At 64.4% G+C, this 230686-nt stretch carries 190 protein-coding genes, 2 tRNA genes and 5 pseudogenes (1 of these 197 cut by a window edge); 97 read left to right on the forward strand and 100 right to left on the reverse strand.

Going from position 1 to position 230686, the window contains the following annotated elements; translation table 11 throughout:
* From VYJ16_RS07450 to VYJ16_RS07475, 6 genes and pseudogenes are all read right to left on the reverse strand, one after another.
* Positions 1-185 (reverse strand): annotated as a pseudogene (locus tag VYJ16_RS07450) (phosphate ABC transporter ATP-binding protein); the annotation flags it as partial.
* Entirely contained in the window at positions 178-2838 is a 2661-nt protein-coding gene (gene pstA, locus VYJ16_RS07455) for a phosphate ABC transporter permease PstA (RefSeq protein ID WP_336349684.1), read from the reverse strand. The pseudogene VYJ16_RS07450 and the gene pstA, both read right to left, overlap by 8 nt.
* Positions 2835-3941, reverse strand: coding sequence for a phosphate ABC transporter permease subunit PstC (gene pstC / locus VYJ16_RS07460; protein ID WP_379762505.1), 1107 nt, complete (start codon positions 3939-3941; stop codon positions 2835-2837). Before pstC ends, pstA begins: the two co-directional genes overlap by 4 nt.
* 79 nt (positions 3942-4020) lie before the next feature.
* A complete protein-coding gene (locus tag VYJ16_RS07465; RefSeq protein ID WP_336349686.1) occupies positions 4021-5163 on the reverse strand; it encodes a substrate-binding domain-containing protein in 1143 nt (380 codons plus the stop codon).
* Positions 5164-5762: 599 nt separating this feature from the next.
* Positions 5763-5837 (reverse strand) — tRNA-Val (locus VYJ16_RS07470).
* A 45-nt stretch (positions 5838-5882) separates the two neighbouring features.
* Positions 5883-6152 (reverse strand): DUF7553 family protein, encoded by a 270-nt coding sequence (locus tag VYJ16_RS07475; protein WP_336349687.1) that lies wholly within the window; start codon positions 6150-6152, stop codon positions 5883-5885.
* Between the two features lie 279 nt (positions 6153-6431).
* Here VYJ16_RS07475 and VYJ16_RS07480 point away from each other — a divergent pair, with 279 nt between their 5' ends.
* Complete coding sequence (locus VYJ16_RS07480; RefSeq protein WP_336349688.1) at positions 6432-7379, forward strand: MBL fold metallo-hydrolase; 948 nt, start codon at positions 6432-6434, stop codon at positions 7377-7379.
* A 33-nt stretch (positions 7380-7412) separates the two neighbouring features.
* On the opposite strand, the gene VYJ16_RS07485 is transcribed toward VYJ16_RS07480, so the two are convergent.
* Positions 7413-7946, reverse strand: coding sequence for a cob(I)yrinic acid a,c-diamide adenosyltransferase (locus tag VYJ16_RS07485; protein WP_336349689.1), 534 nt, complete (start codon positions 7944-7946; stop codon positions 7413-7415).
* Positions 7947-8074: 128 nt separating this feature from the next.
* Here VYJ16_RS07485 and VYJ16_RS07490 point away from each other — a divergent pair, with 128 nt between their 5' ends.
* Positions 8075-9517, forward strand: a complete 1443-nt coding sequence (locus VYJ16_RS07490) for a pyridoxal phosphate-dependent decarboxylase family protein (RefSeq protein ID WP_336349690.1) — start codon at positions 8075-8077, stop codon at positions 9515-9517.
* 45 nt (positions 9518-9562) lie between these two features.
* Here VYJ16_RS07490 and VYJ16_RS07495 read toward each other — a convergent pair whose 3' ends face one another.
* Positions 9563-9841 (reverse strand): hypothetical protein, encoded by a 279-nt coding sequence (locus VYJ16_RS07495; RefSeq protein WP_336349691.1) that lies wholly within the window; start codon positions 9839-9841, stop codon positions 9563-9565.
* 249 nt (positions 9842-10090) lie between these two features.
* Here VYJ16_RS07495 and VYJ16_RS07500 point away from each other — a divergent pair, with 249 nt between their 5' ends.
* Positions 10091-10258, forward strand: coding sequence for a DUF7838 family putative zinc beta-ribbon protein (locus VYJ16_RS07500; protein ID WP_336349692.1), 168 nt, complete (start codon positions 10091-10093; stop codon positions 10256-10258).
* Positions 10259-10353: 95 nt separating this feature from the next.
* On the opposite strand, the gene gcvPB is transcribed toward VYJ16_RS07500, so the two are convergent.
* The 3 genes from gcvPB to VYJ16_RS07515 form a co-directional block, all read right to left on the reverse strand.
* Entirely contained in the window at positions 10354-11844 is a 1491-nt protein-coding gene (gcvPB, locus tag VYJ16_RS07505; RefSeq protein WP_336349693.1) for an aminomethyl-transferring glycine dehydrogenase subunit GcvPB, read from the reverse strand.
* Entirely contained in the window at positions 11841-13178 is a 1338-nt protein-coding gene (gcvPA, locus tag VYJ16_RS07510; protein WP_336349694.1) for an aminomethyl-transferring glycine dehydrogenase subunit GcvPA, read from the reverse strand. Before gcvPA ends, gcvPB begins: the two co-directional genes overlap by 4 nt.
* Positions 13179-13499: 321 nt before the next feature.
* Complete coding sequence (locus tag VYJ16_RS07515) at positions 13500-14471, reverse strand: PfkB family carbohydrate kinase (RefSeq protein WP_336349695.1); 972 nt, start codon at positions 14469-14471, stop codon at positions 13500-13502.
* A 118-nt stretch (positions 14472-14589) separates the two neighbouring features.
* On the opposite strand from VYJ16_RS07515, the gene VYJ16_RS07520 reads away from it, so the two are divergent.
* Positions 14590-15546 carry a nucleoside hydrolase gene (locus VYJ16_RS07520; protein ID WP_336349696.1) on the forward strand — a complete coding sequence of 319 codons (957 nt, stop codon included), beginning with the start codon at positions 14590-14592 and terminating at the stop codon, positions 15544-15546.
* Positions 15547-15591: 45 nt separating this feature from the next.
* Here VYJ16_RS07520 and VYJ16_RS07525 read toward each other — a convergent pair whose 3' ends face one another.
* From VYJ16_RS07525 to gcvT, 3 genes are all read right to left on the reverse strand, one after another.
* Positions 15592-15960, reverse strand: a complete 369-nt coding sequence (locus VYJ16_RS07525) for a hypothetical protein (protein WP_336349697.1) — start codon at positions 15958-15960, stop codon at positions 15592-15594.
* 614 nt (positions 15961-16574) lie between these two features.
* Complete coding sequence (gene gcvH, locus VYJ16_RS07530) at positions 16575-16958, reverse strand: glycine cleavage system protein GcvH (protein WP_336349698.1); 384 nt, start codon at positions 16956-16958, stop codon at positions 16575-16577.
* Positions 16955-18100: a glycine cleavage system aminomethyltransferase GcvT gene (gene gcvT / locus VYJ16_RS07535; protein ID WP_336349699.1), complete on the reverse strand. Its 1146-nt coding sequence runs from the start codon at positions 18098-18100 to the stop codon at positions 16955-16957. The genes gcvH and gcvT overlap by 4 nt, the downstream gene beginning before the upstream one ends.
* A gap of 140 nt (positions 18101-18240) precedes the next feature.
* Here gcvT and VYJ16_RS07540 point away from each other — a divergent pair, with 140 nt between their 5' ends.
* The 3 genes from VYJ16_RS07540 (at position 18241) to VYJ16_RS07550 (ending at position 20389) form a co-directional block, all read left to right on the forward strand.
* Positions 18241-19578, forward strand: coding sequence for a DUF92 domain-containing protein (locus VYJ16_RS07540; RefSeq protein ID WP_336349700.1), 1338 nt, complete (start codon positions 18241-18243; stop codon positions 19576-19578).
* Between the two features lies 1 nt (position 19579).
* Entirely contained in the window at positions 19580-20023 is a 444-nt protein-coding gene (locus tag VYJ16_RS07545; RefSeq protein WP_336349701.1) for a GNAT family N-acetyltransferase, read from the forward strand.
* Positions 20024-20107: 84 nt separating this feature from the next.
* The gene (locus VYJ16_RS07550) at positions 20108-20389 is read left to right on the forward strand and encodes a HalOD1 output domain-containing protein (protein WP_336349702.1); all 282 of its coding nucleotides are present in this window, start codon (positions 20108-20110) and stop codon (positions 20387-20389) included.
* A gap of 15 nt (positions 20390-20404) precedes the next feature.
* On the opposite strand, the gene dnaG is transcribed toward VYJ16_RS07550, so the two are convergent.
* The gene (gene dnaG, locus VYJ16_RS07555; RefSeq protein WP_336349703.1) at positions 20405-21919 is read right to left on the reverse strand and encodes a DNA primase DnaG; all 1515 of its coding nucleotides are present in this window, start codon (positions 21917-21919) and stop codon (positions 20405-20407) included.
* 302 nt (positions 21920-22221) lie between these two features.
* Positions 22222-23112: an ArsR/SmtB family transcription factor gene (locus VYJ16_RS07560; protein ID WP_336349704.1), complete on the reverse strand. Its 891-nt coding sequence runs from the start codon at positions 23110-23112 to the stop codon at positions 22222-22224.
* 328 nt (positions 23113-23440) lie between these two features.
* On the opposite strand from VYJ16_RS07560, the gene VYJ16_RS07565 reads away from it, so the two are divergent.
* Positions 23441-24121 carry a DUF6517 family protein gene (locus VYJ16_RS07565; RefSeq protein ID WP_336349705.1) on the forward strand — a complete coding sequence of 227 codons (681 nt, stop codon included), beginning with the start codon at positions 23441-23443 and terminating at the stop codon, positions 24119-24121.
* A gap of 15 nt (positions 24122-24136) precedes the next feature.
* Here the strand turns inward: VYJ16_RS07565 and pdxS are convergent, their stop codons facing one another.
* Positions 24137-25045, reverse strand: coding sequence for a pyridoxal 5'-phosphate synthase lyase subunit PdxS (gene pdxS, locus VYJ16_RS07570; RefSeq protein WP_336349706.1), 909 nt, complete (start codon positions 25043-25045; stop codon positions 24137-24139).
* A gap of 194 nt (positions 25046-25239) precedes the next feature.
* Between pdxS and VYJ16_RS07575 the strand changes: the two genes are divergently transcribed.
* Positions 25240-26007, forward strand: a complete 768-nt coding sequence (locus VYJ16_RS07575; protein WP_336349707.1) for a DUF1405 domain-containing protein — start codon at positions 25240-25242, stop codon at positions 26005-26007.
* Positions 26008-26082: 75 nt separating this feature from the next.
* On the opposite strand, the gene VYJ16_RS07580 is transcribed toward VYJ16_RS07575, so the two are convergent.
* From VYJ16_RS07580 to VYJ16_RS07595, 4 genes are all read right to left on the reverse strand, one after another.
* The gene (locus VYJ16_RS07580; protein WP_336349708.1) at positions 26083-26508 is read right to left on the reverse strand and encodes a hypothetical protein; all 426 of its coding nucleotides are present in this window, start codon (positions 26506-26508) and stop codon (positions 26083-26085) included.
* Between the two features lie 134 nt (positions 26509-26642).
* The gene (locus tag VYJ16_RS07585) at positions 26643-29303 is read right to left on the reverse strand and encodes a valine--tRNA ligase (protein WP_336349709.1); all 2661 of its coding nucleotides are present in this window, start codon (positions 29301-29303) and stop codon (positions 26643-26645) included.
* Between the two features lie 667 nt (positions 29304-29970).
* Positions 29971-30453 (reverse strand): hypothetical protein, encoded by a 483-nt coding sequence (locus tag VYJ16_RS07590; protein WP_336349710.1) that lies wholly within the window; start codon positions 30451-30453, stop codon positions 29971-29973.
* 98 nt (positions 30454-30551) lie between these two features.
* Positions 30552-31457, reverse strand: coding sequence for an HFX_2341 family transcriptional regulator (locus VYJ16_RS07595; RefSeq protein WP_336349711.1), 906 nt, complete (start codon positions 31455-31457; stop codon positions 30552-30554).
* 115 nt (positions 31458-31572) lie between these two features.
* Here VYJ16_RS07595 and asd point away from each other — a divergent pair, with 115 nt between their 5' ends.
* Positions 31573-32607: an aspartate-semialdehyde dehydrogenase gene (gene asd / locus VYJ16_RS07600; protein WP_336349712.1), complete on the forward strand. Its 1035-nt coding sequence runs from the start codon at positions 31573-31575 to the stop codon at positions 32605-32607.
* A 59-nt stretch (positions 32608-32666) separates the two neighbouring features.
* Positions 32667-33080, forward strand: a complete 414-nt coding sequence (locus VYJ16_RS07605) for a hypothetical protein (RefSeq protein WP_336349713.1) — start codon at positions 32667-32669, stop codon at positions 33078-33080.
* Here VYJ16_RS07605 and VYJ16_RS07610 read toward each other — a convergent pair whose 3' ends face one another.
* The 3 genes from VYJ16_RS07610 to VYJ16_RS07620 all read right to left on the reverse strand — a co-directional run bounded on the left by VYJ16_RS07610 (position 33081) and on the right by VYJ16_RS07620 (position 35711).
* Complete coding sequence (locus tag VYJ16_RS07610) at positions 33081-33851, reverse strand: DUF502 domain-containing protein (RefSeq protein WP_336349714.1); 771 nt, start codon at positions 33849-33851, stop codon at positions 33081-33083.
* A gap of 82 nt (positions 33852-33933) precedes the next feature.
* The gene (locus tag VYJ16_RS07615) at positions 33934-34911 is read right to left on the reverse strand and encodes a D-2-hydroxyacid dehydrogenase (RefSeq protein ID WP_336349715.1); all 978 of its coding nucleotides are present in this window, start codon (positions 34909-34911) and stop codon (positions 33934-33936) included.
* A gap of 2 nt (positions 34912-34913) precedes the next feature.
* Positions 34914-35711, reverse strand: a complete 798-nt coding sequence (locus VYJ16_RS07620; RefSeq protein ID WP_336349716.1) for an enoyl-CoA hydratase/isomerase family protein — start codon at positions 35709-35711, stop codon at positions 34914-34916.
* 270 nt (positions 35712-35981) lie between these two features.
* Between VYJ16_RS07620 and VYJ16_RS07625 the strand changes: the two genes are divergently transcribed.
* The 3 genes from VYJ16_RS07625 (at position 35982) to VYJ16_RS07635 (ending at position 39817) form a co-directional block, all read left to right on the forward strand.
* Complete coding sequence (locus VYJ16_RS07625; protein ID WP_336349717.1) at positions 35982-37118, forward strand: sulfatase-like hydrolase/transferase; 1137 nt, start codon at positions 35982-35984, stop codon at positions 37116-37118.
* Positions 37115-38323: a glycosyltransferase gene (locus VYJ16_RS07630; RefSeq protein WP_336349718.1), complete on the forward strand. Its 1209-nt coding sequence runs from the start codon at positions 37115-37117 to the stop codon at positions 38321-38323. Before VYJ16_RS07625 ends, VYJ16_RS07630 begins: the two co-directional genes overlap by 4 nt.
* Before the next feature lie 114 nt (positions 38324-38437).
* Positions 38438-39817 carry a sulfatase-like hydrolase/transferase gene (locus VYJ16_RS07635; RefSeq protein ID WP_336349719.1) on the forward strand — a complete coding sequence of 460 codons (1380 nt, stop codon included), beginning with the start codon at positions 38438-38440 and terminating at the stop codon, positions 39815-39817.
* 48 nt (positions 39818-39865) lie between these two features.
* Here the strand turns inward: VYJ16_RS07635 and VYJ16_RS07640 are convergent, their stop codons facing one another.
* The 3 genes from VYJ16_RS07640 to VYJ16_RS07650 form a co-directional block, all read right to left on the reverse strand.
* Positions 39866-41215: a sulfatase-like hydrolase/transferase gene (locus VYJ16_RS07640; RefSeq protein WP_336349720.1), complete on the reverse strand. Its 1350-nt coding sequence runs from the start codon at positions 41213-41215 to the stop codon at positions 39866-39868.
* Positions 41216-41243: 28 nt separating this feature from the next.
* A complete protein-coding gene (locus VYJ16_RS07645; protein WP_336349721.1) occupies positions 41244-42806 on the reverse strand; it encodes an alkaline phosphatase family protein in 1563 nt (520 codons plus the stop codon).
* Between the two features lie 73 nt (positions 42807-42879).
* Positions 42880-43914 (reverse strand): glycosyltransferase family 4 protein, encoded by a 1035-nt coding sequence (locus tag VYJ16_RS07650; RefSeq protein WP_336349722.1) that lies wholly within the window; start codon positions 43912-43914, stop codon positions 42880-42882.
* A 148-nt stretch (positions 43915-44062) separates the two neighbouring features.
* On the opposite strand from VYJ16_RS07650, the gene VYJ16_RS07655 reads away from it, so the two are divergent.
* The 8 genes from VYJ16_RS07655 (at position 44063) to VYJ16_RS07690 (ending at position 56833) form a co-directional block, all read left to right on the forward strand.
* Positions 44063-45664, forward strand: a complete 1602-nt coding sequence (locus tag VYJ16_RS07655) for an alkaline phosphatase family protein (RefSeq protein ID WP_336349723.1) — start codon at positions 44063-44065, stop codon at positions 45662-45664.
* Between the two features lie 131 nt (positions 45665-45795).
* Entirely contained in the window at positions 45796-47337 is a 1542-nt protein-coding gene (locus VYJ16_RS07660) for an alkaline phosphatase family protein (protein ID WP_336349724.1), read from the forward strand.
* Positions 47334-48794, forward strand: a complete 1461-nt coding sequence (locus VYJ16_RS07665) for an oligosaccharide flippase family protein (RefSeq protein WP_336349725.1) — start codon at positions 47334-47336, stop codon at positions 48792-48794. The genes VYJ16_RS07660 and VYJ16_RS07665 overlap by 4 nt, the downstream gene beginning before the upstream one ends.
* A gap of 80 nt (positions 48795-48874) precedes the next feature.
* Positions 48875-50431, forward strand: a complete 1557-nt coding sequence (locus VYJ16_RS07670) for an alkaline phosphatase family protein (protein WP_336349726.1) — start codon at positions 48875-48877, stop codon at positions 50429-50431.
* Positions 50431-51894, forward strand: a complete 1464-nt coding sequence (locus VYJ16_RS07675; RefSeq protein WP_336349727.1) for an oligosaccharide flippase family protein — start codon at positions 50431-50433, stop codon at positions 51892-51894. The genes VYJ16_RS07670 and VYJ16_RS07675 overlap by 1 nt, the downstream gene beginning before the upstream one ends.
* Positions 51895-52083: 189 nt before the next feature.
* Positions 52084-53280: an RNA-guided endonuclease InsQ/TnpB family protein gene (locus VYJ16_RS07680; protein ID WP_336349728.1), complete on the forward strand. Its 1197-nt coding sequence runs from the start codon at positions 52084-52086 to the stop codon at positions 53278-53280.
* A 112-nt stretch (positions 53281-53392) separates the two neighbouring features.
* Positions 53393-56245, forward strand: a complete 2853-nt coding sequence (locus tag VYJ16_RS07685) for an oligosaccharyl transferase, archaeosortase A system-associated (RefSeq protein ID WP_336349729.1) — start codon at positions 53393-53395, stop codon at positions 56243-56245.
* 426 nt (positions 56246-56671) lie between these two features.
* On the forward strand, positions 56672-56833 hold the full coding sequence (locus VYJ16_RS07690) for a hypothetical protein (protein ID WP_336349730.1): 162 nt from the start codon (positions 56672-56674) through the stop codon (positions 56831-56833).
* Between the two features lie 80 nt (positions 56834-56913).
* On the opposite strand, the gene VYJ16_RS07695 is transcribed toward VYJ16_RS07690, so the two are convergent.
* The 5 genes from VYJ16_RS07695 to glpA form a co-directional block, all read right to left on the reverse strand.
* Positions 56914-59013: a hypothetical protein gene (locus VYJ16_RS07695; protein WP_336349731.1), complete on the reverse strand. Its 2100-nt coding sequence runs from the start codon at positions 59011-59013 to the stop codon at positions 56914-56916.
* Between the two features lie 116 nt (positions 59014-59129).
* On the reverse strand, positions 59130-60275 hold the full coding sequence (locus tag VYJ16_RS07700) for a Cdc6/Cdc18 family protein (protein WP_336349732.1): 1146 nt from the start codon (positions 60273-60275) through the stop codon (positions 59130-59132).
* A 16-nt stretch (positions 60276-60291) separates the two neighbouring features.
* Positions 60292-61815 carry an anaerobic glycerol-3-phosphate dehydrogenase subunit C gene (locus tag VYJ16_RS07705; RefSeq protein ID WP_336349733.1) on the reverse strand — a complete coding sequence of 508 codons (1524 nt, stop codon included), beginning with the start codon at positions 61813-61815 and terminating at the stop codon, positions 60292-60294.
* Positions 61812-63281 (reverse strand): glycerol-3-phosphate dehydrogenase subunit GlpB, encoded by a 1470-nt coding sequence (gene glpB / locus VYJ16_RS07710; protein WP_336349734.1) that lies wholly within the window; start codon positions 63279-63281, stop codon positions 61812-61814. The genes VYJ16_RS07705 and glpB overlap by 4 nt, the downstream gene beginning before the upstream one ends.
* Positions 63282-63284: 3 nt before the next feature.
* Positions 63285-65087 (reverse strand): anaerobic glycerol-3-phosphate dehydrogenase subunit GlpA, encoded by a 1803-nt coding sequence (gene glpA, locus VYJ16_RS07715; protein ID WP_336349735.1) that lies wholly within the window; start codon positions 65085-65087, stop codon positions 63285-63287.
* Positions 65088-65429: 342 nt separating this feature from the next.
* On the opposite strand from glpA, the gene glpK reads away from it, so the two are divergent.
* The 3 genes from glpK to VYJ16_RS07730 all read left to right on the forward strand — a co-directional run bounded on the left by glpK (position 65430) and on the right by VYJ16_RS07730 (position 69234).
* On the forward strand, positions 65430-66977 hold the full coding sequence (gene glpK, locus VYJ16_RS07720; protein ID WP_336349736.1) for a glycerol kinase GlpK: 1548 nt from the start codon (positions 65430-65432) through the stop codon (positions 66975-66977).
* A gap of 3 nt (positions 66978-66980) precedes the next feature.
* The gene (locus VYJ16_RS07725; RefSeq protein ID WP_336349737.1) at positions 66981-68072 is read left to right on the forward strand and encodes a DUF7973 family transport facilitator; all 1092 of its coding nucleotides are present in this window, start codon (positions 66981-66983) and stop codon (positions 68070-68072) included.
* Positions 68073-68475: 403 nt separating this feature from the next.
* The gene (locus VYJ16_RS07730) at positions 68476-69234 is read left to right on the forward strand and encodes an HAD hydrolase family protein (protein WP_336349738.1); all 759 of its coding nucleotides are present in this window, start codon (positions 68476-68478) and stop codon (positions 69232-69234) included.
* A 102-nt stretch (positions 69235-69336) separates the two neighbouring features.
* Here VYJ16_RS07730 and VYJ16_RS07735 read toward each other — a convergent pair whose 3' ends face one another.
* On the reverse strand, positions 69337-69540 hold the full coding sequence (locus tag VYJ16_RS07735) for a VNG_1110C family protein (protein WP_336349739.1): 204 nt from the start codon (positions 69538-69540) through the stop codon (positions 69337-69339).
* Positions 69541-69907: 367 nt separating this feature from the next.
* Between VYJ16_RS07735 and VYJ16_RS07740 the strand changes: the two genes are divergently transcribed.
* From VYJ16_RS07740 to VYJ16_RS07785, 10 genes are all read left to right on the forward strand, one after another.
* On the forward strand, positions 69908-71782 hold the full coding sequence (locus tag VYJ16_RS07740; RefSeq protein ID WP_336349740.1) for an ABC transporter substrate-binding protein: 1875 nt from the start codon (positions 69908-69910) through the stop codon (positions 71780-71782).
* Between the two features lie 65 nt (positions 71783-71847).
* Positions 71848-72816 carry an ABC transporter permease gene (locus VYJ16_RS07745; RefSeq protein WP_336349741.1) on the forward strand — a complete coding sequence of 323 codons (969 nt, stop codon included), beginning with the start codon at positions 71848-71850 and terminating at the stop codon, positions 72814-72816.
* Complete coding sequence (locus VYJ16_RS07750; protein WP_336349742.1) at positions 72816-74003, forward strand: ABC transporter permease; 1188 nt, start codon at positions 72816-72818, stop codon at positions 74001-74003. The genes VYJ16_RS07745 and VYJ16_RS07750 overlap by 1 nt, the downstream gene beginning before the upstream one ends.
* Positions 74003-75070, forward strand: coding sequence for an ABC transporter ATP-binding protein (locus tag VYJ16_RS07755; RefSeq protein ID WP_336349743.1), 1068 nt, complete (start codon positions 74003-74005; stop codon positions 75068-75070). The genes VYJ16_RS07750 and VYJ16_RS07755 overlap by 1 nt, the downstream gene beginning before the upstream one ends.
* Complete coding sequence (locus VYJ16_RS07760) at positions 75063-76427, forward strand: ABC transporter ATP-binding protein (protein ID WP_336349744.1); 1365 nt, start codon at positions 75063-75065, stop codon at positions 76425-76427. The genes VYJ16_RS07755 and VYJ16_RS07760 overlap by 8 nt, the downstream gene beginning before the upstream one ends.
* Before the next feature lie 157 nt (positions 76428-76584).
* On the forward strand, positions 76585-77694 hold the full coding sequence (locus tag VYJ16_RS07765; protein ID WP_336349745.1) for an OBG GTPase family GTP-binding protein: 1110 nt from the start codon (positions 76585-76587) through the stop codon (positions 77692-77694).
* A 594-nt stretch (positions 77695-78288) separates the two neighbouring features.
* Positions 78289-78564: a hypothetical protein gene (locus tag VYJ16_RS07770; RefSeq protein ID WP_336349746.1), complete on the forward strand. Its 276-nt coding sequence runs from the start codon at positions 78289-78291 to the stop codon at positions 78562-78564.
* Positions 78561-79001, forward strand: a complete 441-nt coding sequence (locus VYJ16_RS07775) for a type II toxin-antitoxin system VapC family toxin (protein WP_336349747.1) — start codon at positions 78561-78563, stop codon at positions 78999-79001. The genes VYJ16_RS07770 and VYJ16_RS07775 overlap by 4 nt, the downstream gene beginning before the upstream one ends.
* Before the next feature lie 168 nt (positions 79002-79169).
* Positions 79170-79943: a VOC family protein gene (locus tag VYJ16_RS07780; protein WP_336349748.1), complete on the forward strand. Its 774-nt coding sequence runs from the start codon at positions 79170-79172 to the stop codon at positions 79941-79943.
* A gap of 448 nt (positions 79944-80391) precedes the next feature.
* A complete protein-coding gene (locus tag VYJ16_RS07785; protein ID WP_336349749.1) occupies positions 80392-83169 on the forward strand; it encodes a BGTF surface domain-containing protein in 2778 nt (925 codons plus the stop codon).
* A 506-nt stretch (positions 83170-83675) separates the two neighbouring features.
* Here the strand turns inward: VYJ16_RS07785 and dph5 are convergent.
* Positions 83676-84479, reverse strand: coding sequence for a diphthine synthase (dph5, locus tag VYJ16_RS07790; protein ID WP_336349750.1), 804 nt, complete (start codon positions 84477-84479; stop codon positions 83676-83678).
* Between the two features lie 125 nt (positions 84480-84604).
* On the opposite strand from dph5, the gene VYJ16_RS07795 reads away from it, so the two are divergent.
* The 3 genes from VYJ16_RS07795 (at position 84605) to VYJ16_RS07805 (ending at position 86547) form a co-directional block, all read left to right on the forward strand.
* On the forward strand, positions 84605-85588 hold the full coding sequence (locus tag VYJ16_RS07795) for a class I SAM-dependent methyltransferase (protein ID WP_336349751.1): 984 nt from the start codon (positions 84605-84607) through the stop codon (positions 85586-85588).
* Positions 85589-85658: 70 nt separating this feature from the next.
* A tRNA-Thr gene (locus VYJ16_RS07800) sits at positions 85659-85730 on the forward strand.
* 199 nt (positions 85731-85929) lie between these two features.
* Positions 85930-86547, forward strand: coding sequence for a class I SAM-dependent methyltransferase (locus VYJ16_RS07805; RefSeq protein ID WP_336349752.1), 618 nt, complete (start codon positions 85930-85932; stop codon positions 86545-86547).
* A gap of 42 nt (positions 86548-86589) precedes the next feature.
* Here VYJ16_RS07805 and VYJ16_RS07810 read toward each other — a convergent pair whose 3' ends face one another.
* Entirely contained in the window at positions 86590-86793 is a 204-nt protein-coding gene (locus VYJ16_RS07810) for a hypothetical protein (protein ID WP_336349753.1), read from the reverse strand.
* 24 nt (positions 86794-86817) lie between these two features.
* On the opposite strand from VYJ16_RS07810, the gene VYJ16_RS07815 reads away from it, so the two are divergent.
* Complete coding sequence (locus VYJ16_RS07815) at positions 86818-87303, forward strand: hypothetical protein (RefSeq protein WP_336349754.1); 486 nt, start codon at positions 86818-86820, stop codon at positions 87301-87303.
* A 154-nt stretch (positions 87304-87457) separates the two neighbouring features.
* Here VYJ16_RS07815 and VYJ16_RS07820 read toward each other — a convergent pair whose 3' ends face one another.
* Together VYJ16_RS07820 and udk are read right to left on the reverse strand one after the other, a co-directional pair.
* Positions 87458-87730, reverse strand: coding sequence for a hypothetical protein (locus VYJ16_RS07820; protein WP_336349755.1), 273 nt, complete (start codon positions 87728-87730; stop codon positions 87458-87460).
* 98 nt (positions 87731-87828) lie between these two features.
* Positions 87829-88554: a uridine kinase gene (gene udk / locus VYJ16_RS07825; protein WP_336349756.1), complete on the reverse strand. Its 726-nt coding sequence runs from the start codon at positions 88552-88554 to the stop codon at positions 87829-87831.
* Between the two features lie 161 nt (positions 88555-88715).
* On the opposite strand from udk, the gene VYJ16_RS07830 reads away from it, so the two are divergent.
* Positions 88716-89387 carry a DUF6663 family protein gene (locus tag VYJ16_RS07830; protein WP_336349757.1) on the forward strand — a complete coding sequence of 224 codons (672 nt, stop codon included), beginning with the start codon at positions 88716-88718 and terminating at the stop codon, positions 89385-89387.
* A gap of 48 nt (positions 89388-89435) precedes the next feature.
* On the opposite strand, the gene VYJ16_RS07835 is transcribed toward VYJ16_RS07830, so the two are convergent.
* Complete coding sequence (locus VYJ16_RS07835) at positions 89436-89957, reverse strand: hypothetical protein (RefSeq protein ID WP_336349758.1); 522 nt, start codon at positions 89955-89957, stop codon at positions 89436-89438.
* Between the two features lie 105 nt (positions 89958-90062).
* Positions 90063-91301 (reverse strand): outer membrane protein assembly factor BamB family protein, encoded by a 1239-nt coding sequence (locus VYJ16_RS07840; protein WP_336349759.1) that lies wholly within the window; start codon positions 91299-91301, stop codon positions 90063-90065.
* Between the two features lie 179 nt (positions 91302-91480).
* Between VYJ16_RS07840 and VYJ16_RS07845 the strand changes: the two genes are divergently transcribed.
* The 4 genes from VYJ16_RS07845 to VYJ16_RS07860 all read left to right on the forward strand — a co-directional run bounded on the left by VYJ16_RS07845 (position 91481) and on the right by VYJ16_RS07860 (position 96052).
* The gene (locus VYJ16_RS07845) at positions 91481-93004 is read left to right on the forward strand and encodes a hypothetical protein (protein WP_336349760.1); all 1524 of its coding nucleotides are present in this window, start codon (positions 91481-91483) and stop codon (positions 93002-93004) included.
* Between the two features lie 99 nt (positions 93005-93103).
* Positions 93104-94186 carry a DUF7350 domain-containing protein gene (locus VYJ16_RS07850; RefSeq protein WP_336349761.1) on the forward strand — a complete coding sequence of 361 codons (1083 nt, stop codon included), beginning with the start codon at positions 93104-93106 and terminating at the stop codon, positions 94184-94186.
* 96 nt (positions 94187-94282) lie between these two features.
* Positions 94283-95254, forward strand: a complete 972-nt coding sequence (locus VYJ16_RS07855; protein ID WP_336349762.1) for a DUF7282 domain-containing protein — start codon at positions 94283-94285, stop codon at positions 95252-95254.
* Between the two features lie 111 nt (positions 95255-95365).
* Complete coding sequence (locus VYJ16_RS07860) at positions 95366-96052, forward strand: hypothetical protein (protein ID WP_336349763.1); 687 nt, start codon at positions 95366-95368, stop codon at positions 96050-96052.
* A 126-nt stretch (positions 96053-96178) separates the two neighbouring features.
* On the opposite strand, the gene VYJ16_RS07865 is transcribed toward VYJ16_RS07860, so the two are convergent.
* Entirely contained in the window at positions 96179-96355 is a 177-nt protein-coding gene (locus VYJ16_RS07865) for a hypothetical protein (RefSeq protein WP_336349764.1), read from the reverse strand.
* A 255-nt stretch (positions 96356-96610) separates the two neighbouring features.
* On the opposite strand from VYJ16_RS07865, the gene VYJ16_RS07870 reads away from it, so the two are divergent.
* Positions 96611-97273 carry a hypothetical protein gene (locus VYJ16_RS07870; protein ID WP_336349765.1) on the forward strand — a complete coding sequence of 221 codons (663 nt, stop codon included), beginning with the start codon at positions 96611-96613 and terminating at the stop codon, positions 97271-97273.
* 129 nt (positions 97274-97402) lie between these two features.
* Positions 97403-97996, forward strand: a complete 594-nt coding sequence (locus VYJ16_RS07875) for a plastocyanin/azurin family copper-binding protein (protein WP_336349766.1) — start codon at positions 97403-97405, stop codon at positions 97994-97996.
* Positions 97997-98155: 159 nt separating this feature from the next.
* Here VYJ16_RS07875 and VYJ16_RS07880 read toward each other — a convergent pair whose 3' ends face one another.
* A complete protein-coding gene (locus VYJ16_RS07880; RefSeq protein WP_336349767.1) occupies positions 98156-99304 on the reverse strand; it encodes a hemolysin family protein in 1149 nt (382 codons plus the stop codon).
* A 116-nt stretch (positions 99305-99420) separates the two neighbouring features.
* A complete protein-coding gene (locus VYJ16_RS07885) occupies positions 99421-100464 on the reverse strand; it encodes a phosphotransferase family protein (protein ID WP_336349768.1) in 1044 nt (347 codons plus the stop codon).
* Between the two features lie 162 nt (positions 100465-100626).
* Between VYJ16_RS07885 and VYJ16_RS07890 the strand changes: the two genes are divergently transcribed.
* Positions 100627-101436, forward strand: coding sequence for a nuclear transport factor 2 family protein (locus VYJ16_RS07890; RefSeq protein WP_336349769.1), 810 nt, complete (start codon positions 100627-100629; stop codon positions 101434-101436).
* Between the two features lie 135 nt (positions 101437-101571).
* The gene (locus VYJ16_RS07895; protein WP_336349770.1) at positions 101572-102333 is read left to right on the forward strand and encodes a carbonic anhydrase; all 762 of its coding nucleotides are present in this window, start codon (positions 101572-101574) and stop codon (positions 102331-102333) included.
* A 30-nt stretch (positions 102334-102363) separates the two neighbouring features.
* Here the strand turns inward: VYJ16_RS07895 and VYJ16_RS07900 are convergent, their stop codons facing one another.
* A complete protein-coding gene (locus tag VYJ16_RS07900; RefSeq protein WP_336349771.1) occupies positions 102364-103395 on the reverse strand; it encodes a helix-turn-helix transcriptional regulator in 1032 nt (343 codons plus the stop codon).
* Between the two features lie 184 nt (positions 103396-103579).
* On the opposite strand from VYJ16_RS07900, the gene VYJ16_RS07905 reads away from it, so the two are divergent.
* From VYJ16_RS07905 to VYJ16_RS07915, 3 genes are all read left to right on the forward strand, one after another.
* Positions 103580-105022, forward strand: coding sequence for an FAD-binding oxidoreductase (locus tag VYJ16_RS07905; RefSeq protein ID WP_336349772.1), 1443 nt, complete (start codon positions 103580-103582; stop codon positions 105020-105022).
* A gap of 81 nt (positions 105023-105103) precedes the next feature.
* On the forward strand, positions 105104-106660 hold the full coding sequence (locus VYJ16_RS07910) for a pyridoxal phosphate-dependent decarboxylase family protein (RefSeq protein WP_336349773.1): 1557 nt from the start codon (positions 105104-105106) through the stop codon (positions 106658-106660).
* A gap of 124 nt (positions 106661-106784) precedes the next feature.
* Entirely contained in the window at positions 106785-107183 is a 399-nt protein-coding gene (locus tag VYJ16_RS07915; RefSeq protein ID WP_336349774.1) for a CopG family ribbon-helix-helix protein, read from the forward strand.
* A 42-nt stretch (positions 107184-107225) separates the two neighbouring features.
* Here VYJ16_RS07915 and VYJ16_RS07920 read toward each other — a convergent pair whose 3' ends face one another.
* The 6 genes from VYJ16_RS07920 to VYJ16_RS07945 form a co-directional block, all read right to left on the reverse strand.
* Positions 107226-108497: an ABC transporter substrate-binding protein gene (locus tag VYJ16_RS07920; protein WP_336349775.1), complete on the reverse strand. Its 1272-nt coding sequence runs from the start codon at positions 108495-108497 to the stop codon at positions 107226-107228.
* Positions 108490-110865, reverse strand: a complete 2376-nt coding sequence (locus VYJ16_RS07925; RefSeq protein ID WP_336349776.1) for a methyl-accepting chemotaxis protein — start codon at positions 110863-110865, stop codon at positions 108490-108492. Before VYJ16_RS07925 ends, VYJ16_RS07920 begins: the two co-directional genes overlap by 8 nt.
* 401 nt (positions 110866-111266) lie before the next feature.
* The gene (locus VYJ16_RS07930) at positions 111267-111791 is read right to left on the reverse strand and encodes a PIN domain-containing protein (RefSeq protein ID WP_336349777.1); all 525 of its coding nucleotides are present in this window, start codon (positions 111789-111791) and stop codon (positions 111267-111269) included.
* Positions 111792-112112 carry a hypothetical protein gene (locus tag VYJ16_RS07935; RefSeq protein WP_175480005.1) on the reverse strand — a complete coding sequence of 107 codons (321 nt, stop codon included), beginning with the start codon at positions 112110-112112 and terminating at the stop codon, positions 111792-111794.
* A gap of 175 nt (positions 112113-112287) precedes the next feature.
* Complete coding sequence (locus VYJ16_RS07940; RefSeq protein ID WP_336351101.1) at positions 112288-112554, reverse strand: chorismate mutase; 267 nt, start codon at positions 112552-112554, stop codon at positions 112288-112290.
* A 101-nt stretch (positions 112555-112655) separates the two neighbouring features.
* Complete coding sequence (locus tag VYJ16_RS07945) at positions 112656-113543, reverse strand: shikimate kinase (protein WP_336349778.1); 888 nt, start codon at positions 113541-113543, stop codon at positions 112656-112658.
* A 195-nt stretch (positions 113544-113738) separates the two neighbouring features.
* Between VYJ16_RS07945 and VYJ16_RS07950 the strand changes: the two genes are divergently transcribed.
* From VYJ16_RS07950 to VYJ16_RS07960, 3 genes are all read left to right on the forward strand, one after another.
* A complete protein-coding gene (locus VYJ16_RS07950; RefSeq protein ID WP_336349779.1) occupies positions 113739-114473 on the forward strand; it encodes an MBL fold metallo-hydrolase in 735 nt (244 codons plus the stop codon).
* Between the two features lie 246 nt (positions 114474-114719).
* Positions 114720-118259: an MMPL family transporter gene (locus VYJ16_RS07955; protein WP_336351102.1), complete on the forward strand. Its 3540-nt coding sequence runs from the start codon at positions 114720-114722 to the stop codon at positions 118257-118259.
* Positions 118260-119033: a TrmB family transcriptional regulator gene (locus VYJ16_RS07960; RefSeq protein ID WP_336349780.1), complete on the forward strand. Its 774-nt coding sequence runs from the start codon at positions 118260-118262 to the stop codon at positions 119031-119033.
* Between the two features lie 418 nt (positions 119034-119451).
* On the opposite strand, the gene VYJ16_RS07965 is transcribed toward VYJ16_RS07960, so the two are convergent.
* A complete protein-coding gene (locus VYJ16_RS07965) occupies positions 119452-120519 on the reverse strand; it encodes an mRNA surveillance protein pelota (RefSeq protein ID WP_336349781.1) in 1068 nt (355 codons plus the stop codon).
* A 101-nt stretch (positions 120520-120620) separates the two neighbouring features.
* On the opposite strand from VYJ16_RS07965, the gene VYJ16_RS07970 reads away from it, so the two are divergent.
* Positions 120621-121235, forward strand: a complete 615-nt coding sequence (locus VYJ16_RS07970; protein ID WP_336349782.1) for a universal stress protein — start codon at positions 120621-120623, stop codon at positions 121233-121235.
* Positions 121236-121283: 48 nt separating this feature from the next.
* Here VYJ16_RS07970 and VYJ16_RS07975 read toward each other — a convergent pair whose 3' ends face one another.
* The 4 genes from VYJ16_RS07975 to VYJ16_RS07990 all read right to left on the reverse strand — a co-directional run bounded on the left by VYJ16_RS07975 (position 121284) and on the right by VYJ16_RS07990 (position 126356).
* On the reverse strand, positions 121284-122060 hold the full coding sequence (locus VYJ16_RS07975; protein ID WP_336349783.1) for a DUF4013 domain-containing protein: 777 nt from the start codon (positions 122058-122060) through the stop codon (positions 121284-121286).
* A gap of 65 nt (positions 122061-122125) precedes the next feature.
* Entirely contained in the window at positions 122126-124282 is a 2157-nt protein-coding gene (rqcH, locus tag VYJ16_RS07980; RefSeq protein ID WP_336349784.1) for a ribosome rescue protein RqcH, read from the reverse strand.
* 90 nt (positions 124283-124372) lie between these two features.
* Positions 124373-124570 carry a hypothetical protein gene (locus tag VYJ16_RS07985; protein ID WP_336349785.1) on the reverse strand — a complete coding sequence of 66 codons (198 nt, stop codon included), beginning with the start codon at positions 124568-124570 and terminating at the stop codon, positions 124373-124375.
* A 127-nt stretch (positions 124571-124697) separates the two neighbouring features.
* A complete protein-coding gene (locus VYJ16_RS07990; RefSeq protein ID WP_379762074.1) occupies positions 124698-126356 on the reverse strand; it encodes a tRNA uridine(34) 5-carboxymethylaminomethyl modification radical SAM/GNAT enzyme Elp3 in 1659 nt (552 codons plus the stop codon).
* A 173-nt stretch (positions 126357-126529) separates the two neighbouring features.
* On the opposite strand from VYJ16_RS07990, the gene panB reads away from it, so the two are divergent.
* Positions 126530-127342 (forward strand): 3-methyl-2-oxobutanoate hydroxymethyltransferase, encoded by an 813-nt coding sequence (panB, locus tag VYJ16_RS07995; RefSeq protein WP_336349787.1) that lies wholly within the window; start codon positions 126530-126532, stop codon positions 127340-127342.
* Between the two features lie 36 nt (positions 127343-127378).
* On the opposite strand, the gene VYJ16_RS08000 is transcribed toward panB, so the two are convergent.
* Positions 127379-128167 (reverse strand): alpha/beta fold hydrolase, encoded by a 789-nt coding sequence (locus tag VYJ16_RS08000; RefSeq protein ID WP_336349788.1) that lies wholly within the window; start codon positions 128165-128167, stop codon positions 127379-127381.
* Between the two features lie 237 nt (positions 128168-128404).
* Between VYJ16_RS08000 and VYJ16_RS08005 the strand changes: the two genes are divergently transcribed.
* Together VYJ16_RS08005 and VYJ16_RS08010 are read left to right on the forward strand one after the other, a co-directional pair.
* On the forward strand, positions 128405-128644 hold the full coding sequence (locus VYJ16_RS08005) for a DUF7127 family protein (RefSeq protein WP_336349789.1): 240 nt from the start codon (positions 128405-128407) through the stop codon (positions 128642-128644).
* Positions 128641-130911: a CDC48 family AAA ATPase gene (locus tag VYJ16_RS08010; RefSeq protein WP_336349790.1), complete on the forward strand. Its 2271-nt coding sequence runs from the start codon at positions 128641-128643 to the stop codon at positions 130909-130911. Before VYJ16_RS08005 ends, VYJ16_RS08010 begins: the two co-directional genes overlap by 4 nt.
* Positions 130912-131035: 124 nt before the next feature.
* On the opposite strand, the gene VYJ16_RS08015 is transcribed toward VYJ16_RS08010, so the two are convergent.
* From VYJ16_RS08015 to priS, 5 genes are all read right to left on the reverse strand, one after another.
* On the reverse strand, positions 131036-131794 hold the full coding sequence (locus tag VYJ16_RS08015) for a class I SAM-dependent methyltransferase (RefSeq protein WP_336349791.1): 759 nt from the start codon (positions 131792-131794) through the stop codon (positions 131036-131038).
* A gap of 96 nt (positions 131795-131890) precedes the next feature.
* A complete protein-coding gene (locus VYJ16_RS08020; protein ID WP_336349792.1) occupies positions 131891-132505 on the reverse strand; it encodes a DJ-1/PfpI family protein in 615 nt (204 codons plus the stop codon).
* Positions 132506-132541: 36 nt separating this feature from the next.
* Positions 132542-133006, reverse strand: coding sequence for a thioredoxin-dependent thiol peroxidase (gene bcp, locus VYJ16_RS08025; protein WP_336349793.1), 465 nt, complete (start codon positions 133004-133006; stop codon positions 132542-132544).
* Positions 133007-133078: 72 nt separating this feature from the next.
* Complete coding sequence (locus VYJ16_RS08030) at positions 133079-134104, reverse strand: DNA replication complex subunit Gins51 (protein ID WP_336349794.1); 1026 nt, start codon at positions 134102-134104, stop codon at positions 133079-133081.
* Positions 134101-135288: a DNA primase small subunit PriS gene (gene priS, locus VYJ16_RS08035; protein ID WP_336349795.1), complete on the reverse strand. Its 1188-nt coding sequence runs from the start codon at positions 135286-135288 to the stop codon at positions 134101-134103. Before priS ends, VYJ16_RS08030 begins: the two co-directional genes overlap by 4 nt.
* 161 nt (positions 135289-135449) lie before the next feature.
* On the opposite strand from priS, the gene VYJ16_RS08040 reads away from it, so the two are divergent.
* From VYJ16_RS08040 to VYJ16_RS08055, 4 genes are all read left to right on the forward strand, one after another.
* Positions 135450-137375: an endonuclease/exonuclease/phosphatase family protein gene (locus VYJ16_RS08040; protein WP_336349796.1), complete on the forward strand. Its 1926-nt coding sequence runs from the start codon at positions 135450-135452 to the stop codon at positions 137373-137375.
* A 78-nt stretch (positions 137376-137453) separates the two neighbouring features.
* Complete coding sequence (locus VYJ16_RS08045) at positions 137454-138551, forward strand: mandelate racemase/muconate lactonizing enzyme family protein (protein ID WP_336349797.1); 1098 nt, start codon at positions 137454-137456, stop codon at positions 138549-138551.
* A complete protein-coding gene (locus tag VYJ16_RS08050) occupies positions 138548-140086 on the forward strand; it encodes an aldehyde dehydrogenase family protein (protein WP_336349798.1) in 1539 nt (512 codons plus the stop codon). The genes VYJ16_RS08045 and VYJ16_RS08050 overlap by 4 nt, the downstream gene beginning before the upstream one ends.
* A gap of 134 nt (positions 140087-140220) precedes the next feature.
* Positions 140221-141288, forward strand: a complete 1068-nt coding sequence (locus VYJ16_RS08055) for a zinc-dependent alcohol dehydrogenase family protein (protein ID WP_336349799.1) — start codon at positions 140221-140223, stop codon at positions 141286-141288.
* Here VYJ16_RS08055 and VYJ16_RS08060 read toward each other — a convergent pair.
* Positions 141285-141512, reverse strand: a complete 228-nt coding sequence (locus VYJ16_RS08060) for a hypothetical protein (RefSeq protein ID WP_336349800.1) — start codon at positions 141510-141512, stop codon at positions 141285-141287. The two genes, VYJ16_RS08055 and VYJ16_RS08060, sit on opposite strands and share 4 nt — an antisense overlap.
* Before the next feature lie 174 nt (positions 141513-141686).
* Between VYJ16_RS08060 and VYJ16_RS08065 the strand changes: the two genes are divergently transcribed.
* From VYJ16_RS08065 to VYJ16_RS08075, 3 genes are all read left to right on the forward strand, one after another.
* Positions 141687-142118 carry an SCP2 sterol-binding domain-containing protein gene (locus VYJ16_RS08065; RefSeq protein WP_336349801.1) on the forward strand — a complete coding sequence of 144 codons (432 nt, stop codon included), beginning with the start codon at positions 141687-141689 and terminating at the stop codon, positions 142116-142118.
* Positions 142119-142208: 90 nt separating this feature from the next.
* Complete coding sequence (locus VYJ16_RS08070; protein ID WP_336349802.1) at positions 142209-142862, forward strand: helix-turn-helix domain-containing protein; 654 nt, start codon at positions 142209-142211, stop codon at positions 142860-142862.
* A 499-nt stretch (positions 142863-143361) separates the two neighbouring features.
* Entirely contained in the window at positions 143362-147672 is a 4311-nt protein-coding gene (locus VYJ16_RS08075; RefSeq protein WP_336349803.1) for an integrin alpha, read from the forward strand.
* A 44-nt stretch (positions 147673-147716) separates the two neighbouring features.
* Here the strand turns inward: VYJ16_RS08075 and VYJ16_RS08080 are convergent, their stop codons facing one another.
* Complete coding sequence (locus VYJ16_RS08080; protein ID WP_336349804.1) at positions 147717-148505, reverse strand: class I SAM-dependent methyltransferase; 789 nt, start codon at positions 148503-148505, stop codon at positions 147717-147719.
* Positions 148506-148591: 86 nt separating this feature from the next.
* Between VYJ16_RS08080 and VYJ16_RS08085 the strand changes: the two genes are divergently transcribed.
* Positions 148592-149239, forward strand: coding sequence for a helix-turn-helix domain-containing protein (locus VYJ16_RS08085; protein ID WP_336349805.1), 648 nt, complete (start codon positions 148592-148594; stop codon positions 149237-149239).
* Positions 149240-149331: 92 nt separating this feature from the next.
* Positions 149332-150036, forward strand: coding sequence for an SDR family oxidoreductase (locus VYJ16_RS08090; protein WP_336349806.1), 705 nt, complete (start codon positions 149332-149334; stop codon positions 150034-150036).
* A 30-nt stretch (positions 150037-150066) separates the two neighbouring features.
* Here the strand turns inward: VYJ16_RS08090 and VYJ16_RS08095 are convergent, their stop codons facing one another.
* Positions 150067-151794, reverse strand: a complete 1728-nt coding sequence (locus VYJ16_RS08095) for a histidine kinase N-terminal 7TM domain-containing protein (RefSeq protein WP_336349807.1) — start codon at positions 151792-151794, stop codon at positions 150067-150069.
* Between the two features lie 165 nt (positions 151795-151959).
* Between VYJ16_RS08095 and VYJ16_RS08100 the strand changes: the two genes are divergently transcribed.
* From VYJ16_RS08100 to VYJ16_RS08120, 5 genes are all read left to right on the forward strand, one after another.
* Entirely contained in the window at positions 151960-153417 is a 1458-nt protein-coding gene (locus tag VYJ16_RS08100) for a sodium-dependent transporter (protein WP_336349808.1), read from the forward strand.
* Between the two features lie 275 nt (positions 153418-153692).
* Positions 153693-155105: a sodium-dependent transporter gene (locus VYJ16_RS08105; protein ID WP_336349809.1), complete on the forward strand. Its 1413-nt coding sequence runs from the start codon at positions 153693-153695 to the stop codon at positions 155103-155105.
* 70 nt (positions 155106-155175) lie between these two features.
* A complete protein-coding gene (locus VYJ16_RS08110) occupies positions 155176-156720 on the forward strand; it encodes an acyl-CoA carboxylase subunit beta (RefSeq protein ID WP_336351103.1) in 1545 nt (514 codons plus the stop codon).
* Positions 156721-157035: a DUF8022 family protein gene (locus tag VYJ16_RS08115; RefSeq protein ID WP_336349810.1), complete on the forward strand. Its 315-nt coding sequence runs from the start codon at positions 156721-156723 to the stop codon at positions 157033-157035.
* 87 nt (positions 157036-157122) lie between these two features.
* Positions 157123-157320 (forward strand): hypothetical protein, encoded by a 198-nt coding sequence (locus tag VYJ16_RS08120; protein WP_336349811.1) that lies wholly within the window; start codon positions 157123-157125, stop codon positions 157318-157320.
* Positions 157321-157357: 37 nt separating this feature from the next.
* On the opposite strand, the gene VYJ16_RS08125 is transcribed toward VYJ16_RS08120, so the two are convergent.
* Together VYJ16_RS08125 and VYJ16_RS08130 are read right to left on the reverse strand one after the other, a co-directional pair.
* On the reverse strand, positions 157358-158233 hold the full coding sequence (locus VYJ16_RS08125; RefSeq protein WP_336349812.1) for a hypothetical protein: 876 nt from the start codon (positions 158231-158233) through the stop codon (positions 157358-157360).
* 338 nt (positions 158234-158571) lie between these two features.
* Positions 158572-159204: a PH domain-containing protein gene (locus VYJ16_RS08130; RefSeq protein ID WP_336349813.1), complete on the reverse strand. Its 633-nt coding sequence runs from the start codon at positions 159202-159204 to the stop codon at positions 158572-158574.
* A 187-nt stretch (positions 159205-159391) separates the two neighbouring features.
* On the opposite strand from VYJ16_RS08130, the gene VYJ16_RS08135 reads away from it, so the two are divergent.
* The 3 genes from VYJ16_RS08135 (at position 159392) to VYJ16_RS08145 (ending at position 162526) form a co-directional block, all read left to right on the forward strand.
* Positions 159392-160348: a winged helix-turn-helix domain-containing protein gene (locus VYJ16_RS08135; protein ID WP_336349814.1), complete on the forward strand. Its 957-nt coding sequence runs from the start codon at positions 159392-159394 to the stop codon at positions 160346-160348.
* Between the two features lie 172 nt (positions 160349-160520).
* On the forward strand, positions 160521-161228 hold the full coding sequence (locus VYJ16_RS08140) for a cupin domain-containing protein (protein ID WP_336349815.1): 708 nt from the start codon (positions 160521-160523) through the stop codon (positions 161226-161228).
* Positions 161229-161398: 170 nt separating this feature from the next.
* Entirely contained in the window at positions 161399-162526 is a 1128-nt protein-coding gene (locus tag VYJ16_RS08145) for a phosphotransferase family protein (protein ID WP_336349816.1), read from the forward strand.
* A 15-nt stretch (positions 162527-162541) separates the two neighbouring features.
* Here the strand turns inward: VYJ16_RS08145 and VYJ16_RS08150 are convergent, their stop codons facing one another.
* Positions 162542-164095, reverse strand: a complete 1554-nt coding sequence (locus VYJ16_RS08150) for a cytochrome P450 (RefSeq protein WP_336349817.1) — start codon at positions 164093-164095, stop codon at positions 162542-162544.
* An 82-nt stretch (positions 164096-164177) separates the two neighbouring features.
* On the opposite strand from VYJ16_RS08150, the gene VYJ16_RS08155 reads away from it, so the two are divergent.
* The 3 genes from VYJ16_RS08155 to VYJ16_RS08165 all read left to right on the forward strand — a co-directional run bounded on the left by VYJ16_RS08155 (position 164178) and on the right by VYJ16_RS08165 (position 167654).
* On the forward strand, positions 164178-164837 hold the full coding sequence (locus VYJ16_RS08155; protein WP_336349818.1) for a helix-turn-helix domain-containing protein: 660 nt from the start codon (positions 164178-164180) through the stop codon (positions 164835-164837).
* Between the two features lie 177 nt (positions 164838-165014).
* Positions 165015-165674 (forward strand): helix-turn-helix domain-containing protein, encoded by a 660-nt coding sequence (locus VYJ16_RS08160; protein WP_336349819.1) that lies wholly within the window; start codon positions 165015-165017, stop codon positions 165672-165674.
* A 162-nt stretch (positions 165675-165836) separates the two neighbouring features.
* Complete coding sequence (locus VYJ16_RS08165) at positions 165837-167654, forward strand: acetyl-CoA carboxylase biotin carboxylase subunit (protein WP_336349820.1); 1818 nt, start codon at positions 165837-165839, stop codon at positions 167652-167654.
* Positions 167655-167946: 292 nt separating this feature from the next.
* Here the strand turns inward: VYJ16_RS08165 and VYJ16_RS08170 are convergent, their stop codons facing one another.
* Positions 167947-168864 (reverse strand): NmrA family NAD(P)-binding protein, encoded by a 918-nt coding sequence (locus tag VYJ16_RS08170; RefSeq protein ID WP_336349821.1) that lies wholly within the window; start codon positions 168862-168864, stop codon positions 167947-167949.
* Positions 168865-169044: 180 nt separating this feature from the next.
* Between VYJ16_RS08170 and VYJ16_RS08175 the strand changes: the two genes are divergently transcribed.
* On the forward strand, positions 169045-169389 hold the full coding sequence (locus VYJ16_RS08175) for a 2Fe-2S iron-sulfur cluster-binding protein (protein ID WP_336349822.1): 345 nt from the start codon (positions 169045-169047) through the stop codon (positions 169387-169389).
* An 18-nt stretch (positions 169390-169407) separates the two neighbouring features.
* Here VYJ16_RS08175 and VYJ16_RS22230 read toward each other — a convergent pair whose 3' ends face one another.
* Entirely contained in the window at positions 169408-169599 is a 192-nt protein-coding gene (locus VYJ16_RS22230) for a DUF7836 family putative zinc-binding protein (protein ID WP_464379841.1), read from the reverse strand.
* Between the two features lie 222 nt (positions 169600-169821).
* Between VYJ16_RS22230 and VYJ16_RS08180 the strand changes: the two genes are divergently transcribed.
* Both VYJ16_RS08180 and VYJ16_RS08185 read left to right on the forward strand, forming a co-directional pair.
* Positions 169822-170202, forward strand: a complete 381-nt coding sequence (locus VYJ16_RS08180; protein WP_336349823.1) for a hypothetical protein — start codon at positions 169822-169824, stop codon at positions 170200-170202.
* 138 nt (positions 170203-170340) lie between these two features.
* Entirely contained in the window at positions 170341-170622 is a 282-nt protein-coding gene (locus tag VYJ16_RS08185; RefSeq protein ID WP_336349824.1) for a UDP binding domain-containing protein, read from the forward strand.
* A gap of 62 nt (positions 170623-170684) precedes the next feature.
* Here the strand turns inward: VYJ16_RS08185 and VYJ16_RS08190 are convergent, their stop codons facing one another.
* Positions 170685-171131: an NUDIX domain-containing protein gene (locus tag VYJ16_RS08190; protein WP_336349825.1), complete on the reverse strand. Its 447-nt coding sequence runs from the start codon at positions 171129-171131 to the stop codon at positions 170685-170687.
* Between the two features lie 3 nt (positions 171132-171134).
* The gene (gene rfbB / locus VYJ16_RS08195; protein WP_336349826.1) at positions 171135-172061 is read right to left on the reverse strand and encodes a dTDP-glucose 4,6-dehydratase; all 927 of its coding nucleotides are present in this window, start codon (positions 172059-172061) and stop codon (positions 171135-171137) included.
* A 244-nt stretch (positions 172062-172305) separates the two neighbouring features.
* Here rfbB and VYJ16_RS22170 point away from each other — a divergent pair, with 244 nt between their 5' ends.
* On the forward strand, positions 172306-172557 hold the full coding sequence (locus VYJ16_RS22170; protein ID WP_379762509.1) for a hypothetical protein: 252 nt from the start codon (positions 172306-172308) through the stop codon (positions 172555-172557).
* 18 nt (positions 172558-172575) lie between these two features.
* Here the strand turns inward: VYJ16_RS22170 and VYJ16_RS08200 are convergent, their stop codons facing one another.
* The 5 genes from VYJ16_RS08200 to VYJ16_RS08220 are packed head-to-tail and all read right to left on the reverse strand — an operon-like array spanning position 172576 to position 176823.
* Positions 172576-172755 carry a hypothetical protein gene (locus tag VYJ16_RS08200; protein ID WP_336349827.1) on the reverse strand — a complete coding sequence of 60 codons (180 nt, stop codon included), beginning with the start codon at positions 172753-172755 and terminating at the stop codon, positions 172576-172578.
* 2 nt (positions 172756-172757) lie between these two features.
* Complete coding sequence (locus tag VYJ16_RS08205; protein ID WP_336349828.1) at positions 172758-173831, reverse strand: glucose-1-phosphate thymidylyltransferase; 1074 nt, start codon at positions 173829-173831, stop codon at positions 172758-172760.
* 2 nt (positions 173832-173833) lie between these two features.
* Positions 173834-174295, reverse strand: a complete 462-nt coding sequence (locus tag VYJ16_RS08210) for a dTDP-4-dehydrorhamnose 3,5-epimerase family protein (RefSeq protein WP_336349829.1) — start codon at positions 174293-174295, stop codon at positions 173834-173836.
* Positions 174296-174302: 7 nt separating this feature from the next.
* Positions 174303-175658, reverse strand: coding sequence for a sulfatase (locus VYJ16_RS08215; protein ID WP_336349830.1), 1356 nt, complete (start codon positions 175656-175658; stop codon positions 174303-174305).
* Positions 175659-175662: 4 nt separating this feature from the next.
* Positions 175663-176823 (reverse strand): DegT/DnrJ/EryC1/StrS family aminotransferase, encoded by a 1161-nt coding sequence (locus tag VYJ16_RS08220; protein WP_336349831.1) that lies wholly within the window; start codon positions 176821-176823, stop codon positions 175663-175665.
* Between the two features lie 146 nt (positions 176824-176969).
* Here VYJ16_RS08220 and VYJ16_RS08225 point away from each other — a divergent pair.
* Positions 176970-177887, forward strand: a pseudogene (locus VYJ16_RS08225) (IS1595 family transposase).
* Between the two features lie 99 nt (positions 177888-177986).
* The gene (locus VYJ16_RS08230) at positions 177987-179519 is read left to right on the forward strand and encodes a flippase (RefSeq protein ID WP_336349832.1); all 1533 of its coding nucleotides are present in this window, start codon (positions 177987-177989) and stop codon (positions 179517-179519) included.
* Positions 179520-179637: 118 nt separating this feature from the next.
* Here VYJ16_RS08230 and VYJ16_RS08235 read toward each other — a convergent pair.
* The 3 genes and pseudogenes from VYJ16_RS08235 to VYJ16_RS08245 form a co-directional block, all read right to left on the reverse strand.
* Positions 179638-180295: pseudogene (locus VYJ16_RS08235) on the reverse strand (IS6 family transposase).
* A gap of 112 nt (positions 180296-180407) precedes the next feature.
* Positions 180408-181225: pseudogene (locus VYJ16_RS08240) on the reverse strand (IS5 family transposase).
* 90 nt (positions 181226-181315) lie between these two features.
* Positions 181316-182980, reverse strand: a complete 1665-nt coding sequence (locus VYJ16_RS08245; protein ID WP_336349833.1) for a hypothetical protein — start codon at positions 182978-182980, stop codon at positions 181316-181318.
* 51 nt (positions 182981-183031) lie between these two features.
* Here VYJ16_RS08245 and VYJ16_RS08250 point away from each other — a divergent pair, with 51 nt between their 5' ends.
* Positions 183032-184087: a glycosyltransferase family 4 protein gene (locus VYJ16_RS08250; RefSeq protein WP_336349834.1), complete on the forward strand. Its 1056-nt coding sequence runs from the start codon at positions 183032-183034 to the stop codon at positions 184085-184087.
* Between the two features lie 287 nt (positions 184088-184374).
* Here VYJ16_RS08250 and VYJ16_RS08255 read toward each other — a convergent pair whose 3' ends face one another.
* The 5 genes and pseudogenes from VYJ16_RS08255 to VYJ16_RS22175 form a co-directional block, all read right to left on the reverse strand.
* On the reverse strand, positions 184375-184704 hold the full coding sequence (locus VYJ16_RS08255) for a hypothetical protein (protein ID WP_336349835.1): 330 nt from the start codon (positions 184702-184704) through the stop codon (positions 184375-184377).
* A gap of 1756 nt (positions 184705-186460) precedes the next feature.
* Positions 186461-187276, reverse strand: a complete 816-nt coding sequence (locus tag VYJ16_RS08260; protein WP_336349836.1) for an IS5 family transposase — start codon at positions 187274-187276, stop codon at positions 186461-186463.
* A 533-nt stretch (positions 187277-187809) separates the two neighbouring features.
* Positions 187810-188964, reverse strand: coding sequence for a glycosyltransferase (locus VYJ16_RS08265; RefSeq protein ID WP_336349837.1), 1155 nt, complete (start codon positions 188962-188964; stop codon positions 187810-187812).
* 25 nt (positions 188965-188989) lie between these two features.
* Entirely contained in the window at positions 188990-189865 is an 876-nt protein-coding gene (locus VYJ16_RS08270) for a glycosyltransferase family 2 protein (RefSeq protein WP_336349838.1), read from the reverse strand.
* Positions 189866-189922: 57 nt separating this feature from the next.
* A pseudogene (locus VYJ16_RS22175) lies at positions 189923-190006 on the reverse strand (IS6 family transposase); the annotation flags it as partial.
* A gap of 475 nt (positions 190007-190481) precedes the next feature.
* Here VYJ16_RS22175 and VYJ16_RS08275 point away from each other — a divergent pair.
* A complete protein-coding gene (locus VYJ16_RS08275; RefSeq protein ID WP_336349839.1) occupies positions 190482-190970 on the forward strand; it encodes a hypothetical protein in 489 nt (162 codons plus the stop codon).
* A complete protein-coding gene (locus VYJ16_RS08280; protein WP_336349840.1) occupies positions 190967-191428 on the forward strand; it encodes a hypothetical protein in 462 nt (153 codons plus the stop codon). Before VYJ16_RS08275 ends, VYJ16_RS08280 begins: the two co-directional genes overlap by 4 nt.
* An 845-nt stretch (positions 191429-192273) precedes the next feature.
* Here VYJ16_RS08280 and VYJ16_RS08285 read toward each other — a convergent pair.
* Positions 192274-192879 carry a DUF7964 domain-containing protein gene (locus VYJ16_RS08285; protein WP_336349841.1) on the reverse strand — a complete coding sequence of 202 codons (606 nt, stop codon included), beginning with the start codon at positions 192877-192879 and terminating at the stop codon, positions 192274-192276.
* Positions 192880-193026: 147 nt separating this feature from the next.
* Between VYJ16_RS08285 and VYJ16_RS08290 the strand changes: the two genes are divergently transcribed.
* On the forward strand, positions 193027-193938 hold the full coding sequence (locus VYJ16_RS08290; RefSeq protein WP_336349842.1) for a hypothetical protein: 912 nt from the start codon (positions 193027-193029) through the stop codon (positions 193936-193938).
* 397 nt (positions 193939-194335) lie between these two features.
* Positions 194336-195175 carry an IS5 family transposase gene (locus tag VYJ16_RS08295; protein WP_336349843.1) on the forward strand — a complete coding sequence of 280 codons (840 nt, stop codon included), beginning with the start codon at positions 194336-194338 and terminating at the stop codon, positions 195173-195175.
* 54 nt (positions 195176-195229) lie between these two features.
* On the opposite strand, the gene VYJ16_RS08300 is transcribed toward VYJ16_RS08295, so the two are convergent.
* From VYJ16_RS08300 to VYJ16_RS08320, 5 genes are all read right to left on the reverse strand, one after another.
* A complete protein-coding gene (locus VYJ16_RS08300; protein WP_336349844.1) occupies positions 195230-195592 on the reverse strand; it encodes a HalOD1 output domain-containing protein in 363 nt (120 codons plus the stop codon).
* Positions 195576-196025: a DUF7344 domain-containing protein gene (locus VYJ16_RS08305; protein ID WP_336349845.1), complete on the reverse strand. Its 450-nt coding sequence runs from the start codon at positions 196023-196025 to the stop codon at positions 195576-195578. Before VYJ16_RS08305 ends, VYJ16_RS08300 begins: the two co-directional genes overlap by 17 nt.
* A 799-nt stretch (positions 196026-196824) precedes the next feature.
* Positions 196825-197325 carry a hypothetical protein gene (locus tag VYJ16_RS08310; RefSeq protein ID WP_336349846.1) on the reverse strand — a complete coding sequence of 167 codons (501 nt, stop codon included), beginning with the start codon at positions 197323-197325 and terminating at the stop codon, positions 196825-196827.
* Between the two features lie 815 nt (positions 197326-198140).
* On the reverse strand, positions 198141-199736 hold the full coding sequence (locus VYJ16_RS08315; RefSeq protein ID WP_336349847.1) for a hypothetical protein: 1596 nt from the start codon (positions 199734-199736) through the stop codon (positions 198141-198143).
* A 193-nt stretch (positions 199737-199929) separates the two neighbouring features.
* The gene (locus tag VYJ16_RS08320; RefSeq protein ID WP_336349848.1) at positions 199930-201342 is read right to left on the reverse strand and encodes a hypothetical protein; all 1413 of its coding nucleotides are present in this window, start codon (positions 201340-201342) and stop codon (positions 199930-199932) included.
* A 293-nt stretch (positions 201343-201635) separates the two neighbouring features.
* On the opposite strand from VYJ16_RS08320, the gene VYJ16_RS08325 reads away from it, so the two are divergent.
* Positions 201636-202298, forward strand: coding sequence for a recombinase family protein (locus tag VYJ16_RS08325; RefSeq protein WP_336349849.1), 663 nt, complete (start codon positions 201636-201638; stop codon positions 202296-202298).
* A 268-nt stretch (positions 202299-202566) separates the two neighbouring features.
* Here VYJ16_RS08325 and VYJ16_RS22235 read toward each other — a convergent pair whose 3' ends face one another.
* Positions 202567-202674: a ribbon-helix-helix domain-containing protein gene (locus VYJ16_RS22235; RefSeq protein WP_464379839.1), complete on the reverse strand. Its 108-nt coding sequence runs from the start codon at positions 202672-202674 to the stop codon at positions 202567-202569.
* 137 nt (positions 202675-202811) lie between these two features.
* Positions 202812-203705, reverse strand: a complete 894-nt coding sequence (locus VYJ16_RS08330) for an AAA family ATPase (protein ID WP_336349850.1) — start codon at positions 203703-203705, stop codon at positions 202812-202814.
* Between the two features lie 1223 nt (positions 203706-204928).
* Between VYJ16_RS08330 and VYJ16_RS08335 the strand changes: the two genes are divergently transcribed.
* A complete protein-coding gene (locus tag VYJ16_RS08335) occupies positions 204929-205831 on the forward strand; it encodes a hypothetical protein (RefSeq protein WP_336349851.1) in 903 nt (300 codons plus the stop codon).
* Positions 205832-206159: 328 nt separating this feature from the next.
* On the opposite strand, the gene VYJ16_RS08340 is transcribed toward VYJ16_RS08335, so the two are convergent.
* Together VYJ16_RS08340 and VYJ16_RS08345 are read right to left on the reverse strand one after the other, a co-directional pair.
* Positions 206160-207311 carry a hypothetical protein gene (locus VYJ16_RS08340; RefSeq protein WP_336349852.1) on the reverse strand — a complete coding sequence of 384 codons (1152 nt, stop codon included), beginning with the start codon at positions 207309-207311 and terminating at the stop codon, positions 206160-206162.
* The gene (locus VYJ16_RS08345) at positions 207304-209058 is read right to left on the reverse strand and encodes a DEAD/DEAH box helicase (RefSeq protein ID WP_336349853.1); all 1755 of its coding nucleotides are present in this window, start codon (positions 209056-209058) and stop codon (positions 207304-207306) included. The genes VYJ16_RS08340 and VYJ16_RS08345 overlap by 8 nt, the downstream gene beginning before the upstream one ends.
* A 1054-nt stretch (positions 209059-210112) precedes the next feature.
* Between VYJ16_RS08345 and VYJ16_RS08350 the strand changes: the two genes are divergently transcribed.
* Entirely contained in the window at positions 210113-213319 is a 3207-nt protein-coding gene (locus VYJ16_RS08350; RefSeq protein WP_336349854.1) for a DUF499 domain-containing protein, read from the forward strand.
* Positions 213320-213327: 8 nt separating this feature from the next.
* Here the strand turns inward: VYJ16_RS08350 and VYJ16_RS08355 are convergent, their stop codons facing one another.
* On the reverse strand, positions 213328-215163 hold the full coding sequence (locus tag VYJ16_RS08355; RefSeq protein ID WP_336349855.1) for a DUF262 domain-containing protein: 1836 nt from the start codon (positions 215161-215163) through the stop codon (positions 213328-213330).
* Positions 215164-215689: 526 nt separating this feature from the next.
* Here VYJ16_RS08355 and VYJ16_RS08365 point away from each other — a divergent pair.
* Entirely contained in the window at positions 215690-216142 is a 453-nt protein-coding gene (locus VYJ16_RS08365) for a coiled-coil domain-containing protein (RefSeq protein ID WP_336349856.1), read from the forward strand.
* A gap of 118 nt (positions 216143-216260) precedes the next feature.
* Here VYJ16_RS08365 and VYJ16_RS08370 read toward each other — a convergent pair whose 3' ends face one another.
* Positions 216261-219359 carry an ATP-dependent nuclease gene (locus VYJ16_RS08370; protein WP_336349857.1) on the reverse strand — a complete coding sequence of 1033 codons (3099 nt, stop codon included), beginning with the start codon at positions 219357-219359 and terminating at the stop codon, positions 216261-216263.
* Between the two features lie 382 nt (positions 219360-219741).
* Here VYJ16_RS08370 and VYJ16_RS08375 point away from each other — a divergent pair, with 382 nt between their 5' ends.
* Positions 219742-222402 (forward strand): DUF1156 domain-containing protein, encoded by a 2661-nt coding sequence (locus VYJ16_RS08375; protein WP_336349858.1) that lies wholly within the window; start codon positions 219742-219744, stop codon positions 222400-222402.
* Between the two features lie 10 nt (positions 222403-222412).
* Here the strand turns inward: VYJ16_RS08375 and VYJ16_RS08380 are convergent, their stop codons facing one another.
* On the reverse strand, positions 222413-223474 hold the full coding sequence (locus tag VYJ16_RS08380; protein WP_336349859.1) for a hypothetical protein: 1062 nt from the start codon (positions 223472-223474) through the stop codon (positions 222413-222415).
* A 167-nt stretch (positions 223475-223641) separates the two neighbouring features.
* Here VYJ16_RS08380 and VYJ16_RS08385 point away from each other — a divergent pair, with 167 nt between their 5' ends.
* The 3 genes from VYJ16_RS08385 (at position 223642) to VYJ16_RS08395 (ending at position 226308) form a co-directional block, all read left to right on the forward strand.
* Complete coding sequence (locus VYJ16_RS08385) at positions 223642-224025, forward strand: DUF8076 family protein (RefSeq protein WP_336349860.1); 384 nt, start codon at positions 223642-223644, stop codon at positions 224023-224025.
* A 67-nt stretch (positions 224026-224092) separates the two neighbouring features.
* Positions 224093-225160 (forward strand): hypothetical protein, encoded by a 1068-nt coding sequence (locus VYJ16_RS08390; RefSeq protein WP_336349861.1) that lies wholly within the window; start codon positions 224093-224095, stop codon positions 225158-225160.
* Between the two features lie 5 nt (positions 225161-225165).
* Positions 225166-226308, forward strand: coding sequence for a hypothetical protein (locus tag VYJ16_RS08395; RefSeq protein ID WP_336349862.1), 1143 nt, complete (start codon positions 225166-225168; stop codon positions 226306-226308).
* Between the two features lie 7 nt (positions 226309-226315).
* Here VYJ16_RS08395 and VYJ16_RS08400 read toward each other — a convergent pair whose 3' ends face one another.
* The 4 genes from VYJ16_RS08400 to VYJ16_RS08410 form a co-directional block, all read right to left on the reverse strand.
* On the reverse strand, positions 226316-228076 hold the full coding sequence (locus VYJ16_RS08400; protein WP_336349863.1) for a 5-methylcytosine restriction system specificity protein McrC: 1761 nt from the start codon (positions 228074-228076) through the stop codon (positions 226316-226318).
* Positions 228073-229305 (reverse strand): AAA family ATPase, encoded by a 1233-nt coding sequence (locus tag VYJ16_RS08405; RefSeq protein ID WP_336349864.1) that lies wholly within the window; start codon positions 229303-229305, stop codon positions 228073-228075. Before VYJ16_RS08405 ends, VYJ16_RS08400 begins: the two co-directional genes overlap by 4 nt.
* 219 nt (positions 229306-229524) lie before the next feature.
* Entirely contained in the window at positions 229525-229731 is a 207-nt protein-coding gene (locus tag VYJ16_RS22240; RefSeq protein ID WP_464379838.1) for a DUF8139 family protein, read from the reverse strand.
* Positions 229732-229775: 44 nt separating this feature from the next.
* Positions 229776-230686: the 3' portion of a hypothetical protein gene (locus VYJ16_RS08410; RefSeq protein ID WP_336349865.1), read on the reverse strand. 208 nt of this gene lie beyond the right edge of the window; only the last 911 of its 1119 coding nucleotides appear in the window; its start codon lies beyond the right edge, outside the window — the gene reads right to left on this strand; the stop codon is at positions 229776-229778.

The following is a 230686-nucleotide window of genomic DNA, read 5'->3' on the forward strand; positions in this document are numbered from 1 at the left end:
TCGCCGTACCACACGTTCAGGTCCTCGACGCTCAACTTCGCGTCGCCCTCGAACTCGAACTCCGTCCACTCCTCGCGGGTCTCCTCGGCGGTCTCGCCCGCGACCGTCGTCGACGCCGAGGACTGCGTGCCCGCGCTCTCGATGCCTGTGCTGTCGTCGCCGAAGTCTGATTCTTGCTTACTCATAGTCGAGTTTCCGCCGGAAGATCGTTCGCGCCGTGATGCCGACCGCGTAGAACGAGAGCACGACCATCAGGAGGATGAACGCGCTCGCCCACCCCATGGACGGCGACCCGCTCACGCCAGCCGCGATGACCGCCCACACCTGCGTCGGCAGCGACGCCGACGCCGCCGTGAGCGCCTCGTTCACGACGAACGGCGGCTGCGCGACGAACCGGAACCCGCCGATGACGTCCACGGCCTCCGTCGAGTTGAGGGTGGAGCCGAGGACGAGGATGAGCGGCGCGGTCTCGCCCGCGATCCGGCCGACGCCGAGGATGACGCCCGTGATGACCCCGGGCATCGCCGCCGGAATGACGACGCTCCGGATGGTCGTCCACTGGTCCACGCCAAGCGCCGCGCTCGCGTCCCGGTACTCGTCCGGGACCGCCTTGATGGCCTCGCGACTCGTGATGAGGACGAGCGGGAGGAGCATGAACCCGAGGACGAGCATCCCCGCGAGCAGCGACTCGTCGCCGCCCAGCCGCGGGATGAGGAACGCCGCGCCGAACAGCCCGAAGACGATGCTGGGCGTGCTCCAGAGCGCGTTCGTCGCGATCTCCACGAGGTTCGTGAAGTTCCCCTGCTCGGCGTACTCCGTGAGGAACACGGCGGCGCCGAGCCCGAGCGGGACCGCGAACGCGGTCGCGCCGACGACCAGCCACACCGTTCCCACGATGGCGGGGAGGATGCCGCCGGGTTCGGCACCCAGCGGGATGTACGCCTGCATCGCCATCGGCCACGAGAGCGACCCCTGCGTCGCGACCGCGAACGGCCCGACGCGGAACGGAACGCCCGTCCCGGCGACGTGCGCGCCGAGCACGCCGACGAACCCAGCAGCCGCGGCGAGCGAGAGCGTCACCTCCTCACCGACCAATCGGCTGGTGATGGTCTCCTCGACGTTCCCCCGTCCGAGCGCGAGGAGGGCGGCGGTCGCGAGGAAGCCCGCGGCGGCGACGAACGCCGCGAACGCCACCACCGGGACGCCAGCGACGTTCGGGACCGTCCGCGCGGTCGATTCGAGGAACGCGGTCGCGAGCAGGACCGACAGCCCGCCGAACGCGCCGACGACGAACAGCGGGGCGACGCCGACCGCGCGCTCGCTGACGTTCCGCGGGTCACCGCCGGCGAGCACGCCGGCGAGCGGCGCGAGCGCGAGCGCCATCGCGGCGACCGCGGCGACGACCACGATCCAGTACGCCACTGTTCCGCCGAGCGCGGTCACCCCGAACGGGTTCGCGCCGAAGATACCGAACGCGCCCGCGAGCACCACGAGTGCACCGACGACCAGCGGGAGCGCTTTCCGGACTTGCCCGACGACCGGGAGGTCCTCGCCGACGTTCTCGAGGCTCCCGTACCGCCGGAAGAAGTACGCGAGCAGCGCGACGCTCGCGACGAGCACGAGCGGCGACCCGACGACGAGCGAGCGCGTCACCGAGACGCTCGTATCCAGGACCTCCGGCTGGCGGTTCACCTGCACCGTGTACGTGAAGTCGTACGCGAGCGCTCGTCCGGTCACGACCACGTACGCGAACAGCGCGGAGAGCGCACCGACCGCCGAAACCGGGAGCACCCGCAGGAGTTGCCTGGCGCCGCCGCGCCACTCCTCCGTGCCAGCCGGCTGGCTCGCGCGATGCGCGGCGAGCGCCAGCAACGGGAGCGTCGCGATGAACGCCGACGCCGCGCCGATACTGAACCCGTGGAACGCGTACCCGACGCCCTTCAGCGTCACGAACACGACGATGGCCGCCATCACGGCGAGCATCAGGAGCGCGTTCAGGTTGATGACGAGGAACGTCCCGTACTGGCGGCCTTGCGCGCCGAACCCCTCGCGGGCCTTCGCCGCGGACCACGCCGACAGGAGCGACCCCGTCAGGACGAATATCGGGACGACGACGCCGCCCGTGAACCCGCCGGAGACGACGTCGGGGTTCCACTGCCAGCCGACGCCGATGGCGGCGGACGCGACCGTCCCGCCGAGCACGGCGACGACGAGGCCAGCGGGGACCGTCGACCCGACGTCCTCGCGAGCGACGACCGTCAGCACGAGGAGCGCGACGCCCACGACGACGGCGACGGCGACCCACGCCAGCGAGTCGAACCCGACGAGCGACCCGCCGACGCCCGCGCCGACGCCCAGGCCGACGACGCCGAACGCGCCGCCGGCGAGCAGGCCCGCGCTCGCGTCCGGCGTCGTCTCCACGACCCCGAACCGGCTCGCCGCGCCCGCGGCGACCACCACGACCGACTCGACGACGAGCAGCCAGCCGAGGAGCGCCGCGAGCGTCACCGCGGACGCGTACGCGACCCCGGTCAGCAGGACCGTGGACACGAGCAAGCCACCGGCGACGCCACGCAGGCGCTCGGACGTGATTGGGACGACGTTCGCCCACGAGAACGCGGCGACGGCGCCGACGCCACCGGCCGTGACCGCAGTCAAGGCGAGCAGGAACTCGCCGAGGGCCGGGCCGCTCGCCGCGAGCCCGACGACCTGGACGAGCGACAGGAGCGCGAGCGCGAACCCGACGACCGTCAGCGAGATGACGCCGTCGAGCGCGCGGTCGTACAATCGAGAGTCCGCGCCGACGAGCGTCGTGTCGCGAGCGTACGCGTCACTCATGCTTGCCCCCGCAGCTTCTCCTTCATCCGGCGCTCGATGAACTGCGAGAGGACGCTCATCCCGGCGACGATGACGAACAGGATGACGCCCGCGACGAACAGCACGTCGATCGTGCTCTCGGACGCACTCCCGTAGTTCGTCGCGATGAGGCTCGTTAGCGTCGCGCCCGCGTCGAACACGTCGAACAGCGGGTTCGACAACCCGACGCCCGCCGCCATGATGGCGGCGACCGCCATCGTCTCACCGATCGCGCGCCCGAGCCCGAGGATGAGACCCGCAGAGATTCCCGAGAACGCCGCCGGTATCGAGATGGACTTCATCGTCTGCCACTGCGTCGCGCCCATCGCGACCGAGCCGTCCTTCATCGACCGCGGGACGCTCGACAGCGCGTCCTCCGCGACCGACACGACCGTCGGGAGCGCCATCAGGCCGACGACGAGCCCCGCGATGAGGAACGACGCGCCGTCGTCGAGGAACGACGTCTGGATGAACCCGTTCAGCACCTGGAACCCGATGAACCCGTACACGATGGACGGAATCCCAGCGAGCACCTCGACGGCGGGCTTGACGACCTCGCGCACGCCGTCACTCGCGACCTCGCTGATGAACAGTGCGCCGAACAACCCGAGCGGCCCGGCGACGAACGCCGATATCGTCGTCACGATGACCGTCGCCCAGATGGTCGGGATCAGCGAGTACGCGCCCGAGAGCGGATTCCAGTACGTCTCGCCCGACGGGAGGACCGCGTCCAGCCAGAAGAACCACCGGACGTTCCCGTCGACCACCGGAATCAGGAACAACCCGAGGCCGTGTTCGCCGACCGCCGGGAACGCGCTCGCGAACAAGTACACCGTGATGAACGTCACCGTCAGCACCGTCGACACGGTCGCGACGAGCGTCAACAACCGCGCGGTCTCCGCCTGATGCCTCACCCACGACACCACGGTCGTCAGCCCGAACAGCACGAACGTCGGGAGTGCGAGCGCCGGCGCGACGAGGAACACGCCCACGGTCGCGACGAGCAAGAGCGCCGCCGAACCGACCGTGAGGAGCGCGCCCTCCGACGCGTCCTGGCCGAGGAGTGTTGTGCGAGCGTTCGACATGAAGTTACTGGACATTTCGTATCTTGTGGGGTCTGTCGCGTCGTTCGACTGCCTGTCCTCCGGTCCACCCGCAGTCGCGTCAGTTCGTCGGCTCGGGGAGCTTCCCGAGCTGGGTCTCCTGCCGGCGTTTCCCGAGCGCGAAGTAGTTGTTCGGCTTCACGAACGTGTCCTGCCCGAAGTCACTCAGGAGCATCCGCAGGAACGCCGCCTCCTGCTTGCTCGTGCCGTCCCACGTGTACGCGTGCAGGTCGCGACTCAGGGGGTAGGCCTTCGAGTCGAGGCCGTTCTGGTCGTCCTGATAGCTGTACGTCGTCCCCTCCCAGTTCAGCGCGATGGGCGCGACGCCGTCGGTGTCGATGAACGTCAACGCCAGGTAACTGATGGCGTTGTCGGCCTGCGCGATCGCCTCCGCGAGCCGCTGGTTCTGCCCGAAGCGATTCGCCACCGAGGTGTCCTCCTCGGGGTTCCCGAAGACGTTCGCGACGAAACTCGTCCGCGTCCCGGAGCCCTTGACGCGCCCGAGCACCTGAATGTCCCTGTCTGGGCCACCGAGCTCGGTCCAGTTCGTGATGCGGCCCTTGTAGAGGTCCTTGAGCTCCTGGCCAGTGATCTCGGTGACGCCAGCGTCAGCGATCTCCTCGGAGACGACGAGGGGCTGGCCGTCGACGCCGACGACGTGATCCGTGAACTTCTCGTAGGACTCGCGGTCCGGGAGCTCGTCCTCGACGTTCCCCGAGGAGTTCCCGATGTCTATCTGCTCGCTCATCACCTTCTCGACGCCCGTCCCCGAGTGACTGAGTGCGACCGTGAACCGGAACGGCGGCTTCCCGTCGCCGCTCGGCTCGAACCCGTACAGGCCAGCCCAGTAATCCGCGAGATTCTTCTCCGTCTCGATACCGTACTCGCCGTGGGGCCAGTACTCGGAGTCGCTCGCCGGCCGGTTCGCGTTCCAGTACGACCCGCCCGAGTTCATGATCGGGTACACCGTCGACGACCCACCAGACGTCAACGTGCGCGGGCCGCTCGACCCGCCGCCGGACTCACCGTCGCTGGCCGACTCGGTCGAGGTCGACGTCGAGGTCGACGCACCCTCCGCGCGTCGCGCCCCACGCAGCGAGTCACCCATGCAACCCGCCGTCGCCGCCACCCCGACGACGCCCGCCGTGGCGATGAATTCACGCCGCGATGCCCTGCCGGGATACCGCTCCGGGTCTTCCGCCATTACGACTAGGAAGACGGATTCCTACTAAAGCGGTTGCTAATATCCCTATAGCCACCTACAGAACTTCCATACTGAACATATCGATATATAGGAATACGTATTCTCGAGGCGGTCGACGGCCGATCCGCCGATACACCCGGATACCACGACGAACACGGCGCAGAACGCACGAAACCGGTCACCGGACCGACCGCTAGCCGTGCGACACAACAGGCGACACGCCACCCGAACCACACCCAACCGACCGCCAGCAACCTACCCAACCAGTCAACCCACAGCAACCAACACCCATGCCAGCACACCACACTCGACCATCTATATACCCGACACTCCCCCTCCCAACCCACCCCACCGATACCTCACCAAAACACCAACACGCGCACCCAGAACCCCACCACCACCGAACCACCGACACCCACGCTCACCACAACACCACCACGTTTTCACACAGAAAGCGAGTCGGGGCGGATTCGAACCGGAACGAGACGGTCGCCCTCGCTTCGCTCGGGCGCTGCGACTCGTAGGGTTCGAATCCGCACAGAACCATTCTTACTGCACACGCTCGTCGCTAGCGCTCCTCGCTCTTGTGCAGCAAGAAGTGGGTTGGGGCGGATTCGAACCGCCGGCCTGCTCCGTGTGAAGGAGCCGTCATAACCTGGCTAGACCACCAACCCAGGCACTCGTGGGTACCCGGTTGGTGAACTAAAGGGTTCCGTTCCTCAGGCGGATTGCTCGGTGCGGTCGCGGTACGCGGCGACCTTCTCGCGGGCTTCGACGATGCGCTCGCGCGCCTCGCCCTCCGCGCGCTGCTCGATCTCCTTCAGGTCCGACTGGAGCTTCTCGACCCGCGACGGCTCGGGCTCGGGTTCGACGCCGCGCAGCTCGTTCACGCGCTCGACGACGGGCTCGAGCTCCTCCTTGATGCCGGCGGAGGCGTGCTCACCGGCTCGCTTCAGGTAGTATCGGGCGTCTTCGAAGTGCTTGTTCATACAATACTGTTGGATTGGATAGGACAAGAATCTGTCGCCCGCCATCACTCCCGTTTTAGGCAACCCGAAATCGGCACCTTTACCAATGATTTAGGCATACCTAAAATCGTGGCGGCGGGCGAACCCCGCCACGCGAACCGTCTGTCCCAACCACCGGGTCGTCGCCTCGTGACCGACGACCCACGACAGAGCCGTGGGCATCACGCGGCACCGCCGCGGCACGGCTCACTCCTGCTTCACCCAAAACCGTTTACCAGCACCGTCGCGTACGCCACTCGCGTGTTCGAACGACTCTCTATCCCGACTCCCTTCCAGGTCGGCCCGGTCAACGCCTACGTCGCCGGGCAGACCATCGTCGACCCGGGCCCAGCGAGCGAGGAGGCCTGGTCGAAGCTCCTCACCGAACTCGACGCACACGACCTCGACCCCGAGGACTTCGAACAGGTACTCGTCACGCACCCCCACCCGGACCACTTCGGGCTCGCGAAACGCTTCCGCGAGCGCGGCGCGCGCGTCCTCGCGAGCGCGCCCGCCGCCCACATCATCGGCGGGTTCGAAGCACGACTCGCGTACGAACAGGAGTTCTTCCAGGAGTTCTTCCAGCGACACGGCATGGCCGAGTCCACCGCCAGAACCGTCACCGACCTCCCCGAAGCCTTCGTCGAGTACGCCCCCGACGTCGACACCGACCGCGTCCTCGACGCCGGCGACACCGTCACCGTCGACGGGGCCACCCTCGACGTCGGTACCACGACCGGGCACGCCCCCGGCGAACTCACGTTCGCGTACGACCACGACGACGAACGACGCGTCATCGTCGGCGACAACGTCCTCCCCGACATCACGCCGAACCCACTCCTCCAGCCGCCGATGGACCACCACGACGAGCGCCCGCGCATCCTCCCCGCGTTCAACGACGCACTCGCCCGCCTCCGCGACGCCGACTACGACCGCATGCTCCCCGGACACCGCGAGGTGATCGACGACCCCGCCGGACGTATCGACGAGATACTCGCCGCACACGAGGACCGCACCGAGACCGTCATCGGGCTCCTCGACGGCCCGACGACCGCGGTCGACGTGATGAACGGCCTCTTCGAGGACTTGCCCGCGACCGAGCAATTCAGCGGGATGAGCGAGGCGGTCGGGCACCTGGACGTGCTCGAAGCTCGCGGCGAGGTGACGCGCCGCGAACAAGGTGGCATGGTCGTCTACGAACGCGCCTGAGAACGCCGCTCGCCCACGAATTGTCGACCGCGGTCAGTACGTCGGATTCTCCTCGCGGACGCCGTCGCGTTTGTTCACCACGCGCGCCCACGTGAAGAGGCCGTCCGACAGCCGGTTCAGGTACTGGATCGCCTCCGCGTTCACCGGGTCGCCCGCGGCGAACTCCACGGCACGGCGTTCCGCGCGCCGACACACCGTCCGGGCGTGATGCAACCGCGAGCCCTTCTCGGACCCCGTCGGGAGGATGAACGACTCCAGCGGGTCGAGTTCCTCCTCGAACGCGTCGATCCAGTCCTCTATCTCGTCCACGTGCGCTTCGCGCACGCGCGGGTCGTCCTCGTCGGGGTCGGGGTTCGCGAAGTCCGCCTGCACGACGTGCAGGTGATTCTGGACGCCCTCCAGTATCTCGTCGACGTCGTCGTGACCCGTCGGCCGAACCGTCCCGATGAGCGCGTTCAGTTCGTCGACGGTCCCGTACGCCTCGATGCGCGGACTCGTCTTCGACACCCGACTCATGTCCCGCAGGTCGGTCATCCCGTCGTCGCCACGACCGGTGTATATCTTCATGCATCGTCGTCGGGCCCGCTTGCACTTAACTATCGCCCGGAACACGTGCGATAAACCACTACGCGCGATACAGAATCCGTGGTCGTGGGTGCGGAACCGCTTATCAGCCATCCGAGCGAAGCCGGCGTATGGACCGCTCCTCGCTCCCCGACGCCGCGTTCGTCGACCCGAGCGGCGCGAACGCCGCGGCCGTCCGGTCGATGGCGACGGACGTCCTCGACCAACTCCTCGACCAGCTCGCCGCCGCCGAGGACCGACCGCCGCTACCAGCCGACCCGACACCACCGGCCGTCGACGTTCCGGACGACCCGCGCGACGCGGCAGCCCTCAAGGACGCACTCGAAGGCATCGTCGACGGGTCGATGAACCCCGCACATCCCGGGTACATCGGGCACATGGATACGATGCCGACGACCGCGTCCGTCCTCGGCGACCTCGTCGCCGCCGCAGTCAACAACAACATGCTGAGCGCCGAGATGTCGCCGGTGTTCACCGAACTCGAAGCCGAGTTGACGGCCCTGGTCGCCACAGCGTTCGGACTCGGCGCGGACGCGGGCGGCGTCATGACCAGCGGTGGGAGTCTCGCGAACCTCCAGGCGCTCGCCGTCGCACGGAACCGAGCGTTCGACGTCGCCGACTCGGGGCTCGCCGCCACCAGCGACAGGCCTGTCGCGTTCGCGTCCGCGGCAGCGCACACGTCGCTCCAGAAGAGCGCGATGCTCCTCGGTCTCGGCAGCGACGCCATCGTTCCCGTCGAAACCGACGAGCACGGCCGGATGCGCCCCGCGGCACTCGAAGACGCCATCGCGCGTGCGAGCGAAGTCGGGAAGCGACCGTTCTGCGTCGTCGCAACCGCTGGCACGACCACGACCGGGAACGTCGACCCGCTCGACGAACTCGCGACCGTGGCTGCCCGCCACGACCTGTGGTTCCATGTGGACGCCGCGTACGGTGGCGCGCTCGCGTTCGCCGACGACGACCGGGGGCTCCTCGACGGCATCGAACGAGCGGATTCGGTGACGTTCAACCCACAGAAGTGGTGTTACGTCGCCAAGACGTGCGCGATGGTCCTTTTCGCGGACCGCGAAGTGCTGGACACCGACTTCCGGATCGGCGCACCATACATGCGAGCGGGCGAGCAACGCCGGAACCTCGGCGAGCTCTCCGTCCAGGGAACGCGACATGCGGACGTCCTCAAGCTCTGGTTGACGTTCCAGCATCTCGGGCGGAGCGGGCTCGCTGCGCTCGTCGAGGAGAGCTATCGCCTCACCGCGCTGGTCCGCGACGGCGTCGCGGCCCGCGAGGAACTGGCGTTGGCAACGGACCCGGAGCTGAACGTCGTCTGCTTCCGGGCGGCACCTGACTGGTGCGATTCGAGCGAGTACGACGCCCTGAACGACGCACTCCAGGTTTCGCTCTTGGAGGACGCGGACGTGTTCGTCTCACTGCCGACGTACCGCGAGCGCAAGTGGTTGCGCGCCGTCCTCCTGAATCCGTACACGACCGACGCGGTGGTCGATGGGCTGTTCGAGCACGTCGACGAGTTCCTCTCGGCGCGGCGCCCACGATGAACCACGACCGTCGATGCCGTCGCTTTCGAGTCGACTCGACGCTCGTCAGCACGTGGTCTTCGCGAACGCGTAGGAGCCGGCGGAGAGGAGGGTGACGCCGACGAGGAGCGGTGCGACGACGAACAGTGGATGCCAGGGAGTGCAGCCGTCGCAGACGCCGGCGGCGACCTGGGCGGTGATGGTGTACTGGGTGTAGCCGCCGTAGCTCGCGAGTGCGATGCCGAGGAGGGCGGCGGTTGCGCTCGCGAGGCGTGTCGGCGTGACGTGGTCGGTGGAGGACTGGGCGGTGGGCACATCTGACATCTCGAATCGCTGGTACTTCATTCCCGCGCTTCCTCAAATCGGGTTTTCACCTGCACAGTCAGGGCGACCGCATCGTTCCCACGGATTCGGCTGCCGCTATCCCCGAGAACCGGACCGCGTGCGCCGCTCGCGGCCGTCTGGGAGCGCACGCCTCCAAGCCGAGCGAACCGATTTACTATAGCGAACAGTGGTTTATGGGATGGCGTTCGGACGCGCCGTTGCGTCCTCGAAATCGGTACGTTCAACTGCGCGACCCGGAAACCCCCAGGTATGAGCCTCGAGCTAGAGCACTACTGCCCGGACTGCGACGACGACCGCGTCTTCTACAGAGCAGCGAGCACGACGCTGCACCTCGGGACGAAGGTCAAGTGGCACTGCCCGGACTGCGACTACGGGTTCGTCCAGGTCAACGGCGAGGTCGACACGTCCGAAGCCTGAGTACTGACGGTCTCTCCTCTGCGAGTCGTCGACCGTCGAGCGCTAGCGCCGTCGCTCGCGAGCGACTGAATCGGCGAGAACGGGGGCTGGTCGCCTTAGTCGTCGAGTGCGCGCCAGCTGAGGCGGAGGTCGCGGGCGGCCTCGGTCTGGTCGATGCGCGCCGCGGTCGTGCGCTCGGGCGCGGCAGCGAGCGTCTCGTCGTCCTCGCTCGCGACCTCGTTGAACGCGCGAGCGAGCTGGTCGAGCGTGCGCTTGCCCTCTATCTCCGTGGGTTCGGTCATGAGCGCTTCGCTCACGATCTCCGGCCACTTCGTCGTCGGCGGGTGCACGCCGTAGTCGAGCATGCGTTTCGCGACGTCCGCGGCGTCCTGGTCGCCGGCGCTCGCGACGAACTCGTGGTGGAACGGCCCGTAGGGGACGTCGTACTCGACCTGGCTCGCGAGGTAGTTCGCGTTCAGGACGGCCTTCGCGCTCGCGTCGCTGAGGCCGTCGTCGCCGAGGCGCGCGATGTACGCGTACGCTTTCGCGAGCACGAGCCAGTTCCCGTACTTCCCGTGGACCTTCCCGACCGAGTGCTCGGGGGTCTCGAACTCGTAGTGGAGCGGGCTCTCGTCGGGTGCTTCGACGACCTGCGGGTCCGGGAGGAACTCCGCGAGTTCGTCGACGACGCCGACGGGGCCGGCGCCGGGGCCGCCGCCGCCGTGGGGCGTTGCGAACGTCTTGTGGACGTTGTAGTGCATGACGTCGAAGCCCATGTCGCCGGGGCGTCCGCGACCGAGGAGGGCGTTCAGGTTCGCGCCGTCGTAGTACAGGAGGCCGCCGGCGTCGTGCACCATGTCCGCGACCTGCTCGATGTCGCGCTCGAAGAGCCCGAGCGTGTTCGGGTTCGTGAGCATCAGGAGCGCGGTGTCGTCGCCGAGTGCCTCCTCGAGCGCTTCGAGGTCAACGCGGCCGTCCTCGCCGCCGGGGAGGCTGACGACGTCGAACCCGGCGAGGGCGGCGCTCGCGAAGTTCGTGCCGTGCGCGCTCTCGGGGACGATGATCTCCGAGCGGTCCTCGCCGTTCGCCTCGTGATAGGCGTCCGCGACGAGGACGCCCGTGAACTCGCCCGCGGCGCCCGCGGGCGGATGGAGCGTGACGGCGTCCATCCCGCCGATGCGCGCGAGGTAATCCTGGAGCGAGTGCAGCACGGAGAGCGTGCCCTGCACTGCCTCCACGGGCCGGTCCGGGTGGACGAGGCCGTTCGGGTCCGCGGCGACGTCCTCGGTGAACGCCGGATTGTACTTCATCGTACACGACCCGAGGGGGTAGGGGCCGCTGTCGATGCCGTAGTTCATCTCGGAGAGCCGGGTGTAGTGCCGGACGAGGTCCGGCTCTTCGAGCTTCGGTAGCTCGAGTTCGTCGCGCGTGAGGTCGTCGGGGAGCGGACTGTCGTCGTAGTCCGCTTCCGTCGTTCGCTTCTCCGAACTCAGGGGTTCGTGGCGGTCGCCGTCGGACCACCGCGCCTGGTCGAAGTGGAACCCGTCGGCGCTCGCGTCGTCGGTCCCGTCGCGTCCGCCGTCGTCGGCGTCCTCGGGGCCGTTCATCGTGCCACCTCCGTGAGCGCGTCGACGAAGTCGTCGCGCTCGGATTCGGTGGTGCCGACCGTACACAGCTGGACGTGGTGTTCGTCGAGGACGTGGACGGCGTAGCCCTCGTCGACGAGGTCGTCGCCGATGGCGGGCGCGGGCTGGTCGGTGTGCGCGACGAACTCGCGGAGGTGATGGCGGCCGTGATGGGGTGCCTGCACGCCCTTGACGTCGTCGACGCGGGCGGCGAGGTCTCGGGCGTCCGCGACGTCGCGCTTCGCGAGGTCCGCGAGCCCGTCCGCGCCGAGGCCAGTCGCGTGCATCGCGGCGCGGAGGGCGACCCACGCCTGGTTCGTGCAGATGTTCGACGTCGCGCGCTCCCGGCGGATGTGCTGCTCGCGCGTCTGGAGCGTGAGCGTGTACGTCCTGGTGCCGTCGGCGTCCGTGCTCGCGCCGACGAGGCGGCCGGGGACCTGGCGGACGAAGTCCTCGCGGCACGCGAACAGCCCGAGGTCCATCCCGTAGCTCTGCGGGAGGCCGAGCGCGCTCGCGGAGCCGACGACGACGTCCGCGCCGACGCTCGCGGGCTCTTCGAGGAGCGCGAGCGACACGGGGTCGCTCCCGAGGACGAACAGCGCGTCGTCGTCGTCCGCGAGGTCACCGACGGCGTCCAGGTTCTCCTCGATGCAGCCCCGGACGGTCGGCGTCTCCGCGTACACCATCACGGTCTCGTCGTCGACGCGGTCCTGCAGGTCGGCGAGGTCGGCGTTCCCGTCGTCCATGGCGTACGACTCGACGACGAGATCGGTGCCGGCGACGTAGTTCCCGAGCACCTCCCGACGCCCGGATTCGAGGTGATCGGGGACGAGCACGCGCGTCCCGGAGGTCGCGCGGAGGCGTTCGGCGAGCGTCGCCGCTTCGCCGAGCGCGGTCGCGGCGTCGTACATCGAGCAGTTCGCGATACCCAGGCCGGTGAGTTCGACGAGGAGGCTCTGGTACTCGAACAGCGCCTGCAGGAACCCCTGCGTGACCTCGGGCTGGTATTGCGTGTAGCTCGTGAGGAACTCCGAGCGGTCCGCGAGGTGGTCGATGGCGCTCGGGACGTAGTAGTCGTAGTGCCCGCGCCCGAGGAGTTCGACGAGGTCGCGGTTCTTCGCGAGTTCGTCGGCCATCTCCGCGCGGATCTCGCGTTCTGTGCGCGCGTCGATGCCGAAGTCGCCGTCGAACCGGACGCTGTCGGGGATGTCGAACAGGTCCTCCTCGCTGTCGACGCCGACCGCGTCGAGCATCGTCCGCGTCTCCGCGTCACCGTGGGGCGCGTACGGCGTTCCGCTGGTGTCTCGTCCGTTCATACGTCGACGACCTCCTGGTGTGTGGCTGGTGTCATGCGTGGGGTGGATGATGGTCGCGTGCCGGCCGCGACGCCCGGGGTCGAGCGACGCGACGGGTGACCGACGGTATCGGTTCTCTGCCGGCGATTCGGACCCCTCCCACATGAGCGGTACGGTTCCGGCCCCTGGAGTATGCACGGACGTGGGTAGAATCGGTGGTTCGTTCCCTTCGATAGGTTCGTTCCTGCATACTATCCGCGATTGTTGCCGCGCTCGCCTCGACACCGCTCGCGGCACGCTCGACGCCCGACTCCGGGGCAGCCGCTCCACCGCGACGGCGGTTCAGGCGAGGTGCGCGCGGACGCGCTCGCGGTCCGGGACCGCGGTCTGGACGCCCTCGGTCGTCGTGGAGAGTGCAGCCGCGGTCGTCGCCATCTCGACGGCGTGAGGCATCGCGGTGTCGTGCGCGAGCTCGGCCGCGAGGAACCCGTCGAAGACGTCGCCCGCGCCCGTGGTATCGACGGGGTCGACCCCCGGTGGCCGCCGCTCGAACGCCTCGCTCGTCCAGAGCCCGCGAGTTCCGGGGGTGACGGTGACGCCGTCCGCACCTCGCGTGCGTACCACGACCCCGTCGAAGCTCTCGATACCCTCCCGGAGGCGCGCGTACTCGCCGTCGTTCGGCGTGACGACGTCCACGCACTCGTGGCCGAGCACGCGCGCGGCGTGCTCGTCCGCCGGCGACGGGTCGTACACGACCACTGGTCGCGTCCCCGTCTCCTCGTGGTGTCGCGCGAGGACGTCGAGCGCGCCGAGGAGCGCGTCCGCCGGGAGTTCGTTCTGGACGACGACGCAGTCCGCCGTCCGGAGCGCCTCGGCGTGGCGGCGCGCGGCGGCACGGTCCATCCAGCCGTTCGCGCCCGCGACGATCGCGATGTGGTTCTCGCCCGTCCCCTCGTCCACCGCGACGTACGCCGCGCCCGTCGGCCCCGGCGCCTCCTCGACGCCGGAGACGTCGACGCCGCGCGAGGCGAGCTGTTCGCGGACCGCGTGCTCGCTCGCGTCCACGCCGACCGCACCGAGGAACGCCGCGTCCGCGCCCGCACTCGCCGCGGCAACTGCCTGATTCGCGCCCTTACCGCCGAGGAACGTCTCGTGGAACGCCTCCGCGAAGTCCACTGGCACGGACTCGACCGCCACCGTCTCCCCCGGTTCCGGGAACCACGCGTACTCCGCGGCGGCGTCGTCGAGCCACCCGCTATCGCAGTACCGGACGTGGTCGACGTTCACGCTCCCGAAACTCGCCACCCTGCTCATACCCCCTCGACGCCCCCCGAGACAAAGAGCGTTCCCGACTCGTCGGGCGAACCCGCCCCGACGGCGGACCGAGGCGCGTGACGATGCCGTTATGCTCCCCCTCTCCCACGACCCGAGCATGACACGTCGCGTACTCCTCGACACGGACACCGCGGGGGACGACACGATGGCCATCCTCATGGCCGCGCTCGCCGACAGCGTCACCATCGAAGCGCTCACCATCGTCGCGGGGAACGTCGAGTTCGACCACCAGGTCGCGAACGCCAAGTACACCCTCCAGCTCGCCGGAAAGGGCGACGACGTCCCGGTCTACGAGGGCGCGCGGACGCCGCTCGTGAAGGACCACGAGCACGTCGACCACATCCACGGCGACGGCGGCCTCGGCGGCGAGATCTACCCGGACACCGGTATCCCGAGCGCGGACGGCTACGGCCCGGACGCCATCGTCGACGCTGCGCGCACGCACCCCGGAGAGGTGACGCTCGTCTGCATCGGCCCGCTCACGAACGTCGCGCTCGCGCTCCGCCGCGAGCCCGAACTCGGACGACTACTGGACGACGTCTGGGTGATGGGTGGCGCGGTGAACACGCTCGGGAACGACACGCCGAGCGCCGAGTACAACTTCTGGGTGGACCCCGACGCCGCGAAGGTCGTCCTGAACGAACTCGACGTCACGCTCGTCGACTGGGGGCTCACCGTCCGGCAGGCGATGCTCGAAGGCGACGAACTCGCCGTGTTCGAGGAGTCCGACAGCGAGTACGCCGAATTCTTCACCACGATAACGGAGCACCCGCGGGAGTTCTCGAAGGAGCGCCTCGGCGTCGACGCCACCACCCAACCCGACTCCGTCACCGTCGCCTGCATGCTCGAACCCGACCTCGTCACGGGGTCGAACACGTACCACGTCGACGTCGACGAACGCGAAGGCCTCACGCGCGGCTACAGCATGGTCGACGAACTCGGGATCACCGACGGCGAACCCCGAACTGAAGTGGTCGAAGAGATAGACGCCGCCGCGTTCGAAGAGATGTTCAGCGACATGCTGCTGCACGGCGACCCAGAGCGCTCGCGGTGAAGTCCAGTGCAGGAGACTGGTCCCATTCACGGACGATTTACTGAATCAACTGTACAATAGGGCTGCTACTATTTCATATGCTAAGATGCTTATTAGGTTTCCCAGAAACAGACTCGTTGCACTGCTGAAATCAGGCGATATTACGCTTACAGCCCCTATATATACGATAGCGAAAACCCCCAAGACGGCCATTCGACGAGGAGTTGAGGAGGAAGCGTAGCGTGTCCAAAGTTGCTCCACATCAGCCACAGATGAGATTAGAACCACGAGAAGTGAGATTAACAGCCCTCCTGCTAAGAAGAGAGGTGCAATTGTTTCACCCCGGGATACAAGCGTAGAGATCGCGAAGGCGATGAGTAAGCCTGTCCAGAGGATACCTTTCATACTCATCTCTCGGGGGTTCAGGATATCCATGTCGACTATTTATACGTCACGCCAGTAATCGCCTTCACCGTCCTCCGTCAATGGAAGGTAGTTTCCGGTTCCGGGTGCATAAGTATCACAGGCATTGTCAGGATTATCCCATCCAGCATTTTTCAGATGTGACTTTTTGATTTCTACAACTTTTCTGACCCCACATGTATCAGGACAAATTCAATTGCGCGCTTCCATGTCATAGGGTTCCCGATACAACCATTGATTCTACACCATTCATGTCCCTGAGTGGACGGCGAGTCTGAGTCTGGGTTGCGATCTACTAGGCTACCAGTGCTTGTTGTAATGGAACCATCCTCTGTATTATCAGCAGTTCCCGGCCCGTTGGAATCCCTGGAAATGATAGTCAGTTTGGCATACCCGAGTGGATGCGAAACCACCTCCTCCTGATGCTCGATCGCGGATGCTCGGGTGGCAATATGTGCAACGGTTGTCTCAGGAATATCCCGATTGCTTGTATTGTTTCCAATCCAAATGAAAGCGCCATCTTTGCCACCCGAACGATATCGATTTAGTTCTTAGACAACACAATCGTAAATAAGTGTAACTTTCCGTTCCGTCGTGAATCTCCTTGAAGGTGAGTCGGCCGCGACTCAGGCGATCTGGTCGTCGTACTCCTCGGCCGTGAGGAGTTCGTCGAGTTCGCTCTCGTCGCTCATCTCGATTTCGAGCATCCAGCCGTCGCCGTAGGGGTCGTCGTTCACGAGTTCGGGGGCGTCGAACAGGTCCTCGTTTACTGCCGTCACTTCGCCGCTGACGGGCGCGTAGAGGTCGCTGACTGCTTTGATGGATTCGACGACGCCGAACGCCTCGTCGTGGGTCACCGAATCGCCGACGTCCGGGAGTTCGACGAAGACGACGTCGCCGAGTTCGTCCTGCGCGAAGTCACTGATGCCGACGCGGACCGTGTCGCCGTCGCGGGCCGCGTACTCGTGCGATTCCATGTACTGCCGGTCGTCTGGGATGTTGAAGCTCATCGTTCGTAGAAGGGGAGTGATTCGACGCGTGCTTTCTTCGAGTCCCCGCGCACCACGACGCGTAGCGTGGTGCCCGGGTCCGTGTACTCGGTCGAGACGTACGCGAGGCCGATGGGCTCGTCGAGCGTCGGACTCATCGTCCCGCTCGTCACCTCGCCGACGACGAGGTCGTCGGTGTCCGTGACGTCGTAGCCGTGCCGGGGGACGCCGCGGTCGACGAGCGTGAACCCGACGAGTTTCTCGTCGACGCCCTCCGCCTTCGCGGCCTCGAGGGCGTCGCGGCCGACGAACTCGGTGTCGAGCTTGACGGTGAACCCGATACCGGCCTCGTAGGGGTTCCGCGGGTTCGAGTCGTGGTCGAAGTCCTGCCCCGAGAGGAGGAGGCCCGCTTCGAGCCGGAGCGTGTCGCGCGACCCGAGCCCGCAGCGCTGGACGTCTCGCTCCTCGGCGAACGCCGCCCACACCTCGGGCGCGCGATTCCACGGGACGACGAGTTCCACGCCGTCCTCGCCCGTGTACCCGGTGCGAGCGACGAGGCACTCGACGCCGGCGACCGTCGCCCACGTCGCGCTGAACCGCGAGATGTCCTCGACGTTCACGTCCGCCGCGTCGTCGACGTGCCCGACCGCCTCGGGCCCCTGCACGGCGAACATCCCGTAGTCGTACGTCGCATCGTAGACGGTCGCGTCCAGGTCCCACTCGTCGCGGTGCTCGGTCCACCGGTCGTGCATCTGCTCGGCGTGCCCGGCGTTCGGGACGAACAGGAACGACGCGTCGTCGCTATCGCCAGTCCCGTCGTCGCTGTCGCCGGTCTCGTCGTCGGTCTCGGGCAGCCGGTAGACGACGGTGTCGTCGATGATGTCGCCCTCGCCGTCCGTGATCGTCGAGTACTGCGCGTCACCCGCATCGAGTGCGGTGACGTCGTTCGATGTCAAGCGCTGCATGAGTCGTTCGGCGTCCGGCCCGGACACCTCGATCTCGCTCATGTGCGAGACGTCGAAGATGCCCGCGCTCGACCGGACGGCCTCGTGCTCGACGCGGATACCGTCGAACTCGACGGGCATGTCCCAGCCGCCGAACTCGGTGAACTTCGCGCCGGCCTCGGCGTGACGGTCGCGCAACGGCGGCGTCTCCAGGGCCATACCGGAGTCGTCGCCCGCCGGCAAGTAATGCTTTCGTATCCCGGCGGTCCGCCGACCCCGTCGACCACCCGGACCGGCCGGGGTTCGGGCCCGCCGGCGCGTTCGGAACAGGTAAGTAACGTCCGGGAAAACGACGGCGCGTGAATCGGACCGTTCGGCGAGCGGGCGCGTTCGCGCTCGTCGGGTCGCTCGTGCTCGCCGTCCCCGTCGTCGGCCGGCTCGCGGTCGCCATCCCGGCGGTCGTGCTCGCGTTCACCGCCGCCGTCGACGAGGGGCCGCTGTTCGAGCTGTTCGCCCGCCCCGGTGACCGCGAGGAAGACCGCCTCTACGGCCTCATCGGCTTCACGCTCGCCGCCACCGGCCTGGGCATCCTCTGGGTGATCGCCGCGCTCCCGCTCCCGGTGTTCGTCGGGACTGTCCTCCTGGTCGCGTGGGGGAACCTCACGAGCGAGGCGGTCAAGCAACGGTACCCGGACCCGTTCGCGGCGAGCGCCGGGTTCGCCGCGGGCGGGTCGGTCGCGTTCGTCGCCGGTGCCGCGTTCGCGGTCAGTCGCGAACCGGCGCTGTCCATCGGCGTGCAGCTCCCCGAGCTCGCGTTCCTGGCGGTCGCCGGCGCCGTCATGGGTGCACTCGTTCGCGCCGCGTTGTTCGAGCGCGACGACCCGCTCGTGCTCTGGTCGGTCGCGCTCACGCTCTGGTTCCTCGGCGACCTCGTCCGCGAGCCCGTCCCCGGGGAGGTCGCGCTCGCGGTCGGCGTCACGGTCGCGTTCGGGTACGTCTCGTACTACCTGGAGACCGCGAGCGTCCCCGGGATGCTCACGGGCGTCCTGCTCGGGTTGCTGACCATCGTCCTCGGCGGCCTGGAGTGGTTCGCGGTCCTCATCGCGTTCTACGGGGTCGGCGGGCTGTCGACGAAGTTCAAGTACGAGGAGAAGGCCGAGCGCGGCGTCGCGGAGGACAACGAGGGCGCGCGAGGGAGCGGGAACGTCCTCGGGAACTCCGCGGTCGCGCTCGCGGCGGTCGTCGGGTACGCCGCGGTCGAACCCGGGTACGTGCCGCTCGCCGAGGAGGTGTACCTGTTCGCGTTCGTCGGGAGTCTCGCGACCGCGATGAGCGACACGCTCTCCAGCGAGATCGGTGCCGTGTACGACAACCCGCGGCTCGTGACGACGGGCGCGCGCGTCGAGCCGGGGACGGACGGCGCCATCACGTGGCAGGGCGAGCTCGCTGGGTTCGTCGGTGCGGCGCTCGTCGCCGCGGTCGCGTACGCGCTCTTCCCGGCGGTCGACACCGCTGGTGCCGGTGTCGTGTTCGTCGCGGGCGTCGCCGGGATGACCGCGGACAGCGTCCTCGGTGCGACCATCGAGGACGACTTCGTCGGGAACCAGGGCGTGAACTTCCTCGCGACGCTCGTCGGCGCGCTCGTCGGCGGCGCGCTCGCCGTCCTCGCGCTCGACGTCGCACTCGCGCTCTCCTGACATGCCCGTTCGCGAGGCGACGCCGAGTGACGTCCCGCTCGTGCGCGCCCTCCAGTCGCTGCTCCCCGAGCCCGTCGATGACCTGTTCGCTGACGGCCTCCCCGGTGGCATCACGCTCGTCGCCGTTCCCGCGGGCGCGTGGACGCCGCCGGGGGCCTCGGCGTCCGGCCAGCCCGTCGGGTACGTGCACGCGTACGACACCGGGTACGTCTCCGAGCTCGCGGTCGCGCCCGAACACCGCGGCCGCGGGCACGGCCGCGACCTCCTCTCGCGCTGTCTCGCGGAACTGCGCGCGCGCGGCGTCGACCGCGCGGAACTCGAGGTCGCCGCCGACAACGACCGCGCGCGCTCGCTCTACGAGTCCCTTGGGTTCGCGGTCGCGGAACGCCGGCCGGATCGCTACGAGAGCGGCGACGGCCTCCGGATGACGGTCGACCTCGACTGACTCGCTCGTGGTCGATCGGCCGCCAGCGCTGCATGTGTACGAAGCCAACGAGCTTATCAGATTCCTGCAATAACGTCTCAGGTGATGATGGAGCGCCCGCCGGGCGAACACATCGTGCATCGAGAACTCGACGTCGACGGCGCGGAACCGGCGACCCAGATAGTCGAGCACGTCGCGGCCCTCTCAGGGCGAGACGTCGAGTCGCTCGCGAGCACTTGGGAGACGTTCGGGCACGTCGTCGACGACCTCTTCGAGGAGCCACCCGCGCCGAGCGCGCAGGTGCAGGTGACGTTCACGTACGAAGGCTACCGGATAACCGTCGACCAGGACGGGCACGCGACGTTCGTCGCGGTCGACGACCGCTAACCCGCGGCGACCGCCTCAGACCGCGAGGTCGGCTGCGGTCCGGACGCGGACGCTCGTCGGTCGTTTCACGAAGTCGCCGAGTTCGGCGGCGACGACGTGGTCGACGCCGCGCTGCGCGGCGACGTCCAGGACCTTCTGGTCGAGTTCGCCGTCGAGGACGACCGCGTGCGGGTCCACCGCCGCGTCACGGAGCAGTTCGAACGCGTCGGCGGCGCTCGCGTCCGCCTGCACCGCGTACTCGCCGTCGAGCAACCGAACGGTCCCCGTGTGCTCGCCGACGACCGCGCTCACGTGTCCGCGAAGCGACGTCGGCGATTCGGCGTCCGCGGCCTCCTCGGGGGGGACCGGCGTCTCGTCGCTCGCGTCGGCGTCACCGTCCCTGGCGGTCTGTGAATCGCTCGCGTCGGTGTCCGCTGGCACCTGCTCGTCGTCGGCGCCAGCGTCGTCCGGCACCGTGCCGGCGTCCGCGTCCGCCGACACCGCGTCCGCGTCCGCGTCGCCTCCTGGCGAGGTCGTCGCGCGGCCGCCGGCGGCGTTCGCGCCCGACCCGCCGTCGTCGGCCGCGCCACCGTTCGACTCGACGGTGGACTCGACGCCCGGCGTCGCCGCCGTCTCCGAGGTCGCCTCCGCCCGCCCGTCACTCGGTGTGGCGTCGGCGTTCGCGGACTCGGGTGCCGGCGTCGCACTCCCGTCGGTCGCCGCGACCGCCGCACGCGGGTCGCTCGCGCCCGCGACCGTCGCGTACGGCACCTTCTCGCGGAGCGCCTCGAACACCTCGTGGTGCGCGAGGTCCTCCACGGACTTGTCCTCGGGCGCCAGCGCGACGTAGTCCACGTCGCCGACGTCCGCGAGCTCGCGGAGGATGAGGTCGCCGCCGCGGTCGCCGTCGAGGAACGCCGTCACCGTCCGTTCCGCGGTCAGGTCCGCGATCACCTCGGGGACGTTCGTCCCCTCGACCGCGACCGCGTTCTTGATACCGTACTTCAACAGTTGGAGGACGTCCGAGCGCCCCTCGACGACGATGATCGCGTCGCTGTCCGCGACGCGCGGCCCTGCGGGCAGGCCCTCGTACTCCGTGACGTCCTCGACGCGCACGTGCTCGCGGACCTCCTGGAGTATCTCGTCGCTCGACATCACCGAATCGTCGAACGCCGTGTTCAGGAGTTCCTTCGCGCGCTCGACGACCCGCCGGCGCTTGGCGGCGCGCACGTCCTCGATGTCGCTCACCTCGCAGCGCGCCTGGCACGGCCCGATGCGCGTGAGCGTCTCCAAACTCGCTGCGAGCGTCGCGGTCGCGACCCTATCCAGGCCGCTCGCGATGGTTATCGTCCCCTCGGCCTGGCCGCGCGTGACGTCGACCTCGACGTCGATGCGACCGACCTTCGACGATTGCTGTAACTCCCGGAGGTCGAGCTCCTCGCCGAGCAACCCTTCGGTCTGCCCGAAGATCGCGCCGACGACGTCGCTGCGCTCGACCACGCCGTCCGCCGTGAACGTCGCGTGAATCAGGTACTTTGCCGTGTCTTCCATTGTCTATCGACCCCGACGGGGTCGTCGTGGTGGCCCTCCCGGGCCCTGCTGGTGTCGCGCCCTCGGCGGGCTGGCGACCGACTGTCTCTCCGTGTCGTCCCACTGCGGGACCGCGCTGCGTGATGATGTGAGGCCACCGCGACCGGTGGCGCGCTGTGAATCGTGTCAACGAACCCGTGCGGACCACGAATTCGGTCGTAGTACGTCCCCGAGTGGTGTATACCTGTTGCAGGGACCCGCAGGGAAAGAATCCGCTCGACGCCGCGAACCCGTTCGCGAACACCCCACGAGTTCGTCGTCGGTCAGTACGGGGAGGCGCGGTACTGGTAGACGAGGAGGGCGACGAGGACGACGAACCCGCCGAGGAAGAACATCGCGCCCGGCGGCAGGCCGCCCGCGAGCAGGTCACCGCCACCGCCGCCGCTCGCGGCCGTCGTCGCGACCTCGGTCGTCGTCTCCGCGGCGATCTGGTAGCTCTCCGCGGCGGTCTCGGTCGCCGTCGGCTCCGCCGTCGGCTGCCCGGTCCCGGCAGCGGTCTCGGTCGCCGCGTCCGCCGTCGTGTCGACGTTGCTGATGCCGACGTCGCCACCGTCACCGCTCGTGGTCGTGCCCGACGTGTTCCCGCCACCGTCCGCGCCGCCGGCGTCCGCGCCGCCGCCGCCGCCGGCGTCGCCGCTGACGCCCGTCGCCTCGCTGTCCTCCGGTGCGGGCGCACCGCCTTGGGTGTTGAACGACGACCCGGCCGCCGGCCCGAACAGTTCCGCCCAGCCGTACTGGACGAGGAGGCTCGACGCCGCGAGCACGCCGACACCGCCGACGAGGCGACTCAGCGCCGTCCGGATGCGGCTCGCTCTCGACTCGTCGCTCGACACGATGAGCGGCCCGTCCTTCGGCGCGTACACCTTCATCTCGTTCCCGCGCGAGGAGTACCACGTGTCCACGACCTCGACGAGGCCGGCGTCGCCGAGGTTCTCCAGGTGATAGCGGACGTTCTGGATGGACGAGTCGACGGCGTCCGCGACGTCGCTCGCGGTCATCGGCTCCTCGTGGAGCGCGGTGAAGATCGCGCGCGCCGTCTCCGAGGACAGCGCGCCGAACACCTTCTCTGCGTCCTCGCCCTCGAGGTCGACGACGCGCGGCGCACGGTCCTCTGGCACGTCGGTGTCGGACTGGAACGGGAGGAGCCGCGACATTGCTCGTCTCCACAGACGTCCCGTACCCTAAAGCACGTTTCGCAAGATGAAAACCCGTTTTGAGCTAGCCCGGGTCGCTCCCGTCACGCGATACTCGCCGCATCGACTCCGTGACAGCCCTCGGACACGACCCGTGAGTGAAACGCGTCTCGCACCCACCGCGAGATAGCTTCGACCGCTCTTTCAGCGACGACGGCCCCGTTCACGCCGGCCTACTCGACGCACGGAAAACCGCGACGACGCTCGAACGACCGCGCCAGCGCCCGCGCATCACGCTCGGGGTCCGTGACCGGCACGCCCAACTTCCCCCGTCACCTAGCCGCGAGCGATGAGCGCCCCCCGCTTCCCCGACGCGGTCCTCGCCGAGTACGACTGGCGGCACGTCCGCGACCACACCGAGACCGCGCTCACGCTGCCGTTCTTCACGATAACCGCGTACAACAGCATCTACGAGCACGCGCCCTCCAGCGACGCCTTCGCCGCGGTCGGCGACCCCGACGTCGACGTCTCCGGGCGCTCCGCGTTCACGAGCGCGCTCGAGTTCTCCACGCCACTCATGGAGCTCGGGTTCTCGCCGGCGAGCGTGTTCGGCATCGCGTGCGACCACGCCAAGGAGGAGTTCGCGGACAGCGTCCGCGAGGACGGCCTCGTGAACGTCACGCGGTTCACGGACCGCGACATCGAGCGACGAGGGGCCGGTAGCGACCCCGACACACCGGCGCGCGCGTTCGGGTACGACGTCGAGTACCCGCTCGTCGACGACGTCATCGTCGAGGACGTCACCGCCGGCCAGTTCACCGTCGCGGGCGAGCTCTGGGCGGGTATCTGGCCGACGGACACGTCGTACGCGATGGCCGGTGGGATGTTCCCCACCGAGACGCTCGCGGCGGCCATCGCGCGACAGGCGCCCGCGGCGACGCTCGCCACGGACGCGGACCTCGACGTCGACCCGGACCGCGACCGCGAGCGACTGCTCGACGCCCTGAAACGCGCAGAAACGGTGGACTGAGCGAGCGAACTGGACTTAAACGCCGCGGCCCTGCATCTTCTCCTCCTCGGGGAGGTCGACGTTCGCGTCGCCCTTCATGGACTTCCCGAGGTTCGACGCGATCTCCGCGAGCGTCTCCGGGTCGTCGTGGTTGTTGACCGCCTGCACGATGGCTTCGCCCATCGCCTCGGGGTCCTCCGCGCCGAAGATACCGGAGCCGACGAAGATGCCGTCGCACTCGTGGTACATCATCAGTGCGGCGTCGGCGGGCGTCGCGATGCCGCCGGCGGCGAAGTTCACGACGGGGAGCCGCCCCATGTCGGCGGTCTCGTGCACGAGGTCCTTCGGGGCCTCGTGTTCGCGCGCCCACTTCTCGCGCTCCTCCCAGTTCATACCCTCGAGCTGGCGGATGGCGCCCTTGATGGTGCGCTGGTGGTGGACGGCCTGGTTCACGTCGCCCGTGCCGGCCTCGCCCTTCGTCCGGATCATCGCCGCGCCCTCGTCGATACGGCGCAGCGCCTCGCCGAGGTTCCGCGCACCGCAGACGAACGGCGCGGTGAACTCGCGCTTGTCGATGTGGTACGCGTCGTCCGCGGGCGTGAGGACCTCGCTCTCGTCGATCATGTCCACGCCGACCGCCTGCAGGATCTCCGCTTCCTTCCGGTGGCCGATGCGGGACTTGCCCATCACCGGAATCGACACGGAGTCGACGATGTCCGCGACGTCCGCGGGGTCGGCCATCCGCGCGACGCCGCCGCGCTTGCGGATGTCCGCCGGCACCGCTTCGAGCGCCATGACGGCGACCGCGCCAGCTTCTTCGGCGATCTTCGCCTGCTCCTCGTTGACGACGTCCATGATGACGCCGCCCTTCTGCATGCGAGCGAACCCGCGCTTGACCAGTTCGGTCCCGCGCTTGAGGCTCTCAAGGTCTGTCTCCTCGGTCATACCAACGGTTTGCATCCGGTCGCACTTATACCGACCGCACCACGCGGCACCATCCGGTATGCGGCACGTCAACGTTCCTCCCTGTGGTGGTTCTGCCGCGTCGGCGCTGGACGTCTGGTCCGGTCCGCTCCGGGCGTGGCGTCCACGCCCGGGACCGGGAGTGATTTGTGCGACCCACACGCACGATTCGCGTGATGGAGTTGCTACGTGACGACCTGCCGGCGCGCGAGGACCTCCCGTGGTACGTCGCACCAGTCCCCGAGTTCGTCGAGGACCTCGGCCTCCGGCTCGTCTGGCTCGTGGTCGCCACGAACGTCCTCGGGACGCTGTTCGGGTTCTACTACTACGGCCTCAGCCCCCTGGAACCGGACTTCGTCTGGGAGGGCAGCCAGTTCGCGCTCGAACCACTCGCGATGTGGCCCCTGGTCCCCGATTCGCCGGTGGCGACGTTGTTCATCGCGCTCGCGTTCGGCGCGTGGGCGCTCGGTCGCTCGAACGAGTACCTCACCGCGCTCGCGTTCTTCGGGTGCCTGAAACTCGGCGCCTGGACGCCGTTCGTCCTCCTCGCGTTCCAGAGCGACTTCGCGTACACGGGCGTCCTCATGTACAACTTCCTGTTCTGGAGTCACCTCGCGATGGTCCTCCAGGGGTTCGTCCTCCACCGCATCGGCGACTTCCCCGTGAAGGCGGTCGCGCTCGCGGCCGGCTGGTACCTCCTCAACGACGTCGTCGACTACTTCGTCCCCATCATCGGCGACCCCCACCACACGCTGATACCCGCCGAGGAGATAACCGCCAGCGGCGTCGTACACACGCCCGGTCCGCACCGCATCGCCGCCGCCGGCGCCATCGCACTCACCGTCCTCGCGACGTTCCTCGCACTCGCGACGCGGGTCGAGAAGCTCGAAGCCGGCATCGACTCGCTCGATAGCGCCGTCGACTCGCGCGAGGACGGCCAGTAATCGCTCTCGGGACGTCTACGGTCGCCGTCATCGCGTCCCCTCCAGTCGTCGTCCCTCCGCCTCGAACTCGCACAGTCAGAGCGGTGCGTACGCGACGACGACGGCGAGGACGACCCCGTACGTGAGGTGGAAGACGCCGAACAGCGCCGCCTGTTTCGGTTCGGGGTCCATCGCGAGCACGACTTTCATCCAGAACGCCGCGCCGACGACGGTAAGCGTGACCGCGTACGCGACCGCGAGCCCGAGCACCGTCACGATGCCCGCACTCCCGAACCCGAGGACCGGGAGCGCGAACGCGAACGCACCGCCTGCCCCGATTCCGTACAGCAGGTGTAGCAACATGCCTTGAGGCATGTAGTCGTCAGGAGCGCCGTCGCCGACGTACTTCGACCAGAGCGCCGCCGTCGGCGGCGGCGAGCCGTCACCGAGCAGCATCATCGCCATCGTCATCGCTATCGTCGCCACGAGACCACCGACCAGTCCGCCGAGCAAGGTTACCATTCGTAACTACCTCGCCCCACAGTCGGCGCGCATCCGTATTCAACCGACTCCGGACGTGAGCGACCTGCGCACGACACCGAAAGCACCGCCAGAACAGAGAGACCACCGGGGTCGCGGCGACCGACTCGCCGCCGTCAGTGGACGACGACGACGGCGTTCTCGGTCTCGACCATCTCGCCGTCGCCGGCGTACGTGCGCTCCTCGCGGACCTCGAACTCGTCGGCGGCGAGGGTTTCGCCGGCGACGTGGAGTTCCCCATCAGCGATCTCGTAGTCGCCGTCGGCGATGGCGCTATCGAACTCGTTCACCTGGCCGCCGTACTTCGGGCCGAGCGTCGAGTAGTCGAGGTCGATGTCCGCAACCTCGGTCGTGATCTCCGGCGAGGACTCGTGCACGGTGAGTTCGTCGACGTGCATGACGCCCGTGATGGCGTCCTCGAACCCGGTGATCGCGCCGAAGACCTCGACGTGCGCGAGGTCCGCGTTCAGCGCGAGCTGTTCGTCGGTCTTGTACTTCCGGAGCGCCGAGATGACCTCCATCGCCGTCTCGCCCGCTTCGAGGTCCGCGTCGAACCCACGGGGTTCGGGCCAGTCCGAGACGTGGATGCTCGTCTCCGCCGCGTCGACGTCGTCGACGTCGCCGTCGACGTAGAACTCGTGCCAGAGCTCCTCCGTGACGTGGGGCATCACGGGCGCCCACAGCTTCAGGAACGTCTCGTGAGCGAGCGCGAGCGCGTACCGCGTCGACTCGCTGTCGCGCTCCTTCGCGATCTCGAGGTAGTCGTCACAGAACGTGTTCCAGAAGAACGTCCGCAGGCGGTTCCGGGCCTTCGCGTACTCGTGGACCTCGAAGTGACTCGTGAGGTCAGCGACGAGGTCGTCCAACTCTGCCAGGAGCCACTCGTCGAGCGTGTCGAGCTCGGCGGGCGCGTCGCGCTCGCTCGGCGGCGTCGCTTCCTCGGCAGTCAGATTGTCGACGAGTTTGCTCGCGTTCCAGAGCTTCCGGATGAGCTTCTCGCCCGCGACGATGTCCGTGTCGCGGTACGGGAAGTCGTCGCCGACGCCCGAGGACGCCGCCCAGTACCGGACGGCGTCCATCGGGTACTCGCTGATGACCTCCGAGGGGGCGACGACGTTCCCCTTGGACTTGCTCATCTTCTCGCGGTTCTCGTCGAGCACGAACCCGTTGATGAGCACCGAGTCGAAGGGGACCTCGCCGGTGTGCTCGTAGCACTTCACGACCGTGTGGAACAGCCAGAAGCTGATGATGTCGTGGCCCTGCGGGCGGACGTCGAACGGGTAGAGTTCGGGGTTCGCGAGGTCGCCCGCTGCGAGTTCGCCGTCGCCGAGCGTCTCCGGGTCCCAGTCCGCGTTGATGAGCGGCGTCAGGCTCGACGTCGCCCACGTGTCGAGGACGTCCTCCTCCGGGCGGAACTCGCCGTGCCCGCACTCGGGACAGCTATCGACGGGCGGGTCGTCCGCGAGCGGGTCCGCGGGGAGCTGCTCGCGGTCGGCGACGACCTCGTGGTCGCACTCCTCGCAGTACCACACCGGGAACGGGATGCCGGAGTCGCGCTGCCGGGAGATGAGCCAGTCCCACTCCAGGCCCTCGATCCAGTGCTCGTACCGCGTGAACATCTTCTCGGGATACCACTCCATCTCCCGGCCGGCCTCCAGGTACTCGTCCTTGTGCCCGAGGATGTCGATGTACCACTGACGCGAGACGCGGAACTCGACGTCGACCTCGCAGCGCTCGTGAACCTGCACGGTGTGCTCGTGGGGCTCGCGGTCGACGAGATGCCCGGCGTCCTCGAGGTCCTCGACGATCTCCTCGCGCGCCTCGTGCGTCGACAGGCCCTCGTAGGCCTCCGCGATGTCCGTCATCGTCCCGCTCTCGTCGATGGCGACGCGCAGCGGGAGGTCGTGCGCCTGATACCACTCGATGTCCTTCTGGTCGCCGAACGTACAGCACATCACGACCCCGGTGCCCTTCTCGAGGTCGACGCGGTCGTCCTCGATGATCGGGACCTCGTGCCCGAAGATGGGAACCTCGGCGGTCTCGCCGACGAGGTCCGCGTTCTCCTCGTCGTCCGGGTGGACGAAGACGCTCACGCACGCCGGCAGCAACTCGGGGCGGGTCGTCCCGATGACGAAGCTGTCGCGGCCCTCGTCGGTCGGTTCGGTGAGGTCGAACCGGACGTCGTTGAAGTGCGTGTGCCGGTCCGCGTCCTCCATCTCGACCTGCGAGATCGCGGTCTCGCACTCCGGACACCAGATCGCGGGCGCCTTCTTCCGGTACTCGCGACCCTGCTCGTAGAGATCGAGGAACGACAACTGCGAGATCTTCTGGACGCGCGGCTCGATGGTCTTGTACGTGCGATTCCAGTCGATACTGGTGCCGAGTTCCTGCATCTTCTCCGTGAACTCGGCCTCGTAGCCCTTGCAGACCTCCCGGCACTTCTCCTGGAACTCCCGGCGCGAGAAGTCACCGTGGCGGATGCCGAGTTCCTCCTCGGTGAGGCGCTCGCTCGCGATGCCGTTGTCGTCGTACCCGAACGGGAACAGGACCTCGTCGCCCGCCATCCGATGATACCTGGCGGCGAAGTCCTGGAGCGTGTGCCCGTAGAGGTGCCCCATGTGGAGGCTCCCGCTCACGGTCGGCGGCGGCGTGTCGATACTGTAGACCGTGTTCGAGTCGACGGCGGCGTCCTCGTCGTACGCGTAGACGTCCTCGTCCACCCATCGCTCCTGCCACTGTTCCTCCATCTCCGCTGGCTCGTAGTCACCTGCTGGCATGTGTACTCTTACTCGGTGTGTCGTGCATACGTCGGTTAAGCGTCTCGATGCGCCGCCGCGACGGGCGGCGGCGCGGTCGCGTCGAACGCCCACGACGGAACGCTCGACGGCTGGTTGTCATCGCGCACGGTTCGAGCGACGATGCCGTGGCTCTCGCGTCCGAACTCGGGACGGCCCGGGAGGCCGACGCCGACGCCCGCGACTGGTCGGTCGCAGGTGGCACGGCGAGAACGAAGGCACCGCTGTCAGGCCAGGGGACGTACTACGGCGACAGCGAACGACTCCATGCCAACCCATCGACGACGCGGCGACTAAAGGCTAGCGGTGCCATTACACCCACTGACTCGAACCGTGACCCTCGACCGCTACCTGGCGCGCGGTGTCGCGACGCGGCGAGCGACGGCGAGCCGCGTCGCGTCGATACCGTGCGAGGGATGACGACCGAACGAAGTGAGGGAGGAATCGGTTGGGGAGGGAGAGGCTGCGGTGCGGTCGCGGCGCGGGGTGGGAGTGAACGGGGCCGTGCGCTCGGTCCCGCCCGGGGGACGCAAGCACTGCAGGCGCGAACGCAGTGACCGACGAAGCGCGCAGCGAGCCCCGGCGGGTCGAGCGTGCGGGGGCGTTCGGGGCGTTCGTCCTGCTTGGCGCCTTCGAAGGTGAGACCGATTCACACGTCTTCGCTCGAACCGCCGTCCGATTCCACGCGGAACCGCGCTTCGAGCGTCCGCGAGTCCTCGCCGACGCCGACGTCCAACCGGAACGCGTACTCGCCTGGGTCGACGTCGCCGAGCCGGACCGTTGCGTCGCTATATCCCGTCTGTGTCGGTTCCCCACCGAGCCGAACGGTGTAGTCGTGGGATTCACCGGGGGCCAGCTCGTGCAGAGGCTGCACCCACTTCTCCGGGACGACGAACTCGCCCTCGTGAAGCACCCGCCAGGCAGCGAGATTCGCGCGAACCGGGACGAGCGCGTTATTCCGGACCGTCGCGGTCGCCTCCGGCGCGTCCGGCGAGAGCACGCCCGGGTCGACGTCGAGCGACACCGCGTCCCGCGCGTCGGCACGCGCGAACTCGACGATACCGTCGGAGAAGACGACGCCGCCAGCGAGCGCGCTCGCGGTCGCTCCCGCGAGCAGGGTCCGACGCTTCATGCCTGGACGCTCGAACACGCCCGGTAAGTGCCTTCTGTGCCGTCGGTCACCCCTCGCCCGGTGTGCAGTCAGTCACACCTCGCCCTGTATGCAGTCAGTCACTCCTCGCCCTGGTCCGAGTGCGCGCGCACCCAGAGCTCGCCGATGCGCGACAACCTGGTCCGATACGACTTCCCCGCGGACTCCTGCTCGATGTAGCCCTTCCCACCTGGCCCGAGCCGGTCGACGTTGTAGATGACCTTCGACCGGAACGAGTCCGTGTACTCCTCGTTCAACTCCGCGGCGAGCGACTCCGCGAGCTCGCTCACGGACGCGAACTCGCCGTGCTCGCCGAGCTTGAACAGGATGACTTCCTCGAAGGGCTTCACGTTCGAGAACGACGCCACCGGGAGTTCGACGACGTGCCCGTCGTCGAACTCCTTCGCGCCGATGGTCGTCCCGCGCTCGTCGAACTCCTCTAAGAGCTCGCACGACGACGCGAGCCGGTCCGCGACGCGCTCGCGCAGGGCGTCGTCGACGCCCGCCTCCTGGAGGTCCTCGAGCAAGTCCTGCTGCTGGCGTAACTCCTCCGCGAGCTCCGTCTCCAGGTACTTCTCGGGCGCCGTGTAGTACGTGTGGATCCGCTCGCGCTCGTCCTCGCGCTCCACCATCAGCGAGTGCGCGGCGGTCGCGAACGCGAACGACACCGTCCGCGGCATCGCCGCGATGTTCACCCACACCTCGTTCCCCAAATCCAATTCGGCCGTGATGAGGTCGTACGCCTGCTCGAACGCCGCGTCGTAATCGTAGACGTCCGCCACCATCACGCGCTCCGTATCCGCGCCCAGGAGGTTCTGGAAGTCCTTCTCCAGCTTCTCCGAGAGGTTCTGACTGTACTCCACGTTCGCCTCCGACCCCACCGCGCCCTCCAGGAGTATCACGCGCTCCACGTCGAACTGGTCGCGGACCAGCGGCGCGATGAGCCGGTCGTAATCGAACCCGACCGGCACGATGTGCGTCTGCATACCTGCTACCAGCGGCGGCCAGGTTATATATTCCCGCTCCTCGGGCCGCGACTCCCGTCAAGCGGTGACGGCACCCGAAGGTCTTTGCTTGGGCAACGCAGACGGACCGGTAAGCATGAGCGTACGCGTCGGCGTCCTTGGCGCCACGGGAGCAGTAGGGCAGCGACTCATCCAGCTTCTCGACCCGCATCCGGACTTCGAGATCGCGGCACTCACGGCGAGCGACGAGTCCGCGGGCCACGACTATCGCGAGGTGGCGAAGTGGCGCGTGGACGCGCCGATTCCGGAAGACGTTGCGTCGACGACCGTCGTCGAGACGGACCCGAGCGCGGTCCCGGACGACGTGGACCTCATCTTCTCGTCGCTCCCTTCGAGCGTCGGCGAAGCGGTCGAGCCGGCGTTCGCGGAAGCCGGGTACGTCGTGTCCTCGAACTCGTCGAACGCGCGGATGGACGACGACGTCCCGCTCGTCATCCCCGAGGTGAACGCCGAGCACATGCAGCTCATCGAGGTGCAGCGCGACGAACGCGGGTGGGACGGCGCGCTCGTGAAGAACCCGAACTGTTCGACGATCACGATGGTCCCAACCTTGGCGGCGCTCGACTCCTTCGGGCTCGAGCGCGTGCACGTCTCCACCCTCCAGGCCGTTTCGGGTGCGGGCTACTCGGGCGTGAGTTCGATGGAGATCATCGACAACGTCGTCCCGCACATCGGCGGGGAGGAGGCGAAGATGGAGTCCGAATCCCGCAAACTCCTCGGGGCGTTCGACGGCGCGGAACTCTCCTTGCACGACGCCGAGGTCTCGGCGTCGTGTAATCGCGTGCCGACGATCGACGGCCACCTGGAGAACGTGTGGGCGGAACTCGCCGACGACCCCTCGGTGGGTGACGTCGAGGACGCGCTCGCGGCGGCGCCGAGCGCGGACCTGCCGTCGTCGCCGGAGCCGCTCGTGAAGGTGTTCGACGAGCCGGACCGCCCGCAGCCCCGGATGGACCGGATGCTCGGCGGCGGCATGCAGGTCGCCGCGGGCGGCGTGCAGGAGACGCCCGCGGGCGTCCAGTACAACTGTCTCGCGCACAACACCATCCGCGGCGCCGCGGGCGCGAGCGTCCTCAACGGCGAACTGCTCGCGCGCGACGGCTGGCTGTAAGGAGCCACCGCCGGATACCGACAGAAAACTTACGCGACCGCGACCCGACGTTCTCCGTGATGTCCTCCACTCGACGCACCGAGACGCTCGTCCACGCTGCCGCGGTCCTCCTCGCGTTCGCCGCGCTCGCCGCGGTGTCGTGGCTCGTCCGCGCGTACTCGCTCAGCACCGCCGTCGCGACCGCGGGCGCGGTCGTGTTCAACGTCCTCGTGTTCGGCGGCGCGCACCTCTACCTCGCCGCGCGCGGCGAGGCCGGGAGCGTCCCCGTGGCGTCGCGCTGGCGGTTCCTCGCGTTCCTCGCGGTCGCGGCCGTCGCCGCGCTCGCCGGCATCGCGTTCGGCGGCGCCGTCCACGATGCGCTCGGCGTCGGCGTCCGCGAGGTCGGCGTGGCGTTCGTCGCGGTCGCCGCGCTCGCGTACCTCGTCGTCGAGGCACGCAGCGGGTACCGGGACGCGATGGCGGCCGACCGCTGACTAGCCGTCGCGCGGCCAGCCGTCTATCTCGTCGGCGGTGACCGGTTCCGCATCGAGTCCGCCCAGGGGGCCCTCGCCGTCACTGCTGTCCTCGCCGCCCCCGTCGCCGTCCCCGCCACCGAGCGGGTCGCCGTCGAACCCCTGACCGGTGGCGACACCGGTCGTCATCACGGACTGGACGCCCTCCTCGACGCTCATGTCGACGTCGGTCACCTGGTCGCGGGAGACGTTCGCGAGAAAGCCGGCCATGACTGGGTTCGGGGCGAGCGGCACGAACACGGTGAGGTCGGCGTCGACGGCGTCCTGCACGCTCTCCGGCGGTGCGGCGGTGACGAACCCGAGCGTGTGCAGGCCGTCGTCGGGGAGTTCGACGAGGACGACCTCCTGGAAGCTCCCGGTGTCGTTGTCGAAGAACATCTCGCTCAACCGACCAGCGGTCTCGTAGATAGTGCCGACGACGGGGACGGCGGCGACGACGCTCTCGAGTTCCCCGGCGAGCGTCGACGCCTCGCCACGCGCCTCGGCGACGGCGCCGACGAGCACGGTCAGCGCGAGCAGCGTCACGCCGACCGCTACCTCGAGGACGGTCACCGGGAACGACTCGCCGAAGAAGAAGAACAGGACGACGTCCGCGATGGGGCGCAGGAACCCGGAGAGGACGCTCCACGCGAACAGGAGCGCGGCGACCGTGACGAACACGGGCAGCATGGTGGCGATACCGGTGAGGGCGGCGCGACGCGCGAACGACACCCAGCCGTCCGACTCGCTCATGCGTACACGGGGCGTCGCCGCCGGCAAAAGCGTGGGTGCTAGCCCTCGTCCGCCGGCGACCGACGCCGCGGAATCGACGGCCTCACGCGACCTGGTTCTCGAAGCCGTCGTCGTCGACGCGCCCGTCGGCGAGCCGCTGGACGTTCTCGGCGAGGATGTCCGCGAGACGCTCGTAGTAGTTCGGCGTGTGGCCCGCGTTGTGCGGGGTGACGAGGACGTTGTCGAAGTCCCAGAGCGGGTGGCCGCTCGGGAGGGGTTCGGGGTCGGTGACGTCGAGTGCGGCGCCGCGGATCTCGTGGCGCCGGATGGCGCTCACGAGGTCGTCGGTGTCGACGACCGGACCGCGTGCCATGTTCACGAGCACGGCGTCGCTGGGCATCGTCACGAACGCGTCGTGGTCGACGAGGCCCGCCGTGGTGTCGGTGAGCGGGCACGCGAGCACGACGTACGACGACTCCGCGAACGCTTCCTCGACGCCCGCCGCGTCGTCGTAGCCGACGACGCGGTCCACGGGGCCGCCCTTCTCCGGCGAGTGGCGGACACCGACGGTCTCGACGTCGAACGCGTCGAGGCGTTCGGCGACCGCGGTCCCGATGGCGCCCAACCCGACGACCGTGACCGTCGAGCCCGCGAGTTCGTGCGTCGGGTACGACCGCCAGACGTCCTCGTCCATCTGGCGGCGCGCGACGTGGAACCGGCGCGCGAAGCTCAGGATGCACGCCAGCGCGTGCTCGCCCATGTTCGGCCCGTGGACGCCCGACGCGTTCGTCACGGCGACGTCGCGGTCGCGGAGCGCGTCCATCGGGAGGTGGCCGGTGCCGGCGAACGCGCACGCGAACAACTCGACGTCGTCCCCGAAGTTGTCGAGGACGGCGTCGCTGATGTTCATGCCAGCGACCACGTCCGCGTGCCGGACGACCTCGCGTTCCTCGCTCGGCGTGCGCGCGAGCACGACCTCGTGCTCGGGGAGGCGCTCGCGGAGCGCCGCGACGTAGTCGTCGATGGGGATGCCGTGGACGGTCTCGCGGAGTACCGCGACCGTGAGGGCGTCGTCAGTCATCGTCATTCACCTCGGAACTCCGGCTCGGTCTTCGAGAAGAACGCCTCGTAGCCGGCGGCGTAGTCGTCGGTCCGGGCGAGTCGCGCGATGGCGTCCTTCTCCGCGGTGAGCTGGGTGTTGAGCGTGCGTTCGTACGAGCGGTTCAGGAGCGCCTTCGCGGCGCCGTAGGCCTTCGTCGGGCCGGCGGCGAGGTCGGTCGCGACCTCGTGCACGCGGTCGTCCCAGTCGTCGGCGTCGACGGCCTCGGTCGCGAGCCCCATCTCGACCGCGCGCTCGGCGGCGACGGGTTCGTCGAGGAGGAGGAACTCGCGGGCGCGCCGCATCCCGACGAGTCGCGGGAGGAACCACGTCGCGCCGGCGTCCCCGGAGAGGCCGACGCGCGGGTACGAGTACTCGAAGCGCGCGGTCTGGTGTGCGAGCACGAGGTCGCTCGCGAGGGCGAGTCCGAACCCGCCACCGGCGGCGACCCCGTTCACGGCCGATACCGTCGGGACGTCGCTCGTCGCGAGCGTCCGGACGGCGGCGTGCAGGCGCGTGGCGACGCGGTCGAGACGACGCTGGTCGGTCTCGTCGCCCTCGAACGCGGCGAGGTCCGCGCCCGTACAGAACGACCCGCCGTCGCCCTCGAGGACGACGCACCGGACGTCGCTCGCGGCCGTCGCCGCGGCGAGCGCGTCCTTCAGGTCGATAGCTGTGTCGACGTCCAGGGCGTTGTGCGCGTCCGGTCGAGCGAGCGTGACGTGCGCGACCCCGTCCGCGAGGTCGACGTCCACGTGCTCGAAGCCTTCGTCGAGTTGCATACTCCCGCCTGCGGTCGGCGGCGAGAAAAACCCCGGCGGTCGCGGCCGCCGTCGCCGGAACCAACTACGGCCGTCGAGCCGGCCACGAGGCGGCGAGTCCAGCGCCCGTCGGGTCGGTCACGAGACGGCGAGTCCGCCGAACGCGACGCGTGCTCGGGGTCGACCGTCGAGTTGACCGAAGCGTTTTTTCGCGCGGGTCGCGTTCGCCGCCGTAACGACGACGCCCCCGGGATTCGAACCGCGAGCCCCGCCCGGGCGCTCCCCTCATCCATGACGCGAAAACTCCTCGTCACGGTCGACTCGCTCCGATACGACCACTTCCGGCACTTCCCCGCGACGCGCGAGTACCTCGAGTTCGAGCACGACCGGGCGTTCTCGACGTTCCCGGAGACGTTCGGGTCGTTCCCCGCCATCGTCGGTGGGGAGTACGCGCTCCAGCGCGGTCTCAAAGACGGGACGAGCGTCGCCCGTCGCGTCGACGGCCGCAAGGTCGGGCTGACGACGAACCACCTCCTGTCGCCGAAGTACGGGTACGACGACGCGTTCGACCACTTCGAGAGTCCGTCGGCGAGCGAGGAGGGCATCGCGGGGTTCGTCTCGGACAAGCTCGAGCTCGGGTCGACGCCGTACAAGGTCGCGGCGGCGGCGTGGAACCAGATAGAGCGCGCGCGGTCGAAGGTCGTGAAGCTCGGGAAGTCCTTCCGGCGCGCGGACGACGTCATCGAGACGTTCTTCGAGCAGACCGAGGGCCACGACGACTGGTTCGGGTGGCTGCACTTCATGGAGCCACATCACCCGTACGACCCGCACAGCGCGCCCGTCTCGCGGGATTACGCGAACCGCGTGAGCCGGAAGGCGATCTCGCATCGCGTGAACGACGAGGAAGCAGACCTGGTGCGCGAGCTCTACCGGCGCGAGTGCGAGGAGCTCGACATCGAACTCCGCCGGCTCTGGGAGAATATCCCGGAGGACACGGAGGTCGTCTTCCTCTCCGACCACGGCGAACTGCTGGGCGAGGACGGCGTCTGGGGGCACCCCGGCCTCCTGCATCCCCTGCTCCATCACGTGCCGCTGGCGACGCGGAACGTCGACTGGGAGTTCGGCGACGTCGCGAGCCTCATCGACGTCCCGAGCATGCTCGTCGGCGAGGAGCACGGTCTCGGTCGCGAGAACCGCGACGTCGCGTTCGCGCTCTACGGCGACCGGCGCGCGGCGATGAACCGCGACGGCATCGTGAACTACGACCCGAGCGAGGACGACCCCTACAGTGCCCGGGACCTCCTCGGGAACGACGCCGCGATGGACGACGACCTCAAGGACGCCCTGGAGGCGTTCGACGTCGACGGCGGCATCACGCGGTACGACGCGGACGAGGAGACCCTCGCCGAACTCGGCTACCTGGAATGACCGACCGCGACGCCGAGGCGGCCGGGGACGAGACGAGCGGTCGCGATGCCGCACGAGCGAGCGCGACCGGCGACGACGCCCCTGCGCTCCCGGACGTGAACGTCGACGACGTCCTCGCGGACCGCTCCGTCCGGGTCGTCCACGAGGGCTCGTGGATTCACCCCGGCGGCGCGGCGCGCGTCGCGAAGGCGCTCGCGGACGCGTTCGATGCGCCACTCACCGTCGGCCACACGCCCGACCGCGAGTTCTGGCGCGGGTACGACGTCGAGTTCCCGTTCCAGGCGCGCTTCCACGACGGCCTCTCCGCGAAGCTGTTCCTCAACGATTCGGTGCGCCCGGTCTCGGAACTCCTTCGCGCCGCGGGCTTCCGCGGCCTCGACTTCGACGAGGACGTCGTCATCTCCAGTGGGACCGCCGCGAAGTGGTGGGTGCCAGGCCACGACCAGCAGCACGTCCACTACTGTCACGTCCCGCCGCCGCGGTTCTACGCGCGCCCGACCGACGGCGTCGTCGACTGGGCGACGACGACGCTCGTCACCGTCCTCGACCGGCACTTCGCGGACTACTGCACGGGCATGCTCGCGAACAGCGAGTTCACGCGCCAGCGCGTCCACCGCCACTACCTCCGGGACCGCGACGCGGTTCCGGTCGTGAATCCGCCCATCGACGTCGACCGGTTCGAGCACGCCCCCGCCGACGCCGACGACCCGTACTTCGTGATGATCGGGCGACTGAACGACATGAAGCGCACGGACGTCGTCGCCCGCGCCTTCCGCGACCTCGACGCACGCCTCGTGCTCGTCGGCGACGGCCCCCTCCGGAAGCAGGTTGCGCGCCGCCGGAACGTCGAGGTCCACGCGCGCCTCTCGGACGACGCGCTCGCGGACCTCGTCGCCGGGTCGACCGGCGGTATCGCGTTCGCTCGCGAGGAGCACTGCGGGATGACGCCGAAGGAGTTCCAGAGCGCCGGGAAGCCCGTCGTCGTCCCCGACGAACCGAACCTGAAGAACCACGTCACCGACGGCGAGGACGGCGTCGTCGTCCCCGTCAGCGAGGACGGCGTCCGCGAGGGCGTCCGTCGCGTTCTCGACGGCGATTGGGAGCCCGACCGGGTCCGCGAGACCGCCGCGGACTGGTCGCACGACGCGTTCCGCGAGCACGCCCGCGAAGCCGTCGCGCGCATCGTCGCGGCTGACGAGGCATGACCTCGGTCGACGAGCCGTGACACGCCAGCGAGGGTCGACGTCCGGCGAACCGTGCAGGGACGCCACCCCCGCGGGAAGCGTCATTTTTTAAGCAGTGCCCGGCCTCTCCCCGGTATGAACGTCGCCCTCGTCACCGTCGACTCGCTGCGCGCCGACCGCATCGCGCCGAGGGTGATGCCGGAGACGCGCGCGTTCGCCGACGACGCCGTCGAGTTCACCGAGTGCGTCGCGAACGGGCCGTCGACGCCCGCCTCCTTCCCCGCCATCCACGCGAGCCGGTACTTCGCGAGCGTCGACGGTCTCGGCATCCCGCCCGCGGACGCCGGCGGCCCGATCCGGACGCTCGCCGAAGTCCTCTCGGACGCGGGGTACGCGACCGCGGGGTACACGGACAACCAGTTCGCGAGCGGCGCGTACCACTACGACCGCGGGTTCGACGCGATGCACGACGCCTCCAGCGACGGCGCGAACGTCAACGAGGTCAAGCAACTCGTGCAGTCGAACCTCGACAAGGACGGCGTCGTCTTCCGGACCATCGAGCGCGTCTACAACCGCGTCGACGCCCTGTTCGCGACGACGGGCGGTCGGGACTTCGAGCACGAGCGCGCGGACTCGCTGAACGACCGCGCGCTCGAGTTCGTCGACGAGCGCGACGATGACGACGACTGGTTCGCGTGGCTGCACTACATGGACGCCCACCACCCCTACGAAGCCCCCGCCGACTACCAGCGCGAGTTCCTCGACGACCCGCGGAGCGTCGCGGAGTGTCGCGCGCTCTCCCGGAAGGGTACGCATCACCCCGAGGAGGTCACGGACGACGAGTGGGACGTCATCCGCGGGCTCTACGACGCCGAATGCAAGTACGTGGACGACCAGTTCCGCGCGTTCCTCGACGCGCTCGCGGAGCGTGGCGTCCTCGACGAAACCATCGTGGTGTTCACCGCCGACCACGGCGAACTCGTCGGCGAACACGGCCACGCCGGCCACCCGCCCGAGTTCTGGGAGGGCGTCGTCCGCGTCCCCTTCGTCGTCCACCACCCCGACCTGGACGCCGCGACCGTCGACGGCCAGATCCGACTCGTCGACACCGCGCCGACCGTCGTCGACGCCGCTGCCCCCGACCTGGACGCACCCGACGACTGGGAGGGCGCGAGCGCGCTCGACCTCCTCCGCGGCGACGTGGACGCGCGCGGGTGGGCGTTCGGCGACGTCGGCCGCGACGTCGACTACGGCCGGTGTTGCGCACGCCGCGCCGACGGCTGGAAGCTCCTCAGGCACGCCGACGACGGCGAGTTCTGCTTCGACGTCACCGCGACGCCCGACGAACGCCCCGAAGACGACCGGAAGGACGCCCCCGAGTACGAGGAACTCGCGAGCGCGCTCGACGACCACCAATCGCGGATGCAGCGCATGCGCGCCGGCGAACGCAGCGGCGTGAGCGAGAACGACGAGATGGTGACCGAGCACCTCGAGGACCTCGGGTACCTCGAGTAGCGCGGAGCGCCGTCGATTCTGTGCGCGAACGACCGCCGGCAGTCCCGACTATTCGAGGTAGCCGAGTTCCTCGAGCCGGTCGCGGGTCTCGTCGTCGACGTCGATAGCGCCCTCGCCCTCGACGCCGTCGCCGTATCCCTCGAGTGCGTCGACGAGGTCCTCGGGGACGTCGTCGAGCGGGTCGCCTTCGGCGCCGTCAGCGACGTCGAACGCCAGACGCGTGCCGGTTGCGGGCACCTCGACGAGCTTGCGGTCGTCGACCCACACCGCGCGCTGGTTGTAGCCGTAGTTCGTCTCCTCGCATAACAGCGGTCGGGCGTCCCGGACGACGTCGAGCGGCGCGGGGTCGACGCCGTCGGCGACCTCGGCGTCGAGCGCGTCGAGGACGACGGGGGCGACGGCGGTGAGCGACACGGGGTCGTCGTCGACGCCGGAGTCGACGCCGGGGGCGCGAATCCACAGCGGGACGCGCGCGACGTCCTCGAGGACGCTGTGGCCGTGGTCGGTCCCGTAGTACCCGCGCGGGTCGTCGTTCAGGCGGCGTTCCACGTCGACGTGCTCCCAGAACGCTTCGCCGTGGTCGCCACAGACCACGACGACGGTGTCGTCGTCGACGTCGTCGAGGAGGGCGGCGAGCGCGTCGTCCGCGCCCCTGATGGCGGCGTCGTACGCGCGAGTCCGCGCGTCGCGGTACGTCTCGAATCCCTCGCCGTCGGTGGACTCGCGGTATCGCCAGTCCTCGAGGCCGTCGACGTCGGGCACGTCGAACGTCTCCCGGTGCTCGTCGGGGACGTCGAGCGGGGCGTGCGGGTCGCCGAGCTGGAGGTGACACAGCCAGCGGTCGCGGCCACGAATCCAGTCGCGGGCAGCGGCGACGCGCTCGTTCGCGTCCGTGTACGTCACGGAGACGCGCTGGAAGCGGTCGCCTGCGGCCTTCTCCGCCATCGGGATGGCCGTGAACATCGCGGTGTCGTACCCCGCGGCCTCGAGGACGTCCGGGAGCATCGGCACCGACTCGCGCGGTCGCGTCGGGAACTCCGCGGCGGCGAGGTTCCGCGGGTCACCCTGCATCCGACCGCCGTGCTCGTGGGGGTACCGGCCGGAGAGCAACGACGGAATCGAGGGGAACGTCCACGGCGCGGGCGCCTTCGCGTTCGAGAACGCGCGCGCCTCGTCGACGAACGCGTCGAGCGCGGGCGTCGTCTCGCGCTCGTGGCCGAACGCGGAGACGTGGTCGGCGCGCAGCGAGTCGACGACGACGACGAGGACGTTCCGCGGGTCGCCGACGGTCGCGTCGCGCTCGAGGTCGCGCTCGCGACGCGCCCGCCAGTGCGCGACGCGATGCTTCACCTCCATCCACGCGCTGTTCAGGCGCGGGAAGCGCTTGAGTGGGTTCATCGGTTCTGTGAGTCAGGCGTTCGAGGCGTCATTCCAGGTAGCCGAGTTCGCGCAGGGTCTCCTCGACCTCCTCGCCGGCGCCCCGGTCGCTCGCGCCGATAGCGGAGGGCGGCCCGGTCTCGACGTCGCGGTCGGCGGGGTCGCCCGCGAGGACGTCCCGGCGGACGTCGCCGTCGACGTCCTCGGGCACCGGGACGTCGAGGTAGTGGAGGATGGTGGGTGCGAGGTCGTACAGGTCGAGGTCCGCGCTCCCCTCGCTCACGTCGTCCCCGACGCCGGCGAAGATCCCGCTCCGGCGATGCGTGGCGAGCCATTCGGTCTGCTCGCCGAACACCGCGCCGCCGATGGATTCGGGGGCGTCGACGCCCGTCGTGTACTCGACGACGAGGTCCGGGCCGCGCTCGCGGTCGCCCGAGTAGACGTCCGCGGGGTCGTGCACGGCGCTCGCGACCGGGATGCCGTCGGGCGTCTCCAGCGCCTCCAAGTCCTCGGTCAGCTGCTCGCGGTAGCGGTCGGCGGCGGCCGCGGGGTCGTCGGCGTCCGCGAACGCCGCGTGGTTCACGTAGACGGGGCCGCGACCGAGCGAGATGGCCTTCGTCTCGGTCCAGTCGATGGCGGCGTCCTGGATGGCGACGCGCCCGCTCTCACTCGGGAACAACCCCTGCACGGACTTCGGGACGAGGCGCTGGGCGAGACTCACGAGGCCGAGCCGGTCGACGACGCGCTTCAACCGCTCCTCGGTGAGCCCGACCGTGGACAGGAGCGTGCGCGTCCCGTCCTCGGCGAACACGAGGTCGCCGCGCTCGGCGAGCCACTGGTTCGGGAGGAATATCTCGTCTATCTCCGTGAACCCGTGGTCGCTCATCAGGAAGACGGCGTCGGCGTCGTCCCGCTCGAGGAGTTCGCCGAGGCGCTCGTCGATACGCTGGTACGCCGCTTTCAGGTGCTCGGGGTGGTCCCAGAGGCGATGCTGGAGGGTGTCCGTGAAGAACAGCGTCGTGTGGACGAGGTCGCGGTCGCGTTCGTCGGCGAGGAACTCGGCCGCGTCGAACCGCTGGTCGAACAGGCGCTTTCCTTCGGCGACGAGCTCGTCCGGCGAGGCCTCGTCGAGCACGAGGTCGGGTTTCACGCGGTACTCCGGGACCGCGTCCAGCAGGTCGCGCTTGAGGGATTCGGGATTCGTGAGGGTCTTCCGTTCGTTCGCGGGACTCCCGGCGACGACGTCGACGCCGTCCATCTCGCGAGCGTTCGCCGGATGCGTCGTCGGCATGTTCACCACGCCCGCGTCGATACCGTGGTCCGCGAGCACCTCCCAGTACTCCCTGGAGGTGAAGTCGCTCGCGTCGTTCGCCGACAGCGACTGGTCGTCGCGGTCGTACGCGTACCACTCGTAGACGCCGAGCTTGCCGGGCGTCTTCCCGGTCGAGTAGCACTTCCACGCGGGGAACGTCACGGGCGGGAGCGTGCTCTGGAGGTCGCCATCGACGCCCTCGTCGAGGACCCGTGCGAACGCCGGGAGGTCGCCCGCGTTCGCCCACGGGCGCAGCAACGACCAGTCGGCGCCGTCGAGGCCGACCACGTAGACGGTCATTGAGGCGTCCTTTGCCGGGGACGGGTTAAAACGCTTCGAGAGAAACGACAGGTGAGTGCGCCCTTCGCGGGAGTCACAGCTCGGCGAGCACGCGCTCGAACGCGTCGCGGAACGCCGCCGTCCGCGAGTCCGCGTCGAAGCGCGCGCCGCGGTCGCGAGCGACGCCAGCGAGGCGTTCGCGGTCCGCGAGGTCGCGCTCGAAGTACGCGACGACGCCAGCCGCGAGCGCCTCCGGCGTCGGGTCGACGACGAGCGACGCGTCGATCTCGCGGGCCTCCGAGCGCGTCCCGGCACCGGTCGTGACGAGCGGTGGGACGCCCGCGCGCATCGCTTCGAGCGTGCTCACGGGGAACGTGTCCATCCGCGACGGCTGGACGAACAGCGCGGCCGGGGCGAACGCGTCAGCGAGGTCCTCGACGTACCCGCGGACGGTCACGCCCTCGGTGTCGCCGTACGATTCGGGGTGGCCGCCGCCGACGACGTGCAACTCGGCGTCCGGAACGGCTTCGCGGACGCGCGGCCACGCGTCGACGAGCATGTCGACGCCCTTGTAGTGCCACGGTCGTGCGACCGTCACCGCGACGTTCGAGTCGAGTTCGGGGTCGACGTCGCCGAGCGCGTCGTACGCCTCGGGCTGGACGAACGGATGCGCGATCTCGATGGGCGTCCCCGGCCCGACGACGGGTCGCGTGAACTCCGCGGCGAACTCGCTGACCGCGACGACGCCGTCGATGCCGCGACGGCCGACCGCGCGCACGAGCGGCGTCCCGAACCGGCCGACGAGGGACTTCAGGAGCGAGTCGCCCTCGAAGTCGCCCTCGCCGAGCGCGTACAGGCCGTGGTCCGCGCACAGGTACACTATCTTCCCACCGCGCGTGAATCGGCGGACGAGCGCCGCGTACAGCGGCCGCGACCCCTCCACGATGTACACGTCGTAGTCCGGGTACGTGAGACCGTTCGCGAGGTCGGCGACGACGCTCCCCGAGAGCGGGCCGAGCGAGCGCGCGTGGTAGTCCACGAGGTCGGCGCCGACCGCCTCCGCGAACCCGCGATGCGCCGGATGCGGGTCCTGGTGGAGCATCGCCACGTCGACCGACTCCAGGTCCATACCTCCACCCGCACGCCACTGGCGCATAAAAGGCGCCGTCTCCGCGTCGCGGTCGACGGGAGACATGGCCGTGGCGCCGCAGCCTCCGCGCGGGTCGGGACTCGCGCGGAGAGAAGGGATTTTACCCCGTGGCCGACTGGGGCGAACCATGCAGACGCTGTTGGTGGGGCTGGACGCCGCGTGCGCCTCGGTCCTCGAGCCGCTGTTCGAGGACGGGGACGTCCCGCACCTCGCGTCGCTGTTCGAGGCGGGCGCGAGCGGCGACCTCGAGAGCCAGGTGCCGCCCTGGACGGCGAGCGCGTGGCCGTCGCTGTACACGGGCGCGAACCCGGGGAAGCACGGCGTGTTCGACTTCCTGCGGTTCGACGGCTACGACTGGGACATCGTGAACGCGACGGACGTCCGCCAGCGGACGCTCTGGGAGTACGCCGACGAGGCCGGGTTGACGAGCGTCGTCGTGAACGCCCCCGTGACGAGTCCACCGCCGGAGATAGACGGCGCCGTGATTCCGGGGTACCTCGCCGCGGAGTCGCCGCCATGTCACCCCGAGGGCGTCCTCGAGGACGTCCGCGACGCCATCGGCGACTACCGGGTCTACGCCGAGCGGGAGACCGGGGAGGATACGACTGGCGAACGCTTCCAGGATTACCTCGAACTGTGTCGGATGCGCGGCGAGGCGTTCCGCTACTTGAGCGGGCGCTTCGACCCCGAGTTCGGGTTCGTGCAGTTCCAGAAGACCGACGCCGTCTTCCACGACTATCCCGGCGAGTTCGAGAAGGTCCGCGAGGTGTATCGCGCGGTCGACGAGCAGGTCGGTGCGATTCTCGAAGAGTGCGATCCGGATACCGTCGTCGTGGCGAGCGACCACGGGATCGGCGAGTACGACGGGTACGAGTTCCGCGCGAACCAGTTCCTCCGCGAGCACGACGTCGTCGAGGCGACGCGGGACGGCCAGGGGGTGCCGTCGTGGTTCCAGATCAAGGACGAGGAACTGACGAGCGACGACGACGCGCCCGACGACCACCCGCTCCTGGAGCGACTCGCTGCGGGCGCGGCGCGCGTCGGGCTCACGCACCAGCGCGGGAAGGCCATCCTGGAGCGATTCGGGCTCGCGGCGTTCGTCGGCAAGCACGTCCCGGTCGGTGCGGTGTTCGCGGCCTCCGAGGCGGTGGACTTCGCGGAATCGACGGCGTACCTGCGGTCGCCGTCGGAACTCGGCGTCCGCATCAACGTCGCCGGCCGCGACCCCGACGGCGTCGTTCCCGCGGAGGAGTACGAGCGCGTGCGCGAGGACGTCGTCGAGTTGCTCGCGAGCGCGGAGACGCCCGACGGCGACCCGGTGTTCGACGAGGTGGTGCCGCGCGAAACGTACATCTACGGGCCGTACGCCGACGAGGCCGTGGACGTCCTCTGCGTGCCTGCGGACTTCCAGCACTCGCTGTCGGCGCTCCTCGGCGAGCGCTTCGACGACCCGGAGCCGTGGAACCACAAGCTCCAGGGGACCGTCGCCGTCAGCGGCGCGGGCGTCGACGCGAACGCCGACCTCTCGGGCGCGCACCTGTTCGACGTCGCGCCGACCGTGCTCGCGACGCTCGACCTCGCACCCGCGGACGTGATGGACGGCGACGCACTCGCCGCCGTCGACGCGCCCGAACCGACGAGCTACCCCGAGTACGACGCCAGCGAGCACGCCGCCACGGAGGACGCCGAGGTCGCACAGCGACTCAGCGACCTCGGATATCTAGAGTAGCTGGCTGCACGAGCAAGCGGGGACCGCGAGGCCGGCGTTTCGGGCGGGCTTCCCTGACCGGCTTCGGGCGTCGACTCGGGGACCGTGGATATCGACAGGTTGATACTCGTTTTCGAGGAGGCTTAGGCAAGATGGAGCTGCTCGTCATCGGTCTCGATGGCCTCTCGACGAACATGATAGACCGGTTCGGGATCGAGCCGGCGTACATCGAGCGCGTGCTTCGCGACGGGGCTTCGGGTGATCTGATGAGTGTGGATACGCCGACGACGTTGCCGGCGTGGACGTCGTTCGCGACGGGGAAGGACCCGGGCTCGCACGGGTTGACGAACATGATCCAGCAGCACTCGAACTACGAGACGAGTCCGTTGACGACGAACGAGACGGACGCGGCGGCGTACGACCTCGTCGAGGACGGGATGTTCGTGAACCTCCCGGCGTCGGTGGGGCGGACGCCGACTGCTGAGGGGACGCATCTCGTGTCCGCGATGCTCGCGGAGGACGAGGCGGACGCGGTCCCCGCCGAACTCCAGGAACTGGATGCGTTCCAGGACTACATCCTCGACCACGACAAGGCCCTGAAGAAGGACCCGGACGCGTACTTCGACCACGTCTGCGAGATAACGCGCGCTCGGCGAGCGTTCGCGCGGGAGGCGTTCGAGACGTACGACCCGCGGTTCGGGTTCGTGTTGTTCTCGACGCCGGACTGGGCCGGGCACTTGCTGTCGAACTTCTCTTCCGACGACGTCCGCGGGCGCTACTACGAGCAGTTGCTGACGGTCGTCGACGAGTGTACGGCCGACCTCGCGGAGATGGCTGACAACGTCGTCCTGATGAGCGACCACGGGTTCGAACGCAAGCACACGAACGTCCACATCAACGACTACCTCCACGACGAAGGCTATCTCGCGGACGCCGACGACGGGGACGTCTCCGCGACCGGGACCGCGGTGGAGGTCGCGAAGTTCGTCGGGAAGCACTCCGATTTCCTCTACGAGAAGATACGGCAGGTGTACAACTACATCATCGCGACGGACGTCGGGCAGAGCCTCCAGGACGCCGCGCGCCTCGACATCGACTACGAGAACTCGACGGCGTGGCAGCTCCGGTACGGGTGCGTGTTCGTGAACGACGAGCGCTTCGACCATCCGACCGTCGACGACCCGGACGCGCTCCGTCGGACGCTCCGGGACGAGTTGGCGGCGCTCACGAACGAGGACGGCGACCCGTTGTTCCGGGACGTCCTCTTGCCGGAGGAGGCGTACAACGACCCGGGGCCGGACGCGCCGGACGTCATCGCGCGCCCCGCACCGGGGTGTTACCCGACGCGCCTTGAGTCGCCGACCGGTGGATACGCGAGCAAGACGAACAACTACAATCACCGGTACCGCGGACTCTTCGCGGCGACCGGCCCGCTGTTCGAGGACGGCGCTGACGTCGCGGACGCGAGCATCGTCGACGTCCTGCCGACGCTCCTGGCGGCGCTCGGCGAACCGCTGTCCCCGGAGTTCGACGGGCGCGTCCTCGAGGACGCGTTCGCTGAATCGCCGTCGGTGTCGACGATGGACGCCGACGCCGTGCCGGCGCCGCGAGTCCGCGGGGCGAGCGACGACGACCAGGCGGCCCGGGACGACGCGGTCCAGGACCGCCTCGAGGACCTCGGGTACCTCGAATGAAGGGCGAGAAGGACACCACCTCCCTGAGTCTCGGTCGGGAGACCGCGTTCGCGATGGGCGCGAAGTTCCTGCTCGCGCTCGTCGGGTTCGCGGGCGTCGTCGTGTTCGCGCGCGTGCTCGGCGTCGACGGCGTCGGGAAGTACTACTTCCTGCTCGCCATCGCGAAACTCACCGTCCAGGTTCCCGGTGGGTTCAGTAACGCCATCAAGAAGCGCGTGAGCGAGGTGGACGTCGACCCCGGCGAGTACTTCGGGTTCGGCGTCCTCACGGTCGCGGTCTACACCGTCGTCCTCCTCGGCGCGGCGGTGGTCGGCCATCCGTTCCTCCGCGAGCAGATCGGGCCGTTCGCGTTCGCGCTCGGCGCGGTCGGCATCGTCGGTTCGCTCGGGTTGTTCTCGCTGTCGAACCGGCTGTACGCCGGTATCGGGAACCCCGGGGCGTCGTTCTGGGCGGACTCCGTTCGGAGCGTGTTCACGCTCGCGTTCCAGGTCGCGTTCCTCCTGATGGGGATGCGCGTTCTCGGTCTCATGTACGGACTGGTGCTCGCGACGCTCGTCACCGCCGCCGGCGTGGTCGTCGCCGCGAACGTCCGGCCGCGACTCCCGACGCGCGACACCGCGGCGAGCGTCTGGGAGTTCGCGCGCTGGAGCGTCCCGAACTCGCTCACGCAGAACCTCTACATGCGACTGGACGTCCTCATCCTCGGCGTCGTCGTCGGGAAGTCCGCGGTCGGCCTCTACGAGCCCGCGCTCCGACTCACCGTCCCGGCGGGATTCATCGCCATCAGCATCAGCGACTCGCTGACCGTCAAGGCGAGCGGGTTGACGTCCATCGACGAGGGCGTCGGCGACGACCTCATGAACTCGCTGTCGTACACCGCGCTGTTCGCCATCCCCATCCTCTTCGGCGCGCTCGCGATGCCGGAGGCACTCATGGGTATCGTGTTCGGCGCGGACTACGCCGCGGGCGCGACCGCGCTCGTCCTCCTCGCGGTCTTCCAGCTGTTCAACACGTACCGGATGCCGTTCGACAACGTCGTCGACGGCATGGACCGCCCCGACATCCGGTTCCGCGTCAGCCTGTTCACGCTCGCCATCAACGCGCCGCTGGCGGTCTTCCTCGGTCTCGAGTACGGCCTCATCGGGGTCGTCGTCGCGACCATCGTCGCGGAGGCTGCTCGCACCGTCACGTACCTCGTCGTCGCCTACCGGCTGTTCGACCGCGTGATGCTCCCGCGAACCCTCCTCGAACAGCTCGTCTCGGGACTCCTGATGTTCGGCGTCGTGTACGCCGTGAACGACGCGATAGCGATCGACGGGCCGTTCGTCCTCGCGGCGGTCGTCGGCGTCGGCGGCGTCGTCTACTTCGCGGCGCTCGTCGCGCTCAGCTCGCACTTCCGACTCACCGTCCGGTCGGTCCTCCGCGACCTCGGCCTCGGCGACGTCGTCGGCGTCTGAGCCCACGACCGCCTTCGGGCGGTGACTCGGGTCGCGAGCCGACCAAACCCCTTTTGAGCCGCGTCTGCCTCTACCCGCACATGATCGTCCTCGGACTCGACGGCGCGACGTTCACGCTCGTCGACGCGTGGGTGGACGCCGGCCACCTCCCGAACTTCGCTCGACTCCGCGAGGAATCCGTCTCCGGCGACCTGGAGAGCACGGTCCCCGAGATAACGGTGCCAGCGTGGCCGTCGTTCGCGACCGGTCGCGACCCGACGACGCTCGACATGTACGGGTTCTCGCACTTCAACCGGCGGACGCGGGAGAACGACCTGAGCCACGACGAGTTCGTCCCCGGGAAGATGTGGGACGCGGTCGACGACCAGGGCGGACGCTCGGTCGTGTTCAACATCCCCGGGTCGTACCCGTGGCAGGCCATCGACGGCACCATCATCGCGGCTGCCCCGGAGTACAAGGAGGAGTACTCGCATCCGCCCGAGCGCTGGGACGAACTCGTCGACCTCGTCGACGGCTACAAGCTCCGGAACGACGAGGAGCCGGGGACGCGAGCGTACGTCGACGCGAGCGTCGACCTCGTCGACAAGCGCTTCGAGGCGTTCGAGCACTTCATCCAGGCGGAGGACCCCGACCTCGCCGTCGGCCTCATCCGCGGCACGGACCGCATCGCGCACCACTACTGGGGCGCGGAGAGCGTCCCGCCGGCGTCGACGGACAACGCGGTCTTCGAGGTGTACCAGCGCGTCGACGAGCACCTCGGCGAGTTCCTCGACGAACACGACGACGAGGACGTCGTCGTGATGAGCGACCACGGGTTCGAGAAGGTCCGCGAGCAGTTCGCGCCGAACCGCGTCCTCGAACGCGCGGGCCTCGTGACCCTGAACGAGTCGGGTGACTCGACGCAGGCCGCACTCGGGTCGCTCCGGGACGTCGCGAGCGACGTCCTCGGGAAACTCGGCCTGTTGACGTTCGCGCGGAAGGTCGTCCCGGCGAGCACGGTCGCGGGACTCCCGACCGGCGACAATCTCGGGCTGGACAACGCCATCAGCATGGGTCGGATCGACTGGGACGGGACCGAGGTCGTCGTCGACCAGGCCCAGAAGACGGCGCTCGTGTACGCGCTCGCCGACGACGCCGACGAGGCCGCCGACGCCTGCGACCGCGCCCGAACCGCGCTCGCGGATGCGGCCGCCGACGCCGGTATCGACGTCCGCTTCGAGGACCTCGGCCGCGGCGGCGACCACACGCCGGACCTCGCGATGATCGTGGAGACGCCCGAAGTCCACGTCACCTCGCGGTTCGACGTCGACGCCGACCTCGTCGACGTCGACACGAGCGGGCACGCCCGGAACGGCATCCTCCTCGCTCGCGGGCCGTCGTTCCGCGACGGCGACGTCGAGGACGCGCACATCACTGACATCGCGCCGACGGTCCTGCACGCGCTCGACTACCGGCTCCCGGAGACGATGACGGGCGACGTCCTCGACGTGTTCGCGCCCGACAGCGAACCGGCGACCCGTGACCCAGAGACGTACGCGTTCGTCGGCGAGGACGCGATCACCGAGGGCGGCGTCGACGGCGAGGAACAGGAGGACGAGGTCAAGGACCGGTTGCGAGAACTCGGCTACCTCGAGTGATGGCGGTCGGGGTCGAGACCTCGAAGCGCTTCCTCACGAACGTCCTCGGCACCGTCGCCGGCTTCCTCGGCACGCTCTACTTCACGCGCGAACTCGGGTTCGCGGGCGTCGGCACGTACGCCGTCTTCGTGAGCCTCCAGATGGTCGCGGGGAGCCTCGCGACGTTCGGCGTCTTCGCGGTCCTCACCAAGCGCGTGAGCGAGGGCCGCGACCAGGCGGCGTACTTCACCACCGGCGCGCTCCTCGTCGGCGCCGGCACCGCCGCCGTCGCCGCAGTCACCGTCGCGCTCCGTGGCCCCATCAACGCGGTCGTCGGCGTCGACGTCGCGCTCCTCGTCCCCGCCGGCGTGCTCTCCTGGGGGCTGTTCCGCCTCTCCGGCGCGTTCCTCGAAGGCAAGCAGCGCGTCGCGCTCGCCGGCGCGCTCGACAGCGGCCGGCACGCCGTCGTCGTCCCCATCCAGGTCGCACTCGTCCTCGACGGCTACGGCGTCCACGGCCTCGTGTACGGCCTCGTCGCCGGCCAGACGCTCACGTTCCTCGCCTCCTACCTCGGGTACGCGCGCGTCGTCCCGAACCTCCCCACGCTCGACGTCGTCAGGGACTTCCTCGGGTACTCGAAGTACGCGTACGTCCAGGTGGTCGCCGACCAGCTGTTCAAGCACGCCGACTACGTCATCCTCGGGACGTTCGCGGGCGCCGGCCCGACCGGCGTCTACAAGAACGCCTTCCAGATAACCGAGGCGTCGACGCTGTTCGCGTCCGCGCTCTCGAAGGTGTCGTTCCCGAAGCTCTCCGAACTCACCGAAACCGGCGACGACGCCGAGGTCGCGCGACTGTTCGCCGCACTCTTCACGTACGGCGGCCTCGTCGCCATCCCCGTCGCCGCCGGCGGCGCCGTCGTCGGCAACGACCTCCTCCTGACGCTGTACGGCGAGAACCCCGGCACCACCACGCTCCCGCTCCTCGGCGTCGTCGGCCTCGCGAACGCGCTCGTCCCCCTGCTCGCGGTCGCGAACCTCCTGAACGGCTACCGCACGAGCCTCGAACGCTTCTCGCTCGGAACCGGCAACCCACGCCTGTACGCCGCCAGCGGCGTCGTCCTCGTCACCGTCTACGCCGTCACCGCCGTCCCCCTCACGATAGCGTACGACGCGTGGGGCGTCGCCATCGCCACCGTCCTCGCGTTCGGCGTGAGCGTCGCCGCGAACCTCGTCCTCCTCGACGAACGCGTCCCCCTCGGCGCGCTCCGCGACGTCGGCGCGGAACTCCTCGCCGCCCTCGTCATGACCGGCGTCGTCGCCGTCCTCGTCGACGCGCTCGGCGCCGCCCACGGCGCACTCCGCCTCGGGTTCGTCCTCGCGATCGGCGCAACGACGTACTTCGCCGTCCTCCTCGCCCTCAGCGAACGCATCCGCATCGACGCCCGCCACGTCGCCGACGACATCCTCGCCGACGTCCGCTGACCGAACGCGGCCGAATCGCTTGTCATCCCCTCGTCACCGCCGCTCGCCTCGTCCGTCGTCGACTCACCTCGTCCCTCGTCGTCACGATCACCCAACGCCGTCGACGAAGACGGCGGGACATCGAGCAGGTCCGATATCGAACTCGCAAGAAATGCCTTATTTAAATATCAGGGGGAAGGATGGTTCGATGTGGAAATCGTTCGGAACATCCAGATCAAACTCGACGTGCGAGAGGCCGATCACCCGGTCCTCGACGAGACGTTCGAACAGTTCCGAACCGCTGCCCAGCGCGTCGCTGACCACGGATGGGACGACGAACCATCTCGGATGACGACCACGAAAACCGAACTCCACGCCGAGACCTACGCCGAGATTCGTGACTCGCTTTCCCTCCAATCCAGTCTCGTTCAATCCGCTCGAGACCTCGCTGCTAACGCGCTCTCGAACTGTCAAGACCGTCTGCTCGATGGCGATGCCACCAGCAAGCCCGAGTTCGACGGTACGGTCGTCGTTTACAACGGACGTACCATCACGTACGACGATGAGTCGGTGACGCTCGCTACCACTGGCGAGCGCGTAACCGCCGGACTCGTCACACCCGTCGAGAATGAGGGCACACCGTTCGAGGACTACTGGACTGACGAGTGGGAGAAAGCTGAAGCAACGTTGCACAAACGAGACGGCACGTACTACCTGCACGTGGCGGTGAAGAAAGCGGCTGAGCCTGCATCCTGCAGGGACGACGCTGGGAACGGGGTGGTTCTCGGCGTCGACCTCAACGTAGACGGATACCTCGCCGTCACGAGTACGGGGGCGTTCCTCGGCAACGCGGACTACCTCAACCACCGCCGTGACGCGTACGAGCACCGTCGCAGGGGACTCCAGCAGACTGGCACTCGTTCGGCGCACCTCACGATCCAATCAATTGGCGATCGGTTCGCTCGATGGAGTAACGACTACATCCATCGCGTCTCGAAAGCAGTCGTCCGGGAAGCCGTCGCGCATGAGTGTACGGCTATCGCATTCGAGAATCTAGAGCACATCAGAGACCGGATTTCGGCCGCAAGCAAGTTCCAGCAGTGGTCTTTCAGGAAGCTCAAACGCTACGCGGAATACAAGGCCGAGGAATACGGTATCGGGGTCGAGGACGTCTCGCCTGCGTACACGAGCCAGCGGTGTAGTCACACCGAGTGTGGATTCGTGCACGAAGACAACCGTATCGGTGACGAGTTCGAGTGCGTAAAGTGCGGAAAAAAGCTACATAGCGACTACAACGCCGCTCGGAATATCGGGCAGCGGCTCGTTCAGCGCTGGCTCAAGTCTGGTGCTGGACGGGCTACATGTCAATTAGCCCTTAAGTCAGGGGTGCTGAAGGTGAATGGATGACCCAAACCTGCCGCCTCGTGGTGGTTTGAACCGGAGTCCACTGGCAAGCCTCGGCGTCAAACGCCGAGGCAATTGACAAGGCTTATGCGCGTTTCCCGGCGATGCACGCCCAATGAGTAGCGAGACCGAGACCAGTCAGGACCTCATCGAGGGCCAGTCCGTGGTGGACCTCTTCAGGGAGTACTACCACGTCCCCGTGCTCGCCGCCCTCGTCGGGTTCATGCTGTGGCTGCGTATCCTCCCGGCTGACAACTTCATCAGGCCGGACGGCGTCTACTTCAGCGGGAACGACGCCTGGTATCACCTCCGGGAAACGACGTACGCCGTCAAGAACTGGCCGTCCACGATGCCGTTCGACCCGTGGACGCAGTTCCCGTACGGCGTCTCGAACTCGCAGTTCGGGACGCTCTACGACCAGCTCGTCGCCACGGCCGCGCTCGTCGTCGGCCTCGGCGACCCGAGTCAGCGCCAGATCGCGACGACGCTCCTGTACGCGCCCGCGGTCATCGGCGCGGCCGTCGCCGTCCCGACGTACTTCATCGCGCGCCGACTCACCGGTCGGTTCGGCGCGCTGTTCGGCGTCGCCGTCCTCGCCCTCCTTCCGGGGACGTTCCTCGCACGAACCATCGCCGGGTTCTCCGACCACCACGCCGCGGAGGTGCTCTTCCACGCCATCAGCGTCCTCGCGTTCATGGTCGCGTTGAACGTGGCGGAGACAGAGAAACCGATCTACGAGCTCGTCGTCGACCGCGACTGGGACGCGCTCCGCACGCCGACGCTGTACAGCGTCGCTGCGGGCGTCGCCATCTCGCTGTACGTCTGGGTGTGGCCGCCCGCTATCGTCCTCGTCGGTATCATCGGGACGTTCTTCCTGCTCGCACTCGGCGCGAAGTACGCGACTGGGAGTAGCCCGGACCACATCGCGTACGTCGGCGTCGTCGCGATGACGACCGTCGCCGTCTTCTCGCTCGTTCGACTCGACGAGTTCGGGTTCTCCGCGAGCGCCATCTCGCTCCTGCACGTCATCCTGACGCTCGCGGTCGCCGCCGGTTGCGCGTTCCTCGTCTGGCTCGCACGCCAGTGGGAGGGAAGCGGGTTCTCGCGGGTCCTGTTCCCGTTCTCCGCGCTGTCCATCGCGCTCGTCGGCGCCGTCGCCTTCAGTTTCGTCCTCCCCGAAGCGTGGGGGAGCATCCAGAACAACCTGGAGCGCGTCCTCACGCTCGGCCAGAGCGACACCGTCCTCACCATCGGTGAGGCGCAGGCGCTCGTCGAGATGGGGCCGAACTACCTCCAGCGATTGAACCGCACGCTCGTCCTCCTGTACGGTCTCACGTACATCACGGGCATCGCGGGCCTGCTCGCGCTCACGTACCGCGCGGTCACCGAACGCCTCCGCGCCGAGTACGTGTTCGTCGCGGTCTGGACGGTGTTCGTGTTCATGATGACGCTCACCCAGCAGCGCTTCAACTACTACCTCGTGCTGCCGGTGGCGGTCCTGAACGCGTACTTCGTCGGTGAACTCCTCGGGGTCGTGAACATCGACTCGTCGTTCGACCTCGAGGACATCCAGTTCTATCACGTCTCGGTGGTGCTCGCCGCGATCGTCCTCGTCATCGCGCCGATCGCACCCATCGGCGCGATCGCGATGACCAGTTCGAACGTCCACGCGCAGGTCACGGGTGGGGCGCAGGGCACCGGCCCGGCGCCGCGGACGGTGACGTCGTGGGATTCGACGACGGACTGGATGCAGAACGGCACGCCCGAGATCGAGGGCATGGAGAAGTACGGGACGTACGAGAAGACCGAGGACTTCGAGTACCCAGAGAGTGCGTACGGCATCATGTCCTGGTGGGACTACGGCCACTGGATCACGGTCCGCGGTGACCGCATCCCGCACGCGAACCCGTTCCAGGCTGGGGCGCGTACCGCGTCGCGGTACTTCCTCTACGAGAACGAGACGAAGGCGAACCTGCTGTTGGAGGCGCTCCCGTCGCTGAGTCCGCGCGAGGGGAACATCGACAACTACACGACGTCGGATTACCGCGACATGATCGCGGAGCAGACCGACCAGCAGCGCGCGGAGGACACGCGGTACGTCACGATCGACTACCAGATGGCGACGCGGAAGTTCGGCGCCATCGCGACGTGGAGTGGCCCGCCGGCTGGCGAGTACTTCGCGCGGCAGAACCAGAACGCGTCGCTGGGCGGGCAGAACCTCACGGTACCGTACCAGACGTTCAGTGACCGGTACGAGGAGACGATGCTCGCGAAGCTGTACTGGGACGACGCGGACGGCCTCGAGCACTATCGGCTCGTGCACTCCTCCCAGCAGCGCAAGCTCCTCGTCACGTACAGTCGCTTGAACCCGCAGACGGGGCAGGTGATGCAGCAGCCGTTCCTGTCGTCCATCGGGAACCTGGGCGGGAACCGCTCGATCCAGAACTTCTTCCTGCTCCAGCAGCGCCAGGACTTCGTGGTGCACGACGTCCGGCAGGCGACGTCCGTGAAGACGTTCGAGCGCGTGGAAGGCGCCGAACTCACGGGGTCGGCGTCGCCGGGCGCGAACGTCACGGTGTCGTTGACGTTGAACAACACGCAGACCGGGACGAACTTCACGTACGAGCAGACGGCGCAGGCGAACGAGGACGGCGAGTTCGCGGTGACGGTGCCGTACGCGACGAACGACGCGGTGTCGCCGAGCCAGGGCGGGACTGATTCGGCTATCGAGGCCGATGGCGTGTACACGCTGAACGTCGAGAACGGTGGCATCACGACGGTGGCGGTGCCGGAGTCGGCGGTGCTCGACGGCGAGTCCATCACGGTGGATGCGTCGGGTGGTTCGAACGCGTCGACGGCGGCTGCGGGCGATGAGTCGGACGACGAGGACTCGAGTGCCAGTGGAAGCGAGTCCGCGTCGGCCGTGGTGGGGTCGCAGTTCGTTGGCGCTCCGGCACGAGTCGCCTGAGGTCTCGAGCGGTTTCGTTTTTGGCTGGTCGTTTCGTTTCGAGTGGAGTCGGCTGTTCGTCGACGGTGATGGTGTCGTTTGTGAGCGTTCTCGTGTGGTGCCGGCGTGTTCTCGACGTGGGGTGGTCGGCGCTGGGGGTGCCTGGGCTGGGGGTGGTGTTCCCGTCGGTGTCGTCTGGTCTGGGGTGGCGCGTTGGTCGCTCTGGTCTCGAACTGGAATGTATCAGTGCCTGAACTGGATTTTTCTCGTGAGTATCTGAATGGATGTGGTCAGCAAACTGGTCGTAATCGTAAGCTAATGCCTGTGAAATGGCCTGAGAGTATGGGTGATTAGTAATAGTTACGGCAGTATGAATGCAGTAGATGTAGGAAAACAAAGAATACTTTCATAATAGTCGGCACGATAAGGGTTACCACGATGTCCCTAATGGAGACAGCACGACGGTGGGCACAGAACAACCCGCAGTTCGCGACGACGCTCGCGACGATGGTGGTCGTCGCCGGCCTCGGTGCGATGGGTGGCGGGCTCGCGGACTTCGGCGGTGGATTCGACCCGACGGGCGGCACGACCGTCACCTCCGGACCCTGAACTGAACACGAACGATACGACGGTCAGTGTCCGAACCGACGACGCGACCCCGCACACTGATGGGTGCAGGCGGTGGTGAGTCAGTCGATGTCGGCCTGACCGAACTGATTATTCAAACGCCACTCGCCGTTCACGATGACCGGATAGGTCATCCATGCGAGGAACTCCCGGAGTTCGTCGAACGGAACCGAGTAGGTGTCCGTCTGCGCCGGGACGATGTACGCGTCGGTCACCGACTCCAAGGTCACGTTCGCCTGTGACCCCAGCGGATTGTAGTTCGTCGGGTAGACGTCGAAGCTGACGTCTCGTTCGAACCGTCCCTCGCCCGTGACCTCACAGACGAACGGACTCCCACCCGTGCTCTGCACCATGTCGACCGAGCCGTCGCCGACGACGAGGTACTGCTGCCCGATGGTGGACGTCTTCGAGACGATGTCGATCGCCGACCGGAGCGGGAACCCCAGGTTGAGGAGGTGTGCGAACATCTTCCCGATCTCGATCGCGTAGTCGTTGACCACGTCCCCGAGCGTGCCGACGCCACCGAACGCACCGCGTTCGACGAGCGCCATCGCCTGGGCCTGGGATTGGCACGCGTTCAGGAGGAACGTCTGGACGTTCACCGTCTCGATTTCGCGGACGTCGAGCTTCCCGTCGATACAGCGGAGTCCGTCGCGTTCGGCGTGCCCGATGTAGTGCAGGAAGTCGACGCTCTCCTCCACGAGGAAGGTTGCGAGCGCGTCCGTCGAAAGCCCGAACTTCGTCGTGACGTCGTAGGGAAGTTCGTCGCGGTCGCCGTACGCGTTCTCCAAGCTGGTCTGTTCGTCGATCATGTGCGGGTCGTTGCAGATGACCGCGATGTCGATCGACTCGCCACGTTCCTCCCGGTCGAGCTGGTTCTCGAACGCTGCCATCGTCGGCATCGACGCGCCCTGCGGGATGTGGTTGCCGAACCACGCGTGTTCCAGGCTCTCGCCGGTATGATGCGGTTCGACGAACGTCAACGACAGGTCGCTCTCGACCCCGGCTTCCTCGCTGTCACTGGCGTTCGAGATCCCTGCACCGCTCAGGACGTCCTCGTCGTCAGCTGTAGTCGACGCTGACACCGACCGTACGTCACCGGTGGCCTCGCGGACGACGCCCATGTCGCCGACCACGAACGGGAGGAACGTCGCCGCCTCGCCGTCCCCCGGGAGGTGTGCGGTGAGCGGCCAGCGCGGCAACTGCGGTTCGACGACGTCGAAGGGTACCGCGGCGTACCGTTCGAGGCGATCGCCGACGGATCGTTCGTACGTGTCCGCGAGGTCGAACGGGAGCTCGGGTTCGAGCGCCTTGCGTTCGTGGAGTTCCGCCGGGAACAGGCCTTCGGTTCGAACGACGCAGTCGAGGAGGAACTGTTGTTTGAGCGTGCGCGCAACCGCGTCCTCGAACGCCTGCTCTGTGCCGAGGTCCTGCACGAACCCGTCGTCGGTGACGATTCGTGGAGCGTCCGCGAACTCGATGTCCGCGGCCAGATAGTACGAGAGCGGCGCGACCGTGAGCACGTGCCGGAACGTCTCGGGGACCTCGATGGTGACGTCGCTCTCCGTCGCCTCGATCTGGTCGGGGACGTGGAACTCGTCACCGAGTTCGACGAGCGGCGGGTGACCGCGGAGCGTCGGGAACGACCGCTCGGGCGACGTCGTCTTCAACGCGGACGAGAACAGCGAGATCGCGTCCGCGATCCCGCGTTCGTCGGGCGTCGTGACGATGGTGCCGGCGGGGCGCTCGTGGAGCGTGCGTGCGCCGACGACGATCCGTCGCGTGCCCGGGAAGGAGATCTCGAAGTTATCGATGCCCTGGTCGATGGTGAACGGCGCGTCGACCCGACAGTACACCTTGATCGAGCTGTGGACGCCGATCTCGTACGAGCCGCCGGTGTCGATCTGGACGTTGGAGTCCGCCTGGAGGTCGGCGACGACGTTCCCGTCGGCGTCGTGAACGTGTACGTCTTCGCGTTGCTCGAAGCGAAGCGAACCGATCTCGATCTCGACGGCGGCGTCGACGGGGAACCGGAAGGCGTCCGTCGACACGGCGGCCGGGTCGACGGGTTCGGGGGTGTTGATGCGGAGATGTCGCTGTTCGACGGGGTCGATTATCTCGAGCCCCGGCGGGTCGGTTGTCGGTCGGAACGCTATCTCCATGCTCCACCCACCGCGTATCGGGTCATCCTTTCGGGGCCGCGTGGATAAAACGCTCGGGGGCTGTCAGCGCGCTGTCTACTGTCAACCGGGCGAGTCCGCGGGTTGACGACTGACGGCTACGTCGCGGTGTGGAGGGCGGCGAAGAGTTCAGGCGGGAACCGCGGGCTGACCGTACTGGAGCCGTCGTCGTCGGGGGTGCGGGCGAGCAGGCCGACGTTCGCGAGTTCGTAGAGGAATCGCGTGACGGTGCTCTCGGTGAGGTCGGTGCGTGCGGCGATGGCCTCGGCGGCGGCGGGGAGCGTCGGGCTCTCGGCGTCGAGTGCGACGAGTGCGGCGAGGACGCGCTGGTGGTTCGCCGGTTCGGCGAGCGCACGAGCGACCGAGACCGGGTCGCTGGGGTACGCGGCGACGGCGGCTTCGACGTGGTGCGATTGGACGCGGCCGGCGTCGACCGCGTCTGCGCGCGACGCGGCGTCGTAGAGGAGTGCGAGCGCGTCGTGAGCGTTCCCGTCTGCGTACCTGGCGACCGTGCGTGCGTTCTCGTGGTCGAGGGCGTTCGGGGCGAGCCCGCGGGACGCGCGCTCGGTGACGACCTCGACGAGCGTGTGCGTTCGGTACGGGTCGAAGCGGACGGTCGTCGCGGGCGGCGTTCCGGGCGCGAGCTGGCGGGCGTCGAGCGGGTCGCGCGTGACGTACCACGGGACGAACGCGGCCTCGTCCGCGAGGCTCGCGACGACGCCGGCGTCGAGCGTCCCTGGTTCGTCGACGTGGTCGACGGCGACGACGACCGCGTCGTGCCGGTCGACGGTCTCGACGAGGCGGTCGTGGAGCGCGTCCGTGCTCACGCCGCCCTCGGGCACTGCTTCGTCGGTGAGTGCGGCGAGCAGTTGCCGGTACGCCTGGAACTCGCTGTCGGCGTACCTGCCGTCGACGACGACGAACCGGACGTCGAGCGGTGTGCTCGCGCGCGTCGTCGTTCCGATCGCTTGGCCGCGACGGCCGAGGACGGTGTCGAGCGCGCCGAACAACGACCGAACGATGGCGGTCTTCCCGCTGCCCGACGGGCCACAGACCGCTGCAGCGGCCGGTGGTTCGTCGTCGAACACGGGGTCGAGCGCGTCCAGCAAGCGTTCGATCGTCGGCCCGCGACCGACCGGTTCGTCGGGATGCGTGATCGGTGCGAGCTCGATCGGGTCGACGAGGACGCCACTGCCGGGGGTGTTCTGGCGGCGACGACGCGCGATCCTGTCGCGGACGTTCAACGCGAACGACCCCCAGTTACGCCGCCTCGTCCTCGGTCGTTGCGCCGTCGACGAGCGCGGCCTCGAGGACCTGTAGCGGGTGTTCTATCTCGTAGCCGGTGCCGTGCTCCATCTGCATCGCGCACGTCGGGCACTCGGTCATGCCCGTCGTCGCGTCCGCGTCCTCCATGTGCTCGAACATCTCGTCGCCGATCTTCATGGAGGTTTCGTAGTGCTCGGTCTTCCAGCCGTACGTGCCGGAGATCCCCGAGCAGGAGTCGCCGACGTCCTCGGCGTCGACGTCGTCGAGCTGGGAGAGGAGTTCGACGGTCTGGCCGTCCAGGCCCTGGTTGCGGGCGTGACAGGGCGCGTGGTACGCGAACGAGTCGACGCCGAGGTCGTCGGTCGTCGTCTCGGCGGCGGCGAGTTCGCCGTCGAGGTCCTCGTTGATGCGGAGGTACTCGACGGCGTCGTACGTGTTCGCCGCGACCTTCGCGGTCCCCGGTATCGAGAAGAGCTCGGGGTACTCCTGGCGGAGTGCCATCGAGCAGCTCGTACACGAGCAGACGACGTCGACGCCGTCCTCGACGAGCTCGGAGAAACTTCCGACGTTCACCTTCGCAGCGCGGCGCGCGTCCTCGAGCATCCCGTTCGCGAACATCGGCGTCCCCGAGCAGCGCTGCTCGGGGACGAGGACGGCGTACCCGAAGGACTCGAAGACGTGGACGAGCGCCTTCGCGACCTCGGGCGTGTTGTGGTTCGCGTAGTCGCCGTGGAAGTACGCGACGCGCTTGTCCGCGTCGACGTCCTCGTCGCGGCGCTGGCGTGCGCGCCGGGCGTTCTCGACGCTCGTGGCTTCACCGCCGCGTTTCGCGTACCACGACCGGAACGTCTCGGTCGCGAACTCGGGGAACTCGCGTTCGGCGGTGATGCCGAGCAGTTTCTCGTTGACCTGTTGGACGAGCGAGTTCCCCATGACGGCGTTCGTGAGTCGCGGGAACGTGGAGCCGAGTCGCGCCATCGTCCCGTAGTTCGCGAGCAGCCGGTTCCGCCAGTACTTCAGGCTCGTCTTGTCCATCTGCTCGTCGACGTACTGCGCGCGAGCGGTGTTGTGCATCTGACTGAGCGGCACGTCGCTCGGGCACGCGCTATCACACCGCATGCAGTTCGAGCACTTCGAGATGGAGTCGTCGATGTCCTGGTCGTCGCTGCGCTTGAGCCGCCACTGCTCTGGCCCCTGGAACTTCGGACCGGGGAAGTCCTCGTCGACCTCGGCGACCGGACACGTGGTGTCGCACGTCGAGCACTTGTAGCAGTCGTCCGAGCCCGGCCGGAGGTCGGCGTCCTCGGCCTCCGGGAACACCTGGATGGGTTCGAATCCGTCACCGGAATCGACTGCCGTGCCGCCGTCGGTCGCTGCGCCACCGCCCGCGTCGTCGACCGCGGTGCCGCCGTCGGTCTTCGCGGTGTCACCGGCTGCGTCCGTCGGCCCGCACCCGCTGCACGCGTGGTCGCCGCCCTGTACGTCCTGGTCGTCGTGTGGCTGTGGTTCGTCTGTCATCGGTCTGCGGTCACGTCGGTCGGCGTCGGATGGCTGCTCGATGCGTCCGCGCTGGCGGTGCGGCCGGCGACGTACCCGGTCGCGAGACTGACGCCGCTCGCGGACTTCTCCGCGGCCGCGTCGTAGCCGCCGACGACGCCGCCTGCGGCGGTGAGGTTCGCGTACAGCGGGTCGCCGTCGGCGTCGAGCACGCGGCCGTCGGCGTCGATGCGGACGCCGAAGCGAGCGAACGCGTGCGAGCCGAACGCGTCCGCGTCGCTCCAGTCGTAGCGGTCCTCGGGGTGGGAAACGGGACAGTCGAACACGGGCTCGTACACGGCGTCGCGCTCGCTGTCGATGCCGCCGCCGACGAGCCCGCCGGTCGCGAGCACGACCGCCTCCGGCTCGTACGGCGTCCTCGTCCCGTTCCGGTCCGCGTAGATGGTCGTGATGCGCGGCGCGGCGTTCTTGCCGGCGTCGCCGCCGTCGCCCGCGCCGGGTTCGACGTCGTGGTCGACGACGGGGTTCCCGGTGGTGACGGCGACGCCGGCGTCGCGGAGCGCGTCCCGGAGTCGGTACCGGAGGCGAACTCCGGGAAGGCTCGGTGGCGCGGGCGGGAGTTCGAAGACGGCCGCGTCGAGGTGCTCGGCGAGCGCGTCGCGGACCTGGCGCGGGCGGTCCCGGCCCAGTACGGCGGGGAGGCCGACGCGCTCGACGTCGCCGAAGCCCGCGACCGCACTGCCTGTGGCCGCGCCCTCGTCGGTGTCGCTCGCGTCACCGAAGACGTCGTCGGCGCGCTTCAGCGAGCGCTTCACGCGTTCGGCGAGGCGGCGGCGGACGCCGTCCTCGTCGGTGTCGAGCGCGTGCGCGAGCCTGGTCTGCTGGTCGGTGCCGTCGGGGTCGCCGGGGAACTCGACGGTGACGCCGCCGACGTCGAAGGGCACGCCGACCGCGCGCAGGTGCGCCGCGACGTTGGGGGCGTCCACGTCGGTGTCGCCGTCGAACCCGACGAGGAGGGTGGTTCGGTCGTCGCTCGCCAGCCCGGGCGCGACGCTCGCGGGATACCGTGCGGTCGGCTTCACCGTCCCGCCGACGGTGGGGACGAGCGCGTTCCGCTCGGTGTGCCCGCCCCGGTAGAGGTCGCCGGTCGCGTCGTCGAAGATGGCGAGCCCGCCGCGGAGCGCGTCCACGCCCACGAGCTGATAGGGGTGGTCCTCGGGGAGCGAGTCGATGGCGTCGAACGGGTTCGCGACCGGCGGCGCGGACGAACCGTCGCCCGCGTCGCCGCCGTCCCCGTCCCTGTCCCCGTCGCGTGCGTCGTGTGGGTTCGGGTACCCGAGGACGTCGACGAGGCCGCTCGCCTGCTGGAGCGTGCTCTCCGAGTCCGTGACCACGCGCACGCTCGCGCCCTCGCGAGCGGCCGCCAGTGCCGCGGTCATGCCCGCGAGGCCGCCGCCGACGACGAGGACGTCGTCGCGTATCGCCACGACTCAGGCACCTCCGTCCAACTCGCGGCCACCGTCGGTCGCCGCGCCCGCGTCGAACGCCGCGAAGTCCACGTCGACCGCCCTGGCCCCCGTTTCCGTGGCGTCGTCGCCGGGCGCTTCGCCCTGGTTACCCGTCGGGTGGCGGCCCGCGGGGTCGTGGTCGCGGTTCATCGTCGTCGCGTGCAGGAACGTGTTCAGCGCGGCCTGCGAGAGCTGTTCGCCCCAGAGCGCGTGCCGGTGGCCCTTCCAGCGCTCGTCGACGAGTTCGTCCCACGCGCCCCGCGTCGTCGCTTCCGGGTAGTCCGCGCTGAGGACGTTCGCCATCCGATGACAGCACATCCCGCCCTGGCAGTTCCCCATCGACGCCCGCGTCCGGATGCGGACCGCGTTCAGGTCGCTCCCCGACTGCGCGATAGCGTCACTCACCTCCGCGCGCGTGACGGCCTCGCACTCGCAGACGACCGGGTTCGGGCCGTCGGTGTCGAGGACGTCCTCGGCTCTGGAGCCGAGGCGCTGGCCGCTCCGGCGCGCGACCGGCGACCGCAGCCCGAAGTCGTCCATCGCCGCGTCGAGCCTGGCGGGATGCTCGCTCCCCGGGAGCGCCTCCTCGGCGGTCGTACACCGCCCACGGACGCCGAGCTGGTCGCAGACGTGGTCGCTGATCTCCTCGGCCATCATCCGGTACGTCGTGAACTTCCCGCCGACGATGCTCGACATCCCGCGCAGGCCGTCGCGCTCCTCGTGGTCGAGCAGGAAGTAGTCGCGCGTGATGTCCGTCGGGTCCTGGCTCCCGACGTCCGGCGGCTCGTACAGCGGCCGCACGCCCCAGAACGACCGGATCGTGCGTGCGTCGGCGAGGATGGGGACGAGTTCGGTGAGCTGGTCGATGACGAGGTCGACCTCCCAGCCATCCTCGGGGTAGTCCGCGGGGTCGCTCACCTCCTCGTCGGTCGTCCCGAGGATGGCCGTGGTCTCGTGGGGGACGACGATGTCCGCGTCGCCCTTCGGCCGACACCGGTTCACGACCGTGTCGACCTGGCGGACGTTCATCACCGTCATCACGCCCTTCGACGGCCGAACGGCGACGTCCACGCCCGCCATGTCGCCTATCTGGCCCGCCCACGCCCCGGTGGCGTTCACGACGTACTCCGCCGTTATCTCCTCGCGTTCGCCCGCCACGCCGTGCACGCGAGACCCGGAGCCCGCGTGGTGCTGGACCTCGACGCCGACGACGTCGCGCTCGCCCGACGACCCCGCCGAACCGCCGCCGTCACCGCCCTCGACGAGGACGTCCACGACCTCGGTGTGCGTCTCGATGCGCGCACCGTGGTTCTCCGCGTCGACCGCGTTCGCGACGACCAGCCGGAACGGGTCGACCGCGCCGTCGGGCACCGAGATGGCCTTGTCGACGTCCTCGGAGAGGTACGGTTCGACCTCGCGCGCCTCGCGCCCCGTGAGGACCTCCGCGGGGATACCGCACTCGCGACACCCCTGGAGCTTCTCCTCGAAGTACGACTCGTCGTCCTCGGGGCGCTTGGCGAACAGGCCGCCGGTCTCCTCGACGCAGTGACTCGCGATGTCCCTGAGGACCCGGTTCTCCTCGATGCACTCGCTCGCACTCGCCTGGTCGGAGACGGCGTACCGGCCGCCGGAGTGGAGCAGCCCGTGCATGCGACCGGTCGTTCCGTGTGTGAGGTTGCCCTGTTCGACGAGCGTGACGTCGACGCCGCGACGCGCCAGGTCGCGCGCGACGCCCGCCCCGGTCGACCCGCCGCCGAGCACGAGAACCTCGGTATCACGTGACATCCGTTCGTCTCCAACCTCGGTCCGTCGCCACTTGACTTTATCGACGCCGGCGGGCCTCCAGTAACTCGCGGAAAATACTGCCGCACACGTGGAACTGTCGCTAACGATAGGTCAAAATCCGCCGGGCGGAAATATGGGTTCTGAAGAGATTAGAAACCATTTGGTTCCTTCTGGGAGCGTTTGGCCGGGGTAGGCCGTAGCATTACCCGTTGGGTAACGTTTATCACGATAGTCCCAGTTGTTTACTCCTAACACGGCACCACCAGTAACAGTGCGCTGGTCGCGGAGCGCGACCAGCACGCGAAGGCATGGGGCAGGGCCGTGGCTCACAGGGTCACAACGATGACAGACAAAACCTACGTAGGCGCCATCGACCAGGGAACGACCGGCACGCGATTCATGGTCTTCGACCACGCCGGCCAGGTCGTCGCCAACGCGTACGAGAAGCACGAACAGATCTACCCCGAACCCGGCTGGGTCGAGCACGACCCGATCGAGATCTGGGAGAACACCAAGAACGTCGTCCTCGAGGGCCTCTCGGACGCCGGCCTCGAAGCGAGCCAGCTCGAAGCGCTCGGCATCACGAACCAGCGCGAGACGACGGTCGTCTGGGACAAGGACTCCGGACGCCCCGTCCACAACGCCCTCGTGTGGCAGGACCGGCGGACGACCGACCGCGTCGAGGAACTCCAGGACGCGGGCAAGGTCGAGGAGATCCGCGAGAAAACCGGACTGGAGTGCGACGCGTACTTCTCCGCGACGAAGACCGAGTGGATACTCGACAACGCTGAACCGCTCAAGATGGAGAGCTCCCGTTCCCGCGACCTCCGCGACCGCGCGGTCGACGGCGAACTCCTGATGGGCACGATCGACGCGTGGCTCATCTACAACCTCACGGGCAACCACATCACGGACGTCAGTAACGCCTCCCGGACGATGCTGTACAACATCCGGGACATGGAGTGGGACCACGAACTCCTCGAGGAGTTCGACGTCCCCGCGGAGATGGTGCCCGAGGTCCGTCCGTCCTCCGACGAGGAGTACTACGGACACACGGACCCCGACGGGTTCCTCGGCGAAGCAGTCCCGGTCGCCGGCGCGCTCGGCGACCAGCAGGCCGCGATGTTCGGCCAGACGTGCTTCGACAAGGGCGACGCGAAGAACACGTACGGCACCGGCGCGTTCTACCTGATGAACACCGGCGAGGAGGCCGTCGCGTCCGACAACGGCCTGCTCACGACCGTCGGATTCCAGCTGTCCGGCGAACCCGTCCAGTACGCCCTCGAAGGTTCCATCTTCGTCGCCGGCGCGGCGATCGAATTCCTCGAAGACATCGACCTCATCAACAACGCCGCCCAGACCGCGGAACTCGCGCGGTCGGTCGACTCGACCGACGGCGTCTACATGGTCCCGGCGTTCACCGGCCTCGGCGCCCCGCACTGGGACGGTCGCGCTCGCGGGACCATCGTCGGGATGACCCGCGGGACGCGCAAGGAGCACCTCGTCCGGGCGACGCTCGAGAGCATCGCGTACCAGACTCGCGACCTCGCGGAGGCGATGGAGGCGGACTCCGGGATCGAGACGACGAGCCTGCGCGTCGACGGCGGCGCGGTCAAGAACAACTTCCTCTGTCAGCTCCAGTCCGACATCATCCAGACGGACATCGTCCGGCCGGAGGTCGACGAGACGACCGCGCTCGGGAGCGCGTACGCCGCCGGGCTCGCCGTCGGCTACTGGGACAGCGTCGACGAGCTCCGCGAGAACTGGCAGATAGACCGCGAGTTCGAGGCCGAGATGGACGGTTCGAAGGCCGACAAGATGTACGCGCGCTGGGACGACGCCGTCGAGCGGTCGCTCGACTGGGCGCGCGACGACGAAGGAGGTGACTGACCGATGCAATCGATCCTCCTCCAACTCCCGGTCATCGACGCGACAGTCACCGAACTCGTCGTGCTCCTCATCGCCGCGCTCGCCGGCGGCGCGTTCGGCGCCGCCATCGGCGCACTCCCGGCGTTCATCTTCACGGGGTTCGTCGTGTTCCTCGGCGAAGGCCTCGCCATCCTCCGGAACAACGTCGGCGGGGCGGTCGGCGACGTCGGTGCCGGTGAACTCGCGACCGGTATCACGGGTGTCATCGGGTTCGGGATGGTCACCGGCCCGCACGTCGCGTTCGCGGGCGGTGTCGCCGCCTCCGCGTACGCCGGGAAGAAGTACCCCGAGATGGAGCCCGACGACTGGGACTACCACTTCGGGAAGAACATCCTGTACGCGTTCGGCACGAAGCCCGACATCCTCGCCGTCGGCGCCATCTTCGGCGTGTTCGGGATGCTGTTCAACCGGATCTTCGCCGGCATCTTCGCGTTCGGTGGCTTCGGCCTCACCGACTCCATCGCCGTGACCGTCGTCGCCTCGGCGTTCCTCGCCCGCGTCGTCTTCGGGTACCCGATCGTCGGGAAGGCACAGGGCAAAGGCTTCTTCGACATGACGCCGTTCGAGCGCGAGGAACCGCACATGGCCGCCGACGGCGGCACCCAGGAGCACGCCGGACGGCTCGCGACCGAACCGTGGCTCCCCCACCAGTACAAGTGGAGTGGCGTCGCCGCCATCGGTCTCGTCGGCGGCGTCCTCGGCGGCTACCTCTGGCTCCGCACGGGGAGCATCTTCCTCGGGTACGCCATCTCCGCGATCAGCCTGCTGTTCCTCCAGCTCGGCGTGGAGAAGATCCCCGTCACGCACCACATCACCCTCCTCGGGTCGGTCGGTGCGGTCGTCGCCGCGGAGACCGTCGGGAGCGACCCCGTCGTCCTCATCGCCGCGGGCGTCCTCGGGATGGTCAGCGGGCTCGCGGGCGAGGCGACCCAGCGCGTGTTCTACTCGCACTCCGGGACGCACGTCGACCCGCCCGCGATGGCAATTGCACTTGTGATGCTCATCGTGGGCGTCCTCGCCATCGCCGGCGTCATCCCGACCGCGGGCTACCTATGAAGCTCGCGTAACGATCCCTGGCCCGGCGAACGCACGCGGTCGTTCGCGCGGGCCGACCGACGCCCGAGGGCGGCGTGCCCATAGCACGCCACCACCACCACCACAGCGTCTCACGGCGCGCTCGCACGAGTGCGTCGCATCACGCCGCCCACGCGTCTCGCGCGACGCCGCCACACCCGGCGTCGCACCCTACCGCGCCCCGGCGTCGCACCGCGACGCCTCGTCGTGCTCGCAGCGACACCAACCGGGTGCTCGCAGCCACACCGACGCGCCTCCGCGGATGCTCGCGCGCTCCCGCGGATGCCCACCACGACGATCCGGTTCCTTCTTTCGTGCGTACTCGAACGCCAAGCGGCGGTCCCGTCGTGAAAGAGTTACCTGCGCGGCGGCCCGACGGAGTGACATGACCGACCGCCAGCGCGACGACGCCCGCGGTACCGTGAGCGACCGCCAGCGCGACGACGCCCGCGGTACCGTGAGCGACCTGCCGCCGCTCGTCCTCGACATCGACGGCACGCTCACCCGCCCGAGCGGGCACGGCATCGACCCGCGCGTCTTCGACCCCGTCCACGACTGGCCCGCGCCCGTCGTCCTCGCCACCGGGAAGGCGTTCCCGTACCCGATCGCGCTCTGTGACTTCCTCGACATCGAGCACCTCGTCGTCGCCGAGAACGGCGGCGTCGCCGTCGCGCACGACGACGTCCACGTGCACGACGCCGGCGACCGCATCGACGACGTCGCCGCCGCCATCAGGGACGCCGGGCACGACCTCGGCTGGGGCGTCGCGGACCTCGTGAACCGCTGGCGCGAGACCGAACTCGCCGTCCGCCGGGACGTCCCCGCGGACCCGCTCCGCGACCTCGCCGCGGCGCACGACCTCGCGTTCGTCGACACCGGCTACGCGTACCACCTGAAGCCCCACGACGTCTCCAAGGGCCTCGCACTGGAGCGGGTCGCGGGCGCGCTCGACCGCGACCCGAGCGCGTTCGTCGCGGTCGGCGACAGCGAGAACGACGTCTCGACGTTCGAACGCGTCGACGAGAGCTACGCGGTCGCGAACGCCGACGACGCCGCGCGCGCCGCCGCCACCACCGTCCTCGACGCCGCGCACGCCGACGGCACCCTCGCCGCGCTCGACGCCGTCCGCGACCGTCACGCCTGACGACCGAGTTCTCGACCGCGTCAGCGCGCGCTGGCCGGACCAGTGCGTGTTCCCGGGACAGACGTCGTAGCGCTACGTACGGGTCGCCGTCGGCGTCGCGGCTCAGTCGACGGCGAGCCCGTTACGGGCGAGAAAGCCGGTGACGTCCTTGATGACGGCCGGCGACCCGACGATGCGACAGTACTCCTCGTTCACCGGCGCGATGGTGACCATGAACCGCTCGTCGACGGCCGCGTCGAGCCCGGCGAGCGCGTCGCGTTCCATCACGATCTGCGTGCTATCGCGGAGCTGTGCCGGGTCAGGCATCTGTCGAGTCAACGGTGATGGCCATCAAGTATTAACGTGGCGGAACAGGGCGAGGGGACGCAGGGACCGTGCTCGCGCGCACTCGACCGGCCGCGAACGCGCATGCGCCGCCGACCGAGGGGCCGGGGCGCACTACCGGCGCTGGCCGGGCCGCACTACCCGGACGGCCCGCTCCGAGCACGAACCTCGACTCTCGAACCGAGAAACAGCTTCTAGGGTGCTCTATCGTGGTTTTTCGGGCTTTCAGTTCGGTTCGTGTATGTGGTCGTGATGGAGCCGTCTGTGAGTAAGTAATCGGTTTGCCTAAAGCAAGAATTAAATATGTAAGGTAAAAGTATGAGCTATGCCGTCTGACAACGCGTTCCAAATGACTGGTGAACAAACGACGAGCCGACGCCGCTGGCTCCAGGTGATGGGGATCGCCGGCGCCGCCGGACTCGCCGGGTGTGCGTCCGGACCCGACCCCACGGAGACGAGCGCCTCGACGACCGAAGAGGACCAAGGGTTCAGCACGGGCACGCAGGAACCCACCACGCAGGTCGAGGAACTCCCCGAGGTCGGGGGCACGTACACGGACATCATCTCCTCGACGATCACGACGCTGAACTCGATGTACAACTCCGAGGCGACCGCGGGCGCCCTCATCACGAACACCATCGACCCGTCCTACGGGTTCAAGCCCGGGCAGGTCCAGTTCCCGCAACTGTTCGAGCTCACGAGCGACGACAACCGCGTCTGGTCCGCGAAGCTCCGCGAGAACCTCCAGTGGTCCGAGCCCTACGGGCAGCTGACCGCCGAGGACTACGTGTACATGATCAAGAACCTCCACCAGACCGAATGGTCGGGGACCTCGGCCAGCTCCGACTGGTACCGGAACGGGGAACCCATCACGGTGGAGAAGAACGGCAAGTACCAGTTCGACATCAAACTGGAGGAACCCGACCCGCTGTTCCCGAAGAAACCCGTGACGTGGGAGATGCAGGTCGTCCCCAAGGACCTCATCAAGCCGTTCGTCGACGAGGAGGACGTCCAGGGCCTCAAGGAGAACCAGGAGCTCATCGACCTCTCGTACACCGGGAACCTCGGGCCGTACAAGCTCGAGAACTGGGAGCGCCAGAGCAAGCTGACGTTCACGCGCAACGAGGACTACTACGCTCGCGAAGCCGACGACCTCCCGAAGCTCTTCGAGAAGGCGCCGTACTTCGAGCGCATCGAGACCCAGATCATCAAGGAGCCGGCGGCGCGCGTCGGCTCGCTCAAGACCGGCGACGGCGACGAGGTCGGCCTCGAACCGAGCCAGGCCGTCAACCTCGAAGGGAACGAGAACGTCAACCTGAACGTCGCCCCGCAGCCGTACAACCGCCCGATCTTCTACAACATGCGTGCGAACGGCTGGAAGCCGTTCCGCAAGCAGGGTGTCCGGCAGGCGCTCGGGTGCGCGATTGACAAGCAGAAGTACGTCAAGGGCGTGCAGCGCGACTACGCCAACCCGCAGTTCACGTGGCAGCCGCAGTGGTCGCCGTGGTACAACGACGACACTGTCGACAAGTACGGCGTCGGCGACCTCTACGGGAAAGAGGCGACGCAGAGCCGGATGAAGGACGCGCTCTCCGGGACGAACTACTCGTACGACGGCGACAAGCTCGTCGACGGGAACGGCGACCAGGTCGAACTCAAGCTGATGTACCAGAGCGGGCAGGCCATCGAGAAGTCCACCGCGCAGTTCATCCAGCAGGAGTTCGGCAAGAACGCGGGCATCAAGGTGAACATCGAATCCATCGGCGGTCTGAAGTTCGTCACCGACTACTTCCGCCAGCAGGAGCCCGAGAACCCCGACGAGCTCGAGTGGAGCGCGGGCGCGAACAACTACGGCCCGCGTGACAAGGTCACGAGCAAGAAGTCCTGGGACATGGGCCTCATCTACGGCCTGAACACGTACCCGATGACGCCGACGAGCAGCGACGTGTTCTTCCTGAAGGACGCCGCGTTCAACGCGACCGGCTACTACCCGAGCTACGACCTCGAGACGCTCTACGAGGACGCTCGCACCGCGTCCTCCGACGAGGAACGCAAGGAGGTTCTCGGCGAACTCTTCGGGAAGCTCTCGAAGGACCAACCCATGGGTATGCTCTCGCTTGGCACCTCCATCACGGGCTACAGCCCGTCCGTGAAGGGGCCGGAAGAGGAGTTCTTCAACGGCTGGAACTTCCAGACGTGGCGGAAGGAGTCCGGAGACAACTAGAGGTCACCCATGACCTATCATCGTTCGCATAACTCGCCGAGAGCCGCTGGGATAGCGACGCCACCATGAGGTGGTACGTCGCACGGCGGCTCATGTGGGCAGTCGTCGTCACGTTCATCATCGTCTCCGTCACCTGGCTCATGCTCCGGCTGACGCCCGACCAGGACATCATCCAGGCCGGGCAAGCGGCCGCGCAGGCGGGGAAGAACGCCACCGCAGAACAGGAACGCCTCCGCGAGCTCCGCGGCCTGAACGAGCCGCTGTGGGTGCAGTACGGCAGTTACATGGAGAACGTCTTCACGCTCGACTGGGGGTTCTCCGAGAGTCGCTCCCAGCCCGTCACCGAGGCGGTCTGGACGGCGCTCTACTACACCGTCCAGTACTCCGTGCCGTGGACGATCCTGACCATCGTGTTCGGGACCGCTGCGGGCCTGTACTCGACCGCGCACCAGTACTCGTGGCGGGACAACCTGATGACGTTCTTCGCGTTCTTCGGGTTCTCCATCCCGAACTTCTGGTTCGGCATCATGCTCCTGCTCGTGTTCGGCGTCGTCCTCGGGTGGGTGCCGATCACGTACCAGACGGACGTGGGCGTGTTCACGTGGGCGAACTTCAAGCAACTCATCCTCCCCGTGTTCGTGCTCGTCACGGGCTCGGTCGGGGGCATCCAGCGCGTCTCCCGGAACGAATCCGCGGAGTACCTCAACACGGACTTCGTGAAGACCGCGCGAGCGAAGGGCGCGAACAGCCAGCGCATCCTGACGCGGCACATCCTGCGTCCGGCGTCGGTGCCGATGTCGACGACGTACGTCGGCACGCTCCTGGCGTTGTTCACGGGGTCGTCCGTGCTCGTCGAGACCGTGTTCTCGATTCCCGGGCTCGGGCGACTGCTCTTGCGGGGTACGCTCTCCCAGGACACGCCACTCGTGCTCGGCACGTCGTTCGTGTTCATCTTCATCGCGGTCATCGGGAACCTGCTCCAGGACATCGTCTACACAGTGCTCGACCCGCGCATCAGCTTCGGTGATCGATGATGTCGGCAGACGATTCCACGCCGACCCGATTCGAGGACATCGACTGGAACGACGTCGAACGCACGAGTCGGCTGAACCTCTCCGCGAAAACGAGTGGGATGGTCGTGACGACGTTGGTACTTGCCGCCATCTTCCTCTACGACTACTTCGCCGTCCCGAAGGGCGAGGCGACGTTCGAGGCGATCGGGTGGGCGTACCAGGTCACGCAACTGGACTACATGTTCGCGCTGACGATCCTGCTGCTGTTCTTCTTCGGGGTCGTTCCGATCTTCGAGAACCCGCATCTGTCGCGGTACTACTGGGAACGGTTCAAGGAGAACCGTCCAGCGATCCTGAGTCTCGGGTTCCTCATCGTGACGTTCGTTGTCGGCGTCTTCGGGCCGCTGGTCGTCCCGAAACCAGAGCTGACGCTGTTCGCGAAGTTCCAGCCGCCCGTGTACACGAGCGTCCCGAAGTCCGCGGTCATCGAGTGCACGGGTCGAGTCTCGGATGGGATGTGCCACGGTACCTGGAAGTACCCGCTCGGCACGACTGACGGTGGGAAGGACATCGTGAAGATCATCGTGTACGGGATGCAGATCAGCATGAAGATCGGACTGATGTCGGCGTTCATCGTGACGATAATCGGGAGTCTCGTCGGCACGGTCGCCGCGTACAGCGGCGGGCTCGTCGACGAGTTCCTGATGCGGTACGTCGACATCCAGCAGACGTTCCCGAGCTTCCTGCTGTTCCTCCTCCTGACCTACCAGTTCGGCGCGAGCCTCATCCTGTTCATCGGTATCTTCGGGTTCTTCAGCTGGGGGAACACCGCGCGGTACGTGCGGTCGAACGCGCTCCAGAAGACCGAGGAGGAGTACATCAAGTCCGCGAAAGCCACGGGTGGCAGCACGTGGCTCATCATCCGCCGGCACCTCATCCCGAACACCGCGAGCAGCATCATCACGGACCTGTCGCTGCTCATCCCGAGCTTCATCCTGTTCGAGGCGGCGTTCGCGTTCCTCGGACTCGGGGCGGACGTCCCGTCGCTGGGGTCGGCGATCGCGTCGGGGCGCGCGAGCCTGTCGTTCGCGTGGTGGATCTCGACGATCCCCGGCGTGTTCCTGTTCCTCATCATCCTCGCGTTCAACTACCTCGGTGACGCACTGCTCGACGCACTGAACCCGCAAGCGGAGACGGAGGGCGAATAATGAGTACGAGAGATCCACTACTGTCGGTACGAGACCTCACGACGACGTTCACCACGGACGAAGGCACGCTGACGGCGGTCGACGGCCTCGACTTCGACATCCACGAAGGCGAGACCGTCTGTATCGTCGGCGAGTCCGGGTCCGGGAAGACCGTCGCGAGCGAATCCATCACGCGCATCCTCTCGATGCCGCCCGCGCACATCGACGGCGAGGTGCGGTTCCGCGGCCGGGACGTCGGCGCGTTGAGCGACGCGGAACTCCGCGACCTCCGCGGCGGGGAGATCGGTCACATCTTCCAGAACCCGCAGGACGCGCTGAATCACTGCTATAGCGTCGGCTGGCAGATCGTGGAGGCGATACAGTTCCACGACGACGTCTCGGAGGCCGAGGCGCGCGAGCGCGCCATCGAGCTCTTGGACCGGGTCGGTATCCCGGAGGCGACTGCGCGCTTCGACGATTACCCCCACGAGTTCTCCGGGGGGATGAAGCAGCGCGTGATGATCGCGATGGCGCTCGCGCCCGAACCGGACCTCCTCATCGCGGACGAGCCGACGACCGCGCTCGACGTCACCATCCAATCCCAGATCCTGGACCTCCTCGAGGACATCCAGGAGGAGTTCGGGATGAGCATCCTGTTCATCACGCACGACCTCGGCGTCGTCGCCGAGGTCGCCGACCGCGTGCTCGTGATGTACGCGGGCAAGCTCATGGAGGAAGGCGACGTCTACACGATATTCAAGGAGCCCGCGCATCCGTACACGCAAGCGCTCATGGAGTGCTTGCCCGGCAGGGGCGAGTCGACGAAGGGCATCCAGGGGTCGCTCCCGGACCCGACGAACCCGCCGGACGGCTGTCGGTTCGCCGACCGCTGCCCGCACGCGGTCGAGGACTGCAAGAAGGGCGACCAGCCGACGTTGTACGACACGGGGACCGCGGACCACCGCGTCTCGTGCGTGTACTACGGCCCCGGCTACGACGAGTCCCGCATCCTCGACGCGGAGCTATCGACCGGTAGCGCCGCCGGGAACGGCGGCACTGAACGGACCGGAGGGATGAACGATGACTGACGAACCGCTGCTCGAGGTCCGCGACCTGAAGAAGCACTACCCCATCACGCAGGGTATCCTGAAGAAGCAGGTCGGGTCAGTGAAGGCGGTCGACGGCATCAGTTTCGACATCCCGCGCGGCGAGACGCTCGGACTCGTCGGCGAGTCCGGGTGCGGGAAGTCGACGGCGGCGACGTCGATCATCCAACTGGAGGAGCCGACCGCCGGCGAGGTCATCTTCAACGGCGAGGCACGGGACGCGACCGAGACAGCCGCGGACGCGCGCCATCGGAACGACGTGACGGAGTTCGACCCGGCCGAACTCAAGCAGTTCCGCCGGCAAGCCCAGATGATCTTCCAGGACCCGTCGTCGAGCCTGGACCCGCGGATGCGGGTCGGCGAGAGCATCGCCGAACCGCTCCGCATCCACGGTATCGAGGACAAGGCGGCGCGCCAGGAGATCGCGCGGAACCTCCTCGACCGCGTCGGGCTGTCGCGCGACGACTACCATCGGTTCCCCCACGAGTTCTCCGGTGGCCAGAAGCAACGCATCAGTCTGGCGCGAGCGCTCGTGACGAACCCCGAACTGATCGTCGCGGACGAACCCGTCTCCGCGCTCGACGTCTCCGTGCAAGCGGAGATACTGACGTTGATGAAGGACATCCAGGCGGAGTTCGGGCTGTCGATCCTCCTCATCAGTCACGACATGGCGGTCGTCCGCGAGATCTGCGACCGCGTCGCCGTCATGTACCTCGGTGAGATTGTCGAGATTGGGGAGACCGAGGAGCTGTTCCGGAACCCGCAGCATCCGTACACGCAGGCGTTGCTGTCGTCGATCCCGGTGCCGGACCCGACCGTGGACCGTGCGGGGACGACGCTGTCGGGCGACGTGCCGAGTCCGTCGAACCCGCCGAGTGGCTGTCGGTTCCACACGCGCTGCCCGGACGTCATCCAGCCCGAGGACTACGACTTCGAGCAGGAGCACTGGCGCGCGGTCATGGACCTCCGGACGCGCCTCGCGCAGCGCGACATCGACATCGAGGCGGTCCGCGAGTTCGTCGCGACCGAGCGCGACGGGGACGTCGAGCCCGGGTCGGTGTCGGACGACGCCGCGAAGGCCGCGATCCGCGACGAGTTCGGCATCCCCGAGTCGCTCCAGGACGGGCGTGCGGAGTCCGTCCTCGCCGACGCGCTCGAACGGATCGTGAGCGACGACCTGGCGGGCGCCGACGAACTCCTGTCGACGGAGTTCGAGACGGTCTGCGAGCGCGACGCACCGTCGCTCGCGGAGACCTCGCCCGGTCACCAGTCCGCGTGTCATCTCGACTCGCCGAGCGCGACGACCGACTCCGTCGAGTCCGCGGTCTCGGACGACTGACGCGGCATCGAACGCTGGCGCGCCCGACGCACCCCTCTATCACGCTTCTTCGACGCGGTCCGAACCCGTCCACGCGACCGCGACGGTCGCACCGCGACGGCGGTCGGGTAGCGATTGAACAGGTTTTTCGGTCGGGATAGCGGAGTCTGGAGTAACGATGGGGCTCGAAGAGGAGATCGACGCAATCGAGGAGGAGATCCGGAATACGCCCTATAACAAGTCCACGGAAGCCCACATCGGCCGTCTGAAGTCGAAGCTCGCGGAGAAGAAGGAGAAGCTCGAGAACCAGTCGGGGTCCGGTGGCGGCGGCGGGTACGCCGTCGAGAAGCACGGGGACGCGAGCGTCGCGCTCGTCGGGTTCCCGAGCGTCGGGAAGTCGACGCTCGTCAACTCGCTCACGAACGCCGACAGCGAGGTCGGGTCCTACGAGTTCACGACCCTGAACGTGAACCCCGGGATGCTCGAGTACAACGGCGCGGACATCCAGATCCTCGACGTCCCGGGCCTCATCGAGGGTGCTGCCGGGGGACGCGGCGGCGGGAAGGAGGTGCTGTCGGTCGTCCGGAGCGCGGACCTCATCGCGTTCGTGCTGTCGCCGTTCGAGATCGAGCAGTACGCGCGACTACGGAAGGAGCTGTACGACATCAAGATCCGCGTCGACCAGCAGCCCCCGAACGTCACCATCCGGAAGAAGCACAAGGACGGCATCCGCGTCACGTCGGCGGCCGACCAGGACCTCGACGAGAAGACGATCACGGACATCCTCCGCGAGCACGGGTACGTGAACGCGGACGTGAACCTCGGCGAGAAACTCGACATGGACCGCCTCATCGACGGCATCATGGACAACCGCGTCTACCTGCCCTCTATCACGATCGTGAACAAGGCCGACCTCATCGACCCCGGGTACAAGGAGACGGTGTTCGAGAACCTCCGCGAGCACGACCTCGACCCCGAGGAGGTGACGTTCATCTCCGCGGAGAAGGAGAAGGGTCTCGAGGCGTTCAAGGAACGCATCTGGAAGCAGCTCGGGCTCATCCGCGTCTACATGGACAAACCCGGGCGTGGCGTCGACTGGGAGGAACCGCTCGTGGTCCCCGAGGGGTCGAGTATCGACGATGCGCTCTCGAAGCTCGGGAGCGAGATGGACGAGCGCTTCCGGTTCGCGCGCGTCCGCGGCGAGAGCGCGAAGCACGACGGCCAGCAGGTCGGTCGCGAGCACGAGCTCGCGGACGAGGACGTCCTGAAGCTCGTCCTCCGGAAGTAACCGGTCGAGGCCCTGGCCGACCGAAGACTCTTGAATCTCTCTTCGTATCCGATACGTTTTCCCAAGAGCATTCGGGTCGACGACACGCACGCTGCCCTCGCCCCACAGAAACGGGAAGACGAGACGGTCGACGAACTGTTCGCCCGACCCGTCCGCGAACGCCGCGAGAGCGTCCGCGATGGGGCTGGCCGCTGGGTGGACTCTGACGCACTCGAGAAGGCGAAAGCGAAGCGCGCGGAGATGACGGACGATGTCTGCGTTCGACGACGCTCTACGACAGTAGCGCCCTCATCGACTACCTCGACGAAACGCTCGCCGTCGCGGACACCGATTTCGGCGTGCTCGGGGTCGCCGAGCGAGTCGACGTCGACATCGTCTGACTCGGGGTCGTCGGACCGGCGAGCGGTCACGGAATGAGGTCGGGCGAGCCGGCACCGACGGGCGCTCGTCGACCTCCCAGTTCGGTTTTCTTTCGATCTCACGTTCCACAGCAGGTGACGTTCCATTCTGGAGGTACGCGAGCGCTATCGAGTGCAACCCGACAACGAGCAGCTGGTGGAAACATTTACGCAGTTTCGGACGTAACGACGGCGTATGTCGAAGGCCGTGAAGGTCGACGAAGACGCGAAATCTCGACTCGAAGAGCTGCAAGCAGAGATCCGGTTGCGGACGGGAGAGTCGGTCACCCAGCAGGAGTTACTCTCCCGGCTCATCGACGACGCCTACGGTGACAAAGACGACGTCGTCGACTCGTTCCGTGAGTCGACAGTGCCGCTATCGGCCACGGAGAAGGAGGCGATGGGGCACGGGCGGTTCAGTTCCGGCGTGACGACCGAAGAGGAGGACATCGACGAGATACTGTACGGATGACGGTGCTCGTCGACACCGGTGTCCTGTACGCGGACCACGACACGGACGCGGCGAGACACGATGCCGCGAGCGATGCATTGGACGCCGTCTACGATGGCGAGTTCGGGCAGCCGTACGTCAGCGACTACGTCTACGACGAGGCTGTGACGCTGACGCTCGCACGCGGCGGGTCGTTCGGGCCGGCGAAGCGCCTCGGTGAACGGATTCGTGGCGCGGACACGTATCCTCGGGTGTACGAACTCCTTCGCGTGTCGGGGACGGTGTTCAATGCGGCGATTGAGACGTTCGAACGATACGACGATCACGGGTTGAGCTTCACGGACGCGACGACTGTCGCGCTCTGCGAGCGGCGCGGTATCGACGCGGTACTGAGTTTCGACGACGACTTCGACGGGGTCGTAGAGCGACTGGACCCGGAAGCAGTCGCCGTGGAGTGAGTTGCTGGGTGGCTTCGGACGAATTGTCTGGATGAGAGCTGCGAGCGCACGGCTGCCGGTTCTGATTCGGTGAACGGAGCGAGGTCGGTTCGCGGCGGTCGGCCCGACCATCGTTCGTCGATTTCTCCGTCCGGTATCGTCTTGAGTCCGCCACTCGAAGCGTCGAGTATGACGTACGCACTCGACCACGTGATGATGCGCGTCGAAGACTTAGAGGAGTCCCTGGACTGGTACCAGACGCATCTGGAGTACGAGGAGAAGGGTCGCTGGGAGGCGGACACGTTCACGAACGTCTACCTCGGCCCCGAGGACGCGGGCGAGGACGCTGCCGTCCTCGAACTGACGTACAATCACGACGACCGGACGTACGAGATGGGTGACGCGTGGGGCCACATCGCGGTCCGCGTCGAGGACGTGTTCGACGCGTACGAGGAACTGATGGACGCTGGCGTGGCGGACTACCGCGACCCCGAGTCGTGCGGTGGGAGTTACGCGTTCGTGAAGGACCCGGACGGGCACGAGGTCGAACTCGTCGAGCGCGACCACGGCGCGCGCTGGAGTCTCGACCACACGATGATGCGCGTGGAGGACGCGGACGAGGCGATCGGGTTCTGGACGCGGAAGTTCGAGTACGAGCACACGGGCCGCTGGGAGAGCGATACGTTCGCGAACTACTTCCTGAAGCCCCAGGATGCGGGCGAGGAGGCGATGGCGGTCGAGCTGACGTACAACTACGACGGCCGCACGTACGACATGGGTGATGCGTGGGGGCACGTGTGCGTGCGCGTGGACGACCTCCACGAGGCGTGGGACGAACTCGTGGTGCGGGGGGCCGAGGCGTACCGCGACCCCGAATCGTGTGACGACATGTTCGCGTTCACGAAGGACCCGGACGGTCACGAGATAGAGCTCTTGAACCCGACGGACGCGCCAGGCGAGTAACCGTCGTTGCAACCCGACTGACGTCGCTCGTGTGCGCGCGTCGTCGTTCTGTCCGGTTTTCGTGTCGATGACGGTGTCCGGTTTTCGCGTCGATGACCGGTTCTCTCGCCGATGACCGGTCTTCGCGTCGACGCTTCGTGACCGGCTGCGTGTTGACTCGTAACCGGGTTGTTATCGGGCGGTTTGCAGCGCTCCGCGACTCGTTTATATACCTTCCTGGGGTGTCTGCCGTGCGTCCGACGCCGACTGGAATCGTGAGAAAACGGCACACAGAGCGTGTGTGACGCAATACCACGAAACCGAATCCACCACAAGACATTTATAACAATGGGTCGTGCCTTTCTGTTGTACCCCTACCCATGGTGACAGTAGCGAGTATCGGTGCGCCCACAGGTCTCGGGCGACATCGAGAAAAGCTGCGGTCGCCGCCGAAGCGATCCAACAACACATGACAGACGAAAACAACAAACTCCGCGCGCTGGTCCTGACAGCGCTGATGGTGTTCTCCGTATTTGCGGGCACCGTCGCGCTCTCCGGAGCAGCTGCCGCGAACCTCAGTAGCATCAGCGCGAACTCCGCTGATGACGTCGACGCCAACACGGATGGGCAGACCCAGGCCGTGTCCTTCGACGTTACAGTCAGCGCAAACGAACAGCACACGATCAGCGTCAATTACTCCGAGCTCTCGAACGTCGACGTGACGGCAGTGTCGGCGTCCTCGGGTAACCCTGAAGTCTCCGTCACCGATACCCAGACCAACAACGGTAACGCAGAGATTACCGTCAAGGACGAGACGGGTAACGGTGTCCACACCGCCACGATCTCCGCGACGATGACCGTGGACACGGGTGCGAAGGAGAAGGACGTCTCGCTCACCATCGCCGACAAGGGCGGTAGCGCGAGCGACTCCGTCACGTTCACCGTTGGCGCGCTCGCGAGCTCCTCCGACTACGACAAGGAGATCACGCCCAACGTCCGTACGTGGTCCGGCCAGACCCTCTACCGTGCTGGCTTCACGGACAACGACCAGGGTGTCGAGCTTCAGCGCCAGACCAGCAGCGGCTGGCAGTTCGTCACCGTCGTTGACGTGAACTCCTTCGGTGAGGCCTTCCTCACCGGCACGAGTGGCTACGAGACCGGCACGTACCGCCTCACGGACACGTCCGCCGACTCCGGCGAGACGTTCCCGGGCGACAACGAGACGGTCAAGTTCAAGATCTCGCCGCAGGACTACAGTGCCTCCGCGGATCCGACCACGGTCAAGAACGACGGTGAGGGTACGAACACCGACATCACCGTTGAATCGAACCGTGGTAGCTACGACCACTGGATCAGCTCGCCGGACGTCGACCCGAGCACGATTCAGAGCCTCCTCGGCGGCGCCGGTACGCTCGCCGACGTCGACGGTGACGGCGAGAACGACTACGTCGCTGTCTCCGGTACCACCACGGACACCCTGACCGCGAACTTCACGGGTGTCTCCGCTGGTAACTACACGATCGACTTCCTCGTCCCGGACACTGGCGTCACCTCGTCGGTCGACCTCACGGTTGAGGCGGCCCAGACGGGTAACGCGCAGTTCGTGACGAAGGCGATCTCCGAGCAGCGCGGTGACGTTGTCGCGATCAACGTCTCGCTCACTGGTACCGCCAACTCTGCGAACGTGCAGGTCGGCGGCCCCAGCGTCAACTACAACGAGGTCGTTCAGGTCACTGACGAGAACGACGACGGCTACGTCACGTTCTACTGGAACAGCTACCACGCTGGCACCGGTAGCGACACCTTCGAGGCTGCTGGTGACGACTCCGTCAGCCGCGTGAGTGGCTCCACCTCGTTCAGTGAAGGTGCCCTCGCGGGCGGCGAGTACCCCGTGAACGTCACCGTCAACGGTCAGGAGACTGACGTTGCGACGGTCGTTCTCAACTCGCCGACCGACGTGAGCAACTCGATCCAGACGTGGACGGCGCCGTCGACGGCGTCCGAGAGCTCCACGGCCCCGAACTACCTGTTCAACGAGATCTCCGAGGACAGCTCCATCGCGAAGGGCGACTACGTTGTCGTCGAGATGCAGACGGCTGGCGTCTTCGGCCAGCTCGGAGCCCCGCCGGCATCGGGCCAGGACGGCTTCAGTGCGTTCGCGAACGGCGCGAACTTCAGTATCGTTCAGACGGCGGACTCCACGCCGACGAACACGCAGCGCAAGAGCATCGACACGTCCACGTCGGACACGCAGGCTGTGTTCTCGCCGAGCGGGAACACGATCTACGTGTACCTCGACACGGGCGACTTCAACAAGTTCGAGGTCAACTCCAACACGCCGACTGAGGTCTACGCTGCAACCCTCAGCTACCAGGAAGCGTTCTCGACGTACCGCACGTCGGACGCCTCGACCTCGACGACGTTCTCGATTGTTAGCCGCACGGCTAACGTCGACGCACCGCAGGACGACGCCGAGAACCCGCTCACCGTCACGCAGTCTGACGCGGCGGAGGTCTCCGGTACGTCCAGCCTCGCAGCAGGTTCGAACCTCACGGTGACCGCCCGCAGCTCCGGCGGTCAGAACCCCTTCCTCCGCACGGCCACCGCGACGGTCCAGGAGGACGGCACGTGGAGCACGACGCTCGACGTCGCTGACATCCCGACCGGCACCAACTTCACGGTGTCCGTGAAGGACGGTTCGCAGACCAAGGACACGGTGAACGCTCGCATCGGCGGTGCCGCCAACATCCAGCTCGCGTCCCTCGACGCGCCGGAGACGGCTGCCCCCGGTTCGACGATCACGGTGACCGCGACGGTCGAGAACACTGGCGACTCCTCGGGCGAGACCGAGGTCGCGTACATGTTCAACGGGACGACGGAGTCGACGCAGAACGTCTCCGTTGACGCAGGTTCGACGACCCAGGTCACGTTCGAGTACACGGTTCCCTCGGCGACTGGTGACTACACGCACGGTGTGATGGTCGGTGACAACGCAGCTGTCACGGCCGGTATCACGGTGCAGGATGAGACCAGTACGACGACGGAGCCGACGGACGAGACGACGACGGAGCCGACGGACGAGCCGACGACGACGGAGCCGACCGACGAGCCGACGACGTCGGAGGCCCCCGAGACGTCCGAGCCGACCACGACTGAGGATTCCAGTGGTCAGCCCGGCTTCGGTGTCGCTGTTGCGCTGGTCGCACTCGTTGCGGCTGCGCTCCTCGCGACCCGTCGCGACAACTAACGCCAGCTAACTAACCGAGTTCTACTCGGTCTTCACGTTCGATTTTTCTTCGCGCGCTACGCTCGATAGCGACGGCAGTCTCGTGCTCGCTGCGTGGTGAGTGTGGGGTTGTGTCGTCGGGTGTGGTGTGTGAGTGTGGGTTCGCTGGTGGTGGTGGTGTGACTGGTGGCGGTGCTGTGGCTGGTGGTGGTGTGACTGGTGGCGGTGCTGTGGCTGGTGGTGCTTTTTGAGCTGGGTGTGTGGTGGCTGGGTGCTCGTGCTCGCGGTGCCAGTGGTGGGCCTCGTCCTCCCCAGCCGACGCTGCCTGGTCGCGCTCGCGGTGCTCGCGCGACGCGGCGGCGTCCCTCGCGGGTGGGCGCGCGACCCGCTCACTGGCGTTCGCGGTCGCGCCCGCTCCCGCGCCAGGCCGGTGGTGGCGACTGGGCTCGCAGGACCTGGGTGTCGTGACTGCGAACGATAGTGGGAGCTGGTGAGGAAAGACGACAGTGGAGTGGCTTGTGAGTCGGTCAGACGACGTCGAGTTTGTCGCGTGGAGCGTCGGCGAGTATTTCGAGGGCGTCGGCTTCGAGGAGGTGGCAGTCGCCGGGGACGACGAGGAGGTGGAGGGGGTCGCCGAAGTCCCGTTCGGCGAGGTTCGAGAGGGTGTCGGCGTGGACGAGTGGGTCGGGGCTGCCGGCGCGGGCGACGACGACGGCGACCAGGTCGGGGTGGTGGGCGGCGAGGCGGCTGGCGGCGTGGCTGGCGGTCATGTACTCGTCGCCGTCGCGGACGTCGGCGCCGGCGGTGTCGTCGCCGACCTTGATGTCGAGGAAGACGAGGGTGTGGAGGCCGCGGTCGCGGTTCGCGGTGATGGTGTCGAGGACGCTGTCGGGGACGTCGCTGCCGGCGTGCGCGTACTCGAAGGGGAGCGTGGTGGCTTTCCCGAACCGGTAGTTCTGGAGGCCGGTGAGGGAGGCGGCGGCGGTCTCGGCGGTGACGCCGTGGACGACGCGGGTGTCGATGCCGCGCTCTGTGGCACGCAAGCGGAGGTCGGTGTGCGTGGTCGCGATCATGGTGTCGCCGGCGGTGCAGAACGCGACCGATTCGGTCTCGGCGGCGTCGAGGACGCGCTCGGGGTGCTGTTCGACGTCCGCGCGTTCGAGGACCTCGATGTCGACGTCGTGGTGGCGTTCGAGGTCGTCGACGGTGGCGCCGAGGAGTTTGCTCGTGTAGAACTCGACGTACGCGCGGTCGGCGTCGCGGAGAGAGTCGCGGCCTTCGACGGTGATGGAGCGCTCGTCGTAGAGCCCGAGGCCGATGAACGTGAGCATACTGTTCGTGTGTGCGTCGGCGGCGTTCAAGCCGTCGGTCCGCGTCGCCGTGGAGACCCCTGATGCGAGAGTATGCGTGGGCGTACTCCGTCAGGTTCAGGGTCGCGCGTCTCGCCCGTCTGGGTATGGACGAGCCGTGCGTGCGCGTGGACCGGGAGGCGGGCGAGGAGTCGCGGCAGGTGCTCGCGGACGCGGGCGTCCTCGACGATTCTCGCGAGATCGTCGTCGAGGACGGCGTGCTCTACATTCCGGTCGTGGACGCGGCGGGCGTCCCGGACGGGTTCGAGGTGGTGGCGCGAGCGGTCCCCGACCGGGAGACGCAGACGACGCCCGCGGACGTGCTCGGGTTCGAGCCGAGCTACGAACGCCTCGGTGACGTCGTCATCCTGGACGAGGACGACGACGAGCGCGCTCGCGAGATCGCGGATGCGGTGGTGGCGTCGGACCTGCCGGTGGGGGCGGTCCTGAATCGGGCGTCGAAGGTGAAGGGCGAGCTCCGGGTGCGCGACTGGGACGTGCTCGCTGGGTCGTCGACGGAGACGGTGCATCGCGAGTACGGGTGCGAGTACCACCTCGACCTCGCGGAAGTGTACTTCTCGCCGCGGCTCGCGACGGAGCGCCATCGCGTGACGAGTCAGGTCGACCCGGGCGAGCGCGTGTTCGACATGTTCGCTGGCGTTGGGCCGTTCGTGATTCCGGCGGCGAAGCGTGGTGCGGAGGCGGTCGGCGTCGACCTGAATCCGGTCGCTGTCGAGTACCTCCGGGAGAACGCGGAGCGGAACGGCGTCGCGGACCGCGTCACGGCCATCGAGGGCGATGTCCGCGACGTCGCGGGCGACTACGGGGGGTGGGCGGACCGACTCGTGCTGAACCTCCCGCATACCGCGAGCGAGTTCCTCGACACGGCGGTGACGCTGGCGAGCGAGGAGTGCGTGCTCCACCTCTACGACATCCAGCACGAGGACGATCCGTTCGGGCCCGGGGAGCGCGCGATCCGTGAGGCGTTCGAGCCAGCGTACGACGTCACCGTCGAGACCCGTCACGTCGTGCGGTCGTACGCGCCGCACGAGGTCAACGTCTGCCTCGACGTCAGGGTCGTCTCGGCGTAGCACGCCCGCCCCGATTCGCAACCCTTATTGGGGTTATCGCTCCTACGAGTTAGTGGAAGCGCAGTAGTGCGCCGGTGTAGCTCAGAGGTAGAGCGATTCCTTCGTAAGGAATAGGCCGAGGGTTCAAATCCCTCCACCGGCTCTTCTGGCCGAACGAAGTGAGGACGAAGAGCGACTGGTGGGATTTGAGACAGGGAGCAGCGTGCTGCGACCGTGGTTCAAATCCCCCTCCACCGGCTTCCTTTCGCTCTTCGTTCTCGTCACTGTTGGATTGTTAGGGTGGGTTCTGTGCGTCGTGTTGGGGGTTCGGAGTTTTAGGTTCGGGTCGTGTTGGTTGGGGTATGAGTGGTGTGTCTTCGTCGCCGGATAGGACGTTGTCGTACGTGTATGATGCGTCCTATGCGGGGTTCCCGAACTGGGAGGTCGGGCGGCCGCAGTGGCCGTTCGTGTGGTTCGAGGAGCGCGGGGGCGTTCGGAGTCCGGTGCTCGACGTTGGCTGTGGGACTGGCGAGTTGACGTTGTATCTGACGCGACAGGGGTTCGACGTTCTCGGCGTCGACATCTCGTCGGTCGCGATCGCGCAGGCTCGCGAGAAGGCGGCGGCGCGCGGTATCGACGCGCGGTTCCTCGTCTGGGATGCGCTGGCGCTCGACGAGCTCGCTGCCGTCGGGTTCTCCTTCCGGACGGTCCTGGACTCCGCGATGTACCACGTGTTCGACGACGCCGCACGCGACCGGTTCGTCGAGGGTCTCACTGCGGTCGTCCCGTCCGGCGGCCTGTACTGCGTGCTCGGTGACGCACGCCGCCCCGGTCATCCGGGGTACGGCATCCATCCGGTGGAGTTACGCGAGCGGTTCACGGGGACGGGTGATTGGGGGTTCGTCACCGCTTGGCGGGCGCCGTATCAGCGCCGGACGGGTGCTAATCCGGGGTTCTTCGTCGTCTTGCGACGTCGCTGAACCGGGTGCGTGCGGTGCGAACGGCGTCGTCTCGTGTGGGCGTTACGAGTTGACGTTGGTGGCCGCGAAGTGGAACGCGTCGACGGTGTCGTCGTCGACGTTCTCGATGCGGAACTCGAGTTCCTTCTGGCCGCCCGTGTCCGTGCTGGTGCGGCGGACGTCCACGGCGTGCCCGGTACTGGGGTCGTGGCAGTCGATGGCTTGGATGGCGGCATATTGGCCGACGGCGACGTAGTTCCACGTCACGCTCGCGCCGTTCTCGGACGAGTAGTGGACGCTCCCGGAGTCGCCGGCGACGTAGACGGTCGCTTTGCCGGCGTCGCCGGTGACGGCGACGTCGTTGAAGGTGTTCGTGACGTCGTTGGGCGCGGAGTGCGATTCGAGGTTCCTGGTCTCGACGTCGTACTCGTCGTGGCGCCGCCGACGGCGAAGGCGTTCGCGGCGGTCGGCTCGACGTCGTGGAGGGTGACGTCGACGGGGCTCTTCGAGAGCTCCTACGTGCCGGAGTCGGTGGGTACGCTGGTGGTGCCGAGGGTGGCGGCGGTCGCGGTTGCGGCGCTCACCTGGATGATTCGTCGTCGCGTCGGTGATTGCTTCGACGTCACGTTCGTATCGGTTGCTGGTCGAGGACTGAAGCCCGTCGCTGATTTATATGGACGCTGTCTATTCTTCGGAGCGGTTCGAAGCCGGTTGGTAGTATCTGTGGGGTGTGTCTTCGGACTGCGGTCTGCTCGGAGCACTCCACTACTCTATTGAGGCCGACATACGGGTGCTCGCAGGTGAGGGCACTTCGGTCTCCGCGCTCGCGACCATACTGACGGCGCGAGCGCACTCACCGGGAACTGATGTCTGCAGAAGCGGGTGTTCGCGTTCGACGTCGAGCGAGAATCGTGGTCGAGCGCACTCGGAGTCAGCGGTTGTTGTAGATGTAGCGGGCGCCGTTGACGACGAGAAGGACCGTACTGAGGACGAAACTCATGAAGACGAGCGACGCGACCATCCCGAAGAGGACCTGACCGAAGCGGCCGCCGAGCCAGCCCATCGTCGCGTTCGCGCCGATGATGAGCGCGAGCAACCCGAAGCAGATGACCACGAAGATCGCGACCGGTCGGAGCCACGTGTTCTGGCTGAGGAACCCTTCCTCGTACTCGTTGGGGTCCGCGGTGCGTGATTGGGTACTCATAGAGAAAATTACTCACACCGAACGGCATAAGTGATGTGGAATCTCGCATCCGCGTCGACTCGGCCGCTTGCAGTGGGTTTCCCGGGCGGTGGATGCGTTCAATCCTCGCCGTCCTCGTCCGCGGAGGGCGTGACGGTCGTGCGGTCGCCGTCGGCGTCGGCGACCTCCACGGGCTTGCGCTCCCATTCGCTCGCGAGGCCCTGGGCGACGCCGCTCCGTTCGACCTCGACCTTCTCCGTGAGGAGGTTCACCGCGGTCTGGTTCGCGCCTTCCGGGATGATGATGTCGGCGTGCTTCTTCGTCGGAGCGACGAACTGTTCGTGCATCGGTTTGACCGTACCGAGGTACTGGTCGATGACGCCTTCGAGGTCGCGGTCGCGTTCGATGACGTCCCGGCGGATGCGCCGCAGGATGCGGACGTCGGCGTCGGTTTCGACGTAGACCTTGAGGTCGCAGCGGTCGGTGACGGCGTCGTCGTAGAGCGCGAAGATGCCTTCGACGACGATGACGTCCGACGGTTCGACGTGCACGGTCTCGTCCTTCCGGTTGTGGAGCGTGAAGTCGTACTGGGGCATCTCGATGGACTGGCCGATGAGGAGGGCGTCGAGGTGCTCCATGAGGAGATCCCACTCGAACGCGTCGGGGTGGTCGTAGTTCACGTCCTCGCGTTCGTCCATCTCGAGGTGCGAGAGGTCGTGATAGTAGTTGTCGATGGGGACGCGCGTCACGGCTTCGCCGACGGAATCGGCGACCTCGCGAGCGACGGTGGTCTTGCCCGCGCCCGTGCCGCCCGCGATGCCGATGACGAACGAGGGGATGGTCATCTCTGCTCGATGAACGGGCGGGTAGGGTCTTGAACGTGGCCTTCTGCCGTCGCAGCGCGCGCGGTGACGGTGCCGTGAGTGTGGATGCGGGGGGTGTGTGGGCCCGCGGTGCTTCGTGTCGACCCGCGACGCTTACCCGTGTGGCGCGCCGAGTGCGGGACGTGACGGCAGACGACGGCCCATCGGGCGTACCGGACGAAGGCGAGGAACCGGCGGGCGTACCGGCGGAGATGGAGACGTTCCGCGTGTACGAGAGCGCTCGCCGCGGGGATTCGCTCGCGTTCGTTCGCGTGCCTGCGGACCCGACGACGGACGAACCGGGCGCGTACGAGGTGACGGCGATCGCTCGCGACGGGCACGACGCCGAGGGCGTCGCTGAGTTGCATCCCGGGATGGTGGTGTCCGCGACGTTGGACTGGCAGACCGAGCCGCCGACGGTCGCGGCGCTGGACGTCGTTCGCGACACGCGGTTCTCGTTCGCGCGCGACGTCACGGGGTTGTTCGAGGCGGCGCGCGAGACGTGGGCGGACGCGAAGCGCCGCGGCGAGGGCGTGAACTCGCGCGTGACGCGGAACACGGACGGTGCGGAGAACGGTGCGCTGTACACGTTCGCGGAACAACCCGGGGAGCGCGACCTCTTCGAGGAGTTCCGGACGGGCGCGCGCCCTCTCGACCCGCTGTTGGCGCGGGTCGACGCGGGCGACCGCGACGGCGGGGCGCGCGAGGTGTTCGTGCTCGACCCGGTCGACGAACGCTGCGTGGTGGTGTACGTCGCGCTCGACCGCGACGGGATGCTCGCGTCGACGGTCCGCGACACGTACGACGTCGACTGACGACGGCGTCCCCGCCGGAGGTCGTGACCGGGAGTGCCGAGATGCGCCTCAGTTCGTCGAGTCGCTACTCTCGGAGTCGCCCGCTGGCAGGACTCGGCCGACGACCGGGAGCGCGGAGGAGTCAAGTGGCGACCATCGGCGAGCGGTCACGCCGTCGAGCGTCTGGAGGCCGCCGAGGGTAGCGAGCGCGTACCCGAGGAGGACGAGTGGCGCGTTCGGTTCCGCGCGACAGGTGCCGACGCTCCCGCCGTACCGGATGACGTTGCGGACCGGGTCGTACCGGAAGTACCACCCGTCGCTCGCGCCCTGCAGGCAACTCGCGCCGTTCCAGACGACGCCGCCGACGAACGCGAGCACGCCCACGGGGACGAGCAACGTCGGGAGGACGAGCCGGTACCGCCGGGTCGCGAGCGCGGCGACGACCGGGAGCGTCGATGCGCCGATGGCGTACGGGAAGAGGTAGACCTCGTGGCCCCAACGCGTCCCGAAGGTGACGGCGACGAGGCTCGCGAGCAGGAGGGCGGTGGTGGCAGCGACGAGTACGACGCCGACGAGCGGTCGTCGGTCCATCTGTCGGGAATCCGAGGTCGGGCGGTGAAAAGCTTGTGCCGCGTCCCGTCCTCGACGAGCGCCCGACCGCGTCGTCCGGGACGCTGCGGGGCCCCGCGGTCGGCGTCAGTCGTCGTAGTCGAACCGGCGGACGGTGCCGTCGGCGTAGATGACGACGATCTCGTCGCGGCCGTCGTCGTCGACGTCGTCGAGGACGGGCGCGGCGAAGGCGCGGTCGTCGTGGCCGACGCTCGCGAGCGTCCGGCCGGTCTCGGGGTCGAGGACGGCGACGGTGCCGTCGTGTGCGGCGACGGCGAGTTCCGCGTTGCCGTCGCCGTCGACGTCGCCGGCGACCGGCGGGGGCATCATCTGGACGGCGTCGCTCGCGACCGTCGTCTCCCAGACGACCTCGCCCGTGGTGGCGTTCAGGCGCGCGACGGTGCCGTCGTCGCTCGCGACGAACGCGCCGCCGCCGGCGTCGTCCCGGACCACCGCGCTCGTCGCGGTGAGGTCGCTGCGCGTGGTCGTCCACGCGCGCTCGCCGGTGCCGTCGACCGCGAACACGAACCCGGTCGGGGTGCCCGCGTAGAACTCGGTGACGCCGTCGGCGTCGGCGTCCCCGTGCCCGAGCCACGTCACCGCCTCGCCGTCGAGGGGGACGTTCCAGTCGACGCCACCGGACGCGGTGTACGCGGTCATCGCGCCGGTGCTGTCGGCGACGACGACCTCGACCGCGCCGTCGGCGTCGACGTCGTCGACGACGGGCGACCCCCAGACGTAGCCGTCGCGGTCGTCGCGCCACGCCACGCCACCGTCCGCGTCGAGGACCTGGACGAGGCCGCGCGAGTCGACGACGACGACCTCGGGCGCGGCGTCGCCAGTGACGTTCGCGACGACGGGTTTCGTGTACCCGTACGCCGAGAGTTCCCACTCGCGCTCGACCTCGCCACCGGGCGCGTACGCGACGACGACCTGCTCGGTCGTGGTCGCGAGCACCTCCGTGGTGCCGTCCCGGTCGTAGTCCGCGACGGTGACGTCCGCGACCGCGTGCACCGTGCAGTTCGCGCTCGGAACGGGGTCGCGCCAGCGTTCCTCGCCGCTCGCGGCGTCGAACGCGACGAGCGCGCACGCGTCCACCGCACGCGTCGAGGAGATGGGCGCGAACACGCGAGACTCGTCCCCGACGGTGCCGACCGCGACCTCGTGGTGGTTGTTGTCCGACGGGACCGCCGAGTCGCTCGTCCACGTCGTCGAGAGCGTCGCCGCGCCGTCGCCGTCGACGAGCGCGCCGGTCGCACCAAGGAGAACGGCGCCCGCGAGGCTCGCCAGGACGACCGCGACCGCGACGACGGTGACCGCTCGCATACGCACGCCTCCGGGATGGACGGGGATAAGCGCCCGCTCTCGACCGCGGCCTTCGACCGGCGAACCACGGGACTGTTCCGGGCGGTCGATTCGACCGGCGAACCACGGGACTGTTCCGGGCGGTCGGTTCGACCGGCGAACCACGGCGCACTTGTACCGCGCTGTCGGAGGTTCGACCGATGCAGGAAGACGGTTCAGGTGGACGCGGGTCCCGACGCCGTGGGCGTCGCGCACTCGCGTCGACGGTGCTCGCGCTCGGAGCGCTCGCGGCGGTCGCGGGCGTCGCGAGCGCGCACGGGACGACGGTGGAGACGCCGCCCGTGCCGTTCGTCGCGCTCGTCGTGGGCGCGGCGCTCGCGGTCGGTGGGACCGCGGTCGGACTCGCCGTCGGCCCGGACCCGCCGACGGGACGCGTCCGAATCGGGTCGCTGGACGCGCGCGTGGTCCGCGCGGTCACCGTCTCGGTGCGCGTCCTCGCGACCCTCGCGGTCGCGGCCGCGGTCGCGTCCGGCCTCACGAGCCGTGCCGCCGTGACGTTCGCGGAGATCCTCGTCTGGCCGATACTGTTCAAGGGGTCGCTCGTCGTCGCCGCCGCCGTCGGCTCGCCGTGGCGACTCGTCTCGCCGTGGCACGTCGCGTACGACGCACTCGCCGCGCTGGAGGGCCGGGAACTGGGCGTCCGCGAGTACCCCGACCGCCTCGGGTCGTGGCCGGCGGTCGTCGGCCTCGTCGCCGTCGTCGGCGTCGCCGAGAACCTCACCGTCATTCCCGACGACGGCCGCCTCACGGTCGTGCTCCTGGCCGCGTACGCGTTCGCGATGCTCGCACTCGGGCTCGCGTTCGGTCGGGCCGCGCTCGACCGCGCCGACGCGTTCGCCGTGCTCTACCGGCTCGCCGGCCGCGTCGCCCCCGTCGCGTACGAGCACGATGCCGGCAGCGAGACCACAGGGGCGGACGGGAGCGAGGCGCACCGGGCGCGCGTCGTCGTCTTCCTCCGGCCGCCGTGGGTCGGGAGCGCGCGACCGCTCGCGGACGTCGCCACCGCCGCGTTCGTCGTCGTCGCCGCGGCGACCGTCACGTTCGACGGCGCCGTCGAGACGACCGCCGCCGCGCGCGCCCTCGCAACCCTCGGCGGGGTCGTCGGCGCGTACGCCGGGCTCGCCATCTACGTCGGGTTCCTCGCGGCGTTCCTCGCGGGCGCCGTCCTCGTTCGTCGCGCCGTCTCGATAGCCGCTGGGGCGCCCGCGAGCACCGACGGCGGTCGGACGACCAGTGAGAGAGTCGAAGCCGGGACCGCCGAGGGCGACCGGCCGACCGCGCCGGCCGCCAGAGTCGGGAGCGCCGACGCCGAGCGCGTGCTCCGATACCTCGCCGCGACCCTGCTCCCCATCGCGGTCGCGTACGACGTCGCGCACAACTATCCCTACGTGCTCGTGAACGCGACGCGACTCCTGGAACGCGCGGTCGGCGCGGTCGGCGTCCCGCTCGCGCTCGACCCGGGGAGCGCGCTCGCGCCGGTCGCCGTGTGGACGACGCAGGTCGCGCTCGTCGTCGGCGGCCACCTCGTCGCCGTCGTCGCCGCGCACCTCGCGACCGAGCGCACGTTCCCCGACCCCCGTCGAGCCCGTCGCGGCCACGCACCGCTCGCCGCGCTCATGGTCGCGTACACCGTCGCCTCGCTCTACGTGCTCGCCGCACCGTGACGCGCGCCGCTGGTCGGATGGACTCCGTACGGCGGCGGGAACCGGCGGTTCGATGCGTGAACCACAATCGTTTTTCTTTGCATTCGACTAGGTGCGTGCATGCAACGACGCCGCCTCCTCCAGTCCGTCCCCGCAGCAGCGGCCGGCGTCGGCCTCGCCGGCTGCCTGAATCAGGGCGACGGCGGGACCGAGACCGATAGCGACCCGACCGACACCGCCGAACCGACGACCACGACCCCCGACGGCCCCTCCGGTATCTACGTCCAGACGTTCATGGACCAGATGGTGATGTCGGGGATGGGCAAGTCGGGCGACCTCCGCGCGATGCTCATGCTCTCCATCCCGCACAACTTCTGGAACATCAACGGGCGGAGCGTCGAGAAGACCGAGACGACGGACGCGGACAGCTTCCACATGATGGCGTCCGTGTTCGACGCGGAGACGAACCAGGTCCTGCCCTCGAGCGTGAACACCGAGGTCGTCCGGGACGGCGAGACGGTCACGCAGGAGGTCACGTACCCGATGCTCTCCCAGCGCATGGGCTTTCACTACGGTGCGAACTTCGAGCTGCCGGACTTCGGCGAGTACGTGGCGCGCGTGAACTTCGAGGGCCTCGGGTCGACGCGGGGCGTCGGCGCGCTCGCCGGGAAGTACGGGGAGTCCGCGAGCATCGAGATTCCCTTCGAGTGGAGCGAGGCCGTCGCCGGCGAGTTCAGCGTCCGCGACGTCGACGCCGGCGGGAAGGCCGGTGCGGTGAAGCCGATGGGGTCGATGAACGCGCCGATGGGCGAACTCCCCGAGCCGGACGCGCTCCCCGGGACCGTCGTCGGGTCGAAGCTCGCCGACGGCGCGAACCTCGTCGCCGCTCACGTCGACGGCGGCGGCCGGTTCGCGGACGACGGCGACTACCTGTACGTCTCCGCGCGCACCCGCTACAACGGGTTCGTCGTCCCGATGATGGGCCTGGAGGCGACGGTGACCCGGGACGGCGAGACGGTGTTCGACGACCGGCTCGCGCCCGTCCTCGACGGCGAGATGGGGTACCACTACGGCGCGGCCGTCGACGGCGTCGAGGCCGGCGACGAGGTGGTCGTTCGCGCGACCACGCCCTCGCAGGTCGCGCGTCACGAGGGCTACGAGCGCGCGTTCCGCCAGCTTCCCGCGCGGTCGTTCACCGTCTGAGACCGACTCGCTCACGGAACCACCCGCCTCGCGGCGGGTTTCGTTCACGCGGTCGCTCCCGACAAACACTAAAGAACCCAACCACCACTCATGCACATGCGTCGGTACCTCGCTCCGGTCCTCGCCTGCGTCGTGGTCCTCGCCGCGCTCGCCGCGCTCCCCGTCGCCGGTCACGGCAACCACCTGACGGCGGACGCGCAGGTCGTCGACGACCACGTCGTCGTCGAACGGTCGTTCATGCTCCAGGACGGGTACGCGGTCGTCCACATCGACAGGGGCGGCCAGATGGGGCAGGCCATCGGGCACGTCGCGCTGTCGGCTGGCCCCGACGAGAACTACGAGATCGACGTCGACGAGGAGTTCCTCTCGCAGATCGATGGCGTCGCGAAGGTCTGGGTGGCGCTCCATCGGACCGACGGCGACGGCGAGTTCGAACCGAACCAGGACACCGCGCTCACGGGCATCCAGGGGCGTGTCGCGGGGTCCGTCATCCCGATCTACGTGAGTGACGACGGGAACGTGAACGTGGTCGCGCGGGACTTCGGGAGTCAACGCATCGACGACGCGTCGGTGACCGTGATGCGCGTGGAGTCGAACCGCTCGGGGTTCGTGGCGGTCGAGGACGAGAACGGGACGGTCGTGGGGTCCGCGCCGGTGTCGGCGGGGACGAACGCGAACGTCTCCGTGCCGCTGGAGTCGTCGTTCTACGAGTCCCTGGACCGGAACGAGTCCGCGGAGTTGACCGCGGCCGTCTACCACGACGACGGTGACGGCGAGTTCGATGCGAGCGCGGACCGTCGGGTGACCGTCGGCGGGACGCCGGTCGCGTCCGCGTTCGGCGTGACGAAGGTCGCGAACGCGAGCCGGACGACGTCCATCGTGGTGACGGCGACGGGGACGACCGCGCCGGCGCCGACGACGACGTCCGCGGGGTCGACGGCGACCGCCGCGGATGGGTCGACGACCGGTTCCGGTGGTACCGGTGGTGCTCCCGGCTTCGGCGCGGTCGCTGCGGCGGTCGCGGTCGTGAGTGCGCTCGTGGCGCTCGGCGTCCGCGGACGCGACTGAGACACGTTCGGGGTTCTGGGGTCGCTCTCGGTTCTCGAAGACCGCCGCCGCCCTATTTTCGGTGTACTATAACAAAAATTTAATACTGGGGACTCGGACGTTCGTGTCGTGATGCGAGAGTCCGAGAACGACGAACGCGACGGTCCGGTCGAGGACGGGGTCGAGCCGTTCGCGCGTGACGGCGTCGACGACGTCTTCGCTGGCGGGCGCGTCGATCCGTCGCTCGTCGAGGCGTCCGTGGACGCGCTCTTCGAGCGGTTCGAGGAGGACACGCCCGAGGAGGTGATGCTCGCGGACCGACGAGCGAGCGAGGCCGACGTCGTTCCGGCGCCACCGGCGTTCGAGGCGTTCGCGGCGGACGTCGACGACCGGCTTGAAGCGACGGACGATTCGACGCCCGACCCCGAGGACGTGGTGGGGTTCGAGGACGCACCCGAGCCGCGTTCGGTGGACGCGAGTGCGTCCGGAGCCGGTGACTCGCGCGAAGTTCCCGGCTCGTCGTTCGATGGGTCGGGCGAACCGGTGGCGGCGGCGGAGTCAGGATGGTGTCCGTCGGAGGAACCGATGGCGGCGGCCGACGGCGAGGACCCGACGCGTGGTGACGAGTCGCTGACCGCTTCCGACGGTGGTCAGGAGTGTGCTTCCGGCACGGATGCGTTCGAGTGGGTGTCGGAGCCGGTGGTCGCGAGGACGGTGCTCGCTGACCCCGAGTCGGTTCGACGGTTCGCGGCGGACGACGGCGACGTGGACGGGGAGACGGGCGTGTTCTCGCGACTGCGGTCGTCGTTCCCGTTCTGACGCGGCCGGGTCGGCGTTGCTACCAGTGCGCTGCGGGGTGTCGGGTGGTGAGCGTGGGGAGAGTGCGAGTAGCGGCGTGGAAGGGAGTGGAGCGGGTTTCGAGGGGGGAGTGGGGTGGGTGCGAGTTCAGGCTTCGAGCGGGTCGTCGAAGAGGCGGGTCCTGGCGGTGTGTTCGTCGACGTGGTCGACGTCGGCGATGCAGTTCACGGAGCAGTACGTGTCGGTTCCGTCGGCGCGGTGTTCGGTGTAGCGGACGTCCGCGCCGTCGATGGCGGTTCCGCACTGCGCACAGGTTTGTGCCATGGTCACTCATACGTCTGTGTAGCATTCTTATTAAGTGTTAGGAAAACTGAAAGAAAACTCCGCGAGGTTTCCGAATAACCGATAGAGATTGTCGGTAGTTATGGGCGCTGCGGTTCCAGAAACTCTCCGCGAGTTGCCGAAGCGGGCCGACGTTCGCCCGAAAGACGTCCGGCCGTACCGAGGTGCGCCCGAACCGACGAGCAGGCCAGGCGGCATGGCACCGCACTTTTCATCGTCGCCGACTCACGCAGGAGTATGCGTCACGCCCTCCTCCGAAGTGCGCGCGAGCGGTTCACCGCACGCCGCCTCCTCGGTCTCGCCGCGTTCGTCGTCGTCCTGTACGCGCTCCTCGACTTCACCGTCGACGGCATCGTTTCGGTCTGCATCGGGCTCGCAGCGGTCGAACTCGTCGGCGTCGTCACCGACGCGGACGCCGTCCCGGACCGCCACGTCAAGGCCGGCATCGGCGCCGTCGTCCTCGTCGGGAGCGTCGTCCTCGCCGTCGAGTTCGCACGCACCGGCGACGGCGAACTCTGGCTCCCAGTCTACACGTTCCTCGCCGGCGCGTGGTTCCTCGCCGACGCCACCGCCGACGCCCGCACCGGAACGAACCCGGACCCACTCGAAGACGTCGACTCCCGGAGCGACGTCATGGCGACGCTGAAGCACGCGAACCGCATCGCGACCGCACTCGAGGACGGCCCCCTCACTCGCAGCGAACTCCACGACGCCTGCGACCTCGACCCCGACGCGGTCGACGACGCACTCGCCATCACCACGAAGCAAGGGATCGTCGTCCGCGACGACGAACGCTACCGGCTCGACCGCTCGGAACTCGGCACCGTCGCGTTCCTCCGCGGCCTCCTCACGCGCCCCATCCGGCGAATCGTCCGACCGGCACGCGTCCTCCTGTCCTGACGACCGTCGACCTATCCTGACGACCGTGCACGCCCGCGGCGGCTCGGAGCGGAGAACGCACGCAGGAACGGCTAATACCTCTACGAGCGTACGTACACGGGTCAGTCTCTGTTTGGATTGACACCCACCATGCAACAACCCGAACAGCACACGCAGTCACGACGCAACGTCCTGAAGACCGCCGGTATCGCCACCGTCGCCCTCCTCGCACTCCCCGGTGCAGCAGCGGCGAAGACCACCCCGAAGGGCAACGGCTACGGGAACGGGAACGGTATCGGTGCGTTCCTGAACGCGCCCGCGGAGTTCAAGAACTCGCCCGTGTGGACCGGCGGTATCGAGAACCACAAGCGCGAATCGACGGTCACCGTCACCGTTGGCGCGATGACCGACGTCGACGTCCCCAACGTTCCCATCCCGAGCGCCCCGGTCGCGTTCGCGCCGCAAGCGATCGTCGTCTCGCCCGGCACGACCGTCGTCTGGACGTGGCCGACGTACGAGGAACCGGTCGCGGGCATCCCGCACGACGTCGTCGCGCTCGACGGGTCGTTCGACAGCGGCCTCCAGTTCCCCGAGACCGCGACGGACTTCTCGCACACGTTCGAGGAGCGCGGCACGTACCTGTACTACTGTACGCCTCACGGCGCTCCGTTCCCGGTCGAGTCGTTCCTCGGGTTCGAGGTCCTGAACGAGTTCGGGATGCGCGGCGCCGTCGTCGTCGCCTGACGGAGCGAGAGCGAGTTGACGGCCCGAGCGAGCCGTTCGTCCGACGACGAGGACTGCGTCGCTGGAACTCACCCGATGCCGGTTCGCTCGTAGAACGGGGGTGCGCGTCGGTCGTGGTGGGTCGGACCAGCCCCACGCTGGGCCGTCGACGCGTTCGGTTCAGTCCTCGGCGTCCAGTGGGTCCTCGAGTTCGCCGGCGATGGCTTCGAACGCGTCCGTCGCGGTGACGACGCCGACCGCACGACCGTCGTCCTCGACGACGGCGAGCTCCTGGTTCGCCGCCTGGAACGCGTCGATCGCCTCACTCACCGGCATGTCCACCGGGACGGTCATCGCGTCCACGGCGACGTCCGCGAACGTCTTCTCGCCCGCGTCGAGCGCCTGCCGTTCGTCGAGCAAGGACTGCGTGTAGACGACGCCTTCGACGTCGTCGAGGTCCTCGCCGACGAGCGGGAATCGCGTATGCGGCGTTCCGTGGATGGCCTCGAAGTTCTCCGCGGTCGACGCCCCCGTGGAGACCGCGACGACGTCCTCGCGGTCGACCATGATGTCGCCGACCTGGATGCGGTCGATGGCGAGCGCGTTCATCACCTCGCGCCGACGCTCCTCGGGGAGGCCGGCGCCCGAGAGCGCGTCACCCATCCGCGCCATCAACTCGCCGCGACTCCGGCCGCCCTCGCTGCCGTCGCCGTCCTCGCCCTCGATCTCCTCTTCGGCCCACGACCGCGTTATCTCGACGCCGAACGCCGCGAGCATCGCCTTCGCGAGCCAGTCCGCGAACGTGATGATGGGTCCGAATATCTTCGTCCACCAGTAGAGGATGGGCGCGCCGTACTTCGCGACCTGCTTCGAGCGCTCGATGCCGAGGTACGTCGGCGCCTGCTCGCCGACGGTCAGGTGGAGGATGTTGATGACGCCGTAGGAGAGCGCGGCCGCGAGGAACGTGTGGCCGCCCTCGCCGCCGCCACCGCCGCCGACGAGGCCGCCGAGGCCGACGCCCGAGAGCGCTGGCTCGATGGCCGGCCGGACCGCGGACACGACCGGGTCAAGGAGCGCGGCGAGCGCGGGTTCGGCGGCGATACCGAGCCCGACGCTACAGATGGTGATGCCGAGCTGGCAGCCCGAGAGGTATATCTCGAGGCGTTCGGTCATCTCCCACGCGCGTTCCAGGCCGCGAGACCCCGTGAACGCGGCCTCCTCGAACTGCCGGACGCGCGTCATCGCGAACTCGATGGTGACGAAGTACCCGTTCCCGAGCAGGAGGACGACGCCCGCGAACAGCCGTAGCAACGTTGTCGTCTCGACCATTCTCGTTCGACGCCACTCCCTACGCCCGGATAAACGCTATCCATCGCATCCTTGGCCGACGAACGGCGCGAGCGGGTTCGACCGTCAGTTCTCGCGGGCGGTGGCGCCCTGACGGGTCAGCGCTCGCGCGCGACTGCGAGCCGCCGGTCCATCTCGGCGTCGACCTCGGCGGCGAGTTCGTCGGTGGGTTCGTCGAAGTCGTCGGCCCACTTCTCGAAGAATCCGGTGACGCCGAGGTAGGTGACGGCGTCGTAGATCGCTCGTCGGTCCTCGAAGCCGTCGGGGAGGCCGCCGGCGCGCTCGCGGTAGCCGTCGTAGAACGCTCGCGCGTGGCGTTCGGTCCCGGGGTCGTACCGGGAGTCGACGAACTGCCGTCGCGTGCGCTGGAGTTCGCGGACGGGGTCGCCGACGTGCGCGAGCTCCCAGTCGAGGAGGCCGACGGTCGGCGCGCGCTCGGCGGTATCGGACGAGTGGGCGTCGTGCACGATATCGGACGAGTGGGCGTCGTGCAGGAACTGGTTCGGGCGTGCGGGGTCGCCGTGGCAGAGCGCGGCAGGGGCGTCGCGGAGCGCGTCGCGTTCGTCGTCGACGAGCGCGAGCACGTCGTCGTAGTGGTCGTCGAACCGGCCGCCGTCGGCGCGGTCGCGCGACCACCGTATCTGGTCGGCGAGGAGGGCCGGCCAGGGTTCGGGGTCGACGTGGAGTTCGCGTGCGTCGCCGCCGACGACCCGGCCGTGGTCGTCGAACCGTTGGTCGTGGACGGCCGCGAACGTCCTGCCGACGGCGCGTGCGAACGCCGCGCGGTCGTCGTCGTCGGCGTCGCGCCACGCGCGCCAGCCGATGGTGCCGTCGACGTCGGCGGTGACGACGTACGGCGGGTCGGCCGCGTCGTCGGTCGCGCTCGCGAGCACCGTCGGCACCGGGACGGTGACGTTCGCGTCGACGTACGCGAGGACGCCGCACTCGCGGGCGGCCCGCGACGGGTCGCCGTCGACGGCGACCTTGCAGTACGCGCGGTCGCCGTCCGCGAACTCGACGCCTATCGTGCGATTGCCGTCGTTCCACGACGGGCCGGCGTCGCCGGCCGCCGCCACCTCGCGCTCGGGGAACGCGGCCGCGAGCACCGAACGGACTACCGGGGAGACCTCGACGTCGGGCATCGTTCGTGGACGACGACCAAGCGCTCGAAAACCCTTGGGGTCGTGTGCGTGCCCGTCTCACGGTAATTCGGTCGGCGACGGGTCGAGCCGAGAGCAACCGGCAAGCAACTGGCAGGCTGTCTCTAAGCCTCTGCAAGTCCTACATCAACGTTGGTGTAAGAAATGAGTGAATCACAGTCCAAGGGCAACGTCGGCATCGTCTCCGAGCTGTATCGCGCGTACAACGACGGCGACGCGGACGCTGCCGCCGGATACCTCGCGGACGACATCGAGTGGCGAACGGCGTTCGAGACGGTCCACGGCGCCGACGCCGTCATCGAGACGTCGTTCCAGCCGGACGGCGAGTACGAGTTCGTCGTCGACGTCGACGAGTACCTCGACGCCGGCGACACCGTCGTCGCCTTCGGCTCGTTCGACGTCGGAACCGAGGACGGCGAGGTCCACGAGATCGAGATGGTGCACCGGTTCGACCTCGCCGACGGCGAGATCGTCAGGTTCCGCGGCTACCCGGACTCCAGACGGCTCGAACCGTTCATGGGACCGGAAGCGGACGCGACCAGGCTCATGGCGCGCGAGAACGCCGCGATCCTCGGCAAGCACGACCTCGGCTTCGTCGACGAAGCGTACGCCGAGGACGTCGTCATCCACATGATCCGCGCCGGCGACGACGACCCGGTCGCGTCGCGCGACGACGTCAAGACCGTCTACGGCGACTGGCTCGAGGCGTTCCCGGACCTCGAGATCGAGGTGCACGCGACCGTCGCGCAGGACGACGTCGTCATGCAGTACTTCACGTTCCACGGCACGCACGACGGCGAGTTCCGCGGTATCGAACCGACGGGGAAGGACATCTCGGTGGACGGCTTCCACATGCGCCGCATCGAGGACGGCGAGGTCGTCGAGATGGCTTCGGTCGCGTCGATGGCGGACCTCATCGCCCAGCTCGACCTCGAGTACCCGCTCGCCGCGTAGACGGGTCGCCTCCGTCGCGCAATCGACGGGTCGCTGCTGCCGCGTACTCGACGGCGTCCCCGTCCCGATTCTTCCGCGACTGCAACACTGGGAGCGAACCGGGGATAATACGTGCTGGCGGTCGATGGTAGCGGTATGACGCGGACGATAGCCGATCTCCTCGACGGGAACCTGGCGCACGCCGACGCGTACGCCGACCGGTTCGACGACCTACAGAACGCCCAGCACCCCGATGCCGTCTCGGTGTGCTGCTCGGACAGCCGCGTCCTTCAGGACGAACTCTGGGGGAACGACGACCCGGGGCGCGTGTTCACCGTCGGGAACATCGGAAACCGCGTCGTCCAGCGGTCCAGGGACGGTGAGACGGTCGTCTCCGGGGACGTCCTCTACCCGCTCGCGTACACCGGCACGAAGACCGCGGTCGTCGTCGGCCACACCGGGTGTGGCGCGGTGACGGCGACGTACGACGCCGTCCGCGCCGACCGCCAGGCTGCCAGCGACGCGCCGGGCGTGGCGGGCGACGGGTCGACGCCCGCGGACGCCCCGGACCCGGTCCCGGCCGACCGCCATCCGGCGGGCGTCAGGCGCTGCATCGAACTCCTCCGGCCGCGCGTCGCACCCGGCGTCGACGAACTCCCCGCCGACCTCACGCACGCGGACGCCGTCAACCACCTCGTCGAGTACAACGTCGACCGGCAGGTCGAGGCGCTCCGCGACAGCGCGGACGTCCCCGACGACGTCGGCGTCTTCGGCGTCGTCTACGACTTCCAGGACGTCTACGGCGGCGCGCGCGGCGAGGTGCACGTCGTCAACGTCGACGGCGAGCGCGACCCCGAGCGCATCCGGGACGCGAACCCCGACGTCGACGACCGCGTCACGCGCCGGTTCCAGTACTGAGCGCCGAGGGTCGCGAGCGACGCGAGCGGTTCAATCCTCCAGCGTCCGAGCGTCGAGGGGGTCGGCGTCGGCGCGGACGGCGCGGTAGACGCGCTCGCCCCATTCGCGGGCGACGTCGTCGTCGGTGTCGACGAACACCGTCGCGAGGCCCGTCCGGTCGTCGTAGCCAGCGATGCCGACGCGGTCGTCGAACACGGCGAGCCCGTACGGCAGGGTCTCTCGCGTCCGGATGGTCAGGTGGCCGGCGGCGATGGCGTCTCGGGCGCGCTCGGGGGCGGTCTCGAGGAGCTTCTCGGCGGCCGAGCGCCGATAGACGACCTCGGTCTCGGTTCCGTCGAGGACGTGGTCATCGCGCCCGCGACGCACGGGTGGCGTCATCGGCGTGGTGTTGAACCCGCGGAACGTCTCGGAGTCGGCGGCGAGTTCCGCGAACCGCTCGACGGGCCGATACGGGTCGTCGGGGTCGGCGACGGTGACGGTCGCGTCGACGAACGGCTCCAGGACGAACTCCTGGTGGTCGGGACAGACCGCGTCGAGGAGTGGCGCGAGGCGGTCGGCCGTCCGAACGGTCGCCTCGAACCGCAGGACTTCCTCGGCGACGGCCTCGCCGCGCCCGGTGAGGTGGAGGCGACCGTCGTCCTTCTCGACGAACTCGTGCTCGTCGAGCCAGCGCGCGAGACGGTGACTGGTCGCGCGCGACACGTTCAGGTGCGCTTCGATCTCTCGTCGGTCCATCGGGCCGGCGAGGAGCGCCTCGAGGACGGGACCGTGCCGGACGACGTCGGCGAGAGCGTCCGCGTCGAGGCGGTCACCGGTCGCGGCGAGGCGAGTCCCGAGGTGGCGTCGGTTCCGGGCGTTCTCGAGCACGGACTCCAGGACGGGCGACCCCGGCACCGGGTCGTCGTCGCCGACCCCCCGCTCGTCGGCGTCCGTCCGCGGGTCGTCGTCGCCGACCCCCCGCTCGTCGGCGTCCGTCCGCGGGTCGTCGTCGCCGACCCTCCGCTCGTCGGCGTCTCGGTCAGTGCTCGTCGGCGTCGTCGGCCGGTGTCCGTCGCCGGGCATCACTTCTCTGCATAGAGGGACGCTAGCACGTGACGTAACGTTTCTCGTTCGTCGAGCGAACGCCCGTTCGCGGCGTGAGACGCAATCCGCACCGCGAATTCCCGTTCGTCGCGTGACCCGATGCGGTCGGCTCGAACGCCGTTCGCGTGAATGAGGCCAACGCGTCCGCGAACGAAGGCGCAGTATGGCATCCATCGACACCGGTCGAGCCGACCGCGACGCCCTCGAGACCGACGTGCACGGCACCGTCCACTGGCCGGGCGACCCCGAGTACGACGACGCCCGACGCGTCTGGAACGCGATGATAGACCGTCGCCCGGCCGTCGTCGTGCGGTGTCGTGGCGTCGCCGACGTCCGTAGCGCGCTCGCGTTCGCTCGCGCCGACGACCGCGCAGTGTGCGTGCGCGGCGGCGGCCACAACGTCGCCGGCACCGCGATCGCGGACGACGCCGTCGTCGTCGACCTCTCCGACCTGACCGCGGTCGGGGTCGACCCGGACGCGCGAACGGCGTGGGTGCAGGGCGGCGCGACCTGGGCGGACGTCGACCACGAGACGCAGGCGTTCGGGCTCGCCACGCCCGGTGGCGTCGTCTCCGAGACGGGCGTCGGCGGGCTCACGCTCGGCGGCGGCATCGGGCACCTCCGCCGGCGGTACGGGCTCGCGTGCGACAACGTCCGCGCGGTCGACCTCGTGACCGCCGACGGCGAGTACGTGCACGCGACCGACGACTCGCACCCCGACGTCCTCTGGGCGCTCCGCGGCGGCGCCCGGTCACTGGGCGTCGTCACCGCGTTCGAGTACGACCTCCACCCCGTCGGCCCGGACGTGGCGACGTGCTTCGTCGTCTACGACGCCCGGGACGCGCCCGAAGTCATGCGGCAGTACCGGGACTGGGCCGCGACCGCACCCGACGCCGTCAGCACGCTCACCGCCGCCGGCGTCATCCCCGACGCGGAACTGTTCCCGGCGACCGTCCTCGACGACTCGAAGCTCGCGGTCCTCGGCTGTCACGCCGGCGACCCGGCGACCGGGCAGGACGAGCTCGCGCCGCTCCGCGAGTTCGCGACGCCGCTCGCGGACGAGAGCGGCGTGAGGGCGTACGCGGACTTCCAGCAGCTGCTCGACGAGGACTACCCCGACGGCATGCGGTACTACTGGAAGTCGCTCTACCTCGACGGCCTGCCGGACGCCGCCGTCGACCGGCTCCTCGACTGGGCCGAGCGCGCGCCGTCGCCGCTCTCGACCGTCGACGTCTGGCACCTCGGCGGCGCGATCGACGACGCTGACCCGCCAGCGAGCGCGTATCCTGCCCGCGACGCGCCGTGGCTCCTCGGCGTCGAGGCGAACTGGGAGGACCCCGCTGCCGACGACGCGAACGTCGCGTGGGTCCGCGAGTGCCTCACCGACCTCAGCGAGTTCACCGACGGCGCGTTCTACGTGAACTTCCCCGGGTTCTTCGAATCCTACGACGAATCGATGCGCGCGACCTTCGGCGACGCGTACGAGCGACTGAAGGCCGTCGTCGGCGAGTACGACCCGAACGGACTGTTCGCTGGAGGTGGGCCGACGGAGGCCGACGACCCGGGGACCGCAACCCAGGACGACCCGGGGGCCGCAACCGACTGACCCCGGGGCCTGCTCCGCGCGGTCGACAACCGTCGGCAAACGGTGACAACCCCTTCGGGCCTCTGTGCGGTAGTTGGTAGCATGGCCACTGAATCCGGGTCAGTCCCGCACGAACTCGACCCCGATGCGTTCCGGGAACTCGGCTACCGGACCATCGACGTCATCGCGGACTACTACGACTCCCTCGACGACCGCCCGGTCTACGTCCAGGCCGCCCCCGAGGACGTCGTCGCCGCGTTCGACGAACCCCTCCCCGAGTCCGGCGTCGACCCGGACCGCATCCTCGACGCCATCGAGACCGACGTCATCCCGTACGCGACGCACAACCCGTCCCCCCGGTTCTTCGGGTTCGTCATGGGCGGCGGCCAACCGATTGCGACTCTCGCGGACGCCGTCGCCGCCGCGGTGAACATGAACGTCGGCGGCTGGCATCCCGCACCCTCAGGGACCGAGGTCGAACGCACCGTCGTCGAGTGGCTCGCGGACGCCATCGGGTACCCGACGGACGCGATGGGGTTCCTGACGAGCGGCGGGACGATGGCGAACGTCGTCGCCGTCCTCACCGCGTTCCGCGACCACACGAACCACGAGACGCGACAGATGGGGCTCCAGGGCGAGGACCGCCCGACGTACACGCTCTACGTCGCCGACCACGAGTGCCACTCGAGCATCTACCGCGCCGCGGACATGCTCAACCTCGGCCGCGATGCGGTACGCCTCGTCCCCTCGAACGACGACTTCACGATGAACGTCGACGCACTCGAAGCCCGCCTCGACGCGGACGAGGCCGACGGCGACGAGCCGTTCTGCGTCGTCGGACAGGCTGGCTCGATCAACGTCAGCGCCATCGACCCGCTGGAGGACATCGCCGCGGTCTGCGAGGCCCGCGACGTCTGGTTCCACGTCGACGGCGCCTGCGGCGCGGTCGGCGCGATGCTCCCCGAGCTCGCGGACCGATACGCCGGCCTCGACCGCGCGGACTCCGTGACGCTCGACCCCCACAAGTGGCTGAACGTCCCTTACGAGTGCGGGGCCGTGCTCGTCGACGACCAGGACGCGCTCGCGGAGACGTTCGCGATGCACGCCGCGTACCTCCGCGGGTCGGTCGCGGAGACGCCCGCGGAGTTCGACTACTACGAGTTCGGCCCGCAGATGTCGCGGGGGTTCCGCGCGCTCAAGGTCTGGGCGACGTTCAAGCACCTGGGCGTCGACGGCTACCGCGCCCACCTCCGCGGTGGCATCGCGCGCGCCGAGCACCTCCACGAGCGCGTCCGCGACCACGACGACTTCGAGACCGTCCAGGAGCCGAACCTGTTCATCTACTCGTTCCGGTACGCCCCCGCCGACGTCCAGGCAGCATTCGAGGCCGGACGCGGTGACGAGACCCACCCCGGCGAACCCATGGACCGCGTTCACGAGTACGTCGACCGCCTGAACCAGGCGCTCGTCGACGAGGTCGTCGACAGCGGCCTCGCGTTCCTCACGACCACGCTCGTCCACGACCGGCGGACGCTCCGCATGTCCATCTGTAACCATCGGACGACCGACGACGACATCGACGCCGTGTTCGACGCGCTCGCCGACACCGGCGCGCGACTCGACGCGGACTGGCGCCCCGAAGCGAGCCTCCCCCTCTGACGCGGTCGCAACTCTCGAAGACGGTCACCGCACTCTCGAAGACGGTCGCCGACCCTCGAACGCGGTCGCGGAGGCTGCACGGTCTGACGGGACTTTTGTACGGTCGCGTCCAGTGGAGAGACGAATGCGGACGAGTTTCAACATCCCGGACGAGGTCGTCGCCGAGTTCGACCGCGTCTGGCAGGACGAGGGCATCGAGAACCGGTCGCGTGCCGTTCGGGAGGCGATGCTCGAGTACGTGGAATCGCACTCGCGCCTGGAGGCGACGACGGGCGAGGTCGTCGCGCTCGTCGGGTTCGACTACCGGCATCACGACGTCATCCGCGAACTCCACGGCGTCCAGCACGATTTCCAGAACGTCATCCTGAACACGAGCCACACGCACCAGGGCGAGTGGTGCCTGGAGTCGCTGTACTGTCGCGGCGACGCCGAACGCGTCCGCGACCTCGTCTACTCGCTCCGAGACTTCGACGCCGTCCGCCGCGTGAAGGTGATGGTCATCCGCGACGGCGACGAACACTGACCGAGCCCGCGAGTGGACCCGTGGGGCGAGGTCTCGCGGCCGTCACCCCGTGATGAAGTCCGTGAACTCGTACTGGTGGTCCTCGACCTCGAACACCTGGTAGAACCCCTGCGGGTCGCCGTTCTCGTCGAGGTCGAGCGGGCCGCTGACGCCCTCGTAGTTCACGTCCGCAGCCGTCCCGCCGTTCTGGAGGACGCGCTTCGCCTCCTCGAACGAGAACACCGTCTCGCCCTCCGGGCGCGTGACGTCGCGGACGACGTCCGATATCGCCGGGCCCGTGAACGACTCGGCGGCCTCGATCGCGATGGCGGCGAGCGTCACCGCGTCGTAGCTGTACGCCGCCCACACCGACGGGTCCTGCCCCCAGATGGAGCGGAACTCGTCGCTGAAGCGCTGGTAGCTCTCCTGCTCGACGGGCGCGCTCTGCGTGACGCCGACGAGGGACTCCTGGCTGCCCTCGGGCGTGTTCGCGAGCACGCTCTCCGCGAGCGTGCTCTCCGCACCGAAGTAATCCACCTCCTGGTGGTACCCGCGCTCGTACGCCTCCGTGACCATCGTCGCGAACTCGCTGCCGTACGTCACGAACAGCCACGCGTCCGCGCCCGACGCCCGCATCGCCTCCAACTCGTCCACGAACGACTCGCCGCCCTGCGGATGCGTGCCCTCGTACGCGATCTCGCCGTCGTACGCCGACCGGAACACCGACGACAGCGAGTTCCCGTACCCGTTCTCGATGGACGTCACCGCGACGCTCTCGTAGTCGCCGTCGGCGACGAGGTTCGCGAGCGCCGCACCGAGCGCGGTCCCACTCGGTGCCGTCCGGTTGAGCGCGGAGAGCTCCGAGAGCGCCGCGCTCGTCGAGTGCTGACTGATCTGGACGACGTCGCTCCCCGAGACCACGTCCTCGTGGATGGCCTGCGTGACGCCGCTCCCGATGCTCCCGACGAGCAGCGGCACCTCGACCTGGTCGACGAGACGTTCGGCGGCGTCCACGCCGCCCGCGGGCGTGCTGTCGTCGTTCTCCAGTTCGACGACGAGCGGGTCCGAGCCCTCGCCGATACCGACCGCGTTGATCGCGGTGAGCGCGTTCCGGAGGCCGCGCTCGTTCCGCCGGCCGAACGCCGCGAGCGACCCGGACTCGGACTGGATCATCCCGACCGTGTACTCCTCGCGACCGCTCGTATCGCCCGTGAGCGCGTTCCGGACGCCGCTGATGTCGAGACAACCGGCGGTCGCACCGAGCGCACCGGTGCCGGCGAGCGCGAGGAACCCGCGCCGCGTCCGCGCGGTCGACCGCGAGGACGACTCACGCATCGTCCTCACCTCCGAAGCCGCCGGGGCCACCATCTGGCGCGGTCGACGGGTCGTCGCCGGCGTCGAGCACGCTCGGCTCCGACTCGCCGCCAGCGTCGCTCGCTGGCGCAGTTGCGCCCACGTTGCCGTCCGCGTCCGCGGCCGTCTCGAACTGGTCGAGCGCCGCGGACAACTGTCCAGCCTGTTCCGCGAGCGTGCTCGCGGACTGACTGACCTCCGTGAGCGCCGTCGTCTGCTCCTCGGCGGCCGCCGCGACGTTCTCCGCCTCCGCGCTCGTCTCCTCGCCGATGGACGCGACGTCGTCGACCATCGCGACCGCCTGGTCCGTCGACGCCGCCTGCTGCTGGCTCGCCGCCGATATCTCCTGCACGCCGACGTTCGTCTCCTCCGTGTAGTCCGCGATGTCCTCCAGGGCGCCGACGGCCTCCGCGACCGCGTCCTTGTTCGCCGCGACGCGCTCGCGGGTCCCGTGCACGGTCTCGACGGCGTTCCCCGTCTGGGCCTGGATGCTCTCGAGGCGCTCCTCGATGTCCTCCGCCGCGTCCTTCGTGTCCGCCGCCAGCTCCTTGACCTCCTGCGCGACGACCGCGAACCCGCCACCGTCCTCACCGGCGGCGTCCGCACCGCCGCGACTTGCTTCGATGTTCGCGTTCAACGCCAGCATGTTCGTCTCCTTCGCGACGTCCTGGATGAACCCGAGGAGCTCGTCGACCTTCGCGATCTCGTCCTCGAGGCGCTCTATCTCCGCGACCGCCTCGTCGGACTCCGTCTCGATCGCTTCCATCCCCTCGATGGCCTCCTGTGCGGCCTCGCGGCCCTGCTTGCCCGCTTCGGCCGTCCGCTCGGCGACGTCGGCGACCTGGTTCGAGGACGCCGCGATCTCCTCGGTCGTCGTCGACAGGTCGTTCATCTCCTCGTTCATCACCTGGAGGCTCTCGCTCTGCCGGTCCGTCCCGTCACTGATCTCCTGGATGGACTCGGTGACCTGCTGGCTCGCAGAGCGCACCTCCTCGCTAGACGCCGTCACCTCCTCGCTCGCGGTCGCGACGTCCTCCGCGAACGCCTTCACCTCCGCGGTCGTCCGTTCGAGGTCGACGATCATCTCGTTGAACGCCTCCGCGATCTCCGCCATCGCCTCGTTGTCGGCGTCCGCGTCCATGCGTTCGGTGAGGTCGCCGTCGGCGACGGACTCCATGACGCGCCCGTACTCCGCGGCCTTCGCCTCGAGGTGCTCGTTCACGCGCTGCGTGCGTTCGCGCGCCGCCTCAGCGTTCTCCCGCGCTGTCTCCGCCTCCGTCAGCGTCGTCTTGAGTGACTCGCGCATGTTGTCGAAGCCGTCGTAGAGCCGGCCGATGTTGTCGATGCGTCGCGTCGACAGGTCGACGTCGAGGTCGCCGTCCTCCATCGCCTCGGTCTTCGCGGTGAGGCGGTCGATGGCGACCGCGGTGTTCCGTCCGAGGACCGCGCCGACGAGGCCGACGAGGAGCACGCCGACGAGCGTCGCCGCGGCGCCGTAGTCGCGGACGCGCTGCACGAACCCGTACGCCGCGCTCTCGGGCGTGTGAACGAGCACGACCCAGTCGGTGTTCCGGACCTGCGCGAACCCGACGACCGCGCGCTCGCTCGTCGGCAGCGGGTACGACTGGCTGCCCAGCAAGCCGGCGGTCGCGACCGTCGTCGTGCCGGGGTTCGTCGGCCCGCCGCTGCGCGCCTGTGCGAGCGGCCCGCCGTTGTCGTAGCTCGCGAGCAGTTCGCCGTTGTACTCGTCGGCCATCACGCGGTCGTTCCCGTCGACGACCATCGTCACGCCGCTCCGCGTCGTACTCTGGAGGTTCACGGCGTACGCGTGCATGTTCACCGTGTAGACGATCGCGTGGTCCGAGTCCTCGTGCACCTGCTTCGTGTACGCGACCAGCGGGAGCGGGACGTCACCGAGCGTGCGCTCGTACGGCTCGGAGACGGTGACGCTCGCCGCCGGGTCCGCCGCGGTCTCCGACCACGGTTCGCCGATGCTGGAGAGGTCGCGGCCGACGGCGTCGTCGGTCGTGCTCGCGACGACCTCGCCCGAGGAGACGTTCACGTAGTGTATCGCCTGCGCCCCCACGGGTAGTTCGAGGAGGCGACTCGAGATGGCGGACTGGATGCGCTCGCGGTCGCCGCTCGCGACGGGCGCGGACCGCGACAGCATGTCCACCGTCAGTTCGTTGTTGTCGTTCCACGTCTCGAGCTTCTCGGCCTCCTGTGCGGCGAGCGTGGCGTAGTCCTCGTCCGTGCGCTGTTCGACGTCCTCCTGGATGAGTGCGGTGCCGACGAACCCGACCAGCCCCACCGAGAGGCCGAGGACGAGCAACGCGATGCCGAACTTCACCGCGTAGTTCCGACGTATAACGTTCGGTACCAACCCCCGTATCCCTACCATGAGCGCATCACGCGAGAGTTCAACCATAATGACAGGGGGCCCATGGTAGGGGCCGTCACTAAATTCCTAATGGCGGGACGAAAGTTTACACTCAAACCACCCTGAAACGCCCCACAGTGGCGGTCTCAGCGGTCGCGGCCGTGACAGAAGACCGCAATTCCGAACGGCATCGACCCCAGACCAATACGCATCAAAATTCGGATCGGTCTGGAGGTGTCACCGAGAGCACGCCCGCAGCGCACTCACCGACTCTCGCGCTGCTCGACCTTGTTCAACTCGGAGAATTTCACCATTTGGCGGTTGAATACTGGAGGTAGAACGACAACCTACGGGTCGCAAATCCAATCAAGTCACCCATTCTCGCGTTGCTGTCGAAGCGTGGCCTTTGCACGTTCTACGTAGGAGTTCGTCGACCAGCTGCGGGCATCACTCATCTCAGCCAACAACCCCTCAGCAGTGTCGGGTGAAATCGCATCGTTGCGAACCAGCGCAGTGAGGAGGATGGGCGTCGTGACGAGGCGGGTCTCGGCTAGCGAGGCGTGGACGAGCGCAAGTCGATTGAATTCGTCGCAGAGCAGTTGTACGGCATCGATATCGTTCGCCAGCGTGACCGCCGTGTTCTCGCCATCGTCCAGGGGGAACGTCTCGTCCAGTTCGACGGAACGAGTCTCGAACGCAGAGCGACGGTCGAGAACCGCCTGTGCCGCCTCACCGGATGCGTCGTCGTAGGACGCAGTCTCGGTGAGTTCGTCGATGACCTGCTCTGGGACGACCACGGTGTGCGAATCAAGGAGGAGGTCGAGTGGATTCGCTGAGTCCCCTGCCACTGTCCCGAGGCTTACGAGAGCCGACGTGTCGGCGACTATCAGACCCATCTACGAGTCGGCCAGCTCCTCCGCGACCTCGTCCACGAATTCGTCGGTCAGTTGCTCCTTCAGCAGTCGGAAGTTGGCGGCTTCCTCGTGCCCGACGAGGTCTTTCAGTTCCTCGAACGTGATGTCGTCGTCGTAGAAGGCCTCCGCGATCTCCTGTTTCACCTCGTCGGAGTGCGCGGCGTCCCGCAGGTAGTCCCGAAGCGCGGAGATGAGGATGTCCGTCCGATCCGTCTCGAACACCGCAGCGAGCGCGTCGGCCCGGTCTACCAGCCCCCTCGGTGCACGGAACTGGACGCGCTTTTTCTTGGACTCGGAACTCATGTGTGTACATTGTGAGTGTAGGAGTAAAACGCTTGCCCCCCGTCACTACCACATCCTTCGGAGCCACCGAAACTGGACATGGTGTTTTCCATCGAGCCTGAATCGAAAGAACAACTACCGGCAGAGAATTTTGCAACCCGCACCGCAATAGAAGCCTTGAAACGGTTGAATTCAGCTATCTGCTCTCTCTTTGTTCAACTTTGTTCAGTTCGATGAGCAGTCTGAAGATGGCCTTGACGAGGTTGGCGTCGACGTCGTACTGTTCGGCGTTCTCGCCGGCGCGGTCCATGACGCGCTGCTCCTGTTCCTCGTCGGTCGTCGGAAGGTCCTTCTCGTCTTTGACCTGCGCGATGGTGTCGGCAACGTACGTCCGCCTGGCGATGAGTTCGACGAGGTCGTGGTCGATGCCCCGTATCTCGTCGCGGAGTTCGTCGAGACTCATCTCGTCGGGCGCCGGGATGGCGCCGTCGCCGGCGTCGCCGGTGCCGCGGTCGTCGTGTCTCGAATCGTCGCGTTCGTCGTCGGTGTGGCTGGGTTCTCGTGTCATAGGATGCGTGCGCCGTCGCTGCGGGTGGTGGTGCGCCAGACGTCGCCGTCGCGCTCGCGCCAGCGAGCTTCGACCCGTTCTCGGTCGTCGCCGTCGTCGGGGTCGAAGACGGCGACGTAGCTCGGGCCGGTCCCGGAGAGGCTCGCGCCCGTGGCGTGGGGGAGCGCGTCGACGATGGGGGCGGGCGGGAACTCGAGGGCGGCGGTGAACGCGAGGCCGTTGACGGTCATGGCGCGGCCGTACTCGCCCGTTGCGGCGAGGTCGTCGACGAGGGCGGCCATGGGGGCGACGCGCTCGCAGCGCGAGACGTCCGCGTCGGCGCTGTACGCGCGCTCCGGTGGCGTCCAGACGAGGACCGACCAGTCGACGTCGTCGTGCGCGAGGAGTTCGTCCGCGGTGTTGTCGGTGCGGGTGAGGCCGCCGAGCATGCTCGCGCTCGCGTCGTCGAACGCGCCCGTGACGGTGACGCCGGCGTCGCGGGCGGCCTGCACGCCGAGTCGGCACGCGTCGAGCGGGTCCGGGTCGGCGTCGAGCGCGCTCGCGGTGGCGAGCACGGTCGCGTTCGCGGCGGCGCTCGAGGACTTCAGTCCGGCCGCCATCGGCACGTCGCTCTCCGTGCGGACCTCGCCGCCGACCGTGGCGGGGTCGACGTCGGCGTCGCCGGCCCAGCGGTCGAGTGCGAGTTCGACGCAGCGTTCGACGAGCGCGGTGTCCGCGTCGGGCGCGCCCGCGACCGTGCCCGTCACCGACGCGTCGGCGCCCGCGTCGGCGTCGAGCGCGACGGACGCGGTGGTGTCGGCGTCGATGGCGAACGCCGAGCCGACCCCGGTCGCGAGCGCGTTCAGGACGGTTCCCGCCGCCGGTGCCGTGGCACGACCCTGCATACCCGTCCCGAATCCGAGGACGTACTTGGGGGTTGTGGTGCGTGCGATACCCGCCGACACTCCGCGGTGGCGGTGCGTGCGATACCCGCCGACACTCCGCGCCCGCCGCCGTTCCGTCACCGCGGATTCGCCATCCCGGGAATCCGGCGACCGCGAGGCGACCGATTCATCCCGCTGGCCGCCCGACGGGTCGGTATGCGCGTCACCTTCCTCGGCACGGGGAGCGCGATGCCGCTCGCCGACCGACACCAGACCGGGTTACTCGTCGACGAAGGCGGCCGGTACCTGCTCGTCGACTGCGGCGCGGGCGTCCTGCATCGACTCGAGGAGACCGGCGTCGGCGCGGAGAACGTGTCGACGGTCCTCCTCACGCATCACCACCTCGACCACGTCTCGGACCTCATGGCGCTGTTGAAGGCGCGCTGGCTCGCGGGCGAGGAGCACCTCGAGGTCGTCGGGCCGCGCGGGACGAAGGCGCTCGTCGACGGCCTGCTCGACGTTCACGACTACCTCGACGGGCGCGTCGACCTCTCGGTCCGCGAGGTCGGTGAGCAGTCCTTCGAGATCGCCGGCTTCGAGGTCGAGGCGCATCGCACAGAGCACTCCAAGGAGTGCCTCGCGTACCGGTTCGACGACCGGTTCGCGTTCTCCGGTGACGGCGAGGCGACCGAGGCGCTGGCGTCGTTCGCGGACGAGGTGGCGGTGTTCGCGCACGACTGCTCGTTCCCGGACAGCGTCGACGTCGACAACCACCCGACGCCGAGCCAGCTCGGCGAGGCGCTCGCCGGCCACGAGTACGGGCGCGTCTACCTCACGCACCTCTACCCGCATACCGAGGACAAGCACGAGGAGATGCTCGCGTCGATCGAACGCGGGTACGATGGGGACGTCAGGTTCGCCGAGGACATGCTCTCGGTCACCATCGACTGACGCGGGCGCTCCTCGAAAGCGGCCGCGGCGTTCTTTGCTGGAGTGTTCACCTCCAGCGGACGCTCCGGGGACGCCGTCGGAGATCGCCACCGGTTTAGAACAATCGGCGGGTTGTCCTGCGTTTCTTCACGTCGGTACGAACAAGTTTATGAACGACTGCCTGTTAGTAGGCGAGTAACAACACAACTGTCGTATGTTCAGTACACACAGTAAACTCGACGTCGGAGGTCGGTCCACGTGAGCGCCATGGACCGCCTCGCGGATGGTATCGCAGGGCACACGAAGGTCGTCATCGTCGCGCTCTTGCTCGTGACCGCCGGCCTCGGCTCGCAGGCCGGTGCCGTCGAGTCCGACTCCGGTCTCGACCAGTTCAACAGCGAGAGCGACGCCGCCAACGCCTCCGAGTACATCACCGAGACGTTCGTCGCGGACAACACGAGCACTACGAGCGTCCAGGTGATCGTCCGGAGCGAGTCGAAGAACGGGAACGTCCTCTCCAGGGAGTCGCTGTTGGCGTCGCTCAGATACCAACAGGAACTCCGGTCGAACGAGACGATAAACGGGACGCTCGCCGGCGACCAGGGCCTGTTCGGCGTCTCGAACCTCGTCGCCATCACCGCCATCCAGCAGGAGAAAGCCGGTGAACTCCAGGCTCGCGGCGCGGAACTGCAGGCGCGCTCGGAAGCGCTCAACGAGAGCCGCGCCGAGCTCGAAGCACGTGGCGAGGCGCTCAACGAGACCGGCGAGCGCCTCAAGGGCGCGCTCGACACGCTCCGCGCGAACCCGAACGCGAGCATCCGAACGCAGTTCGAGCAGGTGAACGCGAACACGAGCGTCGAACTCGGGAGCGACGACTACGCGGCGTTCGAACGCGCCGCCACGCAGCTCCGCGCGAACACCACGGCGGTCCAGACCACGGTTCGGTCGGGCACCCAGCAGGTGCTCGCCGACGAGTTCCGCGCACTCCAGGCGCGCCAGGTCACGCTGACGAACACCAGCGAGCGGCTCCGCGGTGCCCTCACCGTCCTCCGCGAGGACCCGAACGCGGACGTCCGCACGCAGTTCGACCAGGTCGAGGCGAACACCACGGTCGAGTTCGACGCACAGGACTACGCCATCTTCGAGGACGCCGCACAGCGCCTCCGGAACGCCTCGAGCGAACGACAGGTCCAGGGCGCGTACCGCCAGGGCACGCAGGGCGTCCTCAGCGACCAGCTGGGGGCGCTCGCGAACCGCTCCGATCGCGTGAACGCGACCGCCGCGGCACTCGGTGAGGCGATGACGACCGCGGCGAGCGACCCGAACGTCACCGCTCGCAGCCAGTACGACGCCGTCGTCGCGAACTCGACCGTCGAGTTCGAGGACGGCGACTTCGCCGCGTTCGAAGCGACCGTCGAGGACGTCAGCCCGCTGCTCGCGGCCGTCGAACGGAACTACCTCGCCGGCACGCAGGGCGTCCTCCGCGACGAATCCCAGGCGCTCCAGGAGCAAGCCGAGACCCTCAAAGCGGAGGGCGAAGCGCTCCAGGAGGCGTTCGCCGAGTTCCAGGAACGCCGACAGGCGCTCCAGGACGGCGGAACGCCGTCGCTCGACGCGCAGATAGACAAGCTCGAGTCGATGAACGCGACGCAGGTCGAGGACACCGCCGAGGTCGTCCTCAGCGAGGGCGACGGTCCGCTCGCCGGGCAGGCGCTCGGGTTGATGCCCCAGGACTTCGAGCCGGGGTCGACGAGCGCGAACGCGCGGATGCTCATCGGCGTCCTCGAGACGTCCTCCAGTAGCGCCGCGTCGAACGCGCAGACCGTCAGCGGGACCGTGACGCAGGTCCAGCTCGAGATGCAGGACGTCGCACAGGCGGGCTCGACCGGGAGCGACGACGAGGAGTACATCGTCTTCGGGTTCGGCGTCATCTCCCAGGAGATCGACCAGTCGCTCACGGACTCCGTGAACATCGTCGCGCCGATGGCGCTGCTGTTCGTGCTGTTGACGCTGATGGTCGCGTACCGCGACTTCCTCGACATCGTCCTCGGGCTGTTCGGCATCATCGCCGTCCTCCTGTGGACGTTCGGGTTCATGGGAATCGCCGGGGTGTCGTTCAACCAGATCATGATCGCGGTCCCGGTGCTCCTCATCGGGTTGAGTATCGACTACGCGATACACATCTTCATGCGGCATCGGGAGGCGCGCACTGACGAGAACACGGTCGACGACGTCCGTGGCTCGATGGGTGCGGCGCTCGGCGGCGTCGGCCTCGCGCTGACGTGGGTGACGGCGACGACCGTCATCGGGTTCCTCTCGAACCTCACGAGCCCGCTCCCGCCCATCCAGGACTTCGGTATCGTGTCCTCGGTCGGTATCCTCGCGGCGCTCGCGGTGTTCGGCGCGCTCATCCCGGCGTTGAAGATCGAAGCCGACGGCTTCCTCGAGAACCGCCTCGGGCTCGACCGCACGAAGCGCGCGTTCGGGACCGGCGGCGGCCGGTTCTCGCAGGTGCTCTCGCTCGGCGGAACGGCCGCCCGGAAGGCGCCCGCGGTCGTCATCGCGGTCGCGCTCGTCATCTCCATCGCCGGTGGCGTCGGCGCGACCCAGGTCAGTACCGAGTTCAGTCAGGAGAGCTTCATCGCGGACGAACCCGCCGAGTGGCTGTACGAGCTCCCGGAGCCGTTCACGCCCGGCGAGTACTCCGCGAAGGCGAACCTCGACTACGTGAACGAGAACTTCCAGCGCGAGGACTCCCAGGCGCAGATACTCGTCAGGGCGAACGACTCGGCGTCACTCGACACTGCGGAGACGTTCGCGCGGCTGAACGAGACCGAGACGGGGCTCTCCGAGATGGACACCGCGTTCACGGGGAGTAGCGGCGACGTGGCGACCCGGTCGGTGCTGTCGGTGATGCGGTCGACCGCGGCGACGAACGCGTCGTTCAACGAGACGTTCTGGGCGGCGGACACCGACGGTGACGGGACGCCGGACGAGAACGTCACGGGCGTCCTCTCCGCGCTGTTCCGCGTGAACGAGGACGAAGCAAGCGAGTACGTGCATCGCGTCGAGACCGACGACGGCTACCGGTACGAGTCGATGCGGCTCGTCGTCCCCATCGAAGGCGGCGCGGACACCGGGGACGTCACCACGCAGCTCCGCGACGTCGCGACGATCATGAACGGCGACGGGACGCGCGCGACCGCGACCGGCAGTCCGGTCGTGAACGAGATCGTGCAGCGCGAACTCCTCGACACCGTCATCCAGAGCCTCATCATCACGCTCATCGCGGTGTTCGCGTTCCTCATGATCGCGTACCGCATCCAGGAGGGGAGTGCCGCGCTCGGCGCGTTCACGCTCCTCCCGGTCGCACTGAGCGTGTCGTGGATCCTCGGGACGATGTACGCCATCGGGATGCCGTTCAACGTCCTGACGGGGATGATAACGAGCCTCACCGTCGGGCTCGGGGTGGCGTACTCCATCCACATCAGCGAACGGTTCAATCTCGAACTGGAACGCACCGGGAACGTCTGGACGGCGATGGACCGCACCATCACCGGCACCGGCGGTGCGCTCCTCGGGTCCGCGGCGACGACCGTCGGCGGGTTCGGGACGCTCGCGTTCGCGATCTTCCCGGCGCTCCAGCAGTTCGGCGTCATCACGGGGATGACGATCATCTACGCGTTCCTCGCGAGCGTGCTCGTCCTCCCGAGCCTGCTCGTGGTGTGGGTGAAGTACTTCGGGCCGGAGGCGGACTTCTCCGCGGAGCCGGCCGCCGCGGAAGCACCGGTCGGAGGTGACGACTGAATGCAGGAGGGAGACGCCATCGAGTCCCTGGAACGCCTCGGCCTCACGTCGTACGAGGCGAAGGTGTTCATCGCGCTCCAGAAGCTCGGGTCGGGGACGGCGCGCGAGGTCTCGCGCGTCGCGGACGTTCCGCGGTCGCAGGTCTACAGCGTCACGGAGGGCCTGGAGGACCGTGGGCTCGTCGAGGTCCAGCAGTCGAGCCCGATGCAGTACCGGCCCGTGAGCATCGAGGAAGCCCGGAAGACGCTCCGGGAGCGCTTCGAGACGGAGTCCGACCGCGCGTTCGAGTACGTCGAGAGCGTGCGGAACGAACGCGGCGGGGAGCGCGAGGAACAGGAGGCGATCTGGACGCTCTCCGGGCACGACCACGTCGCGGAGCGCGCGGCGGAACTCGTCCGGAACGCCGAAGAGGCGGTGGTGTTCGCCGCGCGGACGCCCGACCTCGTGACCGAGGACATCGCGGCGGCGCTCCGGGAAGCCACGACGGAGGGCGTCACCGTTCGCGTGGTGAGCGTGAACCCGGCCGTCCGCGAGCTGTTCGAGGCGGACGCGAGCATCGCGACGATGGATACCGCCGAGCCCGCGGTGGACGACGAACGAACCGGGCGCGCGGTGCTCGCGGACGGGAACGTCGTCCTGATGAGCGTGCTCGGTGACCGCGACGACATCCCCGAACTCACGACGGAGACCGCGTTCTGGACGGCGCGCACGAACTTCGCGACCGTCCTCCACGAACTCGCGATGAACTCCATCTCGCCGCGCGAGATCGCCTGACTGCGGCGCGGCGGCGCGGCTGCGAGCCGTCCCTGTGCAGGGGTCTTCTGCAGGAATCGCGACGACCGAGAGCGGGAGCGGTCGCGCCGAGTGATACTGCCGGGTGCGCGCCGATAGGCGAACGTGAGCCTACCCAGGGGGTGGTAGGTTCGAGGTGTGGGGAGTGAGTGGGGGGAGAGGGAGGGCGTTCGGATTCGGGGACCGTCGTCGACCGCTATGGCTGCGACGACGACGGGCGCGACGGCATGGGTGGGGGTGGGTGGAGTCGGCGACGTCGTGGCACGGAACGTCGCTCCATTGTCACTGTCTCGTTGCCTCGGACTGCGATAGAACGTCTCGGCTGGTAGTTATTGATTCACGTCCCAAACCGACTAGGGTCGACGACCGATGCTCGCAGTTCGGGCGCGCGAACGGTCGGTCACTCGAGCCGGTAGCGGAGCAGTGCGGCGATACCGCCGAGGTTCCGGAGTTGTTGGCCGGGCGGGAACTCGCTGGAGAACACCGTCACTTCGCCGCCCTGGCGTTCGACGCTCGTGACGACGTCGTCGACGTCGATGTCCCACTCGCCGTCGGGGCCGCGTTCCTCGCGGAGCTTCTCGTCGAGGATCAGTAGCTGTTCGACCGCGCCGTACTCTGCGGCCTCCGCGACCGCTTCCGGCCCGTAGGAGGCCTCGTGGCCTTGCCCGATGCGTTCGGTGAGTTCGTCGATGTACTCCGCTTCCTTCGCGATGCGGGTCTGCTGTTGGACGTCCTCGACAGCCCCGCGCTTGAGGACCTCGTGAACGCCGCGGTCTCCGACGCCGGACGTGTCGACCATCGTCACCAGCTCCGCGACCTCGGGGTAGTTCTCCTCGATGTGCTTCAGTGCGTCTTGCTTCGTGAACCCCGGGCCCGCGAGGACGATGGCGTCCACGTCCATCCGCGCGAGCGCCGCACCGAGTTCGCCGAACAGCTCGCCGCGACCGCGCGCGTACTCGCCCTTCCCCGTCGTCCCCGTGAACCGCCCGCGTTCCTCGGTGCCGTACTGCGCGACCGTGTGGATGTACGCCTCGCCCTCCTCGACGGTCGCGATGGCGACGTCCGGGTTCTCCGCCGCCTCCTCGGCCTCCTCGATGCGGTCGAGCTGGTCGGGCTTCCAGACCTTCTCGACCTCCAGCTCGTCGTGGTCCTCGACGTTCAGCGTGTGATGGAACCCGAGCTGGTCCTCGCGCGAACAGTCCTCGATGACGCCCGACACCCGGAGGCGGTTCGAGAACTTGTGGAACTCCACCTCCTCCACGCCGAGCGTCACGAACATGTGCTCGCGCTCACCGCCCGTGTCGCGGAGGTCCTCGTCGTTCCGCTGGATGCGTCGCGTCGTATCGCCCGCGACGAGGTCCCCGGGTTCGAGGACGTACTGGAGGTGCCAGAGGTCGTCGAGCGTCTCCGGGACGAGCGTGATGCGCTCCCGGTTGCCCTCGACGCGATAGCGATCCTTGATCTGCATACCCCGGACTTGCCCCGGGCGGTGTAAGTGTCCTGCTATCGCTCACGGCGCTCGCGTCGCCGGCAGGACGTTTCATGTGGGTTGGGGGCGTTGACAGGAGTATGTACGAGCGAATCCTCGTGCCGACCGACGGGAGCGTCGGCTCGGCCCACGTGGCGCTGCAAGCGATCGACCTCGCGGAGACGTACGGTGCGACGATACACGTCCTCCACGTCGTCGACGAGAGCGTGCGCGCGTTCGTCGCCGGGTTCGGCGACGAGTCCGAGCTCGACGACCGCGGGCAGGAGGCGGTCGACCGCGTCGCGACGATGGCTCGCGAGCACGGCGTCGACGTCGTGACGGCCATCGAGGACGGCGACCCGGCACGCCACATCGTCGAGTACGCCGACGAGATCGACGCCGACCTCATCGTCGCCGGCACCCACGGTCGCTCGGGCGTCGAGCGGCGTCTCATCGGGAGCGTCGCCGAACGTCTGGTGCGTCGCGCGGCGTGCCCCGTCATGACCGTCCGGCTCCCGGAGACGGACGTCACCGTCGAGGACGAGGACGAGGCGATGGACATCGCCCGGGACGCCCTCGCGGACGCGGGAATCGACGCGGCGGTGACCGAGGTCGAGCGACAGGTGAGCGTGTGGGTCGTCGACGCCGAGAGCGAGGACGAGACGTACCTCGTGTACGTCGACCCGGTGACCCAGCGGACGAGCATCATCTCGTGAAGGTCGACCCGGTGACTCAACGGACGAGCATCATCTCGTGACGACGGGCTAGCGTCGGCGCGCTCGCCGGTAGCCCATCCCGCTGAGGCGTGCGGCAACGGCGCTCGCGTATCCCGTGCCGAGCGCGGCGAGCAGCCCGAAGACGCCCGCGGACGTGAGGACGCGGGCGTAGGCGGCGAGTGCGAGGACGGCGATACTGAAGGCGGCGGTCCACGCGTAGAGGTACGCGGCGTGCGCGAGGACGTCGCGGAACGACCACGGGGCGAGTGCGCGCCGGAGGCTGCCGGTGGCGGCGAGCTCGCAGAGCGCGGCGGGGTAGACGTAGAGGACGGCGAGTGCGAGGAGGAACGAGATCGTGCCGCCCGCCAGGAGCGCGAACCCGCCACCGCCCTGGACGCTGTCGGGTGCGAGCCCGCCGAGCCCGAGGACGGTGACGTAGAGGAGGAGGAAGGGCGCGCCGAGGTAGGGGACGCTCGCGAGCGCGACCCGGCCACCGGTCGCGAGGAGGCCGCGGACGCTCCCGGACGCGGGGAGTTCGCTCGCGTCGCCGGGGACGTCGACGAGCGCGCGGTCGCCGCTCGCGAGGTCGCCGCCGACGGTCCCGGCGAGCACGCGCCCGAGGTACCCGAGCCACGCCACGACCGCCGCGAGTGCGAGCGCGAGGAAGCCGAGTGCTGCGACGCCCGGGTAGACCGCGACCGCGTACCGGCCGGCGAGCGCCACCGCGAGCGCGAGCACGGTCAGGACCGCGATACCGTCCCGCGACGCCGCGCCCCGCGTCGGGTACCGGAGCGCGCCGACGAACGAATCGGTGTCCTCCGTCATGTCGACTCCCGTCCGTTCGCGTCGGCTGTCTCGCCGGTCATCCCTGGAGTGGCTCGGGCATCGTCTCAGTCCTTGATTCGGCTCCCGCCCGGCGGGAGGAAGTGCTGGATGCGGTCCGGGCTCGCGACCTTCCGCACGAACGACGTGTCAGCGAACCGCTCGCGGAACTCGCGATAGATGCGTTTCGCGACGTCGCCCTGCGCGAACTTCCCGGGTTCGACCTCCATCATCGTCTCCGTGCGCTCCGCGGTCGCTGCCGGCGGCCCGCCGACCACCCTCGTCGAGGGCTCGCACTGGATACCGACCGCGCAGCCGACTGGCGTGTCCCGGAAGTACGTCCGGTCGCCCCGCACCGCGAACCCGCCCTTCTCGAGGTACTCGCCGGATTCGGGCGTCTTCGACACCTGGTCGCTGTCGACCATGTAGACGTCCCCGGCGTAGACGCCGTCCTTCCACACCGACGAGTACGTCACCGCGAACTGAGCCGCCTGCTCGAGGGTCTCGTCGCTGAAGTCGACGTCCTTCGCGGACTCGCTCGGGTCCGTCGCCTTCAACACGGTGACGGGGCCGCCGTGAGCCTGCGAGTGGAACACCTTGTCGCCGCGCTCGACGTACTTCTTCACGAGCTCCTCGTTCTGGTCCGCCGACCGCCCGCCGATGACGAGGTAGCCGTCGGTCGTGTGGAACCACCGGAAGCGCTCGTACCACTGCTCCTGCTGGCGGACCGGAATCGAGGGGTCCGCGAGCCAGTCGCGGTCGACCCCTCCGTCGTCCTCGTCGTCGCCGTCCGCATCGTCGTCGTCACCGCCCTCCGCCTGGCGGCGCTCGTACTCGCGCTTGCGCTCCTTGACGTCTTCCAGGTCCTCGCGCGTGTCCTCGATGGCGGCGAGCGCGCCCTCCTTCTTCCCCTCGACGCGCTTGGCCTCCTGGTAGAGGCGGTCCGCGTTGTGCTCGACGCCCTCCCGGACCTCGACGGTCACGTCACGGCCGTCGAGCGACAAGGTCACCGTGCCCTCGCTCCCATCGAGTCGGACGACCGCCTCGGCCGCGTCGATGCCTTGCTCGGCGCCCTCCTCGAACTTCGCCTCGATGTCGTCCCACGGGACGTCGTCCTCGCGCGCCGCGCGGATGGTGCCGAGGACGTCGTCGACGAGGCCGTAGTTCGCGTACAGCGACTCCGCGCGCTCGCGGTACGCCTCGGCGTCCTGCTCGAACCCCTCGATGGCGCCCTCCTGCTGTTCGATGATGCGCTCGTACTTCGCGATCTCGCTCTCGAAGTCCGGCGAGTCGTCCCCGGGCGCCTCGTCGCTGCCCTCGTCGTCCTGGCTGCGGTCGAACTCGTAGAAGTACTGGTCGACCGCCGCGTTGAACGTGTCGAACGCCTCCGGGACGTACTCGTCGCGCTCCTCGAGCGGGAACGGCGTCACGTCGACAACGCGGCCCTTCCCGGACGTCTCGTCGCCGTCGTCGGGGTCGGTCCGGTAGAGGCGCGGGTCGACGTCCGCGGACGCGACGTCCTCGCGGAGTCGGTCGAGCGCGTCGAACACGCGCCGGTAGTCGTCCTCGTCCGCGTCCGCGATGTCGAGCGCCTTCTCGACGCCGGCGCGACTACAGATCTCCTCCGCCCACAACCCACCGAGGTTGAGTTGCGTCGCGAGCGTCCGCACGACGTCGGTGTCGGAGTCGTTCATCTTCGCGACGAACGGCTCCCACTCGATGGCGAGCGGGTTGATGCGCGAATCCGGGAACTCGTAGGTCGACCCGGGCGCGACCGTCCGCGATTTCAGGCGGACGGTGTCGAGGCAGTCGACGACCTCGTACGTCTCGTCGCAGACCGCGATGTTCCCCTGGCCGAACAGCTCGACGACGATGATCGTGTCCTGGTCCTCGCGCTCGAACCGGAACTCGAGGATGCGGTCGAACTCGAACTGCTCGACGCCCGCGAAGTCCGCGCCCGACAACCGATTGCGGAGCATCATCGCGAAGTTCGGCGGTCGACCCGGCGCGTCCGGCACGTGCTCGGGGTCGGCGACGTGCGCGCGCTTGACGTCACCGACCTCGAGGATGAGTTCGACCCGTCCACGGTCGAAGTCCCGCATCTTCAACCGCAGCAGGTCGTCGCCGTAGAGGTAGGCTTTGTCGACCTTCGCGCCCTCGTACGCTCCGAACTCGGAGACGACGGCGGCGAGGTCGACCGAAGAGAGCTCGCGTTTCGCGTCCATACCGCCGCGTACCGGTGGCTCGCGGAAAGACGTTCCGTTGTCGCGACTACCGGCGCGCCGTCACGCGACCGCACGAACCGGCGTTCCCTCTCAGTCGTCTTCGTCGTCGTGCTCGCCGCTCTCGCTGGGTTCGGCGACGTCGTGCTCGCCGCTCTCGCTGGGTTCGGCGACGTCGTCCTCGCGTTCGTGAGCAGGGAGGAGGTCCCGATACGACCGATCGTAACGGGGTTTCGAGAGGAAATGCCTGATACGGTCGTGGTCGGCTTCTGTCAGTCCCTGGTCGGTCATCTACCCGCAAGTTGGGGCGTCACGCGGATAAGACGGCCGTTCACCAGCATCCTCACATGCGGCTGCCGTGACGTCAATCCACGTCGGGTCCGCGAACGGTCACGCTATCGACCCGGCGCGCGCCCGGTCAGAGTCGCTTCGAGACGTACGGGCCGTCCTGGTGGTAGCCGAGCTTCTCGCGGTAGTACTGGCGGACGCCGATGCCGGAGATCACGGACAGTTTGTCGAACCCGGCGTCGCGGGCGCGGTCCTCGGCTTCGGCGAGGAGCCGGCGGCCGTAGCCGCGATGCTGGACGTCCGCGTCCTCGCCCTGCTGGCCGACGCCGACCTGGTTCCCGTACACGTGGAGTTCGCGGACGATGGCGGCGTTCTGGAGTTCCCGACGGACGGGGTCGTTCGGGAAGCGTAGCCGACAGAACCCGACGAGGAGGTCCTTGTCGAAGTCCTCGAAGCTGACGAAGTGCTCCGTTCCGCCCCCGGCCTGGTACTCGATGGTGTCCATCTCCACGTTCTCGGGGTCCTCGTCGTTCATCCCGACCTCGCGGCAGCGGATGCACTCGCACGTCCAGCCGTGCTCCTCCATGCGCTTGCGGGCGAGCTGGCGGAGGTTCGACTTCCAGACGCCGGCGTCGATGAAGTCCGCGGGGATGTCCCGCTGGACGCGCTGGAGGCGCGTGTACCGCGGGATGTTCGACATGATCTCCGCGACGAGCTCGGCCGCGCGCTCGTTCGTGAGCGGGTCGTAGTCGCCGCGGCGCCACTGGTCGTAGATGCGGGTGCCGCGCACGACGAGCGTCGGGTAGATCTTGAGGTAGTCCGGTTTCCACTGTTCGCGCTCGAAGATGCGCCGGAAGTCCTCGAGGCACATCTCCTCGCTCATCCCGGGCTGGCCGGGCATCATGTGGAACCCGACCTTGAATCCGGCGTCGCGGAGTCGACGGTTCGCCGTGATGGACGCCTGGACGCCGTGCCCGCGATGCATCTCGCGGTTGATGCGCTCGAACGTCGTCTGCACGCCCACCTCGACCTTCGTCCCGCCGAGGTCGAGCATGCGGTCTATCTGCTCGGGGTCGCACCAGTCCGGCTTCGTCTCGAACGTCGTCCCGATACAGCGCACGTCGGCGGTCTCGTTCGCCGCGATGACGTCCTCGAGGTAGGAGAACTCGGGGTCGTCCTCGGCGAAACTCACGCCCTCCGCCGGATTGGGTTCGGCGTCCGCGTCGAAGTCGTTCATCGCTTCGAGCGCGCGCTTGACGAACCACTCCTGGTAGTCGTGGCTCCGGGCGGTCATCGTCCCACCCATGAGGATGAGTTCGACCTTGTCGACGGGATGCCCGATCTCCCGCAACTGGTTCAGTCGCAGCGTCACCTGGCCGTACGGGTCGTAGTCGTTCTGCTCGCCCCTGGCCGCGGCGGGCTCGTGGCCCGTGTAGGACTGCGAACTCGAGAACTCGCTCGCCGGTCCGCCCGGACAGTACAGGCACTTCCCGTGTGGACACATGTGCGGGCTCGTCATTATCGCGACCGGCGACACCCCGGATGCGGTCCGCACGGGCTTGCGCATGAGGACGCCTTCGAGTTCCTCGCGGCGCTCCTGGGGGGCGTGGTCGAGTATCTCGGAGTTCTTCGGGACCTTCGGCGCCGAGTGTTCCGAGCACGCCGCCAACTTCGCGGACTCGACGTCGTCGCGTTCCAGTTCACCGGCGAGGATGCGGTCGACGAGGTCCTCGCAGACGGCTCTGAACGCTTCGGTCTCGGTCGGGTCCGACGCTTCGCTCATCGCCATATCGTCGTGGAGAGACGCGGTTAAGCGTGTCGTTGCCACCCGACCCGAGAGCCGGTCTCGACGGGCGTCCCGGTGGTCGCGTCGCAGCCTGGCGGGTCTCGCGTCCGAGTGAACTCGATTCCGTAACGCGGGGATTCCAGTATTGGTTTAGTCCGGCGTCGAGTAGGGCGGGTATGCGCACGACGGTCAGGGACGTCCTGTCGAAGGCGGGCGAGGAGCCGATAACGATGCTGACGGCGTACGACGCCGTGACAGCGGAGATCGTCGACGAACGGGGTGTCGACGTCATCCTCGTGGGGGATAGCGTGGGGAACACGGCTCACGGGCACGAGACGACGCTGCCGGTGACGGTGGACCAGATGGCGGACCACACGACGGCGGTCGCGCGTGGTGCGGAGGACGCGCTCGTCGTCGCGGACATGCCGTTCCTCTCCTACGGGCACGACGACAAGGAGAGCATCGAGAACGCGGGCCGGATGCTGAAGGAGGCGGGCGCACACGCGGTGAAGCTGGAGTCCGGGCCGCATACGGTCGAGTTGACGGAGAAGCTCAGTCACCTCGGTATCCCCGTGATGGCGCACCTCGGGTTGACCCCGCAGTCCGTGAACCAGCAGGGGTACGCGTTGCAGGGGACGAGCGAGGAGGCCGCGGACCGGATGCTCGAACTCGCGGCGGCCCACGAGGACGCGGGCGCGTTCTCGCTCGTCCTCGAGCGCGTGCCGGCGCCGCTCGCTGCCCGCATCACGGACGCGCTCGAGATTCCGACTATCGGTATCGGCGCTGGCCCGGACTGCGACGGACAGGTGCTCGTGGTCGACGACGCCGTCGGGTTGAGCGACTGGACGCCGTCGTTCGTCGAGGAGTTCGGGAACGTCCGCGAGGCGATGGGCGACGCCATCGAGTCGTACACCGAGGCGGTCGAGTCCGGCGAGTTCCCCGGCGCGGAGCACAGCGAGGGCGTCGAGGAACTGGACGAACTGTACTGAGCGGACGGGGGTTGTCGGCCACGCGACGCGGCGCTGTTACTCGGTTTCGTCGATGCGCTCGCAGAAGTCCGCGAGCGCGGCGTTGAAGCCGTCCGGGCGTTCGAGCATCGCGAGGTGCGCTGCTTCTTCGACGATGGCGACGTCGCAGTCGCCGAGTTCGCTCGCGAGGTAGTCGTGATATCGTGGCGGGGTGAGCGCGTCGTTCTCGCCGACGATGGCGCGACCGGGCGTCGCTATCTCGCCGAGTCGGTCGCGGACGTCGAACGTGTGCGAGGTGAGGAAGTCCCGTTCGACGATGCGCTGGCCGCAGTGCAGCATCGCGGTCTTCGAGAGTTCGACGAGGTCCGGTTCGGGGTCGGCGAACAGGCGGCCGGGGTCGTGGAGCCAGTCGACGGCGCGCTCGAAGTCGTCGGCGAGCCAGTCCCGGAGGTCTTCGAGGACGGCGAGTTTCGCGCCGGTGCCGGCGTAGACGGCGCCGTCGACGGCGAGGTCGTCGTCGCGTTCGAGGAGGCAGTGGAGGACGACGGCGCCGCCGAGCGAGTTCCCGCAGAGGACGCGTGCGTCGGTGGCGTCGGCGACGGCGACGACGTCGTCGGCGTACGCGGCGAGCGTCTCGTAGCCGGGGTCGGCGTCGACGTCGTCGCTCTCGCCGTGACCGGCGAGGTCGAGCGCGACGACCGGCCGTTCGTCGCCGAGGCGAGCCTGAGACTTCCAGACGGCGCGCGTGCCGCCGCTCCCGTGCACGCAGAGAACGGGTGCGCCGTCGCCGCCGCGGTCGAAGACCTCGTACGCTGTCTCGCGGCCCTGATGGGAGACGGTCTGCATACGCGAGATTACTCGGGGTGGTCGCTTAAACCCCGTCGCCCGTTGACGAGGCGGGGGGCGTTCCGGGAGACGAGCGCGTGGGCGCTCGTCGCGACGCCGGTTCGTCGGTATCTGTTCGCTATCTGGTCACTGGTTGTGGTGTGAACCGCGAGTCGACTGCTTTCGATGCACCGCTCCGCCTTCGTGCGTTTCGTAGGGGAAAGATTTATAAGCTATGAACACTAACTCGTAGTTAGGATGAATATACAGCAGTTCACGGAAACCGACGCCCGGTTCGCACGTCGTTACGTCTACGACGACGCGGTCGTCGTCGCCGCCGACCTCGAGTTCACGGACGCCGACGTCGACGTCCTCGGCGACACCGTCATCGTCGTCAGACCGGACGGCGAGCAGTTCGAACTCTCCGTGCCGAGCACGCCGACGCGCGCCTTTATCCGGAACGGCGTCCTCACCATCGAGATGGAGGCTCACGCATGAAACTCACCGTCAAACCCCTCAAGCAGAAGGACGCCGGGCGCGGGCTCGCCGCCATCGACCGGTCGTCGATGGCCGAACTCGACCTCGAGAACGGCGACTACATCCTCATCACCGGGAAGGGTGAGGGGAAGGCCGTCGCGCGCGTCTGGCCCGGGTACCCCGAGGACCAGGGCCAGGGCGTCGTCCGCATCGACGGCCGGCTCCGCCAGGAGGCCGACGTCGGCATCGACGACCGCGTCGAGGTCGAGAAAGCGGACGTCAAGCCCGCAAAGAGCGTCACGGTCGCGCTCCCGCAGAACCTCCGCATCCGCGGGAACATCGGGCCGCTCGTGCGCGACAAGCTCAGCGGGCAGGCAGTGACGAGCGGGCAGACCATCCCGTTCTCGCTCTCGTTCGGGCCGATGGCCGGGAGCGGGCAGAGCGTCCCCTTGAAGGTCGCGAGCACCGACCCGGATGGCACGGTCGTCATCACGGACTCGACGGACGTCCAGATCAGCGAGAAGCCCGCCGAGCAGATCCAGGGCGCCGAGGGCGCCGGGAGCGGCGGCGCCGAGGGCGTCCCGAACGTCACGTACGAGGACATCGGTGGGCTCGACGACGAGCTCGACCAGGTCCGCGAGATGATCGAGCTCCCGATGCGCCACCCCGAGCTGTTCAAGCAACTCGGTATCGAGCCGCCGAAGGGCGTGCTCCTGCACGGCCCGCCGGGGACCGGGAAGACGCTGATGGCGAAGGCGGTCGCGAACGAGATCGACGCGCACTTCCAGACCATCAGCGGCCCGGAGATCATGTCGAAGTACTACGGGGAGAGCGAGGAGCAGCTCCGCGAGGTCTTCGAGGAGGCGGACGAGAACGCGCCCGCGATCGTCTTCATCGACGAGATCGACTCGATCGCCGCGAGCCGCGGCGAGGCGAGCGGTGACGTCGAGCGGCGCGTCGTCGCACAGCTCCTGAGTCTGATGGACGGTCTGGAGGAGCGCGGGCAGGTGACGGTCATCGCGGCGACGAACCGCGTGGACGCCATCGACCCGGCGCTCCGCCGTGGTGGCCGGTTCGACCGCGAGATCGAGATCGGCGTCCCGGACAAGGACGGCCGCATGGAGATCATGCAGGTCCACACGCGCGGGATGCCCATGAGCGATAGCGTCGACCTGGACGAGTACGCGGAGAACACGCACGGGTTCGTCGGCGCGGACCTCGAGTCGCTGGCTCGCGAGGCGGCGATGAACGCGCTCCGGCGCATCCGCCCGGAGCTCGACCTCGAGCAGGAGGAGATCGACGCGGAGGTCCTCGAACAACTGAAGGTCACGGAGTCGGACTTCAAGGAGGCGCTGAAGGGCATCCAGCCGAGCGCGATGCGCGAGGTGTTCGTCGAGGTGCCCGACGTCACGTGGGAGGACGTCGGTGGTCTCGAGGGCACGAAGGAACGCCTCCGTGAGACCATCCAGTGGCCGCTGGATTACCCCGACGTGTTCGAGGCGATGGACCTCCAGGCCGCGAAGGGCGTCCTGATGTACGGCCCGCCGGGGACGGGGAAGACGCTGCTCGCGAAAGCGGTGGCGAACGAGGCGAACTCGAACTTCATCTCGATCAAGGGCCCCGAACTCCTCAACAAGTTCGTCGGGGAGTCCGAGAAGGGCGTGCGCGAGGTGTTCGAGAAGGCGCGGTCGAACGCACCGACGGTGGTGTTCTTCGACGAGATCGACTCGATCGCGACCGAGCGCGGGCAACGCACCGGTGATTCCGGTGTCGGCGAGCGCGTCGTCAGCCAGCTCCTCACGGAGCTCGACGGCTTGGAGGCGCTGGAGGACGTGGTCGTCATCGCGACGACGAACCGCCCGGACCTCATCGACAACGCGCTGCTCCGGCCGGGTCGCCTGGACCGTCACGTCCACGTGCCGGTGCCGGACCGCGAGGCTCGCGAGAAGATCTTCGAGGTGCACACGGAGCACAAGCCGCTCGCGGACGACGTCGACCTGGAGTGGCTCGCGAAGAAGACGGAGGGGTACGTCGGCGCCGACGTCGAGGCCGTGACGCGCGAGGCGAGCATGGCTGCGACCCGCGAGTTCGTGAACTCGGTGAGTCCTGAGGAGATGGGTGACTCCGTCGGGAACGTCCGTATCACGAAGGAGCACTTCGAGCACGCGCTCGACGAGGTGAAAGCGAGCGTCACCGAGGACGTCAAGGAACGCTACGCGCAGATCGAGGAACGGTTCGGCCGCGAGGAGCCCGACCCCGAAGTCGACATGGGTCGGACGTTCCAGTAGGCGTCGTCGAGACGCCGCGTCGTCGTCGCCGGGTCGGCGCGTGCGCTGACGCGCCGATGCGAACCGATGTCGGTTCTTTCTTCGCTGTTCGCGGCGCTGCTAGCCGACGAGCAATGGCTCTCGGTTAGCGTTCGACGACCCAGACCATCTCCTGGCTCGGGGATTCGAGTGGTTCGCGGTCGAAGTCGCCGTACGCGGTCCAGTCGCTGAATCCGGCGGCGTCGAACAGCAGTTCGAACTGGCGTTTCGGGACGAGCGCGAGCGTGGTCTCGCGTTCGGTGAGGAACGCGCCGTTCCGGTGGACCTCGTGGTGGAGGCGAGCGACCTGTTCGACCTCGTCGTCGAGGCTCGTGGTGGCGACCACGCGGTAGTGGTCGTCGTCGACGGTGAGCGTCTGTTCGACGGCGTCGCCGTAGTCGGCGACGACGTCGAACGCGGGGACGAACGTGTTGAGCGCGAACCGACCGCCGGGCGCGAGCGCGTCGCGGACGTTGTGGAGCGCGGCGCGCTGGTCGTCGATGCTCGTGAGGTGGTTGAACATCCGGTTGGGCGCGTACACGACGTCGTACTCGCGGTCGGGGTCGAGGTCGAGGACGTCACCGCGTCGGACGGACGGCGTCAGCCCTCGTGCGGCCGCTTTCTCGCGGAGGACGTCGAGCATCCCCGTGGAGACGTCGACGCCGTCGACGACGAGGCCGGCGGCGAGGAGTTCGAGGTAGACTCGGCCGGTGCCGACGCCGAGTTCGAGCGCCGGCCCGTCGGCGTCCGCGACGAGGTCCCGGTAGAACCGGGCGTCGGCGGGGGTCGCGTCGTCGTCGCCGCTGCGGTGCCGGGCGTCGTAGTAGGCTGCCATCGCGTCGAAGAACGCCGCGTCGTCGTCCATACGAACGAGTCTCGAACTCGAACCAAAGTCGTTTCCGTGGGGTGGGGGACGATAGCGTGGCTGGTGTTCGATTCGTACGACGCTGCGGGCTCGCGGTCAGCCGTCGGCGACGTGGACGTCGCTGCTGGGTTCGTACTCCATCTCGGTCGTGACCTGGTCGGCGATACCGCGGCCGAATTCGCGGGCGACGAGGTGGATGGCGAGGTCGAGGCCGCTGGTGACGCCGCCGCAGGTCAAGATGTCGCCGTCGTCGACGACGCGGGCGTCGCGGACGTCCGCAGTGGTGTCTCGCAGGTCGGGTTCGGCGGCGGCGTGCGTGGCGGCGGGGCGGTCGTCGAGCACGCCCGCCTTCGAGAGCAACATCGCGCCCGTGCAGACCGACGCGACCGCGACGCCGTCGGCGTGGAGTGCGGCGATCGCTTCGGGTATCGTGCCGCGGTCGTACTCGCGGCGGACGCCCGGCGCGTCGGGGTCGGTCCAGCCGCCGCCGGGGACGAGGAGGAGGTCGAGGTCGTCGGTCGCGACCGCGTCGAGCGTCGCGTCGGCGCCGACGCGGAGGCCGTGGCTCGCCGTCACCTCGTCGGCGCCGTCGACCGTGCACAGTGTCACGTCGAGGTCAGCGCCCGCGTTCGCGGCGTTCTCCAGGACCTCGAAGGGACCGATGGCGTCCAACTCGTCGAACCCGTCGAACAGGAGGATGGCGGCGTCCATACCGGCGGTACGCGCGCCGCAACCTACTCGTTTGGGTTACGAGAGGTCGTCGACGTCCGCGAGGATCTCGTCCGCGTGCTCCTCGGGGTCCACGCCCTCGTACGCCAGTTCGACGTCGCCGTCCGCGCCGACGACGTACGTGTTCCGGAAGACGCCGTCGAACGTGTTCCCGAACATCTCCTTCTCGCCGTAGGACTCGTACAGGAGCGACACCTCGCCCTCGGGGTCGCTGAGGAGTTCGAACGGGAGGTCGTACTCGGTCGCGAAGTCGTCGAGGTCGTCGACGGGGTCGTCGCTGATGCCGAGGACGGCGACGTCGCGCTCGCCGTACTCGTCCCAGCGGTCACGGAAACTACACGCTTCGACGGTGCAGCCCTCGGTGTTCGCTCGCGGATAGAAGTACACGACGACGCGCTGGCCCGCGTAGTCCGAGAGCGCGACCCGGTCGCCGTCCTGATTCTGGAGTTCGAAGTCCGGCGCTTCGCTGCCTGGTTCGAGCATACGCCACTCGGAGCGACGCGCGCAAAAGTGGATTTCGTTCTCGGTCGACGCGAGCGAACGAGTCGCGGCGGGTCAGTCCAGGCGCTCGGCGGCGCCCTGCGAGACGAGGACGTCCGCGTTCTCCTCGGGGAGCGTGACGACGTCCTCGGCGGCGAGCGTGTACTCGCGTTCGTCCACGCCGAATATCTCGCCGACGTTCTCCGTGACGCGCAGCGTCGCGCGCTCGTCCTCGCCGCCCGCGTCGCCGCCGGCCGACCCTGACGCCCCGCTCGCGTCTGTCGAGGGTTCGTCGCGGCTCGTCGGGTCGCGGTCGCTCGCGTGCTGTTGGTCGCTCGCCTCGCCGTCTGCGGGGTCGTCGTCGCCGCCCATGAGGTCCGCCGCCGACACGTGGTCCGCGCCGTCCGGGTCGGGCGCGGCGTCGTCGGCCGGCGGTCCGTCGGGTACGTCAGCGACCGCAGCGGCCTCCGACCGCCGCAAGTCCTCGTCTCCGCCCGTGCGCTCGTCGCCGGTCGCGTTCCCGTCCGCGGTCGCGCCGTCGTCACCCGACGCGGCCGTCGGGTCCGCGTCCGCATCGAGGCCGTCCTCGGGGTGCGGGACGTCCGCGTTCGCCGCCGCTGCGTCCGCGCTCGCTCGCGACCCCGCGTCGCTCGACGCCGACGCGTCCCCGCTCGCGGCGGTCGCGTCGTCGCGCGCCCCCGGCGCGACGTCGCCCGCGATGACGTCCAGCATGTGCGCCTTGTTCTCCTCGATGCGCTCCACGAGGTCCGAGAACAACGCCTGCTCCTCGGCCGTGAGGCCGTTCACGTCGTTCGGGTTCGCCATCTCCGCCGACACGAGACTCGCCTTCTTCACGATCTTCCCGAGCCGACGCTCGTAGATCGCCTCCGCGGTGTCCTTCGCCGTCTCGATGTCGTTCGTGAGCTGCTGGACCTCCGGGGACCCGAACGGGTCCTCCGCGCGCTCGGCGGCCCGCTCGCGTTCGGCCTCCAGCTCCTCGACGTACGCCGCCACGTCCCCGTAGAAGGACTCGCGCAGCTGCTGGAGGTCTGACTTCTGTCGTTCCTTGCTCTGCGCGGAGCGGAGTTCGTCGATGTTCATTGCTTTGCGATCTCGGCGTGCCCGCGAGCCATCGCGAAGACGCCGACGTATTCCGGTACGGTTGCTGCGCCTGCCTCCAACGTAAATGTATCGTCGCCCAACTCGACGGTGACCGGTTCGGTCACCTCGATGGCGAGCGCGCCGTCGGACTCGTCGCCGAACACTGGCGATATCGCGTCCTCGAGCGGCTCGAAGTCGGCGACCGCGTCGCGCGGGATGCGTTCGACCATCAGGCCGGTGCCGCCGTGGAGACTCCCCGGGAGGCGGATGAGTCGGTTGATGTCGGTCGTCACCGGTTCGTCGATCGGTGCGGACTCGGCGTCGAACGTCTCCGCGGCGACCTGGCGCGCGAGCGTCAGGAATCGCCCGTGCACCTCGACGTTCCCCTGCGCGATCTGGTCGTAGTTCGCGTCGAACACGTCGACGAGCTTCTCGGCGGACCCCTCGCCGATGCCGTCGTACGCTTGCAGACGCTCGAGTTTGTCCTCGTGGTCGTCCATCGCGCGCACCTCGTCGACGAGCGCGAGGAGGCGGTCGTGGACGCGCTTCCCCCAGCCGCCCGTGGTCGACAGCGTCCGCTTCTCGGTGGGGTTCTCCAACCCGATGCCGTCGACGAGTTCGCGCGCCAGGAGCGCGTCGAGGTCGAGACCCTCCGCGAGGACGTACTCGACGATCTCGCGGCGGTCGCCGCGGCCGAGTTCGTGCACGCCGTCGTCGCGGACGTGGACGTGGTAGCCGCGGCCGCCCGAGAAGACGACGGTGGTGTCCTCGAACCCGAAGTCGTCCTCGAGGACGTCGAGGAGGTCGAGGAGGGCGTCCTTGCAGGTCGCGAGCATCTCGCGGTACGTCGTCTCTTCGGGGTCGACGCCGGGGAGGTGGTCGGCGTCCAGGTCGAAGACGAGGTCGGTGCCCTGCCAGTCCTTCCGGCTCATCGAGTTCGCCGAGGGGTCGCGGTACTGTGCGGCCGAGAAGTAGACGTGCTGGGGGCGTTCCTCGGTGAGGAACCGTCCGAGGTTCCCGACGTCCAGCCAGGAGCGGTGACGGACCATCGTCGTCTGCGCCTGGGCGGTCCACGGGATGTACCCCCACTCGCGTTCGTTCGGCGCCGGTGGCGGCGACACCTCTGTCGCCTCGTAGTGGCGCTTGAACGCTCCGCGGAGGTACGCGACGGTTCGCTCTTCCATGCTTCGAGACCGTACTGGCGGCGGCGTCAAGAACCCACCGTTCGCGACCGACCGTCGACGGGCGACGACTGGAAGCCGTCCGTCCACGAGCCCCGGGGGTTGAAAAACGAGCGTCGGTATCGCCAACAACCTCTATTAGTGCCGACGGGTACGTTCGGGGCATGAACTGGGACGGGCGACTGGGTCGCGTGGTTCGGGATGGGCGACTGGGTCGCGTAGTGCGGGACGGTCGGTTGGGTCGCGTGGCGTTGACGGCGGCGCTCGTGGTGGTGGTGGCGGCGGCGCTCCAGCGGACGGCGTCGCGCGTGTTCGTCTCGAACTTCTCGCTCTCGGGGCCGGGGCTCTCCGCGCTCCTGCTGTTCGGGTTCCTGTCGGTGTGGACGGTGCCGGTGGTGCGGCGACTCGGCTGGGCGCGGTCGGTGCGCGCGGCGGTCGCGGTGCTGCCGTTCGCGGTCGTCGCGTCCGCGCTCGCGGACCCGGTGCTGGCGGGCGCCGGCGCGGTCCTCGCGCTGTCGCTCGCGACGCCGCTGTTGGTCGCGCTCGGCGCTCGCGACCCGGCCTTCCTCCCCGGGCTCGCGGTGGGGGTCGCGTCGGTCGCGGCGGTCCGCGGGTGGCTCGGGACGCTCCCGGCGTACGCGACGCTCGGCGGGACGGCGCTGCTCGTCGGCGTCGCGTTCGTCGCCGGCGCGCTCGCGCTCCGCGAGGACGTCCCCGAACCGGGCGCGTCCGCGGTCGCGTGGCTCGCCGTCTTCGCGCAGGGGCTGTTCCTCGCGTATCCGGCGGCGACCGCGGCCTGGGGCGGCCTCGGGTACGCGGCGACGGCGGTCGCGACCGTCGCCGGCGTCGTCCTCGGCGCCGCGTGGGTCGGGTTCGGGCGGGCGCTCGACCGCCGGGAGGCGGTCGTGGTGGCGGTGGCGTTCGCGCTCGCGCTCGGCGACGTCGTGTGGGTCGGGCAGCTCGGGCCCGTCGCCGTCTTCCTCATGCAGGCGACGTTCCTGCGGCTCGTCGCTGCTGGCCTGCGCGACGACGGCGCGAGCTGGCTCGGGCTCGCGCAGGTCGTCGGGGTCGTCGCGGTCGTCTCGCAGGTGCTCGCGGCGAACTGGGCGTACGTCCCCGGGGGTGCAGCGCTCGCGGGGCACGCGCCGCTGTCGGCGTTCGCGCTCGCCGCGGCGCCCGTGGTCGCCGCGCTCCTCGTCCTCGCTCGTGACGCCGCGGGCGTCGGAGGCGACCCGACCGAGCTCCCGGACGCCGCACGTCGCGACGCGCTCACCGCGCTCGCTCCCGGTGCGCTCGCCGCGCTCTCGCTCGCACCCGGGTCGCTCGACGCGGGCGACGACGGCGCTCGCGCCGAGGGCGCGCCGTACGACGTCGTGACGCTGAACGTCCACCAGTGGATCGACGGGCAGCGCGGCGGGGCGAACTACCGCGACGTCCGCGACCTGCTCGCCGAGCACGACCCGGACGTCGTCGGCCTCCAGGAGACCGAGGGCGGCCGGTACACGACCGGGAGCGCGAACCCCGTTCGGTGGCTCGCCGACGAACTCGACTACCACTACGACTACGGCGTCCCGACGCGCCGCGGCGGGTACGGCGTCGCCGTCCTCTCGAAGTACCCCGTCCTCGACACGAAGGTCGTCTCGCTGCCCGTGCATCAGTCGCCGGCGCGCTGGGCGCTCGTCGCGACGCTCGACGCGCCCGACGGCGAACTCCAGACCATCACGACGCACTTCCAGACGGACATCCCCGAGGACGACGAGCAACTCGGCGAAGCCCAGACGATACTGGGAGAGCTGTTCAGCGACGACCACGAGCGCGCGGTCGTCCTCGGCGACTTCAACGTCCAGCCGAACCAGGACCCCGCGTACGACCGGCTGAAGCGCGACCTCACGGACGCCTGGACGGCCGCCGGCCACCCCGAGACCGGCGGCGGCGGGACGTGGCCCGCGCACGACCCGAGACAGCGCATCGACTACGTCTGGCTCGAAGGCGACTGGACGGTGTCGCGCTGCACGCGCGTCGGCGACGCCGCCGTCAGCGACCACCTCGGCGTCCTCGCGACCGTCGACCCGGGCCGCGGCGAGAATTGAGCGGGCCGCGCGAGGCCTCTTGAACGCACGTCGGCGTTCGCGCGAACCACTACCGTCGTGGCGGTGGCACACTCCCGCATGCAGATCACGGGCGTCACGCAGTACGACCTGAGTCACGCGCTCGAGGGCTCGTTCGAGCCGAACTGGATACCCGGCTACCCCCAGAGCACGCACGAGGTCGGGTTGTTCGAACTCGACACGGACACCGAGCACACGGGGTACGCGGCGAGTCCGTCGTTCGCGGGCGGCCTCACGTACGACGGGCCGCTCTCGCTCTTCTTGACGGGGATGGACCCGCACGACGTGGACGCGGTCCGGCGGAAGCTCGCGAGCGTCGACCTCATCGGGCCGCGACCGTGGCACCTCCTCATGGCGCTCTGGGACCTCGTCGGGAAGGCCGCGGACAAGCCCGTCTACGAGATCCTCGGTGGTTCGAGCGACCCGATTCCGGCGTACGCGAGCGCCGGCGAGGTCGGTGACGTCGACGACCGCCTGGCGTGGACGCAGGCGCGCGTCGACGAGGGCTTCGAGGCGGTGAAGCTCCGGGTCGCGAGCCCCGAGGACGTCCGCATCGTCGAGGCGGTCCGCGAGTCGTTCCCGGACCTCGAGATCATGGTGGACGCGAACAAGGGCTGGGCGGTCCGGGTCATGCGCGAGGAGGAACGCTGGAGCCCGAAGACGGCGCTCTCGGTCGCGCGCGACCTCGAACCGCTGGACGTTCGCTGGCTCGAGGAGCCGCTCCCCAGGCACGACCACGAGTCCTACGCCGACCTCCGCGAGCGCACGAGCGTCCCCATCGCGGGCGGCGAGTTCCTCGACGATGTCGGGGAGTGCTACGACCTCCTCGACGCCGGTGGCGTGGACGTCATCCAGCCGGACGCGGCCATCGTCTCCGGGCTCCGCGGTGGCGTCGGCGTCGCCGCAGCAGCACGCGAGCGCGGCGTCGAGTTCGTCCCGCACACGTGGACGAACGGCCTCGGGTTCGCGGCGAACCTCCACGTCATGGCCGCCGTCGACGCGCCGTACTGCGAGTTCCCGATGGAGCCGCCGTGGACGCCCGACGCCAGGGACTTCCTCCTCGAGGAGACGTTCACGCTCGACGACGACGGCTGCGTCGCGCCCCCGGACGGGCCCGGCCTCGGCGTGACGGTGCGCGAGGAGGTGCTCGACGGATGACTGTCGACGATTCCACGCACGACCTCTCCGACGACGTCCTCGAGCGCCACGAGCGCATCGCCGACGAGGTGCTGTCCCGCGACAGCTACGACCTCCTGATAGACGGCGAGTGGGTGGCGAGCGAGAGCGGCGAGCGAGCGGTCGCGCGCGACGCGACGACGGGCGGCGCCCTGGCCGAGTACTGGGCCGGAAACCGAGAAGACGTCGACCGTGCGGTCGCGGCGGCCAAGAACTCGTTCGAGGGGAAGTGGGGCGAGCAGTCGCCCGTGCAGCGCGGCGAGTACCTCGAGGAACTCGCGGACCGCGTCGCCGACGAGAAGACGCGGCTCGCGCGCCTCGATTCGCTGGAGGTCGGCAAGCCGAACAAGCACTCGCTGTTCGTGGACACGACCGTCGTCGAGGACCAGCTGCGGTACTTCGCGGCGCTCGCGCGCACCGCCGACGAGGGGCGGCGGCCGCCGTCGAGTTCCGACAAGCACGTCTACACGCGCGAGGAGCCCTACGGCGTCGTCGGCGCGGTCGGCGCGTGGAACTTCCCGGCGATGTTCGTCGCGTGGAAGCTCGGCCCCGCGCTCGCCGCGGGGAACACCGTCGTCTACAAGCCCTCCTCGCGGGCCGTGCTGTCGACGCTCGCGCTCGCCGAACTCGCGAACGACGTCCTGCCGCCGGGCGTCGTGAACGTCGTCACCGGGTCGGGGAGCGAGGTCGGTGACGCGCTCACGGGCCACGAGGACGTCCGGAAGGTCTCCTTGACGGGTGGGGCGACCGCGGGGCGGAAGGCGATGGAGAACGCCGCGGCGGACGCGACGCCGGTATCGCTGGAACTCGGCGGGAAGTCCCCCAACATCGTGTTCTCGGATGCGGACCTCGACCAGGCCGTCGAGGGCGCGGTCGTCGCCATCCTCTTCAACCAGGGCCAGCAGTGCACCGCCGGTTCGCGGCTGTTCCTCCACGAAGACATTCGTGAAGAGTTCCTCGAGCGCCTCGCCGACCGCGTCGCGGAGATCTCGGTCGGGGACCCGCTGTCGCCGATGACGGACGTCGGGCCGATGGTCGACCCCGAGCACGCGGCGGCGGTCCGCGAGTACGTCGACGCGGCGCGCGAGCATGGCGCGACCGCGGCCATCGAGGCGGCGGTACCCGACGACCTCGCTGCTGCGCCGTTCGTCCCGCCGGTCGTCTTCGAGGGCGTCGACGACGACGACCGCGTGGCGCGCGAGGAGGTGTTCGGCCCGGTGTTGTCGGTGTTCGAGTTCGTGGAGACCGAGGCGGTCGTCGAGCGCGCGAACGACACGACGTTCGGGCTGGCGGCGGGCGTCTGGACGAGCGACCTGGAGCGCGCGCACGAGGTCGCGGCGGACCTCGACGCTGGAACGGTCTGGGTGAACACGTACAACGACCTGTTCGACCCCGCGCCCCACGGCGGGTTCAAGGCCTCCGGTATCGGTCGCGAGCTCTCGAAGGAGGCGATGGACGCGTACCGGCAGGCGAAGACGGTGAAGATCAGTCTCGGTGGCATCCCGAACCTCGGCTGAATCGACCGCTCGGGCTCGCGCCCGAGCGCCGGCGGCGCGTCGGGACGCACGCGGTGGGACCAGCCGCAGCACCCGTCTTATTCCACATTATTTTTAATGAAAGATTTATGGTCGGGGGCGTCCTGCCTTCGCGTATGCGAGCAGCCGTCTTCCAGGGGGTCGAGCAGCCCCTCGAGGTCGAGGAGGTCGACGAACCGGACTGTCCCGAGCACGGCGTCGTCGTCGAGACCGAAGCCTGCGGTATCTGTCGGAGCGACTGGCACGCCTGGCGCGGCGACTGGGACTGGATCGGCGTCATGCCCACGCCCGGACTGATATTCGGGCACGAGCCCTGCGGGCGCGTCGTCGAGGTCGGCGACCGCGTCGAGACCGTGAACGAGGGCGACCTCGTCACGAACCCGTTCAACCTCGGCTGTGGGAGCTGTCACCACTGCCGGAGCGGTCGGTCGAACGTCTGCGAGCGCAGCGTCCCGATGGGGTTCATCCCCATCCAGAAGGGCGCGTTCGCCGAGTACTACAGCGTCCGCGAGGCCGACCAGAACGTCGTCGTCCTCCCCGACGACGCCGACCCGACCGCGGTCGCGGGACTCGGGTGTCGGTTCGCGACCGCGTTCCACGGCCTCGTTCACCGCGTCGACGTCACCGCCGGCGACTGGGTCGCCGTCCACGGCTGCGGCGGCGTCGGCCTCTCGGCGGTGCACGTCGCGGACGCGCTCGGCGCGAACGTCATCGCCGTGGACCTCGACGAGACGAAACTCGACCGCGCGCTCGACCTCGGCGCGGACCGAACCGTGGACGTCACCGCGGTCGAGGACGTCCCGCAGGCGGTGAAGAAGCACACCGCGAACTCACGGGGCGTCGACGTCTCCGTGGACGCACTCGGTATCGCGGACACGGTCCAGAACTCCGTGAACAGCCTCGGGAAGACCGGCCAGCACCTCCAGATCGGGATGACGACGAGCGAGGAGGGCGGCGAGGTCAGCCTGCCCGTGGACACGATGGTGACGGACGAACGCGAGTTCTACGGCTCCTACGGGTGCCCGCAGGTCGAGTACGAGGAGATATTCCGGATGATGGACACCGGGAAGCTCGACCCCGGCCGCATCGTCGGTGAGACCGTGAGCCTCGACGACGTGCCCGCGGTCATCGAGAACCTCGGCGACTACGACACCGTCGGCATCCCCGTCTGCACCGAGTTCTAGGGTGACGCCGACTCCGCGGTCTCCTCGCTCGCGTCGGACGCCTTCACGTGGCGGTACTGTGCGACGAGGAGCCCGATCGCGCTCGCGACGGTGACGACGGCGCTCACGAACGCGATGACGCCGTGGACGGGAACCCCGGCGACCGTGCGAACGGGGACGCCGGTCCCGAACACGCCGATGAGTGCGCCGAGGACGATACCGAACATGTAGCGCTGCCTGTGCATCTACACCGCCCTATGACGGGACGGTACAAGAACCCGGTCGTGCGTTTCCGGTCATCGAGAACGAGTTGGCGCCGGCTTGCCCTCGCCCTCGCCGCCGGCGACCTCCGCCCACGCACTTGAAGAGGCGTCGGGGTTCGGGGAAACGACGACGCTCGCGGGCGTCGACGGTCGAGTATGGCGATTGCGCTCCCCGACGAGGCCGACGAGTGGATCCAGGCGTGGCAGGACGAACTGAACGCGAGTGACGCGTACAGCGACGCCGGGAGCGGGTGGGGCGAGGGGTTCGACGGGTCGTTCCTCTTCCACATCCGCCCGGACGGCGAGTACAACGGCGAGGACGTCTACCTCTACGTCGACCTCGAGGACGGCGAGTGCACCGACGCGAAGCAGGTCCCGGAGGAGGACGCCGTCGAGTGGGGGTTCGCGTACCGCGGCGACTACGCGGACTGGAAGGCGCTCGTGCACGGTGACCTCGGCGCCATCGACGGCCTGATGTCCGGGAAGTTCGACCTCGACGGCGACATGCAGAAGGTCCTCCAGTACTCCGAGGCCGCCATCGTGATGACGGAGAACGCGGCGGCGGTCGACACCGAGTTCGCGCACTGACCGCGGCTGCCGGCAGCGCGCAGGTCGCGGCTTCGACGGATTGGTCGCGGGAGGCGAGGGATTATGCCGGTGCCGACGAGAGGGGTGAGCATGAAGGCGGTGGGACTCAGGCTCAGGCCGGACGAGGGGGCGTTCCCGGGCGTCGACCGGGCGCTCGCTCGCGCCGCGGACGTGACTCGCGAGGACCTGTCGAACCTCGAGTGGCTGGACGACGGGACGTACCTCCTCCTCTACCGGTTGCGGGCGGACGGCCGGGAGGCCATCGAGACGGTGCTCGAATCCCACGAGGAGGTCATCGAGTACGACGTCGTCGAGAGTGCGACCGGGACGTTCGCGGCGTTCGTGCACGTCGAGGAGCGGCCGTCGCTGTCGGCGCTCCTGGCGCTCGTCGACGAGCACGCGCTCTTGCTCCAGCAACCGTTCTCGTTCGACCCGGACGGCGTCACCGTCACGGTCGTCGGGTCCGGCGACGCGCTCCAGGGGGCGTTCGCGGACGTCGGCGAGGAACTGCCGGTGGACGTCGAGTGGACGGGCGAGTTCGAACCCGACCGCGACGCCACGCTCGCACGCCTCACGGGCCGGCAGCGCGAGGCGTTGCAGGCCGCGTACGACCTCGGGTTCTACGAGACGCCGCGGGCGGCGAGCTACGAGGAGATCGGTGAGGCGCTGGGGTGTGCGCCGTCGACCGCGAACGAGCTCCTGCGGCGCGCCGAGGCCGCGCTCGTCGCGGGCGTCCTCGACTGACGGCCAGTGCAGCGAGTGGCGTGGTCGACGTGCTCGAGGCGGCAGATGGCGCACTTGACGTGACGCCGCCATCAGGCACAAAGCCGACGTTAGAACCGTATAGGCGTGGTTTGTTGCCGTTTTCCGCTCCGTTACCTGGAAGGACCTGGCCGGCAGTCGTCGGCGGTCGACGACCACGCCGAACCGTCCGGGAAGCGACTCGCCATCGACGAGCGGTCGCTCGGCGACTCTCGGGCGGCGATGTCACGCAACCGACCGAGCGCACGCCCCGGTTCGCGGTCGGTACGCCGCCACGACGCGGTCGCGAACTGGGAATCGCGTCGACGACCGTACGTCGTGATTTCCGGCGCGGAACCAACCGAGAGCCCAGGTTTTCGAACTGGTCTGGCGTTCGGGCGTCGCGGTGCCGGTAACGGGCCGTAATCTCGCCGCTCGCTCGGATTGCGGTCTGCTTGTCATGCTATAACAAAGGGGGATTCCGTGACAACGTTCAGTAGAGATGACTACGGACTCGACGGTCGCAAGCGGCGGACGAGAGTGGCTCGTCGTCGCCGTCACGTTCATCGTCGCCAGCAGCATCGTCGTCGCGGGAATCGGTCCGCTGACAGCCTCGGCTGTCGCGACCACCGACCCCGCGACGGAAGCACGGGAGGTCGGCGGTCCGGCGGCGTCGCCGACCGAACCAGGTGTGTTGTCCGGAGACGTCAACCTCTCCGACGCGAACACCACGTTCCGCGGCGCTGCCGAGAACGACTCGCTCGGCGCCGCGGTCACGGACGTCGGCGACCTCGACGGCGACGGCGTCGACGACGTCGTCGTCGGCGCCCCGCGGAACGACACCGCCGGGCCGAACGCGGGCGCAGTCTACGTGTTCTACGGCCCGGTCGAACCCGGCGAGATGAACGCGTCCACCGCGGACGTGACGCTCAACGGCGCCGCGGCGAACAGTCGCGCCGGGGCCGCGCTGGACGCCGCGGACCTCGACGGCGACAACGTCAGCGAACTCCTCGTCGGCGTCCCCGGTGACGACACCGCGGGAGAGAACGCGGGCGCCGTCTACGTCGTCCGTGACGTCCCGTCGCTCCCGGCGAACGCGTCGCTCGCGGCCGCGAGCTCGGTCCTGTACGGGACCGGGGCGGGCGACCGCGCCGGCACGTCGGTCGCGGGCGTCGGGAACCTCACGGACGGTACGCCGGACAGCGTGCTCGTCGGGGCGCCCGGGAACGATTCCGTCGGCGAGGACGCCGGCGCGGTCGCGCTCTTCGACGACGTCCCGGTCGGGAACGCGTCGCTCGCCGAGGCGGACGCGACGTTCGTCGGCGAGGCGAGCGGGGACCGCGCCGGCGCGTCCGTCGACACCGCCGGCGACTTCGACGGCGACGGCGACCACGACCTCCTCGTCGGCGCTCCCCGGAACGACTCCACCGCGGTCGACGCTGGCGCGGCGTACGTCCTCACCGCGGAGACGTTCGACGCCACGCAGTCGCTCGCGGACGCCCAGGTGAAGTACGTCGGCGCGACGGGCCGGGACCTCGCCGGGTTCGCCGTCTCGTACGCCGGCGACGTGAACAACGACTCGTTCGACGACATCGTCGTCGGCGCCCCGTTCAACGACTCGAACGGCGACCAGGCCGGTGCGGCGTACGTCGTCCCGGGGACGCCGGAGGCCGCCGGGACGGCGAACCTGTCGGCGTTCGGGCTCGACCTCTACGGTGAGTCCGCGGGCGACCGCGCGGGCTGGTCGGTCTCGTCGGCCGGGTCGGGCGACGTGACCTGCGACCCGTACGCGGACGTCCTCGTCGGCGCGCCCGGGAACAACTCGACCGCGCCGAACGCGGGCGCCGCGTACCTCGTCGAGGGCAGCGAGACGCTCGCGGACGCCCGGAACCTGTCGACCGCACTCGCCAAACTCGCCGGCGTGGGCGAGGACGACATGGCTGGACGCGCGGTGTCGGACGTCGGTGACGTCACGGGCGACGGCGCGAACGACGTCGTCGTCGGCGCGCCGTTCAACGACAGCGCGACCGCGAACGACACCGGCGCGGCGTACCTCGTGAACGGCGCGTGCGTCGAGCGAACGCCGGAGCCCGAGCCGGAGCCGTCCGGCGACGTCGTGGACGTGTCCTGCGACGCGGTCACGGTCGACGTCGAGAACGTCTCCGAGGGTCGCGTGACCGTGAAGGTGTTCTTCGAGGACGGGACGTCGACGACCGCGACCGAGGACATCGGGTCCGACGGCGAGTTCGACGGCCGCGTCGCGTTCGACAACCCGGAGGACCGGAACGTGAGTCGCGTGAAGCTGTTCGCCGGTGGCGATACGAGTGGCGAGCGCCTCGACGACACCGGCCCCATCGACGTGACGTGCCGCGAACCGGAACCGGAGCCGGAACCGGCGGGGAGCATCCGTGACGTGACGTGCGAGGACGTGAGCGTCCTCGTCAGTAACGCCGATAGCGAGAAGATAACCGTCGAGGTCGAATTCGAGGACGGGACGAGTACGACCGCGACCGAGGACATCGGGTCCGACGGCGAGTTCGACGGTCGCGTGGCGTACTCGAACCCCGACGACAAGAACGTCTCGCGGGTCGTGCTCTACGACGGCGATAGCACGAGCGCGAGCGTCCTGACCGAGACGGGCCCCATCGACGTCACCTGTAACGTGCCGGAACCGGACCCGATTCCGGCGGGGTCCATCCGCGAGGTGACGTGCGAGGACGTGAGCGTCCTCGTCAGTAACGCCGATAGCGAGAACGTCACGATCGAGGTCGAGTTCGAGGACGGGACGAACACGACTGCGACCGCAGCGACGACCGACGGCGAGTTCGACGGCCGCATCCCCTTCGCGAACCCCGACGACAAGAACGTCACCAACGTCGTGCTCTACGACGGCGACGACACGAGCGCGCCGCTGCTCACGGAGTCGGGGCCGGTCGACGTCACCTGTAGCGAGCCCGAGCCGGCGCCGTTCCCGGCGGGGACCATCGAGGAGGTGACGTGCGAGAACGTGAGCGTGGTGGCGAGCAACGTCCAGGCGGAGAACGTCACCGTCCTCGTGACGTTCGCGGACGGGACGAACACGACGGCGACCGCGGCCGCCCCGGGCGGCGAGTTCGACGGGGAGATCCCGTACTCGAACCCCGACGACAAGAACGTGACGCGCGTCCAACTGTTCGAAGGAACCGACACTGCGGGGGAACAGCTGACCGAGACCGGCCCCATCGACGTCACCTGCAACGTGCCGGAACCGGACCCGATACCCGCGGGGTCCATCCTCGACGTCACGTGCGAGAACGTGAGCGTCCTCGTCAGCAACGCGGATAGCGAGAACGTGACGATAAAGGTGGAGTTCGAGGACGGGACGAACACGACGGCGACCGCAGCGACGACCGACGGCGAGTTCGACGGGGAGATCCCGTACTCGAATCCCGACGACAAGAACGTCACGAACGTCGTGCTGTACGACGGCGACGACACCGACGCGCCGCTGCTCACGGAGTCGGGGCCAGTGGACGTCACGTGCAACGTGCCGGAACCGGACCCGATGCCGGCGGGAAGTATCCGCGACGTCACGTGCGAGAACGTCTCAGTCCTGGTGAGCAACGCGGATAGCGAGAACGTGACGATAAAGGTGGAGTTCGAGGACGGAACGAACACGACGGCGACCGCAGCGACGACCGACGGCGAGTTCGACGGCCGCATCCCCTTCGAGAACCCCGACGACAAGAACGTCACGAACGTCGTGCTGTACGACGGCGACGACACCGACGCGCCGCTGCTCACGGAGTCGGGGCCAGTGGACGTGACGTGTAATGAGCCGGTCCAGGAGCCGCCGGTCGACCCGGAGGACGTCACGCTCACCGCCATCTGCGTCGACGCGGAGGACGACCTGGCGCTGTACCGCGTCACGAACGACAACGACGTGCCGGTGACGGTGCAGTACGACGTGTACGGCACCGACGAAGACGGTGAGCTCACGGTCGACGCGAACGACCGGGAGACGTTCGTGGTGAACACCAGCGACGACGGCTCCGCGACGGTACGGTTGTTCTACGACGGCGACCAGATTGACGTGAAGGCGAGCAACACCGAGCAGGCGTGTGACCTCGGCGAACCGAACGACGAAAAGACGACGACGGAGCCGACCACCACGGAACCGACGACGACGGAGCCGACCACCACGGAACCGACGACGACCGAGCCGACGACGACGGAGCCGACGACGACTGAACCGACGACGACGGAGCCGACGACGACCGAGCCGACGACGACGGAACCGACGACGACCGAGCCGACGACGACGGAGCCGACGACGACGGAACCGACGACGACCACGACGACGGAGCCAACCACGACCACGACGACCACGACGACCACGACGGAGTCCGGGGATGCGGCAATCAGTTTCGTCGCGTTCTGTGTCGAGGGTGGCACGCAGGAGGGGAACGACCCGTGTCCATCGGGACAGAGCCTGTTGGTGAAGTTCGAGGAGGCAGGTGGGGACTTCGCTCCGGAAGGCGGGGACTCGATGGGCGTTACGGTCACCGTGAGTGAGACGAAAGAGGGCGGCGAGCCGATCGCGGTCGAGTGGGAGTCCGAGGAGGAGATCGCGTCGGTGATCGTGAAGGCCGGGACGCCCGAGTGCGAGTTCCCCGGTGGGAACAGTGGCACCGCGGAGTCGTGCGGGCCGCCGCCCATGATCTCGAACGTCGACGCGGGATTCGGGAGCGACACCAGCGCGAGCGGGCTGGCGCTCGCGGTGGTCGCCGGGCTGTCAGCGTTCGGCGTGGTCGCGAGGCGACGCGAGCGGTAGTCGCGTCCGCCAGCCCGGTCTCCTCCGGCGACGGCCTGGCGCGGTCACGTCCGCGCGACGATGACGTAGCCGCTGCCGGCGTCGTACGTGTCGACGACGGTGACGTCGTCGAAGACGTCGCGGGTGGCGGCGAGCGTGTCGACGCCGACCTGATGGTCGACGGTGAATGCGAGTGCGCGCTCGAAGACGGGGTTCAGCCAGCGGGTGCCAGGCGCCCGGAGGCCGCCGCCGTCGAGCGCGACGAACCGGCCGTCGGGCGCGAGCGCGTCGCGGACGTTCTCGAGGACGGCGTGCGGGTCCTGCATCGTGTGGAGGGCGAACGTCGTGAACACGGCGTCGTAGGTGTCGTCGGGGCCGACCGTCTCGGTGGCGTCGCCGCGAGCGACGTGCACGCCGCGCCACCCCGCGTCGCGGACGCGGGCGCGGGCCTTCGCGACCATCCCGGCGCTGTAGTCCACGCCGACCACTGCGCCGCGGTCGTCCGCCGCGGTCGCTGGCTCGCCGTCGGCGTCGACCGCGTCGACGAGCCGCTGGAAGTTCCGGCCGTGCCCGCACCCGAGGTCGCAGACGACCTCGCCGGGGCGAGCGTCGAGCGCGTCGAACGCGTCCTCGAACAGCGGCGCGGCGAGGTCCATCACGGCCGCGTAGACGCGCGGGCGGCGACTCCACCAGTCGTACAGCTTCTGGCCGCGCTGGTCGTCGCCCCCGGTCGTCGCGGGGTCGTCGTCGAGTTCGAGGCCGCTGGCCGCGAGCGCGCGCCGCAGCCGCTCGTCTCGGTCAGTGTTCGCGTCGTCGACCGCGTCGTCGTCGTCGGGCAGCGCTCGTCCCTGCATGCTCGAGTGGACGCACCCAGTGACCGTGTTCGTTTCCGCGAACCCTATCGATGGTTTAAGCACGCTGGGGCTGTTGGCGTGGTGGCATGAAGTCGCTCCACGTGCGCATCCGGCACACCGCGGACACCATCGACCCGATGCATCGGTTCGTCTGCGAGTCGCCAGCGGTGGACCGCGAGGTGCTCGTGGAGGGGAAGACCGACGGGGGCGTGCGGACGCTCCTGTTCTACGTCGACGGCGACCGGGAGGCGTACGAGGCGGTGCTCGCGGACCGCCCGGACGTCCTCGAGTACGACGTGACGCCGGACGGCGAGGACGCGTTCTTCCTGTACGTTCGCGCCCGGAACGACGACAGCGAACGCGACCTCCTCGACGCGTTCGAGCAGGACACGGTCGTCGTCGCCGGGCCCGTCGTCTTCCATCCGGACATGACGATGGAACTTACGGTGGTCGGGCACGCCGCGGACCTGCAGGCGGTCGTCGAGTCCCTCCCGGCGGGGATGGACGTGGACGTGACGCGCGTCGGCGAGTACGCCGGGTGGGACGAACGCGGGTTGACGGACCGGCAGCGCGAGGCGCTCCGGGCGGCGTGGCGCGTCGGGTACTACGAGGTGCCGCGGGACGACGGCGTGGAGGCGGTCGCCGCGGAGATGGATTGCGCGGTGTCGACCGCGTCCACCCTGCTGCGGCGCGCCGAGTCGACGCTCGTCGGGAACGCGCTCGACGCGCCCTGAGTCGACGCGGCCCGACCGCCGACACGACCTGAGCGCGCACTCGCCCTGCTGGCACCCGGAGTTCTATCAGCGTCCCGACCGTCGTCTCGGGTATGCCAGTCCAGTTCGACTTCGGCGAGCAGGTGGCGGTCGTGACCGGTGCGTCGGGCGCGCTCGGGAGTGCGGTCGTGGACGCGTTCCGCGACGCGGGCGCGACGGTCGCGGCGGTCGACGTCAGGGAACCGAGCCACGAGGACGCGCTCCTGGACCCGGATTCGGGGACCGAGTTCTATCAGGCGGACCTCACGGACGAGGACGCGGTCGCCGAGCTCTTCGAGCGCGTCGTGGACGATCACGGTCGCGTCGACGCGCTCTGTAACGTCGCTGGGACGTGGCGTGGCGGCGACGACCTCGCGGACACCGAGGTCGACGAGTTCGAGTTCCTGTTCGACGTGAACCTGCAGTCGATGTTCCTCGCGAGCAAGCACGCCATTCCGCACCTCCGGGAGACCGACGGCGCCATCGTCTCCATCTCCTCGCGGTCGTCGCTCGAAGGCGGCGAAGGCGACGGCCCGTATCGGGCGTCGAAGGCAGGCGTGCGGACGCTCACGGAGACCATCGCGGAGGAGGAACTCGGGAGCGTTCGCGCGAACGCGGTGATGCCGAGCGTGCTGGACACGCCGATGAACCGCGAGATGATGACGCCGAGCGACGACTGGGTGGACCCCGCGGACGTCGCGGACGTCATCTGTTTCCTGTGCTCGGAGGCCGCGTCGGTGACCAGCGGTGCGGCGGTCCCCGTCTACGGCGAAGCCTGAGGCGGCGTCCCGTCCCGGCCAGATTGGGGGTCACGCGAACGGGTCGTCGGGGATGGGTTCGGGGTCGCTCGTGACGATGTCGGCGTCGGGGCGGCGGGTCACGCCGTGGAATTCGAAGCGCGCACCGTCGGTGTCGCTCTCGGTCGTCGTCACCGTCCAGCCGTGTGCGCCGGCGATCCGGTCGACGATGGCGAGTCCGAGACCGGTGCCGCCGTCGCCGGTGACGCCGGTGTCGAAGAGGTCGTCGCCGACGTCCGGGTCGATGCCGTCGCCGTCGTCCGCGACGGCGAACCCGTCGTCGAGCGCGCTGACGGTCACCGTCACGTCGGCGCCGCCGTGCTCGACGCTGTTCCGGAACAGGTTCTCGAACAGCTGGACGATGCGGTCCGGGTCGGCGTCGACGGCCGCGTCGCTTCCTGGGACGTCGAGCGTCGCGTCCTCGGTGTCGACGGTCGTCCACGCGCGCTCGGCGACGTCGGCGAGCGCGACGGGTTCGGGGTTCGTGGACGTCTCGCCTTCGCGCGCCATCAGGAGGACGTCCTCGATGAGGGACTCCATGCGGTCGTGGGCGGCGTGGACCTGCTCGAACGCGTCCGGGTCACCGCTGGATTCGGCGATGTCGGCGTACCCTTTCGCGACGCTCAGTGGGTTCCGGAGGTCGTGACTGACGACGCTCGCGAATCGGTCGAGGCGCTCGGTCTTCCGTTCGAGTTCCTCGCGGTAGGCGTGCTGTTCGGTGACGTCCCGGAGGACGAACACGCGACCGCCGTTCTCGTCACCGAACGGCGTCGTCTCGACGTCGAGCGTGCGGTCGTCGTAACTGACGCGGCCTCGGGTCGGCGCGGTCTCCGGGTCGGCGAACTCGTCGAGCGCCGCCGGGAGGACGGTGCAGGCGTCCGCGCCGAGCGCGTCCGCCGACAGCTCGAGGAGGTCTCGCGCACGGTCGTTCAGGTCGACGATGCGGCCGTCGGCGTCGACCACGAGCACGCCGTCGGCGACCGCCTCCATGACGACGCGGCGAGTGACCGGGGTGACGTTCGAGAGTTCGTACCGGTGGATGGAGACCGTGAGGAGTATCGCTGAGGCGCCGAACCCGAGCGCGAGCAGGCCGTCGACGCCAGCGACGAAGAGGTCGAGGACGTTCGACACCCACGGGACGAGGATGGCGACCGCGACAGTCGCGGACTGGAACCGGTAGGTGTCGTTCGACGCGAACGTCGTCTTGAGGACGAGGGCGGTGCTCGCGAGCGTGAGGAGGTAGGCGTACGCGGTGTGCACCCAGAATCCGTCTCCCCAGACGACGTTCCCGTTCGCGTACGACCCCATCTCGACGCGCTCGTAGATGAGGTCGTGGCCGCCGACGCCGAGGAGCGAGATGCCGGTGCCGTCGTTCGTGATGGCGAAGAACCCGACGAGGAGCGGATGGACGAGGAGGACGAGCGCGGTCGGTCCGGCGAGGCGGTCGTCGTAGCCGGCGTACCGGAGCGCGAACACGAACAGGAAGGCGACGGTGAGCGAGAGGCCGGCGAGGGCGACGCTCGCGAGGACGAGCATCGTCCGGAGGTCCGTGACGAGGCTGCCGGCGGTGATGGCGAGGAGCCAGAAGGTGATGGCGACGAGCACGCCGACCATCGCCGTCGACCCCGTCGCCGACCGGTCGCGCCACGTGAAGACGGCGAGGATGCCGGTCGCGACGGCCGTGCCCGCGTACACGAGCGGAAGGGCTGCGTACACGAACGCCAGGACCGCGTCTATCATTGTCAGATGAACGTCGCCGTCCCGTATGACGGTTGTGGCTGAATATCATGGGTCGTGGTGGGCGACCAGTTGGATAGCGTGACTGTCTTCGCGTTATCGACGTCTGGAACTGAAAGAAACGAACGTCAGGTTTACACGTGGGAGTCGACGACGAACTGGACACGCATGCAAGAACGCGAGACGTGGAGCAGTCGCGTCGGGTTCATCCTCGCCGCGGTCGGGAGCGCAGTCGGCCTCGGGAACATCTGGCAGTTCCCGTTCCAGGCCGCGAACAACGGCGGTGCCGCCTTCCTCGTCGTCTACCTCGCCGCCGTCTTCGTCATCGGGTTCCCCGCACTCCTCGCGGAGTTCGTCGTCGGCCGGAACACCGAGCAGAACCCCGTGGACGCCTTCCGCGAGTACGCCGGCCGGTCGTGGGCGCTCGTCGGCGCCCTCGGCGTCCTCGTCGGCTTCTGGATCCTGTCGTTCTACAGCGTCGTCGGCGGCTGGGTGCTCCGGTACATCGCCGGGAGCGCCACGGGCGCGTACTTCGCGGACCCCTCCGGGTACTTCGGCGCGATCGCCTCCGGCACGGACGCGCTCGCGCTCCACCTCGTCTTCATGCTCGTCGTCGTCGGCATCGTCGCGCTCGGCGTCGAGGACGGCATCGAGATGGGCACGAAGGTGATGGTGCCGAGCATCGTCCTGCTCCTCGTCGGCCTCGGCGCGTGGGCGACGACGCTCGAGGGTGCCGGCGCTGGCTACCAGTTCTACCTGTCGCCGGACGTCGACGCGCTCGTCGCGAACCTCCCGAGCGTCCTCCCGAGCGCCGTCGGACAGGCGTTCTTCACGCTCAGCCTCGGGATGGGTGCGATGGTCACGTACTCGAGCTACCTCGGCGAGGACGACTCGCTCCCCGCCGACGGCGCCACCATCGTCGTCCTGAACACGCTCGTCGGCGTCCTCGCGGGCCTCGTCGTCTTCCCCGTGCTCGCCGCGCAGGGCCTCTCGATGGAGACCGCGGGCATGGGCGCGGTCTTCGAGTCCATGGCTGCCGCGTTCGCGACCCTCCCGGCCGGTCGCGTCCTCGGCCTCGTGTTCTTCCTCGTCCTCCTCCTCGCGGCGCTCTCCTCGGCGATCTCGCTCCTCGAGGTCGTCGTGTCGTACGTCGTCGACAACACGAGCTACGACCGCAAACCCCTCGCCGCCGCGGCCGGCGTCGGCATCTTCGTGCTCGGTATCCCGACCGCGTTCGGCATCAACGCCCTCAGCTGGTACAACGCGGTCGCGTACAACCTCCTCCTCCCCCTCGGCGGCCTCGGTATCGCGATCGCGGTCGGCTGGGTGCGGCCCGGGCGGTCGACGACCGAACTCCGCCGCGGCTCCGGCGCGAGCCAGGCCGCCGCGCTCGCCTGGCTGTGGGCGCTCCGGACGGTCGTCGTGCTCGCGCTCACCGTCACGCTCGTCCTCGGCGTCAAGTCCCTGCTCGTGAAGGCGGCAGTCGTCGAGAGCAGCGTGCTCTCGTCGATGCCGCTCGTCGTCGCGCTCGCCGCCGCCATCGCGGTCGCCCTCGTCGCCGGCGCCCGCACCGTCGCCAGCGCCCCGTCCGACGGCACTCGACTCGCGGGCCCCGGAGACGACTGACGCCTCGAACCACCCCGCTCTCGCCGCACGCTCGGAGCCGGTCTCGTCCCCGACCGACGATTCGTAACTGCTCCTCCTCCTCACGTCCGACCGACGATTCGTAACCGCTCCTCCTCCCCCTCACGACTGACCGACGATTCGTAACCGCTCCTGCACGTCTCGCGCTCGACAGCCACAGAGAACACCGCAAGTGGGTCTTGAAGACCGTGATACTCGTCTTCTGACGAATCGTCGGTTCGTAACGCTCATGGGGCGTGCCCCGGCGATGAGTGACAATGGCACGTGAATCCTGGACGGGCCGCGTCGGGTTCGTCCTCGCAGCCGTCGGGAGCGCGGTCGGCCTCGGGAACATCTGGCGGTTCCCGTGGATGACCGCCGAGAACGGCGGTAGCGCGTTCCTCGTCGTCTACCTCGGTATCGTCCTCGTCGTCGGCGTCCCCGGACTCCTCGCGGAGTTCGTCCTCGGGCGTCGGTCGCGCAAGAGCCCCGTCGGCGCGCTCCGCGACCTCTCCGGCTCGAAGAACTGGGGGCACGTCGGCCTCGTGAGCGTCCTCGCCGGCCTCGTCCTCCTGTCGTTCTACAGCGTCGTCGGCGGGTGGATACTCCGGTATCTCGTCGCGTCGCCGACGGGCGCGTACTTCGACGCCCCCGGCGCGTACTTCGACGCCATCGCGTACGGTCCCGGCGCCGCCGCGTTCCACGTCCTCTTCCTCGCGCTCACCGCGGGCGTCGTCTACGGCGGCGTCCGCGACGGCATCGAGCGCGCAACCACCGTCATGATGCCCGTCGTCCTCCTCGTCCTCGTCGGCATGGCGGCGTGGGTGAGCGGCCTCGACGGCGCCGGCGACGCCTACGCGTTCTACCTCGCGTTCGACCTCGACACCATCCGGGCGAACTTCCTCGACATCGTGCTGTCCGCCGCCGGCCAGGCGCTGTTCACGCTCAGCGTCGGCGCTGGCACCATGATAACGTACGCGAGCTACGTCGGCGAGGACCGGTCGCTCCCCGCCGACGCCACGATGGTCGCCGTCCTCAACACCGCCGTCGGCGTGCTCGCCGGCCTCGTCGTGTTCCCGCTGCTGTTCTCGACGCCCGGCGTCGGCGTCGAGACGAGCGGTCCCGGCGCGCTCTTCGTCGGCGTCGCCACCGCGTTCGCCGCCCTCCCCGCCGGCAGCCTCCTGGCCGCCGGGTTCTTCGCCGTCGTCGCGCTCGCCGCGCTCTCCTCCTCGATCAGCATGCTCGAGATCGTCGTCGCGTACCTCGTCGACGAACGCGACGTCGACCGGCAACGCGCGACGCTCGGCGTCGCCGCGGTCATCCTCGTCACGGGAACCGCGAGCGCGTTCCTGCCCGACCTCTTCGCGCTCCTCGCCGGCCCCGTCGTCGACGTCGTCCTCACGCTCGGGCTGTTCGCGTTCGTCGTCTTCACCGCGTGGGTCGTCGGCGCGGACGCCGTCGCCGAGTTCGCGCGCGGCACCCGCTTCTCGACGGGTCTCGCCGACGGCTGGCGCGTCCTCGTCGGCGTCGTCCTCCCGCCGTTCCTCCTCTTCACGCTCGGCGTCGGCGTCGCTGACGCCGCGAGCGTCGACGTCGGCACGCCCGTCGTCGTCGCCGTCGCACTCGCGGCGAGCGCGCTCGTCGTCGTACTCGCCGCACGCACCCGGACTATTGACGAAATCGCTAGATGAGGCCCTAACGGGAAACCTTTAGTCGTCGGTGGGCGACGGTTCTCCCAATGACTAGGTGGTCGCCGTGACGATGGAGGACCGCATCGAGGAACTCGAGGAACTCCGAGAGGAGGCGCTGCTCGGCGGCGGCGAGGACCGCATCGAGTCCCAGCACGAGAAGGGGAAGATGACGGCTCGCGAACGCATCGAGTACTTCCTCGACGACGGGACGTTCCACGAGTTCGACCAACTCCGGACGCACAACGCGCACAACTTCGGGATGGAGGAGAAGCAGATATTAGGCGACGGCGTCGTCACCGGGTACGGCGACGTCGATGGCCGGAAGGTGTTCGTGTTCGCGCACGACTTCACCGTGTTCGGCGGGAGCCTCGGCGAGGTGTTCGCGGAGAAGATCACGAAGGTGATGGACATGGCGATGGAGGTCGGCGCGCCCATCATCGGCCTGAACGACTCCGCGGGCGCTCGCATCCAGGAGGGCGTGAAGTCCCTGGCTGGGTTCACGGACATCTTCCACCGGAACCAGCAAGCGTCAGGGGTCGTCCCGCAGATATCGGCTATCATGGGGCCGTGCGCGGGCGGTGCGGTGTACTCGCCCTCGATCACGGACTTCATCTTCATGGTCGACGAGACCAGCCACATGTACATCACCGGGCCGGGCGTCATCAAGACCGTCACCGGTGAGGAGGTCACGCAGGAGGAACTCGGCGGCGCCGGCACGCACACGTCGAAGACGGGCGTGGCGCAGTTCCACTGTAACGACGAGGAGGAGGCGCTCGACCGCATCAAGCGCCTCTTGTCCTACCTCCCGCAGAACAACGTGGAGGACCCGCCGCGCGTCGAGCCGTGGGACGACCCGGACCGACGCCCGGAGGCGCTGAACGACATCGTCCCCGAGAGTCCCCAGAAGCCCTACGACGTCACGGACGTCATCGGGGAGACCGTCGACGAGGGGTCGTTCATGGAGGTCGCGAAGAACTTCGCGAAGAACATCGTCGTCGGGTTCGGGCGCCTCGACGGGCACTCGGTCGGTATCGTCGCGAACCAGCCGCGCGTGAACGCGGGGACGCTCACCGTGGACGCGTCGATGAAGGGGTCGCGGTTCGTGCGGTTCTGTGACTCGTTCAACATCCCGATCGTGACGTTCGTCGACGTCCCCGGGTACATGCCGGGGACCGAGCAGGAGCACCGCGGCATCATCCGCCACGGCGCGAAGCTCCTGTACGCGTTCAGCGAGGCGACGGTGCCGCTCTTGACGGTCATCACGCGGAAGGCGTACGGTGGCGCGTACTGCGTGATGGCGTCGAAGAACCTCGGCGCGGACGTGAACTACGCGTGGCCGACCGCCGAAATTGCGGTGATGGGGCCCCAGGGCGCGGTGAACATCCTGTATCGGGACGAGCTCGCCGAGGCGGAGAACCCCGACGAGCTCCGGGACGAGCTCATCGAGGAGTACCGCGACGAGTTCGCGAACCCCTACACGGCGACGGACAAGGGCTTCCTGGACGACGTCATCGAGCCCGTGGAGACGCGGTCGCGCCTCATCGACGACCTGGACATGCTGAAGACGAAGCGCGAGAGCCAGCCGGACAAGAAGCACGGGAACATCCCGCTGTAGATGACGGGCGACGAGTCAGCGACGGCGGACGAGTCCGCGGGCGCGTCGACGGACGTGGCGGCGCTCCTGTCGGCGCTGTCGATTCCGGCGGACGCGAACGACGCGGAGGCGGCGGCGATCGCTACGGCCGTGGGCGCGCACCTGACGGACCTGGAGCGAGCGGCGGCAGCGGCGGGCGACGACGAGGCGTCGTGGGCGGGTCGGAAGTGGTCGTACGCCGGCCGCCTCGAGAGCGTGCAGGGGCGGAGCGCGCGTGTCCCCGACGGCGCGCCGACGGACGCGTGGGCGGCGAGCGGACGCACCGACCGGTTCTGATACCGGGCTCGCTATCCCAGCCACGCCGCTTTCTCTCCTCGCTGGGACGACGGAAAGGTACTTCCGGGTCGCGCGACTAGCACGAGTATGAACCCGAAGCGGACGGCGGTCCTCTGGTTCGCGGGTGGCTTGCTCGCGCTCGTCGTCGTCCTCGCGCTCGTCGCCGGTGGCGTCGTCCCGGCGCCGGACCCGGGGCACGTCGTCGCCGTCGTCGGCGTCGCCGGCGCCGCGAGCGCACTGCTAGGCGAACGGAGGCACCTTTCGCGCCTCGAAGCCTCTCGCTGAACGCGGTGTAGAAAGCGGGGACCGGGAGAGATTCGATTCAGGAGTCGTCTGATTCGGTCGAGCCTAGCGAGAGGGCCGACCACGCGACCTCGCCCACGTCGACGACGTTCTCTGGGTCGAGTGCATCGTCTCCGAGGACTGTCGCTGCTGCCCCTGGGAGCGGCGCCTCCGAGTCCGGCGCGGGCTCGCTGAACCGCTCCTCGGAGACGTCGTCCTCTTCCGGGTCGAAGACGACGATACGCATGACCATGCCGAAACTGACGTGCGGGAGACAGAGGAGGTCGTACACGCCCTTGGTCGTGAAGCGGTACAGCCAGGTGTCGTCGGTCGCGATCGGTGGCGACGAGAACCCGTAGTCCGTCGGGACGCGGTCCGGGAAGGTGAGGACCGGCGGTTCGTTCCACTTCGGGTGGAACGACGTGATCGTGTGCAGCCCGGTGCCGTGGGTGGTGAACGCGACGACGTCGCCGAGGTTCACGTGGAGGCCAACGGGGTCGAAGAAGAACTCCGGGACGGCGTCCTCGCCGTTCTCCCCGTCCTCGCCCTGGTCGCCGTCCTCGCCGTTCTCCCCGTCCTCGTCGCCCTGGTCGCCGTCCTCGCCCTCGCCCTCGCCCTGGGTGGGTGGGAAGCCCTCGTGCGCACCGTCGCCTGGGTGGACGTGCATGCCGACCTCGTGGTCGACGATGCCGGACGGGACGGTGTCGAGTTCGGCGTCGTAGGACGCGCCGTACACCTCGTCGATGCGGTTCCCGCGGGACGAGCTGCCCGCGGCGCTGCCGCCGAGTGCGGCGACGCCCGCGCCCACGCCGAACAGCTTCATGAGCGTTCGTCGGTCGATGCCGTGGTTCTTGAGGACCGTCAGGAGCTCCTGGTCGCTGAGGTCCAGTTCGTCTACGTCGGTTGGTGCTGTCATGTGTCTGCGCGTCGCTGGCAGGTATTCGATCGCTCTCCTCGGGTCTCGGTGGAGTCCTCGGTGTGCCCCCTTCTCGGAACCAACTCCATGTGGTACGTTAACGTGAAACACTATTGCTCTGCGCCAGCTACCTCGGCTTACCGTCTGCTTACGAACACCACCACCAGCCACTCATCGGTACGTGGACGCCACCGGCTCCCTCCAGGCGTCCCGGTTCACCAGGCCCGCCGCGCACTCGCTCCGACGATCGGGTCCCTCAGATTCCCGGGAGTCCATTCGAACGACCCGGACTTCCCGCAGGATGTTCGACGAACGCGAGGACCGCTCACCGACCGCAACTACGACTTTGGCTGTCGCTCCAGTAGCTCTCGGATCCGTCGAAGCTCCGAGAGCATCGCGTCCGAGCGCAGTTCGCCGGTAGCCACGGCCCCGCCGCCAGGGGCTGCGACGACGTCACCCGTCGACGCAGCCTCGCCAGCTTCGATAGAGACGCCAGGGCGACGACGCACCTTGTCGAGGATCTGGTCCTTGACGTCGACGTAGTCCACGATACCGCTCACCGTCAGCTCCGCGCCCGTCTGCCCGCCGTAGCCGGCGGTGTGGATGCCGACCGACCCGGCGTCGACGACCCGCTGGATGGGTCCCTGCGCGGCGTCCACGTTCGTGATGCGGTTGAACGGTACCGTCGTCTTCTGTTGGAAGAACACGCCGCGGTGGTACTCGACCTCCTCGTCGGTCAACCGGTACTGTGCGGTCCGGTAGAACGCCGGAATCCACCACGTGAGGAACGCCAGTACGACGACGGGGACGCCGACGAACGTCGCGGTCACCGCCAGCGGGGCGTCGGCGAACGCACCCAGTGCAGTGATGCCGGCGCCGAACGCCGCGAAGAGGACGACCGCGATGGCCTCGTACAGGTAGAAGTACGCCTTCAGCTTCTCGGGTTTGAACCACTCGTTCTCGGGTCGCATACCTTCGATTCGCGCCGACGGAGCGTAATACCGTACGACGACTCTCACGGGTTGGAACCGACGCGACGACCGCTTCGCGGCGCGAATCGCAGCCGGCGAGTACGTGGACAGGACGTGGTCAGCCAACAGTTAATCCCGCGCGAAGCGTGCTACTTAGTAGGGAATCGGTCCTGGACGTGACCACTTCATGCGCCCACAAGAACGACCGGACAGCCGCGCGTCGAGCGACGCCACCGGGGGCGCGCTCGACGTGCTGTCGCCCGAGGCGGCGTTCAAGACGGTCGGGAACGAAACGCGACTCGCCATCCTCGACGTCCTCTGGGGGCCCGGGCCGGCCGAACCGATGCCGTTCGGCGAACTCAGGAAGGCGGTCGGGATGCGGGACGGCTCGCAGTTCAACTATCACCTCCGGAAACTCGTGGACGGCGGGTTCATCGGGAAGGACGACGACGGCCGGTACTACATCCACCAGGCCGGCGCGCGCGTCATCTGCACCATCACCACCGGGTACCTGACGACCCATCCCGAACTCGACCCGTTCGAGACGGACGGGCGCTGTTACGCGTGCGACGGGGCGCTCGCGGCGAACTACACGGGCGAGATGTTCTTCGTGCGGTGCGTGGACTGCGAGACGCTCCACACGTTCGGGCCGTTCCCGCCGAACGCGGTCCTCGACCGCACTCCCGCGGATGCGCTCATGGCGTTCGAGCACGTCAGGCGGACTGTCAAGTCGCTCGCGGATGCGGGCATCTGCTCGATCTGTAACGGCTCGATGGACCGCACCGTCGCGAGAACCTGGGCGGAGGTCCCGATCTGGTCGCCGGTCCTGGACGAGACGGCGGGTGGCGCGGTTCGCGCGTGGTCGGTCTGTTCGCATTGCGGCGTGTGGGTGTTCGTCACGCCGGGCGAGAGCGTGCTCGAGCATCCGGCGGTCGTCGACCTCTATCGAGCGCACGGCGTCGACCTCCGGTCGGTCCCGCGGTGGGCGCTCCCGTGGACGATCGACGAGTCCTGTCTCGACGTCGTGTCAGACGACCCGTTCGAGGTCAGGGTCACGATCGACCTCGACGGTGACGTCCGCGTGTTGACGCTCGACGAGGCCTTCGACGTCGTCGGAGTCGAATCCACAGCCCCGTCGTGCTGAGTGTAGCGCAGTCGGTCGGTTTCCGTGGGTCGAGGCGGTCGGCGAGAGTGCGTTTCGTCCGGGACGTGTCGGCGGGCGCAGGCAATGGAACTTCAGTCCGAACGCCGACTGAAATATAATTCAACTTATATATTTAGCCTGTGGGTTCCTCTCTCTACGTGGAGACACACCGATGTCAACTACCCCCCACGTAATCACCGACTCCCGGAGCGACGACCGCCGCACCGGACGCACCGACCCAGCCCACCACCGTCCCAGCGACGCGGACGACGACGGCCTGTTCCGCCGCACCGTCCTGCAAGCGACCGCCGTCGCGCTCGCCGGCCTCGGATTCGCCGGCACGGCCCTCGCGGACCCCACCGACAGCGACGGGAACACGCACACCGAGACGGTGAGCGTGCCCGTCGACGAACCCGACGGGTTCTTCGTCGACCCGCTCGCCATGCACGCACGATTCACCGACCGCGTCGCCGCCCAGTTCCGCATCGAATACAGCGTCAGCCCCGACGAGGACTTCGAGGAGAAACTCACCGGCCAGCCCGCCCGCTCCAGCGGCACCATCGTCTCGAACCTCCCGCGGGACGCCTCGAACGTCGTCTTCGCGAAGGTCAGGTGGAACCCGGACGGTACGACCGGCTGGCACACCCACCCCGGCCCCGTCATCGTCAGCATCACCGAGGGCGAGATCGAGGTCGTGAACGAACGCGACTGCATCCCCCGCCGGTACGCCGCCGGCCAGGCGTTCATCGACCCGGGCCAGGGGAGCGTCCACATCGCGTCGAACCCCAGCAGCACCGATGGCGCCGCCGCGTACGCGACGTTCCTCGGCGTCCCCGACGGTGCCCCGCCGACCATCTGGACGCAACCCGTCGACTGCTGACCAGCCGACGAACGACGCGGCGACCGATAGCCTGGCGGCCAAGAGCCCGGCGACCGATAGCCTGGCGGCCAAGAGCCCGGCGACCGATAGCCCAGCGCCCGAACGTCCGGTTCGAGGGGTGCTGTCACACCCCCGCGAGGTTTTTTGCTATCGTCCCCGTCCACTCGAGCGTGACGCTCGCGCTCGCCGACCTCGACGTCGACGCAGCCGCGCTCCGCGCGTTCCTCGACGCCGAACTTCCCGCCGACGCCGGCCGCGTCATCGACCTCGACGTGCTCGCGGACGGCCTGAACCTCGTCGTCGCGGTCTCGACGGCCAGCGAGCGCGACGCGTTCGTCGTTCGCTCCCCCCGGAAGTTCCGGGACGCGAGCTACGTGAACGACGTCGCCGCGGAACGGCGCGTCCTGGAACACCTCGCGTCGACCGACGTCCCGGCGCCGAGCGTCGTGGCGTCGAGCGACGACGAAGGCCTCCTCGGTGCGCCGCTGCTCGTGCAGGCGTACGTCGACGGCGACGTCGTCCCACTGGGTAGCGACCTCCCCGAGCGCTTCCGGCGACCCGCGGCACGAGAGCGCGTCGCGCACGACCTCGTCGACGTCCTCGCCGCCATCCACGACGTCGACGTCGCACCGCTCGCTGACGCGCTCGACGTCGTCTCGCCGTGCGAGCAGGTCGAGCGCTCGCGAGCGCGCCTCGACGCCGCCACCGACGCCACCGGTCTCGACGTGCCCGCGCTCGACGCCGTCGGCGACTGGCTCCACCGCCACGCCCCAGACGGTCCCGGGACCGCGAGCGACGGCGCGCTCGTCCACGGCGACTATCGACCCGGGAACGTCCTCCTCGCGCCCGGCGACGACCCCGCTATCGCGGCCGTCCTCGACTGGGAGACCGCGATGCTCGGCGATCCACTCACCGAACTCGGCTACCTCCTCCTGCGTTGGCGCGACCCCGGCGACCCCACGCCGGCGCTCGCCCCCATCGAAGCACGATATCCCGACTGCGAGAGCGAGTTCGAGCACCTGCGGCGCGCGAACGAACGCGGCTTCGCGCCGTTCACGTCCAAACCCGGGAGTCCGACCAGGCGCGAGCTGGTCGCGCGCTACGAGACCGCGACCGGGCGCGCGTTCGCCGACGCTCGGTTCTACGTCGCGCTCGCCGCGTTCAACCTCGCGACGGTCTGGACCGACCTCCACCACGAGGCGGTCGCCGCCGACGAGGCGAGCGACTGGCCGCCGCACATCGCCTACGTCGCGCGGTTCGCGGAACTCGTCGTCGACGGCGAACTCCCACTGTCGTGACCGCGCGAACCGTCGTCATCGCGCGTCCCTGGCGCGGATGCGGACGTCGCCGGGGTCGAGCGCGATCTTGACGGTCGGGTCGAACCCGCCGACCTGTGCGAACTCCAGGCGGTTCGCGAGCGTCGCGAGCGCGAGGCGGAGTTCCAGGCGCGCGAACCGCATCCCGATGCAGTGCCGTGGGCCGCCGCCGAACGGGAGGAACGCGTACTCCGGGCGGTCGTCGCGCCCGAACGCGGCCGCGTCGGCGTCCAGCCCTCGTTCGTCCGCCGCGTCGGCGACGTCGTCGGCGGTCAGGAAGCGTTCGGGGCGGAACTCGGTGGGGGCGTCCCACCAGCGGTCGTCGCGGTGGACCTGGTAGATCGAGAGCTGGAGGGCGTCGCCGGGGTCGACGCGGTACCCGCCGACGGTCGTCGGCGTCGTCGGCTCGCGGTACACCGCGACCACGGGCGGGTAGAGGCGCAGCGCTTCCTCGACGACCGCCTCCGTGTAGGGGAGCCGAGGGACGTCCGCGAACGAGGGGTCGTCGCCGTCGAGCACCGCGTCGAGCTCCCCGTCGAGGCGCTCGCGGACTTCGGGGTGGCCGGCGACGAGCCAGACGGCGTACGTGAGCGCGGTCGCGGTGGTCTCGTGGCCCGCGAACAGGAACGTGACGAGCTGGTCGCGGAGTTCGTCCTCGCGGACGCCCGCGTCCGCACCGCCGGCGGCGTCGGCGTCCGCGTCGTCGATCCCGCGGAGCATCGTCCCGAGGAGGTCCTCGCCGTAGCCGTCGTCGCCATCGCCGTCGCCGCCGGCGCCCTCGTCGGTATCGTCGGCAGCGCCCTCGACGCGCGCCCGTCGGTCGGCGACGACGTCGTCGACGAGTGCGTCGAGCGCGTCCATCGACTCGCGGTAGCGGCGGTCGACGGGGAGCGGTATCCAGTCCGGGACGGCCATCGCCGCCGGGGACGCGTAGTCGCTGATGGCGTCGGCGGCCGTCGCGACGACGTCGCCGCGGTCGCCGTCGAGGTCCACGTCGAGGAGGGTGCGCGCGAGGACGTCGAGCGCGAACCGCGAGTTCGCGTCGCGGAGCGCTATCTCGCCGTCGGTCGCCGCCCAGTCGTCGGCCATCGCGTTCGCGCGGTCGACGATGTCGTCGGCGAACCCCTGGACTTTCGCGGGCGTGAACGACCCCTGGAGCGCCATGCGCTGGCGGCGCCACTGCTCGCCTTCCGTGAACGCGAGGCCGTCGGCGGCGATTATCTCCCCGAAGTCCGTCTCGAAGTCGCCCTTCCGGAACGCGTCCGAGCGCGAGACGAGGACGTCCTCGATGGCGTCGGGGTCCGCGACCGCGACGAAGTGCTCGCCGAACGCGTCGTAGGACACGACGTCACCGCGTTCGAGGATCCGGCCGCCGAAGTCGAGCGCATCCCGGGCGAACCCGAGCGTGCACCCCACGAAGGGGAGGCCGTCGACGTGGGGCGGCCGCGGCGCGCCAGCGACTGCGTCGCCGGCGCGTTCACCGTCGCCGGCCGCGGTCGTGGTCGATGCGTCCCCGCGGTCGTCCGCGGTCGCGTTCGCAGTGTCGCTCATACGTGACCGAACGCACGCGCTGGAGGAGTCGATTCGCCCGATTCACTGAACCCTTTTATCCGTGGCGGGGGTTCGTCGACGCATGCAGTCGGCGGACCTGACGCTCACGCTCCCCGAGTCGATGCAGCTCCCGGTCCCAGAGTGGGTGGACGACGACGTCGTCGACCGCGAGGAAGTGCTGTCCTGGCAGGTGCGGCCGGGCGAGGACGCCGTCTACTTCCTGTCGCTCGTCACCGGCGACCTCGAAGCCGTCCGCGAGCTAGGGGAGACGGCCGAGGTGGCGCGGACGGCGGACGTGACGCCCGTCGAGGGCGCGGACGCGTTCTACGTGTACGCCGAGGTACCGCTCCGGGAGGCCGACACCGCGTTCATGTCGACGTTCGACGCGCCCGGGCTCGTCGTCGTCCCACCCATCGCGTACACGGCGACGGACACCGTGCACGTGACAGTACTCGGCGAGGACGACGCGCTCTCGGGAATCCTCGACGGGCTCCCCGACGCCGTTGACGCGACCGTCGAGCGCGTGAGCGAGCACGGCCGGCTCGGCGGCGCGCTCGCCGGCCGGCTGACGCGCCGACAGTTCCAGGCGGTCGCGGTCGCGCGCGACGTCGGCTACTACGACGTCCCCCGCGACGGCGACCTCGCCACCGTCGCCGACGAACTCGACATCAGCCAGAGCGCCGCATCCACGCTCCTCCGGAACGCCGAACGCGCGCTCGTCGACGCCGCACTCGGCGGATAGTCGCCCCGTGGACAGCGCACTCGGTCGAGTCCACTTCCGTCATCGTGCGACGTCGCCCGGACCACCGAGGGTTTACATCAGACGTAAACCTCCGCAGCTGTCGTTCGTCGTTCGACGTCACCGGGCCGCGCTCGCTGGCTAGGTCATTCAAGTACGTGGCACTGGAACGTGTCGGGGATGAAGTACCTCGACGTCCGCCTGCGACTGCCCCGCGAGACGATGCATCCGATGCTCGAGTTCATCGCGGACGAGGACGTCGTCGAGTACGAGGAACTGCTGACGTGGAACGTCCTCGAGGACCGCGGCGTCGAGTACGAGCTGTTCTACGTCGTCGCGGACCGCGAGCCGTACCGCGAGCAGGTCGCGAGCGTCGACTCGATCCGCTGGTTCGAGCTGACGCCCATCGACGACGACTCCCAGTACCTCTACGTCTGCCAGGAGACCCGGCCCGAGGAGCGCGACTGGCGCGGGGCGTTCGCGTCCCTGGACCTCCTCGTCGTGCCACCAATCCGCTACCAGAACGACGGGAGCTTCGACATCACGCTGCTCGGCGACGGCGAGAACCTCCGCGCGGTCGTCGACGGCCTCCCCGACGACGTCGAGACCACCGTCCTCGAGGTCGGCGACTACGACCGCCGGCATCCGCGCGTCACGAGCGACGTCACCGACCGCCAGCTCGAAGCCGCCGCGGCCGCCGTCGATGCCGGATACTACGAACGCCCCCGCGACGGGTCGCTCGCGGACGTCGCGCGCGAACTCGACGTCGCCGAGAGCACCGCGTCGAACCTCCTCCAGGAGGCCGAGAGCCGTATCATGCACGCGCTCCTGGGCGAGTGACGTACGCGCTGTTCGGGGGGTGACGCCCGCGCTCCCGGGCGAGCGACGGACCGTCGACCGGTTCCGGCGACGGCCACGCCCGTCAACTCGCCTTCGGGACTTGGTTGACACGACCGACAGCGTAAGAGTAAGGTGGCCGGTCCGTGTCGATTCCCGCAAGAAATGTTCAGGAAGGTTCTCGTCGCGAATCGAGGAGAGATCGCCGTTCGCGTCATGCGAGCGTGCGAGGAGTTGAATATCTCGACGGTCGCCGTCTACTCGGAGGCGGACAAGAACGGCGGGCACGTCCGGTACGCCGACGAAGCGTACAAGGTCGGGCCTGCGCGTGCGGCGGACTCCTATCTCGACCACGAGGCCGTCATCGAGGCGGCGCGGAAGGCGGACGCGGACGCCATCCACCCCGGGTACGGGTTCCTCGCGGAGAACGCCGAGTTCGCGCGGAAGGTCGAGGCCGAGGACGACATCACGTGGGTCGGCCCGCGCGGCGACTCCATGGAGGAACTCGGCGAGAAGACGAAGGCGCGGAAGACGATGGACGCCGCGGACGTCCCCATCGTCCCCGGGACGACCGACCCCGTCACCGAACCCGAGGAGGTCCAGGAGTTCGGTGACGAGTACGGCTACCCGGTCGCCATCAAGGCCGAAGGCGGTGGTGGCGGTCGCGGGATGAAGATCGTGCATAGCGCCGACGAGGCCGCGGACCAGCTCGAGTCCGCGAAGCGCGAGGGGGAGGCGTACTTCGACAACGACTCCGTCTACCTCGAACGCTACCTCGAGAACCCGCGGCACGTCGAGGTCCAGATCGTCGCGGACGAGCACGGGAACGTCCGGCATCTCGGCGAGCGCGACTGCTCGCTCCAGCGCCGCCACCAGAAGGTCATCGAGGAGGGCCCGAGTCCCGCGCTCTCGGACGACCTCCGCGAGCAGATCGGGGAGGCCGCGCGTCGCGGCGTCAAGGCCAGCGACTACGTGAACGCAGGGACCGTGGAGTTCCTCGTCGAGGAGGACGTCGAGCGCGAAGCCGGTGAACTCCTCGGGCCGGAGACGAACTTCTACTTCCTCGAGGTGAACACGCGCATCCAGGTCGAGCACACCGTCACCGAGGAACTCACGGGCATCGACATCGTCAAATGGCAGCTCAAGGTCGCCGACGGCCAAGAGCTCGGGTTCTCGCAGGACGACGTCGAACTCGACGGGCACGCGATGGAGTTCCGCATCAACGCGGAGAACGCCGCCAAGGAGTTCCAGCCCGCCACCGGCGGGAAGCTCGTGACGTACGACCCGCCGGGCGGCATCGGCGTCCGCATGGACGACGCGCTCCGCCAGGGCGACAAGCTCGTCACGGACTACGACTCGATGATCGCGAAGCTCGTCGTCTGGGGCGCCGACCGCGAGGAGTGCATCGAGCGGTCGCTGCGCGCGCTCCGCGAGTACGACCTCGAAGGCGTCGTCACCATCATCCCCTTCCACCGGCTGATGCTCACCGACGAAGAATTCGTCGCAGGGACGCACACGACGAAGTACCTCGACGAGCACATCGACAAGGACCGCATCGCCGAAGCCCAAGAGCAGTGGGGGACCGAGACGATGCAGGCCGACGACGACGACGTCGTCGAACGCGAGTTCACGGTCGAAGTGAACGGGAAGCGCTTCGAGGTCGAACTCGAGGAACGCGGCGGGATGGCGATCCCGACCGGCGGCGGCGGCGACGACCGCCCCGACGCAGCCGGGCCGAGCGGCGGCGACAGCGGCGGCGGGGGCGCCGTCGCCGGCGCCGTCACCGCCGAGATGCAAGGCACCATCCTCGACGTCGAAGTCGACGTCGGCGACGAGGTCGCCGCCGGCGACGTCCTCCTCGTCCTCGAAGCCATGAAGATGGAGAACGACGTCGTCGCCGACGCCAGCGGCACCGTCAGCGAGATCGCCGTCGAAGAAGGCGAGAGCGTCGACATGGGCGACACGCTGGTCGTACTGGAGTAGTCGGTTCGGGCGACACGCTGGTCGTGCTGGAGTAGTCGATTCGGGCGACAGGCCTTTCTGGAGTAGACGGTTCGAGTTCGAGGAGTCCGTTCGTGACCGGGTGGGGTTGGCGGGCGGACGGCCCGTCGTCCGCGGTCTCGCTGGTCGGCACGTTCGACTCGGCGACGCCTATAGTGATGGTTATATGATATTATTACCCGACTGGGTGGCTATCAAACCCCGACTGCTAATAGTGGCAGATCGATTACTCTATAGGTTGGTGGCGGGAGTGTCCGGTCCTGCGCCGCGGCGATCACTCGTTGACGGTCGCTCCCTCGTCGTCGACGCCCGCGGACTCCGCAGGCACCCAGTTGTTTCGGTGCAGCGTCTCGTGGAGCGACCGCGGCTGGACGTCGAGGGCCGCGAGCGGCGCCGGGTCCAGTCGGAACCCGCCGTGGTCGTCGTACCACGCGTACAACTCCGCAGCGAGCTCCCCGAAGCGTTCGCGCTCGCGGTCGTCCGTCACGTGCTCCGCCGCGACGTCGTGCCCGCGAACCTCCGCGAACCCCTCCGCGATCTCCGCGAGCGTCAAGACGTCCCCCGCGAGGTCCAGGTGCACGCCCCCGTAGACGTCCGGATGCGCGAACGCCGTCGCCGCAACCATCCCGACGTCGTCCACGTCCACGACCGCGAGGAGCGTGTCCTCCTCGACCGGCCACGCCAACTCGCCGTCCTCGACGGCGTCACGCTGGCGCTCGAAGTTCTGCACGAACAACCCCGGCCGGACCACGGTGTAATCCAGGTCCGAATCCTCGAGGTACGTCTCGATGCGTTGCTTCCCCGAAAGCGCCTCCACGTCGCTCGCCTCCAACCGATTCGTGCCCATCGCCGACCCGTACACGAGGTGGTCGAGGTCCGCCTCGATCGCGGCGTCCACGAACCCTCGGCCGCGAGCAGCTTCCGTGTCCGCACCTCCATCCGTCGGCGACGTCACCAGGAACGCGCCATCCACTCTATCGAGGTGCTCGCGGTACGAACTCGGGTCGTCCAGGTCACCCTTCACGACGCGCACGCCGCGGTCCTTCAGGCTCGCGATACTCCGCCGCGCACTGTACGGATGCCGCGTCATCGCCGTCACCGCGAAGTCCCCGTGCACGCCCGAGAGCAGATGGTCGACGACGGCATCGCCCTGCTGCCCGGTCGCACCGACGACGAGTACCTTCTGTGTCATCCCACGTACGTATGCAGTGTGTTCGCATAACTAAGCGGCCGCTACCCGCGAGTAACGCCACGTTGCACTCGTAGGGGACTGGCGCACCGTCGCTCGGTACGGTCACGCGACCACGTGCAGCGACGACTGGCGGAGCCAGTTGGCAGCGCCCCTAAGTCCCACAGGACCCAACCTGCAGGCGTGACAGCCAGGAACCGAGACGAGGACGCCGCCGTGACCATCGTCGTCGTCGACGACGACGAACGGCACGAGGTCTCGGCCCAACCAGGGCAGACGGTGCGCGAAGCACTCCTCGACGCCGGACTCTCACCGTACACGCGACTCACCGAACGCGCCAACTGCGGCGGCCGCGGCCTCTGCGCCACCTGTGGTGTACGGCTACGAGAGGACATCGACGCTGAACACTGGCACGACGAACTCGCATCGCGATTCGGCTACCCACGACTCTCCTGTCAACTCCACGTCCAAGACGGTCTCGTCGTCGAACTCGACACCGAGAAACGCATCTGGGGACGCCGCAAATAGGTCGACGCGAGCTCGTGCTCAGGAGTCTTCGCCGTGAAACCCAGCAATGACCTCCAGATCCGTCACCGTCTGCATAAACTCGGATAGCGACCGCTCCTCACCACACCCCCCACACTCCCACGAAGACCCAGGCTCCGGCAACCCGTGCGACCGCTCCTCCCACGACGACTCACACACCAGACAGTACAAACTCACGAACGCCTCTCGCATAGTAGAGCGTCGCCACGCGAACCACTTCAGGATGCAGTCGCGTTCTTACGCGACGAAACCCCACAACTGTACCGACTCACCGTCGCAATGACGTGGGTGCACGAGAAGTAACCCGCCAAAGCTCCGACCCTGATCCTTGCCGTGAGAGGGCTAGACCAGCCTAGCACGCCTCTCAGGCGTTCTGAGCGGATTCCGGTTCCCGAACCGGGCGTTTTCGTCCGTGTGAGTACGAAATTGAGTTCGAGGTATAAATACGACCGGGTGAATTGCCGGACAGGCAAGTACGATTCGTTGGATAAGTATACATCCCAACAGATAGTGATGGCGACGCCCCGCCAGCTCGAAGCCCCGACAGACGTTGCTGTCTTTGTAGTCGTTGAGACTGGTTCATGGCTTAAGTATCCCCACCGACCACCACCACTACCCTGTCGTCGGGCTCAGGAACCCAATCTCGCTGAGATCCATTATTCACCCACTTCCGATGATGAGATCGCTCTTAACGCGCTCCAAGAAGTGTTTGAGCCGTTCGTCGATAGCATCGAGCCACCATTCGACGAATCGGGCATCTATGAAGCGGGGATTATCAAGTACGTCAACAACTAGTTCGTCGCTGCGGAGGTCAGCCTCATCAACGACATCCGGAACGTCTGCAAGGCATTCGACGTCGACGTCGCCGGTGAGCGCGTCGCCGTCCTCAGCCTCGCATTCAAATCCGGCACCGACGACATCCGGAACGCGCGTTTGACTCCCGTCATCGAAGGGCTGCGAGAGCGTGGGGCGGACGTGGTCGCGTATGACCCCGTAGCCTCGGGGGACATGCGAGAGCGATTCCCCGACATTGAATACGCCAAGAGCGCCGCGGCGAGTCTGGAAGACGCTAACGCCGGGCTCGTCGTCATTGAATGGGACGATATCGCGGGCCTCGACGCGGAGTTCGACACCATGGCGACGCCCATCGTCGTCGATGACCGGCACTCTATCGACCGACACGACGGCATCGTCTACGAAGGGCTCACCCGGTGAACTCGCGGTGCTGTCTTGCTACTTGCAGTGGGGTTTCGGTACTGTCTCGAGCGCCGTCGACCTTACAACGCGTCGAGAGACTGTCGGACGTACGGGTGGAGGTCGTCGAACGGCGGCCGGAACACGTCGAGTTCGCTGTGTTGGTCGTCTCCGACCACGTCCGGGTCCTCGACGTCGAATTCACAGCGATACGCGGTTGCCACGTAATGCTTCGAGTCGACGCCCTCTATCTCCGAAGTCTCGTAGAGATGATCGTACGTTCCGAGCGTCTCGACGATTTCGACCGACTCGCCGAGCTCCTCATTCGCGACGCGATGCACGGCTTCGGTACGCGGTTCGTTCTTCCGTACGGTTCCACCGGGGACGAACCACTCGCCCTTAACGGGTTCGTTCTCTCGCTTTCCGAGTACGACACCACCGTCGTGTTCGACGACGAGATCGACCGACACGAGTGGCGCGTTCTCAACGATCGTCCGCCACTCGTCTTCGGGAATCGGTTTCTCTGACATCGGCTAGTCGAGATAGTAGTCGACGGTGCGTTCCAGGCCCTCCTCGAAGGAGTACTCGGGTTCCCAGCCGAGTGCTTCGATTTTCTCTGTTTCGAGCGCGTACCGTTGGTCGTGGCCGGCGCGGTCCTCGACGAATTCGATGAGGTTCTCGCTCGCGCCGACCGCGTCGAGGATTGCTCGCGTGACTTCGAGGTTCGTTTTCTCTGCGTGACTCCCGATGTTGTACACCTCGCCGATTTCGCCCTCGCGGAGGACGATGTCGAGTGCGCGGCAGTTGTCCTCGACGTGGATCCACTCGCGGACGTTCGACCCGTCACCGTAGACGGGAAGGGTCTCACCGGCGGCAGCATTCTGGATGAATTTCGGGATGAGCTTCTCTGGGTGTTGACGGGGACCGAAATTGTTGCACGTCCGCGTAATGAGGACGGGAAGGTCGTGAGTCGTGTGGAAGCTCCGTGCGAGGAGGTCCGCACTTGCCTTCGTCGCCGAATAGGGGTTCCGCGGGTTGAGTGAATCGTCCTCTGAGAACTTCCCGTCGAGGATCTGACCGTATACCTCATCGGTCGAGATTTGGAGGAAGCGCTCGATGTCGTTTTGCTTGGCGGCATCGAGGAGAGTCTGAGTGCCCTGGACGTTCGTCGTGACGAACGGTTTTGCACCCTCGATTGACCGGTCCACATGTGATTCCGCCGCGAAGTTGACAATAGCATCTACGTCGGCAGCGAGGTCAGTGACGAGTTCGCGGTCGCGGATATTGCCTTCTACGAACTCGTGGCGTGGGTCGTCAAGAACGCCTTCGAGGTTATCCTTTGAGCCCGCATACGTCAACGCGTCCAGCGTGATGACTTCGTCATCCTCGTGTGCGTTGAGCACGTAATGGACGAAGTTTGACCCGATGAATCCAGCACCGCCAGTGACGAGAATTCGCATGTTATGACCGTGTTCACAGTACCTATTTACATTACTGTCGGTACACTACGATACCGATGTCCTGTTTGTTGGTGGTGCGAATAGTCATTTCGACAGTTAACATCGCACGCGCTGGTCAGCAACGAGGGTGAGATATCAGTGCGACCTATAACTAGGCGTGAATGCAGTTTGATATTCCGATCACGCAGCTCGATTTTCGAGAATACGACTCGTTTGACAAGGTCCTACCAAACATGTTCCGGACCTGGTCGTCAGCTGTGCCGCGATAACGGATGTCGATGGTTGTACAAGGAATCCAGAACAGGCGTATTTACTCAACGGCGACGCACTAGTTGAGCTGGCCGCTCACTATGATGTGGACGCTGTTACATTCGTTCACTTTCGACGGACTCCGGTTTTTATGGGGTGGAACGCGAACTATACAGTGAGTTGGCGGAGAAACGAATTCAGTATGACTGTATGGCAAGTCGAAGTTAGTGAGGAAACAGGCGGTTAGCGAAAAACGACGGAAACGTTAGATCTGATAGCGGTTCCGGTTTTCGAGGAAGTGGTCGCGCGCGCCCTCAGGTATGTCTACGAAGCGAAGAACTTCCTGACAGCCGAGCCCGGGACACTTCATCACGCGGTTATCTTCGAGTTCGTTCGCTGCAACAACGGTGCCACAGGCTGGACAGGTGTGGGTGATGATGCGCATGTTTAAAGTTTGAGTTGAGAGTTCTCACCGACGATGAGTCGGCGGCCCTCCGGAAGGAGGCTGTCCGCGCTTTCGACGTTAGCGTTGCGTCCGAGTAAGCTATCGACGATACGGCCATTCGCGGTGATTTCAGAGTCGCCGATGACAACGCTATTCTCGATGTGGACATCTTCCAGCGTAGAGTTTGCGCCAATCGACGTGTAAGGGCCGACGTACGTCCCACTCTTGATGGTCGTGTTCTCTGCGATGGCAACAGGGCCCCGAACGACAGCACCGTCCTCGATAATTGCAGAGTCAGCGAGTTCGATGCGGCCGTCAGTCTCTGCGCCGTCTTCTACGACGCCGGCTGTATTCAGTTCCTTGTCTTCGAGGACGAGCCGATTCGCCTCCAGGATGTCTTCCGGTTTCCCGGTGTCTTTCCACCAGCCTGTGACAACGTGAGAGTCGATTTTGTAGCCGTCTTCGAGAAGATTCTGGATGGCTTCCGTTATTTCGAGTTCGCCACGCCACGACGGTTCGAGATCGTCGATGGCGTCGAAGACCACAGATGAGAAGACGTACATCCCGATAAGTGCAAGATTCGTCGGCGGCTCGTCGGGTTTCTCAATGAGTTCTGTGACCTTGCCCTCCTCATCAACATCTGCGATGCCGAATGCCTGCGGATTGTCTACTTCCTGAAGGGCGATGCCTGCCGCGTATTCACCAGCTTCGAAACTTTTGACCAAGTCGGTGACACCTGATTTGAGGATGTTGTCTCCGAGGTACATCACGAAATCATCATCACCGATGAAGTCTTTTGCACAACCAGCAGCGTGTGCGAGTCCAAGTGGGTTGCCTTGGACAATGTACGTAATCTCGACACCATACTCAGAGCCGTCACCAAGGAGTTCCTGGATCCCATCTCGACCTTTATTGCCGAGGATAACACCAATCTCGGTGATATCTGCTTCTTTGAGATCTTCGATTGCGTACTCAAGAACGGACTTATTTGCAACAGGAACCAATTGTTTTGGCCCTGTGTGAGTAATCGGTCGAAGACGGCTCCCAGTACCTCCTGAGAGAATAAGACCTTTCATAGTTAATGTGGCTGGTCCTCCCAGTCCATAGGAATTTCGTCTGTATGGGGGGGAAGGCGCTCTTCGTCTGGATCATCATAGTCATAGAGGTTAGTGGGGAAATTGATTAGAATCGCCTGCTCATTTCCTACGACTTTGAATCCGTGCCAACACTCTCCCGGAATTCGAATCGCTGTTTGATTGTGTTCCCCAATAACGAATTTATTGACTTCACCTTGGGTGGGCGAGCTGTCCCGGTCGTCGTAGACGCCGACTTTGATTCGCCCGCTTGGACAAATGAAGTGATCCACTTGCCCACGTGTGTGTCTATGCCACGCTCGAACGACCCCTGGATAACTGAGTGAGTAATAGGACATCGCCGGCCCTGAATCATACAGATCCCAGTCATCACGGAAGATTTCAACTAGGTGTCCCCGCTCATCAGTATTGACCCCTAATTCACGGGTTTCGACTCCTTCAATCATGGTTCAATTAAAGGTACCCCAACTGTTCAAGCTGGTTTTTGACATCAGCTGTCATTTCTTCTTCACCGGTTTCGTCATAGATTGGTTCATGACTCTTCTCATACTCATCTTCGATTCCTTCTAACGTCATCTGTGCTTGTTCGGGAAGAGAGGTCGGTTGTGTGATCTCCCCTGTTGCGAGATCGCGTATAAGGTTGTAATCTTTAGCATCAATCCGACGGAGTCCCTGTTCCGGTAGTGGTTGGTCATGAACAGTTACATCCTGATGTGGGCCAAGCGTCTCAGAAACCACGCCATCTTTACGACCCCTTGTTTGTCCGATTCCTGCTGAACGAAGAATCATATTATGGATGTCAATCTGACTGACGTATTCAGAACTCGTTTTTGATTCTGATTCTCCCGGATGTGAAATGATAAGCGGAATTTGGACGAGTTCGTCATAGAGATAGGTTCCTACTCCCATATAGTCGTGTTCCCCGAGGCACTTTCCGTGGTCAGCAGTCAGAATCACGATTGTATCATCTGCTAAATCCCGCTTTTCGAGTAACGCTATGAGATCACCGATACGTTCATCGAGATAATTCAAACAGGCATCGTACCTATCATTGATGCATTCCGTTTCACTACTACTGTACTTCTCATTCAAAGAACGGAGATGCCACGCAATATCAGCTGAACAATCACCTTCTCTGAACTTCGAAAGATATTCTTCGGGAGGATTGTAGGGTTCATGAGCATCCATGTAGTTGAGAAACATGAAGAAAGGCCGATCATCGTTTTGCTCTAGCCAGGTGGCAACGCGGTCGTTAAGTACATCAGCGTCTGCGTAACTGTCCTGGTGCTGTCGATAGTAGATTGTATTAATTGTCCGCTTTATTGGATTCCCCTCAAACGCCCACTTTCCAGCCTCGATATATTTGCGGTATCCCTGATTATCTCCATCGTCAATTCGTTGGAACAGTTCTCGAGGTCGCTTTGTATCGAAGGGGAGCGATACTCGGATATCTTGGAAATCGTCGAACCCTGTATCGTAGTCAAAATCAGTGGCAATCCATGGGTTTGTAGATAAGCCAACAGTCCGATAACCGTTGTCTGAGAGCTGCCCGGCTAACGTATGTCCATCTGGAACTGAGAATCGTTTGTGACGTGCATGGGCGCCGTGCTCAGACGGATATCTGCCGGTGAAGAGTGTCCCATGCGTAGGTACGGTCCACGAACTATTTGCTATAGCATTTTCATATACTGTCGATCCTTCAGCGAAAGCGTCGATTTCTGGCGTTGTTGATCGGTGATATCCGTAGCAGGAGAGTCGGTCTGCTGAGACTGAGTCCATTACGGCTAGCAGAATGTTCGGTTTAGTCATCTTGTTAATTTTCAGGTTTAACTGACACTTGTTCTGGGGCGTTTATTGATTGACCGTCATCATAGGATGCTATAGCATCAATCACAGTTGCAACTTCTTCGTCGGTGAAGGTTGAAGACATCGGGAGGGTCAAGATCTGTTCCCAGACTGTCTCAGTTACTGGTACATCTGGGTTATGATCTTCAAAGACCGGATGTTTGTACACCGGCATATAGTGCACCGATGCGCCGACATCGTGTTCTTCGAGATGTTGAATGATGTGATCTCGGTGTTCACTGGGAACCCGGACTGTATAGTTGTAACGTGCGTGAGTGACGTGATCCTTGTCTCTGAGGGGTATGACCCAGTCAAGTTCTTCAAACCTGTCCCGGTAGGCGTCAGCGATTTCGTTTCGGCGGGTGCGCATCTCGGGTAGTCGTTCCAATTGTGCAAGGCCCATACCAGCCGAGATATCGTGCATGAAATACTTGTATCCGACATCTTTGACTTCATAGTACCAACTGTATCTTTCCTCCTCTGATCGTTCATGGGTAGATTGATTAACCCCGAGTTTACTCATCAGCCTTGCTTGAGATGCGACGTCTTCGTCGTCCGTTACCAAGGCACCACCTTCCCCCGTTGTCAAAGGTTTCGTCGCTTGAAAGCTGAAACAACCGATATCCCCGATGCTACCAATCGGTTTATCGTGGAACGTCGTTCCGACGGCGTGGGCACAGTCCTCGATGACGATGGCGTCATGATTATGGGCGATATCGACGATGGCATCTATTTCGGATGGTTGTCCCCCGTAGTGGACCGGAATTACAGCTGCAGTTTCGTGTGTAATTCGTTCTTGGAGGGCATCCGGTGACATATTCAGAGTGTCTGGTTCAACATCTACCCACCCAATCTCATAGTTGTTATACCAAGCGACAAAAGCCGTTGACACCCATGTAACCGGTGGGATTAAGATTTCACTCCCCGAAAGTTCAGACGCTTTTATTGATAGATCAAGAGCACTAGTTCCAGAGTTCGTTGCTATCACTTGCTCATGATTGAATTGCCTGGAAAATTCAGACTCAAATTCATCAACCTTTGGGCCCAAACCAATCCATCCTGTCTCAAGGGCTTCCTTAATTTGTTTCAACTCCCGGTCCCCTACATCCGGTTTGGCGACAGGTATCACACGAATATACCGGTGGCCGTATATGAAAACTTTATCGGTTGAGCTACTTTCTCCAGCGCTCTTGGAAAGCAGATGGTTGATCGGATTGAGCTGGCGCTGTGAAAGAGTAACGGGCAAGGGTGAACCGATAGTGTCCCCCAAATACAATCCTTCTGTTTGAGTTGCTGAACTCAGAGGCGAGCGCCGCGAGCCTTCTGGTGAAGGTTCGCTGGCGGGATGGCCTCTATTGCCCGCGCTGCCGGTTTGAGTCGGTCATCGAGCATGCAGCTATTGAGCGTATCAACGGTATCTCTGTAAACCGCACCTTAGACCGGCAACGGTATGTCTGTAAGGATGCGACCGCACGTTCAACGATAAGACCAACTCACGATTTTCGAGCACGCGGAGATCGGCCTTGACAAGCTCTTGTTCGCGTTCTACGTGTTCCTTCGGTTCAATACGAGCTCCAACCAGTTAGACGTTGAGCTCACTGTATCATACCGATTGCTTCGGCGGTGGGTCGAGCAGTTTGTCAGCACGCCCGACGCGCCAGCCATCGATCTTGTTGCCCCGGTTTAAATCGACGAAGTCTACGTGACTGCGGGGCTGAAGGCCGCGAGTGGGACCAGGAGTCGTGCTCGCGTCGTCTGTTCAAGTGTGAACGAGGACCGTACGACTGTGACAAACTACCGGTGTTCACGTTGGTCGATCGCAGCAGCGGTGAGCGCCATATCGCATCGGCGAAATCAGCTGACGAATCGACCGTGCGACTCCTCCTCGGCGACCGCGAGGTGGAGTCGCTGACCGTTAATACTGACGTGTTTCGAGTGTACGATCCACTAGAAGACGACGAACACTACCAGCGAGAAGCGGTCCTTCAGGGCGAGGGCGAATACATGGATGGAGACGCGCACGTCAACACCTGCGAGCGCCACGCGTCGCTGGAGCGACGTTGACTCTCGCCACACTGAGGCGTCTCCAAAGACAACCTGATGCCGTATCTCAGGGCGTTCCAATTTCGCCGACGAATCCTGCGCAAATCTGGTCAAGAAACGCTCAAAGAAACCGTTCAAATCGTCCCCTGATTCACCAACAACGTTCTTCAGATGAGCGTTCTCCGGGTTCCCCCCGTCTTCTTATTCAATATCGGAATTTATATTGTGAACTCTCAGGTAACCCGTTGTGTGAGTGAAGTCGGAGGAAGCCTTGTCGAACTTCTAAAAAGCGCAGGCTTAGTATTTATAGGCACAATTATCGGGCGTTTTCTAGCACTTTTGGGGCAGATTCTGGTAGTTCGTTCGCTTTCACCAGACTTGTACGGAACAATAGCACTTGCTTTTTCTATCGTAGCATCGTTGAGTGCTATTTTTGTACTTGGGGCCCCGCAAGGGGTTGCACGTCTCATTCCAGCCAATGAAGACCATCAGAGTCAACTAGAATTCTTACAGAGTGGGCTTGTAATAGTTATATTTGGAGGCGTTATTGGTTCTATTACACTATATTTAAGCAGATATGAGATTCAATATTTAATGGACTCTCCCAAACTTGCATCACTTCTTTCAATTTTCTCAATCTATTTATTGATTTTCCCTATTCAGCGTCTATTAATCGGCGGCCTTCGGGGATTCAAACAATCAAGAGAAAGGGTATTGGCAAAGGATATATTCGCACCGAGCTTCGGATTAATTATTTTATATACTTTTGTTACTTTTGGAGAGGGATTTTTGGGTGCCATAGTGTATTTTCTAATTATTCCGTTTTTAATTATTATTGGTGCTATTTATTTTCTGAAGAAGCACGTCTCTTTAAGCGATTTAACCCACCAAGCACCTTCGATGACATCAATATCTGAACTACTTTCGTTTTCGTGGCCCCTTGCCATTAGTGGCTCATTTGTTATATTAATGTCTCAATTGGATATATTAATGATTGGCTTATTTCTTCCTCCACGTGATGTTGGCTTGTATCGAGCGGTTCAGCCACTTAAAGAAGTTGTATTATTCTTCCTTACCTCGTTTGTCTTTCTTTACCTGCCGATCGCTACTAAGTACTTTACTAATAATAAATACTCGGAGCTCGGTGAACTCTACCGAACATCAACAAAGTGGATTGTCACAATTACCTTTCCAATCGTTCTGACAAGTGTGCTATTTGCAAACGACATCGTCCGGAGTTTATTCGGAGAAAGTTACGTCTCTGCTAGCGGGGCGTTTGCAATTTTGGTTGTCGGGATGTTCACCCGCGTTATCGTTGGTCCAAACGGAGCAACGATACAGGCGGTTGGGCGAACGAAAGTGGAAATGTACGCTTCTCTAGTTGGGCTAGTGGCAAACCTAGGATTGAATGTGTCATTAATTCCTCTGATTGGAATTGAAGGTGCAGCAGTCGCAACGTCGATCGGTTTTCTTGTCTACAATATCGTTGAAATCACCGTCATCTATAGAGAGGTGGGTTTTGCTCCAATATCAAAAGAGATTCTTATACCGCTTATCCCGATGATTCTAGTCGGGGGAGCAGTTTACCAGACTTTGTATACTGCTGAGCTATCCCTACCTTTGCTGTTTCTCGTTGGCTTGATGTTTGGGTTTTTCCAAATTCTATCGGTTATCTTTACTGGGAGCCTTCGAGAGAACGATCTCTTCCTGTTAGACCAAGTTGAGAACCGAATCGGTATAAACCTATCTTGGTTACGTTCTTTGCTTGAAAGTCAAATATAGGAACTTCTTACAAGTTTTATGATTGTTTCTCCCATCAGGCAAGAAAGCGGGGTCTGAGATCTACGAACACCATTTCTGTCGAATATTGTGGCAAGTCTTGATTTTTCCTGGGAGTAAATTAAGCCAGTCTCAGTCCATCGTGTTGCTTCCAGATTCGCTGATTCCATGCGAAGGCGAATGATCGGAGCCACTCGTCAGCAGTTTCCGCGCTGGCGTGACTGAAACAGTTCGAGAAATCGTCAGTCCGCGTTTTACCTCTGGAAAACCAAGTTCGACGCTGTTGCGGTTTCCGTGTTTCTCATAGCGGAAATCGAATCCGTGATGGGTGCAACCATCGTTCAGCGGTGTGGTACCGTTGACGAAACATCGCGTCGTTGTCGTGTATCTCACATCGTTCCGTGGATAACGCGTGAGCGAGCACGTACGTTCGCATCGGTTCAAGCTTCGTTTGAGAAGTTCATTGGTGTCTGGGTCGACCGCAGCGTACAGGTAGTATTGTTCGTCGCCGAGTTGGATTACGGTCTCGTCAACTGCGAGGTGGTCCGGTGAGTGACCGGCTTCGGGCTGTAGATCAGCTTTGTCCACCGAATTATGAACGGTCGACTTGAGCAGTCAAGACCGAACAGTACAAGGCTCGAAACAGTATTTTAAAGCGAAAGACTAGCAAGTTGGAGCTGAATACTGAGCTTCATCAACAGTCGCGGTGTTACTTTTCGCTCCACAAAACGTAACTCGATCTCCTCCAAAAATTCGTTGAAGCGAGGGTTTTCCGGCACAGCTACTTTAAAAACCGCTCCGTCCTACTTTTCAATCTTATTGGAACCCCGTCAACTAGATGGTGCTAGGTTTCAATAATCGAGCGTGTTTTGAGGCTCGAATCTATCCGAATTAGGAGCTTAGCGCGGCTTCGATGTTTTTGACGGCGGCTTTGAGCGCGAGTTCTAGGAACTGTCCGAACCAAGTACGGGCTCTTAGCGTATCGCCGAATCGCTGTTTCAGCGAGTGGATGACTAACTCGACGACCGGCCTGCGGTGGTACGTCTCGTCGTCCAGTCTCGCGTTATGAGAGGCGTCCAACGACGATACGTCTTGATGTTTGATCACTGGTCTCACGTCTGATTCCCGTAGTTTCGCCGTAATTCGTCCCAGTCGTAGCCTTGTCGTCAATGACGATCTCTAGACGGTCGAGATTTCGTTTCATCAGGTGTTTACCGATCTGCGTATCGTGCGGTCATTTCATTAAGCAATGTATGTATAGGCTTGTCCTCGTTCTGCAGTCGACGAGTATCGTCGTTGTGACCGCTCTGAAGTTGTAGTTCGTTCGTCTTGCGTAGCGTCGGCTTGCTGCTTGCTGATCAAACCCGGTTGCGTGGATTGCGTGCACGTCACTGGTTTCGTGGAGCTCGGTCCAGAGTCGGAGAAGGACGTGCCAGCACGCCACCTCTATGTTCTTCATGGGGGGTGTAGATGGTGGTGAAATAAGGGGGTTCAGACACCCCTAGGTTGATTTTCCAAATAACCCGAGGCATTTCGTGAAGGATATCGAGCAGCTGTCGGTAGGAATGCCCGATATAATCTGTGAGACCGTGTAGAGCGACGATCACTCAGTCTGCGTAGCCGGTTTCATCAGGGATGAAGGCTGGTGCTGGCTCTCCGAGGACGGCTTTTTGAGCGAACGAAACAACCTGCTGAGTGAAACGGGCGATTTTGGATACTCATTCTCGTTCCCGTTTCAGTTCCTAGTAGGCTAGACATTTAGCCGCTCTTCCTAGCGTCTAAACACGCCCCAATAATCCTTATTTTTTATATATATGTGTGCTTCCGCTACTGTAAATCCTATTCTTATCGTTGGAAAAACTTTTTGGTAGGCTTATCTCAATATAACCATAGGTTTTGGAATTCCCGAAGTAATAATCATAATTACTATTTCTAATAACAATCAGGGTATCTGTAGGATACTGTCTATCCGTGAATATGTACCCTGATGAAATTTCCCCAAACTTTCCCCAAGAACCAAATACTTCTACAACAGATAAATCCCCTATTACATGCGTGGTCTGGCTTCTGTACTTTTTTGTAAAGTCGGCATTACTATACAACTCAGCCCCGAATCGTTGGTCTGTCTTCCCGACTTCATACCGAGGATCGACATCTGCATCTATGACATATCCAGAAAAGAATGATAGAGAAACGAACAATATTAAACAAAAGTAACATATACTCCTCCACGGTATCTGGTCGTAAGTGGAAAATCGCTTAATGAGGTTATCATTGGGGGTGGTGATCCCCGAGTTATCTACCACGTAGAATGCTAAAGGTAGAGCGACAACTGTGAATAATGTCATAGGTCGGGTTATTGCGATTGCACCTGTAAAAAACCCAAACGCGCTTACAGCTGCTGTGAAGGCCCCGAATAAGAATATTCCAACTAACTCTATTCGTTTTTCCTCTATATTTCCAAATATTGAACTGTAAGTGATTGGTCCGGCGAGTAATAACTGATAAATTATATAGCTGAAGAAGCCCAATATTAGTACAACAAATGATGTCGAGATAGTGAGCGTCTTTGGAGGGGATGATGTGGTCTTACTTGCTACATCCACAAACTGGAAAGCTCCAAATGTGGAAATCAAGGATGATATTGAACTTGAAGCTCCTTCAAACAACACAAACCAACTAATGAATGATATTGGCAATAGAATAAGCAAACTCGTTTGTGGCCACGTTTTGGCACTAAATAACTTTGACGCAATCCAGAAACCAATAACAAGACCACCGATCGCTAACGAAACAAAGTGATGGGCCATAATAGATAACACCCCTATAAATATAGATAACAACCTGTGCCTTTGCTCATCGCTTTTTAGAAATGAATAAACGAATACAACAAAAAGAACAAATCCTAATGATTGTCTAGCAAAGGTAAGCTTTGTTTCAAATAATGGGAGCCAGACTAAAGTCGCTCCAATTGAAAGTGAAGCAATTGTTGAACTCCTTAAAATATACAACGAATAGATGTATAATATACTTATTGATATGCTTACGTAAAATATTGGTAAAAGGTAGGAAACCAAAATTGACCCTGAAACGGAGGGGAAAATCGGCAGATCGGTGATCACGGAAAGGATGGCACCGTGAAAATGCACTAATGGTGTTTCTGGAAACCCTCGAAATGGGTTCCTTTGGAGAGGCCATCCATGCTCCAAAATTAGTTTAGAATACATAGCTGTGATATGGCTACCTCTCCTAAACAACCAGCCAGTATTAGGAAAGACATAGAGGCCAATATTTGCTACTGATAATGATAAAATAAGCCTCAGCTCCTTAAAGTAAAACGGCGCACTGAGTAACCCTAATAACCCTAATACCACCCCTATCCTCAGGTGAAATCTTTGGGAAAGTACGGTTACTGATAGTAAAACCAGTGTTACAGAAATGGGGATCCGACTGTCGGATATCACTCTGATGGCAACCGAAGACCTTTTTTACAATAACGCTTTCGGTCTGTAACAGTGAAGCCAGCTATAATTTGTCCTCATAGGTCTGGAGGGATGTTACACTATTCAATTGAATTATGCACATCTCTTTCAGAAATCTGCTCTCCACATTTGATCGTTCCAATCGATACTGAAATTCCAGCATACCTTCCTGATATACCTGTGACGGAGTTTCGTATCCCAACAGATTATTCTGATTTTGGTCCTAGTAATATCAAGACGGCTCTCAATATGAAAAAGTATTTCTATAATAATGGGATAAACATAATTCATGGGATCTCCAACCATCCTTTTCTAGTACTTATATCTTTAATAAGCAACAAACCATTTCATTATACGTGTCATGATGTGGTACAGCACGTAGGAGAATTCAGCTGGGTAAAAGAGTTATCACAATCTCTTCTTATCAAAACATCAGATGAAGTGTACGTGCATGGCAAGTTCAATCAGTCTGAGTTTATAGAAAAATATAGAACGAATCCAATAACAATCATCCATGGGCCCTACAACATGTTCCGAGAGTTCTGTTCGAGTTCGGACTTTGATACGAATGTCTTATTTTTCGGAAGAATAAAAGAATACAAAGGACTTGATTTGTTGCTGGATGCTTTCGATAAGAGAACTATGGATTTTGAGCTCACAATTGCAGGAAACGGAGAACTCAATATATGCCAGAGAGAGGGGGTAGATACAATAAACAGATATATAGAGAACGACGAAGTATGTGAATTATTCACTGGAACCGATCTTGTAGTTCTTCCCTATCGAGAAGCTTCGCAAAGTGGAGTTTTACAACTTGCCTATGCATTTGATACCCCGGTGGTAGCCACTCCTGTTGGTGGCTTAGACGAGATGATTGACCAGGATGAGACCGGAAAAGTCATTTCTCAGGTTGATTCAGAGCTATTGATCTCCTCCATCCAAGAGTTATTGTCTAGCCCAAACATAACAGATAAAATGGCGAGTAATATAAACTCAAGAAAAAATGATAAATGGGGTTGGATAAAAACAGCTACAATAACACTCGAACGATATAAAATGAGTGCGGACGCTATTGATTATGAAGACTAGAAGGACAAAAAATATTATAATCTAATACATAGTTATTTATAATTGTGCTTCTATATATGTGGGTCCGAGCGAGTCTTTTGAATGTGAGAATCGGGACACATGGCTCTTCTATTGCCGTCATTGTTGAAGTCTGAATGGAGAATGGCAGATATCTGGCCTGTATAGTCGGCAATCCCCACCGAGTCAAGAGTTGAACAGGACTGATGTAATTGGGTCTTGCGAAGCCTCTGGATGGGTGTATGAAGTTCCTCTACCTTCCAGATATGGTTCTTTCTGATCTTGAAACCTTAGGCTTGAATTCCTCTCGGGGATCCCAATCCCTGGAGTCGAAGCACAGGTTTCGACTCTGGGGTCATTTGACAGACGCTCGCCAAGCTGCTGTCGATCAGAAGTCGATCAAAGCCGTCACCGACACCACTCATAGATCGTACTCCGACGACTACACGCTCGCTCAGCTTCACACCCTCCCACCTGACGAACTCGAAAACGTCGGCAACAAATTTCTCGTCCAGCAGGCGATGAGGATCCTTGGCGCCGGCGTGAGGCTCATCTGCCTTGACTTCGCCGATATCCACTACCACGGCTGTCCACACGCTGAAGCTGGCGAACTCTGTCACACCACCCCCCGATGGTACCTCTCAGTGCCATTGCTACCCCGCTGGATTCGTGCTCTGTCGATCGAAACCGCTCATCGTCGCAGTCACGCCCGTCCGTAGAGACGAACCGAAGAGCGACGTGGTCGAGCGATCGCTCGACCGCGTCGTGGACCTTCCATTCGATGTCGCCGGACTCCTCGGTGACCGTGGATTCTATGACGGGACGTCAATCGAGCGACTGGATGCAGTTGCACCAGTCGCTCCCTCGGTCCTCCGCCACGGGAAGCAGGTGGCCGAGAAGCTGGATACGACCTTCTCCTATTGGACGGAATGCGTGATGAATGAGAGAAGTGTGCGAGAACTGCGCTTCCCGCTCACGGTTTGTGTCTCTTACCCTCAGGGAAACGGGGCAAGCACGGTTTGCTTTGCGGGCGTACGTGGCGTGCGATCTGACCGATCGCACGCCGAAGGATATTAAAGCCCTCTACCAGAAACGCTCCGCTATCGAGACAGCGTGTCGGACGATGCGTGAAGCTCGTGCGTGGACAACTACCACTGAACCAGCCGTTCGGTTGTTGTTTATCCTCGTGAGGCTCCCTCTGCGGAATACGTGGCTCATCGTTCGATGGGACGGCTCTCCACGCCGCGACGCGGCGGGCTAGCACTGCCCGTCGGAATCCGTTTTGAGGTGTTCCGGGAGTGGGTTGACCATGCTCTCGACGACACGTTGGGCCGGAAGTGGCAAGCATCACCTAAGGGTGTCGGTATCTCGTGACCTACAGCGAGCTGTACGCGGACTGAGACTGCCCGCATCCAGCGGAAGCCCTGTCCGTGAGCGACAACTCGCCTCTTGTCTAGACTGACGGCGCTCTCACTGGCGTGAGAACGCCGTCTTTGTTCGACTCATGACTCGGTTGCTCTGATTTCGTTCATTCCCTTCCAGTAATCGAGTTAGCAATTAGGAACGATGGGAACTACCGATAGTGAGCAGATGCATATCGAGAGGGGTTCCACAGGGTTCGGATCTACCGCTTTCACTCGTTCTGCCGGGAAGTCAGTAAAGCCCAAGACTAAATTCGTAGCTGTCTGGATAGTACCACGACCGACATCGGTCGAATCGTAGGTGACAGGCTAGCGTCGCTCTGAGCGTTAGAGCGAAGACGAAGAGTCGAATGTGTCCAAGCTACTCTTCCGCTCGTCAAGCAAGTCGCGTCGCTGGCTCAAAAGTGCTGTGCCGCCAGTCCAGCGGTGGTGAATGATTCGACTGGCTACAGGCTTTTCGGTTGGAACTATGTAACGATTCCCATTTGCGGGTTCACAAGGATGCGATGTACCGCGAGATTATGGATTGGCCGATTGAGATGGATTGAGTTCGTGTTCTATTCCAGCTATCGCGGACGGCATCTCCCGCACCCTCAACACATTACCGGTCGTTTGAGAACATGTCCATGTCGATCCAGCGCGGTTCCCTTCAGAAGTCCTCGACGATCCGTGATCCGGGCTCACACGGTGCTATCGATGCCATGCTGTTTGACACGAAACGTCATCTAAGGATGCAGTGTTGAACGCAAGACAGCGGTGGAATCAACATTGTGACATTCAGGTTTCCGCCAGTACCGACGCTTTATCGGCAGATTCTGAGATCGGACGATTCGGTTTCACCCGACTTGCGCGGTGATCAAAACATCAGTTTCACAAGATACCGCACGAAGTATGCGGTGGACGATGGCGATGCCTCTCCGGAATACGTCCGGAGAAGGGAGCAGGCGGCGAGCCCTTAACTCGCCGGCTGCGCGAAGTTATGCACGATGCACTTGCGCGTGAGCTCCCGGAACTGGCCATGCCAGCTCCGGGAGCGGATCTCGTCGCCGTCGTCCTTCAGCATCGCAAACACGGTCTCACTCATCGACCGCTGGTTGTAGACCTCGTCGTCAATTCTAGCGTTGTGAGCCTTCTTGAGCGCGTTCTGTTCGCAGTGTTTGATCACTGGACGCGTGGATGCGTCACGACACGCTTCGCGAAGATCAGCCCACGAGTACATCTTGTCGGCCAGCAGTGCCTGCAGGTCTTCGGCGTTCCGCCGGAAGACCTGCAGCCCAATATGGCCGTCATAGGCTTTCTTCGTCGTGAAATGAGCGTCCATGATAGCAAGTGACTCCGTATCGACGAGCAGCGTCGTCTTCATAGCGTTGAACGAGTAGCCGACACGATTTCGGTAGTGTGAGCTGGCCTGATCTCGCTGGAAGCCGCTGGCGTCGATCGAGGCAGTCCCCGAGAGCCCCGCCTGCTCCGCGCTTCGGCGGAGCAGGCGGCGCAACTCTTGCATTGGAAATTCCCCATCCCACACGCTGAACGACGTGTAATCCGGAGAGTTCTCAAGGCCGAACACGTCAAGGATGCCCCGCATCTCGTTGAGATAGTCCTCGAACTGTCGGAGCGGTTTATTGACTTCCTCTTTGAGCAAGAGCAGCGCGATCTTCGTGGATTTGGCGTACCCGTCGTCGCCGTCGGCGACGGCGGGTACGTCCGGTTCCTCAACGTGGGTCGTGGCGAACTCGTGAAACGTCTGTGCGAGGTTCCTGAGACGTCCCATATCGACAGACGGCGTCCAAATCCCCTGAAATCAGCGATACAATCCACAGAGGGCGTCGGCGTTCAACGGAGCATCTAAGGACGAACAATACCGTTTGGATCGCCAGATACGCACGCTGAAAACGATAGCATGGTCGATCCAGCCTGATGTGTCTTCCTCGATATTCACTGCTCGGGCTACTGTTCCCACGACACGCAAACAGTCCGTCCCGTTGTTATCCACACCATCGAGAAACTGGAGAGTCTCGCCGTCGAAAACGGCTATGACGACCAACCTCTCCGAGACGTCCTCGGGTCAGAGGCCGTCCGCCTACTGCTGTGCCACCTGCTGTACTCACTAATATAACACCCACAATTCTCGGTTGGACAGCGAGTTATTCGGTCAGTGCTTGATGGCCGAGAACTTGCACTTGATAGAGGAAAAGATGGTTTTGGTAGCGCTCGTCGACCGTATTAATAAGAGTTGATTTTGACCTCGCTTATCATCGCACCCTTAACCATACTTTTACTTATAACACTGGGATGAAAATATAATCATTCCTTTAGAAGAGATTTGTACACATTATATGTCTTCTGTGCTGATTTCTCCCATGAGTACAAGGATGAAACCTGTGTCGGTTGATATTGACCCATTGACTGCAAGGTGGTGTGTATTTTATCAGCTATCATTGAATAGTCATTCACATCTTCTAAGAATTCTCCCCCCTCGGTTAACATTTCTTGCAACCCGAATTTTTGCGTCGTTATGATTGGGGTCCCACAAACTAGTGATTCCAAGAGCACAAAAGGTAGGCCTTCAGACAGTGAAGGTAGTAAAAATACATCGCTATTTGTATATAATGTTGCTAAATCATCTCGAGGTACGAAACCTAGAGTATACACATCGTCGATGGTTTCTCTATTATCAATGTACTCAGAGACACTTTCTTTCGACCAACCGCTACCTGCTAAAACAAGACTGTGATTTATATCGAACCTTTCCTTAGCGATTTCAAACCCTCTAATTATGCCTTCTGGGTTCTTATAAAAAGAATTTCTACTTATGTGGAATATATACTGTTCTGGCAAATCATATTTATTAATTACTTCTGTCTTGTTTTCAGGTCCGAAACCCTCTGGTGGCGCATTCGGTGTGACATGTATCTTTCCATCAGGTATATCAAAGACTTCACTATGGATCTTTTTGGAATATTCTGATATCGTAAATATTGCGTCAAATTTTTCCAGAACCTTGGATATTGAAAGCTTCCTGACCTTCCTTTCCAATGCGGAATAATGTTCAGGGTGTATATGCGGTCTTACCGCGAAGTGAATCGTAGTTACCAGCTTGGTATCGTCATTTGCAAACCAAAATGGTCGAGGTGGGACCATTTGATAGTGCAATATATCAAATTGACTTCTATCGATTTTGAATTCACTCATCGGTGAAATCTGTGCACCAAGTGAGGACTTCCAACCTAAACCATTTTCTAAGAAGGCATCTACAAAATTACTGAATAAGTCGGATCTGTCGACAATAACCTCATTATTTGACTCATATATTTTGTCATCAGCCTTTTGGTAGTGCAGGAGGGATAACTTATCATCTTCCAACCTGACTGAATTTAGCCCTTTAATTATATTCTTTCGATAAATCCCTGGGCCATTATCCGAGGAGTCAATTCGACTTGTGAAGAATCCAATGTTCATAATGGTACTATAATTCTAAAACGGTTCAGTTGTTATGGTACTGTTCCTTTTTTCCCTTCTGACCTCTAACCCCGTCAAAGATACTTAGAATTAGGGGCATTATTAACTCACGGTTGAAAACTAAGGATCTAAAAAGCCGTTTTGAAAGCAATGGAATTAACAATGCGACGTAGAGAATGGCGCTTCCTTTCCCGATTACTCTCTTCATATGAATCTTATTTCTTGTATCATAATACGCTTGATAAGGGTGTTGGTGAATCTTCTCAGATTCTCTGTGGGTTGCCTTTGCTTCTGTATAAACCCCTATGTCATATCCCGCCTTACGTGCTCGAATTGAATATTCAACTTCTTCATGATACATGAAGAAATCTTCATTCATCAACCCAATATCCTCAATTAACTCATCGTTAATGAAGATTGCACATCCGACTACATAATCTGTTGGGGTGAATTTATTAATAGTCGATTTGAAAGATGGTAAAAGACCAAGTGTTCTTAGAGTTGGAAGGGGATAAGTGTTTAAGTCATATCTCTGTTGACCCTTTTCGTCAACGATCCTGGGCGTCAAGAGTCCGATTGACTCAGATTTCAAAAATCTGAAACACTCTCGAATATCCTCATTTTCAATTCGAACATCCGGATTTAGTATTAGTATAGAATTATTGTCGGCCCTTGAATTCTGGATTCCATAATTATTACCACCAGCATATCCAAGGTTTTCTCCGAGGTCAAAATATTGAATTGATTTATTGTTGAACTTTTCCTTATTGATTGTCGACGAGCTGTCGACTACGATTGTCTCGTAAGGTAAGTCAGAGACGGAATTTGCTAATTCGATTGTATCCTCATCAGAGTGATAATTCAATATTATTATTGACAGCCCTTTATCATACTCTGCCATACTACATCGTAACTCAGAGCAGTACAAATACTTTTGTATTGATGCCTAAGGACGCGTTCAGATTCGCTGATTCCATGCGAAGGCGAATGATCGGAGCCACTCGTCAGCAGTTTCCGCGCTGGCGTGACTGAATTTTGTGGATAACGCGTGAGCGAGCACGTACGTTCGCATCGGTTCAAGCTTCGTTTGAGAAGTTCATTGGTCTCTGGGTCGATTGCAGCGTACAAGCATCTTGGAAACGCGGGCTAAGACAGAACGCATTCAAAATGGACTACTTTCCATTGTGGGTCCAGTTGTATATCCAGTTTAACCCTATGAAGGAGGTATAAGCGGGTATTTGCTACGTTCTGTAAACCACTAACCTAACAGACATGTATGAGTTTAACGGTCACTTACGGGAATTTCAGCGGCTTGCCCGCACCAGATCGGTTCAGATGCTACCTATGACGGGGGCGTTATTGTAGGTTGGAAGCTGGGTCTCGTCCAGTCACAGATAATCGACTTATATTATGATGTGGTCTTCCTAACAACATCAGTAGTCGGTATGGGACTTCCAAGTGAGCAATCTCAGGGCAATCCCTTATCGGTCAACCCGGAATAATTTAACACATCACATATGCCCGATGACTATCCGATACAGCATTCAGATTCCTTTCGACCTAGCTCAGCACAGGGAAGCGGTAATTACACGACGCAGTATAGATATGAAGAGCATCCGGAGAAAGACGAGTATGGGCCGGTAGCCGATCGGTTTACCGAGGAACTCAAACTCAGTCACCCTGCACCTGATATTCAGATTTTACGGAGGGAAACGCACCTAACCGCGCAGCTACATGAGCGAAACCGCGATCAGTGGGAGACGGACTCTTCTTTCAACAATGACGGGTCGGCGTTGTACGACATCGCTATCCTCGACGTCGCCGACAAGGCACTCGATGTCGAGGGTATCGACCCATCAGCACTCGACGTTCCCGAACGACGGTTCAAGACGGTCTTTCTCAACAAAGCAAGACAATCGCCTGTGCTCAAAGACTTCTACGAATATCTCGAATGCTCCGATGCCGTGCTCGCCGAACTCGGTTACAGGACGCAGCTGAGTTCGTGAGTTACGAGACAATTCGTATCGAAGCGAACGAACGTCTTCCTGAAGAGTTGGCTGAACTGGAGCGGGGGCAGGATGCGTTCGAAGCAGCTGTCCTTCGAGCAGTCTACGCAGTGTTCCGAAACGGAATCACGCCTCCGGAAGCGGTGAGTGCAGCATATGGGTTCGACGCTGTTCGTCCGCCGCTATACAAGAAGTCAGTCCTGCGACCCGTGAAGCGGGAAGCCCTCCAGAATTGGGTTCGACTCCTCCTCAACGAGACACTGCAGCCCCTCACGTTCCATCGCAAACAGAGTCAGATTGAGATACCACAGTTCGTCGGTCTCTTCGCTACGTCTGCACCATACGACTGTGGGGTCCAGACGGTTCCCGACGTCGTCGATCACCACGAGAACCGCGCGACGATTCCGGAAGGCAGCGGGGGTTTCGGTCCATCTATAATCCTTACCCGCGAGACGTAGCCAATCGAAGCATTGCGAAGGGTCTCGCCGGTCGATTCTATCGTCTTGCCCGTGAACTTGGTTTTGTTTCGTCGTTTCTCATAAACGAAAACTGCCGGATGGGGGGAGTTGGAAGTGCTCCGTCAGCGATTCGAACCGATACCAGACGTGCTCGCTCACGTGCGTTCGCTGCGCGCGACTGGTAGGATTCGAATCCTGTGCGCATTTTCAGCAATCCGACCGACTCGCTGCGCTCGTCGTCGTGAATTGCTGAAAAGTGCTCCGTCAGGGATTCGAACCACGGTCACTTCACTCGCTCACGCTCGTTCCGCTCCCTGATTCGAATCCCTTCCGTCCGCGCTTCATTCGACCAACGTCCTCGCTGTCGCTCGGACGTTGGTTCGGTAGAAGTGCTCCGTCAGGGATTCGAACCCTGGTCCTTGCCGTGAGAGGCCGGGATTCCCCGCAGGATGGAGAACCGGAAATCCAGGGCCGATCGTCTCCAATATGTGGCTTTGACCTGCTACTGACTGTTTATTGGACGTCTACCCATAAAAACCCTCAGACGCTTGCCCACTTGGCAAATCAGATTCGCAGGACTCAGTTGCGTTAGTCCGTCTAAACCCAACTATGCGATATGGTCGTCTTGTTAGTGTGTCGGCCGGACTCTCAGAAGGGACCATCCCCGCCCCACTTTGGGTCGCGCCGGTGGCAACCCTGTCGAAGATGCTAGTTACACACGTGTTCCACTGAACAGCGTCCCGGCTATATTCCGGGATTCACGTCCCGAGGGTACCTCTATCGTCTCCCGGATTTCATCGATATCTCGGAATAGAACCTGTTGTCGAACGGTCCACTCCGACGGACTACTGCTCCATAACCTCCTCCAGCGAAAAGGTTTCAACCAAGGGAGTGTCCGCTGCCTCACAGTAGCCCGCATATTCCATCAACCCAATCTCCGCCATCTGCTCGCTCGGCTCCACCGACAGCAAGTGGTCGTCTCCACAGCGCGAACACTCGACGGTCAACTCCTCCGCAATCGGCCCGACGTTATCCATATCAACCGGCCCGCCCGTTACCCGCTCGATGTCCTGCGACACCCACTCGTCGTGCCGCGCCTCCACCTCATCGAAGTCGGTCGCCTCTCCTCGGGTCGTCACCAGCCACTCGCCCGTCTCGTGGTCCGAATGCATTCCAAACGCGATCCCGGCTTCGGACTCGTAGACAAACGAGATAACTTTGTTCTCCGTTCCGGGAGCGGACAGCACCTCTTCGGCCCGTACGATGCGTTCGTCGTCCCGTAGCGCCTCGAACTCTTCGTCGGTCAACGGGCGGTCGGGGATTGACTCGGTGTCGGGCTCTCCTGCGAGTGCCGCAAGCAGTTCCTCATGGACCTCGGCCGGGCAGTCGTGCAGCCGAAGCCGAGAAAGCGTCCCGAACTCCTCCCCACATGAATCGCAGACTCGCGCCATACGCATTCGTGTCTACCGACCGAGTAAACCGTTTCCCTCCAAATAAGGGATGTGCGTACTGGAATCGGGTGGTCGACTCCTAACCTTCGCGTTCTGTGAGTTACTGCACACAGGATTCATGTCCACGGATGACATGACTAGCGTTGAGTGCTCCCGGAATTCCTTGATTTGCTGTTCATCTGCGTGCTCGTATGGAGCTTGCCTGCTCCTCGGGTTTGGCTTTTAGAGTCAATGATAGCATCGGCCGTCGGGTGGTTCGTTGGAATCATGCTCTACATCTACTACGCAACCAAACCCCTCTTTGACCTATTTTCCGTCACCGCACGAGGCAGACTCCTATCAGGAGTCATCCTCCTCTCTACCCTCGCACCACGGATTGGAGAATTCGCACTGTCTCACCCACTCGGCGTCGACCGAGTGCAGCGCTGGTTCGATAACGATATTGCCGAAGACATGACGAAGATGCGACGCGACCTCAGGCGGATGTACGTAGAGAACACCGATGTGAAAGAAGATGCGCCTACGAAAGGCGAGCTACTTGCGGACATTAAGCGAACGCATTCGGATTTACGTCGTCGTCATGCAATTGGTGAGGTTCTAATCGGTGTCGGTGTAGGACTCATTGCAATCGTTATCAGCACGGTTTCTGTGCTTGCTAGCATCGGATTGCTCATATCCGTGTACTCTGTTGTATTCACGCTATCAATGCTTCTACGAGGATTTGTCGTGGATACGCTGGCGTACTCAGTGGAATGGGTAGACGAAGACGCTGAGATGGTTAGACGACCTCCCCGGCTTGCAACACTCGGCTTTATGCGCGGGTGGAATCTGATGCTATTGAAGAATGAGGCGAACATCCATAGACTCATCCTATTGAGCTTGCTACGTGGCGAATTCGTCCTTGGGTTCGAATTAGGGGAAGACCTAATTGAGGATGTCATGAAGGGTGAGAAGGAGATGGATGAGGCGATGGACGATCTTATTGAGCAAGAGATGGGTGGGAGTTCGATGGAGTCGCGTATGATGCGGTCAGTTATTCGTCGATTCTTCGGCGTGTAATTGACGTTCTAAACACGTTTCTGCTCACACACCTCTATCGATTTGTTTTCGACGAGGTAGACCCCTCTATCGATATGCTCCAGACCGGGTGGACAGCCTTCTATCGATATGTTCTGAGCTTGGTCACACACCGTTATCGAAATGTTCTGGACCGGGCAGACACCCCTCTATCGATTTGTTTTCGACGAGGTAGACACCCCTCTATCGATATGCTCCAGACCGGGTAAACACCCCTCTATCGATATGTTTGGTGGGCTCTGTTGAATCGCTGGAAAGCGTCCGCTTCGACTGTCAGACTAGGGATTTGAAGCAGCAAACCGCCGATGTCCATGTCGAAGATTTCGGCCTTGTTGAAACCCTCGCGGGCAAACATGATGGGCGAGTAGTCTGAGACAGGATGGATTCCCTGCCGAAGTCACGACTTCTCCGGTTCGTTGAACGAGCTATGGTGCTGGCTCGCCGTGCTGTTGCACGGTTTTCGACACGCTATTCTCGGAAGCGGTTCACGCTCCGTCAGCACGTCGTTCTTCTCTGTCTCAAGGTGAAGAAGACGACCACGTACCGCGACCTCGTTGATGAACTCATCGAGATGCCTCGCATCCGTGACGCCCTCGAACTCGATTCGATTCCCGCACCCTCGACACTCTGTAAGGCGTTCGACCGCTTGGAGATGGCCGTCTGGCGAGTGTTACTGAACATCTCGCTCGCGGACTTGCCGCTGAACGGTATCATCGGCATCGATGCTTCGGGGTTCGAGCGGGCGCATGCATCAACTCATTATACGAAGCGAACGAATCTCACCATCCAGCAGTTGAAGACGACATTACTGGTCGATACGGCGATTAACGCCGTTCTCGACATTCACGTGACGACGACACGGAAACACGATACACAGATCGCGCCACAGGTGGTCAAACGGAATGTGGACTCAATTGAGGTATTGATTGGCGACAAAGGATACGACGACCAGAACCTCCGACAGCTCACACGTGATCACGGTATTCGACCACTCATCAAGCATCGAGAGTTCTCATCGCTCCATACGGCATGGAATGCGCGGTTGGATAGTGACCTCTACCATCGTCGAAATATGAACGAGACAGTCAATGCGGCGATCAAACAGAAATACGGTGCGTTTGTGCGATCACGCCGCTGGTGGAAGCAGTTCCGCGAACTCGTCATCAAATGTGTCGTTCACAACATCGAACAGACGCTCACGTTGTTCCGTCCGTCGTAGTCACAGACGTCAGTGGCTGTAGATGGTCTGAGACCACAATCAACAGGTGGTCGTTCACACCTGCTCAGGCTCAGAGAGTTCGTAAACTTGAATCCAGCCGTCACTCTTGACTTTCACGAGGAATTCGGTGTACTGGAACTCGACCGTGCCGACGCCCTGTCGAGACTTCTCGCCCACGTTCGGCCCGAAGAACGCGTCTTCAATCGCTGGTACGTCCACGGTTTCGTACAGCGGCGGCGATTTTACCTCACTTGGGGAGACGCCTTTGGCCTCTGCGATGGCGTAGACGATTGCAGTCGTGAGTCCCCCCCGTCCATCGGGTTCGTAGTGACGCTGTCCCACCTGCGACCAGTGCGTATCGGCACCACTGGTTGGGTCGTCGTTGCTTTTGATTCCGCCGTTAGTCTTCTCGCTCATCCATCTCACTCCGTGCGTGCGCTTCCTGATTCGAGTCGAGGCTGGCACCAATCCCTTCGAGGGCGGTCAAAACCTGTTCGGCGTGTTCGGCGGTCGTAATCGTCTCGGTCGCCTCGTCGAACGTAATAACATCTTCGTCAACGAGCTTCGGGACGTGAGCGTGGTAGAGCGAGACGTACACCTCTTCGCGCTGGTCTGCCGTTACTGCGTGTTCGGGAATATCGTTCTCCCACGCGGCGATTTTCGTCGCCAAGTCGGTCAGCGACCACTCGGTGGCTTCGAGAAGGGTGTAGCACAGGTAGCGCCGTCGGGAGTGTCCTAACGCCTCGTATACCGGTTCGATTTCTAGAAAATCGGGGGATAGCAGTTGTTTGTCGGGTGGTGCGGACACTTCGGATGTGGCTTCCTCATCGGTATCTGGTTCGCCAGCCATATCTGTAGAATGAACGCGGGGTGCATTAACGGTTCCCCGGGCCGACATAGTCCGGGCTATTTCCCGATTACGAGCGATTTATGTGCAGATACGAGACGTCTACGAACCTGATCAGAACGTCGGCTTCAGGGCGTTGACTAAGAGCAACAATATCGAGCAGGACTCCATCAATGATTGGGGCTATTCACGTCCTGCAATACGGCAAACCGATGCAACATATAGGCGTTTGAGGGTTTCAACAGAGCCAAGATTTCCTACTTCATCAGCATAGTTATTCTTCTAGTCTTTCTCTGAACCGGTCCTTTCGGTTCTTGAGATTCTCAATTTCGATCTCCGCATCCAGGGTGGCATTTTCGATACAGGCCTCCAGTAAAGCATCGTAATCGTCAATATCGATTCTCGACCTCCAGGCGTATCGCTGATCAGTAAACGGTGCGTCCCCATTTGCGGGGACCGCGTCTGGCCACCAGTATTCTGCATAACTGTGGACGTACTCCTCATTTTAACAAGGTCATCGTACTTCGGATTAGCCTGGTACGTCCGGTTCACGGAAACATCCTTTCCGTGGGGATTGTGGAGTTTGACCCAAATGTCGGCGCGGAAATCGAACTCCTCACCCTCACTATATTCCGCATTTATGACTTCTGCTCTATACTCCGCCTCATTGGTATTTGTTTCAGTCCTTGTCTTGGACGCTATCGTTTTGCTTAGATTTCCGCCATCGGGTGTCGGCACGGAGCTCAAATCTGTGTTCTTTCGGCAGGGGCTATCCCTGAATGACCGCATAGTCGCGTTCGGCTTACCGGACTGTCACGGACACGAGCGGAGAGGAGGGAACGACACCGTAGTTACTGAGGATGTCGCGGACGATCTCCATGACCTCGCCCTCTTGCTCGTACTCCGGATGACTAACAACCCCGTCTATGGCGCGGAACGACTCGTAAAACGGGTCGAACTCTGACGCGGGGATTCCGTTCACATCTCCCACGGAGTCGGCCGCACACATCTCAGCGAATTCCTCAGCCTCCGCGACTGCGTCGCGCGGATTATCGCGGAGGTATTCGAGGACATCACGGATCCCGTCGGGAAATTCATCGGAGTAGTTGTTGACGTGAGTGAGCGCGTCGCTGAGGGCGTCCTGATTAACCTCCGCACGAGCAGTCCACGTTGTACTCCCGACTTTTTTGACGAAGTGGAACGCATCGGTGATACAAGCGTTCTGACAGAGTTGAACGAGAACGGAATCGCCGGTCTCCGGGATTTCGTAGATGCCTTTGTCGGGTCCGTGCTCGACTTCCAATTTATATAGTCGCGTCCAGTTGTCCGGGATACTCCAGAGATGTTCACCGGACTCAACCGTAGTTCGGGTTGCGGGGACGCGACGCGTCCATGTGTCGCCCCGGTCACCGCCGTGGGATTTTACAACGTGTTCGTTTGTATCTTCGTCCCGCGTTACGGTGAGCGTTCCGTCAGCGCGGTAGTGTCGGACTGTACTATCGTCATCGGTTGGTGGAATCTTTCGTGTCATGGTTTTCGCGTGCTAACCGCTATTTGGACTGCTTGTACGCGACGTCCGATGACGCGCTGGCTCCGCGTCAGCAGTGGACTATGATACCGGGGATTCTGGTATCGGGTTGTCTTGCCAGAGAGGTCTATGCATCGTGGGATTTGTAGATGCGGGGAGTTCTCGGGCGTCGCTTAACTATATGAAATAATCTCGTTGTTATAAACCCTCGTCCTGTGACGACCTGCAGACCTCTGCAACAGGGCATTATCGTGGTTCACCACCTGAAGCCAAGGTTTTAAACGGTACCCTTGGAGTCTGCGGGTTTTGGAGTTCTATCCAGTGTTATGTGATGCAATAGGAACGGGGCCAGAATTCCAGGGAGTCTCACGCGGCATGCAAAGGCATTGCTCGAAAGTCACCGCGGCATCAATCGACTCCTTTTGCTTTCAGTCCAAGAGCAGCCACTTCCTGAATGTCTCATAGAACGGTTCGCATGTTGTATTGGAGCAGCCAGTGAGTCGGTAGATTCAGGGTATGTATTCATCACCATCTTCTAACCCATCCTCGGCTGATGGTTACACAAAACTGAGCTTCGGAGATTTCACAGGCTAGAACGGTAGCTGTCCAGCCAACTCTAAAGCGCGTTCATAGGCCTGTGTTGTCAGACCTTCCACGTACTCGTATCCACCGAAACCGCCGAACAACGCCAGAAACACCAAAATCACCGTCAGCCATTTCACCGTGTTGTTGATCTGGATGTTCGTCGCAGAGGACTGGTACGACAACAGCCGGTTCAAGCTGGTCGCGGTCACCGAGTACCGGTCGAACAGGCCCTCATAGTTCTCCTCGACCAGCTCCATCTCGTCGATGATATCGTGCAGTATGGTCTCAAAGACGCCTTGAGTTTCTTCCGTATCATCAATCCGCCGTATATCCGAGACCGGGAACTCGCCGTGGTCGCGCTGCTCGAACCAATCGGTCAGGTATTCGAAATAGTTCTCCGCGATTTGCTGGTGGAAAAGGACCCGTGAATACGTTTCGGTGAAATCCAGGTCGGCATCGATCACGTGTTCCATGTCGTCCTGGATGTCATCGATACCGCCGCCGGCATCGATCCGCGACAGGGAGAGATCCCGGACTGACTCGTTCAAATCCCAAAACTGCAGCCGCTTGTCCTTGAACCAGTTGAAGAGGTAGATCAACGGGAGGAACCGAACGAAAAAGTCTGAACTCAGGGAAAGCGCCGAAGGTGGGGTCCGCGTGTTCTCATCCAGCACCAACTGGTCGGAGATCTCGATCATGGTATAGGAGCTATGGTACGTCATGTTATCCGGCGACATCTCGCTCCCCGGTCCGACGACACAGACCACGTTCGCAGCCTGCGGAATCACCGATTTCGCAGATAACGGGTCGATGTCCAGCAACTCAAAAAACCCGCGTCGGCCGAAGTGCGAGGCGTACGATCGGTAGAGACGCTGATAATCCGTTACGTCGCGGGAACCGGTCAGGGCCTCGTTGACGCTCAACCCCAATTTGACCGTTGAAACCGTTATCGGCGTGTTCCGCCCGACGAGCCGTACCGGATTATCGTGGCTGGAGACCAGGCCAAGGGTGAATCCGTCGAAGATATCGTCCCACGCCTCGCGGATCGCGTCACGAGCTGGTGCAAGGCCCGCCTCCTGGTCCGTCGTCCAGATGGCGTCAAAGTAGTCCGTAGTCAGCTTGCCGGAGAGGATGACCAGGTAGCCGAGCGGGACGGAGTTGAACTGGAGTACCGTCAGGTTGAGGGCGTCGAACTCATCGCGTTCCGTTTCTAATTCACCCCATTCCTGAGACGTGAGTGGAAGTGTGTCAATTCCTCCCGTCGTCATCTCGTCCGGCGTCTCGTCTACCTCGTATAAGTCCATCAGGTAGGCGTCTAACTGGTCCTTGTCCTGGACGCCGACGAAGTCGATAGATAGCATCACTGCTGGTCCTTCGAAAAGCATCTTTACTTCGCCCGCGTCAGTAAGAGAGTAGACCGGTGGATTCTCGTTGTCGGGTTGGATGCGGCCTCGATCGATTAGAGTCTTGAACGCAGACTCGATGATATCACGGTCGTCGCCACGATTCTCGTCGATCGCATCTATGATATCCGCCTTCTTCTGCGGTTCCCGATCTAGCCGACCGAGGATATACGCCTGGATACGCTCAATATCGTCCATAACAACCAGTATCCCGTTCTTGTGACAACCGGTCGTGCCAAGGATATGAAGGTGTGGCAATCATCTCTTAACTACGCTGCCAGGACTCCAGAACACGGTGGTTACTTTCACATAAATAGGAACCGAACCAATTGAGAACACTTAAAATACATAACGGATTTTAAACACTTGGTTAGTGTGGAAATAAATAAAATTATAGAATATCAACTTTTACCTTTTTGAACTTGCCTCCGTCGAAAACCATCTGGTAAAACTCGACAGGCGAGGAATCGTCTCCCCGGCTGTTTTCCGAGAGGATTCGCATTACTTCAAAACGATCCTCAAGCTCGGTACGTAGGCCGAATACAACTCCTTCGAGCTGAGATATGTCATATGTGACCTTTCGATGGGAGCCCTCTGTACCCGACAAATCGGGTAGCACCATGCGAACTTCTTGTTCGTATTCCCATTGGCTAAGCTTTCTAGTTGACATACTGTTGAAATGGTCCCAAAGGTTGTCTTGCCAGGCATCCTGGTCATCCACGATTTTGCCCAACTTCTGACTAGTCCTTCCATCGGGCGTGGAATGCCACGCTGACACAAGCTTCGGGAGCGGGAGGGTACCTAAAAACTGGAAGAAGTCCACTTCTGGTGGTGAAGATCCATAGTCAACTGGATTCAATGGTGCTTGAATCTCCCCACATTTAGGCCCCGAATTATTCCAACCAGTCCTTCCATTGACAGTCAACTTGCCCCATGATTGCTCAGTTTCTCGGTCTGCATCAAACATTAAGGCGGCTCCTCTATGTTCATCTGCATACGTAGCCCACATCGGAGGACTTGCACATTCTTTTGCGAAACACAATGTATGCCAATTCGTGTGAATTAGCGAGTTGGCTATTTCTCTAATATACCGGTCGGGGAACGACTGATGCAAGAGGTGATGTTTCTTATGGTGTAATTCAAGCTGCTCCACCCCCGTCTGCACCGCCTGCTGTAGGTACATGTGCGATTTGAGGGGGCCCAATGACGATGCTACTGATTCTAGCAGCTCTTCATCCTCATCAGCCATAGCGTCAGAAAGAGCTTCAATCAGATTCTCCACGGTCTCAGAGTCTGTTGAACTCGTAACCTTTGGCCCCTCCTCCGAGATTACCCCTGAGGTTCTCATTCTCTCTAATACTGACTCAAGTGCCGAGGGGTGGATTGCCGACAAGATTTGTTGGAGATTGTTCCTCTTCAGCGGCTTCGGCAGTGAAGCTAGACTTGAGGAAATTCTTCGGAATCCCTTCTCCTCAAAGAAGGACTGACAGACGGAATCGAATTGTTGGCGAAACTCATCGGTGGGAAGGTCCTCACGGGTGAGTTTGGGGTCTATGGCATATTCCTCAAAATCTTCGCTGCTATCAAATATCAAACAATTTGTAGCTGCCCAATGAAGATTTAAGAGATAATGCCGAAGGAGATTCTCCCACAGGACCTCACCTCCTTCCCAAAACACGTCTTGATACCCCTCAAGCGGATCGTTAAAGTATCGCGGTGAAGAGAGAACAAGTTCCTGCTGCTCAAGCTCATTGTATTCGTGAATCAAATTGTGCATTGAGCGAAATCGATAGACAACGGTCATACGAACCCATCCTCGCACCGCGCCTAACACTTTATGATAAGGCGGCCAGCAATGGCGAGCAGTTCATCGCACGAATTGGGCTTCAATGCGTGCAGAGAGTATGAAAAGGAGCCCCAACGCAATTGGTCGGCAATAGATTGCTGAGAGATGGGAGTGCCCGCTTGTGAAGAGGCCATTCTCATCATTGGCCTTCTCAGGGCGAAGAGGAATCCCAACATGGGGAGGTACTGTACTCCTTGCCCATATGGGCATAAATTCTGTCTTTTAAATATCTAGTCACCGTGGGCGAATGTATGCCTGTAGCTGCCTACGTTCGGGTTTCGACTGCGGACCAAAACCTTGACCGACAGCTCGAAGCGACTCACGAATACGCTGTCGAAGAACTCAGCGCAGAACCTTCCTCCATCAAAGTGTATCGAGACAAGTCCACTGGAACTGATGTTGAACGGTCAGGATATCAACGTCTCCTTGAGGACGCAGATGCCGGCCGAGTAGACGCTGTCGTCGTCCATGAAGTCTCTCGTGTGGCGAGAAGTATTTCCGACCTGGAACGCACTGTTGAACGACTCCGAAACGCCGGCGTTGCGGTACATATCGTGTCGAACCGGATGGTTCTACGTCCCCAAGCCGAAGACGAAGACCCGTATCAGAAGGCACTCATCCAGATGCTCGGTGTGTTTGCGGAACTCGATGCGAAGATTAAACGCCAAAACATACGCCAAGGAATCGCCGCCCGACAAGAGAGCGAAGACTATCATCACGGTCCGGCACCGCTCGGATTTGAGAAAGACAACGGTGAGCTTATCGAGGCGGGTACCTACCATCGCGTCTGCGAGACACTGGAGCAAGTAGCCAGGGACGAGATGAGTCAACGACAGGCAGCCAGTGAACTCGACTGTGGTCGTAAGACAATCAGAAGAGCGGTTAATGAGAGGGCCGATTTGTACGGCCTCTAACTTTGAAACAGGACCAGCGCATTCGCTCCTGCGATATGATCGTGCTGGCAGTCAGTCGTTCAGTTTCTCAGTCGCAACATTATCGGCCCTTCCTCGTTGTATGTACAGCGTTGTGTCGATGAAACCACGCCTCTGCCGTGGGTTCAATCGTGTGCTCTGTCTTCTCCTTTGGAATTCTATACGCACTCATTTCTCTCAGCTATCGATCCTGGATGACTTCCTCACAGTCCTCTACGTGAGGTGCACCACAGGCTATGAGTTAGTCTCTTCAGAAGCCCTTCAGACCCTGCTTGACGAGCATGTTGATTGCCGCGTTCCGTGACATACCCATCTCGTCGGCTAACGCATCAACATCCCCTACGAGGTCTTCGGGCATCCGCTGCGTCAGTTGGACTCGGTCAGTTCCGGATTCGTCAGAGTCGTCTTGATCTGCCTGGTCGTTGGTCGAATTCGCTTCGTCAGTGATTTTGCGTCTTCCCATCGTTATGATTTCAGTTTGATATCACAGAACATTCATTCTGACGTCTCTTCGACTTCGGGCTCGGTATACTCGATCGCCTCTGTAAGGTCGACTGATATCTCAGAGCCGGCATCATGTGCGTGCTGGTACGCGGCGAGGTCGACTAGCTCCGCGCACGCGGCAGTAATGACAGCTGGTACGCCCTGCGCGCGTTCGTGAATGGTATCCAGTGCATCTGTGCTGAACGGTCCGATGCCAATATCGTCGAGAACATCCTCATTGGTGGGGTCCCGACCTGCCGCTGCTGCAAGGCGACGTTGGACCAGTTCAGTAGTCTGCTCACGCTCAAAGGGTTCGAGTTCGAGCTTGTAGCTGACGCGTCTCTGGAAAGCGCGCCCATCGCTTCCGAGGTCGCCAATCGCGTTCCACTGGCTGCTCATCCCGGTGAGGATGACTCGGAAACGGTCAAGATCATTCAAGAATTGAATCGTGTGGAGCGTGTCTGGATCATTGAGCCCAAATTCGTCGATTCCGAGCAAGTGTGGGTCGCCTCTATAGCTCTTGACGTGGTCTCGAATCTTCTGTTCGGTTAGCTTCGTCGACGACGACTTCCCGACGCCGATTTGGTCGGCTACAATAGACGTCAATTCGTACGGCGTGACGTTGTGCTCACCGATGTACGTGGTCGTGAATTCGTCACTGTACTCCTCAAGTAGCATCTTCAACAGCGTCGTTTTTCCGACGCCGCTGAAACGCGAATGGATGAGGATTGGACCTGTGTATGACCGTATATGCGACGCAATATCGGCAATCTCATCGTCGCCCGGTAGCACGTACTCACCGATAGACGCGCCATGCGCGAACGGATTTCTTTCCCATCTATGATGCTGCAAGTACTTCTGAAGTTCTTGATCGGTTCCATCTGTAATCTCACGTATTCGTCCCATCTGTAATCACTTCACTATCATTCTGATATCAATCTGGCATCTAAGTGTTTTCTCTCTAAGGCAATAAAAGTGTGGAGGATGCCAGAAATCCGAACGTGAGTATTCGCCTGATTGACTGGCTATTGACCAGCAGCCACCAAGCGATTTGAATTTCCGGCTACTGTCTACAGGAGGAGTAGGCCGAGTGCCCCGGGGCATGATCCCGAGGAAGTTCACGACCATCTGTTACTGACCCCTATAAAGGAACAGTGGAAATAGCGTCGTCGTCGCCAGTCAGAAGCGTCGCCTTCACATGCTCAGCACTCGCCATCTTGAACGAACTATCGAGTGCCGAATTGCACTGGAGAACGTCGCCGAAAGCGTCCAACCAGTTGTTGATGATGCGTACGGTCTTGTAGGTGTAGGCGTTGAACCAACCGAGGTCTTTCTCGGCACTCCGTGCGGAACTGCCAGAATGTCGGAGGAAGCGGTGGCCGATATAGCGATGCGGTCTCGGCACGAACCAAGAAACTGAAGAAAGCTGTTAATATCATCAACATTGTAAGTCCGTACAATGCCCTGGCGGCAGACAAACGCATCCCGGTGACCGAAGAGACGAGGAAGAAGTTCCAGCAGCTCAAGTAGCCCGGTCAGACTTACGACGAGCTTCTACAGGAACTACGCAGCATCGTCGGAAGCAGGACCTAGAGCAGCGCTTCCAGGACTTCGAGGACGCAGACAGCGACGAATTGACATCCCTCTCGGGTTTCTGACTACGATGTCCTCCTCGGCGACGACGCACCCAAGTTCCTCAACGTCGCCTGCGACAAGACCGAACAAATGTGGAACGTACAACTCCTTTGGTCGAACCACGTAATTCAATGAACTTCCGGGATACCGCTCGCGGGCATCAGCGAGGCATACCGTAATCAAGACGCGTTTGTGACTGAACTCACAGTCTCCGGCATCGATGTCTCATCGGTACGGCACTTCCTGTAACTAGACCAAAATCACGAATGGCGTGCCGGTTCCCTGCTCTATCAGTGCGCTATCGTGGCGAGCAGAATCAATAAGACCTCGAATGTATTGAGGTTGTACAGCTCATCAAGGATAAGCCACTCCTGAAATCAGTATTCAGGTCCGGAGTCAAGCAGTGCTGATTAAAAATAGGCCCGCGAATAACCCGCTGGCAATGTCGAGTCCTCACTCCCTGAGCTTTAAATCAATTCTCGCATAACTATTGTATGGCAAGCGATACTGGACGCTTGGCAGACAAGTACAGTCTCGGGACGACTGAGAAGCAAATCCTGTTCAGTGTCACTGGTTGGTTCAACGCCTACTCAGTTGATATTCAGGGCCGAACACATCATATCGGGCGCGATCCAGAGCCGACCTTACGGGAACTCTGCAGCAGTATCGAGTTGTGGAGCCCACAGTCAGAACGGGCTCATCAAGCGATGATTGAAGCCGGGCTGTTCAAGTCACCCAAGCGCGATGAGAAGGTCTACATCGCTGGCCGCCGGTGTAAGTGGCTCCCGACAGAGGACTGCCTGACGGTGATCGAGAATCTCTTCAAAAACCACGACGATGTCTATCCGCCGTGGGCGACGACCGAGCATTCCCGCCCGCCAACGTTTCGGGACGGCCCGGAGTTGATGAGTCACAGAAAGGGTGTGATGGTGGCTGGAGAGTCGCTCAAGCGACTGAACGATGTCACGCATAACGACTACTACCCACAGGGTAACCTCCCACAGCGACCGGACCTCCGAATCTACGGACCTGACCCTGAGCCAATAGCGAGAGTCGAGGTCCTCACGAATCACGGAAATACGGGCACGTGGGAAAACAAGTTCACGGCATGGCAATCAACAGATGCTGGCCCAACGATCTGGCTATTCGAAAACCGACGTGGGATGGTCAGATTCTGGAACCATCTGGTTAGGCACGGTTTCATCCAGCTCGATAATGGAATGTTCGGTGGGGAGGCACAGAACTGGTCGTCCACTCGTGTGAACGACCGGTTAGAGCGCAGCCGTGACGGTCATCATGCGTACTCGTCGGTTGACTTGTGTTGGACGATGCCTGGTATGCTGGCTGCCGACCGGATTGACCTCCACGAGTGGGCGAAAGCCCTGAATATAAAGTAACTTACATACTCATTTGTAGCCCACCGGCCGAGGGCCTAATCAACTATTCCACCACTATAATCTGTTTCGTACACCCCGGGGGACAGCGCTTTCTCGTACGTCCGATGAATAACTCTACCGGGGGGTGTACGTGTGTACGAGGGGGGTGAGCGGTCGGGTGTACGAGTCACGGGCCGGAGGCAAGGGCCTCTAACCCGCCATATGAACTATTATTTTCATTTACTGGAGCGCGATTTAGTAGTGCTGTTAGTCCACCGGACACTCCCACGGATTGCGGGTCTCTACAGGACCTCTTTCACCACCTCCCTGTGGGGGCGAGAACCCACATTTAATTTCCACAGGTCTCGCACTGCAGCCCATTGTTAAGACAGTACAGTATGTTCTGTCGGTCGAAGGTTCTACCGCAGGCGTGGCAACTGACTTCCTCTGTCACCCCGACGCCGCTTCCGTATCCGAGAGTCACGACGTGCGTACTATCCTCTGAGGTCAATTCGAACTCTATCTCTCCTCGCTCGTATTCGACCTCGGTGAGTGTTAGCGGTTCCAGCCGAATCTCCAGAGCGTGTCTCTCACGGATTTCGCGTTGGCGCTCGGGGAATCCCTGATCACGACGACGGCGCAGGTCGGTGAGTTCGGCATCGACTTCTTGGCGTTCGGCTTTCAGCTCCTTTCGCTTTTTCAGTGCCTCTAACCGCTCGTCCTCCTCGTCACTATTTGTTCGGCCACTCAGTTCTTCGATTCTCGAAGCCAGACGCGAATCCTTCTCTTCGAGTTCTTCGATGCGTTGCTGCTGCATTTGTCGGTACTCCTCAACTTCAGCATCGGCGGCCCTCGAAGCATTCTGATGGACGTCGTCGACCGTCTCTCCTATTCGGTCGATGAGTTGCTCTCGTGCGATATCGAGTAACGGCCGAACCTCGGTGGTTTCGACTTTCGCCTGTTTACTCGAAGCCGTCTCGTTGTCCAGCGATGTGATTTCCAGAAAGGTCTCTTCCAGTGTTGGGAGTATCTCCTCAGATTGGGCGTCTACTGCGACCGTTCGCAGGAGTTCAGTCTGGTACTCGCTGACGGTTTCGATTCCCACTTGGAAGAGGACGACGATCGCTGTTCGGTCGTAGTAAGGTGCGAAGTCTACAGAACGAATTTCTACGTCGCTTTCTTGAAGCCATTCGGGAGCTTGAATCTCGACGTCGTTCGCTCCGATGGCGATTCTGCCCGTAGGAGTTTGCTCACTTGCTTCCGAGATGAGCTGTTGGAAGAACGAACTCTCGGGATGGAGCGGTTCGAGGTCACCGTCGTCGGCGTCGTCGCTACATATCAGCGTAACGCCTCCTGACAGTAACTCACTATCGAGCCCGTTCGGGACGTTGACAGCCCATCGCTCATCTTGCCGCTCGATCTCACAGCCGAGTGAACGCAGATACCGATCGGTGAACCGCTCCACAGCCGACTGAGTCACAGGGATGGCGGCGTCAGTCATCGCTGGCACCCAAGTCGAAGCCGTCGAAGACTCCGCTGTTGAATTCCTCCAATTTATCCGCGAGCTCCCGTTGCTCCTGAAGGTCGATGGCCATGTCGTCGAAGTCGTTCTCTAAATCGACCTCGGAACCGGCGTTGACCAATCGCTCGAAGATTTCGTCTTCGAAGCTGGTCCCGGATTCCTCCAGCCGGCTTAGTATTGAGCTCAGTTCACCGATGCTCTGCTGGAACAGGTCGATCTTGTGGTATAGCCGCTCCAGTACATACTCCTCGACCGTGTCCTTCAACGCCATATTGAAGATGTAGACCTTGCGCTTCTGGCCGATTCGGTGGATACGACCTATTCGCTGTTCGACGCGCATTGGGTTCCACGGCAAATCTAAGTTAACCAACATGTTACAGAATTGGAGGTTCCTTCCTTCGCTCATGGCATCGGTTGAAATAAGTATGCCGCCATCTTCTTCGAAGTCTTCCACGATCTGCTCTTTCTCTTGACTGGAGTGACCGCCGTGGAACGAGTGGACCGTGTAGCCCTCTGAGGCGAGTCGTTCGAGGACTTGTCGTTGGGTGGCCCGGAACTGCGTGAAGACGATCACGCGCCCCTTCTCGACGTTGTCGCGGGCCTCTTCGACGATGTCGAGCAACCGCTCCTGTTTCGTTATCGTGTCGATGTTCTCAACCAGGTCGAGAATCGTCTCTAACTCGTCGGCATGAGTGAGCTCCGATTGCTCGTGCAGGCGCTTCTCGATAGTGTGTTTGAGAGCGGCGGGACTGCTAACGACCTCCTTCTGCAGGAGCATCAAGACCAATTTCTGGCCCTGGTTCTGACTGTAGGCCCCCTTGACGTAGTCGGACACCGCTTGGTAGAGTTCTCGCTCAGCCGGAGATTGGTCAAACTGTCGCGTATCGACCGTCCGGTCGGTAAAGTCGATATCCGTGTCGGCCCGCCGGTTCCGAATCATCACCTCGTTCAGCCGCTCCTGGAGCTCGTTGCGGTTGACGAGCGTCTCCTGATCGCTGTTCACGAAGTACTGATGGAAGACGTCGCGTGTCCCGAAGAGTCCCGGCCGGAGCAACGATACCACGTTGTAGAGATCGGTCAGTTCGTTCTGAATCGGCGTCGCCGTCAAGAAGAACGCATAGTTGTATGAGAGCCGGTCGATCAGGTCGTAGCGGTCCGTGTCCTCGTTCTTCACGTAATGAGCTTCGTCGAGGACGAGGACGTCCCAATCTCGCTTGAGCACCGTCGAACGATGACGGTCGCTCTTGGCCGTGTCGATGCTTGCGATGATGTAATCGTGGTCGTCGAAACCGCTGAACTCGTCGTCGTAGTTACACACGAAGTCGAGGCCGAACTTCTCACGGAGTTCCGCCTGCCACTGCTTCGCCAGCTGCGCCGGAGTGAGGATGAGGACCGAGTCGTCCGTCTCTCGGAAATGCATCTCCTTGAGTATCATCCCCACTTCGATTGTCTTTCCCAACCCGACTTCGTCGGCGAGGAGGGCCTTTCCACCCATCTCGAAGAGGGCTCGATACGCGGCGTCGACCTGATGTTCGAGCAATTTAACCGAGGTCTCGTCCAGTTGCTTCAGTGATCGGAGCTCAGAATCAGGCTGACCGGCTTGGAGGCGAACAGCTTGAACGCTCTGAGTGTGGTCTCCGACCCTAGCGTCCTCCGACAACGAATCGAGCAGACCGTCCGCAGATTCGTGTGTGACCTCGACGTCGACGAGGTCGTACCCGTCCATGTACGTGTACAGTCAACTACTACTCAAATACGTTTGGTGAGTCGAAGTGTCTCCCTGATCGATGGCTGAAGGGATCGTCACTCAAAGTCGGAACCGGAACACCGACGAATAATCTGCGACTTCGTCGGCGCTTTCGATTTCAGACAGGATTTCCACTGCGTTGGCATGCTCTGTGCTCCCGATATGTACCTCCCAATCAAGTCGACCGGGAGAGCGATATGAGAATCCCGATGGGGCCGCTCAAAGATTGGGCCTGGATTCTACTTACCATATGAATTTATGACAGGGGGTGTTTCACGATAATTCTGCAATTCTGTCTCGCTGACCGCCAATATATGTTAGAGCCGTGCATATAATTCCATCAAGTAGTCAAAAATAGTGCTTTCCGGTCCTACCACGGGGGGAGGGGGTGTGTCGTGAATTTCCCGGTGGGGATAGTGGTGCCACAATTGCTTCGGGAAGCTGCCACCCGAAGCGTAGGTCGTTGCGAAGATTCCGCTTGCCGATGGGTCCCTTGGACTGATCTACTATGACGGAAATTCCGTCCGGATGGGATTGTCTTCCGCTATTGTACACGAGAGAACTTGCCTCGGGTAACGCGTCGAACAGTCAAAGACGGCATCGCCGTGCGACCGTCTGTTTCGACTGCACACCCCCCTAGTAGTCTAGTCCTCTATCTAGAAATATAATATATACTTTGTGGTAGCAGTGGTTTTGGCCTCTTAACTCTGAACAGCTCTCTCTCAACAGCGGATCGAGAACGACCACAAATCTGTAGACCGGCCTATACTCGGCTTAGAACGGTTTTCAAGCGGTTCGTTGGGATTACTTCCCGGGTCGAACTGAGGATGTCAGGTCCTCTCTTATTCTATCCGAACACCTGAACACACCCCAAGGAATTCGTGACACACCCCCTCCCCCCCTCCATCACCGCTGTCGTCCACACGGCAACTGAGAGTCGTAACCGAACGAAGCGGTCGTCACTTCTCATCCTCTTTACAGTCTACGACCAGAGTGTTTATTGAGCCATGCTGATGTGTGTCTGAGTATCCAAATGGCAGAAACATCGGCTCTGTCGCAAACGCTCGAAGACACGGTCATCCTGAGCCGCGAGCTTCGAGAGGATGGGCAGATCGACGGGCAGGTGAAGCTCTACAACGTCGACGACGATGGAGAGTTCGAGTCTGATGCAGGACTCTTCTTCGAGCGGACATTGATGACACAGGGGCTCAGGGAGGCACTGACGATCCTGCGTGATTCTCTCACTGGCGAGGACCCACGTGGAACGCACATCCTGTATGGTCCCTACGGCAGTGGGAAGTCCCACCAGATGGTGGCACTGTATCACTGCTTCGACGACCCGAGAGCCGCGGGTAAGTGGGCCGCGGACTCTATCGAAGGGTTCGACACCGCGCTCCCGGAGTCCGCGACGCCAGTCACGGTCGCCATGCAGAACGAGCAGTATGAGTACCTGTGGGAACCGTTCTTCGAAGCGCTGGACTACGACCCCGGCACCTTCGACTCGGGCGGCTACCCGGACATGCAGAAGATCCAGGAGGCCGTCGGCGACGAGACGGTGGCGTTCTTCGTCGACGAGCTGGAGGACTGGTTCGACACGCTCCAGGGCGACCGGAAGAGCGCTAACAAGGCCTTCCTCCAGTCATTGCTCGAATCGACCGCGCTCTCAGACCTCGAACTCTACACGATCGTCTCCGTTCTCCGCGAAGGGTCCGAAGTCCACGATATCCTGAATCGTGAGCAGGCGGTCGAGGTCAACATGAACAACCAGGTGGACAAGCGAGAGGTCCTCCGCCACCGCCTGATTGACTCCGTAGACGAGAGCGCGGCCCGTGAAATCGTCAACGGATACTATGACGCGTACGACCAATCCGACCACGTCTCACTCCCTGACGATCTCCTGTCGGAGATGCACGACCTCTACCCGTTCCATCCCGTCCTCCTCGACGCCCTCGAAACGCGGTACTACGCCGACGAGGACAACCAGAACACACGTGGGATGATCTATCTCTTCTCAAAGGTCCTCCTGGAGATGCGAGACCAGACGGACCTCATCACGCACGGTGACGTCGACGCCATCGAGTTCGAGAACGAGCTGGCGAAGATCAACTACGAGCGACTGAACGCCGCGACGGGCGACATCAACAGTCGCGTCGACGACGAAGAGGTTCCGCACGGTCGTCGCATCCTCAACACGATTCTACTCTACTCGTTGAAGCCGAGCGAGGGAGAGGGTGCCGATGTCTCGGAAATCGTCATGGGGGCGTACCAGACAGGCGATCTTATATCTGACGTCGTACTCAACCTCGAACGTCTCCACGGCGTCGCCTGGCACCTCCACAAACTCAACGGAAAGTACGCGATCCGAGACCGACAGAACCCGAACGCGCTGATTCGAAACGCGGCCGTCGACGTCTCGGAGACTGCGGCGAAGGCCGAGATAGCGGACTTCATCACGGACATCTTCGGGTCGAACGCGTATCCCGTCGGGTTCCGGACGAACGACCTCCGGGACATCCCCGACGACCGCGAGGTCAAGGTCATCGTCAAAGACGGCCAGTGGGCTCACGAGGAGGTCGAGCGGGTGATTACGAACGATGGGCGGGGCCGCGAGTGGCGCAACACCCTCGTGTTCGTCCAGCCATCGGGGGACAAGGCGATCGAGTCCGGCACGCGGTACATCGACAAGGCCCGCTACATCGAGGGGGCGCGGCAGGTGCTCGCGGACGAGTCCTTGGACGAGGAGATCCGCGAGTCGATGCAGGCGATGAAAGAGCAGGAAGAGAACGAGCTCCGGGAAGAGCTTCAGTTGCTGTACGGAGAGGTCCTCGACGGCGACGACCTGCTGAACGAGTTCGATATGGCTGCGCCGATGGACCTCGATGTCTACGTGCTGGACGGGGCGGAACTCGACGCGTCCAATATCGCGGACTCGGCTGCGGCGGACCCCTACGACCTCCAGTCCCACGTTTGGGACATCACCGAGGACCTGTTGGACCGACGCGGAGAGGTCTCCATCGATGAAATATATGAGCAGTTCCTCCGAGTCCCCGACCTGCCGGTCCCCGGGAGCGCCAACGACGTCCTGAACGCGACCGTCGAAGCCCTCGACGGGAAGCCGGTCCTCGCGCGGGACTCGAAGGGATTCCGGGACGACCTGTCCGGCAGTTCGCTCGACACCGTCCTCGTGGAGAAGGAGGAGGTGGACGTGTGGGGGGTCGACGACGTCGAGCAAGCGCTCCGACAGCGGTTCGGGAGCGGCGAGACCGCTATCGACATCGGCGACTTCCAGGTTGACCTCGTCGAAGATGGCGAGGTCTGGATCGACGGTGACACGCTCGACGTCGTTATGCGGGCTATCGGCCGATTGAACCGCGAAGACCAGTACGTCATCGTGCACGGTAACGAGATCCTCGACAAGCCCCAATCCGACGCCACGCTACGCGACGTCGGGGGCGCGACGGTCGTCGGAGCCACCCACCTCACCGACCTCATCGAAGAGAGCATTGACGAGAACGGGTACGCGAACCTCGACGCGATAATCGGCGAGGTCCGGGCCGACGAGTCGGTCTTCCTGCCACCGGACGAGACGCGAGACGTCGCCCGCGAGGCGGTCAACGAGTTCCTCGTCGAGGACCACGTCCTGGAGGCCGGCGGCCGATACCTGGAGTCGCTCGGCGACCGCGAGCCGACGACTGTCAAGATCGTCCCGACGGTCCCGGACCGCATCGGCGACAAGATCCTGGAGTACATCGGGGACTTGGACGCCGGCGACCAGTTCACTGTGAACAATGTCGCCGACCGGTTCGACAGCAGCGTCACCGAGTACATGGTCCGGACGTTCCTGCTGGAGAACATCGGGAAGGAGGAGGAACCGGAGTACGTCGTCAACACGACGGGATCGGACAAGGCGTCCGATTGGGTGCCGGGGTATCCGTTCCGGAAGGCCGACGCCGACACCCCCACCTGGCGGTTCGAGTACAAAGGCGACGACGTCGCCGCGCTCCGGACCAAGTGGCGCGATAACCATCAGACGGGGTCCGTGGAGTACGGCGACGTCACGTTCATGTTGCCGGACAGGGAAGGCATCCCGAGCGCGCTACAGGGAACCGCCGGCGTCGACCGAACGCAAATCAGTCTCACCCTGCGGTCCGGCCAGGACTACACAAAGGTACAGGATCTCTTCGAACGCATGCCGGACGAAGCGACGAGTCTGAAAATCGAGATCAGCTTCGAAAAGTAGCTTCGCCGTCAGTACCAGTGCGAGGACTCGGGGTCCTTCCAGACCTCGCTGGCCCGGTCAGCGAGCCACGCGCCGCGTTCGGCGATGGTCTCCTCGTTCCATTCATCGGGCCACGTATCGACCAGATGCTTGTTGAGGAGAAGCACGGTGTGGTCGTGAATTGCCTCGCGTTTGTCCTCCCAAGCCGAATTCGAAACGGAGGGATTCAGTTTGTCGGTGAGCACGGTCAGGTTCCCGACCTTGTTCTTGACTTCGTCCCGCTCTATCCGCTCGACCTCCGCGGGTTGCTCACCGGGGAGCGACCAATTGTGTGACCAGTCTTGCGGGAGGATGTGCTCGATTTGCAGGTCCTGCGTGATCTCCAGCGTCTCGCTGTAACCCGTGTCGCGGAGGTCGCGCTCGATGGCGGAGAACACCATCTTCAGGCGTCGCTGATTGATCCTCGACCAGTACTGGAGGTCGACCATCGCGTTCGCCAGGTCGTCGTCAGTGGGCCAGTAATCGCTCTCTCCCTCCTTGCCTTGGAAGAAGGCGACGACGGTGTCGCCGACGTCCTCGTCGTCGGTCTCCTTCAGCTCCTCCAAGAGCTCGATGAATATCTTGTTGTAGTTCTTCGAGGTCAGCCGACAGAGCATCCGTCGCATCAGCCAGCTCTCGATCGCTTCGACGGCTTTCACACGCTGATTGGATGGGATGTCATCCTGGCCGAAGATGTAGAGAAGCACCGGGAACGGAGTGGTCGTGTCGAGCACGTCCAGCCGCCGGAGGAACACGGCCTCACGAGACTGTGTGTCCGGCTCCGTGAGCTCCTCGTAGATCGAGGCATAGTTATCGAAGTTCTCCAGAATCTCCTCCGTCGAGAGGTCCGTCCGATCCAGGAACTTGCGGAACGCCGGGAAGAGCTTCTTCGCGCGGATCTGCTGGCCCATCTGCATCGTGAGCCAGTGCATGATGAACACGTCTATCTTCGGGCGATCCAGTCGGCCCTGCGAGACCTCGACCCGCCACTCGTCCTCGTCGAACTGCCGCCAGTACTTGTCGTGGAGTTCACCGGGGTCGTTCTGCTCTATGGTCGCCTCCCGGAAGAGGTAGTTCTTGATTAGGTCGGCGGCGAGAAGCGGCGTTCCGCGGGCGTTGAGCGTCTCGAAGATGACCTGCGCGTCGTCGTTCGATTCGAGGTCGATGACGACGACCCGGAGGAGTTTCCACATCGTCGTCACGAGGGAGTCGAGATGTTCTTCGGTCGGTTCCGGGCCCTCCTCGGCCCACTCGCGGATCTGGCCGCTGAAGAACCGGAAACAGTCGTGGAGTACTTCGTCTCCGTCCAGCTCGGTGAGGTCGGACTCGGGGTCCGAGAGGGACATGACGTCGGTGAACGCCTCTTTGTCGGCTCCGATCGGCCAGACCTTCAGCCGATCTTCCTCGTCCCGGATCAGGTCTGCGTCGTTGTACATCAGCTTCTCGAACATCGACGCCGACTCCTCGCCACCGAGCTCCATGGACACCGAGTGCGCGGCCGACAGGAGGACCTGCAGCGTGATGAGGCGTTGCTGTCCGTCGATTATCTCCCGGGTCTCAAGCTTCTGCGTCGGCGTCGACTGCTGGTCGAGCACGATGGCCCCGAGGAAATGGGGTGACGTGTTGAGCTGCGCCTCGTCCCGTTCGAACTGGTCCTCTGCCTCTGCCCGCCGTTCCATCAAATCGTCGACGACCAGCCGAAGATCTTCCCACAGCAACTGCCAGTGTTCCTCCTGATTCCAGACGTACGGCCGCTGGAATCGCGGCACCACGTAGCGAGTGTCCTTCCGGAAAATGTCCTTCAAATCGAGTGTGTCCGCTTTCATCGATAGCTCAACAGTCACGTGGCAGCTATTTAAATGCCGTACGAATCTGCTCTCGGCGCTGTCTGAACGCCCCCCGATTCAGGGCTTTCGCTGTCCGACGAGGTCGTTCTTCGATTGCGTCGGGTCGTCTGGCAACGGTCCGTCAGGGATGCTGCTGTTCTTTGGAATCTTCTGCCTGGTCTTCGACGTAACGTGATCTTCTTGTATGTCTACGACTCTACACACCCACCAAGTGTCAGGCGATTCTGCTCCCTGAATATGGACCGGGCCGTAGGAGGGATTCGCTTTGTCTGAGGACACCGGATAGGTGATTGACTTTCTCCGTCGCGGTGTTTCACCTCTCGGGGAATGAACTCCGGTTGAAGCACCCTTGCGTCGGTGATAATAGGTGTCGACGAACAGCAAGCGGAATAAGCAGAAGGGGGGCCTTTCCGAATCTTCCGAAAAAGTATATTGTTGCAGGTCAGGTCATCGAAGAAGTGCTTTGAGGACAAATTACTACATCTTTGAAACCAAATATTGTTCCATGGCCGATATCACAGGCAACATAGTAACACAGACACAACGCCGGAGTTTCCTATTCCAGTGTGCCAGTTTGATTCTTGGGTCTATATTAATCCTCTTGGGAAGTTTCGTTCTCCGAGATTCACCATATCTCGGTGCCAGTCTTTGGGTTTGTGGATTGACAATTGACATGTACACGATTTATATTGTGTATCGGGAGATGGTCGACGTTCGTACGGACATCGAAACTGCTCGGAGCGAAATTCAACGAACGAAGACGGATATTCAAAATACGAAGGAGGAGATCGTTGAGATTCAAATGAAGGTGGAAGACACGGCCCAACGGATCGAGGGAATCGCCACAGATATGTATGATAGACAGGGCAGCACGGATATGTGGGACGAGCTGAAGACAACGCCTGCGAACCGGAAAAAGAATATTAGCCGGGATAAGGACGACCCGTACGAGTACTAGCAGTGGAGCCTAACCATTAGAAATTCGGCGTTCTTTGGTTGCCATACTATCGACGAATCTATCTACCCACGAATGAATTCAATGGAACGTCTAAATCTCTAAACGCTTGTTTCTGACCTCAGTTATCGATGTCCATTGCTGAATTGAGGCTGGCGAATACTCGATTAAAGGATACCACCTGATTTTCCTCTACGTCGCTCCGGTTCAGTCTTGAAGCGATTCTTTCGGCAATTTGTCGTTTACGAAGTTCGATATCTCCCTTTGAATCCTCAAGTTCCTCAGAGAAGGATGACTCCTCAAGGTACTCAATAAGAACTTTATCAAGTCGGGTGCCTTCATATTCGATACCACCAACTTCCCATCTCAAGCCATCGATTTCTTCAACCTGAGCATGTTCAAAATCACCCTCCAATTCTGAGGTGAAGTCTTCATATTCAGCGTTGAATTCGGAAACATATAGCTCAGGGTCAAACATGTCTTCTGTTACCACGTCTTCGCTATTAGATCGGTTTTCTAGCATAACAACCCGGTCAGAGTCTATGTCCGGATTGTGGTCCTCAATTCGTTCCAAGGCATCACGGCCCTCTTCATCACTATCCAACATAATTGCGTAATCGATTCCCTCGCTTGCTAGCCAGCTTGCCTGCCCGATAACATTGGGCGCTCCACGGACTGGCATAACAGACAGCTCTTTCCATCCAAACAGATCTCTGTCTAGCTCCTGGCTGAAATAATTAGCTACAGCTGCCACGATATAATACTCTGTTGGACCCTCGACTAGTAATTGACGGCGAGAGATGAAGGGTGACGAACCGAGATTCACACCTAATGCATTCCGCAGCGGTTCCAGCGTATGGCTATCGGATTTGAAGATATCTTCTCGTATTTTTGTGCCTCCACGTGGAGTATCTTCTACTGCGCGGATGCGCGAGGGGTATCTCTTATCAATTAAATATGGTGAATGGGAGGAGAAGACTACCTGTTCATTTTGCCCGATATCATTTACAGATTCCAACCAATCTCGTTTCCCCTCCGGATGCAGATAGACCGCGGGGTCATCCAAGAGCAAAACCTTGCTCTCAAGGCCGGAGTTGTTGGATTCAGCGAGTAAGTTGATATAGAAGGATAAGAACCATTGGAATCCTGCACTCCGCTGAGAGGGGTAAGTTAGCGGACGTTCATCGGTTGCAGAGTCCGGATTTAGTTGGTCTTGGATTAGAAGGTTTATTGTTTCTTTAGAAGAGTTCCAATTTATATTTATATTCAGACTCTTTTGAGACCATGCTTCATTTATTCGATCCTCGATTCTATTCTCGGCTTGCTCAATCGCGTTAGACCGGGTCAGAGTCGAATCTTCGAAAGTTTCCATAGAAATACCGCCAAGGTCCAAGAGATTATTGAAAGTTGGGCAGTCTCCGTTTTCGAGTTGTTCAATTGTGGCACTATCGGAGATAAGGCTGTAGCTATCGTAGTAAAGTATGTTCGGGGTAGGCAATTCCACCCGATCTGTATCAATATCGGCATCGATTTCAGCCTCGTAACTATTGTCAAAATATTTAGTTCTTGTAACCGTTAGGGGCATCTCTGCACCTTCTTCAAGATCTGGATAAAATTCTTCCACCAGAGGTTCTTCAAGCTTGAAGCGGAGAGAGATGATCGGCGTCTCCTCAGTAGTATCTGATATGCTCACCGAAGTTGATAGATCACGCTCTGTATATTCATACTCCGGCGAAAAAGAACGTATGGCTTCTAAGGTGGATGTTTTACCACTTTCATTTTTACCGATTAGTGTGGTGACATTTTCTAATTCAATGTAGCCAGTATCCCGGATATTTCTAAAATTCTGAATGCGGATATCTGAGATACGAACCGCTGGTCCGCGACTTGTTACCTGCGTTGCTTCGTCGTCTACCCCGTTATTCTGTTCAGTAACGGTTTCAGTATCTTCGCTTTCCGACGGGACTGCATCTGTGTTTCCACTTTGATCGGTTTTTGCATCTCTGTTCTTTTCTGCGTCCTGATCGGTATTCTGTTTTGAATCAGACTGACGAGACTCACGGGATAGCTCATCACTAGTAACGAGATCCTGAAGAGATTGGAGTTCCTCTGGTGAGGACTCTATCCGAGTGGATTTACTTCCCCTTCCAACGATATATTCACCGAGCCCCGCAGCCTCAACCGTTTGTAGCAGGGTGTTGATTGCCTTCCGAACGGTATCCTTCGAGTTACCAGTAAACCCAAACGTTGTACGTAATTCTTTTTCTATAGCTGGAGAATCAAGATTATCCGCATCTTTCTCCAACCCCTCGAATGATGCTTGGAGAATATGTCTATAGCTGGAATATTGGCTAATCGCTTCTTTAAACCATCTTTCCTGTTCTTCTTCGCTTGAGGAAAAAGATAGCTCATATCCTCGATCCGTCAACTGGTACCCGTCCTCTTCTTCGATAAACCCAAGAGCAACCCCGTACTGCGTTAGTCCCTGAATCTTCCGTTTAGAGAACTCAACTCCTTCGGCTATCTCATCAGTTGAATAAGTGCCTCCAGTAGAAAGAACATCGACTATCCTACAGAGATCCTCAGGTGAACCTCGGGTTGGAGGGAAATCAATATCTGGCATATCCTCGGTAGAGTAGTCATCAAATGCCTGCTGAGCAGTTTCAGAATCATTATTGTCACGCTCAATTTCCCCTTCCGATTCTTCAGCATCAGATGCCGTTCCGGTTGTTGAGGATTTTTTGACCAATCCTTCGTCAGAAATGTCGATGAATCCGAATAAGTCAAATATATCGATAGCGGTGGCGACGCTTGAAATATTCTCCTTATCAATTTCAAGTTGACCTGCGACCTTTTGCGAGAGCTCTCCTTTGGTGAAGTTTCCAGAGTCCACCAGGAATATTACTTCAGAAAATACGTCGTAGTCCATCAAGGACTCTTGTATATTTTCCTGAGCAGATGTCTTTGATTCTCCTACCTTCCTAAAGAAGTCGATTACGGATTTTGAGGGTACGTATACTCCCGCTTTTTCAGCTTCGATTAATCCAATATCGCTAAAGAATTTTAAACAGCTGGAAGTAGTGGCTTTACTTTGATTGATTGCCGCTTTTTTATAGTGAATCGGGGTTTCTTCTTGAGTGTACCTGGTTACCAGATCTTCGAGTGCATTGAAATACGCATCAGAACTGAATCTGTCTAGTGGGAGGGGAAGTTCACTCATGGTATTCTGGTAACAAGCATGGTACAAAAGGATTGTTAGAGCGTTAATAGGGGACTGACAGTATTCGTGTTGACTATTATAATAACAGTCTATGACGTCCGTGGAAAAGACCTGGAATTCGAATGATAATCCCGTTCAGCAGTCTTGTCATTCGCAACTACAGGCACTCCTCTGTGCTCCCCTTTGAGGTAGCTGTCTCTGATATCGGAGATTTCGACGGTGATGGTTTCCCCTACGTCCATGATGCTACTGTCATCGCAACCCCTCCTCTTCTAACATTCGGCTAATACCTCTACAGCCTATCAAACTACCTTACTCGGTCGGCGTGATGGAGAACGCACACTTATGGGGCTCGTCCGTAATTGGTCTCACATACTGAACTATGTCTGAACAGTCTGGATCTTCGTCGGGCCAGCGCGAGCGAACGGAACTTCCTATTGAGCGAGGGTTCCCGATAGAGCGTATCAACGAAATTGCCGAGAAGGAGGGGCGGGCAAAGATGTACTATCGTCCGATTTACACGATGCACAAGTGGTGGGCGCGTCGCCTCGGGTGCGTTTTCCGGTCTATCTCACTCTATACGCTCCTCGATGATCCAGACAAGGTCTCGGTGTTCGAACCCGGTCACGAAGGGGGTACGCTCGCGGACTACGGCGACGACGCCGATGGGACACCTGAGCTGGACATCTCCTCACTCCTCGAACGCGTGGACATGTCCGACCCCGAGAGCCTGTGGGAGCTGTACCCCAAGGACGTTCGCGTTGAGGACAAAAAAGTGCTCGACCCGTTCATGGGCGGTGGCACGTCGCTCGTCGAGGCCTCGCGCTTCGGCGCTGAGGTCGTCGGAAATGACCTGAACCCCGTCGCGTGGTTCGTCACAAAGAAGGAACTCGAAGCCGGCCAAACCGACGTTGAAGACCTTGAGGAGGCGTTCGAACAAGTCAAAGCGGAGGTCGCCGATGAAATCACGCAGCAGTACAAGACGCTCTGTCCAAACGGGGACCACGAAGCGGATGTGATGTACAACTTTTGGGTGAAAGAATTAGACTGCGTCTCCTGTGGACACACTGTTCCGCTGTTCAAGGACTATCGGGTGGCGAAGGGGCGATACGAAAATGACGACAAATACAATGTGCTCTGTTCGGATTGCGGTGCGGTGACACGGGTAGATGATTGGCAATCTGAATCAGTATGCAATGACTGCGGACATGGATTCGTTCCAAAGGAAGGAAATGTTTCTCGCGGTGGGAAATACAACTGTCCAGACTGCGGACAAAAATACGGAATCACCGATGCGATACAAGAGCAAGGTGGATACGATATTCGGCTTTATGCACTGGAGTACTATTGCGGTCACTGTGACGAGAGAGGCGAGCAAAAAAGCGAGCACAAGGGATATAAACAGGCTGAGGAGACAGATATCAACCGTTTCTTAGAAGCAAAAGAGGAATGGGATGAAGCAGAGGCCCTTCACGAATACGTTCCGGATGAGGAGATTCCACCGGGGCATATGACTTCTGAAAGGAACCCTGTCTTTGACCATGGATATTCCCACTGGACAGATATGTATAACGAGCGCCAACTGCTGTGTCTTTCAAAGCTCATGAAGGCTATAGACTCTTTGGAAGATCAAAACAGCAAAGAGTACCTTCTAATGGCTGTGAGCGGCATCTTGAGGACGAATAATATGATGGTGGGGTACGACTATTCTTATAATAAGATAGTGAATCTGTTTAAATCAAACTCGTTTGATCCACCTCACTCCCCTTGTGAGGGGAACGTTTGGGGGGCCGAGTTTGGCCGGGGTACATTCGAATCTATTTGGGATCTAATTATTTCCGGGGTAGAGTATGCTTCTGCACCGACCGAACGTTATGTTGAGGATGGGGAATCTAAAGAAACGGAGCCGTTCTCCCAACCTGTGGGTAGCAACTTCGAAATACACCAAGGTGATGCAAGGTCGATCTCAGCCGAATCTGAATATGATGCAGTAATCACCGACCCACCGTACTATGATAATATAATGTATTCTGAGGTTTCTGATTACTTCTATGTATGGCAAAAAATCCTTCTGGAAGATGAGCATCCAGGGTTTGATCAGACAAAAACACCACGTTCAGATTCTATCGTAACCAATCCATATTTCGGGAAGACAGCGGAGGATTTCGAATCTGAACTGGAACAGTCTTTCTCAGTAATCAAAAGAGCGCTCAAAGAGGAGGGTTCACTCACCTTCACCTATCATCACAGCGACTCTGATTCATGGGGAGAGCTCCTCGAATCACTCTGTAACGTCGGTTTCGAAGTTACGGCGACGTATCCTATTACTGCAGACATTAACAAATTCATCGGGGGAGAAGCAGTCTCTTTCGACATTGTCGTCGTCGCACGACCCATCGACGAGACGGAACCCGCCTCTTGGAACTCTCTTCGTCGAGATATCTACCGTACGGCGCGGCGTACCCGCAAGCAACTCGAAGAGAACCGCGAGCTCTCGCGGGGTGATATCGGTGTGATGGAGATGGGGGCGTGTTTCCGCGAATACTCCAAGCATCACGGGAAGGTCCAGCGCGACGGCGACATCATGTCTGCAAAGGAGGTCGTCCAGGAAATATACGGCATCATCCAGGAGGCCAGCGACATCGGCGTCGAGGACGTGTTCATCGATCTGCTGGACACGTCGAACGTCTCCTACGATGACGTGAACAAGCTCTCCCGCGGGACAAACGCCAACCCGGAGGACCTCAAGGAGATGCGCCTCTACAACCAGGACGACGGCTTCGAACTCGGGACGTGGGACAACGAGAAGCGTCAGGCGTACATCCAAGAGCGCGTCAACGGCGACGGGGGCGAACACCTCTCCAACCTCGACAAACTCCAGTTCCTCCGCTACCGCTACGAAAAAGGCCAGGCCGTCCAGAACTACGTCGAGAAATGGGACGTCGACGACGACATGCGCGAACTTGCCGGTCGCCTTGCCGACGTCACCGGCGACGACACCTACACGCGAGTGCTCGGCGACCGAGACATCACGAGCTTCTAGCCGGCAGCCGCTACCGGCTTTCCGCACCCTCAATCGCGGCTTCGTCGAGGTAGTCGCAGTCTCCCGGGAACACCGGTCGGCCCGCGTACTCGATCAGCTCCATCCTGAGTTCGTGAATTTCCTCTTCCAGAGTGTCGAGCGTCTCTGCCGCATCCAACGCCTTCTGATAGGGCTGGTCTTCGGAATCGACCTGATCGACCGTCTGTCGGAGTGCCTCGATGGCGAGACTGCGCGCCTCGTCCTCTGAGACGTCTTCGATGTTCCCTTCGTCGGTAGTAATCTGGAACATCCAACGGTGAGTCATACCGCCATAACTGAACCGTATTTCTCCGTTGGCTCTATCGGGATTGTTTCTATCCTCGAAGCCATCTCTAACCGGTTTCAGTTCTTCGTTCCAATCGTCAGACCGGCCACGTTCGACTTTCACCAAGCTCTCAAAGACCCACCTGGATAGGTCGACATCGGGCTCGATAGTAAGCGATTCACGCTTTAGCGAGCTGCCTTCAAACTCCTCTACGAACTGATTGCGGAGCTCCGCGAATGTCGATTGCCCGGCCTCGATATCATCCTTCTTCTCTTTCAATCCTGGTGCGTGATTCTCAAGCAGGTCGACGAAATACCGATCGTCTTCTAACCCGAACGGAACCGCTCCGAAGTCCTCGGGGCTGTGGTTGGAATAGATGGACTCTTCAGGCGGCTCGATATCAACTGCGGTCACCTTCGGTAGCCTTCGCTTGCTACTATCGATAATCTCGTCGACGCTGTCGATCGTCCGTGGCACGTCATCTGTTCCGAGCCAGGCATAAACACGCTCCCTGAGCGTCTCAGTGTGGCTCTGACGTACGTCGCGGTTGAGTTCCTGAGCGCGTAGGTTGATTTGGTCTTTCAGCAAGCTCGTTTGACGGAAATAAAGCACGACCAATGCGGCAGTCAGAAAACCACTGGTGACCACACCCGCGAACTGCATCCCCGCTATTCCACCCACGAACCACGCGATTCCAGCGAATACGGATATCAGCCCTATGATTACGAGAGCTAGCAATACGGTCTGTGGCGAATCCCGTTTCAGCATTCGTTGCCCTCACCTTCTCCCATGACTGATATAATATCTCCACTTCAACTCTATCGTATAGCCACGGACCCCATCTGAGCCCATTGTTTCATGCGGTCCGTCTTCCGACTTGGACAGATTCGACAGCGCAATTACTTAATGGTCCGCTGAGAGATATCGATTCGAGAATGGCAGGTCCAGGCCAGATCCCCGGCCGTTACAACCTCATCGTCGAGGGAGCACACGACGCGTTCGACCACCAGATGCCTGTCGAGGAGTTCCTTCGGCGGCTCAAGGAGGACGACGTCCCCGATGAGGTGAGCGTCGTCGGGCTCGCGGACGCGTTCCGGAACGACGACCTCACGGCAGACCTCGCACGCGAGATGGACCGCCGAGCGAACGATCTTGAGTACCAGAGCCCGACCGTACAATTCGTCGTCGAAGGCTCGTTCCACCGCAGCGGGAAGACCTATGACCTCCGCGACGGCGACGACCTGCACTCGCTACAGGAGGTCTTCGGACCACAACTGGAGCGGAAGGGCGACGGCGACTGGTTGGTCGCGCCGTTCTGATTCCAGGCGCGAGAGCCCGGGACAGTCACCGGTACTGATATGAAGCCCGCGTGGGGATGAAGAACTAATGGGTGTCTTCGAGGTCGAAGGGCAGGAGTTCCCCGACCGGGTGAGCTTCAACCACTATCTCGCGGAACACTACGACGCCCTCATCGAGGACGACCTCTACGTTATCGCGGGCCTCACGGAACACTCTCGTGAAGGGTTCCTCGACGTGCTGCGACGAGAGGGATACGAAGTCGTCGAGGACTACGGCGGAATTCAGAAGATCAGCTGTGATTTCGGTGGTGAGCGACCTGCGGAGTTCTACCTCTCCTACGACGTGGAGGAGAACGTCGTCCTCTTCTACACGGACATGCGGAAGACCGAGGAGATCGAGAACACCATCGAACCCCTGCTCGAAAACAAACCGGGGATTCACTATCTGTACATCAGCCCCGGCCTCCTACAGGACATACGGGAGCGAATTGTCTCCGAAGACCCGGCTACCGAAATCACCGAGTTCGTCGCAAAACGGACCGAGCGGACGGACACCAGTTCCCGCTTCCGGCCGGACGAGTGGCGGACGATCAATTACTACGGCCGTGACGGACTGGAGAGCCTCCGGGAGATGGAGGAGTCCTACGGCGTGTTGCCCCGAATCATGGAGTTCAACGTTCCCGGCGAACTCCGTTTCCGGATAAATCACGAAGGCGTGTTCAAACTCAAGGACGGCAGCCTTCTCCGGCTCTTCGAGCACATCGAGACGTGCATCGAAGAGGCTCTCAAAGTCAAACGCGCGTACGATCAAACCGACTTTCGGATGGTGAGGGCATCCGAGTCGTTAGAAGTACCAACGGCCGAACCCGCCACGCTCAACCTCCAGAACACTATCAAATACCACGAGCTGGACGACCTGAAGGAGAGCCTCAGCGAGGAGGGATACGTCCTCCTGAGCTCGTACGCAGAAGAGGGCTCGCTGTACTTCACCACGGAAATCATCGATCAGGTCAAGAAGAGTAGTTTCCGAATCAAGGCGAACGAGGGCCAGATACGAATCTACCCGCAAGACGGGAGCGACCTCGGGACGTTCTATCGGTTTTACGAGTTCATCCAAGACAGCGTCGACGAGCGCGCTGAGTTAGCACAGGTGTAGCGAGGATGGAACTCGACGACTGGAGTGATGACGAAATCCGCGACTACTACGACAGTCTCGTCGAGGAGAACTCGTTCCTGAAAGAGCTCAATGAGAAGCACCGAACGAAGATTCGTGAAGACGAGGAAGCGGTCGAAGTGGCGCGCAAGGAAGCCGAATCCGGAATCGAGCGGTCCAAGAAGCACGATTCGATGCTCACGTCCACGATCTCCGCGTTTCTCCCCGGCGGCCCTATAGAACGAGAGACGGGGTGGTCGTTTCGCGGCGCTGAACCACTCTCGGAGCGTAACGAGCCAAACGCGGACGCCGTCTTCTGCAATCCTGAACGGAATATCGCTCTCCTCGTAGAGTGCAAGACCAGCCTGTCGTCGCCCGGTAAAGCGCTCACACAGATATACGACGCCGCCGATGCGGTCCGAGAACACCGGCGTGAGGTATCGGAGAAGATCGGAATGCAAATCGAGGAAATAGAGACGGCGATCTGCGTTCCGAGCTACCTTGACGAGGAGATCGCGCAACGCATTGAACACGAAGAGCGCAACGGCGACGCCGAGGAGCAGGTCTACGTGTGGCGGCTGCACTATCTGCAGGAGGGCGAAAAGCTCGACCTGTTCACGAGTTTCGCGGACCGGACGCGTTCCGAAGCCACTCACGACAGCGAACTTTCACAGCTTCTCAACTCGGGAATCGAGATATCGAAGGAACGGCAAGTGACGCCGTCGTTCTATCCGTCGTCTCATGCGTTCCAGATTATGGAAGCCGCGTTCGCTCAACTTCTCAAGCGACGTATGAAGGACGACGGCCCGCTGCGTGACTTCACTGCAGAGGAACTCCGCGCGATTCTCACCTCGCAGCGACATTTACCTCACTACGCAGCTGAACAGGTCGGGGAGCGAATCTTCGACGGGCTCATGGAGCGTTTACGGTCCGCCGGTCTCGTGAAGGAAATTGATGCCGGGGATACTGACCTCAACGATGGTTCCGAGTTCTATCGCTACCGGGTTCGAGGTCGGACCGTCGAGACAGTCCTCAGTAATCTGGACGCGAAATATCGGGAAGATGCGCTCGATCGCAAACTCGAACTGGAGGCGAAGAAAGCGGCCCTCTCCGAGTTCGATGAGAGGCAGAGTTCTTTGGAAGACTTCTGACCGTCCGTTACAACAGCTTCAACGGTCCTTCTTTCTCGACTTCCCCCGTCCCGTTTGCTAGGAAGTAGAGGTCGATCCACTCGTCTCCTCGCTCTCGGCAGAAGACGGGGACGCACGTCGTCGTGTGTTCGTATCGCTCTTCGCACCGCGTCTCGATTTGTTCGCGCGTCCAGTCGCCCTCCTGCTCCAGATCGTATCGGTTCCGGACCTCGTAGGAGTGCTCGTCGGCCGCGGCCTTGAGGACGCGTAGCGAGAAGTCTCGGACGTCCTTGAACGCGAACGGACCGCTCATCCGCTTCGCCTTGCTCAGGTCCCCCTCGTCGACGCCGTCCAGACACAGCTCGTTCTCCGCGACGGCGCGAAAAGCCTCCAGTTCGGGGGATTCAGCCGCGAGGGCCTCGTGGATGTAGTCGTGAACGACGCGGTCGTACGCTTCGAGCGAGAAGTCGCCCTCGGGAGAGAGTATCTGTAGTTCTGCGCCTGTCTGTGCGACTCGTCGTCGCCCCGGCTCCAGGAGCGGACACAGGAACGCGAGCCGGTCGGCGTGCAGGAGATACGCGTAACTGAACAGCCGCGAACGGGACGGCGAATCCGTCACCGGGTCGTGCCCTTCGGCGTAGTACTTCGAGTCCAGCACCGCGAGCGTCTCCTCGCCCTCCTGCAGGGCGTGGTCTGGCTCGTGGTAGATCTTCCCCTCCCCCTCGAACGGGTTGACCGAAGGAGACCGCACAGGCGTCACGTCGTCGAGCTCTTCTAGGTGGTCGTAGGATTTGACGTACGACAGTTCGCGCTCGATGACGACCTGCGAGTACTGCTCGAACAGCGACTCCATGTTCAGCACGTAATCGACGACGAGTTCTCGCGGCCCGTCGCGGAGCTGCTGGCCGAGGGACGAGGAGAGTATCGCTTTGGCGACATCGAACGCCTTCTGGTAGTACTGACGCTGCTTCGGTAGGTCGGCTAGCGAGAGGCGTCGATACTCGTCCATTCGGTCCAGTCCGCTTCCGACGCCCATACTCTCCAGTCGTTCCACCTCCCGGTGGACCTCGGAGAAGATACGATCGTACGCCGGATGCTCGTTATCACCGGAGTTCTGCCGGAAGAGACGCAGGAGCGACTTCCCGGCGTAGTGCAGCAGCGAGTTCGCGGCATTGTCGTACTCCGTTTCGTTACGAATCCAGTGCGGCTCCAGAGTTCCCCGGGCGTGATTCATCAGGGTTTGCTCGACGTCGATCTCCCCCCGCCCATCGAGACTATCGATCCGCCTGATGATCAGATCCCGGATGTAACCGTTTCGTTGAATGGCCTCCAACCCATCCAGATAGTTGATCGCCAGCACGACGAAGACGTCGTCAAGGTGGATGTCGTCCGAGAGGAAATCCTGCAGCGGGATGCCGTGGTACTCAATGGACCGATTCTGGTCGTAGACCGCCAGCAGCATGTCGAATATGTACTCCCACTCGACCTTGGGATCGACCTGGACCTTCGATGAAGGAGTGAGGCTCACGACGCCGATGATGTCGGTCGCCTCGACGTGGAGCACCTCGTCTTCTTCGCCGTCGACCGTGACGGTCACGACCTTATACTCCTGATCGGAATCGAGGGCTGTCTGGCATTTCGTGTATACACCGGGGCTCTGGCGCGTGAACGACGCTCGACGAAGCTGGTCCGTGATGGACGACGGACATCCCTCTATCCGTATCTCGCCCCGCTCAGGGACGTTGAAGGTATCTTGCCCGTACTGGTACACTTCGTCGACCGCGCTCATGACTCGTACGAACCCATCTGCCGGCGTTCCTGTTCGAGCTCTCGCTCGGCGAGCTCCGCCGCCGGGGAGAGATCGAAGTCGTCGAACTCGCCGTTCAGCGACCGGTAGTGCTCGGCAATACGCTCGATCTGCGGGAACGCTGCAGAGTTCAGAAGTCTTGGAACGATGTACGTTCTGAACGCCTGCCCGACCGCTGCGGTCTGGTCGTGCTCGTACTCGCCGCCCTCCCGACACGCGACTCCGAGGAACACCGCGACGTCGCGGTAGTGCATCGGCCCGAAGCGCATGATCGCTCCCTGCGAAGTGGATTCATGGCCGTGGTTGATGCCCTCGTAGTCTCGCTCGAAGAGTCTGAGGATGTCGCTGTCCTCCAAGTCCGTCTGTTCGGTCAGGTGGGTCGTAATCCAGGTCTTGAACAGTTGCCGGCGCTTGTCTTCCTCGTACTCGTCGAGTTCGATCATCGCAAACCGGCGGGTGATCGCGTTGTCGAGCTCGTTCACCGTCCGGTCGGACATGTTCATCGTGCAGATGATGTTCACCCGCTCGTCCAGCTCGATGGTCTCTCCCTCGTCCGTCTCGAAGATTGTCTGATGAGGATTCTCGATTGCCGTGTAGAGTGGCCCGAAGATCTTGGAGATATCTGCACGCGTGATTTCGTCGAGTATCACCCCGTACTCGACGTCGAACCGACGAGCACGCTGGACGGCTTCTGAGACGCAGCCGAGCTTGGTCCGGTAACTCAGCGAATCACCCGTGTAGTCGGGGCTAACTCCACCGATGATGTCCGAGGGGGTCCAAGAAGGCGTTGCCGTGTTGAGTGCGTACCCAATACCGGTCTCACGAGCGAGCTGCTTGGCGAACGTCGTTTTACCGGTTCCCGTTGGTCCATACAACACGACCGGTTTCCCCGCTTCGAGCGCGACTTTGGCATTGCGCATCACATCCCTCGGCACGAGGATATCTTCCGGAGTTTCATCTCCTCTGAGACTCACCAACCGTTTGAGACTGTCAGACGCGACCGTCGACTCAAGGACGGCCCGTCGGACTGTCCCAAGACCACGCTTCCCGTCGTGAACAATGTCTAGTTCCTGGTCCTCGATGAGGTACTCCAAGACAGCTTCACTCTCAGCATTCCGGATCGCGTCTTCGACATCGTCTTCGACGCGTCGGAGAATCCCTATCTCGTTCTTCGCATCGTCGAGCGAATATTTCTCGTCAGAGGGGGCCATTTACAGAGATACCTCGATGAAACCATATAAATCCCACATGATACAGAAGCTTATGACCCCGAGCCCCGCTTGATTGAATGTAGAGGGTGTCACAGAACGATTCACAAGGGGTTTTCGTCTACAGCCGGCTGATTCAGCCATTTCCATTATACAATCCGATCTGCAAGAGTAGCGCCTGCATGATTGGCATCACTCAGACAATTATTAAAATATTATTGGCTAAGACCGCGGAAATTGACTCCCTCGCCAGTCTCTAACGCAACGCGATACAGTGTTGAGTCCTGTGTGTCGCGTCACAGCAGCCGCATCATCGACGAGGACCGATACGGTCCTGCCGTGGACCTCGTGATACGTCTTGCACTCCGGATTCGTATCATCAGGAATGTCTACCTGGACGCGTTCTCCCTTCGAGAATCGTTCCTTCATTACAATATCTTGTGTTCAGTTACTCAACGTCCACTTTGCAGAATTCAAGCTTGAGTCGTTTTTTGTTCTCCGGAGAAGGAGATGTGGTCGGCCAATTTTCCACTTATTGTGCCTTCCAGTTGAGGAGTCAGATACGGTGAAGGCGAGTTATCAGTTGACTTCTGTGGGTACGCTGGATGCTCTGTAGTATGAAGCCAGCTCTGTTCCTTCTCAATCGGTTTCAGTGAGAAGTCTGCCAAGTTGTCGTCGGAGGGATTGACTTCTTCCGGCTCAAATTGCTGCGTCTTCTCGTTCCAGATAAACCCGATCCGATCAAGTAACCGATCACGATACTCATCAATTGTGTCACCGTTCTCTTCACTCAATTCGATATCAGCGTGGTTGAAGGCGTCAGCGAACTCTGGCTTCGAGAACGCGGGTGGTGTTTCTCCGTGGACATCTCCGCCGAGGTTTCGGACAATGTCACCGATCTTCCGTTCCTTCCAGAGAGACTCTGGCAAAAAGGTGTCGGAGCCGTCGTCTATCTCCAGTCGCTTGACGCCTTTATAATCGATGACTCGATCGGTGTACCGCTCGTGGTAGTAGTTGGTGCCCGAGGTCTCTGCGTTGATAGCCATAGCGAGGTCCTCTTTTGTGAAGGTGCGGTGGAGATGGTTTGCAATGGCGATTGTCGTCCGGTCGGTCTTCGTCATCTCGACCGCATCACCGTTGACTGTTGCGAACGTGTCCTGAATGTCGTCGATGACACCGTCCAGTTTATCAACCACACTCTGCTCACGACCCCCGTCGAGATACCAGTCTAGAACGCCTTCAAGAACAACGTGGTTAGGGACGTCACACTCTGTTGCGTAGGCGGACATACTCTCTTTGACGTCTTTGTGGACTCGGTTCCATACCTTGTCAGTCTTAGACGACTCAGTTCGGAGAAGAATTTTTTTCTCATCGTGGTCTGGAG

Origin of the sequence: Halorubellus litoreus, from assembly GCF_037081675.1 — an archaeon.
Taxonomy (GTDB): Archaea; Halobacteriota; Halobacteria; order Halobacteriales; family Natrialbaceae; genus Halorubellus; species Halorubellus litoreus.

Excerpts from the sequence above, each read along its gene's own strand:
- pstA (WP_336349684.1), bottom strand. The coding sequence starts at position 2,838 with ATGAGTGACGCGTACGCTCGCGACACGACGCTCGTCGGCGCGGACTCT.
- pstC (WP_379762505.1), bottom strand. The coding sequence starts at position 3,941 with ATGTCGAACGCTCGCACAACACTCCTCGGCCAGGACGCGTCGGAGGGC.
- VYJ16_RS07465 (WP_336349686.1), bottom strand. The coding sequence starts at position 5,163 with ATGGCGGAAGACCCGGAGCGGTATCCCGGCAGGGCATCGCGGCGTGAA.
- VYJ16_RS07475 (WP_336349687.1), bottom strand. The coding sequence starts at position 6,152 with ATGAACAAGCACTTCGAAGACGCCCGATACTACCTGAAGCGAGCCGGT.
- VYJ16_RS07485 (WP_336349689.1), bottom strand. The coding sequence starts at position 7,946 with ATGAAGATATACACCGGTCGTGGCGACGACGGGATGACCGACCTGCGG.
- VYJ16_RS07490 (WP_336349690.1), top strand. The coding sequence starts at position 8,075 with ATGGACCGCTCCTCGCTCCCCGACGCCGCGTTCGTCGACCCGAGCGGC.
- VYJ16_RS07495 (WP_336349691.1), bottom strand. The coding sequence starts at position 9,841 with ATGAAGTACCAGCGATTCGAGATGTCAGATGTGCCCACCGCCCAGTCC.
- VYJ16_RS07500 (WP_336349692.1), top strand. The coding sequence starts at position 10,091 with ATGAGCCTCGAGCTAGAGCACTACTGCCCGGACTGCGACGACGACCGC.
- gcvPB (WP_336349693.1), bottom strand. The coding sequence starts at position 11,844 with ATGAACGGCCCCGAGGACGCCGACGACGGCGGACGCGACGGGACCGAC.
- gcvPA (WP_336349694.1), bottom strand. The coding sequence starts at position 13,178 with ATGAACGGACGAGACACCAGCGGAACGCCGTACGCGCCCCACGGTGAC.
- VYJ16_RS07515 (WP_336349695.1), bottom strand. The coding sequence starts at position 14,471 with ATGAGCAGGGTGGCGAGTTTCGGGAGCGTGAACGTCGACCACGTCCGG.
- VYJ16_RS07520 (WP_336349696.1), top strand. The coding sequence starts at position 14,590 with ATGACACGTCGCGTACTCCTCGACACGGACACCGCGGGGGACGACACG.
- VYJ16_RS07525 (WP_336349697.1), bottom strand. The coding sequence starts at position 15,960 with ATGGATATCCTGAACCCCCGAGAGATGAGTATGAAAGGTATCCTCTGG.
- gcvH (WP_336349698.1), bottom strand. The coding sequence starts at position 16,958 with ATGAGCTTCAACATCCCAGACGACCGGCAGTACATGGAATCGCACGAG.
- gcvT (WP_336349699.1), bottom strand. The coding sequence starts at position 18,100 with ATGGCCCTGGAGACGCCGCCGTTGCGCGACCGTCACGCCGAGGCCGGC.
- VYJ16_RS07545 (WP_336349701.1), top strand. The coding sequence starts at position 19,580 with ATGCCCGTTCGCGAGGCGACGCCGAGTGACGTCCCGCTCGTGCGCGCC.
- VYJ16_RS07550 (WP_336349702.1), top strand. The coding sequence starts at position 20,108 with ATGATGGAGCGCCCGCCGGGCGAACACATCGTGCATCGAGAACTCGAC.
- dnaG (WP_336349703.1), bottom strand. The coding sequence starts at position 21,919 with ATGGAAGACACGGCAAAGTACCTGATTCACGCGACGTTCACGGCGGAC.
- VYJ16_RS07560 (WP_336349704.1), bottom strand. The coding sequence starts at position 23,112 with ATGTCGCGGCTCCTCCCGTTCCAGTCCGACACCGACGTGCCAGAGGAC.
- VYJ16_RS07565 (WP_336349705.1), top strand. The coding sequence starts at position 23,441 with ATGAGCGCCCCCCGCTTCCCCGACGCGGTCCTCGCCGAGTACGACTGG.
- pdxS (WP_336349706.1), bottom strand. The coding sequence starts at position 25,045 with ATGACCGAGGAGACAGACCTTGAGAGCCTCAAGCGCGGGACCGAACTG.
- VYJ16_RS07575 (WP_336349707.1), top strand. The coding sequence starts at position 25,240 with ATGGAGTTGCTACGTGACGACCTGCCGGCGCGCGAGGACCTCCCGTGG.
- VYJ16_RS07580 (WP_336349708.1), bottom strand. The coding sequence starts at position 26,508 with ATGGTAACCTTGCTCGGCGGACTGGTCGGTGGTCTCGTGGCGACGATA.
- VYJ16_RS07585 (WP_336349709.1), bottom strand. The coding sequence starts at position 29,303 with ATGCCAGCAGGTGACTACGAGCCAGCGGAGATGGAGGAACAGTGGCAG.
- VYJ16_RS07590 (WP_336349710.1), bottom strand. The coding sequence starts at position 30,453 with ATGAAGCGTCGGACCCTGCTCGCGGGAGCGACCGCGAGCGCGCTCGCT.
- VYJ16_RS07595 (WP_336349711.1), bottom strand. The coding sequence starts at position 31,457 with ATGCAGACGCACATCGTGCCGGTCGGGTTCGATTACGACCGGCTCATC.
- asd (WP_336349712.1), top strand. The coding sequence starts at position 31,573 with ATGAGCGTACGCGTCGGCGTCCTTGGCGCCACGGGAGCAGTAGGGCAG.
- VYJ16_RS07605 (WP_336349713.1), top strand. The coding sequence starts at position 32,667 with ATGTCCTCCACTCGACGCACCGAGACGCTCGTCCACGCTGCCGCGGTC.
- VYJ16_RS07610 (WP_336349714.1), bottom strand. The coding sequence starts at position 33,851 with ATGAGCGAGTCGGACGGCTGGGTGTCGTTCGCGCGTCGCGCCGCCCTC.
- VYJ16_RS07615 (WP_336349715.1), bottom strand. The coding sequence starts at position 34,911 with ATGACTGACGACGCCCTCACGGTCGCGGTACTCCGCGAGACCGTCCAC.
- VYJ16_RS07620 (WP_336349716.1), bottom strand. The coding sequence starts at position 35,711 with ATGCAACTCGACGAAGGCTTCGAGCACGTGGACGTCGACCTCGCGGAC.
- VYJ16_RS07625 (WP_336349717.1), top strand. The coding sequence starts at position 35,982 with ATGACGCGAAAACTCCTCGTCACGGTCGACTCGCTCCGATACGACCAC.
- VYJ16_RS07630 (WP_336349718.1), top strand. The coding sequence starts at position 37,115 with ATGACCGACCGCGACGCCGAGGCGGCCGGGGACGAGACGAGCGGTCGC.
- VYJ16_RS07635 (WP_336349719.1), top strand. The coding sequence starts at position 38,438 with ATGAACGTCGCCCTCGTCACCGTCGACTCGCTGCGCGCCGACCGCATC.
- VYJ16_RS07640 (WP_336349720.1), bottom strand. The coding sequence starts at position 41,215 with ATGAACCCACTCAAGCGCTTCCCGCGCCTGAACAGCGCGTGGATGGAG.
- VYJ16_RS07645 (WP_336349721.1), bottom strand. The coding sequence starts at position 42,806 with ATGACCGTCTACGTGGTCGGCCTCGACGGCGCCGACTGGTCGTTGCTG.
- VYJ16_RS07650 (WP_336349722.1), bottom strand. The coding sequence starts at position 43,914 with ATGGACCTGGAGTCGGTCGACGTGGCGATGCTCCACCAGGACCCGCAT.
- VYJ16_RS07655 (WP_336349723.1), top strand. The coding sequence starts at position 44,063 with ATGCAGACGCTGTTGGTGGGGCTGGACGCCGCGTGCGCCTCGGTCCTC.
- VYJ16_RS07660 (WP_336349724.1), top strand. The coding sequence starts at position 45,796 with ATGGAGCTGCTCGTCATCGGTCTCGATGGCCTCTCGACGAACATGATA.
- VYJ16_RS07665 (WP_336349725.1), top strand. The coding sequence starts at position 47,334 with ATGAAGGGCGAGAAGGACACCACCTCCCTGAGTCTCGGTCGGGAGACC.
- VYJ16_RS07670 (WP_336349726.1), top strand. The coding sequence starts at position 48,875 with ATGATCGTCCTCGGACTCGACGGCGCGACGTTCACGCTCGTCGACGCG.
- VYJ16_RS07675 (WP_336349727.1), top strand. The coding sequence starts at position 50,431 with ATGGCGGTCGGGGTCGAGACCTCGAAGCGCTTCCTCACGAACGTCCTC.
- VYJ16_RS07685 (WP_336349729.1), top strand. The coding sequence starts at position 53,393 with ATGAGTAGCGAGACCGAGACCAGTCAGGACCTCATCGAGGGCCAGTCC.
- VYJ16_RS07690 (WP_336349730.1), top strand. The coding sequence starts at position 56,672 with ATGGAGACAGCACGACGGTGGGCACAGAACAACCCGCAGTTCGCGACG.
- VYJ16_RS07695 (WP_336349731.1), bottom strand. The coding sequence starts at position 59,013 with ATGGAGATAGCGTTCCGACCGACAACCGACCCGCCGGGGCTCGAGATA.
- VYJ16_RS07705 (WP_336349733.1), bottom strand. The coding sequence starts at position 61,815 with ATGACAGACGAACCACAGCCACACGACGACCAGGACGTACAGGGCGGC.
- glpA (WP_336349735.1), bottom strand. The coding sequence starts at position 65,087 with ATGTCACGTGATACCGAGGTTCTCGTGCTCGGCGGCGGGTCGACCGGG.
- glpK (WP_336349736.1), top strand. The coding sequence starts at position 65,430 with ATGACAGACAAAACCTACGTAGGCGCCATCGACCAGGGAACGACCGGC.
- VYJ16_RS07725 (WP_336349737.1), top strand. The coding sequence starts at position 66,981 with ATGCAATCGATCCTCCTCCAACTCCCGGTCATCGACGCGACAGTCACC.
- VYJ16_RS07730 (WP_336349738.1), top strand. The coding sequence starts at position 68,476 with ATGACCGACCGCCAGCGCGACGACGCCCGCGGTACCGTGAGCGACCGC.
- VYJ16_RS07735 (WP_336349739.1), bottom strand. The coding sequence starts at position 69,540 with ATGCCTGACCCGGCACAGCTCCGCGATAGCACGCAGATCGTGATGGAA.
- VYJ16_RS07740 (WP_336349740.1), top strand. The coding sequence starts at position 69,908 with ATGACTGGTGAACAAACGACGAGCCGACGCCGCTGGCTCCAGGTGATG.
- VYJ16_RS07745 (WP_336349741.1), top strand. The coding sequence starts at position 71,848 with ATGAGGTGGTACGTCGCACGGCGGCTCATGTGGGCAGTCGTCGTCACG.
- VYJ16_RS07750 (WP_336349742.1), top strand. The coding sequence starts at position 72,816 with ATGTCGGCAGACGATTCCACGCCGACCCGATTCGAGGACATCGACTGG.
- VYJ16_RS07755 (WP_336349743.1), top strand. The coding sequence starts at position 74,003 with ATGAGTACGAGAGATCCACTACTGTCGGTACGAGACCTCACGACGACG.
- VYJ16_RS07760 (WP_336349744.1), top strand. The coding sequence starts at position 75,063 with ATGACTGACGAACCGCTGCTCGAGGTCCGCGACCTGAAGAAGCACTAC.
- VYJ16_RS07765 (WP_336349745.1), top strand. The coding sequence starts at position 76,585 with ATGGGGCTCGAAGAGGAGATCGACGCAATCGAGGAGGAGATCCGGAAT.
- VYJ16_RS07770 (WP_336349746.1), top strand. The coding sequence starts at position 78,289 with ATGTCGAAGGCCGTGAAGGTCGACGAAGACGCGAAATCTCGACTCGAA.
- VYJ16_RS07775 (WP_336349747.1), top strand. The coding sequence starts at position 78,561 with ATGACGGTGCTCGTCGACACCGGTGTCCTGTACGCGGACCACGACACG.
- VYJ16_RS07780 (WP_336349748.1), top strand. The coding sequence starts at position 79,170 with ATGACGTACGCACTCGACCACGTGATGATGCGCGTCGAAGACTTAGAG.
- VYJ16_RS07785 (WP_336349749.1), top strand. The coding sequence starts at position 80,392 with ATGACAGACGAAAACAACAAACTCCGCGCGCTGGTCCTGACAGCGCTG.
- dph5 (WP_336349750.1), bottom strand. The coding sequence starts at position 84,479 with ATGCTCACGTTCATCGGCCTCGGGCTCTACGACGAGCGCTCCATCACC.
- VYJ16_RS07795 (WP_336349751.1), top strand. The coding sequence starts at position 84,605 with ATGGACGAGCCGTGCGTGCGCGTGGACCGGGAGGCGGGCGAGGAGTCG.
- VYJ16_RS07805 (WP_336349752.1), top strand. The coding sequence starts at position 85,930 with ATGAGTGGTGTGTCTTCGTCGCCGGATAGGACGTTGTCGTACGTGTAT.
- VYJ16_RS07820 (WP_336349755.1), bottom strand. The coding sequence starts at position 87,730 with ATGAGTACCCAATCACGCACCGCGGACCCCAACGAGTACGAGGAAGGG.
- udk (WP_336349756.1), bottom strand. The coding sequence starts at position 88,554 with ATGACCATCCCCTCGTTCGTCATCGGCATCGCGGGCGGCACGGGCGCG.
- VYJ16_RS07835 (WP_336349758.1), bottom strand. The coding sequence starts at position 89,957 with ATGGACCGACGACCGCTCGTCGGCGTCGTACTCGTCGCTGCCACCACC.
- VYJ16_RS07840 (WP_336349759.1), bottom strand. The coding sequence starts at position 91,301 with ATGCGAGCGGTCACCGTCGTCGCGGTCGCGGTCGTCCTGGCGAGCCTC.
- VYJ16_RS07845 (WP_336349760.1), top strand. The coding sequence starts at position 91,481 with ATGCAGGAAGACGGTTCAGGTGGACGCGGGTCCCGACGCCGTGGGCGT.
- VYJ16_RS07850 (WP_336349761.1), top strand. The coding sequence starts at position 93,104 with ATGCAACGACGCCGCCTCCTCCAGTCCGTCCCCGCAGCAGCGGCCGGC.
- VYJ16_RS07855 (WP_336349762.1), top strand. The coding sequence starts at position 94,283 with ATGCGTCGGTACCTCGCTCCGGTCCTCGCCTGCGTCGTGGTCCTCGCC.
- VYJ16_RS07860 (WP_336349763.1), top strand. The coding sequence starts at position 95,366 with ATGCGAGAGTCCGAGAACGACGAACGCGACGGTCCGGTCGAGGACGGG.
- VYJ16_RS07865 (WP_336349764.1), bottom strand. The coding sequence starts at position 96,355 with ATGGCACAAACCTGTGCGCAGTGCGGAACCGCCATCGACGGCGCGGAC.
- VYJ16_RS07870 (WP_336349765.1), top strand. The coding sequence starts at position 96,611 with ATGCGTCACGCCCTCCTCCGAAGTGCGCGCGAGCGGTTCACCGCACGC.
- VYJ16_RS07875 (WP_336349766.1), top strand. The coding sequence starts at position 97,403 with ATGCAACAACCCGAACAGCACACGCAGTCACGACGCAACGTCCTGAAG.
- VYJ16_RS07880 (WP_336349767.1), bottom strand. The coding sequence starts at position 99,304 with ATGGTCGAGACGACAACGTTGCTACGGCTGTTCGCGGGCGTCGTCCTC.
- VYJ16_RS07885 (WP_336349768.1), bottom strand. The coding sequence starts at position 100,464 with ATGCCCGACGTCGAGGTCTCCCCGGTAGTCCGTTCGGTGCTCGCGGCC.
- VYJ16_RS07890 (WP_336349769.1), top strand. The coding sequence starts at position 100,627 with ATGAGTGAATCACAGTCCAAGGGCAACGTCGGCATCGTCTCCGAGCTG.
- VYJ16_RS07895 (WP_336349770.1), top strand. The coding sequence starts at position 101,572 with ATGACGCGGACGATAGCCGATCTCCTCGACGGGAACCTGGCGCACGCC.
- VYJ16_RS07900 (WP_336349771.1), bottom strand. The coding sequence starts at position 103,395 with ATGCCCGGCGACGGACACCGGCCGACGACGCCGACGAGCACTGACCGA.
- VYJ16_RS07905 (WP_336349772.1), top strand. The coding sequence starts at position 103,580 with ATGGCATCCATCGACACCGGTCGAGCCGACCGCGACGCCCTCGAGACC.
- VYJ16_RS07910 (WP_336349773.1), top strand. The coding sequence starts at position 105,104 with ATGGCCACTGAATCCGGGTCAGTCCCGCACGAACTCGACCCCGATGCG.
- VYJ16_RS07915 (WP_336349774.1), top strand. The coding sequence starts at position 106,785 with ATGCGGACGAGTTTCAACATCCCGGACGAGGTCGTCGCCGAGTTCGAC.
- VYJ16_RS07920 (WP_336349775.1), bottom strand. The coding sequence starts at position 108,497 with ATGCGTGAGTCGTCCTCGCGGTCGACCGCGCGGACGCGGCGCGGGTTC.
- VYJ16_RS07930 (WP_336349777.1), bottom strand. The coding sequence starts at position 111,791 with ATGGGTCTGATAGTCGCCGACACGTCGGCTCTCGTAAGCCTCGGGACA.
- VYJ16_RS07935 (WP_175480005.1), bottom strand. The coding sequence starts at position 112,112 with ATGAGTTCCGAGTCCAAGAAAAAGCGCGTCCAGTTCCGTGCACCGAGG.
- VYJ16_RS07940 (WP_336351101.1), bottom strand. The coding sequence starts at position 112,554 with ATGAGTCTCGACGAACTCCGCGACGAGATACGGGGCATCGACCACGAC.
- VYJ16_RS07945 (WP_336349778.1), bottom strand. The coding sequence starts at position 113,543 with ATGCAGGGTCGTGCCACGGCACCGGCGGCGGGAACCGTCCTGAACGCG.
- VYJ16_RS07950 (WP_336349779.1), top strand. The coding sequence starts at position 113,739 with ATGCGCGTCACCTTCCTCGGCACGGGGAGCGCGATGCCGCTCGCCGAC.
- VYJ16_RS07955 (WP_336351102.1), top strand. The coding sequence starts at position 114,720 with ATGGACCGCCTCGCGGATGGTATCGCAGGGCACACGAAGGTCGTCATC.
- VYJ16_RS07960 (WP_336349780.1), top strand. The coding sequence starts at position 118,260 with ATGCAGGAGGGAGACGCCATCGAGTCCCTGGAACGCCTCGGCCTCACG.
- VYJ16_RS07965 (WP_336349781.1), bottom strand. The coding sequence starts at position 120,519 with ATGCAGATCAAGGATCGCTATCGCGTCGAGGGCAACCGGGAGCGCATC.
- VYJ16_RS07970 (WP_336349782.1), top strand. The coding sequence starts at position 120,621 with ATGTACGAGCGAATCCTCGTGCCGACCGACGGGAGCGTCGGCTCGGCC.
- VYJ16_RS07975 (WP_336349783.1), bottom strand. The coding sequence starts at position 122,060 with ATGACGGAGGACACCGATTCGTTCGTCGGCGCGCTCCGGTACCCGACG.
- rqcH (WP_336349784.1), bottom strand. The coding sequence starts at position 124,282 with ATGGACGCGAAACGCGAGCTCTCTTCGGTCGACCTCGCCGCCGTCGTC.
- VYJ16_RS07985 (WP_336349785.1), bottom strand. The coding sequence starts at position 124,570 with ATGACCGACCAGGGACTGACAGAAGCCGACCACGACCGTATCAGGCAT.
- VYJ16_RS07990 (WP_379762074.1), bottom strand. The coding sequence starts at position 126,356 with ATGGCGATGAGCGAAGCGTCGGACCCGACCGAGACCGAAGCGTTCAGA.
- panB (WP_336349787.1), top strand. The coding sequence starts at position 126,530 with ATGCGCACGACGGTCAGGGACGTCCTGTCGAAGGCGGGCGAGGAGCCG.
- VYJ16_RS08000 (WP_336349788.1), bottom strand. The coding sequence starts at position 128,167 with ATGCAGACCGTCTCCCATCAGGGCCGCGAGACAGCGTACGAGGTCTTC.
- VYJ16_RS08005 (WP_336349789.1), top strand. The coding sequence starts at position 128,405 with ATGAATATACAGCAGTTCACGGAAACCGACGCCCGGTTCGCACGTCGT.
- VYJ16_RS08010 (WP_336349790.1), top strand. The coding sequence starts at position 128,641 with ATGAAACTCACCGTCAAACCCCTCAAGCAGAAGGACGCCGGGCGCGGG.
- VYJ16_RS08015 (WP_336349791.1), bottom strand. The coding sequence starts at position 131,794 with ATGGACGACGACGCGGCGTTCTTCGACGCGATGGCAGCCTACTACGAC.
- VYJ16_RS08020 (WP_336349792.1), bottom strand. The coding sequence starts at position 132,505 with ATGGACGCCGCCATCCTCCTGTTCGACGGGTTCGACGAGTTGGACGCC.
- bcp (WP_336349793.1), bottom strand. The coding sequence starts at position 133,006 with ATGCTCGAACCAGGCAGCGAAGCGCCGGACTTCGAACTCCAGAATCAG.
- VYJ16_RS08030 (WP_336349794.1), bottom strand. The coding sequence starts at position 134,104 with ATGAACATCGACGAACTCCGCTCCGCGCAGAGCAAGGAACGACAGAAG.
- priS (WP_336349795.1), bottom strand. The coding sequence starts at position 135,288 with ATGGAAGAGCGAACCGTCGCGTACCTCCGCGGAGCGTTCAAGCGCCAC.
- VYJ16_RS08040 (WP_336349796.1), top strand. The coding sequence starts at position 135,450 with ATGAACTGGGACGGGCGACTGGGTCGCGTGGTTCGGGATGGGCGACTG.
- VYJ16_RS08045 (WP_336349797.1), top strand. The coding sequence starts at position 137,454 with ATGCAGATCACGGGCGTCACGCAGTACGACCTGAGTCACGCGCTCGAG.
- VYJ16_RS08050 (WP_336349798.1), top strand. The coding sequence starts at position 138,548 with ATGACTGTCGACGATTCCACGCACGACCTCTCCGACGACGTCCTCGAG.
- VYJ16_RS08055 (WP_336349799.1), top strand. The coding sequence starts at position 140,221 with ATGCGAGCAGCCGTCTTCCAGGGGGTCGAGCAGCCCCTCGAGGTCGAG.
- VYJ16_RS08060 (WP_336349800.1), bottom strand. The coding sequence starts at position 141,512 with ATGCACAGGCAGCGCTACATGTTCGGTATCGTCCTCGGCGCACTCATC.
- VYJ16_RS08065 (WP_336349801.1), top strand. The coding sequence starts at position 141,687 with ATGGCGATTGCGCTCCCCGACGAGGCCGACGAGTGGATCCAGGCGTGG.
- VYJ16_RS08070 (WP_336349802.1), top strand. The coding sequence starts at position 142,209 with ATGAAGGCGGTGGGACTCAGGCTCAGGCCGGACGAGGGGGCGTTCCCG.
- VYJ16_RS08075 (WP_336349803.1), top strand. The coding sequence starts at position 143,362 with ATGACTACGGACTCGACGGTCGCAAGCGGCGGACGAGAGTGGCTCGTC.
- VYJ16_RS08080 (WP_336349804.1), bottom strand. The coding sequence starts at position 148,505 with ATGCAGGGACGAGCGCTGCCCGACGACGACGACGCGGTCGACGACGCG.
- VYJ16_RS08085 (WP_336349805.1), top strand. The coding sequence starts at position 148,592 with ATGAAGTCGCTCCACGTGCGCATCCGGCACACCGCGGACACCATCGAC.
- VYJ16_RS08090 (WP_336349806.1), top strand. The coding sequence starts at position 149,332 with ATGCCAGTCCAGTTCGACTTCGGCGAGCAGGTGGCGGTCGTGACCGGT.
- VYJ16_RS08095 (WP_336349807.1), bottom strand. The coding sequence starts at position 151,794 with ATGATAGACGCGGTCCTGGCGTTCGTGTACGCAGCCCTTCCGCTCGTG.
- VYJ16_RS08100 (WP_336349808.1), top strand. The coding sequence starts at position 151,960 with ATGCAAGAACGCGAGACGTGGAGCAGTCGCGTCGGGTTCATCCTCGCC.
- VYJ16_RS08105 (WP_336349809.1), top strand. The coding sequence starts at position 153,693 with ATGGCACGTGAATCCTGGACGGGCCGCGTCGGGTTCGTCCTCGCAGCC.
- VYJ16_RS08110 (WP_336351103.1), top strand. The coding sequence starts at position 155,176 with ATGGAGGACCGCATCGAGGAACTCGAGGAACTCCGAGAGGAGGCGCTG.
- VYJ16_RS08115 (WP_336349810.1), top strand. The coding sequence starts at position 156,721 with ATGACGGGCGACGAGTCAGCGACGGCGGACGAGTCCGCGGGCGCGTCG.
- VYJ16_RS08120 (WP_336349811.1), top strand. The coding sequence starts at position 157,123 with ATGAACCCGAAGCGGACGGCGGTCCTCTGGTTCGCGGGTGGCTTGCTC.
- VYJ16_RS08125 (WP_336349812.1), bottom strand. The coding sequence starts at position 158,233 with ATGACAGCACCAACCGACGTAGACGAACTGGACCTCAGCGACCAGGAG.
- VYJ16_RS08130 (WP_336349813.1), bottom strand. The coding sequence starts at position 159,204 with ATGCGACCCGAGAACGAGTGGTTCAAACCCGAGAAGCTGAAGGCGTAC.
- VYJ16_RS08135 (WP_336349814.1), top strand. The coding sequence starts at position 159,392 with ATGCGCCCACAAGAACGACCGGACAGCCGCGCGTCGAGCGACGCCACC.
- VYJ16_RS08140 (WP_336349815.1), top strand. The coding sequence starts at position 160,521 with ATGTCAACTACCCCCCACGTAATCACCGACTCCCGGAGCGACGACCGC.
- VYJ16_RS08150 (WP_336349817.1), bottom strand. The coding sequence starts at position 164,095 with ATGAGCGACACTGCGAACGCGACCGCGGACGACCGCGGGGACGCATCG.
- VYJ16_RS08155 (WP_336349818.1), top strand. The coding sequence starts at position 164,178 with ATGCAGTCGGCGGACCTGACGCTCACGCTCCCCGAGTCGATGCAGCTC.
- VYJ16_RS08160 (WP_336349819.1), top strand. The coding sequence starts at position 165,015 with ATGAAGTACCTCGACGTCCGCCTGCGACTGCCCCGCGAGACGATGCAT.
- VYJ16_RS08165 (WP_336349820.1), top strand. The coding sequence starts at position 165,837 with ATGTTCAGGAAGGTTCTCGTCGCGAATCGAGGAGAGATCGCCGTTCGC.
- VYJ16_RS08170 (WP_336349821.1), bottom strand. The coding sequence starts at position 168,864 with ATGACACAGAAGGTACTCGTCGTCGGTGCGACCGGGCAGCAGGGCGAT.
- VYJ16_RS22230 (WP_464379841.1), bottom strand. The coding sequence starts at position 169,599 with ATGCGAGAGGCGTTCGTGAGTTTGTACTGTCTGGTGTGTGAGTCGTCG.
- VYJ16_RS08190 (WP_336349825.1), bottom strand. The coding sequence starts at position 171,131 with ATGTCAGAGAAACCGATTCCCGAAGACGAGTGGCGGACGATCGTTGAG.
- rfbB (WP_336349826.1), bottom strand. The coding sequence starts at position 172,061 with ATGCGAATTCTCGTCACTGGCGGTGCTGGATTCATCGGGTCAAACTTC.
- VYJ16_RS08200 (WP_336349827.1), bottom strand. The coding sequence starts at position 172,755 with ATGCGCATCATCACCCACACCTGTCCAGCCTGTGGCACCGTTGTTGCA.
- VYJ16_RS08205 (WP_336349828.1), bottom strand. The coding sequence starts at position 173,831 with ATGAAAGGTCTTATTCTCTCAGGAGGTACTGGGAGCCGTCTTCGACCG.
- VYJ16_RS08210 (WP_336349829.1), bottom strand. The coding sequence starts at position 174,295 with ATGATTGAAGGAGTCGAAACCCGTGAATTAGGGGTCAATACTGATGAG.
- VYJ16_RS08215 (WP_336349830.1), bottom strand. The coding sequence starts at position 175,658 with ATGACTAAACCGAACATTCTGCTAGCCGTAATGGACTCAGTCTCAGCA.
- VYJ16_RS08260 (WP_336349836.1), bottom strand. The coding sequence starts at position 187,276 with ATGGGACGTCTCAGGAACCTCGCACAGACGTTTCACGAGTTCGCCACG.
- VYJ16_RS08265 (WP_336349837.1), bottom strand. The coding sequence starts at position 188,964 with ATGAACATTGGATTCTTCACAAGTCGAATTGACTCCTCGGATAATGGC.
- VYJ16_RS08270 (WP_336349838.1), bottom strand. The coding sequence starts at position 189,865 with ATGGCAGAGTATGATAAAGGGCTGTCAATAATAATATTGAATTATCAC.
- VYJ16_RS08275 (WP_336349839.1), top strand. The coding sequence starts at position 190,482 with ATGCCCGATGACTATCCGATACAGCATTCAGATTCCTTTCGACCTAGC.
- VYJ16_RS08285 (WP_336349841.1), bottom strand. The coding sequence starts at position 192,879 with ATGGCGCGAGTCTGCGATTCATGTGGGGAGGAGTTCGGGACGCTTTCT.
- VYJ16_RS08295 (WP_336349843.1), top strand. The coding sequence starts at position 194,336 with ATGGATTCCCTGCCGAAGTCACGACTTCTCCGGTTCGTTGAACGAGCT.
- VYJ16_RS08300 (WP_336349844.1), bottom strand. The coding sequence starts at position 195,592 with ATGAGCGAGAAGACTAACGGCGGAATCAAAAGCAACGACGACCCAACC.
- VYJ16_RS08305 (WP_336349845.1), bottom strand. The coding sequence starts at position 196,025 with ATGGCTGGCGAACCAGATACCGATGAGGAAGCCACATCCGAAGTGTCC.
- VYJ16_RS08315 (WP_336349847.1), bottom strand. The coding sequence starts at position 199,736 with ATGGACGATATTGAGCGTATCCAGGCGTATATCCTCGGTCGGCTAGAT.
- VYJ16_RS08320 (WP_336349848.1), bottom strand. The coding sequence starts at position 201,342 with ATGACCGTTGTCTATCGATTTCGCTCAATGCACAATTTGATTCACGAA.
- VYJ16_RS08325 (WP_336349849.1), top strand. The coding sequence starts at position 201,636 with ATGCCTGTAGCTGCCTACGTTCGGGTTTCGACTGCGGACCAAAACCTT.
- VYJ16_RS22235 (WP_464379839.1), bottom strand. The coding sequence starts at position 202,674 with ATGCCCGAAGACCTCGTAGGGGATGTTGATGCGTTAGCCGACGAGATG.
- VYJ16_RS08330 (WP_336349850.1), bottom strand. The coding sequence starts at position 203,705 with ATGGGACGAATACGTGAGATTACAGATGGAACCGATCAAGAACTTCAG.
- VYJ16_RS08335 (WP_336349851.1), top strand. The coding sequence starts at position 204,929 with ATGGCAAGCGATACTGGACGCTTGGCAGACAAGTACAGTCTCGGGACG.
- VYJ16_RS08340 (WP_336349852.1), bottom strand. The coding sequence starts at position 207,311 with ATGACTGACGCCGCCATCCCTGTGACTCAGTCGGCTGTGGAGCGGTTC.
- VYJ16_RS08345 (WP_336349853.1), bottom strand. The coding sequence starts at position 209,058 with ATGGACGGGTACGACCTCGTCGACGTCGAGGTCACACACGAATCTGCG.
- VYJ16_RS08350 (WP_336349854.1), top strand. The coding sequence starts at position 210,113 with ATGGCAGAAACATCGGCTCTGTCGCAAACGCTCGAAGACACGGTCATC.
- VYJ16_RS08355 (WP_336349855.1), bottom strand. The coding sequence starts at position 215,163 with ATGAAAGCGGACACACTCGATTTGAAGGACATTTTCCGGAAGGACACT.
- VYJ16_RS08365 (WP_336349856.1), top strand. The coding sequence starts at position 215,690 with ATGGCCGATATCACAGGCAACATAGTAACACAGACACAACGCCGGAGT.
- VYJ16_RS08370 (WP_336349857.1), bottom strand. The coding sequence starts at position 219,359 with ATGAGTGAACTTCCCCTCCCACTAGACAGATTCAGTTCTGATGCGTAT.
- VYJ16_RS08375 (WP_336349858.1), top strand. The coding sequence starts at position 219,742 with ATGTCTGAACAGTCTGGATCTTCGTCGGGCCAGCGCGAGCGAACGGAA.
- VYJ16_RS08380 (WP_336349859.1), bottom strand. The coding sequence starts at position 223,474 with ATGCTGAAACGGGATTCGCCACAGACCGTATTGCTAGCTCTCGTAATC.
- VYJ16_RS08385 (WP_336349860.1), top strand. The coding sequence starts at position 223,642 with ATGGCAGGTCCAGGCCAGATCCCCGGCCGTTACAACCTCATCGTCGAG.
- VYJ16_RS08390 (WP_336349861.1), top strand. The coding sequence starts at position 224,093 with ATGGGTGTCTTCGAGGTCGAAGGGCAGGAGTTCCCCGACCGGGTGAGC.
- VYJ16_RS08395 (WP_336349862.1), top strand. The coding sequence starts at position 225,166 with ATGGAACTCGACGACTGGAGTGATGACGAAATCCGCGACTACTACGAC.
- VYJ16_RS08400 (WP_336349863.1), bottom strand. The coding sequence starts at position 228,076 with ATGAGCGCGGTCGACGAAGTGTACCAGTACGGGCAAGATACCTTCAAC.
- VYJ16_RS08405 (WP_336349864.1), bottom strand. The coding sequence starts at position 229,305 with ATGGCCCCCTCTGACGAGAAATATTCGCTCGACGATGCGAAGAACGAG.
- VYJ16_RS22240 (WP_464379838.1), bottom strand. The coding sequence starts at position 229,731 with ATGAAGGAACGATTCTCGAAGGGAGAACGCGTCCAGGTAGACATTCCT.